Raw genomic sequence first — 230,686 nt, forward strand, 5'->3', positions numbered from 1 at the left:
GGGGACGCGGTGAACACGTCCTCCGCGGGTTCCGAGGTGCCGTCACCGAGCAGCACACGGCCGCGGACGGCCGCGGTGCCGGGCAGCAGACCGAGGACCGACCGGGCGGTGACGGTCTTGCCGCTGCCGCTCTCGCCGACCAGGGCCAGCACCTCGCCGGGGGCGACGGACAGGCTGACCCCCCGGACGGCGGGCGCCGGGCCGGCATCGGTGGCGAAGTCGACGTACAGGTCCTCGATGCGCAGCAGGTCACTCATCGTCCCCGCCTCCGTCCGTGGGAGCGGCGGACGTACCGGCGCGGCGCCGCAGCCGTGGGTCGGCCAGGTCGGTGAGGCTCTCGCCGAGCAGGGTCGTGCCCAGGACCGTGAGGACGATGCCCAGTCCAGGCGGGATCGCCGTCCACCAGATACCCGAAGTGACGTCGGCGACCGCGCGGTTGAGGTCGTAGCCCCACTCCGCGGCGGAGTTGGGTTCGATGCCGAAGCCCAGGAAACCGAGGCCGGCGAGGGTGAGGATGGCCTCCGACGCGTTGATCGTGAAGATCAGCGGCAGGGTGCGCACCGAGTTGCGCAGCACGTGCCGGGTCATGATCCGCCACGGTCCCGTGCCGATCACCCGGGCCGCGTCGACGAACGGCTCCGCTTTCACCCGGATCACCTCGGCCCGTACGACGCGGAAGTACTGCGGTACGAAGGACACGGCGACCGAGCAGGAGGCGGCGCCGAGACCGCCGACGAGGCTCGACTGGCCGCCGCTGATCACGATCGACATGACGATGGCGAGCAGCAGCGGAGGGAACGCGTACAGCGCGTCCGCCAGCCCCACCAGGAGCCGGTCCAGCCTGCCGCCGAGGTAGCCGGAGAGCAGCCCGAGCACAGTGCCCGGCACCGCCGAGAGCAGCAGGGCGGCGACGATGATCAGCAGCGCGGTGCGCGCACCCCAGACCGTCCGGGACAGGACGTCGTACCCGGCGATGGTCGTGCCCAGGGGATGGGCGCCGCTCGGAGCCTGCTGGGAGCCGAACAGACCAGCGCCGTCGCGGAGTTGGGCGTAGCCGTGCGGGGCGAGCAACGGTCCCGGCAGGGCGGTGAGGAGGAACAGCCCCGTCAGGACCAGGCCGGTGACCAGCATGGCCCGCTGCACCCCCGCGCCCGTCCGCAGCCGCAGCGGCAGCCGTCGTGCCAGAACCAGCGCCATGACTCAGTACCTCACTCGCGGATCGATCAGCGCGGCGACGACGTCGACGAGGAAGTTCGTCACCGCCACGACGACGGCGAACAGGGCCACGATGCCCTGCACGGCTGGGAAGTCACGGACCGTCAGATAGTGGGCGAGCTCGTAGCCGAGGCCCTTCCACTCGAAGGTGGTCTCGGTGAGCACGGCACCGCCGAGGAGCCCGGCGACCTGGAGTCCCAGAACGGTGACGACGGGGATCAGCGCGGGCCGGGTGGCGTGCCGGGTGACCAGGCGCAGCGGGGCCACGCCCCGGGAGCGCGCGGCCTCGACGTACTCGGCGGAGAGCGTGCCGATCAGGTTCGTGCGCACCAGCCGGAGCAGCACGCCGGCCACGAACAGGCCGAGGGCCAGTCCGGGCAGTACGGCGTGCCGGAGCACGTCCGCGATCGCCGTGGCGTCGCCGCTGCGCAGCGCGTCGATCAGGTACACGCCGGTCGTGCTCGTCTGGTCCTGCAGGAAGAGCTGGACTCCGGTGCTCGCGCGGCCCGAGGAGGGCAGCCAGCCGAGCCAGATCGCGAAGACCAGCTTCAGCAGCAGGCCCCCGAAGAACACGGGTGTCGCATAGGTCAGGATCGCGAACAGGCGCAGGACCGCGTCGGGTGCCCGGTCGCGGTAGGAGGCCGCCACCATGCCCAGCGGGACGCCGGTCACCAGGGCCACCAGGAGTGCGTAGCAGGCGAGTTCGACCGTCGCGGCGCCGTAGGTGCCGAGGACGTGCGTGACCGGCTGGTTGTCGGTGACCGTACGGCCGAAGTCGCCGGTGGCCAGCGAGCGCAGGTAGTCCAGGTACTGGGTGGGCAACGGCCGGTCGTAGCCCGCCTGGTGAAGCTTGGCCTGGAGCTGGTCCGGAGTGAGGCGGTCGCCGAAGGCGGCGCTGATCGGGTCGCCGGTCAGCCGCATCAGGAAGAAGACCAGGCTGACCAGGATCAGCACGGTGGGGATGATGAGGAGGAAGCGGACCACCAGGTAGCGGGCGAACCCGTACCCGGCGGCGCCGTCGGCCGGGGTGGCGGCGGCGCCGGGGGTCTCCTGCGTCAGAGCGCTCACTTCTTCGAGAGCCCCGCCCAGCGGAACTGGTACGTCGCGTCCAGCTCGGCCGGCACACCGCTGACGTCGGTGCGGGTGACGATGGCGGTGGAGCCCTGGAGCAGCGGCAGCAGCGGCACCTGCGCGGCTGCCTTGTCCTGCGCCTGCTTCAGCAGTCCGGTCCGCTGCGCGGCGTCCGTCTCGGTCTCCTCCTTCTTGATCAGCGCACGCACGGCGGAGTCGTCGTAGCCGTTGGCGACCCAGCTGTTGGCCGAGTAGAAGGGCGAGAGGTAGTCGTCCGCGTCGAGGTAGTCGGCGTACCAGCCGAGCTGGTAGAGCGGGTAGAGATGCTTGACACGGTCCTTGCCGTACTGGGTCCACTCGGTGGACTGCAGGTTCACCTTGAACAGCCCGGTGGCTTCCAGCTGGGACTTGACCAGCGCGTACTCGTCGGCCGACGACGAGCCGTAGTGGTCGCTGTTGTACTGGATGTTGAGCGTGACCGGAGTGCTCACCTTCGCCGCCTTCAGCCGGGCCGCCGCGGCCGCCGTGTCGGGACCGCCCTTCTTGTCGCCGTAGAGCGACTTGAAGGAGGGGGTGGCGCCGGTCAGGCCGTCCGGCACGGAGCTGTAGAGCGGCTGGTAGGTGTTCTTGTAGACCTGCTGGGCGAGTTGGGACCGGTCGACGGAGTCCGCGACCGCCTGCCGGACCGCGAGGGCCTTCTTGGCGTCGGCGTTCTTCGTCTTGGTGCCGAAGGGCTGGCTCGCCAGGTCGAAGACGATGTAGCGGATGCCGTTGCCGGAGCCGGTGTGGACCTTGACGTCCTTCTGCTTGGCGAGGTCGTCCAGGTCGGTGGTGGTGAGCGTGCGGTAGACGGCGTCGATGGTGCCCTGCTGGACGTCGAGCTTCAGATTGCCGGCGTCCGTGTAGTACTTGAGCCGGACGTTCCTGGTCTTCGGCGTGCCCAGCTGTCCCTTGTAGCCGGCGTTGGCCGCGAAGGACACCAGTGAGTTCTTGTCGTAGCTCTTGATGCCGTACGGCCCGTTCCACGGCCTGGCCGCGACGATCGACTTGTCGTCGAGGATCTTGTCCGCGGGGAACACCTGCTCGTCCACGATGTAGCCGGCGGCCGTGGACAGCACCTGCGGGAAGAGCGTGTCGTCGGCCGACTTGAGGGTGAAGACGACCGTGGCCGGGTCCGGGTCGGCGACCGAGGCGAGGTTGTAGAGCAGCGAGGACGGGCCGTTCTCGTCGGCGATCTTCAGGTCCCGGTCGAAGCTGAACTTGACGTCGGAGGAGGTGAGGTCGTGACCGTTGGCGAACTTCAGGCCCTTCTGGAGGGTGACCGTGTACTCCTTGGGCCCGGTCAGCTTGATCCCGGTGGCCAGGTCCGGGGAGACCTCCGCTGAGCCGTTCTTCTGGCTGAGCAGGGTCGCGTAGACCTCGCTCTCGACGGTGCCGGAGCCGGCGTCCCACGCACCGGCCGGGTCGAGGCTGGTGACCTGGTCGGTCGTACCGACCGTGATCGCCGACCCGGAACTCGCGGTGCTGCCGTCCTTGCTGCTCGTGCAGCCGGTCAGCGCCACCAGGAACGCCGTTCCGAGGGAGATCGCGCCGAGGCCGGAGCGACGGGGTCTGTTCGGCGTCGGGCCGCTGTGGGGTGCCATCAGTTGTCTCTGCTTCCGCGTCGGGGTGCGTGAACCAGCCCTGGCGGAGGGCTGTGCCAAGGCGTGCAAGATCACGTGGGAAAAAGGGGAGTTACACCGACGGGCGGTTGCGCTGCCGGCCGGCGGAGGGCGGGATCAGCCCTGACACAGACAGCTGGACACCAGCAGCAGGTCGACATGGAGACGGGAGCACAGCATCAGGGCTCTCGCCATGCCGTCCTCCCGGGTTCTGGCCCGCCTCGGGGCCGATGTGAGCGCACTTGCAGAAAGAAGAGATCCGCCGAGCCTTCACCTGGGGCACCCCACTGCGTCGAGGGTTGCCGTCCGGCCAGCCAGGGCTTGATCACCGGAACTCGTAGCTCGCGCTCACCGTAGATCGGCTGTTCCACCGGCGTCAACACCGCCCCGGAACGCCCGGACCCGGCGGAACGCATGGTGGACGCATCCATCCCGGGTGTGCTTTCATCCGGCCATGGAGACCACTGGCCCGGCACACACGGTGCTGCTCGACCCGTTCTGGGTGAGCCGCCGCGCCGACCAGTTCGACCAGGTCTGTTGCTGACCGCCGTCCCACGGCCCGCGACCGCGTTCCTCTCTTCCTGTCTGCTCTTTCCCGCAGCCCTCGACCACCCCGCATCCAGGGGCGGCCCGTGAGGCATTGTCGGCCGTCGTTGCCGCGAAGGAACTTCCATGGCACAACTCACAGCCCTGCCCCTCATCGACATCTCCCGCTTCCGCGCCCCCGGCACGGACCGGGCCGCCTTTCTCGCCGAACTCCGGTCCGCGGCCCATGAGGTGGGCTTCTTCTACGTCACCGGACACGGTGTCCCCGCAGCACTCCGCGACGAGGCGCTGACCGCGGCACGCGCCTTCTTCGCCCTGCCCGAGCAGCAGCGACTGGAGATCGAGAACCTCAACTCGCCCCAGTTCCGCGGCTATACACGCACCGGCACCGAGTACACAGCGGGCAGCGCCGACTGGCGGGAGCAGATCGACATCGGCCCGGAGCGCGCGGCGCTCGACACCGGCCCGGACGACCCCGACTACCTGCGCCTGATCGGTCCGAACCAGTGGCCGTCCGCGCTGCCGGAGCTGAAGGACATCGTGCTGCGCTGGCAGGCGGAGGCGCTGCGGGTCAGCCGTGAGGTGCTGCGCGCCCTCGCGGCCGCGCTCGGACAGGACGAGGGCTACTTCGACCAGTGGTTCGACGACGAGGCGGCCGTCCACGTGAAGATCGTGCACTATCCGCCGCGCGTGGCTCAGGACGCCGACCAGGGGGTGGGCGCGCACAAGGACTACGGCTACCTGGCCCTGCTCCAGCAGGACGACGTCGGCGGACTCCAGGTGCAGCGGGAGGACGGCGGCTGGATCGACGCCGTGCCGGTGCCCGACGCCTTCGTGTTCAACATCGGCGAGATGCTGGAGATCGCCACCCAGGGCTACCTGAAAGCCACTCAGCACCGGGTCGTCAGCCCGCAGCAGGGCGTCGACCGCTACTCGATCCCCTTCTTCCTCGGCCCGCGCCTGGACGCGGTGGTCAAACCGCTGGAACTCCCCGCCGAACTGGCCGCGCTGAGCCGGGGCGTCACCGACGACCCGGACAACCCGCTGCTCGCCGCCTTCGGCGAGAACGCGGTCGTCGGCTGGCTCCGCTCACATCCACGGGTCGCCGAACGCTGGTGGTCGGATGTCCTCGCCAGGCGGGAGAGCGGCCGATGAGCGCCGCCGACTGGGGCTTCGAGACCCGGCAGGTGCACGCCGGCGCGGTCCCCGACCCGGCCACCGGCGCGCGGGCCGTACCGATCCACGCGACCGCCGGCTATGTCTTCCGGGACACCGGGCACGCCGCCGCGGCCTTCGAACTCGCCGACCTCGCCACCCACGCCTACACCCGGCTGTCGAACCCGACCACCGCGGTGGCGGAGGAGCGGATCGCCGCCCTGGAGGGCGGTTCGGCGGCGGTCGCCGTGGCCAGCGGGCAGGCCGCGACCAGCCTCGCCCTGCTCAACCTGGCCCGCGCGGGTGACCACGTCGTCGCCTCGTCGTCCCTGTACGGCGGCACCCGCACCCTCCTTGAGCACACGTTCGCCGACTTCGGCATCGACGTCACCTTCGTCGACGACCCGGACGACCTGGGCGCCTGGTACACGGCCGTACGGCCCACCACCAAGGCGTTCTTCGGCGAGACCCTCGGCAATCCGCGCGGCAACGTCCTCGACACCGAGGCGGTCGCCCGCATCGCCCACGAGGCCGGTGTCCCGCTCGTCGTCGACAACACCGTGCTCACCCCCTACCTGCTGCGGCCCCTCGAACACGGCGCCGACATCGTCGTGCACTCCACCACCAAGTTCCTGTCCGGCCACGGCACCGGCATCGGCGGCGTCGTCGTGGACAGCGGGCGCTTCGACTTCGGCGCGGATCCCGGCCGCTGGCCCGGACTGACCGGCCCGGACCCGACCTACAACGGGCTGTCCTTCTGGGACTCCTTCGCGGACCTGGGGCTGGCCTACGCGCTGCGCCTGCGCACCCGGCTGGTGCGGGACCTGGGGCCTGCCGTCTCCCCCTTCAACAGCTTCCTGCTCCTGCAGGGCCTGGAGACGCTCAGCCTGCGCATCGAACGGCATGTCGCCAACGCCCACGCGCTCGCGACCCGGCTGGAGGAGCAGCCCCAGGTGACGCGGGTGCACTACGCGGCACTGCCCTCCAGCCCCTGGCAGACCCAGGCCAAGCGCTATCTGCCGCGCGGCGCCGGAGCGGTCCTCGCCTTCGAGCTCGATGGCGGTCTGGAGGCGGGCCGGCGCTTCGTCGAGGGGGTCCGGCTGTTCAGCCATCTCGCGAACATCGGCGACGTCCGCAGCCTCGTCATCCACCCCGCCTCCACCACCCACGCCCAGCTGGACCCCGCCCAGCAGGCCGCGGCCGGGGTCACCCCCGGCCTGGTGCGGCTGTCGGTCGGCATCGAAGGCGTCGACGACCTGATCGCCGACCTCGAAGCAGGCCTGAGAGCGGCCGCCGTATGAACCCCACCGCACGCGCCCGAGGAGCCCGACCCGCCATGCGCCGCAGCACCGCCCTCCGCCTCGCCGCCACCGCGGTCCTCGCCGGACTGGCCGCGACCGCCTGCGGCACCGGCACGGCCGACGACCCCGCGAACGCCGGACAGACCAGCCAGGCGGCCCAGCCCACCGCCATCGACACCGGCGCCACCGTCGACGTACGCCTCGTCCTGGAGCCCACCAGCCTCGACATCGCCGACACGGCGGGCGCGGCCCTCGACCAGATCCTGCTCGACAACGTCTACCAGGGCCTGCTCACCCGCGACGAGAACAACAAGATCCAGCAGAGCCTGGCGACGTCCTACGAGCAGTCGTCGGACGGACTCACCTACACCTTCCACCTCGCGAAGAACGCCACCTTCCACGACGGGAGCAAGGTCACCGCGGCCGACGCAGTCTGGTCGTTGCAGCAGGTCACCGCGGCCGGTTCGAAGAACCCCGACGCGGCGGCGCTCGCCTCCGTCAAGAGTGTCTCGGCCACCGACGACCACACCGTCGTCGTCACGCTCAAGCACCGTGACACCGGCTTCACCTGGGGGCTGACCGAACGGGCCGGCATCGTCTTCAAGAAGGGCACGGCCTTCTCCTCCCTAGCCGGGAAGGAGAACGGCACCGGGCCGTTCAAGCTGGGCGACTGGAAGCGCGGCTCGTCCATCACCTTCGTCCGGAACGACGCCTACTGGGGGAAGAAGGCCAAGGTCGCCAAGGTCGTCTTCCACTACATCAAGGACGGCAACGCCGCCAACAACGCCCAGCAGACCGGCCAGACCGACATCGAGACCGCCGCCGACGCCACCCTGCTCCAGCCGTTCGCCGACACCGGCAAATACACGGTGCTGCGCGGCGACACCACCGACAAGTTCACCCTCGCGTTCAACAACGCCTCGGGACCGACCAAGGACGTGCGGGTACGGCGCGCCATCCGCCGGGCCATCGACAACGCCGGCCTCGTCAAGACCCTGGGCGGCGCGGCGAAGCTGGTCGGCGGCCCGGTCCCGGCCACCGACCCCGGCTACGAGGACCTCACCGCCGTCGACGCCTACGACCCCGCGAGCGCCAAGGCGCTGCTGAAGCAGGCCGGTCACGGCAGCGGCCTCAAGCTCACCGTGCAGATCCCCAACATCTACCCGACGGAGATCGGCGACTACCTGGCCTCCGAGCTGAAGCAGGTCGGCATCCAACTCACGGTGCGGCAGGTCGAGTTCCAGACCTGGCTCGACTCCGTCTACACCAAGCACGACTACCAGCTCAGCCTCGTCGACCACGCCGAGGCCCGCGACCTGAGCAACTTCGCCAACCCCGCCTACTACTTCGGCTACGACAACGCGAACGTCCAGAAGTGGTACGCCGCCGCCCAGACCGCCACCGGCGACGCCGACCGCGACGCCCTGCTGAAGAAGGCGGCCCGGCAGGTATCCGAAGACGCCGCCGCCGACTGGCTGTACGTCAACCAGACCCTCACCGTGGTCCGCACCGGAGTCACCGGCGTGCCGCGGAACTTCACCAGCAACCGCTACGACCTCGCGGACCTCGCCGTGGCGAAGAAGTGAGGCCCGCGTGACCCTGTACGTGGTGCGCCGGGCCGCGCTCCTCGTGGTGTCCCTGTTCGCCGCCAGCGTGCTGATCTTCCTGGTGCTGCGGCTGTTGCCCGGCGACGTCGCCCAGACCATCGGCGGCATCAAGGCCACCCCGGCCCAGGTCGCGGCCGTCCGCCACGACCTGGGCCTGGACCGGCCCCTGGTCGCCCAGTACGGCAGCTGGATCGGGGGTGTGGTCACCGGCGACTTCGGGCGGTCCGCCCTGGACGGCACGTCCGTCTCCGGGCAGCTCGCCGAGAAGTTCGCCGTGACCGGGCCGCTCGCCGCGGGCGCCGTCGTCCTCGCGCTCGCCTTCGCCGTCCCCCTGGGCATCCTCGCCGCCGTCCGCCGCGAGTCACGGCTCGGCAGCGCGGTCAACGCCCTCGGGCAGCTCGGCATCGCGCTGCCCACCCTGTGGGTCGGGCTGCTGCTGGTCGTGGTCCTCGCGGTCCAGGTCCGCTGGCTGCCCGCCCAAGGCTTCCCCGTGGACGGCTGGCACGAGCCGGGGCAGGCGCTGCGCAGCCTGGTCCTGCCGTGGCTGACGCTGGCCCTGTCCGAGGGCGCCGTCCTGCTGCGGTTCGTCCGCTCCGCCGTCCTCGACGTCCTGCACCAGGACTGGCTGCGCACCGCCCGAGCCAAGGGCCACACCCGCACCGGCGCACTGGTACGGCACGGGCTGCGCAACGCGGCCGTCCCGGTGGTGTCGGTGCTCGGTCTGCAGATCGCCGCGCTGATCGCGGGCGCGGTCGTCGTGGAGCAGGTCTTCGTGCTGCCCGGTATTGGCCAGATGCTGATCACGGACGTCGGCAACCGCGACCTGGACAAGGTGCAGGGCGAGGTCCTGCTGCTCACCGGCGCCGTCCTCGTCATCGGCTTCCTGGTCGACCTCGCCCACCGGCTGATCGACCCGAGACTGCGGAGCGCGGTATGAGAATCCCCGTCGTCGCCCGCGCGCTGCTGCACAGCCGAAGCGGTCTCGCCGGGACCGTCCTCGTCGGCGTCCTCGTCCTGTCCGCGCTGGTCTCCCTGGTGTGGACGCCGTACGACCCCACCCTCGCGCGTCCGCAGGACGGCTGGCTGCTGCCGTTCTCCGGCGGCCATGTCCTCGGCACCGACCGGCTGGGCCGCGACGAGCTGAGCCAGCTGCTGGCCGGCGCCCGCGCCACCCTGCTCACCGCCGTCCTCGCGGCCGCCGTCGCCGCCGTCGTGGGGCTCGCCCTGGCGCTGACGGCGGTGCTGGTGCCGCGCTGGATCGGCGCCGCCGTCGTCCAGCTCACCGACGTGCTGATCGCCTTCCCCGTGCTGCTGATCGCGATGATCCTCACCGCGGTGTACGGCGGTTCCACCTGGACCGTGGTGGGTGCCGTCGGCATCGGGACGGGCGTCAACCTCGCCCGGGTCGCCCGCGCCGAGGCCGGGCGGGTGCTGAACACCGACTACGTGCTCGCCGCCCACGCCGCCGGGTCCGGCACCTGGCGCTCCGTCCGCAAGCACCTGCTGCCGAACATCGCGCCCACCCTCGTGGTGCAGCTCTCGCTCGTGCTCTCCGTGGCGGTGCTCGCCGAGGCGGCCCTGTCGTTCCTCGGGTTCGGGGCGCCGGCGCCCGCGGTCTCCTGGGGGCGCATGCTGCACGAGCAGCAGCAGTACATCGCCGCCCGCCCGCTGCTCGTCATCTGGCCAGGACTCGCCGTCGCCGCCTCCGTCCTCGGGTTCAACCTGCTCGGGGACGGGCTGCGCGAGGCCGCCGACGCGCGCCTGCGGGTCCGGGAGGCGGCGGACAGCCGCCCGCAGGTCCGGGAGGCGGCGGCATGAGCCTGCTGACGGTCGGCGACCTGAGCGTGCGGATCGGCGGTGCCACCGTCGTCGACGAGGTCGGCTTCGAGCTCGCCCCCGGGGAACGGCTCGCGCTGATCGGCGAGTCCGGCTCCGGCAAGTCGCTGACCGCCCTCGCGGTGCTGGGCCTGCTGCCCGAGGGCGCCCGGGCCACCGGCAGCGTCCGCTTCGGCGACCAGGAACTGCTCGGGCTCGGCGACCGCGCCCTGTCCCGGCTGCGCGGCGAGCGCATGGCCATGGTCTTCCAGGAGCCCATGAGCGCGCTCAACCCCCTGATGCGCATCGGCAGACAGCTCTCCGAGCCGCTGCGGCTGCACCGCGGTCTGAACCGGCGCCGGGCCGCGACCGCAGCCGTCGAACTCGCCGCGCAGGTGGGTCTGCCGGACCCGGAACTCGCCGTCCGCTCCTGGCCCCACCAGCTCTCCGGCGGCCAGCGCCAGCGCGTCGGACTCGCCATGGCCCTCGCCACCCGCCCGGCGCTGCTGATCGCCGACGAACCCACCACCGCCCTCGACGTCACCGTCCAGGCCGACATGCTCGCCCTCATCGACGAACTCGTCCGTGAGCACGGCACCGCACTGCTGTTCATCAGCCACGACCTCGCCGTCGTCGCCCGGTTGTGCCCACGGGCCGCCGTGCTCAAGGACGGGCGGATCGTCGAGGAGGGCGCCACCGACTCCCTCGTACGGCACCCGCAACACCCGTACACCCAGCAGCTGGTGGCGGCCGCCCGCGCCACCGGATCGGAGGAGGTCACCCGATGACCGAGCTGCTGAAGGGCACCGGCCTCAGCCGCAGCTTCCGGCTGCCGCGCACCTCGCTGTTCGCCCCGGCCGTCCACCGCCACGCCGTCCAGGACGTGTCACTCGAGCTGCGCGAAGGCCGCAGCCTCGGCATCGTGGGGGAGTCCGGCGCCGGCAAGTCGACCCTGGCCCGGCTGCTGCTCGCCCTGGACCGGCCCGACTCCGGGACCGTGCACTTCCGGGGGCGCGAGGTGAAGCCGGGCCGGCTGCCCTGGTTCCGGCGCGAGGTCCAGGTGGTGCTCCAGGACCCGATGGGCTCCCTAGACCCGCGCGCCACCGTCCGCGACATCGTCGCCGAGCCGCTGGAGTGCCTGCGGCTGCCCGGCGACCACGACGACCGGGTGGACGAACTGCTGCGCGCCGTCGGCCTGGACCCGTCCGTGCGCGGCCGGTATCCGCACGAGTTCTCCGGCGGCCAACGTCAACGCATCGCCCTGGCGCGGGCGTTGGCCCCCGGCCCGACGGTCCTCGTCGGCGACGAACCGCTCAGCGCCCTCGACGTGTCGGTGCGCGCACAGATCCTCGCCCTCCTCGACGACCTCGCCGAGGCCTACGGGCTGACGTTGCTGCTCGTCTCCCACGACATCGGCGTCGTACGGCGGCTCTGTACCGACGTGCTGGTGATGAAGGACGGCCGAGCCGTCGAACAGGGGCCGGCCGCCACCGTGCTGGCCGAGCCCCGCCACCCGTACACACGCCGCCTGCTGGCCGCCGTACCCCGGCTGCCCGTTTGACCGGGAGGACCGCATGACCTCGCACCCCGCACGCCGCCTCAGCCTGGGCGCCCTCGTCCACGGCTCGGGCGGTCACATCGCCGGCTGGCGGCACCCCGACGCCCGCCCCGACGGACAGCTCGACTTCGCCTTCCACGCCGACCTGGCCCGCACCCTCGAACGCGGCAGGTTCGACGCCCTGTTCGTCGCCGACGTCGTCGCCCTCTGGGGACACCAACTGGACTCCCTGTCCCGCACCGGCCGCGCCGAGCACTTCGAACCGCTGACCCTGCTGGCCGCGCTGTCCCTGGTGACCGAGCACATCGGCCTGGCGGCGACGGCGACCACGACCTACAACCACCCCTTCCACATCGCCCGCAAGTTCGCCTCCCTGGACCACATCTCGGGCGGCCGCGCGGCCTGGAACGTGGTCACCTCCGTCGTCCCCCTGGAGGCCGCGAACTTCGGCTACGACAGCCACCTCGAACACGAGCTGCGCTACCGGCGAGCCGACGAGTTCGTACAGGTCGTCAAGGCGCTCTGGGACAGCTACGACGACGAGGCGGTCGTACGGGACAAGGAGGGCGGCCGCTACTACGACCCGGCAGGACTGCACACCCCCCACCACCGCGGTGAACACTTCGCCGTCCGGGGCCCGTTGAACATCTCCCGGCCGCCGCAGGGCCACCCGGTGGTGTTCCAGGCCGGATCCTCGGAGACCGGACGGGAGTTCGCGGCCCGGCACGGCGAGGTCCTCTTCACGACGCAGCACGAACTGGGCGCCGCCCAGGCCTTCTACGCGGACATCAAGGCACGGGCCGCCGCCCACGGCCGGGCCCCCGCCCACGTCCTGGTCTGGCCCGGCCTCACCCCGCTCGTCGCGCCCACCGAGACCGAGGCCCGGCGACGGCTCGCCGAACTCCAGGACCTCATCCACGACGACGTCGCCCGCCGCCTCGTCCAGGACAACATCGGTGACCTGGATCTGACCGACCACCCGGTGGACGGTCCGCTGCCCGACATCCCCGAGACCAACCGCAGCAAGTCGCGCCGCGATCTGCTCCTGAAACTGGCCCATGACGAGAAGTTGACGATACGTCAGCTCGCCCATCGGTTCGCCGCGGGGGCGGCGGTGGCCGGCACGCCCGAGCAGATCGCCGACCACATCGAGACCTGGTTCCGTGCCTACGCCGCCGACGGCTTCAACATCTCCTTCCCCTATCTGCCCGGACCCGCCGAGGACTTCGTCGACCAGGTGGTGCCCCTCCTCCAGCGGCGCGGACTGCTGCCCACCGAGTACGAGGGCACCACCCTGCGCGAGAACCTCGGACTGCCGCGGCCCGCCGCCCGTGACCGACGCCTCCAGGAGACCGGACGATGAGCCGCCGCACCGAGCGAAGCGACACCGGCCGAAGCCGGGCCGGCCGAAGCCGGGCCGGCCGAAGCCGGGCCGACCGAAGCCGTGGCGACCAGCTCCACCTCAACGCCTTCCTCAAGCCGCCGGGGGAGTACCTGGCCGCCTGGCGGCACCCGGACACCGCCGCCGATGCGGGGGTGAACATCAGGGAGGTCCTCTCCTTCGCCCGGACCGCCGAACGGGCCGCGTTCGACGCGGTGTTCCTCGCCGACCTCGTCGGCGTGCCGTTCGCGAGCGAGGACGTGCTGAGCCGGGTCAGCGTGGTCAACGACTCCTTCGAACCGACCACCCTGCTCGCCGCGCTCGCCGCCGGCACCTCCCGGATCGGCCTCATCGCCACCGCCTCGACCAGCTACAACGAGCCCTACCACGTGGCCCGCACCTTCGCGTCCCTCGACCACATCTCCGGTGGCCGGGCCGGCTGGAACGTGGTGACCTCCCTCAACGACGGAGAGGCCCAGAACTTCGGCCTCGACAGCCACCTCGACCACGCCACCCGCTACGAGCGCGCCGAGGAGTTCCACGACGTCGTCACCGGGCTCTGGGACTCCTTCGAGGACGACGCCTTCCGCCACGACCAGGCCGACGGCATCTACTTCGACCCGGCCAAGCTGCACGCCCTGAACCACGAGGGCAAGCACCTCAAGGTCGCCGGGCCCCTCAACATCGCCCGGCCCCCGCAGGGGCACCCGGTCATCGTGCAGGCGGGCGCCTCCGAGGCGGGCAAGAACCTCGCCGCGCGCATCGCCGACGTGATCTTCTCCGGCATCAAGGACCTCGGCCGGGCCCAGGAGTTCTATGCGGAGATCAAGGAGCGCGCCGCCGCCCACGGCCGCGACCCCGACCACCTCAAGGTCCTCCCGGCGCTGTCCGTCATCACCGCGCCGACCGAGTCCGAGGCCCGCGAGAAACACGCCCGCCTCATCGAACTCCTGCCCCCGCAGGTGGCGTTGGCCGACCTCTCGTACTGGCTCGGCGGCTTCGACCTCAGCCCCTACCCCCTGGACGGACCGCTCCCCGAACTCCCGGTCTCCAACCAGTCGCAGACCGCGCAACAGCAGATCTACGAGGACGCCCGCCGCGACCACCTCACCATCCGCGACCTGGTCCGGCGCTTCGCGGACGACGAGCGGACGATCACCGGCACTCCGGAGCAGATCGCCGACCACATCGAGGAATGGTTCCACGGCCGCGCCGCCGACGGCTTCAACGTCGTCTTCCCCTATCTGCCGGGCACGCTGGACGACTTCGCCGGTCTGGTCGTCCCCGAACTGCGCCGCCGCGGCCTGTTCCGCACCGCTTACACGGGCACCACGCTCCGCGACCACCTCGGGCTGCCCCGGCCGCCCAGGACCTCCTGATCACGCACCCGCACCCGCCGGAGACGAAGGAGAACGTCATGACCACCGTCGCCCATATCGACATCCGCAAGGCAGGCCCACGCTTCGGCGCCGAGATCGCCGGCGTCGACCTCACCGCGCCCGTCGACGAGGCCACCGCCGAGGAACTGCGCCGGGCGTTCCGCGAGCACAAGGTCCTCGTGTTCCGCGGCCAGCACCTCACCCCCGACCAGCAGGTGGCCGCCGTCGCCCTCTTCGCGCGGCCCTTCGACCACCCGACCGCCGTGAAGCACCCGGCCAACCCGCTGGTCTACCCGTACAACGTCAAGCAGACCGGCAAGGCCAGCACTTGGCACATCGGTGGCCTGTGGCGCGACCCCGTGTTCGCGATCGAGTCGCTGACCTACGAGGTGGTGCCCGAGCTGGGCGGTCACACTCTGTGGGCGGACCTCCAGGCCGCGTACGACGACCTGTCCGAACCCTTCAAGGTGCTGCTGGAATCGGTCGGCGCCCTCTACGACGGCAATGCGGAGAACTACGCGCAGGGCAGCAGGAAGAACGCTCCCGGCGAACCCGTCGAGCACCCGGTCGTCCTCACCCACCCGACCACCGGACGCAAGGGCCTCTTCATCAGCAGCTCGGCCAGGCAGCTCACCGGAGTGACCCCGGCCGAGAGCAAGGTGCTGCTCGACCATCTGCTCCGGCACGCCTCCTCGCCCGACTACACGATCCGGTTCGGCTGGAAGCCCGGCGACTTCGTCCTCTGGGACAACCGGGCCACCTGGCACTACGCGGTCGACGACTACGGCGACGGGGAGCGCGTCTACCGCAAGGTCCTCGGTGTGGAGCCGGACGCGGGCGTCACCCAGCGGTCCGCCTGAATGCTCCCGGGAGAAGACCGCGCCGCCCGGCGGGTCCTGCTGGTGTGCCTGGCCGCAGGGGCAACCACCTTGCTGGACCAAGCGGTTCTGAACATCGCCGTCCCGAGCATGCGGCACTCGCTCGGGGCCGGTGCGGCGGACGTCCAGTGGATCGTGGCCGGCTACTCACTCGCCTTCGGGCTGGCCCTGGTCCCCGGGGGCAGCCTGGGCGACCTCCATGGACGCAAGCGGTTCTTCCTCGCCGGCGTGGCCGTCTTCCTCCTTGCGGGGGTGACGGCCGCGACCGGCGGTGGGCCGGGGACCGTGATCGCCGCGCGGCTGGTGCAGGGCGCCGCCGCGGGGCTCGTCAACTCCCAGGTGATCGGCACCATCCAGGACGTGTTCCACGGGGTCGACCGCGGCCGGGCGCTCGGGCTGTACGCGGTGACGGGCGGCGTCGCCGCGGCCCTCGGCCCACCGCTCGGCGGCGTGCTGGTCGCCGGACTCGGAGCCGAGACAGGCTGGCGGTACTGCCTCCTGCTGAGCGCGCCGTGCGCGGTGCTCACCCTGTTCCTCGCGGCCCGCTGGCTGCCACCGCCCCGCCGCACGGCCCGCGACTCCCGGCTGGACGTCCTCGGCCTCGCCCTGGCCTGCGGATGCACACTGACTCTGATGGTGCCGTTCATCCGCACACCGGACAGCGGGGGAGCGGCACTCCTGTGGGCGGCCGGAGTGGCCGCCCTGGCCTGCGCGTTCACCGTGCACCAGCGGCTGCGGGTGCGCGGGGGCCGGGTGCCGCTGGTCCATCCGGCGCTCGCGTCGTCGAGGCCGTACATGCTGGGCACGGCCGTCGCCATGGCCCAGTTCGGCTCCTCGATCGCCGCGTCCCTCGTGCTCACCGTCTTCCTCCAGGACGGGCTCGGTCTGTCCGCCCTCCTCACGGCGGCGATCTCGCTCCCCTCGGCGATCGCGATGGGCGTCTGCTCGGCACTGGCCTGGCGGCTGGTGCGGCGGATCGGACCGCGCACGGTCAACGTCGGCCTGGCGCTGGGCGTCTGCGCCGCGCTGGGCGGGGCGGTGGCCGCGCTCCTCGTGCCGTCCGGCGCCCTGCCGATCCTCCTCGCCGTGACCCAACTGCTGTCGGGCGCGGCCGGCGGTCTCTCCGTCTCGCCCAACCAGACCCAGGTCCTTCAGCACGCGCCGGCCGAGGCCGCCGGCGTGGGTGGCGGCATCCTCCAGATGGCCCAGCGCATCGCGGCGGCCGTCTGCGTCAGCGCCGTGTCGGCGGTCTATCTGCACTCCGCCTCCGGCCCGCCCGGGGGCAGCGGCCCACGCGCCGCGTACGCGCTCTCCTCCTGCGTCTGCGCCGGGCTGCTCGCCGCCGCGCTGCTGCTGTCGCGACTGCGCGGGGCCGCCCCCGCACCCCGCTCACCCGGACCCGAGTTCCCGACCTCGAGGGGCCCCCGAGACGACCGGCACCACGACGACCGCAGCCCGCAGCAACGGTAGGAGCCCGGAAGAAGCCGACCAGCTGCTCGACACGGCACCCGATCCCCGGCCCGGACTGCGCGCCCGCCCGGAGGTCAGGCGGGCCGCCCTGCTCGCCAGGCGGCAGGCCCGACGGACCGCTTCGGTGGCCTGGAGGTCGTCCACGCCTTGCTCCAGAGCTTCCCGCCTGACCGCCTGGGAGGGGCGCGGGTGCTCCGGGCCTTGCCGGATGGCCTTGTCGGACCGCAGGCCGGCCACGGACGGCGGCCGGGGCGGACCCGTTGATCGGGGCCTCGTGATCCGTCGATCAGACCTCCTCCCCGCCGCCCTACGCCTCGTCGCCCTGATCGAGGCCGGGGACTGGCACCTGTCCACCGGCTTCCTCGGCACGCCCCGGCTGCTGCCCGTGCTGACCCACACCAGGCACACCGACGTCGCCTACCGGCTGCCGCAGCAACGCACCTTCCCGAGCTGGGGCTACCAGATCGACCGGGGCTCCACCACGATGTGGGAGCGCTGGGAGTCCATCCGGCCCTACCGCAGCTTCCAGCACTCGGCCATGAACTCGTTCAACCACTACGAACACGACCGCCGAGCTCTGGATCCCGACGGACACGCCGAAGCAGGTGACCCGCACGCACGGCACCTTCCTGCGCCGGGAGGACGGCTGCGCGGTCTACCAAGTCGGCTCCGGCACGCACCACTTCACCGCTTGACGCCCACTGGGCAGGCCGGGCGGGGCTGACCCGCCGTTCACGCGCCCGCCTCGCCGCAGGACACCTCGACTGTGCTCTCCCGCCCCATTGTGTTGAGCCTTGCGCCCCCTTACTGTTCGACTTTGCCCGAGTCTGTTTGGTGTTGATTGCTCAGTCGGTCTGGAGGCCGCGGTGCGGAGTGATCGGATCGGTTCAGAAACGGCGAGACCCGGTGGGCGCCGATGGTGGCGGCCCGTCCTCGCGGCTGCCGCGACCATCGCCCTGGCGGCGGGCGTGATCGCCCCCGCCGCGGCGGCACAGGACGCCGGCGGGCAGGCGACCGCCGCGACTGCGGCAACCGCCGCCACCGCCGCGGCCCCGCAGGCGCACACGGTGAGCCTGGACGGCTACTCGTTCCTCGTCGACGGCAAGCGCACCTACCTGTGGTCCGGCGAGTTCCACTACTTCCGGCTGCCGAGCCCGGACCTGTGGCGGGACATCTTCCAGAAGATGAAGGCCGCCGGGTTCAACTCCACCTCGCTGTACTTCGACTGGGGCTACCACTCGCCGAAGCCGGGCGTGTACGACTTCACCGGGGTCCGGGACGTCGACAAGCTCCTCGACATGGCCCAGGAGGCGGGGCTCTACGTCATCGCCCGCCCGGCGCCGTACATCAACGCGGAGGTCGACAGCGGCGGCCTGCCCGGCTGGCTGACCACCAAGGCCGGGAACAACCGCAGCGACGACCCGCGGTTCCTGAAGTACGCCGATGAATGGCTGACGCAGATCGACCGCATCATCGCCCGCCACCAACTGACCAACGGAACCGGGTCTGTCATCGCCTACCAGGTCGAGAACGAGTACTACAACGGCTCCGCCGCCGGCCGCTCCTACATGCAGCACCTGGAGGACAAGGCCCGTGCCGACGGCATCACGGTCCCGCTGACCGGCAACAACAACGGCACCTTCAACTCCGGCACCGGCGCCCTCGACGTCGACGGCCCCGACTCCTACCCGCAGGGCTTCGACTGCTCCAACCCCGCGAAGTGGAACGGCGTCCCCGACATCAGCTACGACCACCCCGCCGGAAAGCCGCTCTACTCCCCGGAGTTCCAGGGGGGCGCCTTCGACCCCTGGGGCGGACCGGGCTACGACAAGTGTGCCCAGCTGATCAACGACCAGTTCGCCGACGTCTTCTACAAGCAGAACATCGCCGTCGGCGCCACCGCGCAGAGCTTCTACATGACCTACGGCGGCACCAACTGGGGCTGGCTGGGCATGCCGGAGAACTACACGTCGTACGACTACGGGGCCGCGATCCGCGAGACCCGGCAGCTCGACCCGAAGTACTACGAGGACAAGCTGATCGGGTACTTCACCCAGTCCGTCGCCCCGCTGACCAGGACCGAGGCGATCAGGGCCACCCCGCCGGACGACTCCGCGATCGTCGACACCGCCCGGATGAACCCCGGCACGAAGACCCAGTTCCACGTCCTGCGGCACGGCAACTCCACGTCCACCGCGGTCGACAGGACGCACATCTCACTCGACTTCAACGCCCAGCCGGCCGCGGACACCACCTACACCTGGGACGACCCCGACTCCGCGCTCCAGTACGCCGGTTCGTGGTCGCACGTCGCCAACACCAGCTACACCGGCGGCGACTACAAGCACACCGAGTCGTTCTCCAACAGGGCCGGCGACTCGCTCACCGTCCCCTTCGAGGGCACCGCGATCCGTTGGATCGGCTCGAAGACGAACAACCACGGCTACGCCGACGTGTACCTCGACGGCACGAAGGCGGCGACGGTGGACGACTCCGGTGGCGAGAACCAGGCCGTGCTCTTCCAGAAGACCGGCCTCACGCCGGGGGCGCACACCCTGAAGATCGTCGTCGACGGCACCCACAGCTCGGCCTCGACGGACAACTACGTGGCCGTCGACGCCATCGACGTACCGACGGGCGACTCCGCCGCCGAGCCGACCTACCCGGTCGTGCCCCAGCAGCCCGGCACCGCGATCACCCTGGACGGCCGCGACTCGCACGTGATCGTCGCGAACTACCGGCTCGGTGACTCCCAGTTGCAGTACTCGACGTCGGAGATCATGACCAGCGCGACGATCGGCGACCGGGACGTCGCCGTGCTCTACGGCGACGCGGGCAGCGACGGCGAGACCGTGCTGCGCTACGCCACCGAGCCCACCGTGACCGCCACCGGCGGCACGGTCACCACCACCTGGGACGCGGCCACCGGCGACCTGCGCCTCGACTACACGCACAAGGGCCTGATCCGGATCAGCGTCAGCGGCGACGGGAAGCGCCCGCTCCTGCTGCTCGCCGGCGACAAGGCCACGGCGGAGACCTTCTGGCGCCAGGACACGGCGACCGGTCCGGTGCTGGTGCGCGGCACCCACCTGCTGCGCACGGCGAGCAGCCTGGACGGCGGCCGCACCGTGGCGCTCACCGGCGACAACGCAGACGACAAGGACATCGAGGTGTTCACCGCCGCGGACCGGGTCACCTGGAACGGCAGGACGGTGCGCGGTGCGGCCACCGGCACGGCGAGCCGCACCGGGACGATCCCGACGGCCGCCCCGGTCCACCTGCCGGAACTGACGAACTGGAAGCACGCCGAGGAGTCGCCCGAAGCGGCCCCCGGCTTCGACGACACCGGCTGGCAGGTGGCCGACAGGACGACCACCAACAGCGTCTCCGGCAGTGACGCCGGGCCGGTGCTCTACGCGGACGACTACGGCTTCCACACCGGCAACACCTGGTACCGCGGGCGCTTCCGCGCCACCGGCAAGGAGACCGGCGTCCACCTGGTCTCGGACTCCGGCGGCGGCGCGCAGGCGTTCTCCGCCTGGCTCAACGGCACCTTCCTGGGCAGCTCCACCACCGGCAGCGCCGACTTCACCTTCCCCGCAGGTTCGGTGAACGCCGAGGGCGACAACGTCATCTCCGTGCTCACCGTGAACATGGGACACGAGGAGGACTACAACTCGACCAACGGCAACAAGACCGCCCGCGGCCTGACCAGCGCCTCCCTCACCGGGGCCCCGCTGACCTCCGTCACCTGGCGGGTGCAGGGCGTACGGGGCGGTGAGGACCTCCAGGACACCGTGCGCGGTGCGCTCGCCACGGGCGGCCTGTACGGCGAACGCGCGGGCTGGTCCCTGCCCGGCTACCCGGACCGCACCTGGGACCAGGTGTCACTGCCGGCGACCGACACCCGCCCCGGCGTCTCCTGGTACCGCACCGACGCCGACCTGGACCTGCCGCACGGTCAGGACACCTCCATCGGTCTGACGTTCACCGACGACCCGTCCCGCAAGTACCGTGCCACGATCTTCGTGAACGGCTGGCAGGTCGGCAACTACGTCAACTACCTGGGCCCCCAGCACACCTTCCCCGTGCCCAACGGCATCCTCAACCCCAACGGCCACAACGGCATCGCCATCGCCGTCTGGAACCTGGACGGCACCACCGGCGGCCTCGGGAAGGTCTCCCTCACCGACTACGGCAGCTACGCCTCGTCCCTGCGGGTCGCGCAGAACGACAGCCCCCGCTACGACGCCGGGAAGTACGCGATGCCGCAGCGCCCGGGGGCGGACGTCACCCTGGCCGTGCCGGACACCGCGCAGTCCGCCCAGGCCTTCACGGCCGAGACGTCGGTACGGGTGCCGGGGGACCGGCCGTCCGCCTCCCGCCTGACGGCTGCGCTCTCCGCCCCCGACGGCTGGACCGTGACCGCCACGAGCCCGGACTCGGTCGAGCGGGTACGACCGGGCGGATCGGCCACCTTCACCTGGACGGTCAAGCCGCCGGACGGGACCCTCCCTTCCGCCTCGGCGCTCACCACCACCGTGCACTACGTACAGAGCGGACGGCAGACCACCGGCAGTGACGAGCGCATCGTCCGCGGGATCCCGCCGGCCCCGCCGGCCGGGCAGAGCGCGGTGAGCGACCTGCCGTTCCTGTCGTCCACCAACGGGTGGGGCCCGGTGGAACGCGACACCAGCGTCGGCGAGCAGGCGGCCGGGGACGGCCGTCCGATCACCGTCGCCGGCGTCGGCTACGCCAAGGGGCTGGGCACCAACTCGGTCAGCGACGTCCAGCTCTATCTCGCCGGGCGGTGTTCCCGGCTGACGGCGCAGGTCGGCGTCGACGACGAGACCGGCGGCGCGGGAACGGTGACGTTCTCCGTGATCGCCGACGGCAGGACCCTGGTGACCACGCCGACGATCCGCGGCAAACAGGCCGCGGTGCCGATGGACGTCGACGTCAGCGGCGCCCAGGTGCTCGACCTGAAGGTCGGCGACGCCGGCGACGGCAACGGCAACGACCACGGCGACTGGGGGACTCCGACGCTGACGTGCGGCTAGCCGGACGGCACACCGGCCACGGCTGCGAGGACAACACCGGTGGTCTCGGGGGCACTTCGCACTGTCCGTTCTCCTGGCCGGGCAGACCGTTTCGGAACGGAATGGTCGGCCAGGAGTACGGCATGCCGTGCAGGGGTGACCTCGATCGGGTGAATGAGGAGAGGGCAAGTGGCCTCTCCCGTGCGGAAGTTCCCCCTCGCCGGTGCCGTGCCCGGGCGCACCTGCGGTGTCCGGCCGTGGTGCAGAAGGCGCTTGCGGGCAGGTTGACACGCCCGGGGGTACAGAGGCGGGCCGTTCGTGGCGGGGTAATGTGTTCAGGAATCGAACAGTTCCCCGTGGGAGCCGTGATGACGGCTGCGACGGGAGAGCCGGCCGTCCGGGCCACCCGCATGTGACCTCTGAAGATGGAGCCGATGAACGTGTCGACCCGTGGCGGACGGCTGCGGAGCCGGGCCGCCACCGCAGCCATCGTCTGCGCGATCGCCGTGTTACCCGGCCCGAGTTACGCAACCCCCGGCGAACCGGATCCGCGCAACGACAAGTCGATCGAGGACATCCAGAACGAGCTGAACGGCCTCTACCGGCAGGCGGAGGTGGCGACCGAGGCCTACGACGCGGCGGGCGTGAAGGCGGCCGAGCAGGAGAAGCGGCTCGCGTCGCTCCACACGGACCTGGCCCGCACCGAGAGCAAGCTCGCCGACCTGCACGAACTCGCGGGTGCGGCCGCCCGCACGCAGTACCGCGGCGGCAATCTCGACTCCACAAGCCTCCAACTCCTGCTCGGCGACCACCCCGAGCACGCCCTGGACGACGCGGCCCAGGCCCGGCAGGCCCTGCGCGACGTGGTGACCGTGTCCGAGAACCAGGCGAACGCCCGCGCGCAGCTGAGCCGGCAGACGGAGGCCGCCGCGGAGAAGCTGCGGGAACTGAAGAACACCCGCGCGGACAAGGCCGAGGCGAAGCAGAAGATCGAGAAGAAGATCGCCGAGGCCGAACAGATCGAGGCGGGCCTGAAGAAGGAACAGACCCGCAAACTCGCCCAGTTGGAGAAGGAGGAGGCGAAGGAGGCCGAGGCCAGGTGGACGGGACCCGGTTCCGGCGGCAGCACCTCGACCGGTACCGGTTCGGTCCGTGGCCGGACGAAGGCGAGCGGAGCGGCCGCGAAAGCCGTCGACTTCGCCCTGGCACAGATCGGCAAACCGTACGTGTGGGGCGCCGTGGGCCCCTCGTCGTACGACTGCTCGGGGCTGACCTCCACCGCGTGGGCGGCGGCCGGGCACCCCATACCCCGCACCTCGCAGGCGCAGTGGCAGGGGCTGACCCGGGTCAGCCTGTCCTCCGTGCAGCCCGGCGACCTGATCATCTACTACGACGCCACCCACGTGGGCATGTACATAGGCGACGGACAGATCGTCCACGCCCCGCGGCCCGGACGGACGGTCACGACCGCACCGGCCGCCTCCATGCCCATCCTCGGTGTCGTCCGACCCGGAGTCTGAGCGGATGACCTCCTCACTGACCCCCCGCAACGAGGGAAACCTGCCCGCGCTGAGCGCACCCCCGCTGATCCGCCTCGACGCCTACGTGGCCGAGGACGGCTCGACGGTCGTCAACGGCCATCTGCTGGAGATGGGCGGCACCCGGCCCCCCAACGAGGCGATCCTCGACGCGGTCGCCATGTTCGCCCGCACCCTGGGCGCCCCGGTGGCGGCGACCGTCATCGACCGCAGTGTGCTGCAGGTGGCGCGGCTGCGGGTCTACCCCGACGGCTCCAGCCGGACCATCGCCGACGAGGAGGACCTGCCGCCCGGGCGCGAGCGCACCGCCGCGGAGGAGGAGGCGTTCCCGCCGCTCGCCCGCGTCGAACGCATCATCCAGCACGCGCAGCGCGGGGAGCTGCACGCCGCGTCCGTCCTCGCCAGCGCCCTGCGGGAACACCTCACCCTGCGCAGGGGCGCCGAGGACGAACTCTCGCTCGAGGCACGGGCGATCGAGGCGTACCTCGCCTACCAGCGCGGCGACTACATGCTCTCCACCGTGCTCGCGCTGACCGTCGCCCGCATCCGCTGCCGCACCGACCTGAACCGCGCGGCCCCCGAGGTGGCCCGCGCCACCGCGGCGTGGCAGCGCCTGACGGACGACGGCCAGGTCGCCACCCGAGGGCAGGAACTGCTGCACATGTGGGAACACCTGGCCACGGAGGGCATCCCGCTGGAACCCTCCCACCAGGCCATGGCCCGAGCCGTCCGGAGCCGGCTCGAACGGGGCCCCCGCTCACTGCCGGCCCCGGCCACGGCACCGGCCGTCGCGGCGGGCCAGGGCCCGATCGCCCCCGAGGACACGCCCCTCAGCCCCACACGCCGGGGTATCCGCAGATTCACCCGACGCCCCGGCCGCTCCGCCGGGCCACAGTCCTGAGCGCCGACGATCGCCCGCAACTCCGGTGCCGCGTAGGAGCCTTGGCGCCGGGGCCTGTGGTCACCGGTGACGGCGTGGGCGGAGACCAGGGGAGGGTCCTCGGCTCTGGGCACGGTCGCGAGGTGACCGCCCGGCGCTGCCTCGGCAGGGCTCAGTAGGCGTGGTGGACCTGCCAGAACGCCCAGGCCTGGCAGGGGCTGCCGTACGTGGTGTTCATGTAGTTGAGACCCCACTTGATCTGCGTGGCCGGATTGGTCTGCCAGTCGGCGGCCACGGAGGCCATCTTGTTGCCCGGCAGGGCCTGGACGAGGCCGTAGGCGCCGGAAGAAGGGTTCACCGCGAGGTAGTTCCAGGTGGACTCGTGATCCACGATGTTGCTGAAGCACTGGAACTGGCCGCTGCCCACGATCTCCATGGCCATCGCCTTGATCTGCGCCACGGTGTAGGAACTCCGCACGGGGAAACTGGCGGCGGGGTCACCGGCCGCGGCCTTGGCCGCTGCCCGTTCCTCGGCCGCGGCCTTCTTGGCCTCGGCGGCCTTGGCCGCCGCGGTCCGGGCGGCCTGTTCGGCGTCCTTCCGGGCGCTCGCGTCCGCCTGCACCGCCATGGCCTCGGCCTGCTGGGTCAGCGACGTGGTCTGCACCCGGGCCTGCTGCCCCGCGGGCAGGTCCGTGAGGAGGGTGGCGTCGGCCGCCGTCGCCTCCGCGTCGTTGTTCTGCGCGCTGCTGCCCGAGGCGACACCGACGACACTTCCGACAGCGGTGACCGCGGTGGCCGACGCCACCGCGATCCCCCGGACCGTTATGCGGCTCACGCGCTTCTCTTCCTCTTCGCCCGGGCCACCGTGTGCGGCGGTCGACGGAAGTGTCTGGCTTGACGGGTGGGACAGTTGGAACACTCTTGCGTGCCGGCCCGGCCGGCGCAATGCCGGCGGGAGTGCGGATGCTCACACCCCCGCCGCAGCGGGCTCAGGAGGCCACCATGAGCCCCGATGAGTGCCGCGAACCGGAGCGGCGGGTGGGTCGTCGGGATCGACGCCGGCGGCACCCGGACCCGTGCCGTCCGCGCGGACGCGCGTGACGGGCGGGTCCGCGGGGAGGGCGAGGCCGGCCCGGGCAACGCGCTGACCGTGCCCGAGGCGATGCGGGGGCGAGTCCTCGCGGTGGCAAGCGGTTTCGCAGGAGGTCACCGGCTCAGTGCGATCGCCGGGCCTTCACCGCGTGCTGCCCGGCGATGTGGTCGGTCAACGCCAGTGCGGCGCTGGCCCGTTGGTACGTGAGCTGGGCGACCCGGACGTAGAGGCAGTCGACGAGCAGCAGCACCGAGTGGCGGGCGCCGATGATGCCGGTGGGGAAGCTGGTCTCCGGGGTGGACGAGATGAGCCGGATGCCGGCGGCGCGGGCCAGCGGGGAACGCGGGTCGGCGGTGATGGCGATCGTGGTCGCGCCACGCTCCCTGGCCGTCTCGAACGGCTCGGTCGTCTCGCGGGTCGACCCGGAGTGCGAGATGCCGAGCGCGACGTCGGCGGGGGTGAGCAGCGCGGCGGAGGTGACCGCGGCGTGCACCTCGGTCCAGCCGCGTACCGAACAGCCGATCCGGAACAGCCGGGTCTCGGTCTCCTGCGCCACCGCGCCGCTGCCGCCCACGCCGTAGACGTCGATCCTGCGGGCCCGGGCAATCGCCTGCGCGGCCCGCTCGACCGCGTCCAGGTCGATCCGGTCCAGGGTCTGCTGGACGGCCCGCAGGTCCGCGGTGCCGACCACCTTCACCACCCGCTCCAGGCTGTCGTCGGGGGAGATGTCCGGACCGATCTCGGCCGTGCCCCAGTCGGAGACCTCGCCGCGGCCCCGCTCCTGCGCGAGCGCGATCAGCAGGTGCTGGTAGGAGTCGAGACCGACGGCCCGGCAGAATCGCGTGACGGTCGCCTGCGAGGTGCCGGTGCGGCGGCCCAGCTCCGCGGCCGAACAGTGCGCGACGGCGGCCGGATCCTCCAGGATCAGCTCGCCCACCTTCCGCAGGGAGCCGGCCAGGCGCGGCAGCTCGGTTCGGATCAGTGTGGTGACGTCGGTCGAGGGCATGGAGAGACGGTACCCGGCACCTTATGACCCGTCAGTTGAATACCTGGCCCGCGACGGCACGCCGTTGCACCGGCCGACGAGTGCGTGACTCGTCGATTCGTCGGTCGGGGTGCAGCGCGAGCTGACGGCGCGTCGGCCTCCGGGTGGGCGCCGCCGGCGCCGCGGGAGCGCGAGTTCCAGGGTGCGGGACACCGGGACGGGGAGCCTGCCTGTCCGGATCACCGCTCCGAGCCGTGCGGCGACGACGCGGTGCCCGGCCCCGGTGCCGCGGTCGGACCGGGCTGTGACTTCCGCACCCGGCGGTGCTGTGACCTCGCCTGGGCCCTGGCGGCCTCGGACAGGGCCGGCTGGAGGCGGCGGGCTGCGTCGACGTGGTCGTCGGTCCAGATGATCCGGACCGCGACGGGGGTGGCCCGGCCCTGACCGTCGCTGAGTTCGGCGCGGACGGACTCCACGAGCCGCGCCGCCCCCTCGGGCCGCAGCGGGACGGCGTCGGGCACGGCCGTACCGTCCCCGAGGCTCGCGGCGAAGTCGTGGTACCAGCCGGTGACCAGGGCCGCCGAGCCGAGGACGGCGCGGTGGGCGTCGGCCCGGACGGCCTGGACACGCGCCAGGTCCTCGCCCTGCCAGAGCGAGACGACGGCGTCGGCGGCCAGCCGGAGCCCGACGACCCCGGTGACCAGAGTGGTCGCGCAGGACAGCGACAGCGGCTTGGCACCGCGCTCGGCGAGGTAGTTGCGGAACGCGTCGTCGAGGCGGCGGGCCGCGGCCGCCGCCACCCGGCCCTGCGGATCGGGGTCGGTGGGAGTGCGGTGACCGAGCGCGTAGTCCACGGCGTGCCCGAGGTAACGGGCGCTGGCGTCGTACGCCTCGGCGAGTGCCTTGTGGACGGCGCCCCGGGCGCCGCGCGGCCAGAAGAACACCGCCACCAGCACGCTGACCAGGCACCCGAGCACGATGTCCTGGACGCGCAGCAGGGCGATGTGCCAGTTCGGGTCCTGCCCGACGTTGAACAGCACCACCAGCGTCACGGTGAACGCGGCCTGCCCGGCCGCGAAGGAGATGGCGGCGGGCGCGATCCCGGCGCACAGGATGGCCACGGGGAGCACGAACCACAGCGCCGTGCCGTGGTGGCCGAGCAGATGCAGCAGCACGGCGCCCACCACCGACCCGCCGACCGTGCCGAGGACGGCGCGGACGGCGTTCTGGCCGGTGCTGAGCGCGTTGGAGCGGAGCACGGACAGGGTGCCCAGCAGCACCCAGAAGGAGTGCCCCACTCCGGTCACCCCGGCCAGGAACACGGCGATGCCCAGGCCGACGGCGCCGCGCAGGCTGTTGTGCAGCCACACCGAGTCGGGCTGGAGATGGGCGACGGCGCGTTCCCGCGCGGCCGCGAGGGGCGCGGTCAGCGCGCCCGGCTCGAGGCCGAGGAGCCGTTCCGGCCAGCTGCGCTGCCAGGCGGTGGCCGCCGTGTCGACGTTCTCGGCGATCTGCAGCACGGCGAAACCGAGCTCCTGGGCGCGGAAGGACACGTCGAGCGTGGCGATGAACCCGTAGACCTCCGCGGTGCTGGTGCCGCCCGGCTGCTCCGCGGGCACCTGGACGGTGGAACTGTGTTCCATCCCGGCCAGGGCCGCCCGCAGGGTGTTCTCCCGGGTCCGCAGCGGACCGGTGTCCCCGCCCAGGTCCGTGAGCAGATCGCAGGCCGCCTCCAGGACGTGCGCGGCGGCGCGGCGCACGGTGTGCGCGGCCGGATCGCAGGCGGGGGGCTCGTCGGTGTAGTCGGACCGGTCGACAAGGACGGCACACAGCCAGGTGAGCTGGTCCACCAGCCGGACCAGGGCACGCGAGGTCGCGGACAGACCGGTCGGGCGGCACGTCGTTGCGTCGAAGGCCCCGCGCAGGTCCGCGCCGGTCCGGGCGGTGTGCTCGGCCCCCGCCCGGCACCGCTCGGCGTCGGACCCCGCGCCGTCCGTCCCCGGCAGGTCCGCTCGGATCCGCAGATACCCGGCTGCGGCCCGGCAGACGGCCGCAGCCGGAGCGCTGAGCAGGTCGGCGACGGGACGCGGCCACAGCAGGGCGACGGCCGGCAGTGACACCGCCCCCGCCAGGCCCGCGCCGGCCAGGCGGGCGGGCAGCTGCGACAAGGGCACCGGGGCGGTCACCGGCAGCACGAAGGCCAGCAGCAGCGCCGTCGAGCTGCCGGCCAGGACCGAGCTGACCACACCGGCGAACAGGACCGCGAAGCCGACCACGACCGTGGCCGCCACGGAGAGCCAGAGCCACGGCGCGACCAGCGTGCCGAGGCAGATCAGCACCAGCCACGCCACCGCGAGCGCCGCCTGCGCCCGCAGCCGCTCCACCATCGGCCCGGAGTAGTCCACCAGCAGCAGCATCGAGAACGAGCCGAACGCGGCGTAGCTCGCCATCGTCGGGGAGTGCAGCACCTCGTGGCACAGGGCGAACAGAGCGGGCATCACCAGCGCCGTACGCCCGGCCCGCCGGGTCGCCGCGAGATCCGGGTCCTTGCCGCGCAACCACGTCACCCACCGTGGCGCCCGCCCCGACATGTCCACCTCCCGCCGGCCCCGGGCGGCCGGCCCCGACGCCGCACCGCCCACACCACCCATATGCGGTCACCGCCGGGCCCCCCGCAACATTTACCCGGGCCTCCGGGAGCGGCCCGGCTCAGCGCACCGGGAAGCCGAACGAGTACCCCTGTTCCTTCAGCCACGGAAGCACCTCGCGCAGGGCGTCGACCGTCTCGGAGCGGTCGCCGCCGGCGTCGTGGAAGAGGACGGTCGGCCCGTTCGGCAGCTCCTCCTTGACGGTGGCGACGATGGCGGCCGTGCCGGGCCGCTCGAAGTCCTTCGAGTCGACGTTCCAGCCCAGCGGGCGCATGCCGTGGGAGGCTGCGACCTTGCGGCTGTACGGGGTGAAGGCGCCGCCGGGGGCGCGGTAGTAGAGCGGCCGCACACCTCCGGACGCCTCGGTGATCATGCTCTCGGCGTCGAGGATCTGCCGGGACTGGTAGGCCTCGGACTTGGTGTCCATGGTGACGTCGTGGGAGACCGTGTGGTCGCAGAGCCGGTGCCCGGCCGCCACGACCGCCCTGACCAGGTCCGGGTGTGCCTTCGCCTGCGGTCCGATCATGCAGAACGTGGCCTTCACGCCGTACTCCTTGAGCACCTGGAGCACCTTGGGGGTCCAGACCGGGTCCGGTCCGTCGTCGATGGTGATGTTCACGCCCCCTGCGCCCCGGTCCGAGGCGTGCGCGATCTCCACGGACACCGCGGCCGGAGCCGCCTTCGGCGCGGGATGGTGCACCGAGGTCCCGGCCTTTGCCGGGCCGCTGACGGGACCCGCCTGCGCGGTCCACAGCGAGGCGGCCACGGTCACGGCCGTGACCCCGAGCGCCGCCGCGACCACCTGGCCGTACCATCCCCGTCCGCCGTGCCGCGCCATGTCCGCCCCGATCCGTGCCGTTGAGTCGATCTCGTGCACCCGTCAGGACGGAGGACGGCGGCCACCGGATCCCTCCGTTACCGATCACGGACAATTCCGCGAGAGTTTCGCGACAGGCGCTCTGCGAGACCTCTAACGCAGGCCGGCGGAATCGGTGTTGGCGACCCGCGCGGAACGGCGCACGGGGCCGGGGCACGCGGGCGCTCTCGCGCCCCGGCCGCGAACACGCGCGCCCGCCGCGCCGGAACCCGGTGGCGCGGCGGGCCGTCCCCGCACACGGCCATCCGGGACGGGGCGAGGCCGTACGCGCCGCCGTGCTTCACGATCCACCGGGCGAGGCGCTCGTCCAGGCCCAGATCAGCGGCTCCCTGGCCCGAGGGGGCAACGCGCCGCGACGTCGCCGAGACGGTCCGCGCCCTGCCGCTGCCCGCCGGGACGCCGGTCACCACGGGCGACGTGGTGCCGGACGCCGGCACCGCGCTGCACCTCGAAGGGCTCGCCGGAGCGGGCCCGCGGCTCCGGCAGGCGGTGGGGCGGTACGGCGGGTGGAGCCGACCGCCCCCGAGCTGTTCCAGCTGCTGGCCGCGGCCTGTTCGCACGCCACCCTCCTCGGCGACGACATCACCCTGCACGAACTGGCCTGGCGGCCCACGCCGAGGCCGGCCGGCAGGGCGCCGCCATCCCGATGGCCCTCGCCCTCGGCCACACCGCCCTCTCGGAGCTGATCGCCGGCCGCCTGCGCAAGGTGTTCCGGAAGCTCGGCGTCCACTCCCGCCGGGAGCTGACCACCCACCGCGACCGGCTCACCTCGGGATAGTCCGGAACGCGGTCCGCCGCTCGCGATGATCACGTGGAGAATGTCGAGTTCCTCCGGCGGCCCTGGCGCGGTGCCGCTCCCGCCCCGAGACTGACTGCCGGAGCCCGAGGGGCGGAGGGGTGGTCATGACATCGCGCCTGCAGTGGGTCCAGGGCCGCGGAGAGCACGCCGTCGTCGCACGCGGACGGAGCTACGCGGCCGAGGTCCTCGTCAAGTTCCTCGTTTTGGCAGGCCTGCTGTACATGCCGGTCCTGCTCTTCCACTGGGGCCAGTGGATCCCGTTCGCCGCGGCCGGTGTCTACCTGTTCTGGGAACTGCGCCGCGTCAGCAGCGCCCTCGGCGAGCTCGCCGACCTCTGGAACGAGCAGCACCGGCAGCGGCAGGAGCCGGGGCGGAGTGACACCCTCGGCTGACCCGGGCCGGGCTCAGGCCCTCGCGCCGACCTCGCGGACCAGCTCGATCGCCCGTCCCAGCGTGGTGAGCCGGTCCTCCAGGGTCTCGCCGGCCGGGTAGAGGCGGACGGTGTCGACGCCGGCGTCGCGCCAGACCGCGAGGCGCTCGCGCACCATGGCCTCCGTACCGACCAGCGTCGTACCGAGCACCATCTCGTCGGTCACCAGACCGGCCGCGCCGTCCCGGTCGCCGGCCTGCCAGCGCTCGCGCACCTCGGCAGCGACCTCGGCCCAGCCCTGGCGGCTGTAGGCGTTGTTGTAGAAGTTGGTGGACGCCGACCCCATCCCGCCGAGACTGAAGGCGAGTTCCTTCTTGCGTCCGGCGACCATCGCGCCGAGCGCTTCCTCGTCGGCCGCGAAGGCGACCTCCGCCCCCTGGCAGACGTCCAGGTCCGCGCGGGTACGACCGCTGCGGGCCAGGCCCTCGTCGAGGTGGGCGAAGTAGGCGTCGGCGGCGCCCTCGGGGACGAAGCTGGTGCCGAGCCAGCCGTCGGCGGCCTCGCCGGTCAGCCGCAGCATGGCGGGGGAGAGGGCGGCGAGGTAGACCGGGATGTCGTGCTCGGCACGCATCGACAGCCGCATCGGGACGGCCTCGCCGCCGGGCAGCGGCAGTGTGAACTCGGCGCCGGAGTAGGAGAGCCGGCCGCCGGCGACGACTTGCCGGACGATCTCCACGGTCTCGCGCATGCGGCGCAGCGGCCGGGCGAAGGGGATGCCGTGCAGCCCCTCGATCACCTGCGGGCCGGAGGCGCCGAGCCCGAGCAGGAAGCGGCCGCCGGACAGGTTGGAGAGGGTGATGGCCGTCTGGGCCACGGCCGTCGGCGTCCGCGTGCCGAGCTGCATGATGCCGGAGCCGAGCAGCATCCGGTCGGTGAGCGCCGCGTAGTAGCCGAGCGCGGAGGGCGCGTCGGACCCCCAGGCCTCGGCGACCCAGCAGACGTCCAGGCCCAGCTTCTCGGCCTCGACGACGAAGTCGCTCGTCCGGGACCAGTGTTCGCCGCCCGAGGCCTCGATCGTGGTGGCCGTCCGCATCACGCCTCCGCCCGCTTCTTGATCTCGGCGAGGGTGGCGGTGATGCCACGCTCGAACTCCCGCAGCCGTACGAACACGATCTTCTGCTCCTTGTCGGGCATCCGGTCGATGGCGAGGGACAGCCCGGAACGCCCCGGACCCAGCTGCATCCACTCCGACAGCTCCGTCCCGCCGTCCTTCGGGCGGAGCCGGAACCGCCAGACCGCGGAGGGATCGGACGGATCCTGCACCGCCCAGGCGAACACCGACTCCGGCTCGCACTCGACCACATGGGAGGTGGTCTCCCACTTCCCGAGCGCCTCGTGTTCACTGCGGCCCACGAACCTGGCCCCGACCGCCGGACCGGCGGCCCCGTCCAGCCAGGTGCAGGACCGGAGTTCCTCGCTCATGTCCGGCATCAGACCGATGTCGCTGACCAGGGCCCACACCCTGGCCGGTGGGGCGTCGATCCAGGTTCGCACCTCGACCGTGGGTTTGTCCGCGTAGCGTGCGCCCGTCCACTCCAAGACCGTCGGCCTCCTTGTCGTACAGGTGTCTGAACTTCAGGGTTGCGAGATGAGACTTACCTTGTCAAGAGGGCAACCGCGGGTGCCGTGCTCAGCCGGTGCCGAACCGCCGGCGGATGTCCGGGCGCTCCCTGAGCCGCTCGGGATAGCCGGGCCCCATCCGCATCGAGGTCTCCTCGGACCTGAGCGGTGTACGGCACTGGGCGCAGACGACCTCGGGCGTGGTGTCGTGGTCGCAGGCCTCGTGGTGGAAGACCACGGGCACGCCCCGCTCCCCGGCCAGCCACCGGTCACCCCACGCGGACATCGCCGCCAGCACCGCGAACAGGTCGCGGCCCTTCTCGGTGAGGACGTAGTCGTAGCGCGGGGGCTCGGCTTCGTACAGCCGCTTCTCCAGGATCCGCTCGTCCACCAGGTGGCGCAGCCGGTCGGTCAACGTGTTGCGGGCGATGCCCAGTTCCTGCTGGAACTCGTCGAAGCGGCGGATCCCGTAGAAGGCCTCCCGCACCACCAGCGGTGTCCAGTGGTCACCCAGCAGGTCGACGGTCCGTGCGATGGAGCACGGCCACTTGGCGAACGACGTCCGTTTCATGTCTCCACGATAGCGAGTCTTGTGAAGAAACTCTGCTGACAGGTACGGTTTCGGAGGTGAGCGGCCCGTCCAGGCCGCAGCATGAAGCGGGGGGCCGGGCCGTCGGCCGGGCGGCCGTGATCCGTGGATCGAGGTGTCCGAGCATGAAGATCGAGGGATCGGTCGCGCTGGTGACCGGAGCCAACCGGGGGATCGGGCTGGCGTTCTGCCGGGCCCTGCTCGCCCGGGGCGCGGCCAAGGTGTACGCGGGCGTACGACGGCCGGAGAACTTCACCGAGCCGGGGCCGGTGCCGCTCCGCCTCGACGTCACCGACCCCGAGCAGATCGCGGCCGCCGCCCGGACCGCGTCCGACGCGACCATCGTGATCAACAACGCGGGCATCCAGGGCGGGCCGCCCCTGCTGGAGGGCTCCCTGGACGGCGCGCGCCAGGAGCTTGAGGTGAACTACCTGGGCACCTGGGCCGTCTCGCGGGCCTTTGCGCCGGTGCTCGCGGCCAACGGCGGCGGCGCCCTCGTGAACATGCTGTCCGTGGCGTCGTGGCGTTCGACCTGGCGCTTCCCCAGCTATGCCGCGTCGAAGGCGGCGCAGTGGTCGGTGACCAACGCGCTGCGGGTCGCCCTGCGGGAGCAGGGGACGCTGGTCGTGGGCGTGCACGTCGGCTGGGTGGACACCGACGCCACCGCGGCGGTGGACGAGCCGAAGACGGACGCTGCCGAGGTGGCCGCGCGGACCATGGACGCGATCGTCCGCGACGAACCCGAGGTCCTCGTCGACGAGACCGCCCGCCGGGTCCGCGCCGCGCTGTCCGGTCCGCTCGATCTTCTCTACCCGACCGGCTGATCGCGCGACCTGATCGTGCGACCGTGGAGTCAGCAGACCGACTCGACACAACGGTGAGGTGGAGCCATGCAGACCGACTTCGACGTCGTCGTCCTGGGAGCCGGGCCGGGCGGCTACGTGGCCGCGATCCGCGCCGCCCAGCTGGGCCTGCGCACGGCCGTCGTGGAGGGCCGCTTCTGGGGTGGCGTCTGTCTGAACATCGGCTGCATCCCGGCGAAGGCGCTGCTGCGCAACGCCGAGGTCGCCCAGCTGATCCTGCACGACGCGGAGAAGTTCGGCGTGAAGATCAGCGGGGAGGTGGCCCTGGACTACCGCGCCGCCTACGAGCGCAGCCGGGTGGTCGCCGACGGGCGCGTCAAGGGCGTCGGCTACCTCATGCGCAAGAACAAGATCGAGCAGTTCGACGGGCAGGGCACCTTCCTCGACCCGCACACCCTCCAGGTACGCATGCAGGACGGCGAGACCACGCTCTCCTTCCGCTCCTGCATCATCGCGACCGGCGCGACCGTGAAGCTGCTCCCCGGTACGACGCTGGGCCGCCGCGTCGTCACCTACGAGGAGCAGATCCTCTCCGAGACCCTCCCGTCGAGCATCGTCATCGCGGGTGCCGGGGCCATCGGCGTCGAGTTCGCCTACCTGCTGCGGTCCTACGGTGTCGAGGTCACGCTGGTGGAGTTCCTGGACCGGATCGCCCCGCTGGAGGACGAGGAGGTCTCGGCCGAGCTGACCCGGCGCTTCAAGCGGCAGGGCATCCGGGTCCTGACCTCCACCGCCGTGCAGTCCATCGAGGAGACCGAGGACAACGTCCGCGTGACCGTCCGCTCCGGCGACTCGGAGCAGGTCCTGGAGGCGGAGAAGGTCCTCCAGGCCACCGGCTTCCATCCGCGGACGGCCGGCTACGGCCTGCACAGCACCGGGGTCCGGCTCACCGAGCGCGGTGCCATCGACATCGACGGGTACTGCCGTACCAGCCAGCCGCACATCTACGCCATCGGCGACGTCACGGCGAAGCTGATGCTCGCGCACACCGCGGAGGCGATGGGCATCGTCGCCGCGGAGAGCATCGCCGGTGCGGAGACCATGGAGCTGGACTACCGGATGATCCCCCGCGCCACGTTCTGCCAGCCGCAGATCGCCAGCTTCGGCTGGACCGAGGCCGAGGCCCGCGCCCAGGGCTTCGACGTACGGGTGGCGAAGTTCCCCTTCACGGCCAACGCCAAGGCGCACGGCCTCGGCGACACGGTCGGGTTCGTGAAACTCGTCAGCGACGCCCGCTACGGCGAACTGATCGGCGGCCACCTGATCGGACCGGACGTCACGGAACTCCTGCCCGAGCTGACCCTCGCCCAGAAGTGGGACCTCACCGTGCATGAACTCGCCCGGAACGTGCACGCCCACCCGACGCTGAGCGAGGCGGTCCAGGACGCCCTGCACGGTCTCGCCGGTCACATGATCAACCTCTGACCCGGCCACGCGGGGCCGTACCGGCACCCCGCTCCTACGCGTCCCACGCGCACGGACTACGCACGGCACGGGATCTCCCGCGGTCCCGTGCCGGACACCGCCAAGGGGACCATCAAGGACCGCAAGGCTCTTGCCCAGGACCTCGCGCAGGCGATCATGCGCTGGGAGAAGGTCCCGGTCATCCCGTTCTTCTCGGACAACACCGCCGCGTTCGTGCACGAGCTGGACGCCGACGCCTTCTCCACCGCGGGCGGCGGCAACGACCACGTGCGCGTCACCGTCACCACCAACGCCGGTGCCCTCGACCGGGAGCAGCAGTTCGGCCTGGTCAGGGAGGTCTCGGAACTGGTGGCCGCCGCCGCGGGCGACCCCTCCCTCGCCGAGCGCACCTGGGTCGCCCTGACCGAGGCGGTGCCCGGCGGCTGGGGCATCGGGGGGCACGCCTACACCAACGAGGAGATCGTCCAGCACGTAGGCGAGTTGCCGGGCAAGGCCTGAAGCCCTGCCGGACGATCTCGGGCCGGAGGTGGTCGTGAAGGCGGTCGTACTATGACTTGACCGCCCCGCAGCCGCCCCGAGGAGTCACCGTGGCCCGCCCCCGCACCACCGCCCGCACCGTGGAGCACCCCGAGCTGTCCGAGGTCTCGCTCCAGCAGGTGCTGGAGGCGCTGGTGGACCCGGTGCGGCGCATGGTGGTGTCCCAGCTGGTCCGCGCGGGGGAGGACCTGAGCTGCGGGACGTTCGTCGCGCCCGTCTCGCTGTCGACGCTGACGCACCACTTCTCCGTGCTGCGTGAGGCCGGTGTGATCCGGCAGTACTACGTCGGGACGACGAAGATGAACACGCTGCGCACCGACGAGATGGAACTGCGGTTCCCCGGTCTGCTCTCCGCGGTCCTGGCCGCCGCGGCGGTGGAGGCGGAAGCGGGTGCCGCCCGCAACAGCCGGTGACCTTATTTCGATCGTGCTCAAAATTTGACGGCCATCGAACCTTGGGGCAGGGTGGGTGGAGACGTCGGGCCGACCCGGCGCGTCTCCTCCCGATCCCTGCCCTTAGGACGGATGCACCATGGCAAGACTCGTTCAGTTCGACCGGATTGGCGGACCCGAGGTCCTCACCCTCCGCGAGGTCGAGGTCGGCGCGCCCGGCGCGGGCGAGGTCCGGATCCGCGTCGACGCGATCGGCCTGAACCGCGCCGAGATCATGTACCGCGAGGGCGCCTACTTCTACGCCCCGGCCTTCCCCTCGCTGCTCGGCTACGAGGCCGCCGGTGTGGTCGAGGCGGTCGGCGAGGGCGTGACCGGCCTCGCCGAGGGCGACCCGGTGGGGGTCGTACCGCAGTTCCTGCAGACCGACTACGGCACGTACGGCGACCACGTCATCGTCCCGGCCTCGGCGGTCGTGCCCCGCCCGGCCGGCGTCGACCCGGTCCGGGCGGCGGCCGTGTGGATGGCGTACATCACCGCCTACGGCCCCCTCGCCGAGAGCGGCCGGGTGCGCCCCGGCGACCACGTCCTGATCACGGCGGCCTCCAGCAGCGTCGGACTCGCCGCCATCCAGATCGCCCGCCATGTCGGCGCGATCCCGATCGCCACCACCCGCGGCCCCGGCAAGAAGCAGCGCCTGCTGGACGCCGGCGCGGCCCACGTGATCGTCACCGACGAGGAGGACCTGCCCGCCCGGATCAAGGAGATCACCGGCGGCGAGGGGGTCCGCCTGGCCTTCGACCCCGTCGCGGGACCCGGCGTGGAGACCCTCGCGCAGGGAATCGCCCCGGGCGGCTTCCTGGTGGTCTACGGCGCCCTCGACCCGCGCCCCACCCCGCTGCCCAACGCCCAGTCCTTCCCGGCGCTGAACAGCAGCACGTACACCCTCTTCGAGATCACCACGGATCCCGAGCGGCTGCGCCGCGCGGTCGCGTTCGTCAACGCCGGCCTCGCCTCCGGCTCCTTCGACCCCGTCGTCGACCGCACCTTCGACCTCGCGGACATCGCCGAGGCGCACCGCTACATGGCGGCCAACGAGCAGGTCGGCAAGATCGTCGTCACCGTCGGCCACGAGGGCGCGGCATCCTGAGCCACCCGCTGCCTCCGGCCGGCCGCCGCCGGGCGGACACGGGTCCGGGGCGCGGGCGGGACGGCCGTCAGCGTCCCGCCCGCGCCGCCATCCGGGCGGCCGCGTCATGGATGAGCCGGGCATGCAGCTCGAACAGGGCCACCAGGTCGACGGATTCGCCCTGGACCTCCCGGTGCACGAACAGACCGTCGGCGCCGGCCACGGCGTAGGTGGTGAGGATCTGCACCTCGTCCTCGGCCAGGGACGGGAAGAGGTCCGTGACGATCCCGGCGATGCGCCGGTGCGAGACGTCGCGGACCTGGAGGAAGACCGCACGGCCGCGGGGTTCGGTGGGGCGGCGCTCCAGAGCGAGCATCAGTCCGAGGCGCAGGAAGTCCGGGGCGGCGAGGAGCGACCTGGCCACGTTCCCGGCCATCAGCACAACCCGTTCCAGGGGGGTGCCGGCGTCGTCGCCCGGCAGTTCGACGGCCTGGAGCCAGGTCTCGAAGCTGCGCTCGATGACGGCCGCGATCAGGTCGTCCTTGTCCTTGAAGTGCCAGTAGATCGAGCTGGCCGGCAGTCCGCACTTGGCGCTCACGGCCGCGATCGAGGTGCCGTCGTAGCCGCGCTCGCCGGCGATCTCGACGGTGGCGTCCAGGATGCGCTGGCGCGACTCCACCCCGTTCGCGCGCTTCCTGCGCGTCGTCTGCGGCCCGGTCATCTCTGCGCCTCTCGGGGATCACGGCGGCCGGGTTGGCGGGCCGCCTCTGCGCCCACCACTCTAATTGGAACGTCCCCTACAGCAGGAACCGCCTACCGGGGCGGAGGCAGGGGCCGGGGAGACGGTCCATGCCGTCGGCCGGACGCCCCCGGGTGTCAGCCGCGGTCCGTGCGGGCCTCCATCGCCGCCACCAGCCGCCGCAGCGCCTCGGTCACCCACTCGCGGTCCTCGCCCAGGCCGTGCAGCAGCCCGATCTCGACGGAGAGCTGCCGGGGGAAGAGCTCGTCGACGGCCTTCGCGCCGGCCTCCGTGATGGTGACCAGGGCGGCACGCCGGTCGGCGGGGTTGGGGGTGCGGGCGATGAAACCCCGCTGCTCCAGCCGGCCGAGCGTCTTGCTGACCCCCGCCCTGGACAGCCCCAGCCGCTCGGCCAGACTCCGCGCGATGAAGGGCTCGGTCGCGTGCCGCAGCGGGATCAGCATGTCGAGCTCGGGCGCGGTGAGCGGGGCGCCCGCGTAGAAGGGCTCCACGGAGCGGTTGAGCAGGCCGGTCGCGTGCTTCAGCAGCCCGATCAGCTCCATGGGGGAGGTGTCCAGGCCGGGATGGTGGGCGGCCCACTGGGTGCCGACGTCCGCGGCGGACGGATTGGCGGGGGCGGGGGAGCGGTGGGCGTCGGGGGCGCCGGAAGGGTTCGGGGCAGGTGAGGGCATGCGGCTCGTCTTCTCGTTCTCTGCAGTTCGCAGCGGCTCCAGCTTCGTCTTCGAGAAGCTGCACGGCGTCTCCTCGACCGCGTACTCCCTCGTCTTCGCCACCAACGCCGTCGCGATGCTGGCCGCCGGAGCCTGTTTCGCCCGCCTGGCCGGACGCGGCACCCGCCTGAACACGCTGCTGTCGGCCGGGGTCGGCACAGCCCTGCTGGGCGCGCTGGCACAGGTGCTGCTGGTGACGAGCGTGGGCGAGACCCTCGCGGGCACCTGGACCACCCTGTTCGTGACCGCCGGCGGCATCGGGCTGGTCTTCCCGAGCGCCATGAGCATCGGCCAGGCGGTGGGCCGCACGGCTCCGGGTGCGGCCTCCGCGCTGTTGGGCGGCTTCCAGTTCCTCTTCGGTGCCCTGGCCGCCCCGCTGGTGGGGGTCTTCGGGGAGGACAGCTCCCGGCCGATGGCGCTCATCACGCTGGGCGCGCTGGCGGCGGCCGGGCTGGCACTGGCGGTGCTGGCACGGCCCTGGGAGGGGCACGGCGAGCCGGTGCCCGCGGTGTAGCGGGCACGATTCCTCCGGACCCTGGTGTGCGGGCCGTCGGGCCGGCCCGACGGCCAGGATGCGTCCAGGTCTCCCGTGACACGGTCGGCTTCCTCTCCGTCGGCTCCGGCCTCGGTTTCGCCGGCGGCGCGCTGCCGGTGGGCCGGACGCTCGCCGTCCTGACCGCGCTGACGAGGGCCGCCCACGACCCGTCCGGCGGATCACGTGATCGCCCTACGTGGCCCAGTCGCGATTCTTTCCGGCCTCCAGGCGCGCCGGTCCGCCGCCGTAGAGTTCTGGCTGTGACAGGTCACCGGATGCCCGCTGCGGAGGTTCCCGTCTCTGTCGACCTGGTGCGCCGTCTACTCGACGAGCAGCACCCCGACCTGGCTCACCTGCCCATAGGGGTGCTGGCCAACGGCTGGGACAACCTGGTGTGTCGGCTGGGTCAGGAGTTCCTCGTACGGTTGCCGCGGCGCGCCCTGGCCGCTGAGCTCGTCGCGCACGAGCAACGGTGGTTGCCGGAGCTGGCCGGCCGGCTGCCGTTGCCTGTGCCGGCGCCGGTGCGCGTCGGGCAGCCGACGGCCGAGTACCCGTGGGCCTGGAGCGTCGTGCCGTTCCTCCCGGGCCTGATCGCGGCGCGATCGGAGCCCGACGACCCCTGGTCGGCCGCGACGACCCTCGGCGGTTTTCTTGATGCGCTGCACGTCCCGGCTCCATCGCAGGCGCCCGTCAACTCCTTTCGCGGGATTCCGCTGGCAGGCCGCGCCGAGGGCGTCCTGACCGGGCTGGCGCACGTCGACCAGGCCGACCGCGCCACCGCACTGCAGATCTGGGAAACCGCTGCCGCCGCGCCCGCTTGGGACGGGCCGCCGGTCTGGCTGCACGGGGATCTGCACCCGGCCAACATCCTGGTCGACCGCGGCCGGATCAGCGCCGTGATCGACTTCGGTGACATCACCTCCGGCGATCCCGCCGCCGACCTGTCCATGGCCTGGATGCTGTTCACGCCGGAGCAGCGTGCCGCCCTGCGCCAGGCGTACGGCCGCGCGGACGACGCCACCTGGGAGCGGGCCCGCGGGTGGGCCCTCGCCCTGTCCCTGGTCTTCCTGTCGCACTCGGCGGACAACCCGCTGATGCGCGGCATCGGCGAACGCGCCTTGCGATCGGTACTGGAGTAGCGGGCGGCTTTCAGGTTCCGCAGAGCCCGGCGCCGTACGCCCCGCTCGACGGAAGCCTCCCGGCCGGATGGCTCGTGCGGAGCGCACCCGGACGGCACGCGCCGCACCGCTCACACGCCGTGGCGCGACCGCCGATGCCGTCGCCGGTCAGCCGCAGGGCGGTGGCGCCGTCGGCGGCGGGCACGGGCTCGAAACCCTCGTCGGCCAGCCCGCGGCGCAGCACGTCCCGCAGGGCGTGGTCGTCCTCCACGACACGACCAGGATCCTGTGACGCATGGTTCTCCGTCTGAGCTACGGCCGTCCCGCCGCCCGGGCCGCGGCGGTCACCCGCGTCCCTCCTCGGCCCTGGCGGCCCGCCGTCCCCGGTACACCTCGGAGACCACGGGGATCAGGGACACGACCACGATCAGCGCCACCAGCGGCAGCAGGTAGCGGTCGACGTTCGGGATCGAGGAGCCCAGCGCGTATCCCGCGAGGGTGAGGCCGAGGCTCCACACCAGTCCGCCGACGACCTGCCACTGGGTGAACGTCCGTACCGGGACTTCCAGCGCACCTGCCATCGGGTTGAGCACCGTGCGCACCACCGGTACGAAGCGCGCCAGGACGATGGCCTTGGCGTGGCCGTACCGGCCGAGGAAGTCCTCGGCGCGCTGCACGCCCTCGTGCAGGCGCCTGGAGCGGCTGCGTGCCAGCAGGGCGCCGCCCGCCTTCCGGCCGAGCAGGTACCCGAACTGCGCGCCGGCCAGCGCACCCACGGCCGCCGCCACGAGCAGCGGTCCCAGGGACAGGTGCAGGCTGCCCTGCGCCGATCCGGTGCAGAGCAGGCCGGCGGTGAACAGCAGGGAGTCGCCCGGCAGGAAGAACCCGACCAGCAGTCCTGTCTCGGCGAACATCACCACCCCGACGCCCAGCACCCCGAAGGCCGACAGCAGTGAATGGGCGTCGAGAACGTTCACGGCCAGCTGTGACGCAGCGAAGATCGGTGGGGTCATGAACGGGCCCTTTCCGGCGGACGGACTCACCTGAACACCTGAGCGACTACAAGTTTGTAGACGTCGTATGGAACTCTAGACGATCGCAGGCGGGCAACCGGCCGCGCGGTCGCGCCGCCGACATCCGAACACATCTGCGCAGCACCCACTCAACCGCCGTGACCAGGGAGTTCGCTGTGGCATTCAGGTTGTGTCCAGGTCCGGCCCGGACCTGAAACCCATGCACCAGAGGCGTCCGCACCATGGCAAGGACATCCGGGGCACCGCGTGCGCGGCGTGTCCGCACCATGGCGAACAGGGTGCCGCAAGTCCCCGTCCACTTCTGGATCATCAAGGTGCTCACGTCGGCCTCGGCGTGCCCTGCGCGCCTCGTCGTGCGGGCCGGGGGGTTCGCCCTCTGGTACGCCGTCGAGCGGACGCTGTCCATCCACGGCACGGCATCCGCACCCGCCGCCGTGAGACCTTCTACTGGGCGGCCGTCCACGCCGCCTTCGCCCTCGGCACCGCCACCGCCGACCTGACCGCCGTGGCCGCCTTCTGGACGCCAACGTCATCACCCGCCCCCTCGGCGCCTCGCACGCCGGCCCGGATGGCGGTCGGGCACGGCCGCGGCGGGCTCGGCCCGGGGCCGGCACCGGTGACCCTCGCCTGGACGGCCGCGTCGCCTGCTTCGTCGGCTGTCTCGCCGTCTCCCATCGGGACACGGCGCGTTGGGACCCGGCCTGAGACACGAAGGTTGCGCCGAGGGCACGCGTGGGTGGACCGCGAACTCGCCGGTCTCAGCTGCAGGTGAGGCGGCCGGCGTTCGCCTTGGCGGTGAGGATGCGGTGCACGGAGGCGGCGACCTTGGTGCGGAACGACGCGTCCCTCGCCATCTGCGCCTGCACTCCCTGGACCATCGCCGGTACGGTCGACGCCTTGACCGTGAGGACCATGTCGCCGCCGGCGCCGATGAACTGCACCGCCCGCTGTGCCGGGGTGTAGGCACGCACCGCGACCGCCTGGCCGAGGTCGTCGGAGATGACGACTCCCTTGAAGCCGAACTTGGTGCGCAGCAGCGAGTTGATGACGGTCGGGGAGAACGCGGCGATGTGCTTCGAGTCGATCTTCGTGTACTTCGCCGACGAGATCATCACGAACGGCGCCCCCGCCTTGATCCCGCTCTGGAAGGGCTGCAGGCTCGAACTGGACGCGGTGGTCACCGAGTCGACGACGTTCGCGGTGGTGTCGGTGTTGCCGGTCACCTGGCCAAGGCCGGGGAAGTGCTTGAACGTGGTCATCACCTTGGCCGTGCGGAAGCCCGCGGCGAAGGCGCCGGTGTGCGAGGTCACGACGGCGGGGGTGTGGCCGTACTCCCGGTAGAAGTGGCCGATGGGGGCGTTGCGGGTGCCGAGACTCGCGGGCACCACATCGGCGACCGGGGCGAGATTGAGGTCGAGGCCCGCCGCCTTGAGCTGGCCCGCCCAGGTCGCGGCGCGGCTGCGCAGGGTCGCGGTGCTCCACGTGCCCTGGGTCAGGGCGTTGGGCATGACCGAGAATCCTGGTCCGCTGAGCACCTGGACCTGGCCGCCCTCCTGGTCGGTGGAGACGAGCAGCCCGACTTGATGCCCGCCGACCGTGTCGGCCTGCGTGCGGAACGCGTCGACCACCCTCCGTGTCGCGGCTGTCCCGGCGGTGCTGCGGCCGGTGAGCATGACGGACCCGACATGGTAAGTACGCAGCGTCTGCAGGTCCGTCGTACTCGGGCGGGTGGCGTTGACCCCGCCCATGAACAGCTGGCCGACGCGCTGCGCCTGGGTCATCTTCGCGTAGACCGTGTCGGCGCAGCTCGCGGCGGAGACGGCGGACGCGGGACGGGCGGCCGCGTCCGCGGCCGGCACGGTGCACACACCGGCGGCGAGCACGGTGGTGACGAGTCCAACAGAGGTGCGCCGGGCGGCGGAGCCGCCGCGGGCGCGTCGACGAACAGGTGTCCCCACGATGCGCTCCTGACTGATGCGGGTGCACGTCACGGAGACCAACGGGCCGACGGACGACATCGGACCGCATGGCCCGCGACCGGTTCATTCGCACAACACGTTACGCCGGACGGGTGCCGTCAGCACCTGGGCGGAGCCGTTGTCGCGGGACGCGGGGGCCTCCCGCGACAACGGCTCCGCACATCCGGCCGAGGTTACCGGCCGGGGGCCGGGCTCAGGGGATGAGCCGCCACTGCTCGATGTAGCCGACGTCGATCGCGGCGTGGTCCTGGACCCGGAGCTTCCAGGTGCCGTTCAGGGGCTGTGCGGAGGCGTCGACGGTGAACGTCTGGTCGACGTTGTCGGCGGAGCCGCCGCTGCGGTTCAGCAGCGAGTAGACCGTTCCGTCGGGACCGACCAGGTCGACCGTCAGGTCACCCCGGTAGGTGTGGATGATCTTCACGTAGACCTGGGTGGTCGCCGAGGCGTTCCCGGTGCGGCCGGTGACGGTGACCGGAGACTCCACCGCTGTGCTGTTGTCGGGGATGTCGACACGGGTGGCGTTGGCGTAGACGTAGGCCACCTCCCAGGCGAAGCTCACGGTGCTGCTCGCCCCGGTGTCGTCGGTGACCGTGACGGTGACGTCGCTGGTGCCGAGGGTGGTCGGGGTGCCCGAGATCAGGCCGGTGTCACTGATCGTCAGGCCGTCCGGCAGCCCGGTCGCCGAGTACGTCAGGCCTGCCCCGGAGTTGGTGGTGTACGCGTCCGTCTGCAGGGAGACGGCCTGCCCGATGCCGCTGATCTGGTCCGCGACCGGCGCGATGTTGACGCCCAGTGCGATGCGATGGCCCACGTTGATCGCCGCCCACGCGTCGGCCACGGCGAGGTAGGAGGGGCTGTAGGCGCCGAACAGGTCGGCCGCGGCCTGGAGGGTGGCCGTGCGGGCGCCCGCGTAGTTCGTGCTGGACGTCATGTAGGTGGTGAGCGCCCGGTACCAGACGCGCTGGGCGTTGTCGATGCCGATGCCGGTCACCGGCCGGCCGTCGTAGGTGGGACTGTCGTAGGCGACCCCGTTCAAGGTCTTCGCCCCGCTGCCCTCGGAGAGCAGGTAGAAGAAGTGGTTGGCCGGGCCCGAGGAGTAGTGGACGTCGAGGCCGCCCAGGGAGGAGCTCCAGTAGTCGCTGGACGCACCGTCCTTGGAGGGCTTGTCCATGTAACGCAGCGGCGTGCCGTCGCCGTTGATGTCGATCTTCTCGCCGACCAGGTAGTCCGGGACGTCGGCCGGCAGGTTCTCGTAGAACTCGACGGCGGCGGCGAAGATGTCGGAGGTCGCCTCGTTGAGACCGCCCGACTCGCCGGAGTAGGTGAGGCCCGCGGTGGCCGCGGTCACACCGTGGCTCATCTCGTGGGCGGCCACGTCGAGCGCGGTGAGCGGGTGGGTGTTGCCCGAACCGTCGCCGTACGTCATGCAGAAGCAGCTGTCCTGCCAGAAGGCGTTGACGTAGTTGTTGCCGTAGTGGGCGCGGCTGTAGGCGGCGACGCCGTCATTGCGTATGCCGTTGCGGCCGAAGACGTTCTTGTAGTAGTCCCAGGTGGCCGCCGCGCCGAAGGCGACGTCCACGCCCGCGGTCTGCCGGTCGGCCGGGGTGCCGTCGCCCCAGACATCGTTGTCGTCGGTGAAGAGCGTTCCGGTGCCGGAGGTGCCCTGGTTCAGGTCGTAGGTGCGGTGTCCGGCGCGGTCGCCGTCGACGAGCTGGTACGTCGAACCGGAGAGCGTCGTGCTGAGCGGCACGGTTCCGCTGAACTGACCGGTGCCGGTGCCGGTTTCGACGCCCTGGTACCGGAAGAGCTGCTTTCCGGTGTCCGCGTCGGTGATCACGTGGAGTTCGCTGGGCGTGCCGTCGTCCTGGAAGCCGCCGACCACGGACTCCCAGGCCAGGGCGGGGTGGCCGGAAGCGGCCCAGACGACCAGGCGCGGGGCGCCGTCGAGTGCGGGGTGCTCGCCGCCGGCTTTCGCCGCCGCGGTGAGCGCCTGGGCCTTCGCCGTGGCCGGGGGGACCTTCGCCTTGGTCGACGGCAGCGCCAGGGCCGCCTTCGTGGCACGCGACACGGTGAGGCGGCCGCGGCTGTCGTGCACGATCAGGTCGCCGCCGAGGACCGGCAGGCCCGCGTACGTGCGTTCGTAGCGGGTGTGCGTGGTCCCGTCGGCGTCCTGGGCCACGTCCTTGACGAGCAGTTTCTCGCCGGTGCCGAGGCCGAGGGTCCGTGCGGTGTCCGGGGCCGTGGTGGCGGCGGACTTGAGCAGTGCCGTACGCCTGGCCGGCGAGAGCGGGGCGGGGGCCGCGCCGGCGTCGGGGGTGGCCTGGATCTTCGCGGTGGCGTGGCCGCCGGATGCGGCCGCGGCGGTGCCGTTCTGGATCCCGGCCACGAGCATGGCGCTCGCTGCCGTCAGTGCCAGGGCCACGCCGTGTCTGGTGCGACGGTGATGACGGTCCTGCCGGAGCATGCGTTCTCCTTCTGTGGGGTGATCGGGCCCTGGTGGGGCCCGGGAGAGCGGGTCGGCCTGGTGAGGCCGTCCGGCGGCGCGCGGGTGGGTGGCACGGCTCGGAGGCGGGTCGGTTCCTCGCTGCCGTGCGGGATGAAGTCAGCGGTCGGACAAGGGAGTTGTGTGAGACACCTGTGAGCAGGCGGTGAACTTTCGGAGAGCAGATTGACACCCGGGGCACGCGAATGTCATGACCGCATCAGAACAACGGCTTGAACTGGCGGTTGCGAGCGGCGCGTTCGAGCGCCTGAACAGCGCTTTTCGGCCGCGGAGACGGACAGTCCCTGGTGCCGCGTCAGCGAACCTTCGCCCCGCCGGAGTGATGGCGATTCTTGGAAACGGCTCTGTGCGCAGTTCCGTGAACGGACATGTGGCAGGGAGCGAACGTGCCGCTTGTGGCACTCTGGCCGGATGGTGGAGAGCGACCGGGAACGCGGGGCAGAAGGCTGGATCTGGAACGAGAACGTCCAGCCGTTCTTGGCTCTCTTGGCGCGTTACGCCAACTATGACTTCGATGGCACCGACTGGCAGGCGGTCGAACTCGGTCTTGAGGCCACCGATGATGAGCACCCGGATCGTTGGTACGGCTATCCACTCGTCGGATCGGACCATCACCTCGAAGTGCACCTTGCCAATGCCGTGGGTGGCGATGAGGTTTCTGTCCGCGTGGCGGGAACTTCCAGCCCTGAGCTGCTGCTGAGGGCGGACACCCTGATAGCGGCCTTTGCCACCAGGCTCATCGCCTGAGGCGAGCGTGGGTCGCAGCGGTGATGTCCGGACATGCGAGCCGGCTTGAAGGAGTCGCTCGTCCTGGCTGCTGGTGAGCGTCTCCCGGGGCCGCATGATCCACGAGGTGATCTTGCGGAGGCCGGGTATGTCGGCCCGGAGGGGTTCGGAGGTGCCCGCGCGAAGGGCGGCGAGGTGTTTGCGGACGGCCTGGCGGCTGCCGCGGTAGCCGCGAGCCTGGATCTCCAGGAACGGTCGGGTGCCGCTGACCCCGCGGCCGGACGTTCGCCGAGCTCGATCGCGATCGAGCGCAGCAAGCCTGTCAGCCCGGTGCTGGAGCGGCGGTGCCGCTCGGACAGGCCCGGCACCTGCTCGACGAACGTCTTGCGGGAACAGCTCTTCCGGTCACAGAAGTATCGGTGGACACGCAGCCGGACTATGACCCGGTAAGAGCCCAACGGCCTTTCGTTCAAGCGCGTTGATACGAGCTGTGCGTGCGCCTCGCCTGTTCCCGGCAGTCCGGGCACCGGCCCGGGCGAGCGGTGGACACCGCCTCCACCACCAGGAAGTCCGAGGAGTCGCTGACGCGCTCCACTCGCACATCGACCCCGGGAAACAGCACAGCCTCGACCGTCTTGCTCGCCATGCTGGGACATACTCTGCCGAAACGATCCCTCGCTCACTTCGCTGACCTGGGGGTTCACGGAACTGCGGCCAGAGCCGAATCCAAGGAGCCCCATCAAGAGCGAGCGCTCGGTTCGGATACTGGTCCGGTGTGCAACAGAGGTCCGTTGACATCGAACCCAGTCGTTTTGTCATCGAACCGAGTCGTCGCAGATCAGCCGACCGTGTCAGTGCCCGATCGCATACTGACGCCCATGCAGATATCGGCGTACACACTCAAGCGGGCCTGGCACCAGGTGGCCGTGGGCTCTGACGTGCTCGATGACGCGATGCTCCCGCCCACCGGCACCTCGCCCAACCAGTACGAGCAGCACGTGGGCGAGCCGCACGGTCGTCTCTTCCTGGTCCTGGAGGACGACGGCACGGTGCGCGGCCACATCGGTCCCTACCGGGAGGTCTTCGTCACTCAGGACCTGGATCAGGTGCTGTACTTCGCCGCCGAGGACGCGGTCCGCAAGCTGGCCGAGCACATCGCGGCTCGGTCCCCGGGCAGCGGCCCGGTGGCCAATCTGGTCTCCGGACAGGCCGAGCTACTGGACCGGATCAACCCCGCCTGGGGCAGCAGATTCCGCAACGGCGGCATGGACGGTGCCCAGCCCCCCACGGCGTGCGGACGCGACCCGCTGGAGCGCCTCGCCTGGATCGCCGACAGCTGGCGCGAACAGGACCCCTACACCCACCTCGCCTTCTTCCGTGGCGAGAACATCTGCGCCGAAAAGATCGCCCTCCTTCACGGAGCCGACCCCGCACAGATCGCCGCCGGGACCCGTCTTGCGGATCTGCGCAGCATGGACGGCGGAACCTTCGACTACTGGGACACCGTCTGGGAAACCTGCTGCTTCGGGCAGGCCGGCGACTGGGCGTTCCTGATGTACCACGAGACCCCCGGCTCCGGGCCCGATCTTGAGGCTCTCGCCCGGCTGGGCGTCACCGAGACGGTGCATCTGAGCGCCACCGCCGCGAAGGCCATCTACACCTTCGACTACATGCGGAACGGCCGCCGCATCGACGACGACTGGGGCGTCCTAGAGCTGATCTGGTACGACCGGGGCCGCGCCCCCTACGTCCGAGGCGGTCAGCTCGACTTCCTCAACCAGGCCATACGCCGCGCCGAACTGGACCACCCCGAACTCACCAGCGAGTTCGAGCTGTACTTCCACGCTCTGGAGGACGCTTTCGACCTCCGACTGCCCCGGCAGGACATCCAGCAGGGAACGGTCCGGGCCGCGCAGTGGGCACACCGCAACAGTTGACAGTTTTGTCCCGAGAGCCTGCCGAGCACCGTGGCATCTCATGGCCGGCCCGTCTACCCACATGCATGACCCCGCCTCGACAGCCGCGCAGACGTGAAGGGGCGCAAGGCAGCGATCCATGTCCCTCAAGTTGCCTACATCTCAATTGAGTTGACATAGGGACGTGCGCATCTGCGTCACCGCACAGCAGCCATCCCCCCAGGTAACCGGGCCTGAGCCGCGGCCTTCGGCACGGCCGCCCTGACAGCCAACCCAGTCCGCGCAGGTTGGAGGCTTCGACCGGACCGGGTTGGCTGTCAACGGACAACAGAGCGGTCACTGGCCGGGTGTCCTTCCGGTTCCAAAGCCGGGTGTCCTTCCGGTTCCAAAACCGTGTGCGAGCCGTTCGGAGGGGCCTTTACCCTCCGGGCATGGATCTTCGCGAAGAACTTCCGAGCGACAGACAGGCCGTGCGGGATGTTCACCTGCAGGCGTTCGGTGACCATGGCCTTGTCGTGGCCGACCTGGTCGATACCCTGCGGGACACCATCACACCCCAGGACGGTCTCTCGCTGGTCGCCGAGCAGGACAGGCAGGTCGTCGGGCATGTCATGTTCACCCGCAGTCTGCTCGATGCGCCTCGCCGGCTGGTTGACGTGCAAGTCCTCAGTCCTTTGGCCGTGATGCCTGAGTTCCATAAGCGGGGTATCGGCTCGGCCCTGGTTCGGCACGGACTGGAGGTCCTCGCCGAGCGGGCTGTTCCGCTCGTCTTCCTGGAGGGTGATCCGGGCTACTACTCGCGCTTCGGCTTCGTGCCCGGTGGGGGCCTGGGCTTCCGAAAGCCGTCCCTGCGCACCCCGGACGGTGCCTTTCAGGTCATCAGGTTCCCGGAGCACGAGCCATGGATGACGGGGACGCTGGTCTATGCGGAACCGTTCTGGCGGCATGACGCAGTTGGCCTGCGTGACCCCAACGCCCAGTGATGCGAGCGCCGAGCCCCCTGCTTGGTGACATGACGCGCCGTTCGGATGCTGGTCCGGGCGGGGTGGTGTCGCCAGGCTGAGCGGGTGGCAGAACGAGTACGCGTCTGCTAGATCGAGGACACCGAGGGCAGGCGCCTGCTGCGGATCATCCGCAGAGGTACTGGGCAGGCGGTGACCTGGCGGCGGGCGCAGATGGTGCTGTTGTCCGCGCAGGGCATGCCGGCAGCGAAGATCGCCGAGGTGACGTCCACCAGCGCGGACCGCGTGCGGGATGTGATCCACAACTTCAACGCCGATGGCTTCAGGACGTGGCTCGGCAAACACCCCCGTTTCCACGTCCACTTCACCCCCACCGGATCCTCCTGGATGAACCAGGTGGAACGGTGGTTCGGCCACGACATCACCGCATGGATCAACACCTGGAACCAGAACCCGCGACCCTTCACCTGGACCAAGACAGCCGACGAGATCCCCAACCCCCTCGCCGACCACCTCACCAAGGTCGGAACCACCGACCAGAAGACAGAGCCGAACTAACCCTCAGGATTTCTGGCGCATCACGCTAGCTCTCGGCCCCCGCGTCATAGCGCTCGCGGGCCTCGTGGACCTCTTCGATGTGGGTCTCCGCCCAGTCCTTCACGCCCGCCAGCAGCAGGGAGAGGCTGAGGCCGAGCGGGGTCAGTTCGTAGTCCACGCGGACGGGGACGGCCGGGGTCACCGTACGGGCGAGAATGCCGTCGCGTTCGAGGGAGCGCAGGGTCTGGGTGAGCATCTTGGGGCTGACGCCGGCGATCTTGCGGGCGAGTTCGCTGTACCGCATGGGGCCGGGGGCCAGCGCGCAGACGACCAGGCTGACCCACTTGTCACTGATCCGGTCGAGCAGCTGGTTGGTGGGGCAGGCCCGGAGGAACGCGTCGTACGCCACGCGCGCCTGCTCGCGCCGCTGGGCCGCCGTCGTCGTCGGCATCGCTCTCCTCTGGGGGACCTAGGCACCTTCAGGTAACTACTTACCAATAGATAGTAGCTCTTCCTAGGGTTGCAGACAGCTGAGGAGAGACCACAGCACGAAAGACGTAGAAGGAGCCAGGCGTCATGCGCGCAGCAGTGGTGAGCACGTTCGGCGGACCCGAGGCCGTGGAGGTCGTGGAGACGGAGCGGCCCGAGCCGGGCCCGAGCCAGGTGCGGATCAAGGTCGCGGCGGCCGCGCTGAACCCCGTGGACGCGGGTGTGCGGGCCGGTTTCTTCGGTGGCGCGGGCAAGCGGATCGGGCTCGGCTGGGACGTCGCCGGAACCGTGGACGCGGCCGGCCTCGCGACCGCCTGGAGCGTCGGCGACCAGGTGGTGGCGCTGGACCCCGGCATCGTGCGGCCGCTCGGCTCGCACGCCGAGTACGTCGTCGTCGAGGCGGCCGCGGCGGCCACGGCACCGGCCACGGTGGACGCCGTGCACGCGGCGACGCTGCCGCTGAACGGCCTGACCGCCGCACAGGCCCTGGACCTGCTGGAGCTGACCGGAGGGCAGTCCCTCCTGGTGACCGGTGCGGCGGGCGCGGTCGGCGGCTTCGCCGTCCAGCTCGCCGCCCACCGGGGGATCTCGGTGACGGCACTGGCCCGCGAGGCCGACGAGGAGCTCGTACGGTCGCTGGGGGCCGCGCACTTCACGGCGGGCGCCGTCGCGGCCGCGAGCTTCGACGCCGTACTGGACGCGGCGGTCCTGGGTGAGCCGGCTCTGGAGTGGGTGCGTGACGGGGGCGGCTACGTCGGTGTCCAGCCCGGCGGCGAGCCCGCCCCGGTGCGCGGGGTGCGGACGGCCGCCGTCGCCGTGACCGCGGACGGGGCACGCCTCGCGGAGCTGGCGGGGCTCGTGGACGAGGGCGTGCTGACACTCCGGGTGGCCGAGACGTTCTCCCTGGACGACGCCGCCAAGGCCCACGCCCGGCTGGCGGCGGGCGGGGTGCGTGGGCGGCTGGTGCTCGTCCCGTAGCCGGTACGGTCGGGGCAGCAGGGTGCCGGTGCGGGTGGGTCAACGCGCCGTCGAAGCCCGGGAGTCCGCCAGTGCGGTCCATCCACTAGCGTGTGTCGGCATGACGCGTGCCTGGACCCTGCCGGTGCTGTTCGTGCTCTGCGGCTCGGCCGTCGCGACCGGGCTGCTCGTCAAGGGGAGCCCCGGCACGGCGGCCGTGCTCCTCCTGGCGTTCCTGGTGCTCGCGGGCGTCAACTCGCCGCTGGTCTTCCCCAGGTCGATCGGTGCGGAGGAGGCGCAACGCCGCAGTGCGGCCGACGGCAGGCCGGTCGTCTTCTGGCGGCCGGGCTGCACGTACTGCATGCGGCTGCGCGTCCGGCTGGGGCGCAGCGCCCGGCAGTTGCACTGGGTCGACATCTGGCGCGATGCGGCGGGAGCGGCGGCGGTCAGGGCGGCCAACGACGGCAACGAGACCGTGCCGACCGTCGTCGTGGCGGGGCAGCCGCACACCAACCCGGATCCCGCGTGGGTGCGCGCACAGCTCTCTCCGCCCGTGTGATCCAGAATGACCGGATGGTCATACTCGAGACTCCCCGTCTGGTCCTGCGTCGCTGGCGCGAGGAAGACATCGCGCCCATGGCTGCCGTCAACGCGGACCCCGAGGTCATGCGGTGGATCCGCGACGGCAGTGTCCGTGACGAGCAGCAGACCCGTGACGGGGTCCGGGCATGGGAGAGCGAGTGGGAGTCGCGGGGGTTCGGCCTGTTCGCCGTGGAGATCCGGTCCACGGGCGAACTGGCCGGGTTCACCGGCCTGTCGGTACCCGGGTTCCTGCCGGAGGTACTGCCGGCGGTCGAGGTCGGCTGGCGGCTGGGACGGGCCCACTGGGGACAGGGCCTGGCCACCGAGGCCGCCGTGGCCGCCGTCCGGTTCGGGTTCGAGGAGCGCGGGCTGGAGCGGATCGTCAGCATCGTCCAAGTGGGCAACGACGCCTCCGAACGGATCATGACCAAGCTGGGGATGCGTCCGGTCCGGGAGACCGTGAATCCCACCTCGGGTCGGCCGGTACGGGTGTTCGCGCTGTCGTCGGAGCAGTACGCCGCGACCAGGCGGCTCCAGGCGTGAGTCAGGGGCGCGGGACGTCGAGCGGCAGATCCCGGTGGAAGACGGCCATGGTGCGGCCGGGGCCGTTGTAGTCGTCGACGATCTCCGCGTCGAAGCCGAGGCTGCGGTGGAAGGCGATCGAGCCGGTGTTCTGGACCGAAGTGATCGCCTTCAGCCTCCGTGCCCCGTGACGTTCCGCCGCTGCGGCGAACTCCGCGTACAGGCGACGCCCGAGACCGGTGCCACGGGCGTCGTCCCGCGTGGCGATCAGGTGCACGTACCCGGTGCCGTCCGGGGTGACGAATCCGAAGACGTACCCGCGGATTCCGTCCTCGGCCCGGGCGACCAGGCAGGTGGAACCGAACTCCTGCACCAGGGCCTGCAGATGCAGTGAACGGAGGTCGCGTTCGCCCCAGTAACGCGGATGATCGGTCAGAACCCGGTGGAAGTCGGCCGTCGTGGCCGGCGTGATGTGCATGCCCATGTCGACGATCATGGCAGGCGTTCCGCCTGCTCCGGCTGTTCCGCCTGGTCCGGGGGGCCGGTGGTGGCGAAGCGTCTGCGGTAGTGGGTCGGGGTGGTGCCCAGGTGGCGGGCGAAGGCGCGGCGGAGGGTCTCGTCGGTGCCGAGGCCGCTGTGCCGGGCGGCCGCGGTGACGCTGTGGCCGGCCAGGAGCAGCTGCTGGGCACGGTCCAGCCGGACCCGCTCGACCCAGCGCGCGGGCGTGGTGCCCAGTTCGGCGGTGAACAGCCGGGTCAGGTGCCGCGGGCTGATGGCGGCGGACGCGGCCATGGCGGGCAGGGTGTGGTCGGCGGTCGGATCGGCGAGGACGGCCGCGACCAGGGTGCGGAGCAGGTCGCTGCGGGCCGGCGGGGTGGCGATGGCCGTGGAGAACTGCGACTGGCCGCCGGGGCGTTGCAGGAACACCACCAGTTCGCGGGCGACGTCCCGGGCCACGTCCGCGCCGTGGTCGTCCTCCACCAGCGCGAGGGTGAGATCGATGCCCGCGCTGATGCCGGCCGACGTGACGTACCGCCCGTCGCGGACGTGGATGGCGTCCGGCTCGACCCGCACCCGCGGGTACCGGCGCGCGAAGGCGGCCGCGTGCCGCCAGTGCGTCGTCGCGCGCCGGCCGTCGAGCAGGCCCAGCTCGCCCAGCACGAAGGCGCCCGTGCACACCGAGGCGACCCTGCGCGCCCGCTCGCTCAGGGCGCGGGCCGTGGCCAGCAGCGCCTCCTCGACCGGCTGTTCGGCGAGCCGGTCACCCCCGGCCACCAGGACCGTGTCGACCGGGCCGGCGTCGGCCGCCCGGACCGTGCCGGTCAGTGCCAGTCCGGCGGACGTGGTCACCGTGCCGCCCTCCGGGGAGACCAGCACCAGCTCGTAGGGATCGGCGATCCTGCCCGCCTGGTGCAGCACCTCCGACGGACCGCTGACGTCGAGCATGGTCACCCCCTCGAAGACCACAAAGCCCACCCGGTGCGTCATGTCCGAATCCGTGGTTTTCCTGGCAGCAGAGACATGGCCCAGCCTACGTCCCCGGAGGAACCTGGAGGTACATCACCTATCCGGTACGGAGGCCGAGAACGATGAACGAAGAGATCGCAGGTGTGCGGATTCCGGACACCGCCCTGGTCCGGGAGGCCACCGAGATGGTCCGTGACGTCGCCACCCCGGTGGTGTTCGACCACTCCCGGCGGGTCTTCCTCTGGGGCTCGCTGCGCGGCCGCGCCCTGGGGCTGGGCTTCGACCCCGAGCTGCTGTACGTCGGCGCGATGTTCCACGACCTGGGGCTCACCAAGAGCCTGCGCCGCACCGACCAGCGCTTCGAGATCGACGGCGCGGACGAGGCCCGCGCCTTCCTCCGGGCCCATGGCATCACCGGCGAGCCCGCCGACCGGGTCTGGACGGCCATCGCCCTGCACACCACCCCGGAGATCCCGCTGCACATGGCACCCGAGATCGCCCTGGTCACCCGCGGGGTCGAGCTGGACGTGCTGGGCATCGGCTACCACGACGTCTCCGACGAGCAGCGTGCGGCGGTCGTGGCGGCGCACCCTCGCCCCGACTTCAAGAATCAGATCCTCGCCGCCTTCACCGAGGGCATCCAGGACCGTCCCGACACCACCTTCGGCAACGTCAAGGCGGACGTGCTCGCCCACTTCGTGCCCGGCTTCCGGCGCGGTGACTTCGTCGAGGTCATCAAGAACTCCGCCTGGCCCGAGTGACCCTGCGAGCGGCACGTTCAGTCCGGCGGTGGTCCGAGCAGGCCCTCCACGACGTCGCGGAGGGGGCCCACGAGGTCCTCGGGCGTCGCGTCGGCCAGGGGGCGCAGGCCGACGGCGGAGCGTACGACGGCGACCCCGACGCCGAGTGCGACCAGGAGCTCCGCCCGCAACCGGGCGTCGGGTGCCGACGAGCCGCCCGACGCTTCGAGCACCTGCCGCCCGAACTCCGCCAGGGCCTGCCGGCGCAGCTGGGCCACCTGCTCGTCCCCGGAGTCCCGCAGCAGCATCAGCACCGGGTGCTCACCGAACTCCGCCCACGCCCCGGCCGCCAGCTGCCGGCTCAGCGCCTCGGCGAGCGCCGCCCGGTCGCGCGGGAACTCCCCGTCACCGCCCAGGAAGCGGGGCGTCGACGCCAGCGCCGCCTTGAACAGGCCCTCCTTGGACCCGAAGTACCGCTTGATGAGCGCCAGGTTGACCCCGGCGTCCGCGGCGACGTCCCGCAGCGTCGTACGGTCGTAGCCCAGCTGCGTGAACCGGGTGCGGGCGGCCAGCAGCAGGGCCCGCCGGGTCGCCGCGGCGTCCCGGCGACGGGTCCCGTCGCCGGGACGGCCGGTCACGTCGTCCGACGGCACAGCGGCTCCTCTCCTCGACGCCACCCCGGGCCCTTCGGCGGACCGTGAACACCGGGCCGCCACGAAGTAATCATGCGTTGACATGATCCCGCAGCGAGGTCTACGTTGCCAAGTAAACGCTTGATGACCAACGGGGCCGCGTGGAAGGAACAGAGACGGTGCCTCAGCAAGCCCTGCTCGTCATGGACGTCCAGGAGGTCGTCGTCGACCGCTTTCCCGACGCCGACTACCTGCCCCGCCTGGAAAAAGCGATCGCCGCCGCCCGAGGCGCCGGCATCCCGGTGATCTACGTGGTCGTCGGTTTCCGCCCGGGCTACCCGGAGGTCAGCGCCCGCAACAAGACCTTCCGCGGCCTCGTGGGCGCAGCACCGCGGCTGGCCGGGGACAGCCCGGCCACGCAGGTCCACCCGGACGTGGCTCCCGCACCCGGCGAGACGGTGGTCACCAAGCGGCGGGTCAGCGCCTTCGCCGGCAGCGACCTCGACATGGTGCTGCGGGCCGGCGAGATCGGTCACCTCGTCCTCACCGGCATCGCCACCAGCGGCGTCGTGCTGTCCACCCTGCGCCAGGCCGCGGACCTCGACTTCGAGCTCACCGTCCTGTCCGACGGCTGCCTCGACTCCGACCCGGAGGTGCACCGGGTGCTCACGGAGAAGGTGTTCCCGAAGCAGGCCGAGGTCACGACGGTGGACGACTGGGCCGCGGCGCTCTGAGCGAGCAGCTCCGTCCTGCCCTCAGGCGAGGGTCACCTCCACCGGCAGCCGCTTGATGCCGTTGACGAAGTTCGAGCGCACCCGCGGCACTTCGCCGACCAGCCGGATGCCGGCCAGCCGCGGGACCAGCTCCTCGAACATGATCCGGATCTCGGTGCGCGCGAGCAGGTTGCCCAGGCACAGGTGCGGGCTGCCCTTGCCGAAGGTGACGTGGTCGTTGTCCTGCCGGGCCACGTCGAAGTCGTAGGGGTTGCCGAAGACCTCCTCGTCGCGGTTGCCCGAGGCGTACCACATGACGACCTTGTCGCCCTCCCTGACCAGCCTGCCGCCGAGCTCGACGTCGCGGGTCGCGGTACGGCGGAAGTGGTAGACGGGGGACGCCCAGCGCAGGAACTCCTCCACCGCCGTCGGGATCAGCGACGGATCGTCCTGGAGGCGGGCCAGCTGTTCGGGGTGCTGGAGCAGGGCCAGCATGGAGTGGGTGATGGTGTGCCGGGTGGTCTCGTTGCCGGCCACCACCAGCAGCAGGAAGTAGTTGTCGAAGTCCTGCGCGGAGAGCGGGACCCCGTCGCGCGGGGTGGTGTTGACGAGCTTGGACACCAGGTCGCTCCCCTCGCCGCCGCGCCGCTGCCGGGCCAGCTCCCGCCCGTACTCGAAGACCTCGAGCGAGGCGGGGGAGCGGAACGGCAGGTCGCGGTACTTCTCGCTCTCCGCGCTGTGCAGCAGGACGTCCGCGTAGTCGGGGTCGGTGTTGCCGATGATGCGGTTGCCCCAGTCGATGAGCTGCTGGTTGTCCTCCGGCGGCACGTCGAGCAGCCGGGCCAGCACGTTGATGGGGAAGTCCGCGGAGACCTCCTTGACGAAGTCGAAGGTCCCCTTGGCCAGCGCCGCGTCCAGCGTCTTCGCCGTCAGCCCGCGCAGGAAGTCGGTGTAGCTGTTGATGACCCCCGCCCCGAACTGCCGCTGGATCACGCTGCGCAGGGCGCGGTGGCGCACTCCGTCCAGCTCCAGGATCGAGGCGCGCTTGCGGATCTGGTCCTCGTCGAGCTCCTCCAGGTTCACGAACCGGGTGGAGGTGAAGGTCTCGGCGTCGCGGTCCACCCGCGCGATGTCGGCGTGCCGGGTGACCGCCCAGAAACCGGAGTTGGGCGCCTCCTCCGGCTGCCAGTGCACCGGGTCCTCGTGCCGCAGGGTGTGGAACATCCGCCAGGGCGTGACCCCGTCGGTGAAGTTGTCGAGGTTCGCGAGGTCGACATCGGCGAGACGCATGGGCTCGACGCCGGTGGCAGTGGTCATCGTTGATCCTTCACAAATGGCTGCGAGTGGTCACAGGTGGTAGGCGTACTCGGTGAACTCCCAGTCGGTGACGTGCCGTTGGAAGCGTTCGACCTCGTTGCGCTTGTAGGAGAGGTAGGAGTCGGTGAAGTCCTTGCCGAGCAACTCGGTCAGCGCGGTGTCGGACTCCAGTGCGTCCAGCGCGGCGGACAGGTCCGTCGGCAGCAGGGCCGCCTTCGTGGGGTCGTAGCCGTAGCCCTCCAGCGGGGCGGGCGGCTCCTCGGCGGCCAGGATGCCGAGCAGGGCGGCGGCCGTGGTCGCGGCGATCGCCAGGTACGGGCCGGCGCTCGCGTCGCCGAGGCGCAGTTCGAGCCGGGCACCCGAGCCGCGCTCGGGCGGCACCCGGACCATCGCGCTGCGGTTGTCCAGGCCCCAGTCGATCAGCCAGGGGGCCAGGGTGTCCGGGCCGAAGCGCTTGTACGAGTTGACGGTCGGGTTGAGCAGGGCGGCGAGGGCCGGTGCGTGCGCGAGGACGCCGGCGATCGCGTGCCGGGCGGTGGCGGACAGGCCGTACGCGCCGGACGGGTCGTCGAAGGCGTTGCGGCCCTCGGCGTCGGTGCAGGAGAGGTGCAGGTGGAAGCCGGAGCCGCCCGCGTCGTTGAAGGGCTTCGCCATGAAGGTGGCCAGCCGCCCCTCGCGCCGGGCCAGTTCCTTCACCGCGGCCTTGAAGCGGAAGGCCCGGTCGGCGGCGGACAGCGCCTCCGAGTGCAGCAGGTTGATCTCGAACTGCCCGCCGTCGAACTCGTGGTTCCCGCTCAGCACCCCGAGGCCCAGATCGCGCACCTGCCGCAGGGTGCGCAGGAGATGGTTGCCGGGGTCGGCGCGCAGTCCGGCGGTGTAGACGGCACCGGGGGTGCTGCCGTAGCGCCGCCAGCCTCCGCCCGGTTCCTGCTCGCACAGGAAGTACTCCAGCTCGGGCCCGACGACCGGGCTCAGCCCGTGCTCGCGGCATCGTTCGAGGACCGACCGCAGCAGGTCGCGCGGTGACTCGGCGGCGGGCGCGCCGGTGGCCGGATCGGTGACGTCGGCGAGGCAGGCCGCCACGCCCGGCTCCCAGGGCAGTGCGACCAGGGTGGTGAGGTCCGGCCGTACGCAGACGTCCGGCAGTCCGGCGTCCAGACCGCCGCTGACCGGGACCACGTCCCCCTGCGGACTGGTGTGGTACACCGCCCGGCAGAAGGCCAGCCCGTGCTCCAGGGCCCGGGGCAGCTCCTCCACGAGCACGTCACGTGCCCGGTCCGTGCCGATGAGGTCGGGATACGTCACCCGGACGACGTCGATGCCGTCGGCCGCGAGCCGGTCCAGGTGCCGGCGGACTTCTGCGGGGTCTTGATCGCTCACCGTTGTCTCCTTGGGCGGACGGACGTCGGGACACCACGCAGAACCAAGTGGTGTGTGAGGTGGGAGCGGGTGGCCGGGGTGCGACGGCAGAGGGCCTCGACGTCACTCCGGCCTGCTGTTTGAAGCCAAACGGTAGGCAGGGGGACACCTCGCCGCAAGAGGGCGGCGCAAAGAATTTATCCATACGGATAGGTATTGACCAGGGGGTGCCCGCTGCCTACCTTGTTTGAAGCCAAACGAGTCCGGGACGCGGTCCGCCGCAACCCGTTGGCAGGGCCCGGTCGGCACCACCGGCCGGGCCCACCCCCACTCCCTTCCCCTTCGCTTCCGCTCCCTCAGGAGGACCGGCCATGAAGGTCGTCGTCGACATGAACAAGTGCCAGGACCACGGCCAGTGCGTCTTCGCGGCCCCCGACGTCTTCTCCCTGGACGACGCCGGCCACCTCGTCCACGTCTCCGGCCCGGACGACGCGCTGCGCGACGAGGTCGAGGAAGCCGCCGACGTCTGCCCGCTCCAGGCCATCCGGATCGAGGCCTGAGCGTGAACCCGCGCATCGTGGTGGCCGGCGCCTCCATGGCCGGCCTGCGCGCCGCCGAGCAACTGCGCGCGGCGGGCTGGACCGGCGGGATCACCCTCGTCGGCGACGAACCCCACATGCCCTACAACCGGCCGCCCCTGTCCAAGGAGGTTCTGGCCGGCAAGGCCTCCTTCGAGTCGCTCGCCTTCCGGCCGCGCGCCGGCGTGGCCGACGTCGAGTGGCGGCTGGGCCGGACAGCGGTCGCCGCGAGCCTGGACGAGCGGACGGTACGGCTCGACGACGGCACCGAGCTGCTCTACGACGGCCTAATCGTCGCCACCGGGATGCGCCCCCGGCGCCTGGACTGCCCGGGGCCGTCGGCCGGCCGCCACACGGTCCGTACCCTCGACGACGCACGGGGGCTGCGCGCGGCGCTGACCCGGCCCGGTGCGCGGGTCGTGGTGGTCGGTGCCGGTTTCATCGGCTGCGAGGTCGCCGCGACCGCGGCGGGTCTCGGCGTCGCCGAGGTGACGGTCGTCGATCCGCTGCCGCTGCCCATGGCCGGGCCGCTCGGCGAGCTCCTGGGCCGGGCGCTGCTGAAGCGGCACCGGGAGCGCGGGGTGCGCTTCGCGCTGGACACCGGAGTGGCCGGGTTCGTGGGCGGGGACCGGGTGACCGGGGTGGAGCTGAGCGACGGTTCCGTACTGGCCGCCGACGTGGTGGTCGAGTCGGTCGGCTCGGTCGCCAACACCGAGTGGCTCGACGGCAACGGGCTCGACCTGACCGACGGCGTGCTCACCGACGCCTGGCTGCGGGCCGGTGGACGACCTGACGTGGTCGCGGTCGGAGACGTGGCCCGGTTCCCCAACGCCCGCTACGACGGTGTGCCGCGCCGGGTCGAGCACTGGTGCATCCCGACCGACACCGCCAAGCACGCGGCGAAGACGCTGGTCGGCGATCCCGCGCCGGTCCCCTTCGCGCCGTTGCCCACCTTCTGGAGCGACCAGCACGACTTCCGGCTCCAGTCCTTCGGAGCGCCGGTGCTCGGCAAGGAGGACGTCCGCGTCCTCGACGGCGACCCGGAGGGAGACGTGCTCGTCGGCTACCACCACGACGGCCGGCTCGTCGGTGTCGTCGCGCTGGGCGGCCCGGCCATGGCCGCGTCCGCCGCCCGTTACCGCGCCGAGCTGCTGAAGCAGCCCGCCCTCAGTGTTTAAGGAGCCCCGAGTGGCCAGTCCCCGTGGTTACTTCCATCCGAAGACGGCGAGCGGTGCCTCGTCGCTGATCCCGGCGCCGCCGTGGCGGTACTCCGGTGACCTGCTCACCGTCGAGTACCGCACGGATCCCGCGCGGGTGCGCGAACTTCTGCCCGAACCACTGGAGTTGGCCGACGAGGATCCCGGCGCGATCGCCCTGATCTGGGCCGACTGGCAGTCCTGCTCGGTGTCCGGGGAAGAGCTTCTCGATCCCGTGCGCGCGCAGTACAAGGAGGCCTTCGCGGTCGTGCGCTGCAGGTACCGGGGGCAGACCTACTCGCGGTGCGTGTACATCTGGGTCGACAAGGACTTCGCGATCGCCCGCGGGCTGCACCAGGGATACCCGAAGAAGCTCGGGTCGATTCACCAGACGCGGCCGCATCCGCATGGGCCCGCGCCCCGGATCGAGGCGGGGGCGCGGTTCGGGGCGACGCTCGCGGCGGCCGACCGGCGGCTGGCCCAGGTGGTGGTCACGCTCCGGGAGCCGTCCGGGACGAACGGATTCGTCAACGGGCATCCGATGGCGCACCACCGGTGGCTGCCGTCGATCGAGAAGGGCAAGGGGCTGGCCCTGGACGAGCTGGTCGAGTCGGGAGCGGCGGAGTTCGAGGGGGGTCAACCGTGGGTGGGGGAGGCCGAGTTGGAACTCTTCGAGGCGCCCACGGAGGAGCTGGCCCGGCTGGAGGTTCGGGAGCCGATCGCCGCGTACTACCGGCAGGTCGGGGTGGTCTGGGACGGCGGGCGGCTTCTTGAGTCCGGGACGTCTGGAGTGGTTGCGGAATGAGGTGCGTGGTCGGGTGCGGGTGGTTCGTGGCTGGTCGCGCCCACGCGGCGGCAGCCGCACATTCAGCACAGTCCCGCGCCCCTGAGTAGGTCGAGTTTCCCCGATTATCAGGAGCCCTTGTTATGGCTGACAAAATCAACGTCGCCGGTGTCACCGTCGACACCCGGCACTGGATCGGCGGTCGACGCGTCGCCTCGGCCGAGACGTTCACCGACGGTTCTCCCATCGACGGGCAGCCGATCGGTGAGATCGCCCGCGGCGGACCCGCCGAGGCCGAGGCAGCCGTTGCCGCTGCCCGCGCCGCCTTCCCCGCCTGGGCCGCCACCCCCCGTGCCGAACGCGCCCGGATCCTGCATGCCGTCGCCGACGGGGTCGAGAAGCGGATCGAAGAACTCGCGATCGTCGAGACCACGGACAACGGCGCCCTCCTGCGCTCCCACCGCCGTGGCGTCATGCCCCGCGTCGCGCACAACTTCCGTTTCTTCGCGGACTGGTTGCTCGAGCTCGGCCACGAGGACTTCGAGACCCGAGGCCACCGCAACCACGTCAGCTGGGACCCCGCCGGCCCCTGCGTGCTGATCACCCCGTGGAACGCCCCGCTCATGCTGGCCACCTGGAAGGTCGCCCCGGCCCTCGCCGCCGGGAACACCGTCGTCCTCAAGCCCGCCGAGTGGTCCCCGCTCACCGCCTCCCTGCTCGCCGACATCGCCGCCGAGGCCGGGCTGCCGGCCGGGGTGCTCAACGTCGTGCAGGGGTACGGCGCCGAGATCGGCGACGCGCTCACGTCCCACCCGGACGTACGCCGGATCAGCTTCACCGGGTCCGTGCCGACGGCGCGGCGCATCGCCGCCTCGGCCGCCGTGAACCTCACTCCCCTGAGCCTCGAACTCGGCGGCAAATCACCACTGTTGGTGTTTGCCGATGCCGATCTCGACCTCGCCGTGGACCTCGCGGTCGAGCAGTACGACAACGCCGGGCAGGTCTGCCTGGCGGGTACCCGGCTGCTGGTCGAGGAGCCGGTCGCCGGGGAGTTCACCCGGCGGTTCGTGGCGAAGGCCACCGCGCTGCGGCAGGGCGACCCGCGCGACGAGGCCACCGACATCGGGCCCACCATCCATCCCCGCCAGCTGGAGAAGATCGACGGGTTCGTGCGGCGGGCGATCGACGCAGGGGCGCGGGCCGTGATCGGCGGGCGGCGCGGGGACGGGCAGTTCTATGCGCCGACGCTCCTCACCGACGTCGCGCAGGACAGCGAGGTCGTGCAGGAGGAGGTCTTCGGGCCGGTGCTCACCCTGCAGACCTTCGCCGACGAGGAGGAGGCGGTCCGGCTCGCGAACGGCACGCGGTTCGGGCTCGCGGCCACCCTCGCCACCGGCGACCTCGAGCGGGCCGAACGGGTCGCCGCGCGGCTGGTCGCCGGCACCGTCTGGGTCAACTGCTTCTTCGTCCGCGACCTCCAGGCGCCGTTCGGCGGCTCCCGGCTCTCCGGGGTCGGTCGCGAGGGCGGCACCTGGAGCTTCGACTTCTACTGCGACCTGAAGAACACCGTCACCGCACCGAAGGGCTTCAAGGACCATGGGTGAGATCGTCGGGGCGGGGCTCCTCGCCCACGTCCCCACCATCGTGCTGCCGGAGGCCGACCGGCTGGAACTCAACGAGGGCAAGGAGATCACCCTCGTCACCGGGCTGCGCGAGCTGCGCAGGGACGTCTTCGAACGGGACGACTACGACACCGTCGTCGTGCTCGACTCGCACTGGGCGACGACCGTCGAGTTCGTGGTCACGGCCCAGCAGCGCCGGGCAGGCCTGTTCACCTCCGAGGAACTGCCCCGCGGGATGTGCCGGATGCCGTACGACTTTCCCGGTGACCCCGAACTCGCCCGCAGCGTCGAGAAGTTCGCCGACAAGCACGGCACCTGGATCACCGCGATCGACGACGAGTACCTGCCGGTCTACTACGCCACGATCAACCTCTGGAAGTTCCTGGGCGAGGGCCTGCCCGACAAGCGGTGGGTGACCATCGGGGTGTGCCAGACCGGGGACATGGAGGACCATCTGCGGCTCGGGCGGGCGCTCGCCGACGGCATCGCCGCCACCCCCGGGCGGCGGGTGCTGCTCATCGCCTCCGGCGCCCTCTCGCACACCTTCTGGCCGCTGCGCGAGTTGCGCGACCACGAGGCCAGCGACCCGGTGCACATCCGCACGCCCGAGGCCCGGGAGGCCGACCACGAGCGCATCGCCTGGTTCAAGGAGGGCCGTCATGACAAGGTCCTGGACACCATGGACGCGTTCTGGAAGTTCAGGCCCGAGGCGAGGTTCTTCCACTACCTGATGCTGGCCGGCGCCCTCGGCGAGCGAGCCTGCGCCGCACCGGCCCGGCAGTACGGCGAGTACGAGAACTCCATCGGCACCGGTCAGGCGCACCTCTGGTTCGACCGGCCCGCCGACGGCTGGACCGGTACCGGCACATCCGCCCCGCGCACCCCGCACAGTCGCCACTAGGAGCACCCATGCCCGAGTACCGCCGCATCCTCCTCGACGGCGCCGCCGTCCAGGTCACCGTCGACGGGGGCGAACTCGTCGCCGGGGACGGGCGCCGCGTCAGGATCGAGGAGGCGCAGCACCTGCCCCCGGTCGTCCCCTCCAAGGTGATCGCCGTCCATCTCAACCACCGCAGCCGGGTCGAGGAGTTCGGGATCAGGCTGCCCGGCACCCCGACCTACTTCCACAAGCCGACCTCCGCCCTCAACTCCCACCGGGGCGCGGTCGTCCGGCCCGAGGGCTGCAAGTGGCTCAACTACGAGGGCGAGGTCGCCATCGTCATCGGGAGAACCGCGCGGAACGTCTCCCCGGCCGAGGCGGGGGAGTGCATCGCGGGGTACACGGTCGCCAACGACTACGGTCTGCACGACTTCCGGGACACCGACGCCGGCTCCATGCTGCGGGTGAAGGGGTCGGACACGCTGTGCCCGCTCGGGCCCGGCCTGGTCACCGACTGGGACTTCCACGGCAAGCGGCTGCGCACATACGTCAACGGCGAGGTCGTCCAGGACGGGTCCACCGACGAGATGGAGTGGGACATGCACTATCTCGTCGCCGACATCGCCCGCACCATCACCCTGTACCCCGGCGACGTGCTGCTCTCCGGCACCCCGGCCAACTCACGGCCCGTGCGGCCCGGCGACGTCGTCGAGGTCGAGGTGGAGGGCCTCGGGCGGCTCACGAACCACATCGTCACCGGGCCCACCCCGATCCGCACCGACGTCGGCGCTCAGCCCACCGAGTCCGAGGAAGTGCTGTCCACCGCGCTCGGCGGGGACTGGGAGTTCCGTGGCATCCGCGCGCCCCGCAGGTAGGCGCCACGGCGGGCGCCGGGAACCGGCGGGTAGGGTCGCAACCATGACCGAATCCGCCGAGACCCCGCACCAGACCGACGACCGGCCGGAGGACGGGGCGCGCAGGCGGCTCGGCTACGGTGAGGGGCGCGAGGCGCTGCTCAAGGCCGCCGTCCGGGTCGTCGGCGCACGAGGGCTGCGGCACCTCACCTACCGTGCCGTGGCCGAGGAGGCCGGGGTCACCCACGGCCTGGTCGTCCACCACTTCGGCTCCCGGGACGCGCTGATCGAGGAGTCCCTCGCCTACGCCGTCCGCCTCAGCCTCAGCAGCAGTCTGCTGGAGCCCGGCACCGGCAGGCCCGAGGACTTCGTGGCCGGCCTGCCGGACATGGTGGAGGACGACGCGGACGGCCAGGCGTACCAGTACGAGCTGCTCCTGGAGGCCCGCCGCCGCCCCGAGCTGCTGCCGCAGGTCCGCGCGCTCTACGACGAGTACTTCGGCGCCTCCCAGCGTGAGCTGGACCGCATACTGCCCAGCGGCGCGAGCCCCGCCTTCAACCGACTGGTCTTCGCCGCGCTGGACGGCCTGGTGCTGCACCAGCTCACCGGCATCGGCGACCGCGCGGACTCCGAGGCGGCCCTCGCCGAGCTGCACGCCCTCCTGCGCACCCTGGGTGAGCGGCCGCCGGAGAACCGCGACTGAGCGTGCCCGGCCCGGAACCCCCCGTCGCGGTCGCGCCGGGGGGTTCGCCATGCCCTGGGCACAGCGGTTTCCCTGGCGTAAATTCCCCTTCCCGCCCCCTTGCCAGATGGATAGTTCCGGCCCACCATGAGGCAACTCGTTTGGCTCAAAACGAAAACTCTCCCTTCCCCTCAGCAGGTGATCCGAGTGGACAGTCAGACGGTCGACGCCTCTCCACAGGCCGGAACGGGCGCCCAGCCCGCCACCACCCTCAAACGCAACGCCCTGGGTGTCCTGGGCATCCTCTTCTTCGTCCTGTCCGCCCAGGCGCCGCTCACCGGCATCGCGGGCGCCGTGCCGATCGCGGTCGCCGTGGGCAACGGCGCCGGCGCCCCGGCCGCCTACGCCCTCGCCGGGGCGGTGATCCTGCTGTTCTCGGTGGGCTTCGTGGCCATGGGCCGGCACGTCGTCAACGCCGGCGCCTTCTACACGTACATCGGCAAGGGGCTGGGCCGCACGACCGGCAGCGGCAGCGCCGCCGTGGCGCTGTTCGCCTACTGCGCGGTCCAGGCCGCGATGTACGGGCTCTACGGGTACACCGTCAGCGGCCTGGTCGCGCACTACTGCGGCGCACACGTCGCCTGGTGGGTGTGGGCCCTGGCGACCATGGCCGTGGTCCAGGTGCTCGGCGCGGCCGGGATCGAGCTGGGCGCCAAGGTGCTCGCCGTGTTCGTCCTGACCGAGTTCAGCATCCTGCTGGCCTTCGCCGTGGTCACCTTCGTGAAGGGCGGCGGACCCGAAGGGCTCGACTTCGGCGGCACGTTCTCACCGGGCGCGGTGCTCCAGGGCGCGCCCGGCGTGGCCCTGATGTTCGCCGTCGCCTCCATGTTCGGCTTCGAGGCCACCGCCATCTACGGCGAGGAGGCCCGCGAACCGCGCAGGACCGTCCCCCGCGCCACCTACCTCTCGGTCGCCGTCGTCACCGGCTTCTTCGCCTTCGTCTCGTGGATGCTGGTCTCCTCGTACGGCCCCTCGAAGGTCACCGCCGCCGCGGGCAAGGCGCTGGCGGGCGGCGACTCCACCGTCTTCGTCTTCGCGCCGATCGCCGACCAGTTCGGTGGCTGGGTCGACGACGTCCTGCCGATCCTGCTCGCCACCTCCCTCTTCGCCGGCATCCTCGCCTTCCACAACTCCGCCAACCGCTACCTGTTCTCCCTCAGCCGCGAGGGCCTGCTGCCGGACCGGCTGCGCACCCTCAACCACCGGCACTCGCCCAGGATCGCGGGCCTGGTCCAGACGGCGATCGCGGTGCTCCTGGTGATGCCCTTCGCCCTCGCCGGGAAGGACCCCGTCCTCACCCTGTTCTCCTGGTTCAGCGGCGTCGGGGTCCTCGCCTGCATGCTGCTGTACTTCCTGACCTCGGTCTCGGTGATCGTCTTCTTCCGCCGCGAACGCCTCGACGCCCGGCCCTGGAACACGCTGATCGCCCCGGCCCTCGGTGCCCTCGGCATCGCCGCCATGATCTGGGTGATCCTGGCCAACTTCACGACCCTCATCGGCGGCGCCACCAGCACGGCCGTCTGGCTCGTCCTCGCCGTCCCCGCCGTCCTGGGTCTCGGGGCGGGCACCGCACGCCTCGTCCACCGCCGCTGACGCACCCCGCCGGGCCCGGCCCCGCACGGCCGGGCCCCCACCCCTCGATTGGGAACACCATGCTGGACCTCACCCCCGACGAACTGACCGGCCGCGCCAAGGCCCTCGACCTGCCCGCACACCACCACATCGACGGCACCGACGAGCCCGGCGGGGGAGCGGTCTTCGCCGTCGTCTCACCCCGGGACGGACAGCTCCTCACCGAGGTCGCCGACGCCGGCCGGGCCGAGGTCGACCACGCCGTGGCCGCCGCCCGCCGCGCCTTCGACGCCGGGCCCTGGCCGCGCATGGCACCCGCCGAACGCGGCCGGATCCTGCTGCGCCTGGCCGAACTCCTCGAAGAGCGGCGGGCGGAGCTCGCCCTCACCGTCACCCTGGAGATGGGCAAGCCGATCACCGAGGCGTACGCCGTCGAACTGCGCGCCGCGATCGCCACCTTCCGCTGGTACGGACAGCTGGCCGACAAGCTCACCGACGAGTCCCCGCACACCGCCGCCGACGCCCTCGCCCTGGTCACCCGCGAGCCGGCCGGTGTCGTCGGCGCCGTGGTCCCCTGGAACTTCCCCCTCACGCTCGCGAGCTGGAAGGTGGCCCCGGCACTCGCGGCCGGCTGCACGGTCGTCCTGAAGCCGTCCGAGTCCTCCCCGCTCTCCGCCCTGCTCCTCGGCCGCCTCGGCACCGAGGCCGGACTCCCGCCCGGCGTCCTCAACGTCGTCACCGGCGACGGCCCGACGACCGGGCGGGCGATCGGCCTCCACCCCGACGTCGACGTCCTCGCCTTCACCGGCTCCACGGCCGTCGGCCGCCACTTCCTGCGCTACTCCGCCGACTCCAACCTCAAGCGGGTCTGGCTGGAGCTGGGCGGCAAGTCGCCCAACATCGTCCTCCCCGACGCCCCCGACCTGGAGCGGGCCGCCGCCACCGCCGCCTGGGGCATCTTCTTCAACCAGGGCGAGATGTGCACCGCGCCCTCCCGGCTCCTGGTCCACTCCTCGATCGCCGAGCGGGTGACGGAGGCCGTTGTGCGGCGGGCCGGGGAACTCCGCGTCGGCGACCCGCTCGACCCGGCGACCGAGATGGGCGCGCTGGTCGGGGAGGCGCATCTGGAGCGCGTGCAGGGGCATGTCGCGGCCGGGCGCGCGCAGGGGGCCCGGCTGCGCACGGGCGGCGAACTCGCCCTCGTGGAGAGCGGCGGCAGCTATCTGCAACCGACGGTCTTCGACCGCGTGGACCCGGGTATGCGGCTGGCCCGCGAGGAGATCTTCGGCCCCGTCCTGTCCGTCCTCGCCTTCGACGACCTCGACGAGGCGGTCCGGCTCGCCAACGCCACCGAGTACGGGCTCGCGGCCGGCCTGTGGACCTCCGACCTGTCCACCGCGCACCAGGTCTCCCGTGCCCTCAAGGCGGGCACGGTCTGGGTGAACTGCTACGAGGAGGGCGACCTGACCGTGCCCTTCGGCGGGATGAAGCAGTCCGGCAACGGGCGGGACAAGTCCGCGCACGCGATCGACAAGTACACCGAACTCAAGACGACCTGGATCCAGCTGTGACCCGTCCGCACCGTCCGCCTCGTGGGCTCCGTCCGCTCATCGCCGTACCCGCCCGGTTCTCCGCCACCACCTCGGCGCTGCGCTTCGCCGCCGAGGTCAACGCCCGGGCCCTGATCGAGGCCGTCTGGCGGGCCGGCGGCGAACCCGCGAGCATCCACCCCGCCGACACCGACGTGCCGGGCCGGCTCGCCCGCTTCGACGGCGTGCTGCTGCCCGGCGGCGGCGACCTCGCCCCGTATCGCTACGGAGCGACGGAGACCCACGACACCGTCTACGACGTCGACGACCTCCAGGACGCCTTCGACCTTCAAGTCGCCCGGCACGCGCTGGAGTCGGGCCTGCCGCTGCTGGCGATCTGCCGGGGCCTGCAGGCCGTGAACGTGGCGTTGGGCGGCACCCTGGAACAGGACATGGGCGGCCCGGACCGCACCCACCGGCACCTTCGCCACCCGGTGACCGTCTGCCCCGGCTCCCGCGTGGAACAGGTCCTGGGGGAGGAGAAGGTGAACGCCTCCTGCTACCACCACCAGCGCGTCGACTGCCTCGGCGCCGGTCTCAGTGTCAGTGCGACCGCGGCGGACGGCACGGTCGAAGGTCTCGAACTGACTGATGCCCAGGGCTGGTTCATCGCCGTGCAGTGGCATCCCGAGGACACCGCACACGAAGACCCGGTGCAGCAGCGCCTGTTCGACGCGCTGGTACGGGCGGCCGCCTGATCAGGCCTTCGGCCGCCGTCCGCTGCGGCGCGGCGCGGGCTCGGCGCCGCCGAGCAGTTCCCGGCGCCGCTCCTCGCCGTGCTCCTCGACCTGGATCACGACCCGCCGCAGCAGCTCCGCGAGGGTCCGGCACTCGGCGTCGCTGAGCCCGGAGGTCACGAAGGCCTCCTCCGCGTTGAACGCCGGGAACACCCGCTGCATCAGCTCCTCGCCCCGCTCGGTGAGGCTGAGCAGCACCAGGCGGCCGTCGTCCGGATGCCCGGTGCGGCCGAGCAGGCCACGCGACTCCAGGGTGCGGGCCACGCCGGTGAGGGTGCCCTTGGAGATCCCGGCCTCCTCCGCCACGTGCCGGGTCTCCGACTCGCCCCACACCCAGACCACCCACAGCACCACGAACGCGGTCCAGGTGAGGTCCGAGCCGCGCAGCACGGAGTTCTCCAGGTGCTGGCGCACCGCGGAGGCGGCCCGGTGGATGTTCGCCACGGCCGCCATCTGGTCCCGGCGCACCGGGATCCCGCCGAGCTTCGCCGAGGCGAGCTTCTCCGCTTCGGTGATGGACCGGTGACCGGGCACGGTGGCTCCTTCTCGACTTTCGTTCGGCCTCAAATTGTACGGTTGTACGGCACGAGCGTGCCGTCAGCGGGTGGCCGGGTGGGGCAGGTCGTGGGCCTCCAGGCTGATCAGCTGTTCCGCCGTCGGGGCGGCGAGCTCGGCCACGCGCTGGGCCTGGCGCTCGGTCATCTCCTGGAAGATCTGGCGGGCCGAACGGCCGTTGCCGAATCCCTCGCCCCGGGGCATGGCCTCGAAGAGCGAGAACAGTTCGGTGCGGGCCGTGGGGGTCAGTTCGTAGCGGTGCTGCCCCGCCTGGAACTCGACGATCGACACCAGCTCGCCCGGCTCGTAGTCCTCGAAGACGAGGGTGCGGCCGAAACGGGAGGCGAGGCCGGGGTTGGAGCCGATGAAGCGGTGCATGTCGCCGGGGTAGCCGGCGGCGATGACCACCACGTCGTCGCGGTGGTCCTCCATCAGCTTCACCAGGGTCGCCACGGCCTCGGTGCCGAAGTCGTTGCCCGCGAAGGCCGGGGCCAGCGAGTAGGCCTCGTCGATGAAGAGCACACCGCCGAGCGCCCGGTTGAAGGCGGCGGTGGTCTTCGGGCCGGTGTGGCCGACGTACTCGCCGACGAGCGCGGTCCGGTCGACCTCGATCAGATGGCCCCGGCGGAGCAGGCCGAGGGCCTTGAGGAGGCGGCCGTAGAGGCGGGCGACCGTGGTCTTGCCGGTGCCGGGGTTGCCGGCGAACACCAGGTGACGGCTGAGCGGCGGGGCCGGAAGACCGGCCTCCTCGCGGCGGCGGACCGTCTGCATGAGCTTGACCAGGGAGCCGACGTCCTCCTTCACGCGGTCCAGGCCCACCAGTTCGTGGAGTTCGCCGAGCAGGTCCTCCAGGTTCTCCTCCTCCGGTTCTCCGGAGTCGCCGGCCGCCTTTGCGGCAGAAGCAGAAGGGGAGGAGGGGGCCGCACCGGGCTTGCCGTTCGCGGGCGCGGCGGCCGGGGTGCCGAAGGTCAGCGGGGTGCCGTCCGCCGTGCAGTCCTCCAGGACCGGCTCGGCGCCCTCGTCGGTGCCCAGCGCCTCCGCGCAGTCCCGGATCCGGCAGTGCCGGAAGACCGGGTCGGCGTCCTTGGCGACGTGCAGCGCCGGGAAGCCCGCCCGGGTGACGTCGAGCGAGGTGAACGTGCCGCCCGCCCCCTCGGCCAGGAACACCCCGTTCTTGCCCGGCCGGTCGATGTGCAGCCCGGTCACCTCCGGTCTGGCGCCGGTCCACACGACGGCGCCGGAGCCCGCGCAGTCCTCGACCCGGCCGCCGGTCACCGTCGCCTCGGCGCCCTCGTCGACCACCAGGCCGGCGGCTCCCGCGCCGCTGATCCGGATCCCGGCGAGGGAGACGGCGGCGCCCTTGGCGACCTGCACGCCGATCTCCTTCGTCCCGGTCACCGTGGTGTCCGCGACCGTGCTGCCGGCGGGCGAGCCGATGCCGATCCCGGCGGCGGTCCCGGCGACCCGGCAGCCGGTGAGCGTGGCCACCGCCCGCTCCAGGACGCTCACGCCGGTCATGGCGACGTCGGTGATCCCGCAGTCGGTCAGCTCGATCCGGGCCTCGCCGGTGGCGTGCACCCCGTGCTCGGAGCCGCCCCGCACCCGGCAGTCGGCGAGCCGCCCGACGGCCGTACCGGCCAGATGGATTGCGCTGAAGGTGCTCCGGTCGATCCGGCAGTCGGCCAGCTCCGCCTCGGCCGACCCCGTCACCAGGAGCCCGTTGGCCCCCGCGTCGGCCACGGAACAGCCCGACGCGCTGAGCCGCGCGGTCTCCTGCACGACCAGCCCGCTGGCGGCCGCCCCCCGGATCCGGCAGTCGGTCAGCTCGGCCCGCGCCGAACCGGTCAGATGCACCCCCGCCGCGCCGGGCGTCTCGATCCGCGACTCCCCGGCCATGGCCTCGGTGGAATCCTCCAGAAGCAGCCCGGCCCGGCCACTGCCCGCCAGCACCGAGTCGGTCAGCCGCAGCCGGGACCGGCCGCGCAGCCGCATCCCCGACCCGGTCGTACGCTCGAGCCGCAGCCGTACCGCGTCCAGGCTCGCCGTGCCGGACAGCACCACGCCCGTGCCGTCGACGCCGGTCACCGCCGTGTCCTCAAGGCGGGCGCGGACCCCGCCGGCCAGGTGCAGACCGGCCAGCCTGGCCCCTTCCAGACGGCAGCGGCGCAGTACGACGGCCGTCGTACCGCCCTCCTCGTCCTCCGGGCCCTTCACCTGGACCCGGCCGCCCTCCACCGAGCACTCCTCCAGGACCAGCCCGGCGCCCGGCGACACGCTCACCGCGGGCAGGCCCGCGTCGGAGCCCCACACCGTGATGTTGTGCAGGGCGCAGTCCGGCCCGTCCACGGTCACCGCGGGCGCCTCACCGGGCGGCGCCGCGATCACCACACTGCCCCGGCCGTGTTCCGCCGTGAGCACGACCGCGCGGTCCAGGACCAGGTTCTCGGTCCAGGTGCCGGGGGCGATCACCACCAGATCGCCGGGCGAGGCCGCGCGTATCGCCTCGCCGATGGTCCGGTACGCGCCCCGGCCGCCCTGCCCCTTGGGCGCCACGGTGTGACGGGTGGTCATCTACGTTCCTCAGTCCTCGGTGCTCGCCGCTGCCCGGTCACGGTGCCTGGTAGTACGTCGGGTTGATGCTCGCACGGTACGTACTGGTCAGGTACAGCGACTGGATCGTCTTCTCGAAGATCTTGAAGGGTAGCTGGATCCAGAAGTCGGCGAAGCCCTGGCGGTGGAAGAGCCGGCCACCCGCGCTCATCACGAACACGTTCTTGACCAGACCGGTGGTGGCCGCCGTGGTGACCGACGCGGCGGCGTTGATCCCGCCCTCCCAGACCGCGTCCCCGCCGTGCAGCTTCACGGTCTGCCCGTCCGCGTCGGTCACGCCCCACACGGCCGCGTTCATGCTGCCGTTGACCCAGCCGGACAGCGCACTGCTCAGGACGCCGAACGAGAAGTCGTACATACCGCCCCGCCAGCGGGTCGGCGTCTCGTTGCCCGCCCACTCGTTGACCCAGGTCTTGTCGTGGTTGAGCGGACGCCGGGTCCACGGCTTGCCGCCGTCGATGTTGGCGATCCCCGTCTTGAACCGGCCGAGCTTCTCGAACCCGAGGGCCCGGCTCTCGTGCACCGCCGTGCTCAGTCCGGTCTTGATGGTCGCGCCGACCGCCGCGTTGGCGAACGACTTGAGCGCGTCCTTGCCGGTGAACGGCTTGTTCTGGACGGCGGCCACGATCCCGTTGACGGCGAGGTTCGCGCCGAACTCCAGGATGAACTCCTGGCCGAACTCCAGTGCCGCCTTCTTGGCCACGGACTGCCAGTACGGCTCGTAACGCGCCTCGCGCAGCGCTGCGTTGCCGTCCGGCAGGAGGGTGCCGGACCACGGCATGCGCTGGGCCTCCCGGATGGTACGGCCCCAGCCGCGGATCTCGGTGAGCGGGCCGCGGAAGTCGTACTCGTTGCCGGTGAGCCGCATCCGGCCGAAGCTGTCCCGCTCGAACACCAGGCCGCTGTCGGTGCGCTGCGCGATCAGGTCGCCGTTCCTGTTGTATCGGTTCCACTGGCCGCGCCAGGCGTCGGTCTCCAGGAACCCGCCGCCGTCGGCCTTGCGCTCCCGGACCACGCTGCCGTGGTCGAACTCCTTCCAGACCGAGCCGGCCGGGGTGTGCTGCGTGACGGCCGTGCTGTACGCACGCACCCGCAGCGGTCCGCCGTTGTGCAGCGGGGTCTCGCGCAGGACGGTGGGCGCGGCCTGGTTGGGCACGCGCAGCTCGTCACGGAAGTGGCGGGCGCCGGCCGGCCATTGGTCCTGCCAGGTACGGCCGTTCCACCAGCGCCGGACCTGCTCGCCGTTGCCCACGTCGACGGGCGTGCCGTTGCGTTCGTGGGTGCTGACGCGCCAGTCGCCCTGGTCGTCCCGCCAGGCGTCGACGTACCGGCCGGAGTCCAGCATCCGGCGCTCGCGGACCAGGTTCCCGTTGCCGTCGTAGTCCCGGTAGGAGTCGTCCCAGGGCAGCCGCGAGTCGTTCGAGCCACGGAAGAACTCCCGTCGGCCGCTGCCGAGTTCGGTGCCCTGCGCGTCCAGCTCGCGCCAGGTCCAGCGGCCCGAGCCGGCGCGGCCGGAGCCCTGGATCACCCGTCCGGCGGTGCCGTCCGGGTTGGCGTGACTCTGTCCGACGAGGTTGCCGTGCGGGTCCCGGTCCACCCAGGTGCGGTCACCGGTGAACTCCCGCACGACCCCGTTCGGGCGGCCCTCGCGGGCGGTCCGGGTGACGCCGCCGGCGTCCTGGTGGACGTCCCGCCAGAGCCTGCCCTGCGGGTCGTTCGTCAGCCGCTCGCGGTAGCCCCTGAGGTCGCCGGCCTGCCACGGGTGGTCGCCCGGGTTGGCCGGCGGGTGGCCGGGGCGCGCCGCGTGGTCGCCGACCTTGAGGGACGTGCCGTCGTGCAGCTTGCCGCTGAACCGCGCGAAGCTGCCGTCGGCCGCCAGGTCCAGCGCGCTGCCGTCCATCCCGACGTACCGCACCCCGGAGGTGGTGGCGCCGTCACGGGCCTCCTTGGTCCAGGTGAACAACTGGTAGGTGTCGTCGCCCCGGACATGCGCGTACGGCGGCTGGACGTGCTCGGCGCCGGCCAGCCAACGGGTGCGGACCCAGGTGGGCGGGCGCTGCTCGCGCCAGCGGTCGGTGGTCAGGAAGCCGCCGTCGAAGGCCTCGTGCCTGCCGACCTCCTTGCCGTGCGGGGAGTGCCGCTCCCAGGTGCCGCGGAGGGAGCCGTCGGCCGGGTTCACGGCGTGTTCCTGGTACTGGCCGGCCCGCTCGGGCCATTCGGCCATGCCCCACTGCTGCTGGGCGATCCGGCCGTCCGCGGTGCGGTCGGTCCAGCCGCTGCCGAGGCGCTCCCGGGTCCGCGGGCCGGAGGCGATCACCTTGCCTTCGCCGTCGTAACGATGCCAGGTCCAGGCCCCGTTGCCGTCGTCGACGCCCAGGGTGTGGCCGGTCCGGCCGTTGAACTTCTGCAGCCCGTCGCGGTATTCGCGCACGGTGCGGCCCCAGCCGTCGGTGTCGCGCCAGCCGGTGCCCGCCGTGTCGTAGTGCCGGCTGCCCGTGCCGGCCGGAGTGCCGGTGTCGTCCCAGCGCACCCAGTGGGTACGGGGGTTGGTGCGGGCGAAGCCGATCGTGTCGGTGCGCCGGAAGGAGTCGACCACGTCGCCGGAGGCACCGGGCAGCACGCGGCGCTCGAAGACCGGCACGTGCTTGTCGGTGGAGCTGAGCAGCCTGACGTGGCCGCCTGCGGCGCCGGACAGGTCGGCGGTGCCGTGGTGGAAGGCCCCGGCCGCCACGGGCTCGCCGGACCTGGTGGTCCGCTCCCAGGTGCCCGCGACGTGGTCGACGACGTACCGGTGGTTTGTGCGCCGCCCGTTGTCCAGCACGTTGAAGCCCTGCCGGGCCACGCTGCCGTCGGCGGCCAGGTGCACGAACTCGCCGTGCCGCGGGCTGGTCCGGTCGTTGAACACGATCCGGGTGGTGCCGTCGGGCCGCTGGACGGCCTCCCAGTGCGCGAGCCGGCGGCCCGCCGCGTCCTCCAGCCAGGCGGCGGGGTGCGCCGCGGTCGGCGGGTCCGTGACGAGGAGGCGTCCTCCGTGGCCCGCGGGCAGCGGGGTGCCGGTGGCCGTGACGGCGCCGTGGCCGTCGTACCGGGTGAACGTCCCGTCGGCCAGGGTGGTTTGGTGACCACCGCCGGGAAGCGGGACCGTCTCCTGGACGAACCGGCCGGTGTGCTGGTCGAAGACCTCCCGGCCGCCGCCGGGGCGGGCGATCTCGATGCGGCCGGCCGGGTCGAAGGTGACCGCACGCGCCGGGTCGGTAGCGAAGGTGTCGTCCAGCCAGTGCGGGGCCCCGCCGAGCGGCCGGTCGAGATGCCCGGCCGGTGCGCCGTCCCGCCCGGTCAGCCGCAGTCCGTCGCCCGCGAAGTCGCCGTTGGGCGCGAAGGTGTGGTGGCCGGTGCCGTGCACGGTCCGGAAGCCGCCGTTGTTCGGGAGCGCGGTGACCGTGCCGGGCAGCCGGTTGCCGCCGGCGTCGGTGAGGCGGTGGCCGCCTGCCCCGCCCGGCTCGGCGAACCGGGCACCGCGCGGGCCGCCGGCCGGGTCGGCCAGCGCGGTCGAGGTGCTCACCGGGCGGCCCTGGGCGTCGTACAGCACGGACTCGCCGGTGGCGTCGTCGATCGTGCGCGGCCGGTCGCCCTCGACCGCGACCACCCGTTGGTCCAGCGGCTGGCCCGCCGCGTCGGTGAGGAGGTGACCGCCCGCGCCGTCCGGTACGACGATCCGGCCGCCGCGCGCGTTCGCCGCCGGGTCGAACAGCGCGAGGCCGACGTCCTGGTAGCGGCCGTCGCCCGTGAACCTGCTGGTCGCGCCGCTCGTCTCGTCGGTCACCCGGAAGCCGGAGCCGCCGGGCAGCTCGGTGACCTGCTGGGGGTGCCGGGCACCGGACGCGTCGGTCAGGGTGAAGCGGCCCGCGCCGCCGTCGGCCAGGAACCGCTCCCCGCGGGCGCCCCGCGGATCGGTCAGCGAGACTCCGGTCTCCCGGAGGCGGCCCTGGCCGTCGTGGCGAACGGACGTCCCGGTCGTCTCGTGGGTGACCCTGATGCCGTTCCCGTCACCCAGGTCCTGCACGCGCAGGTCGAGCCGGTTGCCCGCCAGATCGGTGACATGGACGTCGGCACCGCCGGTGACCCACACCCGGTCGGCCTCGGCGGGGACGCCGTCCCGGCCGGTGAGCTGGACGCCCTCGTCGAGCCGGACACCCAGGGCGTCCACGCGCTGGGTGACGCCGGTGTCGAGATGGGTGATCCGTGCGGCGTCGCCGGGCAGCGGGAAGGCGGTCAGCCGGTCCGCTCCGGGGCCGCGCACCGCCAGGGCCTGGCGGGCGCCGTGGCCGTTGATGCCGGTGTGCAGACGCAGCCCCGTCGGCCCGCCGTCGGCCCCGCGCAGCGGCATGTCGTAGGCGATCCGGTCGCCGTTCGCGGTGTAGGTGTCGACGGTGTCCGACGGAGTGTGCCGGACGTCGAAACCGCCGTCCGGCCGGGCGACGACCGTGCGCGTCGGGTCCGGGTGCGACTGCTGGTCGACCACCCGCAGTGTCACCGTGTTGTCCTGGCCCACGCTCCGCTCGATGGTCAGGCCGTTCGGCCCGCTCACGCCCGAGTTGTTCAGATCGATCCGGTTGACCGCGGGCGGGGCGGTGTCGGGCAGCGTGTCGTGCTTGCCCGCGCCGAGCGTCGCGCCGCGCCGGGTGGCCTCGACCTGGATCTCCTGGATCCGGGCCTCGATCTCGGTCGGATGGACACCGAGGTCCTCCAGGTTCGTGTACGCGGTGCGGAACCGGTCCTGAGCGGCGATCAGCTCGTGGTTGAGCTGCACGTCGTATTCGCTGACACCCCGTGAGCTGCTGGCTCCGCCCGGCGCGGCGCGCAGATCCTCGGCCCGGTTCAGTTCGACCCGGGCGGACGACAGCTCGACCCAGGCCTCGCGGAACGGCCGGCCGTCGTCGCCCAGCAACGCGTCGAACCGCGCCGAATCCTCCGCCCACGGCGTCTCCCCGGGCTGCCGGGAGGGTACGGCCGGACCCTTGCCGCGGTCCGGGCGGGCGGGGGTGGTGGCGCTGTCGGGTCGGGCGGGTGCCGCGGGGCTGGTGTCGCCGTCGAGGCGGGCGGGTGCCGCCGGGGTCGTGTCGCCGTCCAGCCGGGCCGGTGCGGTGAGGGTGGTGTCACCGGTGTTCCGGAGCGGCGGGGTGGCGTCCAGCAGGCTCAGGGCGTCGTTCTGCCGCTGGGCCTGTGCCGAGCGGTCCATGCCGTCGAGCGTCGTCTGCAGCGTGGTCCGCGTGTGGGGTGTCGTACCGCCGTTGGCGAGGGCGGTACGGATGCGGCCGGCCAGCCCGTCCCCGTCGCCGCCGAGCCGCCGGAAGTCGTCGAGCAGCCGGTAGGCGTTCGCCTCGGCCCGCACCTGGTGCAGCAGCTGTTCCACGCCGGCCCGGCGGACCGAGTCCGGGCGGTCTTGCAGGAAGCGCTGGGCGGCGTCCGCCAGGTCGTCGAGGGCCTGGGCCCGCTGCGCCAACTGGTCGGCGGGGAGGCGGTGGAAGGCGTCGAGAGCGCGGTCGACGTACCGGATCTGCGAGCGGGCGCGGATGCCGTGCTCCCGGTACGTGCTACGGCGGAAGGCGTCGCGGTCGAGGAGGTCGGGCGCGGCCGGGTGAGCGGTGCCGGGTGCCGTCGTCGCGGTGGTGTCGCCGGTCCGCCGGGGCGGCCTGAGCATGTCGTCGAGGACGGCGTCACCGAGCGGCCGCGTGGTCCGGCCACCGCCCAGCCGTGTGTCGTCCCTCGGGGGCATCGAGGCGAAGTCGCCGTCGCCGCCACGGTGCGGCGCGGCCGGGTGGATGTCGTCGACATGCGTCGCGGCCGGGTCGGATTCGGTGGGGTGGGGCGGGGTGGTGTCGGTCTCGGTGGGGTGCGGCGGGGTGGTGTCGTTGTCCGCGAGGTGGGGTGTTCGTGTCTCGGTGTCGGCGAGGTGCGGTGCGGTCGTGTCGGTCTCCGTCAGCCGGGTCGGAGGCGTGCCCGCGTCGAGCGGGTGCGGCTGGAAGGTCTCCGTCTCGGTCCCGGCCGGACGGTGCGGTGGGGTGGTGTCGGAGAGGTGCTGCGGCGTGGTCTGCGCGTCGTGGGGGTGCATGGCGGCGCCGTGATTCGTGGAGGACGAGACGGTGGTGTCGCCCTCCTTGATCACCGGCGGGGAGGTCTCGGAGTCGACACGGTGCGGTACCGGCGCATGCGTGTCGGTGTCGTGCGGCGCAGGGGAATTGGTGTCGAGGTCGTGGGGTGCCGGAGAGACGGTGTCCGTGCCGGCGTGGTGTGGTGCCGGTGAACTGCTGCTGAGGTCGTGCGGCGCCGGGGAGCTGGTGTCCAGGCTGCGCGACGGGAGGCCGTCGCCGGTGAGCGCGGGGGCCTTGGTGTCGGGGCTCAACTGGGTGGGCGGGAGCTCGGGTTGGGCGTCGGCCGGGGGCGTGTGAACGTCGGTCGCACCAGACCCGGACGGCGCCGCCGTCTTGGTGTCGGCGCTCGACGGCAGGAACAGCCGGCGGCCGTCGTCCGTGAAGTGGAGGCCCGCGCCGTCGCCGTAGACCAGTTTCGCCTTGGACAGGTGCCTGAACGCCTTGTCGAAGGCGGTCCTGCCCAGGTCGACGGCCGCGGTGGTCTGCGCGCCGACCTTGGAGTCCGGCAGGGACCGGAAACCGTCCGAGTTGGCGAGTGCCCGGACCATCTTCTTCATCTGTTCGGAGATGCCCGGCACGGCCTTGAGCGCGTCCTCGGCCGCTTGCGGGAGCGTGTTGAGGTTGGGTCCGTTCGACGTGGCGGCCGACGAGGAGGTCCCGGCGCCCTGGTTCTTGCCCGGCCTGGGCTGCGCCTGCACCGCGTTCGGGTCGGGCTTCTGCTTCAGGGCGTCGATACGTCCGTTGATGTTGTCGAGCAGCTTCGTCCGCTCGTCGAGCAGCCCCTTCGCCATGTCCTTGCGGGCGCCCTGGGCGATGTCGTGGAACTGCTGCGTCAGCTTGACCGCCTGTTCGGCCAGGGGCTGCGCCTTCCTGAGGTTGTAGCGCTGCGCACTCTGGTTGCCGCTGACGACGGCGTTGTCGGCCTGGCGCACCTTGTCGGACGCCTCGTCGAACGCCTTGCCCGCGGCCCGCGCGGCCGGGTCCACCGTGCCGTCGGCGAGATAGCGCCCGTCGCCCTCCATGTCGTGGACCTTGAGCGGCTTCGGCCACCGGGATTCGACCTGGCTGGAGAACGGGTTGATCGGCAGCCCGGAACCGAACTTGGCCTCGGGCCGGTACAGCTTGGAGACGACCGCGCCCATCTGCTCCACGCCGGCCTCGCCCTGGGCGGCGAGCCTGAGGACGTCGTCCTTGAACCCGCCGCCGATCAGGTGCACCTCGCGCACCACGGACAGGGCGAGGGCCTCCTGGACGTGCGCGCCGTGGAAGACCTCCTGGTCGAAGGAGACCGTGCGGGAGCCACTGCCGCCCGGATACTCGTACGTCCAGCGGGCCCGCTTGCCCATGTCCTCGAAGCCCTTGTCGTACGTGGCGCTGCGGACGGTGTCGTCGCCGAACTTCAGGTCACGCATGGTCTCGCGGTCCAGCGGGTGCAGCTGGTCGTGCAGCGACACCCAACCGCCCCGCTCCTCGAGGACCTTGGCGTCGAAGACGAGTGTGGTGGGCCCGTACCGGGTCGCCATCGGCTTGTCGCCGGCCTCCATGCGGAAGAAGACGAAGTCGTCGTTGCCGAGGTTGGAGGTGTTCTTCCCCGAACTCTTGCCGGACGCGAGGAACCTGATGCCCCGTCGGGTCAGGTCGCCCTGCGAGGACATCACACCGCTGTTGGCGATGGCGTGGTAGGCGGGAGTCGCGTGCTTGATGCGGTAGGGCAGGTTCTGCAGGCTGGTCCGCAGCTTCTCGAACTGTGCGCGCTCCACCGGCGGCAGGCTGTTCAGCAGCTCGCCGACGTCCTGGCGCAACTGCGTGATGTTGCGTTCGGACAGCTCCTGCACGAAACGTGTCTTCTGCGCGTCGGAGAGCTTCTCGAAGTCCTCGAACTCGGGGAAGATCTTCTTCCACTGCTCCTGCGAGCCGGGCAGCTCGGCCTTCCACTGTTTTCCGGTGTGCACCTCGGCGTACGCCTTGTTGCTGCGGAGGTGGCGGGCGATCTCCGGCATGTCGCGCTGGAGGCGGGAGATCGAGAACTCCGTGCCGTGGAAGCCCTTCAGGGCGATGGAGTCGCCGGGCCTAGCGGCCTTGACGGCGTCGTCGACCTTCCTGGCGAGCTCGTGGGCCACGGTGGAGACGGGGGCGTGTTCGTTGCGGAGGGTGTAGACCCCGCCCAGCTCGGCGGCGTCCTTGACGAAACCCTTGAGGGAGGCGTCGAGGTTGCCGGCCGCCTTGTCCAGGGTCCGGGCGAGGGCCTGGAGTTCCTGCGGGGACTTCTTGCCCGCCTTGACCAGGTCCTCCAGCCGCTGGGTGAGCCCGCGCAGTTCGAGCGACTGCTCCTCGATCTCCTTGCCGGTCTTGATGAAATGGTCCGCGTCGGCGGCCTCGGGCGCGTGCCGGGCCTGGGCGTCCAGAGTCAGGGCGTGTTCCTGGAACCGCAGGGCCCGCTGGATCTCGCCGGCGCCGGCGAACTGGTCGACCAGCAGGTTGAGGTCGCGCTGGGAGAGCCGGCCGTCGGTCAGCGCCTGCGTCATGTCCTCGTCCAGGCGGACCGCGATCGGGGACGCCTCGTCGTTCGCCTCGTCCAGGGCCGCCTGCATGGCCGAGCGCTGGTTCTTGTCGCTGGCGTTGGCGAGATTGCTCTCGGCCTGCTGCACGCGGCGCTGGGCCTCGGTGTGCTCGCCGAGGGACTTGGCCAGCTGCTGCGGAGGCGTCAGCGGGGCGGCCGCCTCCGACTCACTGTGGAGAGTCGGAGCGGAGTGGGCGGGCGGCGGAGTCGCGTCGTCGGCGGGCAGGGCCGTGCCGCCGAGCGCGCGGGGCCGCTCCTTCAGACTGAGCCGCCGCAGGGCGGAGAGGTCGGCCTCCATCCGCACCGGGTTGACGCCGAGGTCGGTCAGACGGGTGTGGGTGGCGTCGTACTGCCGCCGGGCGGTGTCGACCCTCTCGCGGGCGCGGATCTCGGCGACGGTGGGGCCGCTGGAGCTGCCCGCCCGGCCGTTGTGCGGCAGCAGGTCTCCCTCGGCCCGGCCCAGGTCGTAGCGCGCCTGGACATGGTCCCGCCAGGCATCCCGGCGGGCCTGCCGCAACGGGTCGTCCGCGTGGCCGAACAACGCGTCGACACGCTGCCCGTCCCGGAACCAGGCCTCCTCGATCTGGGCCGGCGTGAGCCGCGTTCCCCGCCCCGGCAGCTCCTGGCCACCACCGGCGCGCGGAGTGTCCGGCCGCGGTGCGGGCGCCGTGTCGGGGCTCCCGTGCGTGGTGCCTGGTACGGCCGTCTCCGTGTCGGGACCGGCGTGGGTGGCCCCCGGCAGGGCCGTCTCCGTGTCGGGCGTGCCCCGGGTCGGGCTGGGGACGGGCGTGTCCGTGTGTGCCGTGGTGGGGTGGGCCGGACTCGGCAGATCCTTGCCCCAGGACGTCGGCGTGGGCAGGGAGCTGAGCAGTTCGTTGTTGTGCAGGACGTGGCCGCGCAGGTCTGCGGCGAGGTCGTTGAAGCCGGTGCCGCTCCACTCCTTGGTGAAGGTGCGCTCGCCGCCGGTGATCGTGACGGACACCGCGTTGTCGTCCACCTTGTGAGTGACCGTGATGGTCATCTCGTCCGCGTGGCCGGGCCAGCCGACGGTGAACGTCTTCACGTTCGGGCCGTCACCGCCCTCCCGTACGATCGCGTCGCCGAGGCCCTCCCAGCGGCGCATCGCGTCCTGCCCGAAGGCGCGGCCGAAGTCCTCGAACGCCTCGCCCGAGGGCAGCCCGGACCACTTCTCGTTGATGAGCTTGTCGAGCTGGGCCTCGGGGATCTGCTCGGCCCGTACCGGGATGACGGTGATGTCGTCCTCGACCCGGACCGGGCCGGTGCGGTGCAGCCGGGTCGGCGAGAGGGTGATCTCCCACTGGTCCTGGTTGAGCGCGAGGGCGTCGTCGGCCGCCTTCTCGTACCCGGGCGGGTAGGCCATGGCGAGCTTGCCGTGGTCGGCGGGCACGTCGATCTCGAACACGACGCGGTTGCTGTTGACGCCGTTCTTCGCCCACTCGGCCTGGAAGCCGAGGTGGTTGGAGGTCGAGGCGGGCAGCCGCTCCACGAACACGTCGGCCTGGGCGGCCCGCGGGTCCATGGACACGCCCCGCCACACCGTCATGCGCTGGTTGGGACCCTCGAACATCAGGTCGCCGGCGACCTTGTTGAACTGCTTGACCTTGCCCACCAGCCCCGGGTTGGCCTCCAGGGCGCTGGGGTTGACGAAACCGCCGTACCCCTTCTTCGAGGTGAACGCGCCGCCGATGACACCCTGCATGAACAGCTTGGTCTCGTTGTCGGTGGCGGCCTTCCCCATGTGCCCGCGGGCCGCGTGGGCGGCCGCGTCCCAGCTGTCCGCGGCCGGGCCGGTGAGTCCGGCCGGGCGCGGGGGCAGGGCGACGTCCGGTGTGGACGTGCGCAGCAGGTCGCCGGTGGACCGGCTGTAGACGCGGTTGCCGGAGGTGGAGGCGACGACGATCTCGTCCTCGCCGCTCAGCTTCGCCGGCCAGGTGCCCGCGCCGTCGTTCACGGAGTCCACGGACTTGCTCGCGACGACCTTGACGCTCACCCCGCTCAACGGGCCGTCGCCGAGCCGCACGGTCTCCTCGGCGAGGCGGAAGCCGCCCAGCCGCTTGAACGTCCAGCTGTGCGCCACGGTGCCGCCGACGGCGTCCAGCTGCCGTACGACGAAGCCCGTACCCTGCTTCTCCACCGTGTACAGGCCCGACTCGACCGCCCCGCCGTGGAGTTCGGGCGAGCCGCGGCGCGGTGCCTTGACCGCGAGCTGGTGATCGCCGGGCACCCTGACGACGTCGGGGTCCTTGAGGAGCTCGTCGAAGCCGTCGGAGTGGGCGGCGGCGGGCGCGGCGTCGAAGACGTCGCCGCCGTGGCCGGCGGAGCCGGACGGCATGTCGATCGTGAGGCCCTGCTTCTCGGCCGTGTTCACGAAGTCGACGCTCGCCCCGCCCAGGTAGGGGGTGCTCATCCTGTCGGTGACGACCTTGACTCCGTCGAAGTCCTTCACGGTATGACCGAGGGCGGACTCGTCGAAGGGCAGCTTGTACTTGTCGGCGGAGGCCGAGGCCGAGGATGCGGCGCCCTGTTCCGGCAGGTGCTCCGGGGCATGCCCTGACGTGCCGCCGGCCGATCCGGCCAGGCCCTTGTCGGCGTCCGTGTGGGCCGGGGTGCCGGCGAAGGCCGGGCTGTCGGTGGTGCGGGCGCTGCGGCCGGTGTCGACGAGGTCGAGGGCCGAACGGCTGTGGTCGCCGCCGGGACCTGGGTGCCCGGAGCCGCCGACGGGCGCCGGAGCCGCCTCGGGGGTCCCGGCGTTGACCGTGAACCGGTCGCCAGTGATGGGGTTCGCCGGGTTCGTCGTCAGCCGGTCCGGGGTGGCCGGGGTGATCGTGAGCCGGTCCGGAGTCCCGGGCGCCGGGGACGGCGAGCCGTGCGGGAGCCGCTCCGCCGGGGTGCCGGGCGGCGGTGAGTCCGGCCGGTGGACGAGTTCGTCGAGGTGCAGGCGGGTCTGGTTGGCGTTGAGGGCGCTGGTCGTGCGGTCGGCGAGGGCGTCGCCGGTGCCGGGTGTCACGGGGGAGTGCGGGGTGTTGTGCCGGGTGCCGGCGAGCAGGTCGAAGGCCGAGGCTCCCGCGTCGACGCTGCCCGGCCCGCCGTGCCCGAGGCCGGTCGGCGAGGGGTGCGCCACGGTCGTGGGGCCGGTGAGCAGGCTGTGCGGCGCCGTCACGTCGTGCGGGGAACCGGGCGCCGGGGCCGAGTCGAGCGCGGTGTGGGCGACGTTCGTGCCCGGCGTACCGGTCAGCGTGGTGTGGGCGGCGCCGATGCCGGGGGTGCCCGGCGCGTGCACGGTGCCCACGCCCGGGGTGCCGGTGAACGCGGAGTGCAGGGTGCCCGCGGTCGGGTTGGCGGTCGGCAGGTCGCCGAGTGAGGACGCGACCGGCGGCGGCGTGCCGTGGGTGCCGGTGAGGACCGTGCTGCCGGGTGTGTGGGTGGCGTTGTGCGCGCCGCCCGGCAGCAGCACCTCGGCGTGCGGGGTGAGGTTCGCCGGTGTCGGGGGCAGCCCGGTGAGCGTGGTGTGCGCGCCCCCGGAGACGGCCGTCACCGGTGTGTCGGTGATGCCGTGGGTGGCGCCGGGGACACCGGCCGAGGCGGGCACGTGCAGTCCGGACGCGGTGGTGATGGTCGGCGTGGCGCCGGCGCTCACCCCGAGCTCCGCATGCCCGCCCAGCGCGCCGAAGTTCTCCACGCGCACGTTGCCGAGCTGTACGTGGGGCATGTCGACCAGCGCGTCCACCGTGCGCGCCGCGTGGACACCGAAGTTGCCGCGGTGGGCGATCGCGCCGACGTCACCCAGGTTCAGGGACGGCGGCCGCAGCGTCGAGGTGACGTCCAGATGCGTGCTCGGGATGTTGAGGTCGAGGTTGCGGATGCTGCTCTGCCCGGATCCCGCACCGAACCGCACTTCGTTGAGCTGGATGCGGGGCATGTCGACCAGGGCGTCGACGGTGCGCGGGTCCACCGGGACCGAGCTGATCGTACGGCCGATGCTGCTGGTGATCGGGGCGCCGAAGACGTGCTGCCCCAGCACACCGCGGTCGAAGAGGCCGATGCGCAGGGCGCGAGCGAAGCCGTACTCGCCGATCTCGGCGGCGTCCACCGGCAGGAAGATCCGCAGCCACTTGGTGCCGCCGAACTCCTTGCCCAGCCAGGTCTTGGTCGTCTGCCAGCCCTTGGAGAGCGTCTCGGGCAGCCCGCGGACGAACGCGGGGATCCCCTTGAAGCCCTCCACGATCGTCAGACCGACCGAGTTGACCCCACGGCCGATGATGCCGGGCAGGTTGTGTATGCCGTCCAGCACCCACAGGCCGCCCTTGTAGACCCAGGCGCTGCCGAGCCGCACCAGGTCCTTGAGCCCGAGCAGCAGGGTGGTGGGACGGAAGCCGTTGGTGAACAGGTTGCGCAGGGCCTGGAAGGTGCCCCGGGCGACGTCGGCGAATCCCTTGGCGAACGCGCTCGTCGCGACTTTCCCGATGATCTGGAAGATCGGCAGCGCCTTGGTGGTGGGCGCCAGGATGCCCAGTCCGGCCAGGAAGAGGTCGAGGAAGCTGGCGTTGCCGTTCGCGAAGTCGACGATCGTCTTGATGAAGAGGGTCAGGTTGACGCCGAGGGCGAGCAGCGCGATCGGGCCTCCGAAGATCAGCGCCGGTACGATCAGGATGATCGCCAGCCACTGGAACGCCTCCCAGAAGATCTGGCACTCGGAGATCGGCAGCTGGATGTCGGAGACACCCGAGATGCTGCTCGCCGCGGCGGAGGCACCCTCGCCGTGCTCGGTGCCGGCCTGCCGGGCCGTGGAGGCGTAGGTCTCCCGGTCCGGGTCGTCGTCGGACAGCCCGCGGCCCGAGTTGAGCGCCCCGTCGGCCCGGGACTGCAGGTCGACCAGCTTGTCCGCCCAGGTGGTCAGCGCCGTCGCCGCGCTCTCGAAGGACTGCGCCACGTCCTCGATGTGCCCGCGCAGCCGGTCGTTGACCTTGCCGCGCAGCGCGTCGGCCGCCTCGCCGACGAAGACGCTGTCTCCGGCGGTGTTCATCACCGCGTCGATCGCCGTGCTGATGCGGCGGGCCTCGGAACCCAGGTGGTTGAGCTCGGTGGACAGCGTCCGGATCTGGTCCGGGTCGCCCGGCGTGGGGTCGCTGTCCAGCCCGATCGCGTTCCAGTCGGTCGGGCGTGGCATACGGGTTCCTCCCGGAAGCTGCGGGGCTCGGGGCGGTTCCTCCCCAACTGACCACGCCACAGCGGCCGCTGTGGTTCACGTGATCTGGGTTACAGCCGCCGTTCCAGGTGAACCGGCGAGGCGTGTGCGGCGTGGTCCAACTGACCGGAGTCGTGACTGGGAGGCCCCCCATGGCCGATGGCCTGAAAATCGAATACAACGTCCTCAACGATGCCAAACGGGACCTGGAGAACCTGGCCGGCGACATCGGTCCGCTCCTCGACAACAGCACGTTCTCCCGGCTGGGCCAGACGGACTACGACGGATACACCTCCACCGAGGCCCTGACGGTCCTCGGTGACCAGACCCTGGCCGACGCGCTCTCGGGTTTCTACTCCAACGCGAGCAGCACCATGTCCCACGCGGACAAGGGCCTCAAGGAACTGGCGAACGCCTTCGGCTCGGTGGGCGAGGCGTTCCTGTCGTTCGACTCCGAACTCGCCCAGGGCATGGGCATCACCGGCAGCAACCTGGGCCTGCAGAACTACTTCCGGGACAAGGACCTGTGGGACTACAAGCAGGCCCACCTCGACCAGTGCGTGCCCGGACCGGACGGCACGATGCCGGACTTCTGCTCCGCCACCGACCCCGGCGACCCGCCGCTGGACCAGACGATCACCACCGACCGCGGCAGCGTGCACACGCACCTCACGCTCGACGACCAGCACCACGTGATCAAGGAGGAGTCCACCGTCACCTACGACGGCAAGACGTACACCTCGGTCACCAACTACTCCAGCGACGGCAACCACTACACCACGGACACCTCGTACCCGGACGGCAGCACCGTGCACTCGGAGACCAACCTCAACTCCGACGGCAGCGGCACGATGGTGACCACCGGCAGTGACGGCGACACCACGCAGTACACCCGCGGCCCCAAGGACGCCAACGGCAACCAGCCGGACTGGCAGAAGGTGGGCGGCACCACCGGTGACGACAGCGGCGGGGGCGACGACTACAACTCCACGCCCGCCGCCTGGTGACCACCCGACAACCGCATCGCGACCGACAGGAACGGACAGGAACCCCATGGCCAGCTACAACGGCATCAACCTCGACTACCACAAGATCGAGGAGGTCGTGAGCCTGCTGCACGACGCCCACGAGAACCTGCTGCCGGTGCTCAGCAACCTGCGCAACCGGGTCAACACCCTCGTCGACGACGGCATGGTCTTCCAGCAGTCCAGCGAGGTCATCCGCACGACCTACAACAACTTCGACACCAGCCTGCTGGCCGCCGTGAAGGGCATCAACGACTTCTCGGAGATGTTCAACGGCATCAAGGAGAACGCGATCCAGTTCGACCAGGGCATCAGCAGCAGCCTGCAGAACAACTCGTAACGCCCGCAAGCCGGAAGGGGCCCTCCCGCACTGCCCGGGAGGGCCCCTTCGCGTGCCCTGCGGCACGGGTCAGGCGCGCAGCGGGGTGAGCGGCACCTGGAGGGCGAGCAGGGCCCCGCTCGGGCCGGCCGTCCACGCCCGGCCCGGGTGCGTCGACGCCCGGACCACGCTCGGCATCAGGCGCACGCCGACCAGATCGCCCTCGGTGAGGTTCTTCGGCGCGAGCAGCAGGCCGCGCCGCGCCCGGCGGGCCGCCAGCGTCCAGCCGCTCATCCCGCTCTGGAAGCCCTCCGCCGAAGCCGCGTAGACCAGCCCCAGGCCCCGGTCGCGGCCCGAGACGGCGATCTCCTTGAGGAGCTTGTCCGCCGCCGACCCGGTGAGCAGGTCGGCGTCGTCGATCACCACCACCCGCGGCCCCGGCAGCGCGTCGAGCGCCGCCTGCACGGTGTCCGCCGACGGGTCGTTCTCGGTGAGCACGGTGGCCGTGGCATGCCGCTCCAGGGCGCGCAGCGGCGACTCGCGCGGGGTGAGCACGACCAGTGAGGTGCCGCCGGCCAGCAGGGACACCGCGATCGAGGCGAGGGTGTTGCTGCGGCCCGACCCGGCCGGGCCGAACACCCCGAACGCCGAGGCGGAGCCGGCCAGGTCCGTGCCGACCGGGCCGCCCTCGTCGCCGCCGACCCCGAGCAGCCCCCACATCGGCCGCCGGTCGCTCTGCGCGACCTTCTCGTAGGCCTCGGCGAACTCCACCGAGCGCGGCAGCACCGCGACCTGGAACGGCCGCCGGGACTCCGGTACCTGCGCGTCCCGCTTGCGGACGGCCTCGCCGATGGTGCGCAGCGCCTCGGCCTGTTCGGTGCCGCCGCCGGGCGCCAGCTGCGCCACCTGCGTCTCGGTGCCGCTGAGGACGTGCCAGCCGCGGCCCGGCGGGATGTCGGCCGGGATCTTGTTCGGCATCATGCCGACCGCCTGGTAGTCGCTGCGGTCGCCCTGCCGCAGCAGCAGCTTGTGGTCGTTGTGCGCGGCCATCCGCCCGCCCAGCAGGGACCGTTCGGAGGTCGCGACGACATGGATGCCGGCGGCGGCACCCTCACGGATGAGCCGGGTCACCTCCTGTACCAGCTGGCCGTGGTCGTGCTCGTCGATGATGACCGAGAGCGAGTCCCAGCCGTCGATGAACAGCAGGATGTGCGCGGGCCGCTGGGCCTTCGGCAGCAGCTTGCGCAGTTCGGCGATGCCGGTCGCGCTGTGCGTCTGCGCCAGGTCCTGCCGCTCGGTCAGTTCCCGGTTCAGGCGGTGCAGCAGCCGGCCCAGCCGCTCCAGGTCGTGCCGGGAGACCACGCCACCGCAGTGCGGCAGCGCGCCGAGCGCGGTGAGTCCGCCGCCACCCGCGTCGATGCCGTAGATGTGCACGTCGGCGGTGCTCGCCGCACGGGCCGCCGACCCGGCGATGGTCCGCAGCACCTGGGTACGGCCCGAGCGCGGCGCGCCGATGACGTACAGGTGCCCGAAGGTCGCCAGGTCGGCCACGGCCACCCGGCGCTGTTGGAGCTGCGGCACGTCCTCCAGGGCGTACGGGATCACCAGCCGGCCCTCGCGGGTGGCGCCGAGCTCGTCCAGGTCGTCGAGGGTCAGTTCGCGCTGGAGCGGGGGCAGCCAGGGGCTCGGCTGCGGGGTGAAGTCGTCCAGCAGGTCGGCCGCGGTGCGGATCTCCTCGACGAGCGCCTGGAGGTCGGTCGGGGCAGGACCCTGCGCGGAGGCGGCCGTCACCGTCCGCGCCTCGGCAGGGAGTTCGGCGGGCCGCCCCAGGGCGTCCCAGCCCACGTCCACCGTACGCACCGGCTTGCGGGCACCGGCCTCCGGCTCGGCCGCGGCGGCCGGGGTCTCCCGGGGCCGCTCCGCGCCCACCCACGCCGTCTGGAACGGGTCCGCCTGCTTCGGCCCGCGGCGCACCAGGGCCCGCCCGGGGGTGCCTGAGGAGATGTCGACGGCGTCCTTGACGTCGATGATGTCCTGGCTCTCGGTCATGTCGGTGACCCGCAGCGCGATCCGCAGGTTGGTGTTGGCACGGATGTCACCGGTGACCACACCGGCCGGGCGCTGGGTGGCCAGGATCAGGTGGATGCCGAGCGAACGGCCGCGCTGCGCGATGCTGATCAACCCGGGCACGAAGTCGGGAACTTCGCGGACCAGGGTGGCGAACTCGTCGATGACCAGCAGCAGCCGGGGCAGCGGGGCCAGCGAGGGGTCGGCGGCCCGCTTGGCCCGGTACTCGGGGTGGTCCTTGGCGTCGGCGGCGGCCAGCACCTGTTCCCGGCGCCGCAGTTCGGCGCCGAGCGACTCAAGGGCCCGCTCCACGAGGTGGGCGTCGAGGTCGGTGACCATGCCGAGGGTGTGCGGCAGGCCGACGCACTCCTTGAACGCGCTGCCGCCCTTGTAGTCGACCAGCACGAAGGTGAGTTCGTCGGGCCGGTTGACGGCGGCCAGCGAGGCCACGAACGTCTGCAGCAGCTCCGACTTGCCGGAGCCCGTCGTACCGGCGACCAGGCCGTGCGGTCCGTCCTGCACCAGGTCCAGGGAGAGCGGTCCGTCGAAGCCGGTGCCGATGAGGAAGGACGTGGCGGCGGGATCGGTCTGCCACCGGTCCAGCAGCGCCTGCGCGTCGGGCGGCTCCTGGCCGAGGAGGTCCAGGAGCCGCACCCGCTGGGGCAGCCCGGCGTCGTGCTCGGGGCTGACGTCCCGGATCGGGGCCAGCGCACGGGCCACCTGCTCGCACCATTCGGGGGAGACCCGGTCGGCGCGCACCGCGGGCAGGTCGGGCGCGCCCGGCCGCCGCACGGTCAGCCGTCCGTCGGCGGCGAGCACGACACCCGTGCTCTCCTCGGGCAGCAGCCGCTCCTGCTCGTCCAGGCAGATGCTGAAGATCCGCACCCGCGGTCCGTCGGTCAGCACCTGCACCATGCCGGGCACGTCCCGCAGCCGCCGCGCCCCGTCCGCGATCACCAGCACGTCGGGCTCGGCGAAGACCACGTCCCGCTCGTTGCCGGCCTGCCGGCGCCGGGACTGCACCTGGGAGACGAGTTCGCTGATCCGGGCGGAGGTGGACTCCGGGTCGTTGCCGACCAGGACCACGGGACCGCCGGCCGTACCGGGCTTCAGATGCGGCAGCCAGCGCGTCCACGCCCAGTCCGCGACCCGGTCCGGCTCGGTCAGGACGACGATCCTCAGGTCGCGCGGGCTGTGCAGGACACCGGCCTGCGCCACCAGCCAGCGGGCCAGCGGCTGCACCTCGGCGGCCGGGCCCGCGACGCCCACCACACCGTGCGCGGTGATGTCGACACCGATCGGCGTGTCGGGGATGTTCCAGCGGATCGAGCGGTGGTTCTCGTCCCGCGCCGGATCCTCCAGTTCCCGCACCGACGGCTGGTCCACCGTGCCCAGGCGCAGCACCAGGTGGTCCGGGTCGCGGCGGCGCCGCTCCCAGAGCCGGCCGCCGGGACCCGTCGCGATCAGGGCCACCGACGCCGGGTCCGGGCCGGTCTTGTCCCGCACCCGCCGCTCGCCCACCACCGCGTCCCGGACCTGCTCCTCCAGGACGTCACGGCGCCGCTCGTAGGCCGCCTCCGACTCCAGGAACTGCTTGCGGGCCGCACGGCGGCCGGTCGCCCAGTTCGACAGCATCATCATCGGGCTGAGGAACAGGAACACCAGGAAGTAGTACGACTTGAAGATGCTGACCATGAACAGGCCGAGGACGATCGGGGAGATCATCATCACGGTCGGGAACGGCCGCTTCTGCGGCGGCGACGGCGGCTGCGGCAGCCGGACCCGCTCGGCGTCCAGGTGCGGGGCGATCCGCGGCGGCCGGTTGTAGTCCACGCCGTAGCCGTCGGCGGACGGCGTGACGGCCGCGTCCGCCTCGACCGGGGAGCTCATCCGCAGCAGCACCGGACCCACCGTCAGGTCCTCACCGGCCGGCCACGGCACCGGGCCGGGCCCCGCCGGGCGTTCGCGGGGCGGCTGCGGGCGGGGGCGGCGCAGCTGGGTGATGGCGTCGTCGGGCGGCGGCGAGGCCAGCCGGGCCCGCACGGCCGACTCCGGGTCGGCGTCGATGCGCTGCCAGGAAGCGGTGCCGTCCGCGCCGACGGTCACCCACAGCCCGTTCTCCGGCACCCCGTCGGCGGCGTCGAGCCGCAGGGCGCACAGCGGGTCGCTGCCGATCTCGTGGCTGCCGGGACCGAGGCGCCAGGTACGCCCGGCGCCGGGCCCGGAGACGAGGTGCACCTCGGCGAGCACTCCGTCCGGGGCCCCGTCGTCCTGGACCCGGACCAGGTCGGCCGGGCGGGCCGGGCCGCCGAGCCCGACCAGTCCGCCGTCCCGGATCCCGCTGCCGGACACCGGCGTGTCGGGGTCGAGCCGGTGGCCGCCGGTGTAGAGGTTCCGGGCCCGCGGCGCGCCGGCCGCCGCCCAGTCGGCGCCGCCGGTGGCGGCGGCCTCGTCCTTAGTCAGGGCGGCGGCGAGATCGCCGACGGTGGCGTTCGAGGGCAGCCGGACCTGGTGGTCGCGGCGCTGTCCGTCCGTGGCGTCCACGGTGGTGATGGTGAGGTTCACGGCTCCCAGCCGGGCGTTCGTTCGTACGGGATCGGGGGACGGGTACGGCGGTTACGGCGTCACGGCGCCTGCGGCGAGGTCGCGGAGACCCCGGCCGCCTCCGAGGTGCTCGGTTCCGCGAAGTCGTCGTCGCTGTCGAGGGCCGCGGCCGGAGCGGGCACCGGCACGGCGGCCGGCTCGGGCGCGAGGGCCGGCCGGGACGCGGAGACCCCGGTCGGCCCGGCGACGGGGGCCGCGCCGGTGTCGAGGTCCGGCTCGTCCGGCAGCAGGTCGGGGTCGGCCGCGGACACGGCGTCCACCGGATCCGCGGGTTCGTCGTGCGAGAGTTCCGGGCACGGCGGCAGCGCGGTCAGCGTGCGGGCCACGGCCCGCGACAGCGGCAGCACGTCGACCCGGGCGGCGGCGGGCGCGCCGTGCACCGTGAGCACCGCGTCCGGGGCGATCTCCAGCAGCCGGGTCCGGCCCCGGGCCACGCCCAGGCTCAGCAGCCGCACCCCGGAGGGCAGCGGCCGTTCCAACGGGTCGGCGCAGACCGCGACCTCGATGCCGGGCTGCCCGACGGCCGCCGCGGCCGGCATCCCCGGATGCCGCGGGTGCACCCCGGCGGCGATGGCGACCCGGCCCTCGGGCAGCCGGGCGTCCAGCTGCGCGGCCAGTGCCTGGAGCACGGCGCGGGCCGAACGGGCGGCGCGCGAGGGGCCGTACACGGACAGCGCGGGCGGACCGGAACGCACGTCGAGCAGCACGGCGTGGCCCATGTCGTGCCCCACGCAGACCAGCAGCGGTACGGCGGACTCCACGCCGTCGTCCGTCAGATCGGCACGGTCGATCCACCACAGCCGCGGATCGCTCTCGTCCGCCGCCCAGGGCTCCGGCGGCTCACGCAGCGCGTCGCCGTCCGCCGCGACCAGCACCGCCATCCACTCCGGGCCGGCCAGCACGCCGTACGGCCGCACCCCGGGCCGGACGGCCGCTGCCAGCGCCGTGGCCCGCTCGGCGTCGGCCCACACGGCCGGGTCGCGCAGCAGCCGCACCAGCAGGCGCAGACCGCGCCGGTAGCGCAGCTCCGTGCGGACCGGACCCGTGAACGCCTTCGCGGTCAGGCCGATCTCACGCCCGAGCCGGCGCCACAGGGCCTTCCAGCCGCCGCCGCGCCGGACCAGCCAGTGCGTGACGGCGAGGACCAGCACCAGGACGCCGACGAGGCCGAGCAGGGTGGTGACGGTGTCGGAGGTCATCGCGTCTCTCCCCGGAGATGCTCGGTCCCGGCCGGGCGGCAGCCGTGGGATTCGAGGGTGGCGCGCAGTGCGCGGATGCCGTGATGCGTACGGGACTTGACCGTGCCCGGAGGCAGCCCGAGCCGGCGGGCCACCTCATCGCCCGGCTGGCCCAGCAGGTGGACGCGGGCGACGGCCTCCCGGTGCGCGGGAGCGAGGGTGCGCAGGGCGGAGACCAGCATCCGGCGGTCACCGACCTGTTCGGCGTGGTCCGGCACCGGCGCGGGGGCGGCGCCGCCGAAGTCGGCCGCAGTGATCCCCACCGGGATGCTCCGGTCCCGGCGCCTGCCGTCGACCACGAGGTTGCGGGCCACCCGGAACAGCCACATCCGGATGGGCCGGTCCCGCCAGTCCAGCCGTCCGGCCGACTGCCAGGCCCGCAACAGGGTTTCCTGGACGACGTCCTCCGCGCCGTGGGGGTCGCGCCCCATCATGCCGGTCACGAAGCGGCGCAGGCTGTCGCGCTCCGCGAGAAGGAGGCCGAGCGTCCGGTCCGCGCCGTCGGCGCGGTCATGGTCGATGAGGCTCACGGCCTCCGCCTTCCGGTGTCGGTGGTGCTGTTGTGCCGTCGTGCTGTTCTGCGGTCTTGCCGGGTTGCTCTGTGGCACTGTGAATCGTGTCAGGCACGAACGCTAGCGCGAATAACGCCAGTTCCCGAAGCCGCACCCGCCCCGGACTTCAACAGGTTCGTCACAGGCAACTCCGCATAGGTGGACGGAAGGTGACGTTCGGCGGGATCTTCGTGGGCGGGCGGGCGGATCGGCGCCGTGCCTTGGCTACTGTTCCTGTGTCCCGCATGTTCCGGGCGTTCCGAGACCTTCACGAGACCTTCAGGAGACGACGTGCCGCCCCTTCGCAGACCCCGGCCCTCGGCGGAACGGCCCGGTACCCCGGCGGGACGTTTCAGCGACACCTTCGCCCGCCGGCCCGCCGTGCCCCGCCGCGGGCTGGTGCCGGGCGTGCGGGTGTGGGCGACCGTCGGCGCGGCGGCCGGGCTCACCGTCGTCGTCGCCCTGGCCGTGCCGCTGCTGAGCCGGGTGGACCTCTTCCCGGACCCGGACACCACACCGGCCGCGGTGGTGGCGGCGGGCGAGCCGACGACGCTGTCCGGTACGACCGGCTCCGTGTCCCCGTCGCCGTCCTCGTCCCCGACGCCCTCGCACACCACCTCCCACAACCCCGGGAAGACCGCCGTGGGCGGTTCCGGGTCGGCCGGCGGCACGGGCACCGGCTCGACCGGGCAGCAGTCGGGAGGCGGCACCGTCAGCTCCGGATCGGGCGCGAACCAGGATGCGAACTCGGGATCCACGTCGTCCGGTTCGAAGTCCGGCGGCTCCAAGTCCTCCTCTTCGGGCACGTCCTCGTCCGGCGGTTCCACGTCGGGAGGCGGCGGTACGAAGACCACCACCGTGCCCGGTGTGAAGCTCGTCGGCACCGGATCCGGCCGGTGCATCGACGTCACCGGCGCGGGCGGCGACGGCACCCGGCTGGAGATCCTGGACTGCTCGGGCGCCGCCAAGCAGAAGTGGGTCTTCCAGTCGGACGGCACCATCCGCTCGCTCGGCCTGTGCATGGACCTGGCGTGGGGCAACACCGCGAACGGCACCGCGATCCAGGTCGCCAAGTGCAGTGGCAACCGGGCCCAGCTCTTCTACCTCAGCGCACAGGGCGACCTGGTCAGCGCCCTGGCCGACAAGTGCGTCGACGTCACCGACAACGGCACGGCCAACGGCACCAAGCTCCAGCTGTGGACTTGCTCGGGCACCCCCAACCAGAAGTGGCACAAGAGCTGACGACCGAGGCAGCTCGCCTGGTCCGGTGACCGGGGCCGCGGAAACGGGCCTGCGCACCGCCGCACCCGATGTGGTGAACGGCGTTGCGCGCCGGTCGTTCGGATCGAGTTCCCCAGGCTTCCGCCAGGTGTGGGTGCGCGACGTCCGCATGCAGTCGCCGGTCGAGGCGGCGACCGTGAGGACCAGACATCGGACAGGAGTCAGGCAACTCCGATACATCGGAGGAGTCAAGGACTTGGGTCGCGGCTACTGATGTGAACACCGTGTTCAGGCCCATTGTGCGGCCTAAGTTTGCGTGTCCTCGGTCATGTTGAGGCTGTTGACAGGTGCAAGTCCGATCCCTAGGTTCCCGATACACCCGATGTATCGATGATCCGTCAGGTCTGGAGGACGATGATGACCTCGCACCCTGAGCACCGTTCGCCGATGCCCCGCAGGGCCGTACTCGGCACCGCCCTCGGCGGAGCGGCGGCCGTGACCCTGTCCGGGACCGCCCACGCGGCGCCGCCGGAACCCGCCGCCACAGGGGCCCCGGCACCGGCCACGCCGACCGCCCGCCACCCCTGGAAACTCCGCAACACCATGACCACCGACGGCGCCTGGGACCGGTTCCTGCGCGGCCAGGACCTGCTGTGGACCAGGCTGCCGGCCCTCTGGTACGAGGGGCCGTTCCTCGGCGACGGGCTGCTCGGCAGCATGATCTACCAGGAGCCCGGCGCCAACCAGATGCGATTCACCGCCCAGCACGGCCGGGTCCAGGACCACCGGCCGGAGTTCGGCAGCGGCTGGGGCACCGCCCGCCTGCCCGTCGGGCACCTCACCCTCGAACCGGCCGGCACCATCACCGCCGTCGACTGGCGCCTCAGCCTCTGGAACGCCGAACTCACCGGCACCGTCACCACCACCGCCGGCACCCTCACCCTCGCCGCCATCGTCCACGACGAGGTCCTCGCCGTCCGCGCCACCGCCGACGGCGGCGAGCGCGTCACCTGGACCTTCCACCCCGAGGAGGCCATCAGCCCCCGCAAGATCCAGGAAGCTCCGCCGGCCGGATACACCGCCAACCCGCCCTGGACCACCCGCACCACGGCCGACGGCACCGAACAGGTCCTGCAACCTCTCACCGGCGGCGGCCAGACGGCCACCTCCTACCGCCGTACCGGCGACGACCTGCTGCTGAGCGTCGGGCACAGCTTCCCGTCGGACAGCGCCGCCGAGGCGGACTCCCTGCGTCATCTGCGGAGTGCTATGTCATACAGCACACTCAGACGACGCCACACCCGCTGGTGGCACGCGTTCTACCGCAAGAGCTTCGTCTCGTTCCCCGACCAGCGGCTGCAGAGCTTCCACTGGATCCAGCTCTACAAGGTCGCCTCCGCCAGCCGCGCCGACGGCCCGGTCATGGCCACCTCCGGCCCCTGGCTGGAACCCACCCCCTGGCCGGCGGTCTGGTGGAACCTCAACGTCCAGTTGGAGTACTGGCTGATCCACGCCTTCAACCATCCGGAACTGGACTCGCTCGCCACCACCCTGCGCCAGAGCCAGGAGCAGCTGACCGCCAACGTGCCCGCCGCCTACCGCTCGGACAGCTCCGGCATCGGCCGCAGCTCGGACATGTTCGCCAACCGCGAGGTGGGCAGGCCGGGAACCGGCGCCGAGACCGGCGACCTCACCTGGGCCCTGCACAACGTCTGGCTGTCCTACCGCCACTCCATGGACAAGTCCCTGCTCCGCGACACGATCTACCCGCTGCTGCGCCGTACGGTCAATTACTACTGGCACTTCCTCACCCCGGGCAGCGACGGCAGACTGCACCTGCCGAGCACGCTCTCGCCCGAGTACCCGGTCGTTCCGCCGCAGGACACCAACTACGACCTCGCCCTGATCCGCTGGAGCTGTCAGACCCTCCTCGACTCGGCCGAACTGCTCGGCATCGACGACGAGTTGAAGCCCCGCTGGCAGGAGGTACTCACTCGGCTCACCCCGTACCCGGTCGACGACAACGGCTTCATGATCGGCGCCGACACGCCGTACGGCCAGTCCCACCGCCACTACTCGCACCTGCTGATGGTGTACCCGCTGTACCTCGTCAACTGGGACCAGCCGGAGAACCGCGACCTGATCACGAAGTCCGTCGTGCGCTGGCACGCGCTGACCGGCGCCCACCGCGGCTACAGCTACACCGGGGCGGCCTCGATGTACGCGATGACCGGCGACGGCGACACCGCCATCGGCTACCTGCGGAAGTTCTTCGACCCCACGACCCGCTACCCCTGCCGGGCCAACACCCACTACACCGAGGCCGGACCGGTCATCGAGACCCCGCTGTCCGCCTCGCAGTCCCTGCACGACATGTTCTGCCAGAGCTGGGGCGGGATCATCCGGGTCTTCCCGGCCGTCCCGACCGCCTGGGCGGACCTCACCCTGCACGACTTCCGCACCCAGGGTGCCTTCCTGGTCAGCGCGGTACGCAAGGCGGGCAGCACCCGGTTCATCCGGATCCGCAGCCTCGCCGGCGAGCCGCTCAGGCTCCGCCACGGCCTGACCGGCCCCCTCACCGTCCTGCTCGACGACGGCACCCCGGCCCGCACCCACGACCTCGGCGACGGCACCCTCGCCATCGACCTGCCCCGCGGCCGGGAGGTCCTCGTGCACTCCGGCTCCCGCCCCGACCTCGTCATCGCCCCCGTCGCCGTCAGCGAACCGGGCGCGGCGTGGGGACTGCCGTAAACCAGCGACCGGAAGGCAGGGTTCACATGGCCGTTCCAGCCCCGAGAGCCGTGCGGACCGTGGCCGCCGCGCTCAGCGCCGCACTGGCCGCCACGCTCCTCGTCGCCGCCCCCGCACGGGCCGAGCAGCAGCACCGGCCGCCGCACACCTGGGCCGTGACCGAGGCGGCCCACGCCCCCAGCGCCCGGATAGCCCTCGACGACACCACCGGCACCCTCAGCCTCGCGGTCTCCCGCGACGGCCGTACGGTGATCGAACCGTCCCCCCTCGGCATCCACACCCAACAAGCCGACCTCTCCCAGGGGTTGCGCTTCCTGCACCGCAAGGACCGGACGATCGTGGAGCGTTACCGGGCGAAGTCCGGCAAGCGCCTGGACCGCCGGGTGCGCATGAACGAGACCCGGCTGTCCTTCGCCACCGCCGCCGGCGCCCGCCTCGATCTCGTCGTCCGCGCCGCGGCCGACGGCATCGCCTACCGCTACGTGCTGCCCGCCGGGTACGGGGACGTCCTCGGCGAGACCTCCGCGTTCAACCTGCCGGCCGACGCGGGCGCCTGGCTCAGCACCTACCGGGTCGACAACGAGGGTCGGTTCAACCAGTACACCGCCGCGACCGCCCCCACCGGCGCCTACTCCGACCAGGCCCTCTTCGCCACCCCGGGCGGCTACACCCTGCTCGCCGAGTCCGACCTCACCGGCACCTACTCCGGCGCCCGGCTCGCCCACACCCAGGGCACCGGCACCTACCGCGTCGAGCTCGCCGACAGCCGGGTGCACACCGACGGGCCCCTGACCACCCCCTGGCGGGCCGTGATCACCGGAGACCTCGGCACCGTCACCGCATCCACCTTTACCGACGACCTCGCCCCCGCCTCCAAGGTCGCCGACACCTCCTGGATCCGTCCCGGCACCGTGCTGTGGACCTGGCTGGCCGGCGGCCGCACCGCGGGGCAGAGCCTCGACGCGCAGGAGGCGTACGTCGACTACGCGGCCGCCCACCACTGGCCCTACGAGGCCGTCGACTCCGGCTGGTACTTCAAGAAGGACGAGTGGGACGTCACCGACCCGGACTGGCAGACCGACAGCTGGATGCCCCAACTCGTCGACTACGCACGGGCCAAGGGGGTCGGGATCATCGTCTGGATCCACCAGCGCGACCTCGACACCCCCGAGGAACGCGCACAGTGGCTACCGACGTTGGAACGCTGGGGCGTCAAGGGAGTAAAGATCGACTTCATGAACTCCGAGGCGCAGATCATGTTCCAGTGGTACGACACCGTCCTCGCTCAGACCGCCGCCCACCACCTCATGGTCGACTTCCACGGCGCCACCCTGCCCAAGGGCATCCAGCGCACCTGGCCGCAGGTGATGACCATGGAGGCCGTCGGCGGCGAGGAGAAGCGCACCAACACCGCCACCCACCTCACCACCCTGCCCTTCACCCGCAACGTCATCGGCTCCATGGACTTCACCCCCGGCGGCTTCCAGCGCGTCGGCCTGCGCCCGAACTCCGACGCGGCCGAGGCCGGACTCACCGTCGCCTACGAGTCGGGGCTCCAGATGTTCGCGGGCACCCCCGATTCGTACGACCAGCGGCCCCTGGCCCGGGATTTCCTCGACCAGGAGCCCGCGGCCTGGGACGACACCCGGCTGCTGGCCGGCAGTCCCGGGCAGGAGGCCGTGCTCGCCCGCCGCAACGGGGACCGCTGGTTCCTGGGCGGGGTCTACGCCGGTGCTGCCCACACGGCCACCGTGCCCCTGGCCGTCGGCCGGGGCCGCTGGCTGGTGCAGACGATCCGGGACGGCGCGGACGGCCTCGTCCAGGACAGTCAAGTCCTGCACGGAGGGGATGACTTGAGGATCGACGTCGTCGCCGACGGCGGCTTCGCCGGGATCGCCTGCCCCTGGCACCCGGGCGTCACCACCTGCTACCGCTGAGCGCGCACCGCCGCCCGGCGGGCACCGAGCAACAGCTTGAGGGTGCCCGCCGTGGACGGCGACGCCGAACCCCGCAGCACCCCCGTCCCACGCGCCAGTACCGCCTCGGCGGTCATGAGCTCGATCTCGATGAGGGCGCTCACCATCGGCCGGTGGGCGGGCGGCATCAGGCCCAGCACCTCCCGGCCCGACCGCAGATCGGCCCGGGCCGCCTCGACCTCGTGCGCCACGAGGGAGCGCAGCCCGTCGGAGGCACGGCCCGCCTCGAGGTCCGCCACCGTGACCGAGAAACGCTTCAGGGTCTCGGCCGGGATGCCCGGATGGCCCTCCCGCAGGTCCTCGGCGAGGTCGTTGACGAAGTCCAGCCGCTGGCTGCCGTCGATGAGTGTGCGGCAACCCGCCCGGAACCGCCCGTCGGTGTCGCTCTCGGGCCCCAGCAGCCCGGCGATCGGCAGGAAGGCGGGCAGCGAGTAGGCGTCCACATAGGCCTGGTAGTCGGCCTCCGTGGCGAAGCCGTCGAACGCCAACTCGGCGGCGGCGGTGGCCAGATACGCCTCCACGGCCTCCCGGTGCCGGGGGTACGTGCCGACGGTGTGCAGGAGGGTGCGGATCAGCGGATCGTCACTGGCCCCGGTCTCCAGCGCGGTACGCACCCGCTCCTCCCAGGCGTCCCAGGCCGCCGCCCGCTCCGGCTTCGGGCCGGAGTCCAGGAGCGTGTCGCCGTGGTGCATCACGGCCGTCGCGGCCACCACATGGGGCAGCACGGCGGGCGGCAGCAGCACCCGGCAGGCCAGGTAGGCGCTGCGCCGGTACCGCCGCACCAGCCGGCGCTGGACGCTGTAGTCCCGGCGCAGTTGCGGGTCCGTGATGCCTGCCGCGGTCAGGGTCTTGTTCCACGCGCTCACGGGATGATCGTAGAGGTAGGCCCGGACAGCGGAGTCCGGCCCCCGAAGAGGCTCAGGAAAGGGACTTCAGGAACTCCAGCAGCGCCGCGTTCACCTCGTCCGGGCGCTCCTGCTGGGTCCAGTGCCCGCAGCCCGCCAGCTTCAGCGGCTCGCGCACCAGGTTGGGCATCAACTCGGGCAGGCGGGCGATGAGTTCGGGCGTGCCGGGGAACGCCGGGACCAGGTCGCGGTCGCCGTAGACGTAGAGCGCGGGCGGGGTGACGACGGCGCCCTGCCAGGGGGCGGTCAGTTCCCAGTTGCGATCCAGGTTGCGGTACCAGTTGAGGGCGCCGGTGAAGCCGTGGGAGAAGCTCTCGGTGAGCGCGTCGAGGTCCGCCTCGGTGAACCACGCCGGCAGGGTCTCCGGATCCGGCATGTCCGCCAGCCAGCCGCGCTCGGGATCGACCAGCGGCTGCCGGACCTCGCCGGCCCCGGCGCCCTCCCCGGACGCCATGGTGAAGAACTTCCGCAGCGTGGTGCGCGGGTCGCGGCCGAACTCGGCGTCGGCGACACCGGGGCGGTTGAAGTAGTTCCAGTAGAAGCGCCCGCCGAACCGCTGCTCCATGGTCCGCAGCGGCGGCTGTGCCCCGCGGAACGGCGGCGGCACGCTCAGTCCCGCCACCCCGCGCACCAGGTCGGGACGGAACAGCGCGGTGTGCCAGGCCACCGGCGCGCCCCAGTCGTGCCCGACGACGAACGCCCGCTCCTCGCCCAGCTCCCGGATCAGCCCGACGACATCACCGACCAGGTGGAAGATGCTGTACGCCTCGACGTCCACCGGGCGATCACTGCTGCCGTACCCGCGCTGGTCGGGGGCGACCACGTGGAAGCCGGCCGCGGCCAGCGGCCCGAACTGGTGCTGCCAGGAGTGCCAGGACTCGGGGAAGCCGTGCAGCAGCACGACCAGCGGACCTGAACCCTCCTCGGCGATGTGCAGCCGGATCCCGTTCACGTCGACCATTCGATGCTGAACCATGTGCACGAGCGTACGCGCAACGATCTTCGGCTACCCGTCCTGGCCGGCTCCGGACGCGGGGGAGACGTCCGGAGCCGGCGGCGGCGCGGGGACCCGGTGGCCCTTCCCCGCGGCGACGGCGGCGTCGAAGGCGTGCGTGGCCTCGGGCGTGGTGCCGGGCAGCAGGTAGGACCTGGCCTGCTCCTCGAAGCGCCGGTCGGTCACGGTCTAGCGGGTGTGGTGCTGGGCGAGGTGCTCCGCCCACGACCCGACGAGGTAGTTCTCGATGAACCGGCCGGGTTCGGTGCCGTCCTCGTACAGACCCCAGGTGAGCGCCCCGGTGCGGCGCCGGGAACGGGCGACGTTCTCCATGGCCCGGGCGAAGGCCACCCCGTCGTCGGGGGAGACGTGGTAGACGATCGAGACGAGGACCGGCCCGTCGGCCGAGTCACCGGGGGCCGCCCGGACCGGCGCAGCCCCACCGCGAGGGATCTGTCGGGCACATCGATTGACGGCCATGCATCGGCAGGAGAGATTGGTCCCATGGAGCTGCGGCATCTGACGTACTTCCTGGCGGTCGCGGACAGCCGCAACTTCACCCAGGCAGCCGCCCGCTGCTACGTCGCGCAGTCCGCGCTGAGCCAGCAGATCGCCCGGCTGGAGAAGGACGTCGGCGCCCCGCTGTTCCACCGCACCAGCCGGTCGGTACGCCTGACCGCCGCCGGTGAACTGCTGGAACCGCTGGCCCGGCGCATCCTGGCGGACGTCGACAACGCCCAGGCCGCCCTCGACGCGCTGGCCGGGGTGCGCCGCGGCCGGCTGCGGCTCGGCCTGGTGCAGACGATGGCCGTGTCCCTCGACATGGTCGAGGTCGCGGCCGAGTACCGCGCCCGCCACCCCGGCGTGGAGCTGCGGGTGTCCAACGCGCCCAGCTCCCTGATGGCCGCCGCGGTCCTCGCCGGCACCCTCGACGTCGCGGTGGTCAGCATGGCCGCCCGGGAGGTGCCGGAGGGTCTGGACCACCGGGTGCTCGGCAGCACCCCGCTGGTCGCCCTCGTACCCCGGGAGCACGCCCTGGCCGACCGGGAGGCAATCGACCTCGCCGACCTGGCGGACAGCCACCCGCTGATCCAGTTCTCGCGCGGCAGCGGCCTGCGCCGGCAGGTCGAGGCGGCCTTCGCCCGGGCCGGCGTCGGGGCGGGCCAGGACTTCGAGGTCGGCCAGATCCACGACATGATCCGGCTCGCCGTACGCGGGGTGGGGGTCACCGTCGTCCCCCGCTCCTCCGTCGTCGGGCCCGGCTCCCTGCTGGGCCTCGGCACTACCGCCGAACTGCCCCACGGCGCCCGGATGCTGCGCCTCGTGGACGACCAGGCCGTGCACCACATGTGCGTGGTCTACGACGGCACCCGCCTGGCGCCGGCCGGCGCGGCCTTCCTCGACGTCCTCGACCGGCACGTGACCGGTCGATCGGCATGAGCGATCGCTGCGTCCGGATCCATATGTTGGACAGCACGACCGGGCCGGCCGGAGGCTGGAGGTGACGCACGCCACCGGGCGTGTCCCCGTTCCCGACCCGAATGGACCACCATGCCGATCATGGACGCGGTCCGGCCCGTGGTCCGGGACGCACGGGCCACCGTGCTGCCCGACCCGGCCGACCGGCACGGCCCCCTGCCCCCGGTGATGCTCGCCCTCACCGTGGTCACCGGCCTCGTGGACGCCTTCAGCTACCTGACCCTCGGCCATGTCTTCGTCGCCAACATGACCGGCAACGTCGTCTTCTCCGGCTTCGCGATCGCGGGCGCCGCCGGCTTCTCCTTGGCCGCCTCGCTCGCCGCGCTGGCCGCCTTCGGGGCGGGCGCCCTGCTGGGCGGCCGGATCGCCCACCGGTGCCGGGCCCACCGCGGCCGCGTCCTGCACGTGGCGCTCGTCCTGGAGACGGTCCTGGTCCTGGCCGCCTACGTCGTCGCCCGGTACGACGCCCCGCTGGGTGCGGCCGGGGCCCGGTACCCGCTGATCGCACTGCTCGGCCTCGCCCTGGGCATCCAGAACGCGACGGCCCGCGCCCTCGCCGTACCGGACCTGACCACGACCGTCCTGACCATGACCATCACCGGCATCGCATCCGACAGCAGGGCCGCCGGCGGTCCCGGAGGCAGGACGGGCCGCCGCGCCCTGTCGGTCCTGGCGATGTTCGCGGGAGCCCTCGTCGGCGCCTGCGCCGTCCGCTTCGGCGACCCGTCCCTGCCGCTGCTGCTCGGCACGCTGCTCCTCGCCGGCTGCACGCTGACCGCGTTCACCCTGACCCGCTCGGACGGGAGCTGGACCGACCCGCTGTGACCCCGGTCCGCCGCCGGGGCCCGTCGGTGAAGAACGCGACCCGCGGCGGACGCGGCGCTCAGAAGGGGTAGTGCGCCTGCTGGGTCGCGAGCGTCACCCAGCGGGTGTTGGAGAACGCCTCGATGCCCCAACGGCCGCCGAACCGGCCGTACCCGGAGGCCTTGACCCCGCCGAAGGGGGCGTGCGGCTCGTCGGCCACCGACTGGTCGTTGATGTGCACGATCCCGGTACGGATCCGGCGCGCGACCGCCAGCCCGTGCGTTGCGTTCTCGGTGATGATGCCGCAGGTCAGGCCGTTGTCCGTGTCGTTGGCGAGGGCGATCGCGGCGGCGTCGTCGGCGAACGTCTCGACGACGCCGAGCGGTCCGAAGGCCTCCGCGTAGTACAGCTCGGCGTCCTTGGGGACGTCGGCGAGGACGGTCGCCGGGTGCACCGCGCCCTCCGGCCGGCCGCCGCCGGTGAGCACGGTGGCCCCCTTGCCGACGGCGTCCGCCACCAGCCCCGCGACGCGATCCGCCGCGGCGGCCGTGACCAGCGGGCCCACCACGGTGTGCGGGTCGCCCGGATCGCCGGCCGGGAGGGCGGCGACCTTGGCGCTGAGCTTGCCGGTGAACTCCTCGGCGAGGGACTCGTGGACGAGGATCCGGTCGCCCGACATGCAGATCTGCCCGGAGTTCATGAACATGCTGAAGGTGACGGCGTCCACCGCGTAGTCCACGTCGGCGTCCGCGAGGACGAGCACCGCGTTCTTGCCGCCCAGCTCCAGCACCGCCGGCTTGAGGTGCCGTGCCGCGTGGATGCCGATGATCCTGCCGACGCCGGTGGAGCCGGTGAAGTTCACCGCCCGCACCCGCGGGTCGGCGATCAGCGCCTCGGCGATCTCGGCCGCGTCCTCACGGGCGTTGGTGACCACGTTCAGCACGCCGTCGGGCAGCCCGGCCTCGCGGAGCACGTCCGCGACGAGCAGCCCGCAGGCGATCGGCGCGTCCTCGCTGGGCTTGACGACGACCGTGTTGCCGGCGGCGAGCGGCGCCGCGACCGCCCGGACACCGAGGATGACCGGGGCGTTCCACGGCGCGAACGCCGCCACCACCCCGAGCGGCTCCCGGACCGCGAGCCCCAGGGTGCCCGCCTCCTGGGCGCTCAGCACCTCACCCCGCGGCGCGGTGATCGCGGCCCCCGCCTCGCGCAGGATGTTGGCGGCGAGACCCACGTTGAAGCCGGCCCACGGCCGGGTGCCGCCGACCTCCTGGGCCATGAGGTCGGCTACCTGCTCCGCGCGTGACTCCAGCAGGTCGGCGGCCCTCAGGAAGATCGCGCGACGGGCGAAGGGGGCGAGCGCGGCCCAGTCCTCGAAGGCCGCGTCGGCGGCGTCCACGGCGCGGGTCACGTCCTCGGGCCCGGCCGCGGCGACCGTGGCGTAGACCTCGCCGGTGTAGGGGGCGATGTCGTCGGTGGTACGGCCGGACAGGGCGGGGACGTCCTTGCCGCCGATCAGCAGTTCGCGAATGAGGGGCATGGGCGCAACCGTAGGCACCGCATGTTTACGGTTCAAGCATTCGGGACCTACTTTTCGACGGCCGCCGCCCGGGTCGGCCGGCCCAGCGCCCAGAACAGGACACCCAGGAGCATGAAGCCGACGAGCGGGATCAGCTCCGTCAGCAGGTACTTCCCGCGCTCGGCATGGCTCCAGCCGTCCGGCGCGTAGTCGGCGCCGAACCAGTGGTCGCCGGCGCCGGGCGCCACCAGCTGCACACTGGCGAAGAGGATCAGCAGGGTCAGGACCCCGCTGATGACCCAGGGGAGGGGGGCCCGGTAGGGGCGGGGCGTGTCCGGGTACTTGCGGCGCAGGAACGGCAGCGCCGGGAAGATGCCCAGGTAGCTGACGAGGGTGGTCGACACGGCGAGGCCGAGGACCGCGCCGAAGAGCTTGGCCGCGCTGCCGTTGGTCAGCTGGTGGGCCAGGATCAGGACCGCGGTGGAGACCAGGCCGCTGAGGATGTTCACCCGGACCGGGGTGCCGAACCGGCTGGAGATCACGCCGAGGAAGCGGGGCGCGGCACCGTCGTAGCCGGAGACGGCCAGGGCGCGGTCCGAGCCCATGATCCAGGTGACGCCGGAGGACAGCACCGTGAGGATGAACATGATCCCGGCCAGGTCGCCGAGCACGGTGCCGAACCCGCTGAGCGTGGCGGTGCCGTCGGCGCCGACGTGGCCGCCGTACACGGTGAAGACCTGCCGGATCGCGTCGACGAAACCGCCGAGGCCGGTGATCGCCTTGACCGGGAGGACGAGCAGGATGCCGAGGATCGGCAGCGCGTAGAGGAGGACGGAGAGGACGGCGCTGCGGAAGATGCCGTACGGGATGTCCTTCTGCGGGTTCGTCATCTCGTCGCCGGCGGTGTTCGGCAGCTCGAAACCGACGTAGTTGAACATCAGGACCGGCACCAGGCCGACGAATCCCGCGTAGGTCGGCGAGAAATCGCCGATGCCGAAGCCGTGCAGCCCGTGCTGGATCCCGTAGACCACGACCGTGACGGTGAACAGGCCGAGCAGCACGAACCGGCTCCAGGCGCCGATGGTCGGGATCCACTTGCCGATGTCGAAGGAGAGGATCGCGGCGAGCACGCCCACCCACACGAAGACGACGGTGAAGACGTAGAAGGCGGGGGTGCTCAGCTCCTTCCCGCCGTTGAAGAAGGTGGTGTACGCCGTGACGGCGGAGACGGCGAGGGTGCCGCCCAGCCACACCGGGTTGGTGATCCAGTACAGGAAGTTGTTGACGGCACCGGCGAGGCGGCCGAAGGCCCGGCTGGTCCAGATGTAGGGGCCGCCCTCGTCGGGGAAGGCCGCGCCGAGCTCGGCGATCAGCAGCGCGGACGGCACGAAGAACACCACGGCCAGCACGATCAGCCAGGTGAACGCCTCGGCGCCGGACGAGGCGACGGCACCGATGGTGTCCACGCCGACGATGGTGCACAGCAGGAAGAACAGGATGTCGAAGCGGCCGAAGTGCTTGCGCAGCTTCTGCCGTTCCGCCTGGGCGGCGGCCGGCGCGTCGACCGGCTCGGGTGCGAGGGGGGCAGCGGTCACCGGGAGCTCCAGCGTGCTCGGGAGGGGCGCGATTCGGCCATGGTCCACTGCGCCGCACAAGCACACAAGCGTTCGGACCCAAGTCGTGACCATCGCTTCCGGCACCCACAGTCACCGGAAATCTCCCGGAAATCTCCCCGAGACCGGGAACCGGGGAAACCGGGGAAACCGGGGAAACCGGGGAAACCGGGGAAAGCTCGGAGACCGAGACCCGCTACGTGCCCCTGGTGCCCAGCAGCCGTCGTACCCCGCCGACCGCCGCGACGGTCAGGGCGGTCGTGGTCGCGGCCGTCACCGCCGGGTGCCGGGCCAGCGCGGCCTGCACGGAGTGCCCGTGCGACCGGTCGTCGAACTCGCCGTGCGCGCCGTGGTCGGTGCCGGGCACGGAGTCGGCCGGCGCGTACAGGTTGCCCCGGCCGGGGGGTGCGGGCGCGTCCGTCTGCTGGGAGCCGAAGCCGGTGCGGGCCAGGTAGCGGTCGAGGAGGGCGGGGGCCAGCCGGTTGGCCCAGATCGTCGCCGCCGTGGTGGCGCCGATGTAGCGCTGTTTGCGGCCGGGACGGTCGGCGGCGAACACGACACCGCGCGCGGCCACCTCGGGCTGGTAGATCGGCGGCACCGGCTGCGGATGCCGGGGGAGCTTGGAGCGCACCCAGGAGAACTGCGGGGTGTTCACCGCCGGCATCTGGGCGATCGTGACGTGCACGTTGCTGCCCTGGTGCAGCAGTTCGAGCCGGACGGAGGAGGTGAAGCCGTTGATGGCGTGCTTGGCGGCACAGTAGGCCGACTGGAGCAGGATCGCCCGCTCGCCGAGTGCCGACCCGACCTGCACGATGGTGCCCCGGTCGCGCGGCAGCATCCGGGCGAGGGCGGCCCGGGTGCCGTTGACGAACCCGAGATACGTCACCTCGGTGACCCGCCGGTACTCCTCCGGGGTGATCTCGGTGAAGGGCGCGAACACGCTGGTGAAGGCGCAGTTGATCCACACGTCGATGGGCCCGAGGAGCCGTTCGACGGCGTCGGCGGCGGCCTCCACCTGGCCGGCGTCCGCGGTGTCGGCCTGCTGGATCAGCGGATGGCCACCGAGTTCGGCGACCTCCTTCGCCGCGGCTTCCAGCCCGGCCTCGCCCCGCGCGATCAGGGCGACGCGCGCCCCGCGTTCGGCGTAGAGACGGGCGACGGCGCGGCCGATGCCGGCGCTTGCTCCGGTGATGACGACGACTTGCGACATGGTCCTTTCCTTCGGTTCGTCAGCTGATGCGGAAGGGGCGGGCCCGTTCGGCGTCGAGTCTCAGTCCCAGCCCGGGGGAACCGTCCCGGCCCGGGACCAGGGCGCCGCCCCGCGGGCTCGGGGCGCCGTCGAAGAGCAGCCGTTCGATGCGGACGTGGTCGTGGAACCACTCCAGATGCCGCAGGTTCGGCACCGAGGCCGCCGCGTGCGCGTGGGCGGCGGGTGCGCAGTGCCCCGAGATCTCCAGACCGTGGCTCAGCGCCAGCGCCGCGACCCGCAGCCAGACGGTGATCCCGCCGCAGCGGGTGACGTCCGCCTGGAGGCAGTCGACGGCGCCGGCGGCGAGCATGTGCCGGAAGTACGGGAGCGTGTAGCCGTACTCGCCGGCCGTCACGTCGGCCATGACCCGGCCACGGACGGCGGCCAGTGCGTCGAGGTGGTCGGAGGAGACCGGCTCCTCGAACCAGGTCACGCCCTCCCCGTCCAGCCCCGCGGCCACCCGCACGGCCTGCTTGGCGCCGTAGCCGCCGTTCGCGTCCACGTACAGTTCGGCCGCGTCGCCGATGCTCGCGCGGGCCCGGGCCGCCCGCGCCAGGTCGTGTGCCTCGCGGCTGCCCCAGGACTCCCCGATCTTGATCTTGACCCGTGGGATGCCCTCCTCGGCCACCCAGCCCCGCAGCTGCCGGTCCTGCCGCTCCGCGTCGTACGTGGTGAAGCCGCCGCTGCCGTACACCGGCACCTCGTCACGGGCGGCGCCGAGCAGGTCCACCAGCGGGAGTCCGAGCAACCGCGCCTTGGCGTCCCACAGGGCGATGTCGACGGCGGAGACCGCCTCGGCGGCGATTCCCGGCAGTCCGGCGTTGCGCACGGCACGCTGCATGGCCTCGTTGGCACGCGGCACGTCGAGGGCGGACAGGCCGGTGACCGCCGGGGCGAGCAGGTCGTCGACGGTCCTCGCGGCCGCGGCCGGGGCGTAGGTGTACCCGAGCCCGGTGACCTCCCCGCAGCGGACGGTGACCAGGACGAGCGTGGTGCTGTCCCAGGCCGCGGTCCCGTCCGCCTCGGGCGCGTCCGTCGGAACGGTGTAGACGGCGCTGTCCACCCGCTCGACGGCCGGCAGGTCGCTCACGGTCGCTCACCGCCGTCCCGCTTCGTGCCGGTGCGGCAGGAACTCCTGCACCTTGGCCTTGAAGCCCTGCCGGACCATCGCCACCCGGTCGCTGTCGCCCTTCAGGACGGCGGCGGCCGCCGCCTCGATCTGGTCGAGGGTGGCGTGCGGCGGGATCGGCGGTACCGCAGGGTCGGTCACGAAGTCGAGGACGCACGGACGGTCGGCGGCGAGCGCGGCTTCCCACGCGCCCTGCACCCCGCCCGGCTCGTCGATCCGCATTCCCGTCAGGCCCAGCGAGCGGGCGAAGTCGGCGTACCCGACGTCCGGGAGGGACTGCGAGGGCAGGAACTGCGGGGCGCCCTCCATGGCGCGCATCTCCCAGGTCACCTGGTTCAGGTCCCGGTTGTTGAAGACGGCGACGATCAGCCGCGGGTCCGCCCAGTCCTGCCAGTACTTGGCGATGGTGATCAGCTCGGCCAGACCGTTCATCTGCATCGCCCCGTCACCGACCAGGGCGATCGCCGGCCGGTCGCCGTGCGCGAACTTGGCACCGATGGCGTACGGCACGCCCGGGCCCATGGTCGCCAGCGTCCCCGACAGCGAGCCCCGCATCGCCCCGCCCAGCTTCAGGTGCCGGGCGTACCAGTTGGCGGCCGAACCGGAGTCGGCGGAGAGGATCACGTCGTCCGGGAGGAGCCCGCCGAGGGCGTGGGCGACGTACTCGGGGTTGATCGGGTCGGCCTTGACGGCGGCCCGCCGCTCCATCACCTCCCACCAGTCCCTGACGTTGCTCTCGATCGTCTCCCGCCAGGACGGGTCCTCCATCTGGTCCAGCAGCGGCAGCAGCCGGCGCAGCGTGCGGGCCGCGTCGCCGACGAGGTTGACCTCGAAGGGGTAGCGCAGCCCGACCATGTGCGGATCGATGTCGATCTGCACTGCCCGCGCCTTCCCGAACGCCGGCAGGAACTGCGTGTAGGGGAAGGACGATCCGATGACGAGCAGCGTGTCGCAGTCGCGCATCATCTCGTACGACGGCCGGGTCCCGAGCAGCCCGATGGCACCGGTGACGTAGGGCAGGTCGTCGTCCAGGGCGTCCTTGCCCAGCAGCGCCTTGGCGACCCCCGCCCCGAGCCGGTCGGCGACCTCCTTCACCTCCGTGCGGGCGCCGCGCGCGCCCTGGCCGATCAGGATCGCCGTCCTGCCGCCCGAGTTGAGCACGTCGGCGGCCCGCTGGAGGTCGCCGTCGTCGGGCACCGGCGCGTAGTGCGACATGCCGAGGCTGGACGGCACCATCTTGAAGGCGTGCTCGGGCGGCGAGTAGTCCAGCTCCTGCACGTCGGCCGGGATGATCACGGCGGTCACCGAGCGGCGGGCCATGGCGGTACGCATGGCCCGGTCCAGGACGTTCGGGAGTTGCTCGGGGACGGTGACCATCTCGCAGAAGTCCGAGGCCACGTCCTTGTACAGGGACAGCAGGTCGACCTCCTGCTGGTACGAGCCGCCCATCGCACTGCGGTTGGTCTGCCCGACGATCGCCACCACCGGGACATGGTCCAGCTTGGCGTCGTACAGGCCGTTGAGGAGGTGGATGGCGCCGGGGCCTGAGGTGGCGGCGCAGACGCCGACCTTGCCGGAGAACTTCGCGTACCCGCAGGCCTCGAAGGCGGACATCTCCTCGTGCCGGGACTGGATGAACCGGGGGTTGTTCTCCGCGCGTCCCCAGGCCGCGAGCAGGCCGTTGATGCCGTCGCCGGGGTAGGCGAAGACGTGTTCCACGTCCCACTCGCGCAGGCGCTGGAGGATGTAGTCGGAGACCTTCGTCGACATGTTCGACAACCTTTCCTGAAGTGGACGTGCGTGCGTCTGCGGGTGTCTAGGGGCGGCGCAGCTGCCGTACGGCGCCCAGCGCGGCCGCGGCCGCGAGGGTCCCGGCGTCCGCGGTGGTCGCCCACCGCGCCGTGCCGGAGGGTTCGGCGGGCCGCCGGGCGAGCCGTTCGGGGCGGTCGCTGGGCACCGGGCCGTCGAGGGCCATGGCCAGCGCCTCCGCCAGGTGCAGGGCCCGGCGCCCGGTGCCGCCCTGCTCGATCTGGGTACGGCAGCTGAACCCGTCGGCCAGCACCAGGCTGTCGGGGGCGGCCCCGCGCACCGCGGGCAGGACGCCGAGCTCGCCGACGGCCATGGAGACGTCGTGGTGCCCGCGTTCGAAGCCGAAGTTGCCGGCCAGCCCGCAGCAGCCCTCGTCGAGGACGTCCGCGTCCAGGTGGGCGCGGCGCATGAGTTCACGGTCGGCGTCGAACTTCATGATCGCGTGCTGGTGGCAGTGGGTCTGCACGGTCGCCTGCCGGGCCAGGAACGGCGGCTGCCAGCCGGCGGGCGCGTGGTGGACCAGCTGCTCGGCGAAGGTTCGGGTCTGCCCCGCCAGGCGCTGCACGTCCTGGTCGTCGGGCAGCAGTTCCGGTGCGTCGGAGCGGAACACGGCCGTGCAGGACGGCTCCAGGCCGATGACGGGGGTGCCCGCTTCCAGATAGGGCGCCAGCGTCCGCAGGGTGCGGCGCAACACCTTCTTGGCCACGGCCAGTTGACCGGTGGAGATCCAGGTCAGGCCGCAGCACACGGGTGTCTCGGGCACGGCCACCCGGAAGCCGGCGTCCTCCAGGACCCGGACCGCCGACATCGCGATCGATGGGTGGAAGTGGTTGCTGAAGGTGTCGGGCCACAGGACCACGGTCGCCGGATCCGCCGGGTCCGGCTGCTCGGTGCCGAGGGCGCGCCACCACCGGACGAAGGACCGCTCGGCGAAGACCGGAGGCTGCCGTTCGCCTGCCACCCCGGCGAGGGCCTTTCCGGCCCGTCCGAGCAGCGGCGCGTGCAGCGCGTTGTTGGCCAACGTGGGCGCGTGTTCTGCCAGTCGGGCCCAGAGCGGCAGCCAGCCCATCGAGTAGTGGGCGGCCGGCCGGGGCCGCCCCGCGTAGTGGTGGGCGAGGAACTCGGCCTTGTACGTGGCCATGTCGACGCCCGTCGGGCAGTCCGACTTGCAGCCCTTGCAGGCCAGACAGAGGTCCAGGGCGTCCCGGACCTCCGTGGACCGCCAGCCGTCCTTGACCGCCGAGTCGGCATGCCCGTCGAGCATCTCGAACAGCAGCCGCGACCGCCCGCGCGTGGAGTGCTCCTCCTCGCGGGTGGCCCGGTACGAGGGGCACATCACGTCGCCCTCGAGGCTCCGGCAGTTGCCGATGCCGACACAGCGCAGCACCGCCTGGGTGAACGAGTGGTCGTCCTGCGGATACCCGAAGTGGGTGTCGTGGGTGTCCGGCCGCCAGGCGGCTCCGAGCCGCAACTGCCCGTCCACCGGCTGCGGATCGACGACCTTGCCCGGGTTCATCCGGTTGCCCGGATCGAACAGCGCCTTGAGTTCGCCGAAGGCACCGACCAGCCGCTCCCCGAACATCCGCGTCAGCAGCTCGCCGCGGGCCTGCCCGTCCCCGTGCTCGCCCGACAGCGAGCCGCCGTAGGACGCCACCAGGTCGGCAGCCCGCTCCAGGAACCTGCGGAAGTCCGCGACGCCGTCCGCGGTCTTCAGCCCGAACGGAATCCGGGTGTGCACACACCCCTGCCCGAAGTGCCCGTACAGCGAAGGGTGGTCGTAGCCGAACTCCTCGAACAGCCCCTTGAGGTCCCGCAGATAGTCGCCGAGTCGCTCCGGCAGCACCGCCGAGTCCTCCCAGCCCTCCCAGGTCTCCCGGTCGTCCGGCGGCCGCGCGGTCACCCCGAGCCCGGCCTCACGTGCCTTCAGCATCCTCTGCTCACGCTGCGGATCGTCGGAGAAGGCGACCGAGGAGTCCTTCTCGGACCGGCCGATCGACTTCAGCAGCGCGTGTGCCTGCGCGTCGACCTCCTCCTGGCTGTCCCCGGTGAACTGCACCAGCAGCCAGCTGTCCGCCTCCGGCAGCACCCGCAGCGACTCCAGGTAGGCGTGCTCCTCGCGCATCAGCTGCGCCATCCGCCCGTCCAGCGCCTCCAGCTGGCCGGGGGAGCAGTGCCCCAGGATCTGCGGCACGTGGTCGGCGGCCTGGCAGATGTCGTCGTACCCGAGCACCAGCAGCGACTCGTACGACGGCACCGGCACCAGCTCCAGCTCGGCGCGCAGCACGGTCACCAGCGTGCCCTCGCTGCCGACCAGGGCCTTGGCCACGTCGAAGCCGTTCTCCGGGAGCAGCGAGTCGAGGTTGTAGCCGGAGACACGACGCGGGATCTTCGGGAAGCCGTGCCGGATGTCCCCCAGGTACTCGGCGACCAGCCGGTCCATACCGTCGTACAGCTCGGCGCGCCGGCCGCCCTCGTCGGCGATCCGGGCCCGCTCGGCCTTCGAGGTGGGGCCCACCCACATCCGCAGCCCGTCGTACGTCATCACTTCGAGCCGGCGCACGTTGTCGACCGTCTTGCCGTACGCCTGTGCGGACGCCCCGCAGGAGTTGTTGCCGATCATGCCGCCGAGCGCGCAGTGGCTGTGTGTCGACGGCTTCGGGCCGAACTTGAGCTTGTGGGCGGCCAGCCGCCGGTTGAGTTCGTCCAGGACGATGCCCGGTTCCACCACACAGGTGCGGGCCTCGGGGTCGACGGAGACCAGGGCGTTGCAGTGCTTGCTCCAGTCGATCACCACCGCCTCGTTCGTGGTCTGCCCGGCGAGACTGGTGCCGCCGCCCCGCGACAGCACCGGCACGTCGAAGCGGGCGCACAGCTCCACCGCGTGGGCGCCGGCCTCCACGGTGCGGGGCACGACCACGCCGAGCGGGACCTGCCGGTAGTTGGAGCCGTCCGTGGAGTAGGCGCCCCGGCTCCCGGTATCGAAACGGACCTCCGCGTCGGTTCCGGCCCGCAGGGCCGTGACCAGGCGGTCCAGTGACTCTCCGGGAACGCGTGAGCTCATGGCCTACCTCCGGGCTGACATGGAGTTCCCTCCGGCACGGGCCGCCGGGTACCCCGGAAATCCACTTCCTTCTCCAGGACAATTCGGGCACCCATGTTGCGCTCCATCATTTCCAGCGCCGCGTCCGCCAGGTGCGGGTGGATGGAGGCGACGGCGTCCTTCGGCACCGTGACCTCCAGATGGCGGATGTGCGCGTCGAGAGCGGAGTACAGGACGCACTGCTCGGTGACCTGACCGGTCAGCACCACCGTCCCGACGCCCAGTTGCCACAGCAGGTATGACATGGGCGTGTCGTAGAAGATCGAGTGCCGGGCCTTCACGACGAACAGCGATTCGTCGTCGGGCCGGATCGGCTCGACCAGGGCGGCGTGCGGGCGGGACAGCGCGGATTCGACCAGTTCGCCGTGGTGGGAGCGCCAGAGCCCGAAGTTGTCGTTGGCGTAGATCACCGGCACGTCCGCGTCCCGGGCCCGGCCGATCAGGTCCGCCAGGACGGGCACCACCTGCTCGGCGGCGGGCAGCAGCAGCTCCGCGTCCTCGTGGTCGTACGTGTTGATCATGTCGATGACCACGAGCGCGGTGCCGTCGGTCGATCCGGACCCGGTCACGGCGTTCACCACCTTCCGCTGCCGTCGCGGTCAGCTCCGCAGCCGCGGCAGGACCTTGGTGCGGTAGAAGTCGAAGAAGCCCTGCTGGTCGGGGCCGATCTGGTTGACGTAGACCGTGTCGAACCCGGCGTCGACGAACGCGGACACGGCCTTGACGTGCTCCTCTGGGTCGTCGCCGCACGGCACGGAGCCGGCCACCTGCTCCTCGGTGACCAGTTCCATGGCCTGCTCGAAGTGGCGCGGGGTCGGCAGGATCTGCGGGAGTTCGCCGGGCAGCTGCTCGTTCGCCCACAGCCGGTGCGCGGTGCGGACGGCCTCCTGCCGGTTGGTGCCCCAGCACACCTTCATCCCGCCGTACACGGGGTTCGCGCCGCCGCCCCCGCGCCGGAACCGCTCCACCACGGACTCCTCGGGCATCATCGTGATCAGCCCGTCCCCGATCCGCGCCGCGACCTCGGCGGCCTGCGGACCGAACGCCGACACGTCGATCGGCACCGGCTCGTCCGGCACCGTGTACAGGCGGGCGTTCTCCACGGTGTAGTGTCGGCCGTGGTGGCTGACCTGCTCCCCGGTGAACAGCCGGCGGATGATCTGGAGGGCCTCCTCCAGCATTTCCAGCCGCACCGGCGCCTCGGGCCAGACCGTGCCGAGGATGTGCTCGTTCAGCGCCTCACCCGTGCCCACCCCCAGCCGGAACCGGCCGTCCAGCTGCACCGCGGCGGTCGCGGCCGCCTGGGCGACCACGGCGGGGTGGGTGCGCACCAGCGGGCAGGTCACGGCCGTCTCCACGGGCAGCGAGACCGCCTGGGAGAGGGCGCCGATCACCGACCACACGAACGGGCTCTGGCCCTGTCCGTCGTGCCAGGGATGGTAGTGGTCCGAGATCCACAGCGCCTCGAAGCCGGCCTGCTCGGCCATCCGCGCCTGCTCGACCAGGTCCGCGGGGCTGTGCTCCTCGCACGAGAGGAAGTATCCGAAGGCCGCCATCGTCTCTCCTGATCCTCGTGTGTGACGGGGGACCGCTGCCGAGTACCCGGTGACCACCGGGTTGTGCACGGAGTGTCGCCCGGATGAGGAGGGGTACCGGGGAGACGGGTCATCGACAGACCGACCACGGAGGTGTCCATGGCACTGCGCGTGCTGCCCCGAAAGGCCTGGCGGAACTGGCGGCGCTCCGCCGACCTGCGCATTCCGCTCCGCTCGACCGAGGTGGAGGACGCGAGCAGGCGGTTCCTCCTGTACGGCGCCGTCCCGCTGTGGGTGGTGCCCGGCCTGGCGGACTGGTGGATGCACAAACGGACCCGGATCGAGCACACCAGCGGCACCAGGGAGTCCGTGGTCCACGCGGTGATGATGACCGAGGCCGGGGTGCCGGTGCTGCTGGGCCTGCTGGCCCGGATCAACCCCCTGGTGCTCTCGGTGATGGGCGGCGCCGCCCTCGCCCACGGCGCGACGGCCGTGTACGACGTGTCGCTGGCCGTCGGCGAACGCGAGGTCCGGCCGATCGAGCAGCACATCCACAGCTTCCTGGAGGTGCTGCCGCTCACCGCCCTGGCGTTCACCGCCTGCCTGCACGACGACCAGGTCCGGGCCGCCCTGCGCGGCGGCCGGGGTGCGCGGGACTGGCAGCTGCTGCCCAAGGAGCACCCGCTGCCGGCCAGGTACCTGGCGGCACTCGCCGGGGCCGTCGTCTGCGGCGTCGTCGTGCCGTACGCCGAGGAGCTGTGGCGCTGCCTGCGCGCGGCGCGGACCGTGCAGGCGGCGTAGAGCATGCCGCCCGTGCCGCCCGTCCCGCCGGTCCCGTCCGGGCCATCCGTCTCGTCCGTGCCGTCCGAAGGGAGCAGTCGATGAGAAACGGACAGGACGCCGAACGCGCCCCCGGCCTCCGGCTGACCGAGCCGGAGCCGAAGCCCGCCATGCCGGAACAGCTCCCGCCCGACCGCACCCAGGCCATTTTGGAGGCGGCCAAACAGATCGGCGCCATCCTCAAACGGGCAGGACACAAGTTCGCGCTGGCCGGAAGCGTCGCCGTCTACGCGCACGGCGGCAGCGGCAGGCTCCGGCACGACGCCGACTTCTGCGTGCTGCCCGAGGACGCCGAAGCGGTGGCCGGGTCCCTGCGCTCGGCAGGCCTCACGGTGCGCGTCCCGCCGGAGGACTGGCTGGTCAAGACCACCTGCTTCGACCAGGACGTCGACATCATCTTCGAACTCGCCCACCAGCCGGTCACCGTGGACCTGCTGGCCCGCGCCGAGGAGCTCTCGGTCGACTCCGTGCACATGCCGGTCCTGTCGGCGACCGACCTGATGGTGAGCCTGAACACCGCCTTCTCCGAGCACCACTGCGACTTCGGGGCCGTGCTCCCGGTGGCCCGCACGCTGCGCGAGAAGGTCGACTGGGGGGAGGTGCGGCGCCGCTGCGGGGACGAGCCGATGCCCGCCGCGTTCCTCTTCCTCCTGGAACGGCTGCACGTCGTAGAACCCCCGCAGGAGCAGTGATGAACCTCGAATACCGGGTGGCCCGGGTCGCCGAGCACCTCGCCGCCGGACCGTGCGGCGAACTGGGGGTGCGGGCCGAGATCCGGGGCGGGACGGTCCTGCTGACCGGGACGGTCCCGTCCGCGGCCTGCCGCGAGGCCGTCCGCCGCGTCGTCCAGGACGAACTGGCGGACGTACCCGTCCACTGCGACCTCGTCGTCGCCGAGACGGCCCCGCCCGATCACCCGGAGGCACTGACATGACCCGGGTCGCGGCCGTCGGCGACATCCACATGGGCCCCGACAGCCAGGGCACCCTCCGCCCGGCCTTCGAGACCCTGCCGGGCTGCGCCGACGTCCTCCTGCTCGCCGGCGACCTCACCCGGCACGGCACCCCCGAGGAGGCACAGGTCGTCGCCCGGGAGATCAAGGACCTGGGCGTCCCGGTCGTCGCCGTCCTCGGCAACCACGACCATCACGACGACCACCCCGACGAGGTCACGGCCATCCTGCGGGACGCCGGAGCGCACGTCCTGGAGGGCGAGGCGACCGTCGTGACCCACGGCGGCCTGCGGATCGGCGTGGCCGGAACCAAAGGCTTCGGCGGCGGGTTCGTAGGCCGGTGCGCCGGGGAGTTCGGCGAGCCCGTGATGAAGGAGTTCGTGCGGTACTCCCGCCGCCGCGCCGACGGCCTGCGCGCCGCCCTCGAAGAGCTGCGCGGGCGCGAGTGCGACGCGCGCATCGCCCTGACCCACTTCGCCCCCGTCCCGGACACCCTGGCCGGCGAACCCCCGGAGATCTACCCCTTCCTCGGCAGCTACCTCCTCGCCGAGGCCATCGACACGGTGGGTGCCGACCTCGCCGTCCACGGCCACGCGCACGCCGGCACCGAACACGGCATGACCGCCGCGGGAGTGCGGGTGCGCAACGTGGCCCAGCCCGTCATCGGACGGGCCTTCCACGTCTACTCGCTGGCCGCCCACTGAACCCGCCTCGGCCCGGGAGAGACCCGGCAGGAGGGGTACCCGGGCGCCGACAGGCACCCGGACGGTGCGGACGACGAGGAAGGGGGCCGGTCATGGCCCAGCACGTGCGCGACATCATGACCAGCGACGTGGTGAGCGTCGAACCGCAGGCATCGGTGGCCTCCGTGGCCCGCCTGATGCGGGACGAGGACGTCGGCTCGGTCCTGGTGACCGAGGACGGACACCTGCGCTGCCTGGTGAGCGACCGCGACCTGGTGGTGCGGGCCTTCGCCGAGGGCGTCGACCCGGACCGGACCACCGTGATGCAGGCGGCCAGCGCGGACCTGGTCACCGTCACCCCGGACGACAGCCTGGACCGGGCGGTCCGGCTGATGCGCGAGCACGCCGTGCGGCGGCTCCCGGTCGTCGACGGCGACCAGCCCGTGGGCATCATCGCCATCGGCGACCTCGCGATCGAACGCGACGAGAAGTCCGCCCTCGGCGACATCAGCGCGGCCCGGCCCAACACCTGACGGCAGGGCCGGGAAGACACCCGAGGCGCTCACGCTCTCAGCCGATCGGGTGCCGCGGCCCGGCCGCGCGAGTGTTTCGCGGCGGCCGGGTACTCACCCCGCGCCTCCCGGGCAAGGGATGGCGCGAGGTGAGGAGGGCGTCCGGTGAATCACGAGCACGGTGCGGCGGGGGAGCGACTGGCGAACGCGGTCGACGCCCGGCTGCCCGTCCACGACGGGGCCGGCCGGCTGCTGCGCAAGTCCTTCCCCGACCACTGGTCGTTCCTGCTGGGCGAGATCGCCCTCTACAGCCTGATCGTCCTGGTGCTTACGGGCGTGTGGCTGACGTTCTTCTTCAAACCCGAGATGCAGGACATCGTCTACCAGGGTTCGTACGTCCCCCTGCTCGGACAGCCCGTGTCCGGAGCCTTCGACTCCACCCTGCGCATCAGCTTCGACGTCCGCGGCGGGCTGCTGATGCGGCAGGCCCACCACTGGGCGGCGCTGGTCTTCGTCGCCGCGATCGGCGTGCACCTGCTCCGGATCTTCTTCACCGGCGCCTTCCGGCGGCCCCGGGAGATGAACTGGGCCATCGGCGTCACCCTCTTCGCACTCGCCCTGGCCGAGGGCTTCGCCGGCTACTCCCTGCCCGACGACCTCCTGTCCGGCACCGGACTGCGGATCGCCCAGGGCATCATGCTGTCGATCCCGGTGGCCGGGACGTACCTCGCGATGTTCGTGTTCGGCTCCGAGTTTCCCGGCCACGACATCGTCCCCCGGCTGTACAGCCTGCACATCCTGCTGCTGCCGGGCGCGCTGATCGCCCTGGTCACCGTCCACCTGATCCTCGTGTTCCACCTCAAGCACACCCACTGGCGCGGACCGGGCCACCGGAACACCAACGCCGTCGGCAAGCCGCTCTACCCCCAGTTCACGGCTTCCTCCCTGGGCCTGTCCCTCATGGTCTCCGGGCTCCTGTTCGTGCTCGCCGGGGCCGCTCAGATCAACCCGGTGTGGAAGTACGGCCCTTACCGCCCCGACCAGGTGTCGACCGGCTCCCAGCCGGACTGGTACGTCGGCTTCCTCGAAGGCTCGTTGCGCCTCGTGCCGCCCTGGGAGACGAACCTCGCCGGTCACACCCTGATGTGGAACGTGCTGCTGCCGGCCGTCGTCCTGCCCGCGCTGCTCTTCCTCGTGCTGTACGCCTACCCCTTCGCCGAGCAGCGGCTGACCGGGGAGTGGCGACAGGAGCAGCACCTCTGCGACCGCCCCCGCGAACGGCCCGTCCGCACCGGGCTCGGCGTCGCCGGGATCACCTTCTACGGCGTGCTGCTGCTGGCCGGCGGCAACGACGTCGCGGCGCAGACCTTCCGCATCTCGGTGAACGCCCTGACCTGGATCTTCCGCGTCCTGCTGATCGTCGCCCCGGTCCTCGCCTTCTTCCTCACCCGCACGGTGTGCCGGGCCCTGCTGCACGCCGAACAGGAACGGCTGACCGAGGGCGAGGAGACCGGCGAGGTGCGGCAGACCCTCGCAGGCGGCTACGAGAGCGGCCACCGCCCGGTCACGTCGTTCCGGCCGGGCGCCCCGCGCCGGCCGCTCAGTCCGCCTGACCGACCCCCCGGTTCACGTACTGGAACACCATCCCGGCAACACCCCGAGCCAGAACGCCGAAGCCGATGAGGAACAGCCACAGCCCGAACACCACACCGGTCGCCGCGAGCGCGAACCCGAGGGCGGTGACGATCGGCCAGGAGCTGTGCGGCGGGAAGAACTCCACCGGCCCGGCCGCCTCCGCCACCTCCGCCTCCTTGCGGTCCTGGGGGCGCGGGCCGTGCCGGACGTAGCTCACCGCGCAGAAGAACGACACCAGCGCGGCCATCCCGAACGCCACGATCAGCGCCGCCGTCCCGGCCGGGTCCGCCCGTGACCACACGCCGTAGAGCGCGGCGGCGGCGCCGAAGAAGGCGGCCACCCCACCGAAGAGCAGTGCCTCGACCTTCACCGCAGCTCCTTCTCCTCCGCCAGCCGCAGGATCTCCGGATGGTGCAGGTCGAACGCCGGCGACTCCGACCGCACCCGGGGCAGCGCCACGAAGTTGTGGCGCGGCGGCGGGCAGCTCGTCGCCCACTCGAGGGCGCGCCCGTACCCCCACGGGTCGTCCTCCTCGACCTGCCGTCCCGAACGGGCCGTACGCCAGACGTTGTAGAGGAACGGCAGGGTGGAGACGCCCAGCAGGAACGCGCCCGCCGACGAGAGGGTGTTGAGAAGGGTGAAGCCGTCCGCCGGCAGGTAGTCGGCGTAGCGGCGGGGCATGCCCTCGGCCCCGAGCCAGTGCTGCACCAGGAAGGTCAGCTGGAACCCCGGGAAGAGCAGCCAGAAGTGCACCTTGCCCAGTCGCTCGTCGAGCATCTTGCCGGTCAACTTGGGCCACCAGAAGTAGAACCCGGCGAACATCGCGAAGACCACCGTGCCGAAGAGCACGTAGTGCAGATGGGCCACGATGAAGTAGGAGTCGGTGACGTGGAAGTCGAGCGGCGGCGAGGCGACGAGCACCCCGCTCAGCCCGCCGAGCAGGAACGTCACCAGGAACCCCATCGACCACAGCATCGGCGTCTCGAAGGAGAGCGAGCCGCCGCGCATCGTGCCGATCCATGCGAAGAACTTGATCCCGGTCGGGACGGCGATCAGGAACGACATGACCGAGAAGAACGGCAGCAGCACCGCCCCGGTCGCGAACATGTGGTGTGCCCATACCACCGCCGACAGCATGGTGATCGAGGTGGTCGCGCCGATCATCGGCAGATAGCCGAACAGCGGCTTGCGCGAGAACACCGGGATGATCTCCGAGATGATCCCGAAGAACGGCAGGGCCACGATGTACACCTCGGGATGCCCGAAGAACCAGAACAGGTGCTGCCACAGCAGCGCACCGCCGTTGTGCGCGTCGAAGACGTGCGAGCCGAACTTGCGATCGGACTCCAGGGCGAGCAGCGCGGCCGTGAGCACCGGGAACGCGGGCAGCACCAGGACGGACGTGAACAGCACGTTCCAGGTGAACATCGGCATCCGGAACATGGTCATGCCCGGCGCGCGCAGGCACAGGACGGTGGCGAGGAAGTTCACCGCGGTCAGCGTCGTCGACACTCCCGACACCACCAGCCCCATCACCCACAGGTCGCCGCCCGCGCCGGGGGAGAAGTAGGCGCTGTTCAGCGGCGCGTACGCGAACCAGCCGAACGCCGCAGGCCCCCCGGGCACCAGAAACCCGGAGACCACGATCAGCCCGCCGAACAGGTACATCCAGTACGACAGTGCGTTCAGCCGCGGGAAGGCCAGGTCCGGGGCGCCGATCTGGAGCGGCATGATCGCGTTCGCGAAACCGGCGAACATCGGGGTCGCGAACAGCAGCATCATGATCGTGCCGTGGATGGTGACGAACTGGTTGTAGCTCTGGTCGTTGAGGAACTGCAGCCCGGGACGGGCCAGTTCGGCCCGCATGCCGAGCGCCAGCAGCCCGGCGAACAGGAAGAAGCAGAACGCCGTCACCAGGTACAGGCGGCCGATCACCTTGTGGTCGGTCGTGGAGGTCCAGCCGAGCAGCCGGCGCCCCAGCGGCGCGGGCAGCCGGGGAGGCGCGGGCTCTTCGCCGACGCGTTGCGAGAGTTCGCTCATGGTCCTCCTCAGCCGTGCCGAGCGCGGGAAGCGCCTCGCGGGTGCCCTGCCCGCCGTTCGCGGAATCCGCCGGCTCGCGCATGGCCGCTGCGGCCGTCTGCGACGACGAACCGGCACAGCGGGCGAACGGGACGTGTCAGCTGCGGGCGACGCTACCGGGGACCGGCCGAAGACCGGCTCCGCCACGCCTCACCGCCGGGCATTCGATGCCGGGTGGCGGGTACCCGGCGCTGATGGACACAGCACTGGAGCAACTGGCCGCCGCCGGCTCGGTGGCGGGGATGGTCGTCATCGTCGTCTGCGGGCTGCTCGTCACGGCCGCGCTGATGGGCGCCGTACGTCTTGGTATCGGGGTGCGGCGGCGGGAGTCGGCGCCGCCCCGGCGCTCGGAGCAGCCGAGGCTGCCCCACTCCGGGCCGGTGCGCGAGGAGCAGACCATGCGCGAGCCGAACGAGGTGCCCCGGGCGGCCGACGGCGGGGAGCGTCTCACCCCGCACCAGCTCGGCAACGCGTCCACCCGGCCGAGCGGGGACCAGACGCGCCGGCGCTGGCACCCCGGGTCCAGCGGATCCTTCGGAAGCGGGGGCAGCGGCGCGAAGTGACCGACGGGAAACCCCGGGCCCGCTGCACGGGCCCGGGGTTTCGGGGTGTGACGCTGTCCTGCGCCGCCCTCGGTGCGTCCTCAGTGGAGGCCGCCCGGATCGCCGGGCCGGATGCGGCCGCGCCACGCGCCGCTCTCGGCGCCGCGCTGCTCGATGAAGTCCTTGAAGCGGTGCAGGTCCCCCTTGACCCGCCGGTCGATCATGCCGAGCGCGTCCGCGCCCTTCTCGGCCATCCCGGAGGGCTCGATGTCCATCGTGAGCTCGATCCGGGTGTGCGTCGGGTCCAGGGGCTCGAAGCGGACGGACCCGCGCTGGGTCGTGTCGCCGTCGATGGTCCGCCAGGTGATCCGGTCGTCCGGCAGCTGGTCGACGATTTCGGTGTCGAACTCGCGACGCACCCCGCCGATGCTGGTGGTCCAGTGGTTGTGCCGGTCGTCGAGCTGCCTGACCTCGTCGACGCCCTCCATGAAGTTCGGGAAGTCCCCGAACTGGGTCCACTGGTTGTAGGCCGTGTGGATCGGGACGCCGACGTCCACGGTTTCCTTGACCGTGCTCATCTGTTCCTCCCTTGTGCGCGAGGGTATGAACCTTTTAGGCGTGCCTGATGCGATTGGTTCGCATTCGCACGGCGGTCGGGTACCCGTTTCCGCCCGGGGATCACCCGGAAGACGGGCGCGTAGGTGAGGAGGAGCCGTGAACGCGGTCGTGGAGAGCGTGCGGATACCCGCCGAAGGAGTGTGGCTCGACGCCGACGTGGGCGTCCCTGAGGCGGCCACAGGGGTCGTGCTGTTCGCGCACGGAAGCGGCAGCAGCCGGCACAGCCCCCGCAACCGCTACGTCGCCGGCGAGCTGTACGCGGCCGGGATCGGCACCGTGCTCGCCGACCTGCTCACCCGCGAGGAGGAGCGCACCGACGCGGTTTCGGGGGCGCTCCGTTTCGACATCGGGCTGCTCGCCGCCCGCCTGACCGACCTGGTCGACCGGCTCGGAGAGTACGAGCCCGCCGCCGGCCTGGGGCGCGGGCTCTTCGGCGCCAGCACGGGCGCCGCGGCCGCCCTCGTCGCGGCCGCCGCGCGTCCGGACACGGTCCGCGCGGTCGTCAGCCGGGGCGGCCGGCCGGATCTGGCCCCGGAGGCGCTGGCGTCGGTCCGCCGGCCGACCCTCCTGATCGTCGGCGAACGCGACCAGGAGGTCCTGCGGCTGAACCGGGCGGCGGCCCGGCAGATCCCGGGCGAGACGCGGCTCGAGGTCGTCCCCGGCGCCACCCACCTGTTCGAGGAGCCCGGCACGCTGGAGTGCGTCGCACACCTGGCCCGCGACTGGTTCACCCGCCACCTGCCGGTCTGACGCCGCTCAGGGCGTCGACGGGCGGGTCTCCGTCCAGTCGACCATCAGCCGGCGCTCGGCGAACAGCCACTCCCCGCCCTGCTTGACGAACTCGTCGAGATAGCGGATCGACGCGATCATCAGCGTGCGCCGCCCGTCGTCCCCCACCGAGACGTGGTGGGCCAGGCAGTAGCTCTCACCGGTCGCGCGGTCCCCGTGCAGGGAGACGGTGCTCTGGCCGTTGAAGTGGGTCGTCGTCCGGTACGTGTTCAGGTTGTCGAACACCGGGGCCAGCGAGTCGCGGCCGTGCAGCTCCTGCGTCGGCTCCGCCGCCGTGGCGTCCATGAACACCAGGAAGCGGGTGTCCTCGGTGAACAGGCTCATCTGGCCCTTGGCGTCCCGCCGGTCCGCGCAGCGGGCGTAGGCGTCGACCAGCTCGCGGATGGCCAGCCGGTCGGCGGCCTCCTGCGGCGAGACGGAGGTGTGGGCGGCCATGAGGGGTTCCTCCAGCTTGGTTGCGCCAATCTATTTGACAGATGTATAAAAGCAGTACCGGCGTGGCCGCGCAACGGTTGCCCGGCACGAGGGCGGTATCAGGAGGGCAGTGCTCTGAACGACCGGACCGACCCGCGCGTCACCCGAACGGTCCGCGCCTTCGAGCAGGCCGTCGTCGAACTGGCCTCGGCGCGCCCCGTCTCCCGGATCACCGTCGCCGAGCTCGCGGACCGGGCCGGCGTCACCCGGGCGACCTTCTACAACCGCTACAGCACCCCGCTGGACCCGCTCATCCAGGTGCTCCACGAGGACCTGGAACGCGGCCACCGACGGGAGGCCGAGCTTCGCGCCCAGGGCGGCCACACCGACCGGGAACTGCTCCGCCTCGCCACGGCAGAGGTCGCCGACCACGTCGAACGGTTCCTCGACGTCTACCGCAACTCCCTCACCGACCCCGCCGACAGCGGTGTCTACGAGGCACTCGTACGGCACTTCGGCGAGTACACCCTGGCGTTCCTGGCCCGCGCCGAGCGGCCCGGCCTCCCCGGTGCAGGCCGCCGGGTCGTCGCCCAGTTCATGGCCCACGGGTTCGCCGGGGCCATCAAGGCCTGGCTCGACGACCCGTCCGTCACCAAGGATGACATGGTCGACGCGGCCGTGGCCTGCGCCCCCGCCTGGTGGACGTCCGGCCCCGCGCCGGACACCGCCTCCCAGCAACGGAGATCCTCGTGAACGTCGTCGTGTTCGGCGCGTCCGGCATGGTCGGACAGGGCGTCCTGCGCGCCTGCCTCCTGGACCCCACCGTGGGCAGCGTCCTGGTGGTGGGCCGCCGCCCGCTCGGCATCACCCACCCCAAGCTGACCGAGGTCGCCCACGACGACTTCACCGACCTGTCCGCCCTCGCCGGCCGGCTGACCGGCCTGGACGCCTGCTTCTACTGCCTTGGCGTGTCCTCCGCCGGCCTGAGCGAAGCCGAATACACGCGGGTGACCCACGACTTCACACTCGCCGCCGCCCACGCCGTACTCGCCGCCAGTCCGGGGCCGACCTTCACCTACGTCTCCGGCGAGGGTACCGACAGCACCGAACAGGGCCGGACCATGTGGGCACGGGTCAAGGGCCGCACCGAGAACGAGCTGCTCGCCCTGCCGATGAACGCGTACATGTTCCGCCCCGGCTACATCCAGCCCCGGCACGGAGCGGTCTCCCGGACCCGCTCCTACCGCGTCATGTACACCCTCACCTCCTGGCTCTACCCCCTGCTGCACCGCCTCCTGCCCGCCCACACCACGACCACCGAACACCTGGGCCGCGCCATGCTGGCCGTGACCCGCCCGGGCGTGACCGAGAACCGGGTGCTGTACAGCAGGGACATCAACCGCCTGGGCGCCTGACGGGCCCTCGACCGCCCTGCTCGCGGGGAGCAGCGGCCCGGCGCGCGGTGGCGGGGCGGGGCGGGCGGGAAAATCCGTTGGACGCGTGCCTGCTCCACGCGTAACGTCCGTGGCGCCGTGACGTCGTCCGAGGAGGTGAGACCCATGAACGCTGTATCCGCATGGGTGCTCCCTCGCTCCGTCACGGTCGGGCGATCGACGTAGGTGTCGCCGGGAGCGCCTGAACGACAAGGCCGTCCCGAAAGGCAGCACCTCATGCATTCTGTGCACTTCACCGCCGAGACGACGTCCGGCGGGGTACTCGAACGCGACTTCACCGTCGGCGGGATCCCCGGCGTGCTCTGGTCGCCCGCGTCCGCCTCCGAGCGCGCGCCCCTGGTCCTGATGGGCCACGGCGGCGGCACCCACAAGAAGTGGCCGGCGATGCCCGGCCGCGCCCACCGGATCGTGCACGGCTGCGGGTTCCACGTCGCGTGCATCGACGCGCCCGGACACGGCGACCGGCCGCGCACGCCGTACGACGAGCAGGAGATCGCCGCGCTCTACCGGGCACGCGAGGCGGGCGAGCCGGAAGGCCCGATCGTCGTCCGCTACAACGCCGACCTCGCCGAGCGCGCGGTGCCCGAGTGGCAGGCGACCCTGGACGCCCTCCAAGCGCTTCCCGAGATCGGCGCCGACGGGCCGGTGGGCTACTACGGCCTCAACATGGCCACCGCGATCGGGGTGCCGCTGACGGCGGCCGAGCCGAGGATCACCGCCGCGGTCTTCGGCCTCCACTGGCCCGACGCCCTGGCCGCACCGGCCGGTCGGATCACCGTGCCGGTCCAGTTCCATCTCCAGTGGGACGACGAACACATCCCGCGCGAGGCCGGTCTCGCCCTGTTCGACGCCTTCGCCTCCGCGGAGAAGACCCTGCACGCCAACGCGGGCCGGCACAAGGAACACCCCAGGTTCGAGGCCGACAGCGCGGCCCGGTTCTTCGCCCGGCACCTCACCCGGTCCGTACCTGCCCCGGCCGTGAACTGACGGGCCGTCGGCGCCCGGCAGCCTGCCGGGCGCCGGCACCGCTCCTCGCGAAACCCTTTCTTCACACCTTGACTTAACATCACGGATATTGCTTGGATCGCAAGTCGCCGTCCACTCGAGGAGTTGCTGTGAGACGTACGATCACCGCGATCGCGGCCGTTACTGTCATGACCCTGCCACTCATCGGTGCCGGGCCGTCCGGGCGGACCGGGACCGGCGGCACCGGGCACGGTCAGGTCGTGACCGGCACCTACTCCACCGGCGCCGCGCAGGCGTGGCAGCCCCTGCCGGTCGTCAGGACCGGCGCGGACCCGGACGGTGCCGTCGACGCCACCGTGGTCGCCGACCCGGGCGCGCTGCGGCAGAAGTACACCGGCATCGGCTTCTCCCTCGACGAGACCAGCGTCTCCAACCTGTGGAAGCTCACCCCCTCCCAGCGCGCGGAAGCCATCCGGCTCCTTGTCGACCCCAAGCACGGCGCCGGCCTCGACCGGTTCCGGCTGACGATCGGCAGCCCGGACCTCATCGAGCACCTGCCGTTCTGGTCCGAGGACGACCTGCCCGCCGGCGTCACCGAGGACTTCGGCCTGAAGCACTTCTCCGTGCAGCGGGACATCGACCTGCACATCATCGACACCATCAAGCTCATCCAGCACTACAACCCGCACGCCACGTTCTTCGCGTCGGCGTGGAGCGCCCCGGCCTGGATGAAGACGAACAACCGCTTCCTCGGCGAGGTCGCCCTCAAGCCCGGCAGCAGCACGGACTACTACCAGGTCGGCAAGTTGCGGGACGACTGCATCGAGGTCTTCGCCCGGTACTACGTCAAGTTCGTCCAGGCGTACGCCAGGCACGGCATCCGCGTCGACGCGCTCACCCTGCTCAACGAGCCCGGCATGGACGTCGTCTACCCGGCCATGGACATCAGCGTCGCCCAGCAGCAGAAGCTGGCCCTCGCCATCAAGCGCGAAATGGGCGCCGCCCGCCTGGACACCCAGCTCTACGTGCACGACTTCAACTTCTGGGACTGGCGCGACCCCAACAGCACCGCGACCAAGAACTACTACCGCATCTTCCAGGACGCCCCCGACGGCTCCGTGACCGGCGCACAGGTCCGCAAGGCGGCCGACGCCATCGCCTTCCACCCCTACTGGGGCGACCCGACCGTCATGCGCGACGCGTTCGAGGAGTTCGGCAAGCCCGTCCAGCTCACCGAGACCAGCGACCTGTCGCCCTCGACCGTCCTCGACGACTTCCGCCTGGACGCCGGCTCCTACATCCTGTGGGCCCAGACCACCGACCAGGACGGCGGCACCCTGCACTGGACACCGGCCCGGGACAACAACATCGACTGGGACCAGGTCGCGGCCACCACCAAGTGGAAGGACCGGCTGGTGACCGTCGACACGAACACGCGGAAGTTCACGGTCCGCGACGAGCTGTACGGGCTCGGGCAGTTCTCGAAGTACCTCTCGCCCGGTGACGTCCGCCTGGAGTCCAGCGCCACCGAACACGGCATCAGCAACGTGGTCTACCGCACCCGCGACGGCGGCTACGTCACCGTCCTCGGCAACGGCAACAGCACCGACAGCAAGGTCCGGGTCACCGTCGGCGGCCAGAGCTTCGTGACGACCGTACCGGCGGCCTCCTACGCCACCTACCGGTGGCAGGGCCGGGCGTAGGGCTAACCCCCCGGAGTGACGACGGGCCTGCCGGATGGTGGCGGCCCGGCCCGTCCACAAGGCTGGGAGGAGCCGCGAACACCCGCGGTCCGCGCGGCCCGTGCCGTCCGGGCGGACCGCGCAGCCAAGGAGGCCCGCCTTGCTCACCCGCCGCACCGCCCTGCTGTCGGCCGTCGCCGCCACCGCCCTGTCCGCCGTCTCCGCGCGCACCGCGTCGGCCACGCCGCCCGCGGGGTCCGCGGCTGGGCCGGTGCGGCTGACCCTGCCCGCGCCCGGCGGCCCGCATCCGGTGGGGACGGTCTCCCTGCGCCTCGTCGACACGGCCCGCGCCGATCCCTGGAACACCACACAGCCGTACCGGGAGCTGATGATCAGCATCCGGTACCCGGCGCGGGACGCCGACGGCCGCCCCCGGGCACCGCAGATGCTGCCGGGGGAGGCCGCCGGCTTCACGGCCGTCAACAACCTCGCCGACGTGCCCGCCGACAAGGTCGACTGGGCCGCCACCCGGACCCACGCGCACGAAGACGCCCCGGCCGACCGGGACCACGGCCCGTACCCGGTGGTCTGCTACTCACCCGGCGCCGGCGACCCGCGCTCCCTCGGCACCACCCTCTGCGACGACCTCGCCTCCCGCGGCTACGTCGTGGTGATGCTCGACCACACCTACGACGCCACCGCCGTCCAGTTCCCCGGCGGCCGCGTCGAACACACCGTGCTGCCCGCCGAGTACGACAAGGCCTACCCGGACAAGAAGCGGATCAGGGCGCTCCTGAAGAAGACGATCGACGTACGGGTGGCCGACACCCGCTTCCTGCTCGACGCACTGCCGCGCGCGCTGCCCCGCGCACTGCGCGGCACCCTGGACCTGGACCGCATCGGCATGTTCGGGCACTCGGCAGGAGGCTTCACCGCCCTCCAGACGATGCACGACGACCGGCGCATCGCGGCCGGAGCCAACATGGACGGCGTCGTCGCCTACGTCCCGGACGACGGCGACTCCGGCCACCTCTCCACCGTCGCCGCCGAGGGTCTGGACCGGCCCTTCCTGCTGCTCGGCAAGGACGGCAACGACCTGAGCACGGTCCCGTCCTGGAACGCCCTGTGGCGGCACAGCCGCGGCCCGCGCGAGGGCCTGACCCTGTGCGGCGCCGAACACGCCACGTTCACCGACGAGGAGGCCATGATCCCGCAGATCGCCCGCCGGCTCGGGCTGCCCCGGGCGACGGTCGTGAAGAACATCGGCACCATCACCCCGGCCCGCGCGATCCCCGTCGAACGGGCCTGCCTGGCCTCCTTCTTCGACCGGCGGCTGCACGGCCGTGAGCTGGCAGGCCCCTCGGCCACCGCCCCGGAGTTGCGTCCCTTCGGCCGGTGAGCGGGCGTCGCGTCACGCCGGGAGCCAGCACAGGCCGTCCCCGGTGACCCCGAGCCGGCCGGGGAGTGCCGGGGCCGGGCCCGCCGGCGGGGCGCCGTACAGGGCCTGTTCCTGGAGGTCGTTGCCGGTGCGGAAGGTCTCGGTGACGACCCGGGTGGTCAGGAGGGGGTTCGTGCGGTCGCCGGCGGCGGTCAGCCGGCCCACCGCGTCCTCCAGTTCGGCCGCCGCGGCGTTCCACCGGACGCCCAGCCCGCCTGCCGCGGGAATACCGGTGTCGCCCGACGCCACGCCCCCGGCCAGCTCGGCGAAGGCGGCGGCCTCGCCGACGTCCACCCTGGTGATCTTCTTCGCCGACCAGAAGTACGAGTCCTCGTCCCGCTCCATGTCGTAGAACGCGACGAGGAACTCGTAGAACACCCCGTACTCCCGGCGGTAGCGCGCCTCGAACTCGGCGAAACCGCGCGCCTCGGGCACGCTGCCCTCCAGCGCGGCGTTCACCGCACGGGCCGCCAGCAGGGCGCCGTACGTGGCCAGATGGACGCCCGAGGAGAGCACCGGGTCCACGAAGCAGGCGGCGTCGCCGACCAGCGCCATGCCCGGGACCCACAGGGACGTCTTCCAGTAGGAGTAGTCCTTGCGCACCCGGACCCGGTCGTACGGCGGCTCGGTCGCGACCGGTACGTCCGCGAGCAGCCGGCCGACCGGGGGGCAGGCTCTGATCATGTCCCGCCACGCTGCCTCCGGGTCGTTCTGGACGGCCGCGTGGTGCTCCGGCGCGATCACGGCACCGACGCTGGTCAGGTCCTTGCGCAGCGGGATGTACCAGAGCCAGCCGGCGTCGAACGCGGCGCAGAGGATGTTGCCGTCGTTCGGTGCCGGCAGGCGCCGGCCGCCCGCGTAGTAGCCGAACACGGCCAGGTTGCGGAAGAAGTCCGAGTACACCCGTGCCCCGCCCACCCGGCCGTGGATCCGGCTGGTGTTGCCCGACGCGTCGATGACGTACCGGGCGTGCGCGGTGCGCGGGACGCCGTCCGGGTCGGTGTACTCGACACCGCGCACCCGCTCGCCCACGGTGAGGACCCGGCGTACCGCACTGCCCTCCCGTACCTCGGCACCGGCGCGTTCGGCGTTGCGCAGCAGGATCTCGTCGAAACGGGAACGCTCCACCTGGAAGGCGGTCGCGGTGGGTTCCGGCAGCCGCGGTGTCGTCGCGAAGGAGAACTGCCAGGGCTGCGGGTCGCGGCCCCAGCGCAGGGTCCCGCCCCGCTTGAGGGTGAACCCGGCCGCCGCGACCTCGTCGGCGACGCCGAGGAGGCGGCACAGGCCGTGGACGGTGGCGGGCAGCAGCGACTCGCCGATCTGGTAGCGGGGGAAGGTCTCCCGCTCCAGCACGAGCACCCGGTGCCCGCGCCGGGCCACGGCCGTCGCGGCGGTCGATCCGGCCGGACCGCCGCCGACGACGATCAGGTCGTACTCCCCGTACGGCCTGAACGCCTTGTGCCGCACGTCTCGCGCAGTCATCAGGGAACTCCTCTTCCGTTCGGACCGGGACGGTCACTCGGCCGGGCGGCCCCGGACGGCCGCGGACGCCTCGGTCTCCGTTCCCGGCAGGGCGCCCGCGGCGCGCAGGGCCCCGTGGACGTGTGCCGTCAGCTCGGGCAGCGTCGGGTGCTCCAGAACGACGGTCGGTGACAGGCGGACCCGGATGAAGGCGCTGAGGCGGTTGCGGACCTGCACGGCGGACAGGGAGTCGAAGCCGAGCTCGGTGAAGGCGCGTTCGGCGGGGAGCTCGGACGGGTCCGTGAAGCCCAGCACCGCTGCGATCTCGGCGCGGATCAACTCGGTGAGCACAGCTGCGCGTTCGGGCGGGGCGACGGCGGCGAGCCGCTCCCGCCAGGCACCGGGCGTCCGGGCAGCGGCGTCCAGGGGTGCCGCGGCGGCCGCGGCCGGAGTGCGCGGCAACAGGTCGGCGAGGACGGGCGGCGCGTCCGGTCCCGCGGCGGCCCGCACGTCCAGCGGCAGCGGCACCAGGACCGGCTCCGGGCGGCGCAGCGCGGCATCGAGGAGGGCGATGCCCTCCCGCTCGCCGACGGGCAGTACACCGCCCTCCCGCAGCCGGTCCGGCGCCACCCGGCCCGCCATGCCGTGTGCGCCCGCGGTGGTCCACGGCCCCCACGCCAGCGACTGCGCGGGCAGGCCGCGGGCCACCCGGTACCGGGCGAGCGCGTCGAGGAACCCGTTGGCGGCAGCGTAGTTCGACTGCCCGGGCCTGCCGAGCACGCCCGCGGCCGAGGAGTAGAGCACGAAGGCGGCCAGGCCCAGGTCCTTCGTCGCCTCGTGCAGATGCCAGGCCCCGTCCGCCTTCGGCGCGAGCACGGCCGCGAGGCGCTCCGGCGTCATGGCGTCCGTCACGCCGTCGTCCACCACCCCGGCCAGATGGAAGACCGCGGTGAGCGGCGGCCGGCAGGACGCGACCAGCGCGTCCACGGACGCCCGGTCGCTCACGTCGCACGCCACCACGCGCACGTCGGCGGCCAGTTCGCCCGCCCAGTCCGGGATCTTCCCGTCACGGCCCGCCAGCAGCAGGTGCCGCACGCCGCGTTCGGCGACCAGGTAGCGGGCCAGACCCGCCCCGAGCGCACCCGTGCCGCCGGTGACGAGCACGGTCCCCTCGGGATCCAGACGGGCGGCCTCGGCGGTCGGCGCGGCCGCGGGAGCCAGCCGGGGCGCCACGACGACGCCGTCGCGCAGGGCGAGTTCCGGCTCGCCGGTGCGCAGCGCCGCGGCCAGGTCCGCCGTCGTCACCGCGGCCCCCCGCCGGTCGACCAGTACGATCCGGCCGGGATGCTCCGACCCGGCGCTGCGGACCAGCCCGGCGACCGCGGCCTCGGCCGGGTCGGGCGCGTCTGTGGTGGCGTTCTCGGTGAGCACCAGCAGCCGGCCCGGCCGCGCGCCCGCGGTCCACTCCCGCACCCGCTCCAGCACGGCGCCGAGCAGCCCGCGCAGCCGCTCGGGGGGCGGCGCGTCCGGGGGCAGGGCGGCGGCCAGCCGGGCCACGTCGACCAACTCGTGCTCCGGGCCCGCGGTGCCGGCCGGTACCGGCCGCCAGGCGAGACGGTAGGTCTCGGCCGGCGGTCGCGCCGCCGCCGGGACCGCCCGGGTGACCACGGACTCCACGGCGGCCAGCGGCAGCCCGGCCCCGTCGGTGAGGGTGACGCGGAACTCGTCCGGGCCCAGCCGCCGTACGATCGCGCGAGCCGCGGCGGCACCGGGCGCGTACACCGTCACCCCGGAACAGGTGACCGGCGCGCTCGGCTCGCCGGGCTCCTCGGCCAGCAGCGCGGCATGCAGCGCCGCGTCGAACAGGGCCGGGTGCAGGATGTACGACCGCGCGGTCGCGGCCTCCCCGGGCGGCAGCGCCAGTTCGGCCAAGATCTCGCCGTCCCGGTGCCACAGAGCGGTCACCGCGCGGAAGGCGGGCCCGTACCGATGGCCGTGGCCGGCGAGGCGCTCGTAGTCGACGCCGATCCGCTCCGCGCCCGCCGGCGGCCAGGCTGCGGGGGCGTCAACGGGCGGTGGCTGCGCCGGGGCGGTCGTCGCGGTGGCGTGCCGGGTCCACGGGCCCGCCGTGTCGGCAGGCCGGCCCCAGACGGTGACCGGCCGCCGGCCCGTCCCGTCCGGTGCCCCGGCCACCACCTGCACCTGCGCCCCCTGCCCCGGAGCGAGGACGAGCGGGGCGCGCAGGGCCAGTTCGGCCAGCCGGACCGGCGCGGCGGAGCCGTCGGCCCGGGCGGCCAGTTCGGCGAAGACGGTCGCGGGCACCACGACCCGGCCGTCGATCACGTGGTCGGCGAGCCAGGGATGGCGGTCGAGGGACAGCACGGCGGTGTGCCGGATCGCGGGCCCGTCGGCATCGGGTACCGGCTCGCCCAGCAGCGGATGGCCGGACCCGGCCGGCCGCCGCACGGCGTCCAGCCAGTAGCGCTGCCGCCGGAAGGGGTGGGTGGGCAGCGGGCGCCGCCGGGCACCGGAGCCGGTGTACACCGACCGCCAGTCCACCCCGGCCCCGTGGACATGGAGCGCGGCCAGCGCCTCGGCCGTGGTCCGGGAGTCGGCGCACGACGCGAACACCGCGTCCGTGTCCGGCCCGACGCAGTCCTCGGCCGCCGCGCCGAGCGCGGCGGACGGCCCGGCTTCGACGAAGGCCGTGACGCCGTCCCCGGCGAGCACGCCCACCGCGTCGGCGAACCGGACCGTCTCGCGCGCCTGACGCACCCAGTGCCCGGCGGTGGCGAGCGCGTCCGTCTCTGCGCGTCCGGTGAGCGTGGACACGACCGGTACGGAAGGCGGCCGGTAGGTCACCGACTCGGCGACCGCGCGGTACTCGGGCAGTACCGGGTCAAGGAGCGGCGAGTGGAAGGCGTGGCTGACCCGCAGCCGGTGCTGCGGCCGTCCGACGGCGGCGGCCAGTGCCGTCACCGCGTCCTCGGGCCCGGAGAGCACGACCGACTCCGGCCCGTTGACCGCCGCCACCGCGACCGCCCGTCCGGGTACCCCGTCGAGCAGCGGCGTCACCGCGGTGAGCGGCGCCCGGACCGCGATCATCGCGCCGCCGGCGGGCAGGGCCGCCATCAGCCTGCCGCGCGCGGCGACCAGCCGTACCGCATCGGTGCGGGAGAACACCCCGGCCACATGGGCGGCGGCCAGTTCGCCGACGGAGTGCCCGACCAGCCGGTCCGGGTGTACGCCGAAGCCGGCGAGCAGGGCGTGCAGGGCCACTGCGTAGGCGAACAGCGCGGGTTGGGCGTAGTCGGTCCGGTCAAGCAGGCCCGGATCGTCGATCGCCTCCAGCAGGGGGCGGTCCAGCCACGGGGTGAACTCCTCGCACAGCCCGGTGAACGCCGCGTCGAAGGCCGGGAAGGCCGCCCGCAGTTCGCGGCCCATGCCGGGACGCTGGGCTCCCTGGCCCGGGAAGAGGAGAGCCACCTTCGGGCGTGGGCGCGCGACGCCCCGCAGCAGTGCCGGACCGTCGGTGCCGACGGCCAGGTCATGAAGCCCCTTGAGCAGGCCTTCGGCGTCCGGGGCCAGCACGGCGGCCCGGTGCGTCAGCGGTGCCCGGGTCGTGGCCAGCGAGAACGCGACGTCCAAGGCGTCCGCCTCCTCCCGTACGCCGGCCAGTTCCGCCGCCAGGCTCGCGGCGTGCGCGCGCAGCCCGGCCTCGTCGTTCCCGCCGACCAGCCAGGGCATGAGCGGCAGCCGGTGGGCCGGTTCCGTGCCGGCCGACGCCGTCGCTCCCGCCGCGTCGGCCTGGGCCGGCTCCTCGATGATCACGTGGGCGTTGGTGCCGCCGATGCCGAACGACGAGACCGCCGCCCGGCGCGGACGGTCGCGGCGCGGCCACGGGCGGGCCCGGTCGAGCAGCCGTACCGCACCGGAGGACCAGTCGACGTGCGGCGAAGGCCGCTCCGCGTGCAGCGAGGCGGGCAGCCGGGCGTGGCGCATCGCCTCGATCATCTTGATCAGGCCGGCCATCCCCGACGCCGCCTGGGTGTGCCCCAGGTTCGACTTCACCGAGCCCAGCCACACCGGGTCGGCCGGGTCACGGCGCTGTCCGTAGGTGGCGAGCAGGGCGTTCGCCTCGACCGGGTCGCCGAGCGCGGTGCCCGTGCCGTGTCCCTCGACCGCGTCGACGTCGGCCCCGTCCAGCCCCGCGTCGGCCAGTGCCCGCCGGATCAGGTCCCGCTGCGCCGCGCCGTTGGGCGCGGTCAGGCCGTTCGACGCGCCGTCCGAGTTGACGGCCGAGCCGCGCAGCACCGCCAGCACCGGATGGCCGTTGCGACGGGCGTCCGACAGCCGCTCCAGCAGCACCAGACCGACGCCCTCGGCCCAGGCGGTGCCGTCCGCACCCGCGGCGAAGGACCGGCAGCGCCCGTCCGGCGACAGCCCGCGCAGCCGGCTGAACACGACGAACGGCCGCGGATCCGCCAGCACCGTCGCTCCGCCCGCCAGCGCCAGCGCACACTCCCCGGCCCGCAGCGACCGGGCCGCCAGGTCCAGTGCCACCAGCGAGGACGAACACGCCGTGTCCAGCGTCAGCGCGGGACCGCGCAGCCCAAGTGTGTAGGCGATCCGGCCGGACGCCACGCTCGGCGACGAGCCGATGCCCAGCTGGGCCTCCAGCTCGCCGGACACCCCGCCATGGCCGTACCCGCCGGCGTGCATCAGGCCGACGAACACTCCGGTGTCGGTGCCGCGCAGCTCCGGCGCCGGGACGCCGGCCCGCTCGAAGGTCTCCCAGGCGACCTCGAGGAGCAGCCGCTGCTGGGGATCGGTGGCCAGCGCCTCGCGCGGCGACATGCCGAAGAACAGCGGGTCGAAGTCCGCGACCCCGTCCAGGAACCCGCCGCGGCGGGCGTACGTCGTCCCGGGCCGGTCGGGGTCGGGATGGTGCAGCGACGCGAGGTCCCAGCCCCGGTCGGCCGGGAAGTCACCGGTGGCGTCGCGCTCTTCGGCCACCAGACGCCAGAGGTCCTCGGGGGAGGCCACCCCGCCCGGGAAGCGGCAGCCGGCCGCCACGACCGCCACCGGCTCGGCCTCCGGGCCGCGCCGCGGCGCCGCCGGGGGCCCCGCCGTCCCGTGCAGCCGCGCGTCCAGGTGGGCGGCGACCGCGGCGGGACTGGGGTGGTCCCACACCAGCGTCGCCGGCAGCCGCAGCCCGGTGCGGGTGCCGAGCCGGTGCCACAGGGTCATCGCGTCCATCGAGGTCAGACCGAGATCGGCGAACGCCGTGCCCGGATCCGCGGTGCCACCCCGGATCGCCGCCGTCTCCGCGCACACCAGGTCGGTCAGCGCGGCCCGCCGCTCACCCGGCGTCCGCCCGGCGAGCCCCGCGAGTCCCGGATCGGCCGGGCGGTCGGTGAGCGCCCGGCGCAGCAGGGCCCGGCGCGGCTTGCCGCCGGAGGTGCGCGGTACCGCCGGGATCGGCAGCACCTCCTCGGGCACCTTGTGCGCGGAGAGCACCGCCGCGCAGGCGCGCAGCAGCGGCGCCGGATCGAGGTCAGGCCGGTCCGGCACCACGAACGCCACCGGCACCTCACCGAGCAGCGGATGGGCCCGCCCGACCACGGCGGCGTCCCGCACCCCGGGCAGAGCGCACAGCACCCGCTCCACCTCGGCCGGGTCGACGTTCTCGCCGCCGCGCACGATGCGGTCGCCCGCCCGGCCGGTGACGGTCAGAAACCCGTGCTCGTCGAGCCTGCCCAGGTCACCGGTGCGGTACCAGCCGTCGCGCAGGGCGGCGGCGGTCTCCTCGGGACGGTCGTGGTAGCCGAGCATGACGCCGGGGCCGCGGACCCAGATCTCGCCGTCCCCGCCGGTCCCCTCCGCCGGGGCGATCCGTACCTCCATGCCGGGCAGCGGCAGCCCGCTGCTGCCGCGCACCCGTCGGCCGGCGGGCGACTCCACAGCGATCTTGCCGCAGGTCTCGGTACTGCCGTAACCGTCGAGCAGCGGGGCACCGAACCGCTCCTCGGCCTCCTCCCGCAGCTCCGGGTCGCTGGGCGCGCCGGCCGTGACGCACAGCCGCAGCGAGGGCACGGCCCCGAGCCCGGCGTCCAGCAACTGCCGGTAGGTGAGGGGGACCCCGGTCAGGACGGTCGGCTCGCACGCGGCGACCAGCCGGACCAGGGCGGCCGGTTCCCGGGCCGTGGTGATCCGGGCGCTCGCCCCGGCCATGGTGGTGCCGAGGACGCACAGCGAGTGGGCGTAGGCGTGCGAGAGGGGCAGCGGCCACAGGAGGCGGTCGGCCGCCGACAGCCCGAGCCGGGGCAGATAGCAGGCGGCCGCGGACCACAGCGCAGACCGCTGGCTGGAGATCACCGCCCGGGCGGTGCCGGAGGTCCCGGACGTGTAGAGCAGCCAGGCCGGCTCGTCCAGGCCGAGGTCGTCGGGGGGAGCGGACGACGGCTCGGTGGCCAGCGCCTCCCAGGCGGTCACCCCCTCGGGCACCGGCCCCTCGCCGGTGACCAGCAGCCGGACGGTCCGGCCGGCCGCCAGCCGCATGATCCGTGGGAGATTGTGCCGGTCGGTGACGAGCACGGCCGGACCGCAGTCGGCCAGCAGCCCGGCGAGTTCGGCGTCGGTGGCACGGGAACCCAGCGGCACCCCCACCGCACCGGCCCGCACCGTGGCGAGCAGCCCCTCGACCAGTTCCACGCCGTCGTCCAGGCAGAAGGCCACCCGGGCCGCACGGCCGGCGCCCAGCCCGGCCGCCAGTCTGCCGGTCCTGCGCTCCAGCTCCGCCCAGCCCACCGCCCGCCGGTCGTCGGCGAAGGCGACCTTCCCGCCGTGGCGCACGGAGTTCTCGGCGAGCAGCTCCGAAACCGGCCGCACGGTCACCGCACGCTCCACTCCCACCAGGCCCCCCTCGTGGCAACAGCCCTGCCGGCCACCCCTGTCGGCGAGGGTACGGACGACCGCGCCGCAGCCGTCCGCGGCTCGCTGGGCCGGGCACTTTCCCAGTAGGAGGGCCCTGCCGGGGCCGGGGTTGCAGCGGCTGCCAGACCGGCGTTTTCTGGAAGTACCCGATGGTGTAACTAGAGCGCCCAGAGTTGCGGCACGGACCGGGGCTCTGTCCCGGCCGTCTCTCCTGGCCAGGCCTCGGCCCGCGCGGTCCGTCGTCGTACGGCGTTCGACGCGGAGGTGAACCAGGTGAAAGCCGTCGTCTACGAGAAGCCCTTCAGCGTCACGGTCAGGGACGTCGACGATCCACGCATCCAGCACCCGAACGACGTGCTGGTACGGGTCACGTCGAGCGCCATCTGCGGATCCGACCTGCACATGTACGAGGGGCGTACGGCCGCGGAGGCGGGCATCGTCTTCGGACACGAGAACCTCGGCATCGTCGAGGAGACCGGCTCCGGCGTGACCTCGCTGTCCGAGGGCGACCGGGTGGTCATGCCCTTCAACGTCGCCTGCGGCTTCTGCAAGAACTGCCTGGCCGGAAAGACCGGCTTCTGTCTCACGGTCAACCCGGGCTTCGCCGGCGGAGCCTACGGCTATGTGGCCATGGGCCCCTACAAGGGCGGCCAGGCGGAGCTGCTGCGCGTGCCGTTCGCCGACTTCAACTGCCTGAAGCTGCCGCCGGGCAACGAGTTCGAGACCGACTTCGTGCTGCTCGCGGACATCTTCCCGACCGGCTACCACGGCTGTGAGCTGGCCCGGCTGTCCCCGGGCGAGAGCGTCGCCGTCTTCGGCGCCGGCCCGGTCGGTCTGATGGCCGCGTACTCGGCGCTGCTGCGGGGCGCGTCCAAGGTGTTCTCGGTCGACCGGGTGCCCGAGCGGCTCGCCAAGGCCGAGCAGATCGGGGCGATACCGATCGACTTCACCAAGGGCGACCCGGCCGAGCAGATCAAGGAACAGACCGGGGGCGAGGGCACGGACAAGGGCGTCGACGCCGTCGGCTACCAGGCCCAGGCGCACGACGCGAGCCACGAGGAACCCGCCGTCGTCCTGAACGCCCTCGTCGACACGGTACGGCCGACCGGGATGCTCGGCGTACCGGGCCTGTACGTCCCGTCCGACCCGGGCGGACCCGACGAGCACGCCAAGCACGGCCTGCTCCTGGTGTCCATCGGCCGGATGTTCGAGAAGGGACAGCAGATGGGCACCGGTCAGTGCAACGTCAAGCAGTACAACCGGCAGTTGCGCGACCTGATCATCGCCGGGCGGGCCAAGCCCAGCTTCGTGGTCTCCCACGAACTGCCGCTCGAGGACGCACCGAGCGCCTACGAGAAGTTCGACCAGCGGATCGAGGGCTACACGAAGGTCGTCCTGCACCCGGGGCACGCCCTCGCGGCGTAGCACCGGCGCCGGCACAGCGCGGCGGGCCGGTCACGTCAGCCTTGGGCCGGGGTGAGGGCGGTGACCCACTCGGCGGGCCAGGGGACACCCCTCCGGTCAGCGCTCTGCGGCACGTGGACGACGGTATAGCGGCCGGCCGCGGCGAGTTGCCGCGGCCGGCCGTCGATCTCCTCGCCCCACACCTCGAACCCGAACGTCATCGAGGAGGTGCCGACGCGTTCGACGGTCAGGACCGTCGTCACCTCCTGCTGGAACCAGAGCGGCGCGGTGAAGTCGACCTCGTAGCGCACCCGTGGCGCGACACCGAAGTAGCCGACGACACCGCGCTCGCGCACCAGCGCGGCCTCGGCCGCCTCCACGAACCGCGCCACCGCGGTGTTGTGGTAGTGCCCGGAGGCATCGGTGTCCGACCACTCGACCCGGCACCGGTGGACGGCGCGGACACCGTCAGGGCCGGCACCCGCCGGAGCCACTGCCTGGTATTGCGCATTTTTCACGGTCGTCAAGTGTAGTCAACAACCTAGGGTCCGTTGCAAGACCCGGTACCGGTCGATCGCCCGCCGCAGCTCGGCCGCGTCGAAGTCCGGGACGGCCTCGCCCTGCGCGTACCTCAGGATCCGCCCCGCGAGGGTGCGCAGCTTGGTGTTGGTGCGCTGGGACATGTCACGCAGGACCCGCCAGGCCTCGTCCGGAGGGATCCGGCCGTACGCGACGACGGCGCCGATGGCCTGGTCGATGACGGCGTGCGAGGTGACGGCCTGTTGCAGCTGGGCGTTCTCGGCCCGAAGCCTTTCCTGCTCGACGGCCAGTTCGGTGGCCGACAGCAACCGCAGCGGCTCCGTGCGGGAGATCGCGAAGAACGCCATGAATCGCCTCGTAGGGGATGGGGTCCGGGGTCGGCTTGACACCTTCCCCCGGATCCCGTCCGTACGCGGCAGCGCCCCGCCGAGCAGCGCTCCGCAGGGGCGCTGGGGGTCCCCCGGCCGAAGGCTGGGGGAGGAACTGCGCGATCAGCCACGACGGCGCCGCAGCCGACGTCCAGCCGAAGCGGATCTCGTCGGCCCCGATCAGCTGCGGCGCCCCGCCGGGGCGTTCCGGTCCTCCCCGGCCGACGGCGTGGCGTCGCCGCCTGCCTGGCCCGGGATCGCCGCAGGTTCCGCGCGGTCGGCGTGGCCCGGCCACCAGGCCGCGTGGCCGATCAGCGCCGTGAGGCTCGGGGTGAAGAACATCGCCATCACGAAGGCGGCCACCGCGATGCCGAAGGAGACCGCGAAACCCATCTCCGTGAGCAGCGAGTTGCCCGCCAGCATCATCGTGGCGAAGGTCGCCGCCAGGATGAAGCCCGCCGCGGCCACCGTCGGCCCGGCGTGCCGCAGTGCCATGCCGGCCGCCTCGCGCGGCTCCCGGCCCTCGCGGGCCTCCTCCCGGAGCCGGGCGATCATGAGGATGTTGTAGTCCGTGCCGATGGCGACCACGAAGAGATACATGATCACCGGCAGCATGAACATCAGACCCGGCTTGTTCTGTGCCTCCTGGAAGATCCAGACCGTGGCGCCGAGCGTCGCGCCGAAGCCGAGCCCGACCGAGGCGATCAGGTACCAGGGAGCGACCACACTGCGCAGCAGCAGCCCCAGGATCACCATGATGAGCAGAGCGGCGACCGGGAACACCGTGCGGTAGTCGTGGTTGACCGCCGAGTCGATGTCCTTGTAGATCGAGGACATGCCGCCGACGAGCGCCTCGGTCCCCTCGGGAGCGCCGGCGTGCGCGACGTCCCGCACCCGGCCGACGGCGTTTATGGCCTTGTCCGTCGACGCCTCGTACTTGAGGGTGACGGTGAAGTCCGCCGTGGTCCCCGTCTTGTTCAACTGGGCCATCCGGGCGCTCGCGACACCGTCCACGGCCCCGAGTTTGCGCGCGTACGCGTCGAAGGCGGACGTGTCCAGCGGCTTGCCGTCGGTGCTGGAGAGGTAGACGTCGGTGGGCGCGGCGGCACCGGCCGAGTACGCCTTCTGCATCTGGTCCTGGACGACCATGGACTCCTTGGTCTTGGGCATCGAGCCCGACGCCAGGTCGAACGTGGCGTGGAAGCCCAGCGTGCCCAGCGACAGCACGACCAGGACCAGCCCGGAGACCGCCGCGGTCAGCCCAGGACGGCGCTGCACACCACGGCCCAGGGCCGCGAAACGGGCGTTCGACGGCTCCTGCTGCCAGGACTTGGACGGCCAGAACACCTTCGGGCCGATCAGCGAGACCACGGCCGGGATCAGTGTCAGCCCCGCGATCAGGGTGACGGAGACCGCGATGGCCAGCGCCGGGCCCATCTGCTTCAGGAAGCCCAGCGTGGAGAGCACCAGCGCGAGGAAGGCGATGATGACCGCGCCGGCCGCCGAGGCGATCGCCTCACCCACCCGGCCGACCGCGTTGACCATGGCCTCCTTGGGTTCGTCACCCGCGCGCAGGCGTTCGCGGTAACGGAACATCAGGAACAGGAAGTAGTCCGTGCCCACGCCGAACAGCACGACGATCAGGATCGACGACACGGAACTGTTGGCCTGCAGACCGAACAGCTTGGTGGCGTAGGCGATCAGCCCGTTGGCGATGGCCGACACCACGCCGATCACCACCAGCGGCAGGAACGCCAGGATCGGCGCCCGGAAGATGATCAGCAGAGTGACCAGGATGATCACGAAGGTGCCGATGCCGATCAGTGCCTCACCGCGCTTGGACGAGTCCTGCTGGTCGAGGGCCTGCGCGGCCGAACCGCCCAGTTTGACCTCCAGGTCGGTGCCCTTGGCCAGTTGCTTGACGTCGTCGCGCAACACCTTGGCCGCGTCCGCCTGCACGGGCTGACCGGCGTTCTTGCTGTCCATCTGCACCAGGATCAGGTCGTACCTGCCGTCCTTCGACGGCTGGCCGGGGACGACCTTCTGGACCTGGTCGATGTGCTTGCCGCCCAGTTCGGTGGCGAACCGGGCGACGTCCTTCGTGTCATCGGCGGTGAGCTTGCCGCCGTCGGTGCGCTGGTACAGCGCGATCGCGGACGGGGTGAAGGCGCTGGGGAACGCCTTCGCCTGGAGATCGGCCGCTTTGATGGACTCGTAACTCTTGGGCAGGAAGCTGCTCTCGTCGCTGTTCGAGGGCAGGCTCGGGGCGGTGGCGACGATCGCCACCGCCGCGATCAGCCATGCCACGATCGTCCAGACAGGATGTCGGACGACGGCACTGCCAATTCGTCGGAACATGCGGAAGGTCCTCCTGGGTAGGAAGATCACCGCAGCCCGGGGAGCGGACCCTGGCATCGGCGACCCCGACCGGCACGCATCCGACGAGCCGGTCGCTTGGTTGTCTTGACGCCATATGTTAGGGATCAGCCGTGAAGATCGGTCCACTGGGTTTTTCGCGCCGCCCGTAGCTGCGCCATTTTCCAGCCGCCCGCGGGCGGCCCCGTCATCTGTACGGCGGCGGTCCGGTCGGCGACCATCGAAGGCGTGATCGCGGCACCGTCGCCGACCGGAGGGCCGAACCATGTCAACGATCGGTCAATGGCAGTTGCGGGCCGCCTTCGCGGTGCGGCTGTCGGAGATGTACGGGCGGGAGGTCCCCGCTTACACCACGCTGGTGGACGTCTCCCGCGAGGTGAACGAGGACGTCCTGCGCGCCCGTGGAGCCGACGCCGAACGCCTCGGCTCCATCGGCAGGGTCACCGCCGAGCGGCATGGCGCCATCCGGGTCGGCACCGCGCGCGAACTGCGCCAGGTCGCCCGCGTCTTCGGCGCCCTCGGCATGCACCCCGTCGGCTTCTACGACCTGCGGGAGGCCGCGGCCAGCGCCGTCCCCGTCGTCTCCACCGCCTTCCGGCCGGTCGACGGCGAGGAACTCGCCCGCAACCCCTTCCGCGTGTTCACCTCCCTGCTCACCCCCGCCGACGCCCGCTTCTTCGACGCGGACCTGCGCGCCCGCCTGGAGACCTTCCTCGCCGCCCGCGAACTCTTCCCGCCCGAGCTGCTCGCGCTGGCGGACCGCGCCGCGGCCGACCGCGAACTGCCGCCGGAAGCCGCCGAGCGCTTCCTGCAACTGGCCGTCCAGGCCTTCGAGCTGTCGGCCGAACCGGTGGACCGCGCCTGGTACCGGACCCTGGAGAGGGTCTCCGCCGTCGCCGCCGACATCGGCGGAGTCCGCAGCACCCACGTCAACCACCTCACCCCGCGCGTCCTTGACATCGACGAGCTGTACCGCCGGATGACCGGCCGCGGCATCGAGATGATCGACACCATTCAGGGCCCGCCGGCCTGGAAGGGCCCCGACGTGCTGCTCCGGCAGACCTCCTTCCGCGCCCTGGCCGAGCCCCGCGCGATGCGCACCGAGGACGGCAGCGTCGTCAGCGGCGCCCTGCGGGTGCGCTTCGGCGAGGTCGAGGCCCGCGGCATCGCCCTCACCCGGGCGGGCCGCGCGCTGTACGACGAACTCCTCGGCCGCGTCGACGAACAGGCCGCCCGGCACCCCGAGACGGCGCGCGCCGACCTCGCACGCGCCGTCTGGGAGCGCCACCTGCCCGGCAGCGAGGAGGAACTGGCGGTCCAGGGGCTGGCGTACTTCACCTACCGGGTCGCCGACGACCGGCCGCGCGACGGGCGCACCCCGCCCGCCTCCATCGCCGAGCTGGTACGGCAGGGCTGGGTACGCGCCGAACCGGTCGTCTACGAGGACTTCCTGCCCCGCTCCGCCGCCGGCATCTTCCAGTCCAACCTCAGCGGCGAGGGCACCCGCGACAACGACGCGCAGGGCACCGCCTACGACGCCGGCTGGCTCTCCGGCGCCATCGGCCGCGAAGTCCTCGACCCTTACGCCCTCTACGAGCAGCAGCAGAACCGCTCCCTCGCCCGGACCGCCCGCGCCCTCGGCCTCACCGAGCCCGTCAGCTGACCCCTTCACACCCCCGGAGGACCAGGATGACCAGCACCGCGCTGCCCACCACGGACGAGCTGCGCGCCCGCGCCCGGGCCTGCCTGCGGAACATCGGTGCACAGGTCACCGAGGGCGACGACTTCCCGGCCCGCACCCCCGTCACCGGCGAACACCTCTTCGGCCTGCGGGCGGCCACCCCCACCGACGTCGAAGACGCCCTCGCCGCCGCCCGTGCCGCCTTCCTGACCTGGCGCACCACCCCCGCCCCGCGCCGCGGCGAGCTGGTCCGCCGCCTCGGCGAGCTGCTGCGCGAGCACAAGAGCGACCTCGCCGACCTCGTCACCGTCGAGGCGGGCAAGATCCGCTCCGAGGCGCTCGGCGAGGTCCAGGAGATGATCGACATCTGCGACTTCGCGGTCGGCCTCTCCCGTCAGCTGTACGGCCGTACGATCGCCTCCGAACGCCCCGGCCACCGCCTCGCCGAGACCTGGCACCCGCTCGGCGTGGTCGGCGTCGTCTCCGCTTTCAACTTCCCCGTGGCCGTCTGGTCCTGGAACACCGCCGTCGCCCTGGTCTGCGGCGACACCGTGGTCTGGAAGCCCTCGGAACTCACCCCGCTGACCGCCCTGGCCTGCCACCGCCTGCTCACCCGCGCCGCCGAGGAGAGCGGCGCCCCGCGCGACGTGCACCGCCTGCTGCTCGGGGACCGCACGGTCGGCGAGCGGCTCGTCGACGACCCGCGAGTGGCCCTCGTCAGCGCCACGGGCTCCACCCGCATGGGCCGCGAGGTCGGCCCGCGCGTCGCCGCCCGCTTCGGCCGCAGCCTGCTGGAACTCGGCGGCAACAACGCCGCGATCGTCGCCCCCTCCGCCGACCTCGACCTGGCCGTCCAGAGCATCGTCTTCGCCGCGGCCGGCACGGCGGGCCAGCGCTGCACCACCCTGCGCCGGCTCATCGTCCACCGCGACATCGCCGACACCCTCGCCGACCGCCTGACCACCGTCTACGGCAGGCTCCCCGTCGGCAACCCGTTCGATGCCGCCACCCTGGTCGGCCCGCTCATCACCACCGGCGCCCTCGACCGCATGCGGCACGCCCTCAGCCGTGTCCAGGCCGACGGCGGCAAGCTCCTGGCCGGCGGCAACCGGCGGCTCGCCGAGGCGGCACCCGCGGCGGCCTACACCGAACCGGTCCTGGTCCGCGTCGCCGAACAGACCGACGTCGTACGGGAGGAGACCTTCGCACCGATCCTGTACGTCCTCGGCTACGACACCCTCGACGAGGCGATCGCGCTCCACAACGACGTCCCGCAGGGCCTGTCCTCCAGCATCTTCACCCGCGACCAGCGCGAGGCCGAGCTCTTCCTCTCCGCCGCCGGTTCCGACTGCGGCATCGCCAACGTCAACATCGGCACCTCCGGAGCCGAGATCGGCGGCGCCTTCGGCGGTGAGAAGGACACCGGCGGCGGCCGGGAGTCCGGCTCCGACGCCTGGAAGGCGTACATGCGCTCCGCCACCAACACGGTCAACTACTCGGGTGAACTCACCCTGGCCCAGGGTGTCAGCTTCCTCTGAGCCCGGTGGTACCGAACGGCCTCGGCGGAGACGAACAGCTACGCCGCGGTCCGCCGGGCGGCTGTGGGCATGCAGGTCGCTGCCGTGGTGCCGCGGCGGCCGGGCGGGGTGACCGGGCGGGCTGGCTGCGGCCTCCCCGGCGAAGGACTCGGCTGCGTCAGGGCAGCGGCTCGCCGGACTCCCCGGTGACCGTGTCGTCCTGGCCGGAGCGAGCGGTCCCGGCCGCTTCCTCGGGCAGCAGGAAGGCGGTGAGCGCGGCCGTGTCGTCCTGCAACTGGTCGTGGCTGTAGACCAGCAGGTCCTGATGGAGTCGTTCCAGCAGCTCCGGGGGCGGCATCGGACCCCACGAACGCAGCCGCTGCAGCAGCGGGTAGAAGGCGCCCTCGGGATCCCGGGTCTCGGTGACACCGTCCGTGTACAGGAGCAGTTGGTCGCCGGGGCCGAAGGAGTAGGTCTCGACGCGATAGGGATCCCCGACGAGCATGCCGAGGTTCAGCGGCGGACCCGGCTGCCCCCGGTCCAGTTCGTTCACCTCGCCGGGGCGGATGAGCAGCGGCGGCGGGTGGCCGCAGTTGAGGACGCGCACGATCCGCTCCTTCCCCGGGATCTCCGCGAAGACGGCGGTCACGAACCGCTCGCCCAGTTCGGTCCCGCCGAGCCGGTCCGCCCGGCGGGTCATGCTGGTGTCCACCCGCTCCACCAGCGCACGCAGGTCGGGTTCGTCGTGCGCCGCCTCGCGGAACGCGCCCAGCATCGCCGCGGCGGTCTCCACCGCGAGCAGACCCTTGCCGCGCACGTCCCCGATGAGCAGCCGTACCCCGTACGCGGTCGGAACCGCCTCGAAGAGGTCGCCGCCGATGCGTGCCTCCGCGGCGGCGGACAGGTAGAAGCTCTCGAGGAGCAGGTTCCCGATCCGGTGCGGGACCGGCCTGAGCAGGACACGTTGGGCGATCTCGGCCACGAACCGGACGTCCGCAAGGGTGCGTTCCCGGCGGATCCGGTGTGCCGCCAGGATCGCGCCCAGCGCACCCACCAGAGCCGTGCACGCGTAGGCGGCCACATAGTGGCGTTCCCAGACGTAGGCGACGGCGCGTCCCGCACAGCACGGGGTTCCGGCCAGTAAAAGTTCGAGGCCGATGCCGAAGACCGTGGCGACGGCGACGACGACGGGCGGGTGGGCGAAGGCGGTCACCAGAGGCAGTGCGATCAGGGCGAAACTCACCGGCCACTGCACCGGAGTGACCGGTTCGAGCAGCAGTACGGCGGCGACGTACAGGACCGGTAGCCAGCGCATCCACGCGGGTGGCGCGGGCAGTGGTGGGTTGGGACCGTCGTGCCTCACCCGGGACTCCTGGCATACGAATCTAGACAAGACACCCAGCCTCCCCGCCCGGCGCCGGGAACTCCGGTGATTGCTCCACTCAGCGGCATGTTCCCAAGTCCGCAGCAGCATTCGAGCCATGTGTCGCAACATTCGTAGATTTGAGATCTGCACATTGATCTCATCTTCATCAGACCTCGAAGATGATGATCTTCAAATGGTTCGTCAGGGGGTTCAACTGCGGAGATGCGTCGCCCGGTGAGTCGAAGGTTTCGAAATAATTACCGAAACCGTTGACAGGTGACATGGCCAGACCAACACTCCCCACCAGGCCTTACCCGCACAGGCCCCACGAGGAGGCATCCCATGAACCCGCTCGACCATGCCCTGAGCCGCAGGAGCGCCGGCGCCCTGCTGCTGGGCGCCGCCGCCGGGCTGGCCCTGCCCGGCACCGCCCGCGCCGCCACCGTCGTCACCACCAACCAGACGGGCACGAACAACGGCTACTACTACTCGTTCTGGACCGACGCACAGGGCACGGTCTCCATGACCCTCGGCTCCGGCGGCAACTACGGCGCCAGCTGGCGCAACACCGGCAACTTCGTCTGCGGCAAGGGCTGGAGCACCGGCGCCCGCCGGAACGTGACCTACTCGGGCAGCTTCAGCCCGTCCGGCAACGGCTACCTGTCCCTCTACGGGTGGACCTCGAACCCGCTCGTCGAGTACTACATCGTCGACAACTGGGGCACCTACCGGCCCACCGGAACGTACAAGGGCAGCGTCACCAGCGACGGCGGCACCTACGACATCTACCTCACGACGCGGTACAACGCGCCGTCCGTCGAGGGCACCAAGACGTTCAACCAGTACTGGAGCGTCCGCCAGTCGAAGCGGACCGGCGGCACCATCACCACCGGCAACCACTTCGACGCCTGGGCCAGGGCCGGCATGCCCCTAGGCAGCTTCAGCTACTACCAGATCCTCGCGACCGAGGGCTACCAGAGCAGCGGCAGCTCGAACATCACGGTGGCGTGATGAGGGCCGTAGCGGAACGCTCGTTACGACCCCTGGCCGCGACCGCTGCCGCCGTCGCACTGGCCGCCGCGGGCACCCTCGCCGTCGGCGCCGCCCCCGCCCACTCCGCCGGCTGCGCCGGCTACGTCGGCCTCACCTTCGACGACGGGCCGTCCACCGCCCACACCCCGGGCCTGCTCGGCGCCCTGAAGGCGAACGGGCTGCGGGCCACCATGTTCAACGAGGGCCAGTACGCGGCCGCCTACCCGGCCCAGGTCAAGGCCCAGGTCAGCGCGGGCATGTGGGTCGGCAACCACAGCTACACCCACCCGCACCTCACCCAGGAGACCCAGGCGCAGATCGACTCGGAGATCTCCCGCACCCAGTCGGCCGTCGCCGCGGCCGGCGGCGGGACACCGGTCCTGTTCCGGCCGCCGTACGGCGAGACCAACGCCACCGTGCGGGCGGTCGAGGCCAAGTACGGGCTCACCGAGATCATCTGGGACGTCGACTCCCAGGACTGGAACGGCGCGAGCACCGACGCCGTCGTGCAGGCCGTCTCCCGGCTCACCGCCGGCCAGATCATCCTCATGCACGAGTGGCCGGCCAACACCCTGGCCGCGATCCCGCGCATCGCACAGACTCTCGCGGCCAAGGGACTGTGCTCCGGGCGGATCTCCCCGCAGACCGGCCGCGCGGTCGCACCCTGAGACAACACCGGCATGAGTGGCGCGACGGCCCGTCAACCGCCGCGCCACCCTCATGACTTCGGATGAACGGGGACCACCGGCACGCCCCGCGTCGCTAGGTTCGCCACCGTGGACTACTACGACCTGGGCAGTCACGGCCGGCGCGTGACGACTTCGTCCGCCTCCGCACAGACCTGGTTCGACCGGGGGCTGAACTGGACCTACGCCTTCAACCACGAGGAGGCCGTCCGCTGTTTCGAGGCGGCCGGCGCGGCGGATCCGGACTGCGCCATGGCCGACTGGGGCATCGCCTACGCCCTCGGCCCCAACTACAACAAACCCTGGGAGTTCTTCGACCCGGACGACCTGGCGGACACGGTGGAGCGGACCCACGCCGCCGTGGAACGCGCCCACGCCAAGGCGGCGCCCGCGACCCCCGTCGAACGCGCCCTGATCGAGGCGCTGCGCGCCCGCTACCCGCAGTCCGAGGCCCCGGACGCGGCGGCCTGCTCGGTGTGGAACACCGCCTACGCCGACAGCCTGCGCGCCGCCTACGAACTGGCGCCCGGCGACCTCGACGTCGCGACCCTGTACGCGGACGCCCTGATGAACCTCACCCCCTGGCAGCTCTGGGACATCCGCAGCGGACGCCCGGCCGACGGGGCCCGCACGGAGGAAGCCAAGGCCGTGCTGGAGCGGGCCCTCGGGACCGAGGCCGGCGCCGGGCACCCGGGGCTGCTGCACCTCTACATCCACCTCATGGAGATGTCGCCCACGCCCGAAGCCGCCCTGCCGGTCGCCGACCGGCTCCGCGACCTCGTGCCCGACGCCGGGCACCTCCAGCACATGCCCTCCCACCTGGAGGTCCTCTGCGGCGACTACCGGCGTGTCGTCTCCGACAACGCCGCGGCCGTCGCCGCCGACGAGAAGTACCTCGCCCGCGCCGGCGCCATGAACTTCTACACCCTCTACCGCTGCCACAACCTGCACTTCGGTATCTACGGCGCCATGTTCCTCGGGCGCCTCCAGGACGCCCTCGCCGCGGCGGAACGGCTGGAAGCCGCCGTACCGGAGGAGCTGCTGCGGGTGCAGAGCCCCCCGATGGCCGACTGGCTGGAGGGCTTCCTGGCCATGCGGGTGCACGTCCTGGTCCGCTTCGGCCGCTGGGACGACATCCTGCGCCTGCCGCTGCCCGCGGACCCTCGGCTCTACTGCGTCACCACCGCGATGCTGCACTACGCGCGCGGCGTCGCGCACGCGGCCACCGGCCGGATCGCGGAGGCCCTAACCGACCGGGCCCGCTTCCGGGACGCGGTCGCCGCCGTCCCGGAGACCCGCATGCTGTTCAACAACACCTGCGTCGACATCCTGGCGATCGCCTCCGCCATGCTCGACGGCGAACTCGCCTACCGCAAGGGCGACTTCGACACGGCCTTCGCCGAGCTGCGCCGGTCCGTCGACCTGGACGACAACCTCCCGTACGACGAACCCTGGGGCTGGATGCAGCCCACCCGGCACGCCTACGGCGCCCTGCTCCTCGAACGCGGCCGGATCGCCGAGGCCGAGGCGGTCTACCGGGCCGACCTCGGGCTGGACGACACCCTGCCCCGGGCGTTGCAGCACCCGGGCAACGTGTGGGCGCTGCACGGCTTCCACGAGTGCCTCCGGCGGCTCGGCCGGGAGGGCGAGGCGCGGATCGTGGGTCAGCAGCTGCGGCTGGCGGCGGCTGTGGCGGACGTGCCGATCGAGGCGTCGTGCTTCTGCCGGACAGAGTGAGCCTCCGCCGACCTGCGCCCGGCGCTGGCTGGTCAGAATGCGGCGGACGCGCGGAGGCCGGCCCCGGGCGCGGTGACGCTCCAGGCCGCCCGCACTGGTCAACCGGGTCGGCCCGTCCGAGGGCGCGGGCAGGCCGGACGAGGTCAGTTGCGCGTGCCGGCCGGTGCGCCGACGACGGTGGTGAGCTGGAGTTTGGTCTCGTCCTCACTGCCCGGCGCGGCGGTCATGATGACGATCTTGAGCTCCGTGTCGCCGTCGGTCAGGACATCGCAGTCCACCGTGACCGGGCCCACCGACGGGTGATCGATCCTCTTGCGGACCTCGCGGTTCGCGGTCACCTCTCCCGTCGCCCACAGCTCGGCGAACCTCTCGTTGCCTGCGTTCAGGTCGCGGACCAGCGCGGCAAGGCGGCTGTCCCGGGGGAAGCGGCCGGTGGCACGGCGCAGATCGGAGACGACGGCGGCGTCGGCGGTGTCGGGATCCGCCTCGGTGACCGGCCACAGCGCGAGGCGGGTGTGATCGGCGTCCACCGGGAACCTGTCGCGGGCGAAGTTGCGCATCCGTGGCGGCGAGGCCAGGGGGTCTCCCAGCAGGGCGGCCCACCCGTGGTTCCACCGCACGAGTTGCCAGTCCGCCGCGAACACGGCCACCGGTACGTCTCCGAGGCGGACGAGTACCCGTTGCATACCGGGCGGGAGATGGTCGCGGATCGTGCCGTCGGCCGGCGGCACGATCCGGGCCAGCCGGTAGAGGTGGTCCCGCTCGGCGGTGGACAGTTGGAGAGCGCGCGCCAGGGACGCCACCACCGACGCCGAGGGTGTCGTGGCCCGCCCCTGCTCGAGGCGCACGACGTAGTCGACCGACACTCCGGCCAGGTCGGCCAGTTCCTCGCGCCGCAGCCCGACAGCCCGGCGCTTGCGGACGACCGGCAGCCCAGCGGCTGACGGAGGCAGCCGGTTCCGCCACGTGCGGATCATCGCGCCCAGTCCAGCTCCGGGGGGTGTCGTCGTCATGCGCTCCATCCTCCCGCGTCCCCGATCACCTGCGGGGGCGCGAGGGTGGTACTGGTCTTCCCACCGTCGAAGCGTCCCTGGTCCGGCTCCCTCGTCAAGGCAACCATCGAATGCATGACGATCACTTTCATCACCGGAGCCAACAAGGGCATCGGCCGCGAGACCGCCCGCCGCCTCATCGCGTGCGGTCACACCGTTCTCCTGGGAGCCCGCGACCGTGAGCGGGGTGCGGAGGCGGCCGCGGCGCTGGGCGCACGCTTCGTCCCCATCGACGTGACCGACGACGCGTCCGTGGCCGCCGCCGCCGCGGACGTCGCCGGGCACGAGGGCAGGATCGACGTCCTGATCAACAACGCGGGGGTCCAGGGTCCCTTCGGCGATCCCGGCGACCTCACCGCCGCCGACGCCCGCGCCGTCCTCGACGTCAACGTCATCGGCGTGGTCCGCACCACCACCGCGTTCCTGCCGCTGCTGCGCCGTTCGGACGACCCCGTGATCATCAACGTCAGCAGCGGCATGGGTTCCCTCGCCTTCACCCACGACCCCGGCCGGTCCGAGTCGCACGTCGTCGTGCCGCTGTACGCCTCCTCGAAGGCGGCGCTGACGATGTTGACCACGCAGTACGCCAAGGGGCTCAAGGGCATTCGCGTCAACGCCGCCGACCCCGGCTACACCGCGACCGACATGAACGGTCACAGCGGCCCCCAGACCCTCACCGAGGGCACGGACGCGATCGTCGCCCTCGCCACCGAGGGGCCCGGTGCCGGCACCGGGCGCTTCATCGACCGCCAGGGCGAGATCGCCTGGTCCTGAGACCGGCGGTGCCGGGCCACCGGCCCTGAAGGACAGGACACCGCGCGGTCCGGACGGCGTTCCACATCTGTGCCGTCGTGTGTCCGCGGCGCCGCGGGGCTGGTCGCGCAGTCCCCGCGCGCCTTCGGGGCGCTTTCAGAGGGCCCGGGCCACCAGCAGGGCCACGTCGTCGTGGTCGTCGGGGTGGCGGAGGCCGTGCAGGAGGAGGTCGCAGGTCTCCTCCAGGGGGCGGTGGGGTTCGTCGAGGAAGCCGAGGAGGACGTCGAGGCGGTCGTCGATGGGATGGCGGCGGGTCTCGACCAGGCCGTCGGTGTACAGGACCAGCAGGTCGCCCGGGTCGAGGGTGATGGTCGTGGTCCCGAAGGATATGCCGCCGACGCCGAGCGGGGCGGCCGGCGGCAGCTCCAGGAGGGCCGGCGGGCGGTCGGTGTGCACCAGCGCGGGCGGCATGTGGCCCGCGTTGGCGATCTCGCAGCTCCTGGTGTGCGGGTCGTACACCGCGTACAGGCAGGTGACGATGTAGTGCTCCAGGTCGCAGGTGATCCGGTCGAGGTGCCGGAGCACCGCGTCCGGGGGCAGCTCCAGGTCCGCGTAGGCGCAGGTGGCGGTCCGCAGCCGGCCCATCGTGGCGGCCGCGTCGATACCGTTGCCCATCACGTCGCCGACGACCAGCGCGGTCCTGTCCTGCGACAGCGGGATCACGTCGTACCAGTCGCCGCCCACCTCGCTCGTCGCCTGCGCCGGCTCGTAGCGGGAGGCAAGTTCCAGGCCGGTGTGCTCGGGCGGGTGGTCGGGCAGCAGACTTCGCTGGAGGGTGAGGGCGGTGTTGCGCACGCTCTGGAACCAGCGGGCGTTGTCGATGGCCACGGCCGCCCGCCCGGCCAGTTCGGTGGCGAGGACGACGTCGTCCTCGTCGAAGGGGAGCGGATTGCGGGTCCGCTTGAGGTCGAGGGCGCCCAGCACCTCGCCGTGCGCGATCAGCGGCACCGCCAGATACGAGTGCACGCCCGCCTCCTCCAGCAGCGCCCCGGCCTCCGGACTGCGGGCGATGCGCGGCAGGTCCTGCTTGCCGACCCGCGGGACCAGCACCGGGCGGGCGGTGTGCACGCACAGCGTGACCAGCCGGTCGCCCTCGTAGGAGGCGAGGTCACCGGGCGCGTCGGCGGCCCGCAGGGCGACCGTGGGTTGGGCGGCCTCGAGGGCGAGGGCCCGGAACAGCTCCGAGCCGTTGTCGGGGCGGCGCGAGCGGCGCAGGGCCAGCGCCGCGTCGAGCACGTCCACCGCGACCACGTCCGCGAGCACCGGGGTGGCGATCTCGGCCAGCTCGTGCGCCGTGCGCTCCACCTCCAGCGAGGTGCCCACCCGGGCCGAGGCGTCGGCGATCAGGGCGAGGCGGCGCCGGGCCCGGTCGGCCTCGGCGGCCGCGCGGTGCCGTTCCGTCACGTCGACCACCGAGGTCGCGGCGCCCAGGACCCGGCCACCGGGGTCCTCGAGCCGGTAGAACGACAGCGACCAGGCGTGCTCGTGCTCCGGGTCGGCCGGCGTACGTCCCACGTGGTACTGGTCGAGCAGCGGCGTGCCCGTGGTGAGCACCTGGTGCAGCGCCGACTCGACGGTGTCGATGTCGGGAAGCGGCAGCGTCTCCCGCAGATGGCGGCCGATGTGCTCCTCGGCGGGGACGCCGTCGATCCGCTCCAGCGCCGGGTTCACCAGGAGATAGCGCAGATCGGGGTCGAGCAGGGCCAGGCCGATCGGGGACTGGCTGATCAGCCGCTCGCACAGCGCCAGGTCGGTCTCCAGCCGCTGGAGCAGGGTGTGGTCGGCGACGATGCCCAGGGCGTAGGTGTCGCCCAGGTCGTCGAGGAGCCGCATGGTGCGGAACTCCATCAGCCGGCTGCTGCCGTCCTTGTGCCGGACCGGGAAGGTCCCGGCCCAGCTGTGCCCGGTCTCCAGCACGTCCGTGAAGACCTTCACCGCGGACTTCAGATGCTCCGGCTGGACGAGCAGGCGCGCCGCGTTCCGGCGAAGGGCCTCCTCGGACGTGTAGCCGAACAATTCCTCGGCCTGCGGCGTCCAGAACACGATCCGGCCCTGGACGTCCAGCGCCACCGCGGCCACACTCAGCACGTCAAGCAGTCCGGTCGGACGCGGTATGCCGGAGCCGTACTCCGCGCCGCCGGAGCCGCCGGAATCTTCGGCGTCACCGGACCGCAGCGAATCCACCGCCATCCCTCAACCACCTCCACCGGCCGCCGGGCCGATGCCGATGCCGCAGCCACGGCCCTTCCATGCTGCCCCCGGTGTGCGGCTCGCCCCAACTCCAGGCCGGGTACCCCGCTCCGCACCCAATCTCACGCACCGTGTCGAGGCGTCCGTCCCGGTCCACGTCAGGGCCGCTGCGCCACGGGTGGACAAGCAGGAACATGGGGGTACGTACAGGATGTAGCCAATGGATTCTCCGCGAGAAGATGTCGACGTGCCGACCACCATGGGGCCGCACCACCTCCTGGACGCCTCCAGCGACGCCGCGGCGGTGCTGTCGGTCGAGGGCGACGTGATCGGCTGGACCCGTGGCGCCGAGGCCCTGCTCGGCCACCCGGCCGCCGCGGTACTGGGCAGCCGCGCCGCGCGGCTGCTCGCCATGCGCGTCGACCCGGCCCGGGCCGCGGGCGTCGCCGAGCGCTGCCGCTCCGGCATGGGATGGAGCGGCCTCGTCCGCCTACGGCACCTCGACGGCCGCAGCGTCGTCGTCGACCTGCGGGTCTCCGCGGCCTTCCGGATCCGCGGCACCGAGTGCTTCCTGGTCTCGGCGCGCGAGCAGCGCCCGCAGTGGACGGTGGGCCAGTCCGTCCTCGACGGGTTCCTCACCCGGTCACCGATCGGGATGGCCGTGATGGACCTGGACCTGCGGTACGTCTGGCTGAACGACACCCTGGAGCAGTTCGGCGGGGTCCCCCGCGAACAGCGCCTGGGCCGCCGGCTGAGCGAACTGCTGCCCGGTCTCCAGGGCACCACCATCGAAGGCCTGATGCGCAAGGTGCTGACGACCCGGGAGCCGGTCACCGACTACGAGTACCTCGGCTGGAGCTGGTCGGATCCGCACCGGCAGCGCGCCTACTCGACGTCGTTCTTTCCGCTCGTCGATCCCGACGACACGGTGACCGGCGTCTGCTACATGGTCTCGGACGTCACCGAACGCTGGAACGCCCGGCAGCTGCTGTCGATGGTCAACGAGGCCGGCACCCGCATCGGAACCACCCTCGACGTACTGCGCACCGCCCAGGAACTCGCCGACTTCGCCGTCCCGCGTTTCGCCGACTTCGTCATCGTCGACCTCCTGGAACCCGTCCTCAGCAACGAGGGACACGGCACCTGGCTGCCCGACGCCGGCCCGGCCCCCGCCCGGGCGGTCATGCGGCGCGCCGCGCTGCGCACGGTCCGCGAGGGCAGCCCCGAGGCCGTGGCGCGGATCGGCGACCAGGTCGACTTCCTGCCCCCGCCGCACGGCGTCGACCTGCTCATCGGCGGCGAGCCGGTCCTCATCCCCGAACTCGACCCGGACGACCCCCACTGGGCCGCCGAACAGCCCGCGCGGACCGCCCGCATCCGGGAGTTCGGACTGCACACCCTGATCTCGGTCCCGATGCGGGCGCGCAACACCGTCCTGGGCCTCACCACGTTCGCCCGCTCGCTCAACCCGCTCTCCTTCGAGCCCGACGACGTCCTGCTCGCGCAGGAACTGGTCGCGCGCGCCGCACTCTGCGTCGACAACGCCCGCCGCTACACCAGGGAGCACACGGCGGCCGTCACCCTCCAGCGCAGCCTGCTGCCCCAGGCCCTGACCGGCGGCACGGCCCTGGAGGTGGCCTCCTCCTACCTGCCGGCCGACGCGTCGGACGGCGTCGGCGGCGACTGGTTCGACGTGATCCCGCTGTCCGGCGCCCGGGTCGGGCTGGTCGTCGGCGACGTGGTCGGGCACGGCCTCGCCGCGGCGGCGAGCATGGGCCGGCTGCGTACCGCCGTACAGACCCTCGCCGACATGGACATGCCCCCCGATGAGCTTCTCGCCCACCTCGACGACCTCGTCCTGCGGCTGGGGGACGAGGAGAGCACGGGCGCGGTGGCGGAGGGCAGCTCCGACACGTTCGTCGGGGCGACCTGCCTGTACGCGGTCTACGACCCGGTGACCCGGCGGTGCTCGATGGCCCGCGCCGGACACCCGCCACCGGTCGTCGTCTCACCCGACGGCCACGCCCACTTCCCCGAGATCCCCGTCGGACCGCCGCTCGGGCTCGGCGGCATGGCCTTCGAGGCCACCGAGATCGAACTCGCCGAGGGCAGCCTGTTCGGCCTCTACACCGACGGTCTCATCGAAGGCGCCGACCAGGACGTCGACCTGGGCATGGCCCGCCTCCGCGGCGCGCTGGCCTGCCCCGGCGCCGACCTGGAGACGCTGTGCACGTCGGCCGTGCAGCAACTGGTCCCCGTTCCCCAGCCCGACGACATCGCCCTGCTGCTGGCCCGCACCCATGCCCTGGGCACCGGCCATGTCGTCTCCTGGGACGTGCCCGTCGACCCGGCGGCCGTCGCCGACGTCCGCGCCGAGGCGGTGCGCCAGGTGGTCGCCTGGGGCTATGACGAACTGGCGACGACCACCGAACTCATCGTCAGTGAACTGGTCACCAACGCCATCCGCTACGCCGAACCGCCCATCCGGCTAAGACTGTTGCGCGATGCCCGGCTGACCTGCGAGGTCGCCGACGCCAGCAGCACCGCACCCCGGCTGCGGCACGCCCGCAGCACCGACGAGGGCGGGCGCGGCCTCTTCCTGGTCGCCCAGCTCGCCCACCGCTGGGGCGCCCGCTACACCGGAGAAGGCAAGATCATCTGGGCTGAGCAGGAGATCCCCGGAGTGTGACCGGTCCTGTACCGGCCGTCCTTGTTCCCCTGTCACATTCGCACGTATGGCCGTACGCTATCAATTCCGAAGGATTCGGCAGCAATTGGGGGAGCCGCCATGTCCGGGGACGCGTACGGTCCGCACCAGGAACCTCGGCACCAGCGGCCGCCCGATCACGGCTTGCCGCACCAGGCGTTCCCCGGACACGCCGCCCCGGGGCCGGGTTTCCCGACTGCGGGCCCCTTCGTCCCGCCCATGCCGTCGGCCCCGCCGCCCGCCCCGCCGGACGCCCTGCGCGCCACCGCCGTCGCCCTGCTCAACCTCAGCGGCCTCGGCCTCGGTTACCTGCTGCTGCGAAGACGGATCCCGCTGGCCGTGTGTCTGGCCGCCACCGCCGTCCTGCTGCTCGTGGCCCTGCCCGCGGACGCCGACGGCGTACCCGGAACCGCGCTGGTCCTGTACGCCCTTCTCCTCCTGCTGGCCGCCGTCCACGGCTGGTTCGCCGGCCTGCGCACCCGCCTGGCGTGGCCGGGACGGCGGCCCGTCGCACTCGTCCTGGGCATCGCCCTGCTCGCCGTCCCGGTGGGCGGCGCGCTCTGGTACGGCAGCGCACAGGACGAGGCCGTCGAACGCGCCCTCCTCGACCGTCTCGACCGCGCCGACCGGCAGGTGAGCGTGGCGTCCGGGCAGGACTTCGGCACGGCCAGGTCCGGTTACCGGAACGCCCTGGCCGTCTACCGCGACCTCGCCGTCCACCACTCCGGCTCGCGTGCCGCCGCCCAGGTTCCCGACCGTCTGAAGACCTACTACACGACGGTCGCGGCCGCCTACAGCCACCGCGACTACTGCGCGGCCGTCGCTCCGCTGCAGTTCCTGCGGACGGTGCCCGACTCCATGCCCAAGGACCAGCTCGGCACGCTCGCCCACTGGCCCGACGAGCGGCTGGCCACCTCGCTGTACGAGTGCGGGGCGAAGGGCCTCGCCGACGGCGGGACCGGCTGGGTCACCCGGTTCGGCGACCTGCTGGCCACCTTCCCCGGCTCCGGCCAGGCCGCCAAGGTCGTACCCGCCGTGGACGCCGCCGAGAAGAAGGCGGCGAAGGCGGTCTCCGGGAAGGATCCGTGCGGCGCCGTCGAGCAGCTGGACACGCTGAACACACAGCTCCTCCAGCTGTCGAACGGGGCGGGCGCCCAGGACGACGGTCTGACGAAGGTCGCCGGCCGGGCCGACCGCAGCGGCGCGGCGGGGCAGTACCAGTGCGGCGTCAAGGAGTACCAGGACGGTGACTACGCGCAGGCCCAGCAGACCATGGAGAAGTTCGTCACCGACAACCCGCACGACAAGAACCGCGACCGCGCCCGCAAGATCGCCATCGGCGCCGAGGTCGCCCAGACCCTCCCGGCCGCCGGCAAGAAGCTGCCCACCACCTCCTCCGGCGGCGGCATCTCCGTGACCGTCAAGAACGACAGCCCCGACGACATCACCGTCCTGTACACGGGCCCGGTGACCGGCAGCTTCACCCTGAAGGCGTGCGGGAGCTGCAAGGCGTACTCGTTCGCCAGCTCGCTCATCAGCGGCTGGCAGCCGTGCGGCGACAGCGGCAGGAACTACCCGCAGCGTACGATCAGCCTCCCGCCCGGCACCACGTACTTCGTGCACAAGCCGAAGAACGACAGCACGGCCACCCCGGGCTCCGACACCGCCAAGCTGCGCTACGGCTACCTCTACACGGAGTGCGCGTACACGACGCAGACGCTGGGGTCCACCTACTGAGCGGGGTGAGAGGCTGTCGTACCTGCCAACTAAGCTCCCGCGCATGGACGACGAGGGCAGGGACGACCCCGCGAGACGGGTCGTCGACGGGCGGTTCGAGCTGGTGGCACGGCTCGGTGGCGGCGGTATGGGCACGGTGTGGCGGGCCACCGACCTGGTGCTGCGGCGCAGCGTGGCCGTGAAGGAGGTAAGGCCGGCCGACCCCGGGCTCGCCGAGTGGGACCCGGAGGCCGCGCGGCTGCTGCGCGAACGGGTGCTGCGGGAGGCCCGCGCGCTGGCCCGGGTGGACCACCCGAACGTGGTGACGATCCATCACATCGTCGACGGCGGCCCGGGGACCTACCCGTGGATCGTCATGGAACTCGTGACCGGCGGCTCGCTCGCCGACCGCCTCGCCGCGGGCCCCATGAACCCGGTCGAGGCCGCGCGCATCGGCCGCGAAGTGCTGGCCGCGCTCCGCGCCGCCCACGAGGCGGGCATCGAACACCGCGACGTGAAGCCGGCCAACGTCCTGCTGCGCCCCGACGGGCGCCCCGTGCTCACCGACTTCGGCATCGCCGCCGTCCGCGAGTCGACGGCCCTCACCGCCACCGGGTCGGTCATCGGCACCCCCGACTACATGGCGCCGGAACGGGTCTCCGGCAAGGACGGCGGGCCGGCCGCGGACCTGTGGTCGCTCGCGATGATGCTGTACGTCGCCGTCGAGGGCCGCCATCCGCTGCGCCGCGGCACGACCCTCGCCACGCTCGCCGCGGTCCTCGCCGAGGACGTCCCGCCACCGGTCCAGGCCGGGCCCCTCACGGACGTCCTCACCCGCGTCCTCGTCCGCGACCCCGCGGTCCGCCCCGACGCCGCCGCACTGGAGCGGATGCTCGCCCGCGCCGCCCGGCAGACCGAAACCCCCACGTCCTTCCCGCTCCAGCCCCCGGCCGCGCCACCCCAGGACGCCGGGCCGCAGGACGCGCGGCCGCGCACCACGGCGCCCGTGTCCCCCGGGCCCGCCCCGCGCCGCCGCCGCACCCTGCTCCTCCTGCCCGTGGCGGCCGTGGCCGCGGCCGGCACGCTCGCGTGGACGCTGCTGCCGGACTCGGGCGGCCACGCCTCCGGGGCCACGGACTCCGGCACCGCGCACGCCACGACCTCGCCCCCGGCCGGGGGCACCGCCTCACCCACGGCCGCGCGGCGGACCGCCGGCACCGACCTGCTGACCCCGCAGGGCATCCGCACCGCCCTCGCGGCCTTCGAGAAGCAGACCGGCCGGGACCGCTTCGGCAACCTCACGGTGTACCCGGACTACGTCATCGCCTACCTGATGGTGAAGGGCAGCGACACCGCGTACGACTCGTACACCTACCGTCCCGGCCAGGGCGTGCAGAAGGACATCATCTCGGGCAGCCTGACCGACGACGGGACGCCCGTCCGCCTCGACGGCTTCGCCTGGGACAAGGTCCCCTCGCTGCTGATCCAGGCCCGCAAGCAGCTCAAGGTGCCCGATCCGACCAGCCGCTACCTGGTCCTCGTGCTGCCGGGCAACGCCTTCGGCGACCCCGCCGGGATGTCCGTCTACCTCAGCAACAACCACAGCCAGACCGGGTACTTCCAGACGGACAGCCGGGGCAAGGTCGTCAAGGTGATGCCGTACGACGGCTGAGCTGACCCCGGTGAGCGAACGCGGTGCGCTCAGCCCGTGAGCGTCCGCACCGGCGTCCCGGCCCGCCACGCCGCGATGTCCTCGACCGCGTCCCGGTAGAACACCTCGTACAGATCCCGGCTGACGTAGCCGATATGGGGGGTCACCACGGCGTTCGGCAGGGTGCGCAGCGGGTGGCCGGCCGGCAGCGGCTCGCGGTCGAAGACGTCCAGCGCCGCGGAGGCGATGGTTCCCCCGGTCAGTGCGCCGATCAGCGCCGCCTCGTCCACCACCGGCCCGCGGGAGGTGTTCACCAGGATCGCCGTCGGCTTCATGAGGCCCAGCTCGCGGGCCCCGACCAGACCCCGGGTGCGCTCGCTGAGCACGACGTGGACGCTCAGCACGTCGGAACGCTCGAACAACTCGTCCCGGGCCACGTAGGTCACCCCTTTCGCCTGCGCGTCCGCCGGCGTCAGGTGCCGGCTCCAGGCGATGCACCGCATGCCGAAGGCGCGCCCCACCTCCGTCACCGCCGTCCCCAGCCGGCCGAGGCCCAGCACTCCCAGCGTGGCGCCCCGCAGGCTCGTGCCCAGCCCCTGCTGCCAGCCGCCCCGCCGCACCGAATCCACCTGCTGCGGGATCAGCCGGGCCGCGGACAGGATGAGGCCCCAGGTGAGTTCGGCCGTCGGGTGGGAGAAGTACCCGGTGCCGCAGACCGTGATCCCCAGCCGGCGTGCCGCGTCCACGTCGATCGCCGCGTTGACGGGGCCGGTGGTGACCAGCAGTTTCAGGTGCGGCAGCCGCTCCAGGGCCGACGCGGGGAACGGGGTCCGCTCGCGCATGGCCACGACCACCTCGTAGCCGGCGAGCGCCGCCACGGCTTCGTCCTCGCCGCCGAAGGCGTCGGAGAAGACGTGCACGTCGGCGTGGAGCGAATCCCAGTCCGCCAGGCTCAGCGCCACGCCCTGATAGTCGTCCAGGATCGCGATCCTCATCCGCATTCCTCTCGCTCTCGGCCCCGGTCTTCAGGGTGTCACCTCCCGACCCGAGCGCCGGGTTGGTCTGCACCATTGACATGTACGCGCGCCGGGGCCTTCAATGCGGCTCACCCGCATATGTATCCGACGGTCACGTATGAGGAAGGCCCCGCATGCTCACCCCCCACCCGCACCTCGCCTGGCCCCGCACCCTGTTAAGACTGTTCGCCCTGGTCGCCGTCGTGCTCGGCATCCAGGCCGGTCCCGCCCACGACGCCCACGCCGCCAGCACCGTCAACGTGATCGCCTTCTACGACGGCACGTACGACGCGGCACACATCAGCTTCGACCACGAGGCCAACAGCTGGTTCCCGCAGGCAGGCGCACAGAACGGCTTCACCTACACCGCGACCACGGACTGGAGCCGGCTCAACGCCTCGACCCTGGCCGGCTACCAGGTCGTCATGTTCCTCGACGACTATCCCCACACCGCGTCCCAGCAGACCGCCTTCCAGAACTACGTGGCGGGCGGCGGCGGCTTCATCGGCTTCCACGTCTCGGCGTACAACGACGACACCAGCGACTGGCCCTGGTACCACAACACCTTCCTCGGCACCGGCACCTTCAAGAGCAACTCCTGGGGACCCACCCAGGAGACCCTGCAGATCGACGACCCCTCGCACCCGGCGACCGCGAACCTCCCGTCCACCATCACGTCCTCGGTGAGCGAGTGGTACAGCTGGCAGAACGACCTCCGGCAGAACCCGGCCATCGACATCCTCGCCTCGATGGCCCCGTCCACGTTCCCGGTCGGCACCGACCCCAACCAGACCTGGTACAGCGGCTACTACCCGATCGTCTGGTCCAACCGCAACTACAAGATGGTCTACAACAACTTCGGCCACAACGCGATGGACTACTCGACCAACACCACGCTGTCGTCGACGTTCGCGAGCGCCCAGCAGAACCAGCTCCTGCTCCAGGAGATCAAGTGGGCGGCCGGCCAGTCCGGTCCGGTCACCCCGCCCACGAGCACCACCGGCCCGATCCACGGGTACGGCGGCAAGTGCGTGGACGTCGCGGGCGCGGCCACCGCCAACGGCACCGCCGTACAGCTCTACGACTGCAACGGCACCAGCGCCCAGAACTGGACGGTCGGCAGCTCCGGAACCCTCAGTGCCCTCGGCAAGTGCATGGACGTGACCGGCGCCGGAACCGCCGACGGCACCAAGGTGCAGCTCTACGACTGCAACGGCACGGCCTCACAGGTCTGGCGGGCGGGCTCGAACGGCTCCCTCGTCAACCCGCAGTCGGGCAAGTGCCTCGACGCCACCGGCCCGAGCTCGGCCAACGGCACCAGGCTCCAGATCTGGTCCTGCTCGGGAGCCGCGAACCAGAACTGGACCCTCCCGTCCTGACACACCCGGCACCCGGGTGGGACGCGGGCGCGCCGGCACACGGCGTGCCCGCGTCGCACGTATGCGTCGGGAACGGCGCCACGGCGCCGTCCGGAGGGCGGGGGCAGGCGTCAGCGCCGTTCACCTTAGGTTGCAGGTCCAAGGGCATCTCCGCAGGCGGCACGTCGGTATACGGTCCGAAGCGCTTGCCCCGACAGAAGTGGCTCACGTCAACGGAGATTCCGGCCGAACCCGCCGCGCAGGCGCCGCGCGGACGGCAGCCGGGACCGCCCTGACGCGGCTCCCGCTGTCGGCCCGGCGGCAGAGCCGCGGTGCATCCGTCGATCGGGAGTCGACAGGTCACCCAGCGCCGCCCCCGTACGTCGCCCTGTCACTCCACTGCCCCGAGGTGCCCCGTGGCCATGCCTTCTCCTGCCTCGTCCCCGTCGTCCGCACCGCCCGACACCGGCACCCGGCACATCACGGCCACCCTCGTGCTGGCCTGCCTCGGCGTGTTCGTGTCCTACCTGCCGGTCGTCGGTGTCTCCGTCGCGCTGCCCGTCATGCAACAGGCCCTCGACGCCTCCACCGAGGGCCTGCAGTGGATCACCGACGCCTTCATCCTGCCGACCGCGGCCCTGCTCCTGACCTGCGGCATGGTCGGCGACCTGTACGGCCGCAAGAAGACCTACCTCGCCGGGCTCGCGCTGTTCTGCCTCGGCTGCCTGGTCTGCCTGACCGCGGGCGGCGTCGTCCAGGTCTGTGTGGGCCAGGCCCTCACCGGCGTCGGCACCGCCGCGCTGCTGCCCTCCACGCTCGCCCTGATCGGCCACGTCGTCCCGGACCCCCGCAAACGCGCCCGCGCGATAGCCCTGTGGACGGCCGCCCTCGGCCTCGGACTGACCCTCGGCCCGGTGGTCAACGGCGTGATCGTGGCGCACGCGAGCTGGCGGTGGATCTTCCTGCCCTCGCTCGTCCTCGCCGTGGTCACGGCCGTGATCGGTGCCGTCGTCCTCACCGACTCCCGCTCGGACCGCGAACGCCACCTGGACGTCCCGGGCCAGCTGCTGGCCGTCGTCGCCATCACCGGCCTGGTCTACGGCGTCATCGAGGGCGGCAGCGCCGGCTGGTCCTCGGCCCAGGTCGTGATCGCCTTCGTGGCCGCCGCCCTCGGCGCGGCCGGCTTCGTCCTCGTGGAACTCCGCTCCGCCTGCCCGATGCTCGACATGCGCCTGTTCAGGTCGCGGGCGTTCTCCGGCGCGGCCCTCGTCATGGCCGTCACCCTGTTCGCCCAGGTCGGCCTGGTCTTCGCGCTCAGCGAGTACTTCGGGCTCGTCCACCACGCCTCGACGCTGGACATCGGCATCCGGCTCATCGCCATCAACGGCTTCACGGTGGTCCTCGGCCCGCTGATCGGGCGGCTGATGAACCGGGCCACGCCCGGACTGCTCCTGGTCACCGGACTGGTCGTCGGCGGCATCGGCGCGCTGCTCATGAACGCCTTCCAGGCCGGCACCGGCACCGGCGAGGCCGCCCTGGTCATCGGCGTCCTCGGCGTCGGCATCGCGTTCGCCATGGCGCCGCTCACCACCATCGCCATGGACGCACTGCCGCACCGGCTCGGGGGTACCGCCGCCGCGGCCAACAGCGCGCTGCGCCAGATCGGCAGCGCCCTCGGGCCCGCCGTCTTCGGCGTCGTCCTCACCCACCGCACCCTGGCCACCCTGCCCGGCCACCTCGCCTCCTCCGGGCTCAGCCCCGCCGACCAGGGCCAGGTGAGCGGCCTGGTCTCCGGCGTCGGCATCCAGGCGGGCGCCTTCCTGCACCTGAAGACCCCGGCGAGCACCGGCCAGGCGCAGGCCGCCTACGGCGCGAGCTTCACCGACGCCCTGCACACCTGCGCCCTCGTCGGCGGCATCGGGATGCTGGTGGCCGCGGTCGTCGCCGTGGCCCTCATCGGGATCCGTCCGGCGCGCGCCCCGCAGGCGGCACCGGAGGCGGCGGCGCACCCTGCGGGGGCCGCGAGCTGACGTACCGCACGGAGGGGTCGGCCACCGTCCGGTGGCCGACCCCTCCGCCCCCCGTCGGAACCCGTCAGCGCGCCAGCAGTTCCAGCGTGTCGATCACCCGGTTCGAGAAGCCCCACTCGTTGTCGTACCAGGCGACCACCTTGACGTGGCGGCCGTCGACGCGGGTCAGGGCCGAGTCGAAGATCGACGAAGCCGGGTTGCCGGTGATGTCCGACGACACCAGTGCGTCCTCCGAGTACTCCAGGACGCCCGTCAGCGGCCCCTCGGCCGCCGCACGGTACGCGGCCAGCACGTCGTCGCGCGTCACCTCGCGCGACACGGTCGTGTTCAGCTCGACGATCGAACCCACCGGCACCGGCACCCGGATCGAGTCGCCCGACAGCTTGCCCTCGAGGTTCGGCAGTACCAGACCGATCGCCTTGGCGGCGCCCGTCGTGGTCGGCACGATGTTGACACCGGCGGCACGTGCCCGCCGGGGGTCGCGGTGCGGGCCGTCCTGCAGGTTCTGCTCCTGCGTGTAGGCGTGCACCGTGGTCATGAACCCGTGCTCGATCCCGGCGAGTTCGTCGAGGACGGCGGCCAGCGGCGCGAGCGCGTTGGTCGTGCACGAGGCGTTGGAGACGATCGTGTGCAGCTCCGCGTCGTACGCGTCGGTGTTCACGCCGTACGCCAGCGTCACGTCGGCACCGTCCGACGGCGCGCTGACCAGCACCTTCCGGGCGCCCGCGTCGAGGTGGGCGCGGGCCGCCTTCGCCGAGGTGAAGCGGCCGGTCGACTCCAGCACGATGTCCACGCCGAGCTCGGCCCACGGCAGCTGCGCCGGCTCGCGCTCCGCGAGGACCTTGATGCGGCGGCCGTCGACGACGAGGACGTCCCCGTCGACGCTCACCGGGCGGCCGAGGCGGCCGGCCGTGGAGTCGAAGGCGAGCAGCCGCGCGAGGGCGGCCGGCTCCGTGAGGTCGTTGACGGCGACGACTTCCAGGCTGCTGTCCCGCTCCAGCAGGGCGCGCAGCACGTTGCGTCCGATGCGGCCGAATCCGTTGACGGCGATACGAGTCATAAGTGGTGTCCCTTCGCTACGCCACCAGGTTCGCGGCCCGGCGGCGGCCGGGACAGCGGCGAGAACGCCACGGTTCGAAAGGATCCCGCCAGGCGTCACCCGTGCGGCCCTACTCGCCCTTGGTGAAGGTGCGCCGGTAGTCGCTCGGCGTCGTGCCGAGGATCCGCTGGAAGTGCAGCCGCAGGTTCGCCCCGGTGCCCAGGCCGACGTCGGCCGCGATCTGCTCGACGCTGCGCTCCGACCGTTCGAGGAGTTCGCGGGCCAAGTCGATCCGGGCGCGCATCACCCACTGCATCGGCGTGTACCCGGTGTCCTCCACGAACCGCCGCGAGAACGTCCGCGCCGACACCCCCGCGTGCCGGGCCAGCGCGTCGAGGCCGAGCGGTTCGCCGAGCCGGTGCAGCGCCCACTCCCGGGTCGCGGCGAACCGCTCACCGAGCGGCTCGGGCACGCTGCGCGGCACGTACTGCGCCTGGCCGCCGCTGCGGTAGGGCGCCGCCACCAGCCGCCGGGCCGCGTGGTTGGAGGCGGCCACCCCGAGGTCGCCGCGCAGGATGTGCAGGCACAGGTCGATCCCCGAGGCCGCGCCGGCCGACGTCAGCACGCTGCCCTCGTCGACGAACAGCACGTTCTCGTCCACCTTGACCAGCGGGTGCTTCTCGGCGAGGGCGCGCGTGTAGTGCCAGTGCGTGGTGGCGCGCCTGCCGTCGAGCAGCCCGGTCGCGGCGAGCGCGAAGGCCCCCGTCGAGATGGCGGCCAGCCGCGTGCCCCGCCGGTGCGCGCCGAGCAGTGCGTCGACGACGGCCGGCGGCGGGTCCTCCCGGTCCGGGAACCGGTACCCGGGCACGAACACGATCTCCGCCCACTCCAGCGCGTCGAGACCGTCGGCGACGTGGTACGACAGCCCGTCGCCGCCGGTCACCAGACCGGGCGCCGCACCGCACACCCGGACCTCGTACGGCATGCTCGCCCGGGTCGTGAACACCTGCGCCGGGATACCGACGTCCAGGGGTTTCGCCCCTTCCAGCACAAGGACGGCGACGCGATGCAGACGGACGGCAGGCACATCGAACAGGGTACGAGGACCCGGCCCGCGCCCGGTGCGGCCTGCCCGCCGGCCGCGGGCGGGTCAGAGCTCCTCCTCCATCCGGATCGCCCTGCGCAGCTCCTCGGCGGCCTCCTCCGGGCGGTCGCCCTCCCGCTGGTCGAGCAGCGCGGCGGCGATGCTGTCGAGCTTGCGCTGGATGGCGTGCTCCGCGCGGCGCTCGGAGTTCTTCAGCAGGGCGAGCAGCAGCAGGTTCACGGAGGTCATGATGTCGCTGACGAGCAGCTGCCAGCTGATGGCGAGACCCGAGAGGTGCACGGCGACGAAGGCGGCGACCAGGGCCAGGCAGAAGCACATGAACGCCAGCGAGCTGGTGAGGTTCGAGGCCGCCTCGGCGAGCCGTTCGAACCAGCCCCGCCCGTTGCGGGAGCGCTCGGCAGGATGCGTCATGGACACGGGAGAACTCCGACGCCCGCGCGGTGCCCTTCACCACGCTTCCGGCCCGGGTACCCGTCACCGCCCTCTTCATCCGCAGCCGAGCCGGCGAGCCCGCGTCCCCTTCCGGGCGGGCGGGAACCCGTTCGGGTGGATGCCCGCGGCCGGGGACGGCGGGCGGTCGCCGGGGGCCGATGATGGAGCCATGCCTGGAGCGGACGCAGAGGTGCCGGTGCTGATCGTCGGCGGGGGACCGGTCGGGCTCACCGCGCGGGCGCTGCTGGGGCGCTGGGGGGTGCCGTCCCTGCTGGTCGAGAAGCACCGGGAACTGTCCCCGTTTCCGCGGTCCCGCCTGGTCAACGTGCGGTCCATGGAGATCTTCCGCCGGCTCGGGGTCGCCGACAGGATCACGGCGGACGCGTTCGCGCCCGAGTACGGCCGGGTGCGCTTCCGGGACACCCTGTGCGCCCCCGACTTCGCCGGCGCCGCGATGGTCGGGGTACGCGCGGCGGTCGCCGAGAGCCCGGTCGTCGGGGTGGTCACCTCGCAGGACCGGCTGGAGCCCACCCTGCTCGCCGCCGCCGGGGGAGAGGTGCGGTTCGGCACCGGGCTGGTCGCCCTGGAGGAGGACGCGGAGGGTGTCGTCGCCGTGCTCGCCGACGGCACACGCGGCGCGCGGACCCGCGTCCGGGCCCGGTACGTGGTCGCCGCCGACGGCGCGAACTCCACCGTCCGCGAGCGGCTGGGCATCGCCACCACCGGCCCCGGAGCACTCGGCGACTACACCACCGTCGTGTTCGACGCCGACCTGGCCCCCTGGTGCGCCCACCAGCCCGCCGGGGTCTACTTCACGGCGTTCGGCACCTTCACCCCGCTCTACCCGGAGGGCGGCTGGGCCTGGTTCGGCCCCACGCCCGACGGCGACGGGCGGCCCGACTGGTCCGGCCGCGTGTCGCACGCCCTGGGCGCCGGTGCCGACGTCCGTGCCGACGTGGTGCGGGTCCAGCACTGGTCGATGACCGCCCACGTCGCCGAAGGCCTCCGGCGGGGCCGGGTCCTGCTGGCCGGCGACGCCGCGCACGCGGTCCCGCCGATCGGCGGCCTCGGCATGAACGCCGGCGTCGCGGACGCGCACAACCTGGCCTGGAAACTGGCCGGCGTGCTGCAGGGCTGGGCCGAACCCGCCCTGCTGGACACCTACGAGACCGAGCGCCTGCCGGTGGCCCAGGAGACCCTCCGCCAGGCGGTCGCCAACACCCACCTCCTGCTCCAGGTGCAGAACCTGCGCAGGGAGCAGTTGCGCAGCGGCTCCTCGGCACCGGTCGAACTTCCCTGGTCGGAAAGGTACTTCGCACAGCTCGGCCTGGTGCTCGGCACCGTGTACGACTCCGCCGCCGTCCTCGGCGAAGGCGAAGGCGAAGACGGAGGCGACGGCGATGGCCGCATCGGAGTCCCCGGCACCGAGTACGTGCCCGCCGCGCGGCCGGGCCACCGGCTGCCCCACCACTGGCTCACCCCGGACCGCTCCACGCTCGACGCGCTCGGCGAGTGGTTCACCGTACTGACCCCGGACCCCGCCCGCTGGCGCCGGCACACCACCGGCCCCTGGCCGTTGCGCGTCGAACCGCTGCCCGGCGACCACGCCGACCGGTACGGCCTGCGCCCGCACGGCGGCGCGCTGCTCGTCCGCCCCGACGGTCACATCGCCGCCCGCTGGGACGCACCCCCGCCGGCCGGCCCGGCCCTGCGCGAGGCCCTGACCGCCGTCACGTCGTGCGCGGCGCGGCGGTGCTCTCCCTGACGACCAGGCGGGCCGGGACCAGGTCGGTGCCGGGGCGGGAGTCGTCGCCGGTGCGGATCTGGCGCAGGACGCCCTCCACGCAGCGGCGGCCGACCTCGGCGAAGTCCTGGCGGACGGTGGTGAGGGGCGGGATGAAGAAGGCCGCGTCCGGGGTGTCGTCGAAACCGACCACACTGATCTCCGCGGGCACGGACCGGCCCCGTTCGTGGAAGGCACGCAGCAGGCCCAGGGCCATCTGGTCGTTGGCCGCGAACACGGCGGTGCAGTCGGCTTCCTCGGCGAGCGCGAGCCCCGCCGCGTAACCGGACTCGGCCGACCAGTCGCCGCGCAGGAGCCCCGGAACCGGGCACCCGGCCTCCGTCAGCACCGCCCGCCAGGCCTGGGCACGGCGCTGGGCCGCGTACGAGGACTCGGGACCCGCCACATGCCACACCGTCGGGTGGCCCAGGTCCAGCAGATGCCGTACGGCCCCGCGCGCGCCGTCGGCCTGGTCCGTGTCGACCACGCCGTAGCGGTCCCCGGCATCCGAGTCCACGACCACCACATGGACGCCGGGCGGCAGTTGCACGGTGGCGCTGTCCAGCAGATGGATCTCCATGATGACGATCACGGCGTCCACCGCCAGCTCGCCCATCCGCGTGAAGGCGCCCAGCACGTTGTCCTGCGTGGCCACGTCGATGGGGATGAGGGTGATCGCGTAGCCCTCGGCCGCCGCATGCGTGGCGATCGCCTCGACGGTGCGGCTGCTGCCCGTGGAGGAGAGGCTGAACAGGATGACGCCGATGGTGTTGAAGCGGCCGTAACGCAGGGCGCGGGCCGCACTGTTGGGCCGGTAGCCGAGCTCCCGCATCGCGGCCAGCACCTGCTCGCGGGTGGAACCGACCACCCCGGGATGCCCGTTGGAGACCCGCGAGACCGTCTGCGAGGAGACGCCGGCGAGTTCGGCGACGTCCGCCATGGAGACACCCTGCTTGCGGCGTCCGCCGGGCACCCCGGAACCACTCCGCCGCGCACCGCCCCCGGCCGGTGCGGCCGGCCGCTCCGGCTCGTTCAGCACCATCGCCCCACCCCTCAAATCTCCTTCATGCACGGGAAGTCGGGACCGGGAATCTTGACGGCCCGAGGAGCGGGTGCCACGATTCCGACGCTTTCGAGTTTACGTAAACATCGCCCCGTGACCAGCCCCTGCGGAGATCCCGCGGGCAGGTCGGCGGAGGCGATGTTCACGTGAACATGCCGCGTCGATGTTTACGTGAACACGCGCTCGGGCCCGCGGGCCCCCGCGTCGAGCCGCCGTCTTCCGAAAGGGCACGTTGATGCGCAAGACTCCCGCCAGAACCCGGATCGCCCCCCGCACCCGTGCCGCCCTCGCGGCCGTCGCGATCGCCGCGGTCGGCGCCACGACCCTCACCGGCAGCCCGGCCGCCGCCTCCGCTGCCGCACCGGGGCACGGCACCAGCCAGTTCAGGGGCGTCAACTGGGCCGACCCACGCGACAACTACGCCGACGACCCCGTGGTCCTCTCCGGCCTGTCGCTCTCCGACAGCTACGCCCAGACCTACGCCAAGGCGACGCGGGTGATCGCGGCCTTCCGCGCCAACCTCGGGGCCAACACCGTACGGCTGCCCATCAACCCGTACACGGTGAACGGCTCCTACTGGACGTCGTACCGCGGGGTCATCGACGCGGCCTCCGCGCAGGGCTTCAAGGTGATCGTCTCCTACTGGGAGGGCACCGGCGCCGACAAGGACGGGTTCATCGACGACGAGGCCACCTACTGGCCCATGTGGAACACCGTCGTGAAGGCCTACCGGCACGACCCGCACGTCTACTTCGAGCCGATGAACGAGCCGCACGGCTACACCGACGCCCAGTGGGCCGACCTGGCGGCGAAGTGGCTGGCGACCTACCCGTCCGTCCCGCACGACCGCGTCTTCGTCAGCGGCGCCGGCTACAACGACCACGTCACCACCGTCTGCGCCGACCCGCGCCTGAAGGGCACCTACCTCTCCCTCCACCACTACGGCTTCTGGAAGAGCTACGCCACCTACGACCAGTGGGTGGCCGATCTGAAGGACCGGCTCGGCGACTGCGCGAACCGCACGGTCGCCGACGAGTTCGGTGCCCCCATGACCACAGGCCTCGACTACGACAAGCCCGCTCCAGACGACAACTCCGTCAACTTCGTCCAGGCTGACACCGACACCTTCCGCAAGCTCGGCATGGGCTCGGTGTACTGGCCCGGCCTGCGCACCGACGACACGTACTCGATCCAGAAGCTGATCGGCGACGCCTCCCGCCCCTGGCTGGCCACCACCAACCAGTCCGGCGCCGACCGCCTCGCCTGGGCGTGGGGGCGCGGCAGGCCGGTGACCGGCTGACCCTGGCTCTGGGGCGGCTGCCGTGCAGCAGGTGGCTCGGCAGCGCCCCGAAAGGGCGCCGGGGGTACCCCCGGCCGAGGGCCGGGGGAGGAACTGCGCGACCAGTTACGACGGCGCTGCGGACGAACGACGGCGGAGCGCTGCGGGCTAAAGGCGGAGCACATACGTAAGTCCCGGTCCACGGGACAGCCGCGTCTCCCCGGTCACCGTGAACCCCGTCCGGGCGAGGACAGCCCGCGACGCCGCGTTGCGGAGGTCGGCTGCGGCCCGCAAGGTGGTCAGCCCGTAGACGTCGACGGCACGTCGGCACACCTCCCGTACCCCCCACGTGGCGAGCCCCCGCCCGGCGGCCCGCTCCGCGATCCGGTACCCGAGGTCGGCCGCGCCGTCCGCGACGTCCACCAGGTTGACCCGCCCCAGCACCTCGTCGGCCGGGTCGACCAGCACATGGAAGTAGCAGGTCCCGGCCTCCTGCTCGGCCAGCAGCGCCCGGTGCCGTTCGTCGAACCGGGCGAAGTAGTCGTCGCCGCGGTCGGGGATGGCCGCCGCGAAATAGGCACGGTTCTCCAACTCGAAGGCGAGCAGCGCCGAGGCGTGCTCCGGGCGGAGCAACTGGAGTTCGGGCATGGGGAGGACGGTAGGCACCCCCGCCGTCGGCCCGCCAACGAATTACGGCTTGCGCAGGTCCTTCACCCGGCGGAGCTTGCCGAGCGAACGCTCCAGCGTCTCCGGTTCGACGACCGCGACCTCCACGGTGACCCCGACGCCGTCCTTGATGCCCTGGGCGATGGTCCGCGTCGCCGCCTCACGGTCGGCGGGGCCGGCGTCGGGACGGGCCTCCACCCGGACCGTCATGTGGTCCATCCGGCCGCGCCGGCTGATCTGGATCTGGAAGTGCGGGGCCACCCCCGGCGTCCGCAGCACGATCTCCTCCACCTGGCTGGGGAAGACGTTGACGCCCCGGAGGATGATCATGTCGTCGGACCGGCCGGTGATCTTCTCGATCCGGCGGAACCCGGGACGCGCCGTGCCCGGCAGCAGCCGGGTCAGGTCGCGGGTGCGGTACCGGATGATCGGCAGCGCCTCCTTCGTCAGCGAGGTGAAGACCAGTTCGCCGCTCTCGCCCTCCGCCAGCACCTCGTCGGTCAGCGGGTCCACGACCTCCGGGTAGAAGTGGTCCTCCCAGACGTGCAGCCCGTCCTTGGTCTCCACGCACTCCTGCGCCACCCCGGGTCCGATGACCTCGGACAGCCCGTAGATGTCGACCGCGTGGATGTCCAGGCGCTCCTCGATCTCCCGGCGCATCTCCTCCGTCCACGGCTCCGCGCCGAAGATGCCGACCTGCAGGGAGGTGGAGCGCGGGTCGACGCCCTGGCGCTCGAACTCGTCGAGCAGGGTCAGCATGTAGGAGGGCGTGACCATGATGATCTCGGGCCGGAAGTCCTGGATGATCTGCACCTGGCGCGCGGTCATGCCGCCGGAGGCGGGGATCACCGTGCAGCCGGCGCGCTCGGCGCCGTAGTGGGCGCCCAGGCCGCCGGTGAACAGGCCGTAGCCGTAGGAGACATGGACCTTGTGCCCGGGGCGGCCGCCGGCGGCCCGGATGGAGCGGGCGACGACGTCCGCCCACATGGACAGGTCGTTGTCGGTGTAGCCGACCACGGTGGGGCGGCCGGTGGTGCCGCTGGAGGCGTGCACGCGCCGCACCTCGGACATCGGCACCGCGAACATGCCGAAGGGGTAGGTGTCCCGCAGGTCCGCCTTGGTCGTGAAGGGGAAACGGGCGAGGTCAGCGAGGGTGTGGCAGTCGTCCGGACCCACACCGGCCGCGTCGAACTTCTTGCGGTACAGCTCCACGTTGTCGTACGCGTGCCGCAGCGTCGTGCGCAGCCTGGTGAGCTGGAGCGCCTCGACCTCCTCGCGGGACATCCGCTCGGCCTCGTCCAGCAGGGCCTCGGGAAGCGGCTCTCCCCGGCGGGTGCCCCTCGGTTCGGGCGCGATCACTTCGCTGCTCATTGCGGCTCCTCATTCTGCGTGCGCAGCGTGCGACTGCGGCCGCGGAACTCCGCGATCACCTCGTCGCCGCGCACGACACTCACGTCGTAGACACCGCTGCGGCCGAACCGGACCCGCTCCCGCGCGGTGGCGACGAGGACGTCGCCCTCGTAGGCGGGCGCGACGAAGTCGATGTCGGCGCCGGCGGCGACCGTCACCGGCCCGTGGCTGTTGCAGGCGCAGGCGAACGCCGTGTCGGCGAGCAGGAACACGTGCCCGCCGTGGGCGATCCGGTGTCCGTTGACCTGCGAGGCGGTCACGGTCATCCGCAGCACGGCCGTCCCCTCGCCGTGCTCCAGCAACTCGATCCCCAGCCGCCGGGAAGCCTCGTCCGCGGCGAACATCGTCTCGACGGGGCCAGGTGTCGTCCCGGGTACCTGGATCGTCATTTCCACCACCTTGTGAACCGACCGAACATTCGGTTAGCGTGCGGTTCGGCCAAGGTAATCCAGCACCACACCTGCATGTCAAGAGGCGGAGCGAAGGCCGCGGAGGCGCCCGCGCCACCCCGTCCGACGCCGCCTTCGCCACCAGCCGCCTGGCCGCCCCGCAACCGCGGCGACCCGTCCACCCCGAAGCCGAGGAGACCGCCCGATGCCCGACGTCTACCTGATCGACGGGGCCCGCACCCCGCAGGGCCGCCACGGCGGCGCACTCGCCGCCGTACGGCCGGACGATCTCGCCGCCCTCGTCGTCGGCGAGGCCGTCCGGCGCTCCGGTGTCCCCCGCGAAGCCGTGGACGAGGTCGTGCTGGGAGCCGCGAACCAGGCGGGCGAGGACAACCGGGACGTGGCCCGGATGGCGGTCCTGCTCGCCGGGCTGCCGCACACCGTGCCCGGCTACACCGTCAACCGTCTGTGCGCCTCGGGCCTCACGGCAGTCGCCTCGGCGGCCCAGGCGATCCGCGCCGGGGAGGCGGATCTCGTGGTCGCCGGGGGAGTGGAGTCCATGACCCGGGCGCCCTGGGTGATGGAGAAGCCCGGCACCCCCTGGGCCAAGCCCGGGCAGGTGCACGACACCGCCCTGGGCTGGCGCTTCACCAACCCGCGCTTCACCGCCGCCGACCGGGACGTGCCCGCCGACGCCGGACCCGAGGCGGTCAAGGTCACGCTGTCCATGGGGGAGACCGCGGAAGAGGTCGCCGCCCTGGACGGCATCACCCGCGCCGACTCCGACGCCTTCGCCCTGCGCAGCCACCAGCGGGCCGTGGCCGCCCAGGAGGCGGGCCGCTTCGACCGTGAGATCGTGCCGGTCCCGGTCCGTGACGGCGAGGTCGCCCGGGACGAGGGCCCCCGCCCCTCCACCACCCTGGCGAAGCTGGGCTCCCTGCGCACCGTCTTCCGCGCGGACGGCATCGTCACGGCGGGCTCCTCCTCACCGCTGTCCGACGGCGCGGCCGCCCTGGTGGTCGCGAGCGCCGAGGCGGTCGAGCGGTACGGCCTCACCCCGCGGGCCCGGATCGTCGCCTCGGCCTCCGCCGGTGTCCAGCCCCACCTCATGGGGCTCGGCCCGGTCCCCGCCACCGAGAAGGCTTTGGCCCGCGCCGGCTGGCAGACCGGCGACCTGGACGCCGTGGAGCTCAACGAGGCCTTCGCCGCCCAGGCGCTGGCCGTGATCCGCCGCCTCAAGCTCGACGAGGACAAGGTCAACGCCGACGGCGGCGCCATCGCCCTCGGTCATCCGCTCGGCTGCTCCGGCGCCCGCATCCTGCTCACCCTGCTCGGCCGCCTCGAACGCGAGAACGGCCGCCGCGGCCTGGCCACGCTCTGCGTGGGGGTCGGCCAGGGCGTGGCACTCCTTGTGGAGCGGGTGTGACCACTTCCCCGTCCTACGACACCCTCCTGGTCGAGGAGCGCGCCGACCGGGTCGTCGTCACCCTCCACCGGCCCGAGGCCCGCAACGCCATCAGCGGCCGGATGATCAGCGAACTGCACCAGGTCTGCGAGCGGCTGGAGCAGGACCCCAGACTGCTGCTCCTGACCGGCCACGGCGGGGTCTTCGCGGGCGGGGCCGACATCGCCGAGCTGCTGGAGCGCGGCCGGGACCAGGCGCTGCAGGGCATCAACAGCCGCCTCTTCGAGCGGGTCCGGCGGCTGCCCATGCCCACGCTGGCGGCCGTCGAGGGCTGGGCCCTGGGCGGCGGGGCCGAGCTGGCCTACGCCTGCGACCTGCGGATCGCCGGCCCCGGTGCCGTCTTCGGCAATCCCGAGCCCGGCCTCGGCATCCTCGCGGCGGCCGGCGCCTGCTGGCGGCTGCCCGAACTGGTCGGGGAGTCGGTCGCCAAACAGATCCTGCTCGCCGGCCGCACCCTCGACGCACCGGCCGCGCTCGCCGCGGGCCTGGTCATCGACGTCGTCCCGGCGGAAGAGCTGCTCACGGCGGCCCATGCGCTGCTCGACCGGATGGCGCGCTCCTCGGCCACCGCCCTGCGGCTGACGAAGCTCGTCGTCGACTCGCCGGGCGCCCACCCGGTCGCCGACGACCTGGCGCAGGCCGTGCTCTTCGAGGGGCAGGACAAGAAGGACCGTATGACGCGCTTCCTGGCGAAGAGCGCCTCCAGGAACGCGTCCACGAACACGTCGGACAACCCGGAGCAGGAGAGGAGCCGCGCATGACATCGGCACCCAGGACCGTCGCGGTCATCGGCGGCGGCCGGATGGGCGCGGGGATCGCCCAGTCCTTCGCCACCGCCGGCTCGGCCGTCACCGTGGTGGAGAGCGGCACGGAGGCCGCGGCCGCCGTACTGGAGCGGATCGGCGGCAGCCTGCGGCGGGCCGCGGAGCGGGGCCACCTGACGGAGGACGCGGAGCAGGTCGCCGGCCGGGTGGCCGCCGTACCCACGGTGGCGGCGCTGCCCGCGGACGCCGAGCTGGTGGTGGAGGCCGTGCCCGAGGACGCGGCGCTCAAGGCCCGCCTCCTGAAAACCGCCGAGGACGCCGTGGGCGACACCGCCGTCCTGGCCACCAACACCAGTTCCCTGTCCGTGACCGACCTCGCCGCGGTTCTCCGGCGCCCGGAGCGCTTCCTCGGCATGCACTTCTTCAACCCGGTGCCCGCCTCCGCCCTCGTCGAGATCGTCGTCGCCCCGGGCACCGCCCCGGGCACGGTGGAGTCCGTCCTGGAATGGACCGCGGCGCTGGGCAAGCAGGACGTCGTCGTCAGGGACTCGCCCGGCTTCGCCAGCAGCCGGCTCGGGCTCGCCCTCGGGCTGGAGGCGATCCGGATGGTCGAGGAGGGCGTCGCCGCGCCCGAGGCCATCGACGACGCCATGCGGCTCGGCTACAAGCACCCCATGGGCCCGCTGCGCCTGACCGACCTGGTCGGGCTCGACGTACGGCTCGCCATCGCCGAGTACCTGCACGCGACGCTCGGTGACCGCTTCGCCCCGCCGCGGCTGCTGCGCGACAAGGTGGCCCGCGGCGAACTCGGACACAAGACGGGACAGGGCTTCTACACGTGGTGACCGCGGCTGCCCGCGGCTCCTCTCCCGAGCCCACGGCAGCCGCAGTGCTCACCGCACTGATCGGCGTAGCCCCTTGCCAGACCGGGGAGGGCGCACCTTATGATGAACCGAACGAATGGTCGGTTGGGAGTTGGTGGAGATGACTGAAGCGGCCGGAAGGGACACCGGGCCCGATCTGGAGTCCCACTTCGAGACGACGATCTCGCGGGACCAGCGGATCGAGCCGCGCGACTGGATGCCGGACGGCTACCGGAAGACGCTGATCCGGCAGATCGCCCAGCACGCGCACTCGGAGATCATCGGCATGCAGCCGGAGGGCGAGTGGATCACCAGGGCGCCCTCGCTGCGCCGCAAGGCGATCCTGTTCGCCAAGGTCCAGGACGAGGCAGGCCACGGCCTGTACCTGTACTCGGCCGCCGAGACCCTGGGCATCGACCGCGCGGAGCTCACCGAGCGCCTCCTCGAAGGCCGCCAGAAGTACTCGTCGATCTTCAACTACCCGACGCTCAGCTACGCGGACGTCGGCGTCATCGGCTGGTTCGTGGACGGCGCGGCCATCTGCAACCAGGTCCCGCTGTGCCGCAGCTCGTACGGCCCCTACGCGCGCGCGATGGTGCGGATCTGCAAGGAGGAGTCCTTCCACCAGCGGCAGGGCTACGAACTGCTGATGACCATGATGCGCGGCACCGACGCCCAGCGCGAGATGGTGCAGGACGCCGTGGACCGCTGGTGGTGGCCGTCCCTGATGATGTTCGGCCCGCCCGACACCGACTCGCCCAACTCCGCGCAGTCGATGGCCTGGAAGATCAAGCGGCACAGCAACGACGAACTGCGCCAGCGGTTCGTCGACATGACCGTGCCGCAGGCGGACAGACTCGGCGTGAGCCTGCCCGACCCCGAACTGCGCTGGAACGAGGAGCGCGGCCGGCACGACTTCGGCACCCCCGACTGGTCCGAGCTGAAGGAAGTCATCAGCGGCAACGGCCCGTGCAACGCGGAGCGCATGGAGCGCCGGCGGTCCGCCCACGAGGAAGGTGCCTGGGTGCGTGCGGCCGCCGGCGCCCACGCCGCCAAGCAGGCCGCCCGAGCCCGCGAGGAGGCAGTGGTATGAGCGACACCGGGAACTGGCCCCTGTACGAGATCTTCATCCGCGGCAAGCGCGGCCTCAACCACGTCCACGTCGGCTCGCTGCACGCGGCCGACGACCAGATGGCCCTCACCCACGCCCGCGACCTCTACACCCGCCGCAACGAAGGCGTCAGCATCTGGGCCGTGCGCTCCGAGCACATCGCCGCCTCCACCCGGGACGAGAAGGACCCCTTCTTCGACCCCAGCGCCGACAAGGTCTACCGCCACCCGACCTTCTACGACATCCCCGACGATGTCCCGCACATCTAGGAGCCGGTGATGAGCGACGACCACGTCTACCTGAGCCTGGCCGAAGGGCACGACGACAGCGACGCGCGCTGGGCGTTCGGCACCGGCTTCGAGGACCCGCTGCACGGCGTCGACACCGCCGTGCCCGCGGGCGTCGACGCCGCCGCACTGGCCGCGAGCTGCCTCGCGCTCGGCGACGACGCCCTGGTCCTGGCCCAGCGCCTCGCCGAATGGGTCACCCGCGCCCCCGAGCTGGAGGAGGAGGTGGCGCTGGCCAACATCGGCCTCGACCTGCTGGGCCAGGCCCGGCTGCTCTACTCCCGCGCCGGCCAGACCGACGGCACCGGCCGCACGGAGGACGCCTACGCCTACTTCCGGGACGCCGCCGAGTTCCGCAACGTACGCCTCGCCGAACTCCCCAACGGCGACTTCGCCTTCTCCGTCCTGCGGCTCCTGGTGTTCGCGAGCTGGCGGCTCGCCCACTTCACCGGACTGGCCGCCGCGCCCGACCCGGTGCTCGCGGCGATCGCGGCCAAGGGCGTCAAGGAGCTCACCTACCACCGGCAGTACGCCGCCGAGTGGGTCGTACGCCTCGGCGACGGCACCGAGGAGTCGCACGCCCGGATGCTGACCGCCCTGGAGGCGCAGGCCCCGTACTGGGAGGAGCTGTTCGCCGCCCACGACGTGCGCGACGCGGTGCTGGCCGATCTCCACCAGGTCCTCGACGCGGCCGGACTCCCCGTGCCGGCTGCCCCTTCGCTGCCCGGCCAGGGCCGCAAAGGCGAGCACACCGGCCATCTCGCCCCGCTCCTCGCCGAGTTGCAGAGCGTGGCCCGCGCCCACCCGGAGGCGACGTGGTGACCGTCCTGACCGACGCCCGGCGGGCCCGGCACATCGCCGAACAGGTGCCCGACCCGGAACTCCCCATGCTCACCCTCGCCGACCTCGGCGTGCTGCGGGAGGTCACCGTCGAGCCGGACGGCACGGTGGTCGCCGACCTCACCCCGACCTACTCGGGCTGCCCCGCCATGGCCGAGATGCGCGCCGGGGTCGCCGCCCGCCTGCGCGACGCCGGCTTCGGCCGCGTGGAGATCCGCACGGTCCTCGACCCGCCGTGGACCAGTGACTGGATCACCCCCGAAGGGCGCCGCAAACTCGCCGACCACGGCATCGCCCCGCCCAACGCCGCGCCCCGGCGCCCCGCGGGTCCCGTCCCGCTGGACCTGTCGCCGACCCGGCGCACGGTTCCGTGTCCCCGCTGCGGATCGGCCGCCACCGAGGAGACCTCCCGGTTCGCGGCCACCTCCTGCAAGGCGTTGTGGCGCTGCCTCAGCTGCCGGGAGCCGTTCGAGTACGTCAAGGAGATCTGATGGCAGAGCTGACGGCACCGACCGCCGGTGCCCCCGCGACGACAGCACGCCGGCGCCGCCCTGCCTTCCATCCCCTGCGCGTCGCCGCCGTCCAGCCCCTGTGCGAGGACGCGGTGGCGGTCACCTTCGACATCCCCGACGCCCTCGCGGCGGAGTTCGCCTTCGGCCCCGGCCAGTCCCTCACCCTCCGCCGCGAGGTCGACGGACGCGACGAGCGGCGCTCCTACTCGATCTGCTCGCCGGCCGGCACCGCGCCCCGCATCGGCGTCCGCGAGGTGCCCGGCGGACTCTTCTCCTCCTGGCTGGTCCACGAGGTGCGCCCGGGCGACACCGTCGAGGTGATGGCCCCCACCGGAGCCTTCACCCCCGACCTCACGGTCCCCGGCCACCACGTGCTCATCGCGGCCGGCTCCGGCATCACCCCCATGATGTCCATCGCCGAGTCGGTCCTCGCCGCCGACGACCGCTCGACGGTGACGCTGTTCTACGGCAACCGCCGCACCGACACCGTGATGTTCGCCGACGAACTCGCCGACCTGAAGGACGAGTACCGCACCCGCTTCCACCTCGCCCACGTCCTCTCCCGCGAACCCCGCGAGGCCGAACTCCTCTCCGGCCGCCTCGACGGCGACCGCCTCGGGGCGCTCATCGACGGCCTGGTCGACGTCGAGGGCGCCGGCCACTGGTGGCTGTGCGGCCCGCACGGCATGGTCGTCGACGCGCAGAAGGTGCTCGCCGGACTGGGCGTCCCCGCCGGCCGGATCCACCAGGAGCTCTTCTACGCCGACGAGCCGATCGAGCCCGTCCGCCACCAGGACGCGGTGGCGACCGGCCCGGCCAGCGAGGTCACCGTCACCCTGGACGGCCGCTCCACCACCGCGCGCCTCCCGCGCGAGCGCACCATCCTCGACTCGGCCGCCCGCCTCCGCCCGGACCTCCCCTTCGCCTGCAAGGGAGGCGTCTGCGGAACCTGCCGCGCCCGCATCACGGACGGCGAGGCCGACATGCGCCGCAACTACGCCCTGGAACCCGCCGAGGTGGACGCCGGCTACGTCCTGACCTGTCAGTCCTACCCGGTCTCCGAGTCGCTGACCGTCGACTACGACAGCTGACCGGCCCCGGCGCGGAAATCCGTGGCGCCCCGCTCGGGCCGGCCGATAGCCTCCGCCCGAGCGCAGCCGAACGGCTGACCGTGAAGGGAGCCAGGCATGGGGACCGGCCGACTGGGCGTGCTGCTGGACCAGTTCGACGTCACCAGGGAACGGGCCCAGGTGCGGCTGACCGGGCTCGGCGACGAGGAGTACCTGTGGGAGCCGGTGCCCGGCTCCTGGTCGATCCGGCGCCGGAAGGAGGCGGCGACGCCCAGGGCGTACGGCCCCGGTGACTGGGTCCTCGACAAGGGCGCGCCCGACATCCCGGCCAGCGAGTACGCCGAGGTGGCCCGGCAGGTCGCCGCGGGCATGACGGTCGCGAAGATCGCCGACGACTGGAGCGTCAGTGTGCAGCGGGTCGAGGAGATCCTCGCCGACACCGCCCCGCCGGAGCCCGACCGGACCGCGGTCACCACCATCGCCTGGCGGCTCGGGCACCTGCACTCGGGCTTCGCCGCCCGCTGGGAGTGGACCTTCGGCACCCGGCGGCAGGACCCCGCAGAGCTCGTCGACTTCACACCCGTCGCGGCCCTGGCCCTCGACCGCTTCTGGGCGGACGTGGACCGCTGGCGGGCCGACGTCGCCACCGTGACCGACGAGCAGCTCGACACCGTCGGCTTCTCCCAGTACCCGTCCGGCTCCGATCCCGACGACCCCTTTGTCGACGTGGTGAGCAACACCAATCTCGAACTCATCCACCACATGGCCGAGGTCGCCCTGCTCCGCGACCTGTGGCAGGCCCGCCGCCCGTCCTGAGCGCGCCCCGAAGGGGCGCGAGGAACTGCGCGACCAGCCACGACGGCGCCGCAGTCGACCGACGGGCCGTCGCGGCACGTCCAGCGGAGCGGCTAGTCCCGCGCCGGATCCGCCCGCACCAGGCCCATCACCTGTTCCACCACCTCGTTGTCCAGGCTGGGCGTGGTCAGCGGAAGGTCGTCCGGGCGCTGCCGCAAGCCGTTCAGGAGGATCTCGATGTAGCGGCGCCAGATGTCGGGCCGCCGTCCCTGGGTGAACTGGGCGGCGGCGATGAGCATCTGCTGCATGACGGGGATGTCGGAGGCGGTCACCTCCGTGCGCAGCTGCCCGCTCTCCTGGGCCCGCCGGATCAGCGCCTCCAGGTAGGGGAGCATGCCCCCGCGGGCCGTCTCGAAGGGCTCGGAACTGTGGCTCCCCAGCATGATCACCTCGTGCAGGCCGCGGTTCTCGGCGAGGTCGGCCGTCATCGTCATGAGGAAGTCGACGAGCCCCTGCCAGGGATCGGGGTGGGTGAGGGCCTGTTCCGCGGACTCCTGCCGCATCGCGAGGTCCTGCTCGAACACGGCCCGTACCAGAGCCTCCTTGGTGGGGAAGCGCCGGTACATCGTGCCGACGCCGACCCCGGCGTGCTTGGCCACGTCGTCGAGGGTCACCGCGAGGCCGCGCCAGCCGAAAACCTCCCGCGCCGCGTGCACGATCCGTTCCCGGTTGCGGGCGGCGTCGCGCCGCAGGGGGCGCTCGCCGTCCTTCGGCGTACTCGCGGGGGGACGCTCGGGCATGCGCACATGGTAGCCCTGTGGATCATGTGCGCCGAGCCCTGCGGCCCTGGTCAGGATCCGCCGCGCTCGCGCGGGATCTTCTGCCCGGCCTCGACCGCCACCGGCAGCCGGTTCTCGGCGGGCGGCAGCGGGCAGGTGGCCAGGTCCGTGTAGGCGCACGGCAGGTTCGCGGCGCGGTTGAAGTCCAGGACCACCGTGCCGTCGGCGGCGGGCGGTCCGACGGACAGGGACCGGTTGGCGGCGTAGGTGGTGACCCCGGAGGTCGCGTCGGTGAACAGCACCATCAGCCCGCCCGGACCGTGCCCGGGGAACGCGGTCAGGGACAGCTGCCGCCCCGCCAGCTCGAACTCGATCCGGCCCGGGGCGTCGTAGACGTGCTCGAGGCCCTCCACCGCGGCGCCCACCGTGGTCGGCCGCGGCTCGTCGAAGGGGACGTACCGGCCCGTCACGGCCCAGCGCGGGTCGGGGGCGTAGGCGGGGGTTCCGGTGAAGGCGGTGCGCAGCGGGGCGTCCGGGTGCCGGGGGCGCACGATGTCGTTCCCGCCGCGCTTGGCGACCTCGATCACGGCGTCGCCCCAGACCGCGTCGACACCGCCGCGCTCGGGAAGCACGCTGAAGTGGTGCTCGCCCCGGACCGGCGTCCCGTCGACGACCAGCTCCTCGCCGTCGTCCAGGGTGACGACGACCCCGTCGGGGCCGGTGCGCCAGGCGCCCGGGGCGTCGGGGAAGCGCTGCGGGCGGTCGTCGAGCCAGTGCAGCCCGGTGATGGCCAGGAACCCGTGCGGAGCGGAGATCCGGGCCTCCTGGGCGCGGTGCCAGTCCTGCCAGCTCTCGGTGAAGACCTGGAGATCCGTGGTGGTGGCCTCAGTCGTCATGCGTCCGTCCTCTTTCGTCGGGCGAGGCTCTGCAACAGCCGTACCAGTCAGAACGAGGGTCGACGAGGCCGCATTCCGGTCCGCGTGTGACAGCTTCTTGTCAGCCATGTGTCGTGGGGACCCGGGTCCCGCAGCCGGGCCCCGGACTCAGGCCCGAGGTTCAGGACGCGGGCTTTCGGGAGCGGCAGCAGCGGTGTGCCGTGCCGGCGGACGTCCGGGAGACAGGGTTCGGCCGTGAGGCGGATCGACTGACGGCCGAACCCCGTCGACCCGCAGCCCGGATGCGCGGGCAACGGCCGGATGTCCCGGTCCGGGTGCCGACCGGCCCGGACCGGATTCGGGAGACGGGTGCCGTGCGTGCTCCGGCGGCGTCGTCGCCTCCGTGTCCTCTCACCCAAGCGTCCCGCAGTGGGCCGATGACGGACAGGTTCGGCCGAACGGCGGACAGTAACCGACATGCCGCCCTGGTCGTCGACTCGATGCGCTGTGATGACCTGATTCATCGCAACCGGCGGGAGGGGGCGGACATGGGCGCGTTTGCCGAGTCGGGTCTGGCTTGTGCGGCGGCCGGAGCGGACCGGGAGGCCTGCCGGTGCGGCGCCGGCGTCGGCGCGGACGGGCCGAAAGCCGCCGAGGAAAGGTTCCGCGGCCTGCTGGAGGCGGCACCCGACGCCATGGTGATCGTGGACGACACCGGCACCATCAGGCTCGTCAACGCCCAGACCGAGGCCCTCTTCGGCTACGGGCGCGAGGAACTCCTGGACCGTCCGGTCGAGTTGCTGATGCCGCACCGCTTCCGTGGCCAGCACACGATGCACCGGGGCGGGTACGCGGCCAACCGCCAGGTCCGGCCGATGGGCGCCGGGCTCGATCTGCACGGCCTGCGCAAGGACGGCACCGAGTTCCCCGTCGAGATCAGCCTCAGCCCGCTGGAGACGGCGGACGGGCTGCTGGTCTCCGCCGCCGTCCGGGACGTCAGCGACCGCAAGGCGGCCGAGGCCCGCATCAACGAACTCGCCGCGCTCGTCGAGTCGTCCCAGGACGCGATCCTCGCGAAGACCCTCGACGGCTACATCACCTACTGGAACGCGGCCGCCCAGCGGCTGTACGGCTACACGGCCGAGGAGGTCATAGGCCGGCACGTGTCGCTGCTCTCCCCGTCCGAAATGCGCGGCGAGATCAGCGCGCTCCTGGAGCGGCTGCTGCACGGCGAGAAGGTCGAGCACTTCGAGACGCTCCGGGTGACCAAGGACGGCAGCCTGCTGGACGTGGACGTCACACTCTGGCCGACCAGGGACACGGACGGCACGGTCGTCGGGGCGTGCGCCATCGTGCGGGACATCAGCGACCGCAAGCGCGCCGAGGCCGAACTGACCGCGCTGTACGAGCAGCAGCGGCACATCGCGCTCACCCTGCAGCGCAGCCTCATGGGCACGCCACCCGCGATCCCCGGCCTGGCCACCGCGAGCCGCTACCGGCCGGCCACGCAGGGCGCGGGCGTGGGCGGCGACTGGTTCGACCTCATACCGCTGGGCGCCGGCCGCGTCGGCGTCCTCATCGGGGACGTGATGGGCCGCGGCCTCGAAGCCGCCGCGGTGATGGGCCAGTTGCGCTCGGCCGCGCACGCGCTGGCCAAGACCGGCATGCAACCCCGGCAGCTGATGCAGGCCCTCGACACCTGCGTCCAGGACCTCGACGTGCCGGACCAGCTGGTGACCTGCTGCTACCTCACCATCGCCCCGGACACCGGCACGGTGACCGTCTGCTCCGCCGGTCACCTCCCCACCTTGGTGGCCACCCCCGGCGGCACCGTCGGCAGACTCCCGGCACAGGTCAACGCCCCGCTCGGGGTCGGTGACATCCTCTACGAGCAGTCCTCGACGTCCGTACCGCCGGGCGCCACCCTCATCCTCTACACCGACGGCCTGGTCGAGACGCCCGGCAGCGACATCGAGGGCCGGATCGCCGAACTCACCTCGGTACTCGGCGGGTTCTTCACCGCCCCACCGAGTCTGGAAGCCGCCGCCGACCACGTCCTGTCCCGGCTGCTGCCGGAGGCCGACAGCCACGACGACGACGTGACGCTCCTGTTCGCCCAGCTGCCGGCCGCACCCCCGGCGGCCGTCACCACCGACCTTCCGGCCATCGCCTCCTCCGTGCCCGAAGGCCGCGCGTTCCTGAGCAAGGCGCTGCTCTCCTGGGACTGCACCGGCCCGGTCGACGAGGCTCTCCTGCTGCTGTCCGAGACCCTCACGAACGCCGTGCAGCACGCCGAGGGCCCCATCGGGCTGCACCTGTGCCGCACCGCCACCGACCTCACCGTCGAGGTCAGCGACCGCAGCCCGCACCTGCCGCAGCCCCGTATCGCGGCCGGGGACGAGGAGTCGGGCCGCGGTCTGTTCCTGGTCCGCACCCTCGCCGACACCTGGGGCGTGCGCCCCACCGACGAGGGCAAGACGACCTGGTTCACGCTGAAGCTGTGACGCGGCGCCGTCGGCATACCCGGGGATGGCCGAACTCGGCCGTCCGCCGGCGGACGCGACGGGGATGCCGCCCGTCCGACGGTCGCGGCCGCCGGCCGCCCGGCGTCAGCCGTCCGGTCGCTGCTCCCGCGGTGCCCCGGGACGGTCGGGTCGACCCAGTTCGCGCCCGGTGATCATCTCGGACCCGATCCGGACGAACACCCCGTCCCGTTTCGGCATCCACGAGCGGGGACCGGCCTGCGACAGCCGTGCGTGCTCCCCGGGATCACTCACCACGGCAGCGCGTCCGGTGACGACCACGCTCCAGCCGGACCGGTTCTCCGCGTCGAACTCGTCCGCCTCGAAGGCGACCACCACACCTCCGATCGCGCGGACCAGGTCCGAACCCGCGGCAGTGCACAGCAACACCGAGGCATCCGCGTCCAAGGAGAAGTTGACGGGGAGGACCGCCGGCAGCGCCTGCTCGGTGTAGACCACGCGACCGACCGGCACCTTGGCAAGCAGGCGCAGGCACTCCTGGCGGTCGAGTGTGCGAAAGCCGTCGTTCCCGAGCATTGGCCCATACTCCCGCCGGCGAGTGCGTGGCTGTAGGGCCGACAGGCCCTTTCTCGGGCCGGCCCGTGAGGACTCATGGACCTGTGCGGACGCCGGGTGGTCTCGGCGGGCGGCACCGCTGACGTCGCCGCCGGCCTCGTGCCGTCACAGGTCTGCCACGACCGGTTCGATCTCGGCCCAGATGGTCTTGCCGCCGGTGTGGTGACGTGTTCCCCAGCGTTTTGCGAGCTGGACGACGAGCAGCAGGCCGCGGCCGCCCTCGTCACAGGTACGGCCGGGCGCGGGGCGGTGCCGCTGCCGCCGGAGACCTCGTACCACCGGCTCGGCCTTGACCGCCGCGTCCGGCAGGTGCCAGGCCTCCAGCCGGGCCGGCACCTGGGCGCGGGCGTCCGCCACCCGGGCGGCAGGCTGCGCTGCAGGGCGGCTGCTTCCCGCCGGCGGCAGCGCGGTCGTCCCCGATCGACCCCGTTCAGGCGTCATGCGGACCGCCGCCGGCCGGGGGCGGTCCGGGCGGCTCCTGGAGCACGCTCCATGCGACGGGGCCGAGCAGGTCGGCCAGCTGCCGGAAGACGTCAAGGAAGAGGTCGTCGATCGTCAGCATCCCGACGGGCCGGCCCCGGTCGAGGACCGGCAACCGGCGCACGCCGGCGCGGCCGAAGGCGCGGTAGGCGGCCCGCAGATCGTCGTCGGCGTCCACGGTGACGACCGCGGCCGACATCACCGCGTCCACGGTCGAGTCCGGCGCCAGGCCGCCGCCCAGGCCGCGCAGCGCGAGGTCGCGGTCGGTCACGATGCCGCGCAGCTCCCCGTCCTTCACGACGAGGACGGAACCCACGCCGCGCTCGGTCATCCACCCGGTCACCTCCCGCAGGCAGACACCGGGGTCCACGTGCACGGGAGGCGCGGTCATCACCTCGGACACCTTCATGCGGATACTCCTCGTCGGTCGTCCGTTCGTGGTGCGGAGCGTTCGAGCGGGGGCGGGGCGCAGGGTTCACACGATGTCGAGCACGTCGTCCAGTGGCCGCCGAGGGCTCGGCTGCCCTTCGGGGCCGTGGCCGAGCCTGAGCACCATCTGCACGTGGCCCATGGCGGAGAGCGGGTCGCGGGCAGCCCACCGCAGGTCCGGCCATTCGAGCGGCTGGGAGGTCACGGACGCGACCAGCCCGTCCGCGGTGGCCCGCAACAGGACCCGTTCCAGCGCCTGCCCGGCGCGCAGCCAGTCCACGGGACCGTCGTCGGCCGTGCCGAGCAGGGCGATGTTCGGCGTCCTCTCGAACGAGGCCCGGGGACGGTCCGGCATCGGGCGTCCGGCGGCGAAGTCGCGCACGGGAGCGTCGCCACGACGGCATGCCGGGCCGAACGCCCCGGCAGGGATGCCGTCGGACGGCGCTTGTGCCCCCGGCGGTTCCGCATGCGCCCACCGTGCGGTCTCGTCGCGTACTCCCGCGTCCTGCACCTCCCACTCCTCGGCCTCCCGCACCAGTTCCAGGACCGACCGCACGTGCCAGCCGCCCGGGAACAGCAGCTGCGCGCCTTCGGCGGTGGCCGCCTCGCACAAGCCCTCGCGTATCGCCGCCGGAATCTCCTCGTCCTGGAACGGGTGGCGGCTGGAGTGACGGCGGCCGACCGCGGGGCGCAGCAGAGCCAGCGCGGTGTCCGGCGGACTGCTGCCGCACAGGTGCACCTCGGCGAGCAGGTCCGGGTAGCCCGGCTCCGGGAGCAGCCGCACGACCGGCGCCAGCGCCGCCGCGGCGGCGGCCACCCGTAGGTTGAGCAGCGCGGCTCCGCAGCTCATGTGCAGACCACGTTGCTGCGGGTCGGTGTGCGGCAGGGTGCGCATCAGGTCGGCGTACAGGCGCAGGACACCGATGTCGCGCAGGTAACGGAACCTCCACGGCTGTGCGTTGTGCTGCGAGGGCGCGGCGACGGCGTCCGCCACCAGTGTCTCGACGGTGCGCGCGTCGACGGGTTCTGCGGTCATGGTGGCTTCCCTTCGCCTCGTCCGCGGGGATCACATGGGCCCGGACGGCACGGCGATGACCGGACACCGCGCGTGGTGCAGCGCCCCCTGGCTGACCGAGCCGAGCAGCATGCCGGTGAATCCGCCCCGGCCACGGGTGCCCACCACCAGACCCAGCGCGTGGGCGGAGGCGTCGGTGAGCACCTGTACGGGGTGTCCGGTGACCAGTTCGTACCGCAGGTCCACCTGCGGGTAGCGGGCGCCGCGACCGGCCACGATCTCGGAGAGCAGCCGCCGGGCCTCCTGCTGCGGTTCGTACTCGTCGAAGATCCTCAGCGGCCCCGGCTCCCAGACGAAGAGGGCACGCACACCGGCACCGCGCAGCGCGGCCTCCTCGAACGCGAGATCCACCGCGGCCGCCGACTGCGGGCTGCCGTCGACGCCGACGACGTAGTACGCAGGGTCCTGGGTGACGTGTTCCGGTTCGGGCACGACGACCACCGGGCAGCGGGCGTGCGCCATGAGGGGTACGGCGACCGAGGCGGAGCCGAACACCTCCTGGGCGCGGCTCAGATGCCGGGAGCCCAGCACGACGGCAGTGGCGTCACGGCTCTGCTCCCGCAGCACCCAGGCCGCGTCGCCCTCCGCGAGCAGCGGGTCCACCGGGAGCCCCGGACGGTGCTCCGCGACGAACCCCGCGGCCTCGTCCAGCACCTGCCGACCCGCCTTGTGCAGCGCCTCGTTCCACTCCTCCCAGGAGGGCGGTGTCCGGCCTCTCCCGTAGCCGCGGGTCGGCACGCCCTCGGCGGGGACCGGGCGCAGCGGCAACCGGCGCCGGGCGGCCTCGTCCGCCGCCCAGGCCAGTGCCATCCGGTGAGCCGGGTCCGGATCGACGCCCACCACGATCGGCCGGGAATCACCGGGCCGGGTCATGACGGCCTTCGCTCTCCGGGCCGCCGGCCGCGGGGGCCGGGGATGTCAGACGCAGCACGTGCACGGAGACGTCCGAGTCCGCGACGGGAAGAGAAGCGGGGCGATGTCACGCCGTATCTCCCCGGCGATGTCGTCGTCCCCGCGCACGAAGACCTTGAGCCGGTCGCCGAGGCCGACCACCTCACTTGAACGGCGACCGAGGAGGTCATGATGTCGCCGATGGGACGAGGGGCCCCGTACATGATGACTCCGCAGGGTCCGGGACAGAACGGACTGACTGCTTCCAGCATGCGCCGACGGTCGGCGTCGCGGCAGGGGGCGCGCGGGTGGGCCGGTCGGTCCTGCCGGGGGACGGGCGGCCCTTACCCTCCCGGGAACGTGCCGTCACGCTGGAAGGGAACGCTCCCGGAGGTGGGGATCATGTCCCGAACCGTCACCGTAGGTCTCGACAGGTCGCCCGAGAGCCGGGCCGCCGCCGAGTGGGCGGCGCGCGAAGCCCTGCTGCGCGGCCTGCCGCTGAAGATCGTGCACGTCGCGGAGCCCGCTCCCGTACTCGTGTCGCAGGCCCCGCTGGTGGGTCCCGAGACCCGTCAGCACTGGACGCGGCAGATCCCGGGCGAGGCCGCGGAGGGGCTTCGTCTGCGGCACCCCGGTCTTGAGGTGCTCACCGAACAGCTGACGGGTCCCGTGCCCGACGCCCTCTGCGAGGCGGCGGACTCCGCCGAACTGCTCGCACTGGGCTCGCGGGGTTTCGGCGGCGTCGGCGGGTTCGTGGTCGGCTCGGTGAGCCTGGCCGTCGTGGCCCGGGTCGCACGACCCGTGGTGCTGGTGCGTGAGGGCGAGCAGGCCGCGGACGAGCACAGGATGGATCCGGCGGGCGTGCCGTCCGCCGCCACCCCGTTCCGGCCGGTGGTGCTCGCCCTCGATGCCGATCACCCGGACGACACGCTGCTGGAGTTCGCCTTCGATGCAGCGGCCCGCCGGGAGACACCCCTCCGGGTGGTTTCCGCCTGGCCGGAGACGGTCACGTCCTACTACCGCTTCCCCGGCGACGCGGAACTCCAGGGCGACCTCGAACGCAGCCACCGGACCGCATTGGCCGAGGCGCTGCGCCCCTGGCGGCAGAAGTTCCCGGGCGTCGACGTCATCGAGGCGAGCCGCTGCGGCAGCGCCGCGCAGGTCGTCGTCGGCGCGGCCCGCGACGCGTCCCTGGCCGTCGTCGGCCGGCGCATCCGTACCGGTTCCCTCGGCGCGCACATCGGTCACGTCACCCATGCCGTCCTGCATCACACGGGCGCACCCGTCGCCGTCGTGGCGCACCACTGATCCGGCGGCCCGGGACCGGGCTGTCGGGAGGCATCGTTTCCGGAGCACGTGACCGGGGCGTCACGCGTTCTCCTCACCATCCGGCGGGCCGTAGGAGCAGGTACGACCTGCGGGACGGTGTCCACGAGCGTTCGGCGGAGCCGGCGCTCAGGTCGAGCACCAGACCGGGCTCCGCACCGGACGTCAGGTCGTCCAGGGCCGCGGAGGGAAGGCCGGCCGTCCGGCGGGTGATGAGGGCCGGACGGCCCAAGCGGACCCGTCCGGGACAGGACAGCCTGGATGTGCGGGGCAATTCCGGTGATGTAGCGACGTCCGGCCGACACCCGCCGCCGGCGTCCGCCGGCCCCGTGCCCCGCAGCGGACCGAGGACGGTGAGCGAACCCATGAAGGCCTTCGTCTTCCACGGCCCCGGGCAGTCCGCCTGGGAAGAGGCTCCCGACCCCGCCATCAAGGAACCCTCCGACGCCGTCGTGCGCGTGGACGCCGTCACGATCTGCGGGACGGACCTGCACATCCTGAAGGGCGACGTCCCCGAGGTACAGCCCGGCACGGTCCTCGGCCACGAGGCCGTCGGCGAGATCGTCGAGGTCGGCAGTGACGTCGGGACCGTACGGCCGGGAGACCGCGCGCTGGTCTCCTGCATCAGCTCCTGCGGGCGCTGCTCCTACTGCCGGGAGGGGATGTACGGTCAGTGCCGCGGCGGCGGAGGCTGGATCCTTGGCCACCTGATCGACGGCACCCAGGCCGAATACGTCCGGGTCCCCTTCGCGGACCTGTCCGTCCACGCGCTGCCCAGCACGGTCGACAGCAAGGACGCCGTGCTCTTCGCGGACATCTTCCCGACCTCCTACGAGGTCGGCGTGCTGAACGGCCGGGTGCACCCCGGCGACACCGTCGCCGTGGTCGGCGCGGGCCCCATCGGCCTCGCGGCGATCACCACGGCACGGTTGTTCTCCCCCGAGCGGATCGTCGCCGTGGACCTGGCCGCTGCCCGGCTGGAAGCGGCCAGGCGCCTGGGCGCCGACGCCGTGGCGGACGCCAGGGAGGCCCCGGAGCAACTGATCGCCGACCTCACCGACGGACTCGGCGCCGACGTCGTCATGGAAGCCGTGGGCGTACCGGAGACCTTCGAGCTGTGCACCCGCATGGTCCGGCCCGGCGGTCGCGTCGCCAACATCGGCGTGCACGGCAAGCAGGCCACGCTGCACCTCGAAGACCTGTGGCGCAAGAACGTGACCATCACGACGGGCCTGGTGGACACCCACTCCACCCCCACCCTGCTGCGGATGGCCGCCGCAGGCCGGCTGCCCACCGCACAACTGGTCACCCACACCTTCCCGCTGGACCACATGGCCGAGGCGTACGACGTCTTCGCCGGCGCCGCCGACACCGGCGCGCTCAAGGTCGTGCTCGGCGGGGAGCAGCACGAGCTCGCCGTCCGCGGGACCTGACCGACGAGAGGACGTGACCCGTCATGGCCGAACAGCTACGGCCGTTCACGGCAGAAGGACCAGCGCTGGGAGACCTGGGGCGCCGCGTGGCGGCCCGCCGCAAGGAACTCGGCCTCACCCGCGAGCAGACGGCCGAACGATCCGGCATCGCGGCCGGCTATCTGCGGTACCTGGAGGAACATCCCGAGGCCGCACCTGGCACGGGCGCCCTGCTCAGGCTCGCCGACGTCCTGCACACCACCGTGTCGCACCTCACCGGAGGCGACCTGGACACCGCGCCCGGACCCGGCCGGGCGGGATACCGCCCCGCGTTCACCGAACTGAGCCCGGCCGAGTGCAGGGCGCTGCTCGGCTCGCACGGCGTCGGACGCCTCGGCGTCGACACCGCCTCGGGCCCGGTCATCCTCCCGGTCAACTACAGCGTCGTCGACGGCACGATCGTCTTCAGGACCGCGGACGAAACCACACCCTCCCTGGCCCCGGGCCGTCAGGTGGCCTTCGAGGTCGACCGCATCGACGACGCCTTCGGTGAGGGCTGGAGCGTCCTGGTACGCGGACCCGCGAGCCGCGTGAGCAAGGCGGAGGAGGTGCGCCGGCTCACTTTCTCCGCCTACAGCACCCCGTGGGCGGGCGGCGATCGTGACCTGTGGGTGCGGATCGAGCCCCGCTCCGTGACCGGGCGCCGTATCACGGCCGCATCCGGGCCGGGCCGGGCACCGGAATAGCCACGCACCCACGCAGGGCGAAACGGTGGACGGACGAGACTGCCGGTGCACAAGGGACCCGCTGCCCCGGTGCTGCCTGCCGACTGCGCCCGGGCCGGCGGAGCAGCCATGTACGGCGTGGAGCCACTCTCCTGAGCCTTCGTCACCGACGGCGCCAGGGCCCTGTAGGCCAACAACGAGGGACCTGGGCCCGGACGGCTCCCCGGAAAGCCTCGCCGCAGCCGACTGGGCCGCGCGTGAATCCCCGACGTCGGACGCTCCCCTGCGACTGCTGCACGTCGGCGAACAACAGCCGCACGACTACGTGCCGTTCGCGGGCGATCCGCTGCCCTCCCGCGGGAGCCGGCCACTCCACGGCACTGCTACGGGAGACCGCGGCCCGGCTGCACCAGCGCCGTCGTGGCCTGTGGGCTGACACGGACCAGCTCGCGGCCGGTCATCCTCGTCCGCGCGGGACCCGGTGCCGATGACGAGCACCTGCCCGATGCCGCCGCGGCAGCCCGACGGGCGACAGAGCTGCGCGTGGTGCACGGCCGAAGCGGTCCGGGGACCGAGGACGAACAGGTCACCCTCCGCAGAAGGAGGGGCTGGTCGCAGGGGAGGCGTAGCAGCCGGCGGAACCTGTCTCCGCAGACCCCGGATCGGGAGGGCCGGGACCTGGAAGGGGACCGTTCGGCTCATGCCTTCCGATGGCGGAAGGCCGATCCTGGGAGTGTCGGACCACGGCTGCCGAGACCTGGAGGTCGCCATGACCGGCACTCCACACGTCGTGAGCGATGTGATGACCCGCACCGTCCTCGCGCTGCGCGACGGCGCCGCCTTCAAGGAGATCGTGAAGGCCCTGCAGCAGTGGCAGGTGAGCGCGGCCCCCGTTCTGGACGCCGGCGGACGTGTCGTCGGCGTGGTCTCGGAGGCAGACCTGCTGCGCAAGGAGGAGGCCCGCACCGGAAGCGAGGTCGGTTACGCCCAGGTCCGGCCCGGGTCCGCCGTCGCCGAGGCGGCGTTGGTCACGGCTGCGGCACTGATGACCACTCCTGCCGTCACCGTCCGCCCCGAGGCCCCGTTGCCCGAGGCCGCGCGCACGATGGCCCGGCACGGCGTCAAGCGGCTTCCGGTGGTCGACGCGGACGGACTGCTGCAGGGGGTCGTCAGCCGTGCCGACCTGCTGAAGGTGTTCCTGCGGGACGACGAGGACATCGCCGAGGAGATCCGGCGCGAGATCCTCCCGCACCTCTTCCCCGACTCGGCCGAGCCGGTGTGCGTGCGGGTACGCGACGGTGTCGTCACCCTCACCGGCCGGGTCCCGGACACCGCGCTGGTCCCGGTGGCCGCCGGGTGGGTACGGGGCGTCGACGGAGTGGTCGCCGTGGACTGCGCGCTCGCCGGTCCGCCCAGCCGCCCGGTCCTCGACCCCGACCTTCCCGACGCCGGTCACGTCCCGCCCGGCCGGAGTCGCACGTCCCGGGCCCCGGAAGGAGGCGGCGGACCATGACCGGCACGAGTCCCGGACGCCTGGCCGGCGGACCGTTCTGGCGCTTGCGGCGCAACCCGCTGCGGCGCCACAGCGACATGGTGGAGGCCTGGGTCGTACTCGCCGTCTGGACTGTGACCCTCGTCGGCGGGCTGCTCGCCGGATGGTGGGCCGGCGCGACCGTGGACCACGCGTTCGCCGAGCGGCGTGCCGCCCTCCACGTGGTGTCCGCCGAGCTGACCGAGAACGGGGCTGGGGGTACCCCCGCTGGGGGAGGCTCGCCCGTCGTGGCTGGTTACGACGCGGGGAAGGTGTGGGTCACGGTGCGCTGGACGGCCGCGGACGGCTCCGTGCACACCGGCCTGGCCAAGGCGGTCCCGACAGCCACCGCCGGCAGCCGGCTGGCGGTCTGGGTGGATCGCGGTGAACGGGTGGCCGCTCCACCGACGGGCCGGAGCGAGACCACCCTCGACTCCGTCGCGGCCGCCGTCCTCGTGGCACCGCTCGCCGCCACCGCGGTGTGGGGCGCCGGCTGGGCCGTCCGCAGCCGCCTGATGCGCCGCCGCCTCGCGGAATGGGACGCGGAATGGCAACGGATCGGCCCTCAGTGGCGAAACTTCAGCGGCGGCAAGGGATGACCTCAGGAGAGGGCCGACCGGAGCCAGGACAGGGCCGGTCGGCCCACGGGTGTTCCAACGCCCGTGCGCCAGGCTGGAGATGACAATCCGAAAGGAACAAGCACGGCTTCCCCGTTCGAGACCGACGAGAAGCACCGTACCGAGTTCCGCTACGGCGCCTTCACCCGCTCCGTCCGGGTGCCCGCCGGAAGGGAACGGCGACGAGGCGGCCGCGGAGTACACGGACGGCGTGCTGAACGTCCAGGTCCCGGTCCCGGAGGAGAAGACGGGAACCGGGACCATTCCGGTGCGGACCGGCCGCCCCTCAGGGGGGAGGGAGCCGATCCCACATCAGTGTGCGCGGCCGGTGCCCACCGGCCGCGCACACTGCTGCGTCCTTCCGCCCACGGGCCTGACGCGGCGACGGTCCCGTGTGCCCGGGACCCCTCGTCCGGGGTCGTTCCGCGCGGACGCCGGGACCAGACAGCAGTGGACGTCGACCACGCCCTCGACAGCGCGTGCCGGCCGCTCGGCCACAGGCGGTCGACGACCTCGTGCCGTACCTCCTCGTCGCCGCGCAGGAAGACCTTCAGCAGGTCGGAGCGGCTGACGTCGCCTTCGAGCAGGCTCTCGTCGTTGACGACGGGCAGCCGCTCGACCTTGCGGCGGGTCGTACCGGGAGCCCTCCCCTCCGGTGGGCCCGGCCCCGACGTCCGGCGGGCCGCGCCACCCCGGCGGGGCTGACCGGGCACACGAACGGGCCGAGTGGCCCCTCCGCCCCGTCGCCGGAAGGTGGCAGGGTGACATCGGAGCCCCCTGCCGCACGACGTGGCAGTCCGACGAAAGGCGGTGGGGACGATGACACGTCCCCTTGTCGTAGGCGTCGACGGATCGGACGGAAGCTCGCTCGCGGTCGACTGGGCGGTGGACGAGGCCGTCCACCACGACATACCGCTGCGGCTGGTGTACGCCTCCCGATGGGAGCGCTACGAGGCCGGAGTGCCGTCGGAGGGCACGGAACGCCCCTCGGAACGCGTGCTGGCCGAACACATCGTCGCCTCCGCCGCCGAGCGCGCCGCACAGCGCTGCCCGGACGTGAAGGTCACCGTGGACATCCTCCCCGACGACGCGGTGTACGCCCTCCTGCGCGAGGGCGACAGTGCACATGCCCTGGTCACCGGGTCCCGCGGCCGCGGTGAGCTGACCGGGCTCCTGCTCGGGTCGGTCGGCCTGGCCGTTGCGGCCAAGGCACACTGCCCGGTGATCGTGGTGCGGGGCGACAGGACCGGCCTGGCCGGCGGCCACGAGCGGATCCTGCTGGGCGCGGGGGAGCCCGTCACCGCGAACGAGGCCGTCCGCTTCGCCTTCCGTGAGGCCGAGGCCCGCGCCTGCGTCCTGTACGCCGTCCGCGCCTGGCGTTGCCCCGCCCACGAGGTCGGCAACCAGGTGGCGCTCGGGGAGGTCGCCCGACAGCACGAGGGAGAGGCGTCGGCGCTGCTGGACGCACTGCTCGGCGAAGCCATGGCCGCGCATCCGAAGGTCGAGGTCCGCCGCGTGACGGCCGAGGGACCGGCCCACCGGATCCTCGTGGACCGCTCGGCCGCCGCCGACCTCGTCGTCGTGGGCGCGAGGCGCCGGCACGGACACGTCGGTCTGCAACTCGGCCGGGTGGCCCACGCACTGCTCCACCAGGCGAAGTGCCCGGTGGCGGTGGTACCGCAGACGGAGTGATCGTTGCACCTGTCCACACACGCCGAGGCGGGCGCCCCGCACGGAGGGAGCCGAAGTGAGCGGCTGGACGTGGGAGTACGACGGTTACCTGCCCGCCGACGAGCGACTGCGGGAGTCGCTGTGCACGCTGGGCAACGGCTGTTTCGCCACCCGCGGCGCCCTGCCCGAGTGCACCGCCGACGACGTGCACTACCCGGGGACCTACGCGGCGGGCTGCTACAACCGGCTCGCCTCGGACGTGGCAGGGCACCGGGTCGAGAACGAGGACATGGTCAACCTCCCGAACTGGCTGCCGCTCCGGTTCCGTCTCCCCGGCGGCGACTGGCTCACCCCGGACACCGCCACGGTCCTCGACCACCGGCAGGTCCTGCACCTCGCCACCGGTCTCCTGGAGCGCCGGACGCGCTTCGGCCTCGGCGACGGCGGAGTCCTCTACGTCCGTCAGCAGCGCGTCGTCCACATGGCCGACCCGCATCTGGCCGCCCTGCGCACCGAGTTCACCGCCGAGGGATACGCCGGGGAACTGGAGGTCGAGGCCGCCCTCGACGGGCGTGTCACCAACGCCGGGGTGCCACGCTACCGCGACCTCGACGGCTGCCATCTGACCCACGTGCAAGGCGGGGTCGCCGCCCCGGACACGGTGTGGCTGCGCTGCCGTACCAGCACCTCCGGCATCCGGATCGGCACGGCGGCCCGGCTGGTGGCCGACGTGCGGATCGCCGAGGCGACGCCCGAGCCGCTGCGAGCCGTACAGCGCCTCCTGCTCCGGCTCGCCCCCGGGCGCACCCTCGTCGTCGACAAGACAGCGGCCGTCCACACCTCGCGCGACCCCGCGATCGGCGACCCGCTGCGGGCCGCAGTCGACCGTGTCGCAGCCGCGCCCGGCTTCGACGCTCTCCTCGGCTCGCACCGGACGGCGTGGGAACACCTGTGGCGGCGGGCCGAGCTGGACGTTCCGGGCCGGGCCGGACGGATTCTGCGGCTGCACCTCTACCACGTGCTGCAGACCCTCTCCCCGCACACCGCGGACCTGGACGTGGGGGTGCCGGCCCGCGGGCTGCACGGGGAGGCGTACCGGGGGCACGTCTTCTGGGACGAGCTCTTCGTGCTGCCCTTCCTCAACCTGCACGTGCCGGAGGTCTCCCGCGCCCTGCTCCGCTACCGGTACCGGCGGCTGGACCAGGCCTGCGCGGCCGCGCGTGCGCTGGGCCGGCACGGTGCGCTGTATCCCTGGCAGAGCGGCAGCGACGGCCGCGAGGAGTCCCAGGAGCTGCACCTCAACCCCCGCTCGGGGCACTGGCTCCCGGACCACTCGCGGCTCCAGTGGCACGTCGGCTCGGCGGTGGCGTACAACGTGTGGCAGTACTGCGAGGCCAGCGGCGACACCGCCTTCCGGGACACGGAGGGCGCCGAGACGCTCCTGCAGATCGCCCGCTTCTGGGCCGACTCGGCCACCTGGGACGACCGGCTCGGCCGGCACCGCATCCTGGGCGTGATGGGCCCCGACGAGTACCACGACGCCTACCCGGACGCCTCGCAACCCGGCCTCGACGACAACGCCTACACCAACGTCACCGCCGCCTGGGTCCTCACCCGCGCCCTGGAGATGCTGCGCAGGCTGCCCGAGCCGCGTCGCCGTGAACTCGCCGGCCGCATCGGCTTCGACGGCCGCGAGCTCGCACACTGGGAGGACGTGTCCCACACCCTCCACGTGCCCTTCCACGACGGCGTCATCAGCCAGTTCGAGGGCTACGGCGACCTCGCCGAACTCGACTGGGACGGCTACCGCGAACGGTACGGCGACATCCGCCGCCTCGACCGGATCCTGGAGGCGGAGGGCGACACCGTCAACCGGTACAAGGCGTCCAAGCAGGCCGACGTCCTGATGCTCGGCTACCTCTTCTCACCGGCCGAACTCAGGTCACTCTTCGAGCGGTTGGGCTACCAAGTGGACGACGGGATCTGGGCGCGCACCGTCGACCACTACCTCCGCCGCACCAGCCACGGTTCCACCCTCAGCGGCCTGGTCCACGGCTGGGTGCTGGCGCGCGTACGCCGCGCAGGCGCGTGGAGGTTCGTCCAGGAGGCACTGCGGGGCGACATCGCCGACGTTCAGGGCGGCACCACCGGAGAGGGGATCCACCTCGGCGCGATGGCGGGCACCCTCGACCTCGTCCAGCGCGGGCTCACCGGCCTGGAGACCCGGGACGGAGCGCTCTGGCTCGACCCGGTGCCGCTGCCGGAGCTGTCGTCGTACACGGTGTCCCTCCGCTACCGGGGACACTGGGGCGTACGACTGCGCCTGGAGCGAGGACACCTGGAGATGGTGGTGCCCGTCTCGGACCGTTCGCCGATCGAGATCCGGCTACCGGACCGCGCGGTCCGCGTGGCGCCGGGGGACACCTGCCGGCTGGTGCTCCCGGACGGCGTCTCGAAACCGTCATGACCACATTGGCCCTCCGGCTCGCGCTGGTTCGGGTATGAAGGCGCTCTGTCCGCTTGACGTGCCGCGGTCGGTCCAGTCGCCTGCCAGGTGCCCTGGGTGCGTGCGGGGTGGCAGCATCACCTCGTGATGGCCGGCGCTGGTGGAGGGTGAAGTCGTGCTTCGCCGCTGCGGAGCCGGACCGTGCCGCCTGGATCCGGGACGTTCCGAGTGCGCTGGGCCTTGGATCTGACCGGGCAGGCTGCCGGTCAGCGGCAAGGCGTCGGACACGGATGAGGGCGGCTGTCACGCTTGCGAAGCCGAGGACCCACCGCCTTTGGTCCCGACCCGAGTGGAGAGGGTCGGTCAGGCCTCGTCGGCGTCGCCCAGGGCGCCGCGCAGCGCGGCGCGGGAGGCCACGCCCAGCTTGGGGAAGGGCTGGTGGAGGTGGGCGGAGACGGTACGCGGAGACAGGAAGAGCCGTTCGCCCAGCGCCTCCAGCGTGGCGGTGTCGGCCGCGTCGTACGGCCGGTGCTGCATCCCGTCGGCGCCCACGAGCAGCCGGTGGGCGGTGCCGAGGTCGCCTTCGCCGCTGAGCAGGGTGTGAGGGGCCGCCGCGACGGCGGCGACCAGCGGCCCGGCCCGCCCGCCGCCGGCCCTGCGGGCCTCTTCGAGCAGCCTCGGCACGTCCCGCAGGTCACCGGTCGGATCCGCACCGAGATACACGCCGCCTCGGCGATCCGCCGGCTGCGTTCGTAGCCGCGCGGGCTCAGCTCCGCGGCACGCAGCAGCGCGGCGACGGCACCGCCCGCGTCACCGCGCCGCACCCTGTCGCGCGCCACCTGTTCGAGCAGGCCGGCGACGTCCTCGCCGGCGCGTGGCCGGCACCGTCGATGCACGTCTCCTTGCCTACGCCCGTACCCTGCGCCGGGACACCGCCGCCGGGCATACGGCTTCCGGCGGGCATGGGGCGGCGGGCCGGGGACGGGGGAGTTCACCGGCTCACCCGTGCCGGGCGCGGACGCGGCGACGTGGACGGACGCCGCGACCGTGCGGTGCCGACACCCTTGCGGGCGCGTGCGGAAGTTGTCACGCTGGATGTTCGCACCGCTTGCTCCCGCTCTACGGCGTTCGCGAGACCGCCGGCCCCGACCAGTCCCGGCTCGTTACGTTCGTGCGCGCAGCTCTCCCTCCCGGCGCCGATGCGCGTACACCGCGACCGGCCGGACAGCCGCCGCCTCACCTGTGGAGCACACCATGGACACGAGCGAGGAGGCCGCCCGCGGCCTGACCGACATCCAGGACTTCCTGTACCAGCAGGCCCACCTGCGGGCGGCACGCCGGCGCGTCTCGGCGTTCGTCGCCCGGGAGCCGGGGCTGACCCGGGAGCAGAAGGCGGACATCGAGCGCTGGTACCTCCAGGAACAGGCCTACGTGGCCCACATGGTGACGGAGCACATCGCCGCCAGCGTCAGCGCGGTGGAACAGCGGCACCAAGCCCGCTTCGGACGATGGCTGCGCGGCACGCTGACCGCGATGCTCCTGGTCACCGCGGCGATGGCGGTGTGCGTCACCGTGGTGCTGGTCGGCGCGTCGTAGACCGGGGAAACGCCGGGCAGGGGCCCGGCGGCCGCGCCGGACCCCTGTGGAGCCGGCCCTACTCCTGTCCGGCCAGCCAGTCGGCGAACGTGACCTCGCCGAGGTCCGCGGCCGGGCCCGGCAGGAGCGTGTCCTCCTGCAGCTCGGCACCCCAGTACGTGGCCTGCGGGTCCGTGACGATCTTGCGGGGGTCGTCCTGGGCGGCGAGCCCCATCCGGATGAACTCCTCCAGTTCGAAGCTCTCCGGGCCGCCGGTCTCCACCACGCCGTTCACCGGGGCGCCGGTCGCGGCGCGGGCCACGGCCGCGGCCACGTCGTCGGAGACCATGGGCTGGATGCGGCCGGCGGGCAGCCGCACGGTGTCGCCCTCGGTGACCCCGTCGGCGAGCCCCTTCGCGAACTCGAAGAACTGGGTCGCGTGGACGACGGTGTAGGGGATGCCGGACGCCTGGATCAGCTCCTCCTGGGCCTGCTTGGCACGGAAGTACCCGCTGCCCTGCAGCCGGTCGGTGCCCACCACGGACAGCGCCACATGATGCCGCACCCCGGCCTCGGCCTCCGCCTCGAGGAGGTTGGCCGTGGAGGCACGGAAGAAGTCCATGACGGCCCGGTCCTCGAACGAGGGGGAGTTGGACACGTCGACCACGACCGAGGCGCCCTTGAGGGCCTCGGCCAGGCCCTCGCCTGTGAGGGTGTCGACGCCGGTGCTCGGTGCGGCGGCGACCGCCTCGTGCCCCTGCTCGCCGAGCCTGCGGACCAGCTTCGAGCCGATGAGCCCGGTGCCACCGATGACCACGACCTTCATGACGGGAATCCTTTCGCGATCCTTCTGCTGCTTCCGACAGAAGAGACCGGGCAGCCCCCTCAGGTGTGACACGCGCTCCGGAAACCCGGGGAGCGGGTATGTCATCCCTGCAGCGACGCCACGTAGGGAGCCAGCTTCGCGGGGTTCATCACCCACAGGAGACGTTCGATGCCGCGCGCCGACACGTCGGCGGACAGCAGCGCCACCGCGGTTCCCGAGGCCGAGACCAGGACGGCCGGCCTGCCGTTGGCCTCGACCCACCGCACCTGGGCCTGCGGCCAGAACCGCGGGGCGAAGGCGACCAGGTACCGGGAGACGTGCGGCAGCCCGGACACCGGGATCTTCGATGCCCCGCGGATGCCGCCCCCGTCGGCGTAGCTGACCACGTCCTCGGTGAGGACCTCCTCCAGGACCGACAGGTCGCCGTTCTGCGCGGCGGCGAGGAACACCTCGAGGAAGCGCCGGTGCTCGGCGGAGCCGACCGGTTCCCTGCGCTCCGCCGCCAGCCGCTTGCGGGCCCGGCTGACCAGCTGGCGGGCGTTGGCCTCGCTGGTCTCCACGATGTCCGCGATCCGCCGGTAGGTGTAGTCGAACGCCTCCCGCAGCACGTACGCGGCCCGCTCGACCGGGTTCAGTTTCTCCAGCAGGAAGAGCACCGCCATGTCGAGTGCCTCCGCGCGCTCGGCGCCCAGCTGCGGATCCTGCCGCGTGTCGACGGGCTCGGGCAGCCAGGGCCCGATGTACGACTCCCGGCGCACCCGGGCCGACTGCGTGAAGTTGATCGCCAGCCGGGTGGTCACCGTGGCCAGGAAGGCGGCCGGCTCGTGCACATCGGTACGGTCGGTGTTCTGCCACCGCACCCATGCCTCCTGGACGATGTCCTCGGCCTCCACCGCGCTGCCGATCACGCGGTAGGCGATGCCGAAGAGCTGCGGACGCGCCGCGACGAACTCCTTCGTCGCCCGGTCCAGGGAGTCGGCGTGGTCACCGGCGCGCATCCATGTCCTCCAGGGTCGGACCAGCATGCTACAAGCCGGTCCGGCCCCGGCCGGCGCACGGCAGGGGCCGGGGTGTCGGAACCCCCGGAGGTCAAGGGCAGGGCGGCGGCCGGTAAAGGCACGGCCAGGAGCCGGTCCTGCCGGCCAGATGCCTGACATGTGATGGCCAGGTGGTCATGTGGTGTTCATGTGACAGCAGTTGGGCTGGGCAAGGGTGCGGTCGTTGTCTGCTCAGCTGCTCGTCGGGAGGGCGTCATGACCACACACACAGAGTCCGCACAGGACAGACCGGCGGAGGGCCCGGAGGGGCTCAGCCGCCGGCATGCGCTGGGCCTGCTGGGGACCGCGGGGGCGGGTGCGGCCGCCACCGGCCTCCTCGGGGCGGGCACGGCCCAGGCCGCGCCGCTCGCCGCTCCGGCCTTCCATCTCACCGCGGACTCCTCCGGCGCGCCCCCCGTCCAGGGCCTGCACCTGACCTTCGGGGCGGACCCGCGCACCCAGATGACGGTGTCGTGGATCACGGACCGTCCGGTGACCAAGCCCGTCGTGCGCTACGGCACCCTGGAGCACGGCTTCGGCTCCAGCAAGAAGGCCCGGACCGTCACCTACGTCGACGGCACCTCGAACCGCACCGTCTACGTCCACCACGCCCTGCTGAAGGGGCTGACCCCGGACACGGACTACCTCTACCTCGCCACGCACGAGGGGGCGACCCCGGACAGCGGCACGTTCCGTACGGCTCCGCAGGGCCGCCGGCCGGTCACCTTCACCAGCTTCGGCGACCAGTCCGCCCCGCAGGTCACCTGGGCCGCCGACGGATCCGTCGGCCTGGACGCCAACTCCACGCCCGCGACGAAGGACATCGTCACCGGCATCGAACAGGTCGCCCCGCTGTTCCACCTCCTCAACGGCGACCTCTGCTACGCCAACCTGGACGTCGACCGGGTGCGCACCTGGAACAACTTCTTCACCAACAACACCCGTTCGGCGCGCTTCCGTCCCTGGATGCCGGCGGCCGGCAACCACGAGATCGAGAAGGCCAACGGCCCGCTCGGCCTCGGCGCCTACCAGACGTACTTCTCGCTGCCCTCCACCGAGACCGACGCCGAACTCGCCGGTCTGTGGTACGCGTTCACGGCCGGTTCGGTGCGGGTCATCGTGCTGCAGAACGACGACAACTGCCTCCAGGACGGCGGCGACATCTACATCAGCGGCTACTCCGGCGGCCGCCAGCTCGCCTTCCTGGAGAAGGAGCTGAAGGCGGCGCGCTCCTCGAAGGACGTCGACTGGGTGGTCGTGGCCATGCACCAGGTCATGGTCAGCTCCTCCGACGCCAACGGCGCCGACCTCGGCCTGCGCGAGAAGTACGGCCCGCTGTTCGACCGGTACGGCGTCGACCTGGTGCTCTGCGGTCACGAGCACAACTACGAGCGTTCGCTGGCCGTGCGCGGCGTGGTGAACGGCAGCGAGACGCTGACGCCCAACCCGGTCTCCCGGGCCACCGACGACATCGATGCCGACCTCGGCACCGTGCACATGATCCTCGGCGGCGGCGGTGTCTCGGGCACCACGAACCAGAAGTTCTTCAACGACGGCACCGGCAAGGTGATCACCGCCGTCTCGGCGACCGCCGGTTCCAACGGCAAGCGCACCTCCACCTACGTCCAGGAGAAGGCCGTGTGGGTGGGCGTCCGGGACGTCGAACACCCCTACGGCTTCGCCGCCTTCACCGTCGACCCCGGCCGGCACCCCGGTGACACCACCCGGATGCACGTCACCTACTACAACGTGAACAAGCCGAACGGCGACCTGTCGGTCTTCGAGACCTTCAGCCTGCACCGCAAGCGCTCCGACGGCCACGCCGGCTGATCCCGCTGCCGGCCGGAGAGCGGGCCGGGCGGCAACAGCCCGGCCCGCACCCGGATATCCGGCGTCAGCCGATGCTCGCGAAGCCGGTGGTCAGCGAGGTGGTCGTCGCGGCCTCGGCCGGCTGGGACAGCTCGTACCGGACCGTGGCCTCGCCGGTGCCGGCCGGGGGGAGGTCGACGGTCTCGCCGACCTCGGTGTGCAGCTCGACCGTGGCGCCCGAGAGGGTGCCCCTGGCGGGACGGCACCGGACTGTGCGGCGCCCTCGCCGGTCTGGCCGGGCGCCTGCCGGGACCACTGGCCGAAAACGGCGAACTCCCGCCGCGCCGAGGCGACATCGCAGCGTGGCGCCCACTGGAACTGCTTGGCGGCGCAAGGATAAGCTCCCGGATGGGGGCGAATTGGTGAGGAAAGCCGGACGCCGTCAGGAGAACCGTGGCGCCGTCGCACTCGATCGATCTCACGGTTCGACAACATGTCAACGTGTCGCTGTTCCGCCGGTTGACTGCCGCCCGGCGTGGACGTGCGTGGCAGTCTGGCGGTGCCGCAGTGATGTCGAGGTCAATCACTCCTGGAAGGAAGTGCCGTGGCACCGGTGCTGGTCGGACTCGAAGGTCTGCTGGCGGGGGAGCGCATCCCGGTCCTGGACACCCGCGTCACCTTTGGGCGCAATTCGGAGAACACCGTCGTCATCTCCAGCCTCAGCGTCTCCCGCTTCCACGCGGAGATCGTCTTCGACGAGGACAAGGGTTACGTGCTGCGTGACCTGGAGAGCAGCAACGGCACACTGGTCAACGGGGAGGAAGTGGAGTCCCGGCTGCTGCAGCCCGGCGACGAGATCACCCTGGGCGACCAGGAGTTCCGCTTCGAGGTGGCGGACGCCATGGAGACGCTGATGGCGCTCTCCCTGCCCCGGTCCGTCACACATGCCGGGCAGAAGAGCGAACAGGGACCCGTACTCCAGGTCACCGTCGCCGGCGGCGGCCCCGTCGGGCTGTCCCTCGCCCTGCTCCTGGAACACTTCCTCGGGCCCCAGGTGAAGATCACCGTCTACGACGGCAGGTGGCGCAAGCAGGGCCGCGGCGTCGTCTGGAAGAGCCAGGACGAGGGCAACGTACGGCGCCAGCAGGTGGTGACCGTGCAGAGCCGCCAGTACCTCGCGTGGCCCGAGGAGGTACAGGCCCGCCTCTTCGACCCGGAGCACTACACGGAGATGTGGCCCTCCGGCCCGGACTCGGTCGGCGACCACAGCCCGCGCAACATGCGCATCGCCTACATCGAGGACCGCCTGCTGGAGCTGGCCAACGAGAAGCGGGACCGGATACGCCTCGTACCCGCCCGGTTCGACCCGGCGGAGCAGCAGGAGGCGCTCGCCTCCCAGCACGTGCTCGCGATCTGCGACGGCGGCCGGTCGCGCACCCGGGAGCACTTCGCCGCCCGGTTCGGCAAGGCCGACGAGTCGATCTACTCCCTCGACGGCCGTCACCTCCAGGACGTCGTCCTCGGCCTGCGCGTGAAGTCCGGCCTCACCGACCCCATGGCGGTGCTGCTCACCGTCGCCCAGAACCGCTTCCTGCTCAACTCGCTGCGCGGCGAGGGCTTCCTCAACATGCGGCTGACCGACGCCGAGGCCGCCGAGGTGATCGGCCTGGACCCGGTCCGCCGGGTCTTCGAGGAGTGCATCGCCTCCCGGCCGTGCCTGATGGACCGCGACGAGTACGGCGACTTCCAGTGCTCGACGCACGGCACGCTGTTCCTGCCCGCCCTGGTCAAGGGCTCGGCCCTGTGGCGGCGGGTGCAGGAGGGGCTGCTGCTGTTCGGCGTCGAGGCCGACGACCTCTCGGCGGTCACCAGCTTCCGCCTGGACATGGTGCAACGCCCCCGGTTCTCCGCCGAGCTGCTGCCGCCCACCAGCACCTCGCCGGGCACGTACGGCTTCCTGCTCGGCGACGCGGCCAACGCGATCCACTTCTGGCCGGGCCGCGGCCTCAACAGCGGACTCGCCTCCGCGATCTCGCTGGCCCGGTCCCTCAACGGGGCATGGAACGGCAGGCCGTTCCGGGACGCGGACTTCCTCCGGCACGAGGCGGCGATGTCGATGCTGCAGTACCGGCACAAGAGCCGGGCCTGGAAGGCGATGGTCACCACCGACGACCGCGGCGTCACCTGGGCGATCAAGGACATCATCGGCCACGGTATCGACGGGATCCCCGAGGAGCCCGACCGCGAGGCCGACACCAAGACGCTGCTGGAGCGCATGCAGGCCATCCGAGACCGGCTGGCCCTCCGCCTGCCCGGCATGCCGGACGACGAGGCGATCCTGGAACGCCTGCGCACCCTGCAGCCCGCCACGCTGCGCATGCTCGTCCTCAGCGGCGCCTGGGACACGCTGACGATGGGCGGTGAGGAGGTCGACATCGACATCTTCTACGGCCAGGACTCGTCCGCGGCCGCCGCGGCCGTGGAGGCACTGGAACCGGCCGCCCAGGCGTAGCGCCCCCGACCCCGGCACCCTGCCCGCCGGACCGTTCGTACCGGCGGGCGGGGCGGTCGGCCCTCGGCCCTGTCGTCGTGCGGCGGGCCGTCGGGTGGCGGGCCGTCGTGCAAAGGACCGTCGTCCGCAGGCGGTCAGGTGTGCGGGCCGTGAGGTGTGCGGGCGGTCAGGTGTGCGGGCGGTGGCCCTTCTCCTGGCGGGGGAAGGACTGGTCGGCGCCCGGCAGGGTCGGCTTGGGCAGCGTGGCCACTTCCTCCTGCGCCTTCGCCAGCTGCTCGGCGGTGTCGCCGGAGAGCCGGGGTGCGCGCGGACGGGCGTCGCGGAAGCGGAACGCGGTGGTCAGGTCGCCGAAGGTCGACCGACGCCAGTCGCTGACGTTCGGCTCCTCGACGCCGGTGAACCGCTCCAGGAACTGCAGCGCCGACGTGTGGTCGAAGGCCTCCGAGGCCACCCAGCCGCCCACCGTCCAGGGCGAGACGATGACGGCCGGGACCCGGAACCCGCCGCCGATCGGCAGCCCCTGGATGAACTCGTCCTTCGTGCCCGCCGGCGGGGTCGGCGGCGCCACGTGGTCGAACAGGCCGTCGTTCTCGTCGTAGTTGAGGATGAAGGCGGTCTTCCGCCACACCTTCGGGTTCGACGCGATGGCCTCGATCTTCGAGGCCACGTAGTCGGCACCCGCGGCCGGCAGGTAGTCCGGGTGCTCCGACTGGTAACTCGTCGGGCAGATCCACGACACCGTCGGGAGCCGGTCGCCCCGCGCGTCGTCCTCGAACGTGCCGTGCGCCTGCGGCCGCACCCCCCGCTCGTAGAGGTCGGAGCCGGGCCGCGCGTTCCTGAAGGACGCGAACTGCTCCAGCACGTTGGTGCCGTAGTCGTCCTCCTCCTGGTACACCTTCCAGCTGACCCCGGCGGCCTGGAGGCGCTCGGCGTACGTGGTCCAGCGGTACGCCGTGGGCGCCGCGTTGCTGATGACCGGGCCGCCGCGCGTGCCGCCCGGGTCGATCGAGCCGGTCATCCACATCAGGCGGTTGGGCCAGGTCGGGCCGAGCACCGAGCAGAAGTAGTGGTCGCAGATGGTGAAGGTCTCCGCGAGGGCGAACTGGAAGGGGATGTCCTTGCGGGTGTAGTAGCCCATCACGTAGGGGCCGTTGACGCCGTCGGCCTTGCGGTGGGAGGGCAGCCACTGGTCCATCCTGCCGTTGTTCCAGGCTTGGTGCTGCACGGACCAGGCGTGGCTCGTGGAGGGGATGGCCTGGGCGCTCGACCTGTGCGTGTCGAGGTGGAAGGGCAGCAGGTAGCCCTTGGGGTTGACGGCGTCGGGCTGGTAGAAGACGGACCGCCCGTCGTCCAGCTTCAGCGCGTGCGGGTCGGCGAAGCCGCGGACGCCGGAGAGGGTGCCGAAGTAGTGGTCGAAGGACCGGTTCTCCTGTATCAGCATGACGACGTGCTCGATGTCGCGCAGGGAGCCGTTCTTCGGCGGTTCGGCGGCGACGGCCTTCCGGACGCTGGGCGGCAGGAGGGACAGGGCCGCGGCGCCGCCGATCGCGCCGGCGGCGGAGCCCAGAAGTCTGCGACGGGTCAGTTCGGCCATGACTGCTCCTTTCTCGGGCCCTCCGGAAGGAAGGCCTTTGCGGGAGTGACGGCAGGCCCGGCCACGAGGACGGGCCGTCGTTCACTGCGGGCCCCGGCCGGTGCGGTGCGTCAGGTGCGGCTGGTGAGCTCCGGGCCGACGCGCGGAGGGAATGTGCCGGCTCGTTACGTCCGACACCCGATGGACGTGCGGGTGTTGCCGGACGTTATAGAACGATGGGCGCTACATGAATCGTGCGCGTCCGGGCCGCGCGTACCGCGGCGGGGGCGCGGCCCATGACGACGGATCCCGTGACGGGTGCCGGCACTCCTGATTTGCTGCCGTGCATCTCCCCGTACCGTGCCGGCCGGGCCGCGCCGGTCGCCGGCCGCCAATTCTTGATCCATGTTTTACGTCCCCTGGGGAACTGGAACCCGTACTGCAGCAGTCTGACGGACAGTGGGCCTGAAGAGGCCGCAGAGCGAGACGAGTGAGTGGGGCAGGGCGTGGGACGGCGCAAGGGCGGTATAGGCATCGCAGTCGGTACGGTCGCAATGCTGGTGGGGGTGACCGCCTGCGGCGGCGGGGGCGGCAGCGACAAGGCGAGCGGGGGCGACGCGAAGGCGTCCGGGACGCCGAGCGCGAGCGCCTCGCCCAGTCCCACGAAGCCCGCGGGCCCGCCGATGCTGCTGGACACGATCACCCCGCAGACGGGCACCACGGTCGGCGTGGCCATGCCGATCTCGGTGATCTTCACGAACCCGGTGGCGGCCAAGGCGCGGGCGAACGTCGAGAAGCACCTGAAGGTCAGCACCTCGCAGCCGGTGGTGGGGGCCTGGCACTGGATGGGCGACCGGCGCGCCGACTGGCGGCCGAAGACCTACTGGCCCTCCGGCACGAAGGTGAAGATCGACGCCGACATGACGGGCGTCAGCAACGGCAACGGGCGCTACGGCGTGCACGGTTACACGCACACCTTCACGATCGGCGACGACGTGCGGGCGGACGTCTCGGTGACCGGCCACACCATGAAGGTCACCCGCAACGGCCAGACCGTGCGCACCCTGTCGATCAACGCGGGCAGCGCCCAGTACCCGACGTGGGACGGCACGATGGCCGTGATCGACAAGCAGGAGAAGGTCCACATGACGTCCTGCAGTGTCGGCATCAGCTGCGACAAGGGCAGCCCCAACTTCTACGACCTGACGCTGCCCTGGGACGTCCACCTCACCCAGTCGGGCACCTACGTGCACTACTCGACGGGCGACCCCAACCCGGGCAGCGGCAGCGCCCGCGGTTCGCACGGCTGCGTCCACCTCTCGCTGTCCGACGCCAAGTGGTTCTACGGCCAGGTCAAGCAGGGCGACCCGGTCACCATCACCGGCTCGCCCCGGGGCAAGGCCCCGGCCGACAACGGCTACGCCGACTTCAACCTGAGCTGGGACCAGTGGCTCACGGGCAGCGCGTCAGGACAGGAGACGACCACGGCGCTCTGACCCGCGGCGGGAGGGTCGCCGGTTCTCCTCCGGGAGCGGCGGCGGCCCCTCCCGCCTGCGCCGGCCCAGGACGACTCCGGCCAGGGCCAGCACGAGTCCGCACAGTTGCCGGCCGGTCAGCACCTCTCCGCCGACCGCCGTGCCGAGCAGGACGCCCGTGACGGGGTTGAGCAGACCTATCAGCCCCACCGTTCCCGCCGACAGATGCCGCAGTCCGGTGAACCAGGCGACGAAGGCCAGCGCGGTGGCCACCAGGGAGACGTAGCCGAACGCGAGCAGCGCCGGTGCGGAGAGCGCGGGCGGCGGACCCTCCACCGCCGCGGCGACCGGGAGCAGGAAGAGGCCGCCGGCCGTGAGCTGCCAGGCGGTCGAGGCGAGCACGTCGGTACCGGCGCTCCACCGCTTGGTCAGGACGTGCCCGAAGGCCGAGACCAGCATGGCTGCGGCCGAGGCCAGGACTCCCGGCACGCTCGTGCCCTCCACCCCCGTGAGCAGCATGAGGCAGACCCCGCCGAGTCCGAGCACCGCGCAGGCCAGTTGGGCGGGCCGGGGCCGCTCGGAGACCAGGGGCCAGGCCATGAGCATCATCGTCAGCGGGGACACCGCCATGACGGTCGAGGCGACGCTCGTCGGAAGCAGCTGGGAGGCCGTGTAGACGAGGACGAAGAACACGCTCATGTTGAGCAGCCCGAGCACGGCCGACCGCCACCACCACGCACCAGGCGGCCGCTGCCTGCGCAGCGCCAGCAGGACGAGCCCTGCGGGCAGCGCCCGCAGGGCGGCCCCGTAGAGCGGGCGGTCGGCGGGCAGGAACTCGTGCGTCACGTAGTAGTTGGCACCCCAGGCCACCGGCGCCACCGCGGTGACCGCCACCCAGCGCGAATTAGCTTCCATGGAAATTAATATAGCTTCCCGGGAAGGTATTGTGGAGACATGAAGCACGATGAACCCATCGACCGCGTGGCCCGCATCCAGGCCGACTGGCGCCGCGAGCGGCCCGACGTCGACATCGGCCCGCAGGGGGTGATCGGCAGGCTGCACCGTCTGGCCGGCCGGCTCACCGAGGAACTCTGCCTGGTCTACGGCCGCTACGGCCTCACCGAGGGGGAGTTCGACGTCCTGTGCGCCCTGCGCCGTGAGGGGGAGCCCTACGAGAGGGCGCCGGGCGAACTCGCCGCGCACACCATGGTCACCACCGGCGCGATGACGAAACGGATCGACCGCCTCGAACGGGCCGGACTCGTCACCCGCCGCCGCTCCGACGACGACCAGCGCGGCCGCATCGTCGCCCTCACCACCCCGGGGCGTGAACTCGTCGACCGTGCCTTCACCGACCACATGCGCAACGAACGCCGCCTGGTCGACCTGCTGACCCCCGCCGAGGCCGAGTCGCTCGAAACCCTGCTCACCACCTGGCTGGCCCGCATGGAGGACCCGGACACCCCCGGCGGCGGATGACCGGCCTCCGGTACGCGGCCACGCTCACCGGTTCACTCGGAGGGATGAACCTCACGCGCTCGTGGCAGGGCTCGTTCCAGAGAAGGTGCCGGGGGAGCGGGGAACGCGGCGAAGCCGCGATCGGCTCGTCGCGCGTCGGCCCGCCAGGAGGATGGGCGCATGGTGTGGATGATGTGAGACACGGAAACCTCCTTCGTCGGCCGGGCGGCGGAACTCGGCCGGATCGCCGCGGAGATGGGCGGCAGCAGGCTGGTCACCCTCAGCGGCGCGGGCGGGGCCGGCAAGACCCGGCTCGCCCAGCGGGCCGTGGCCCTGGGCAGGGCGGCCGGCACGGGCACGGACGTCGCCTGGGCCGACCTGTCCCCGCTGCGCAACGCACACCTGCTGGCGGCCACCGTCGCCGACGCGCTGGGCCTGTCCGACCACACCCCGCGGCTGCCCGCGGACGCGGGGTGCGCCTGGATCGGCGACCGGAGCACGCTCCTGGTGCTCGACTCCTGCGAGCACCTGCCGGCCGAGTGCCGCGACCTGGCCGGCGACCTCCTGACGGCCTGCCCGAACCTGCGCATCCTGGCCACCAGCAGGGAGCCGTTGCGGGTACGGGGCGAGGCGGTCGTCGAGATCGAGCCGTTCGCCTCGGCCGCGGAGGCGGTGGCCCTCATCGCCTTCCTCGCCGGCCGGCCGCACGACTCCGTACGGCACGCGCGGGCCGCCCTCGACGCCAAGCGGCACATCGGGGACGCCTTCGGGATCGGGCATGGTGATGGACCTCCTCGCCATCGCCCTGGCCGACGCGGGGGAGGAACCCGCGGCCGCGTACGCCTTCGGCGCGGCGGCCCGTTTCTGGGAGACGGTCGGACATCCGCAGCGCGGCACACCGGAGATGGCGGCACTGCGCGGCGACTGCGAGGACAGGGTCGTACGCCGCATGGGACTGAAGCGGTACGGCCAGACCCTCCGCCGGGCGGCCGCCGCTGACGCACGCTCACTCGTGTCCTGGGGCGCGTACGGCGGCCCGGTGCCCGAGCAGTGACTCCGCGCCGGTACGCCGGGCGTTCCCGACGGCTCGGGCACGTCCGGGCGCGCCCCGCCGTCGGCAGGGCGCGCCCGGAGCGGCGCTCAGGTCAGGCCGAAGGCCTGTGCGCCGGACCCGTTGCAGTCCCAGATCTGCAGGCGGGTGCCGTTGGCGGTGGCGCCGCTGGGGGAGTCGAGGCAGCGTCCGGACTGGGGGTTGAGGAGGGAGCCGTCGGCCTGCTGGACCCATTTCTGGCCGCCGACCCCGTTGCAGTCCCACAGCTCGACCTTGGTGCCGTTCGCGGTGCCGTTGCCCACGATGTCCAGGCAACGCCCGAGCGTGGCGAGGGAGTTGTCCGCGCCGTGGTACCAGTGCTGGTCGATCGCGTACGACTGGCAGCCCCACAGCTGGACGGCGGCCCCGTTCGTGCCGGTGTCGTCGGCGGCGACGTCCACGCACGTGCCGCCCGGGCCCTTGACCGGCCCGCCGCCGTTCACCGAGAACTTCTGCGCGGCGGCGCCGTTGCAGTCCCAGATCTGCAGGCGGGTGCCGTTGGCGGTGGCGCCGCTGGGGGAGTCGAGGCAGCGTCCGGACTGGGGGTTGAGGAGGGAGCCGTCGGCCTGCTGGACCCATTTCTGGCCGCCGACCCCGTTGCAGTCCCACAGCTCCAGCTTCGCCCCGGCGTCCGTGCCGTTGCCCACGATGTCGAGGCACCGCCCGAGGGTGGACAGCGAACCGTCGGGGTTGTGCGTCCAGTGCTGGTCCTCGGCGTACGTCTGGCAGTCCCACAGCTGGACGGCGGCCCCGTTCGCGCCGGTGTCGTCGGCGGCGACGTCCACGCACGTGCCGCCCGGTCCGGTGACCGTCCCCTGCGGGCCGTTCGGCACGTCCGTCGCGCCGTTGTAGCCGACGGAGACGATGTTCGCCTGCACGGCGTTCTCGGCGGCGTCGGTGGGATAGCCGGAGACCATGACGCCCTCGAAGAAGGTTCCGCGGTTCCAGTTGCTGTTGTCGCCCCCGATGCCCAGGATGATGCCGCCCTCCTGCTGCATGGGCTGATAGCCGCCCCGGGTCGGCAGCGCCCCGTCCCACCACGTGGAGAGCCCGCCGGACCGGGAGTCACCGCCCTTGAGCGCGTACCGGGTCCGCCCGTTGTTCTTCAGGACGGCGGTGACGAAAGTGGAGCCGTTGCCCCGGTTCGCCGTGTTGGAGCCGTTGTCGCCCTGGAACATGCCGTTCTCCAGGTCGGCCTCCACCCACGGGCCGTTCCCGGTGCACGGCGCGAAGTAGCAGGTGGTGGCGATGGACACGGCGTCCATGTGGCCGTTGCCGGTGTCGGCGGGGGTGCGTTCGGCGTTGCCGTAGTCGAAGCAGCAGGCGGATCCGACATGGGTACCGCTGGCCACCATGTAGGCGCCCTCGGGCTGTCCGCCTACGGCGACACCCGACGCAACCCCGGTGTAGCGGTAGCCGACCCCGGGCGAGATCCAGAGGCCGTAGACCTTGTGGCCCCCCGCGGTGACGGCGATCTCGGACGCGTCGGCACCCCGGTCGGCACCCATGCCGGCGGTGCCGGCGGGCCCGGGCGTGAGGTCGTTGTGCCGGCCGCTCTGGTCGTAGATCTTCGTGATCCGGCAGCCGCCGTCCGCGGCGCAGAAGGCGTCCTGGGTGGCCGCGTCGGCGTACCCGCCCTGGGTGAGCAGCCCGATGTCGGCGGTGGCCCCGTCCGAGACGCGGGTCACCTGGTACAGCGGGCCGGCGTAGGAGGAGAACAGCGCGCGGGTGACGCTGTGCGCGGCCACGCACGGGGTACCCGCCGCGGCGTAGATGTCGCAGGGCAGCGAGCCCGCGGCCTGCGAGGCGGCCGGGAACCCGAGCAGCAGCCCGAGCGCGAGACCGAGGGAGGCCAGTACGGCCACAGCCCGCGGCCTCCGTAAGCAGAATCGTGACGAGTTCATGACATTGTGGACGGACGAAGATCCAGGCATGCGCGTCCCTTCGAAGCTGGAACGGGGGGAGGCCGCACCGAGGTGCGGCGGCACAGCTCTCAGATCGGCTCGGCCCGGAACTTACGCACGCTGTTCGAGTCCGTCAATATTTGTTTCCTTATTTTGGTTCAGACCAGGCCCGGCGGGTGGCGGCGGTTGCAGGAGCACAGACCACGCGTGGGGAATCGCCGTTCCGGGGCAGCAGGTTGTGGTGCGGGATGTTCGCATCCGCCGCGGAGTTCGCTCCGGCGAACCTCCGCCGGTGGAACCCTCTGGCGGTGGAACGGGGACGTTCGCCACCTCCGCGGCAGCCTTCGTCGTACGGCCCCTCGGCGGACTCTTCTTCGGTCCGCTCGGCGACCGGGTCGGTCGGCGTCCCGTCCACGGGGTCTCCGCGGCCGCCATGATCCTGCTCGCGGTGCCGTCCTTCCAGCTATCAGGATGCACGGCACCTGGCCACCCGTCCTCGGCCTACTGCTCCTCGCCACCAGGCCGGCGCGGTCGGTCTGCTGACGGTCCGCGCAGCCGCACGGTCTTGAGCGCGTCGGGACCGGGCGGCCCACCACCCGCGCACCGAGCCCCTCGGCATCCGCGCGAAGGGTGCCGGTCGAGCCCACGGCTCGCACGGCACCCTTCCCGTTCGGCGTCCGCTGTGCGCGGACGGGGTCAGGCCTTGGCCTGCATGGAGCTTCGTGCGGGATTGCCCTGCTCGGCCGCCTTGGGATCCTTCTCGTCGCCCTTGGCGCGGACGCCGTCGGCGATGCGCTTGCCGATCGTCTCGTCGATGTTCGACCAGTACGTGAACGCGCGCTGGAGGACCGGCTCGCTCACGCCGTTGAGCAGATGCCCCACGACGTTGTCCACCAGACGGTCGCGGGCGGCGTCGTCCAGCACCTCCCGGACCATGGTGCCGGGCTGGCCCCAGTCGTCGTCCTCGGGGTGCGAGACGTACGCGGCGCGGACGATCTCGCCGTCCGCCTCCCAGGTGGGCGGCGGCCCGAAGCGGGCGGGGTCGGCGACGGGGCCACCCTTGGAGTTCGGGGCGTACACCGGGTCGGACGTCTTCCGGTAGGCCATCGCCCCGTCCTTGGAGTACGTGTGGACGTCGACGACGGGAGCGTTCACCGGGAGCTGCTGGTAGTTGGCGCCGATCCGGTGCCGGTGGGCGTCCGCGTAGGAGAACAGCCGGGCCAGCAGCATGCGGTCCGGGCTGGGCCCGATCCCGGGAACGAAGTTGTTCGGCTGGAACGCGGCCTGCTCGATCTCGGCGTGGTTGTCGGTCGGATTGCGGTCCAGGGTCATCCGTCCGACCGGGACGAGCGGATAGTCACCGTGCGGCCACACCTTGGTGAGGTCGAACGGGTTGAAGCGGTATCCCGCGGCGTCCGCGTACGGCATGAGCTGCACGTACAGGGTCCAGCTGGGGAACTGGCCGTCGCGGATGTGCTCGAACAGGTCGCGCATGTGGTAGTCCGTGTCGACGGCGGCCATCTGGTCCGCCTCGTGCTGGGTGAAGAACTCGATGCCCTGGTCGGTCTTGAAGTGGTACTTCACCCAGAACCGCTCGCCCTTGGCGTTGATCCACATGTACGTGTGCGAGGTGTAGCCGTTCATGTGGCGCCAGGTCCGGGGGATGCCGCGGTCGCCCATCAGCCAGGTCACCTGGTGGGCGGACTCCGGGGAGAGCGTCCAGAAGTCCCACTGCATGTCGTGGTCGCGCAGGTTGTTGTCCGCCCGGCGCTTCTGGGACCGGATGAAGTGCTGGAACTTCATCGGGTCCTTCACGAAGAACACCGGCGTGTTGTTGCCGACCATGTCGTAGTTGCCCTGGCTGGTGTAGAACTTGATCGCGAAGCCGCGGGGGTCGCGCCAGGTGTCCGGGCTGCCCCGCTCACCGGCGACCGTCGAGAAGCGGATGACCAGGTCGGTGCGGGTGCCGGGCTGGAAGAGGCCGGCCATGGTGTAGGCGCTGACGTCCTCGGTCACCTCGAAGTGACCGAACGCGCCGCTCCCCTTGGCGTGCGGCTGGCGCTCGGGGATCCGCTCCCGGTTGAACTGCGCCATCTGCTCGATCAGATAGGCGTCCTGCAGCAGGACCGGTCCCCCGGGCCCCACGGTCAGCGAGTGCTCGTCGCTCTCGACGGGGGCACCGGAGTCGGTCGTGGTGAGGGGTGGCTTCTGCGTCATGACTCTGCCTTTCTCCGCGCGGAGCAGTGGGTGCCGGTCCCTGCGGATACTGGGGTCCTTGCGGTGTCCGGGGGGCCGACGGCCGGTCGGCACACCCGCGGCCGCGCCCCGCAGTGGCGGGTGACCCGGCACGAGCGAGGCAAACACCGAGCGCCCGCACCGTTGCCCGGGCCGTGTGGCGACGGCGGCCCGGCCCGGTTCTCCGGCATCCAGCCTGGTCCCACCGGGCCTGTGCCGCCACTCGGGGGCCTGGGACATTTCTCGGCTGGAGCGGCCGCCGGTCGTGTCCCCGGGGCGGGGACGGTCGTTCCTCAGGGCATGAAGAGGATCATCACTGCCGCCGCGCTCGCCCTGACGGGCGTGGCTCTTGCCGCCCCGGCCCACGCGGACGGAACCGCCCCCGGCCCCTCCCGCGACCTCGCCACCAAGGTCGCGGGGGCGCTGCCCAAGGCCGCGGTGGCGGGTCTCAACGCGGCTGCCTCGTCCATGGCGACCGGCATGCAGGACCGGCCCCCGGCAAAGTAGAGCGGGGCCGGCCGTCGGGTCCGTCCGTCGCACGGGTCCGTCCGACCCCGGCCCGGTCCGTTCCCCGCGGCCCGGGTCGGGCGGTTACCCGTCGGTCGGGGACGACCCGTCGTCGGGGGCTACCTGTCCCGCCCGTACCGCCGTGCCGGACCGCTCCTACCGGGGCGAGGGGTCCGGGGGCGCGCCGGTCAGCAGGTGGCGCTCGTGGGACTCGTAGCGGCTGCGTTCACGGTCGGCGGACCTCCGGCCCGCCAGGACGGTGGTGAGCCAGCCGGTGAGGAAGCCCGCGGGCACCGAGAGGAGCGCGGGCGTGTTGTAGGGGAACCAGGCGAAGTCGGCGTCCGGGAACGCGGACAGTGGCGTTCCGGACACCAGGGTGGTGCCGGGGGCCAGGGCGAGCACGGTCAGTGAGCCCACGATGAGGGTGGCGAGGAGCGCGGTGCGCGTGTAGCGGCGCCAGAAGAGGGTGTAGAGGAGTGCGGGGGCGATGGCGGAGGCGCCGAGGGTGAAGGAGACGGTCGCCAGCGGCTGAAGGCTGCGGTGCTGGGCGAGGACGGCCAGCACGATGGTGGGGACGCCCACGGCGAGGGCGCAGCACCGGGCGAGGGCGAGCTCCCGGGCCGGTGCCGGGGAAGTGGCGCGGGACGCCGTCAGGTCGTGGGCGAGGGTGTTGGCGCAGGCCAGTGTCATGCTCGCGACGGAGGCGAGCAGGGTGAGGAAGACGGCGGTGGTGACGGTGGCGAAGAGCAGGCTCTCCGGCCGGGACAGGCCGGTTCCGAACGCGGCGCGGGCACCCAGCAGGTAGGCGGTCGTGCCGTGCGCGTCGGCGGCGGCGATGCGGTCGTGACCGAGGAGCGCGGTCGCGCCGGTGCAGATCAGGGTGAGCATCAGGATGAAGAGGGTCACCGAGGAGACCGCCCAGGACATCGCCCGGCGGACCTGGCGTGGCGTGCCCGCCGTGTACATGCGCATGGTGACGTGCGGCAGGGAGGCGCCGCCCAGCACGATGGCGCCTTGGGTACTGGCCATGTCCAGCGCGGGATGCGGGCTGCTGGAGTACTGCAGACCCCAGGTCAGATAGGCGTCCCCCGCTCCGCTGCGCGCGGCCGCCGCGTGGAACAGCGCCTGGGGCTGCCAGTCGAACGCGCGCAGGATCAGCACGCTCACGACCAGCCCCGAGCCGAGCAGCGCCACCGTCTTGATGATCTGGACCAGCGCGGTGCCGGGCATCCCGCCGAGCGCCGCGTAACTGATCATGAGGACCCCGGCCCCGGCCACGCACCCGTTCTGCATGCCTGAGTCGGTGAACCCGAGGACGTACGCGAGGAGTTCACCGACCCCGGCGAGCTGGACGACCATCATCGGCACCAGGGCGGCGAGGGTGACCAGGCAGGCCGTGACACGCACCGACCGGGCAGGGTGGCGACGGGCCAGCGCGTCGCCCATGGTGTAGCGCCCGGTGTTGTGCAGGGGTTCGGCCAGCAGGAACATCAGCAACAGCAGCGACAGCAGGGCACTGAGGGCGAGGACGATGCCGTCGTAGCCGCACAGGGCGATGATCCCCCCGATGGTGAGGACGGTGGCGGCGGAGATGTAGTCACCGGCGACGGCCAGCCCGTTGCGCAACGGCGACAGGGACCGGTAGCCGGTGTAGAACTCGGCGAGGTCGTCCGCCTCCGGGCCGGTGAGCACGCACAGCAACAGGGTGAGGGCGACGACGGCGCAGAACGCGACGAGGGACCAGGACTGTGCGGAGCCGCCCAACCCGGTCACGGCGCCTGCTCCCGGTCCGTGACGGCCACGCCCGTCTGGCGGCGGGCGCGCCGCGCCAGGGGATCCACGAAACGGTGCGCGGCGGCCTCGTGGAGAAGGACCGCCAGCCAGGTCACCGGAATCTGGACGAGGGCCAGGACCAGTCCGGTGGGCAGGCCGCCGGGACCCGGACGGGTCATCAGGGCAGGCGCCTTGACGGTCAGGGTGAGGAAGGCGACGAAGTAGCCGAGCGCGGTGATGGTCGCCACCCGCCGCTGCCAGCGGTACGCCCGCCGCAGCAGGCGCAGGGTGCGGTGGGCACCGGAGCGGGGGTTCGCCGCAGGGGTGCCGTACGCCTCCTCGCCGGTCGACCAGGCCGGGGACGGGCGGTCGTACGGGGACGGGTGGCCGTAAGGGGAGCGACCCGAGGGTAAATCAGGCACATCATAGGACATTTCGGCAACTCCTCGGTGGGGAACCGGGGCCGGTCGTGACGGGTCGCGAGCAGGGAGGGCGGTTCGGCCGGCCGCACGCCGTACGGCCGGGAGCTGGTGGGAAGCCGTGTGTGCCGGTCGTCCGGGACGTCGTCTCCTGGGGGAGCGGTCGGGTGGGCGAAGCGCCATGGTCTCCGGCGTGGGCGCCGTCCGCCAGGGGTGCGGCCGGAGTCGATGGGGGCGGCCCGTGGCGCGTGGGGCTGACGTCGGGATCTCTGCCAGCAGGTGATGAAGCATGGGCGGAGCGCGCGGTGGCGCGATTGTTTCCCGAAGTGCGCCGTCGCACACCTCATGAGCCCCCGGGCCGCGCGGCGGTTGGCCGACCCGTGCGGGGCGCGGCTGTGACGCACCTCATGGGTGGCGTGGGTCTCGTCCGGCGGCCCGATCCGTACGTGCTTCAACTTCCGCAAGGCGTACGGAATTTGCTCCGCAACGATCTCTTCGGTGTGGCCCCGGGTGCCTGCCGGGCAGCCGTCGGAAGGAACTTTCGTGGCATTGACGGGAGATGGGGCCGCGGGAGGTTGCCGAATGCGAAGTACATTGCAATGGCAGTGTCTTGAGCCTCAAGCCCTGCAATCAGGGGCGATTCGGACACTTCACTCATTTATCGACTTTCTGTGAAAGATGCGTGCTATGGGTGCCTATCTGACTCCTCCAGCCGTAGTACAAGGCGAACATGACGTGAAGACCGGCGAGATCCTCGCGGAGGTGCGCGGTCGGCATCCGCAGGCGCCGTGGCTCTCCCGGATCGACGGCATCGCCGCGAGCACGGGGATCGACTCCCGCGGATGGATGCTGCCGCTGGAGACGGCCACGGCCCCCGGCAGCGGGCCGGGCCTGCGAACTCCCGGTGCAGAACAGGCCCGTACGGCACTGGCCGGCAGCGGGTTCACCGAGCACGAGGTGAACCGCGCGATCGCCGCGCTGGAGGCGATACCGGCCCCGCAGACCGTCCAGGAGCGCACCGCGCCGGCCTGGGCGGCCGTGCAGACGTACGGAGAACGCGCGGCCCGTGACGCGCTCCGGGCCGCCGGACTGGACACCGCCGACGTCGACTGCCTGATCACCAGCCACTCCACCACCCCGGCCCTGCCGGGACTTGACCTCGCCCTCCTCAACCGCCTCGAACTGCGCGACGACGTACTGCTGCTGCCGGCCACCCAGTGGGCCTGCATCGCCGGCACCCGGTCGCTGGCACTGGCGGCCGACCTGGTCGCCGCGGACCCCGACCGGGTGGTGCTGGTCGTGATATCGGAGGCGCTGAGCACCACCTACCAGCCCGCCGACGACACGCTGGAGTCGCTGATCGTGCGGCTCCTGTTCGCGGACACCGCCGTCGCCGTGGCGGTCACCGGCCGCCCCCGGCCGGAGTCGGTGCTGCGCCTGGACGCGACCTGGCACCACACCCTGCCCGGCACCACCGACCTGCACCGGCTGGAGACCCGGGAGGACGGCACCCACTTCGTGATGGACCGCCGCGGGCCGCGCGCGGTCCAGCAGACGGTGGCCGCGATGTGGGAGTGGCTGCGCGCACGCCACCAGGACGACGGGCACTCCTGGCATCCCGATCTGCTGCTCGCACATCCCGGCGGGACGCGGGTGCTGGAGTACATGGAACAGACGATGCCCGACAGCTGGCCGGAGGGGCTGCTGGCCTACAGCCGGGACAGCTACACCTCGGGCAACCGCGGCGGCGCCGCCGTACTCGACATCCTGCGCCGCGCGCACGACGCGGGACAGAAGCCGGGCAGCCGTACGGTGCTGTACGCGGCCGCGCCCGGGCTGACGGCCACGGCACTGGAAGGCGAGTGGCTGTAGCGGGAAGCCCGGCGCCCTCGTCGCGGCACGGCGCTACCCCTCGAGTTCCGCCCACACGGCCTTGCCGGTGTCGGTCCACCGCACGCCCCAGCGCGTGGTCAGCTTGTGGACGACGTGCAGACCCCGCCCGCCGTCGTCGAGCAGGTCACCGCGGCGCAGCCGCGGCCGGCCGTTGCCGCTGTCGCCGACCTCGCAGGTCAGCCGGGATCCGGCCCGCACCAGCCGGACCGAGACGGGCCCGGCGCCGAACCGCACGGCGTTGGTGACCAGTTCGCTCAGCACCAGCAGGGCGCCGTCCCGGGCCTGTTCACCCAGGTGCCAACGCCGCAGCAGGGGAGCGGCCAGGGTGCGGGCGCGGGCGGCGGTGTCGTCACGGGCGGGCAGCCGCCAGGTGGCGCTGTCCCGGCCGCGCCGCCCGGCCATCCGGGCCAGCAGCAGTGTGACGTCGTCGCGCAGCGGCTCCGGCGGGCCCAGCCGGGCGACCACGCGGCGCGCCGCCTGCTGCAGGTCGTCCCAGGGATGCACCTCGCGCACCACGTCCGTCAGCCTGCCGATGCCGTCGTCGATCGAGGCCGCCGGATCCTCCACCAGGCCGTCGGTGTAGAGGACCAGAAGCGCGCCGGGCGGCGCGGCGAACTCGTGCACCTCGAACGGCTCCCGTACGACGAACTCCGCGCCGAGGGCCGGGTGCGGCTGTGCCGCGAGGGTCCTGGCGGAGCCGTCGGGAAGCACGAGGACCGGGGGCAGGTGGCCGGCGTTGGAGACCAGCACCCGGTGGTCGACCGGATCGTAGACCGCGATGCAGCACGTCGAGCCCAGCGCGCTGTATCCGGCCGCGAGGCCCGCGTCGGTGTCGTCCAGCATGGTGACGGTCTCGTCCAGGCGCTCGAGCACCTCCCCGGGGCCCAGCCCCGCCGACAGCAGCGCCCTCGCCTCCATGCTCAGCTGGCCCATGGCCGCCGCGGCCCCCAGGCCGTGCCCCACGACGTCTCCGACCACCAGTGCGGTCCGGTCACCCGGCAGCGGAAAGCTGTTCACCCAGTCACCGCCGACGCCCGCGCTGTCCGGGGTGGTGGGCTCGTAGACGCTGGCGACCTGGATGGTGTCGCTGCCCGCCCGCGGCAGCAGCCGGCGCTGCAACGCCAGTACCTGGGCGTGCTCACGCTGGTGCTGGCGGGCCAGGTCCACGTGCCGGGCGGTCTTCGCCACGAGTTCCTGCAGGTCGAGCAGTTCGGCGCCGTTGAAGGGGCACTCCGGCCGCCGCCAGACCTCCGTCACGCCCAGCACGACGGGCCCCGGTGTGCCCTCCGGTCCGTCCACGACCAGCGGGATGCAGGCGACGCTCACCGGCCGGTTCCCGGGCACCAGGGCGCGCACCAGCTTCGGATCGTCCAGCGCCCGCTCGATCGCCGCACGGTCCGGGATGACGACGGCCTGCGGAACGTCGTCGCGCATGACCGCACCGGCCAGCAGTCGGCTCGCCTCACGGGGGAGGTTGTCCCCGGGTGTCAGGTATCCCTCGGGCCAGGCCCGGTCCGGCACCAGGGCCGCCCGCCGCAGCCGGATGCGCTCCTGCGCCTGCTCGGTCACCGCCTCGCCGGTCCACACGGCGTAGTCGAGGTTGACGGCGGCCACGTCCCCCCAGGCCAGCAGGGACTGGGCCAGGGACTGCGCGGTCTCGCCGATGTCCAGGGACGTGCCGATCGCGGTCGCAGAGGCGTACAGGTGCAGCCGCTTGGCCATGGCGATCAGCGAGACCGTCAGGCCGTCCTGCGGCGGTGCGGCCGGCAGGATGCTCATCGAGACCACCAGCTCCGACCCGTCGGCCCGCCGCAGGCGCTGCACCCGGGCGACATGCGGCTCTCGCGTCTCGAGGACGCGCAGCAGCCGTTTCGTGACCGTCGGTACGTCCTCGGGCGGCAGCAGATCGGTGAAGGCGGCCCCCGGCGCGGTGCTCACCCCCGCGAACGGGGCGGCGTCCAGGTTGGAACCGCTGATCCGCAGATCCCGCCCGAGAGCGACCACCCCGAGGATCCGTTCCCCGCCGTCGGTCTCGCCGTCGGTCTGGCCGTCGGCCCCCAGGGCGCGCTCCTCGTCCACCGCCTTCGCTCCGCCCTTCGAGATGTAATCCCCCAGGGCGCCGCTGACCGTGTCGAACGGCGAAGCAGAGGAGGGCGTGGGGTCCATGCAGCTCACACAGCTCGCTGACTCCGGCGTACCGGCAGATCTTCCCGAGTCCATGCGGGCAGGCCGCGAGAACCTCTCCCGCACATCTCATGGGTAACACAAATACCCTGCTCACCGAAGGCATAAAAGTGATCAAAACAACACAAGCCGCGGGTAACGCCGGCGATCGTCCCTTGAGGGCCTGTGGGGCACAACCCTCGGCGCCCTGCTCGGCCTGGCGTGGGCGCTGCCCTCCGGGCTGCTCCGGCGCGCACGTCCCGCCTCTGAGGCGGAAAGCGTGCAAGTCCCGGCCCTGAAGCAGAAAAACCGAGGCCCGGCGCTGCGCGCGGCACCCGGGGATGATTGGCTGGCCCCGGCCGATTCCCACCCGACCCGGCTCCGCCGGCAGGAGGACCCCGCAGTCATGAGCAGTGCCTACGCCTACGAATACAAGGTCGTCACCTTCCGGGAGTCGCTGATCGGCGACGCGCTGGACAGCGACAAGCTGGAGAAGGTGCTCAACAAGCACGCCGAGGACGGCTGGGCCCTCAAGGCCATCACCTCCGCCGACGTCAAGGGCCGCATAGGTCCCGGAGCCGTCGAGGGCCTGCTCCTGACCTTCGAACGCCCGCGTGGCTGACCGGAGCGCAGCCGGCAGCAAGTCGAACGCCCCCCGACCCGCCGCTTGAGGTCCGGGGGGCGTTCGCCGTCCGCAAGCGGGCGAAAGACGACGTGATGATCGTCCGGGCTCCGCGGGCCGCCGCCGAGCACGGCGTCCGCATCGTCAGGAACACGAGCGTGTCGGCACTTTGCGTGTCGGACGACGTGGCGCCCGCGGCGCCTCACCCTTCATCCTGAGCCGTCCTTGGGTGTCAAAGCACGGCGCCACAGCGACGCAAAAACTTGCGTTAATTACGCTCGCTTGCACTGCGGGATGCAAGTGCAGTGTGCGACTCGTGCGTGGAGCCGGGTCGAAGAGCCTCAAGCCAAGTTGCCTTTCCAGCCCCCTCTTTGGGCATCTCGAAGGCTCTGGCGCGGCGTGCGCGCCCTCGCTGTCACCGATGCGTGGGTGCTTCTGGTGAAATTTGTGCAGTCCTGGCCGTAGACGAGCTCACTTCGCTCTGTAATATTTCGATGAAACAATGCAAAAGTCTGCGTATTGCTTCTCGCGCCACTCCACTGCACCGCACCGCACCTTTCTGCACCACTCCGTCAGGAACGAGCCGCCCTCGCCGCCCCTCCGGCGTGCGAGCCTCCGCAGGAAGTGACCCCCCGCATGACTCGACACGAGCCGAGATCCTGGAGACGGCGCACAGCGACCGCTGTGCTCGCCTCCGCCGTCATGGTTCTGGGCCTGCCCGCCGTCGGCGCGCACGCGGCCGGCGGCCCGAACGCCGCCGCGGACGCCAGGACCACGGCAGGCAGCGCCCGCGCCGCACACGCGGCCGTCAACGTCACCGACGGCGACACCGACACCTACTGGCAGGCCGGGAAGAAGTCGGCCCAGTGGGTCCAGACCGACCTCGGGCGGACCAAGCGCGTCCGCGAGGTCGTGCTGCGGCTGCCCGAGCAGTGGCAGACCCGCAAGCAGACGCTGGCGCTCCAGGGCAGCGCCGACGGCAAGAGCTTCGCCACGCTCAAGTCGACGGCGCAGTACGTCTTCAGCCCGGGCAACGACAACACGGTGAAGGTCTCCTTCCCCGCGACCCTCGCCCGGTACGTGCGGGCCGACTTCAGCGCCAACTCGGTCGCGGGCACCGCCCAGCTCGCCGAGATGCAGGTCCTCACGACCGCCGCCTCGACGCCCAACCTCGCCTTGGGCAAGACCTTCAGCGAGAGCGGGCACGCCGACGTCTACGGCGCGGCCAACGCCGGTGACGGCAACCGCAACACCTACTGGGAGAGCACCAACAACGCCTTCCCGCAGTGGCTCAAGGTCGACCTCGGCTCCTCGGTCCAGGTGAACCAGGTGACGCTGCGGCTGCCCAGCGGGTGGCCGAGCCGCAACCAGACCCTCAAGATCCAGGGCTCCACGGACAACCAGAACTTCACCGACCTGTCGGCGTCGAAGGCGTACGCCTTCAACAGCTCCGACGACCAGTCGGCGACCATCAGCTTCGACACGACCACGACGCGGTACGTGCGGGCGTACTTCACCGCCAACGACGGCTGGCCCGCCGGGCAGGCGTCCGAGCTGGAGGTCTACGGACCGGCCACCGGCGACACCCAGGCGCCCACCGCGCCGGCCAACCTGGCCTACACCGAGCCGGCCTCCGGGCAGATCAAGCTGACCTGGAGCGCGGCCACCGACGACACGGGCGTGACCGGGTACGACGTCTACGCCAACGGCCAGTTGCGGGCGAGCGTGGCCGGGAACGTCCTGACCTACACCGACACCCAGCCGGCCGGCACCGACATCACGTACTTCGTGCGGGCCAAGGACGCCGCGGGCAACGTCTCCGCCAACAGCAACAGCGTCACCCGCAAGGGAGCGAGCGGCGACACCCAGGCCCCCACGGCGCCCGGCAACCTCGCCTACACGCAGTCCGGCAGCGACGTGAAGCTCACCTGGCAGGCGTCGAGCGACAACGTGGCCGTCACCGGGTACGACGTCTACGCCAACGACCAGCTCGTCAAGACCGTGGCCGGCGACGTGACGACGTACACCGACACCCCGTCGGCGACGGCCACCGTCACCTACTACGTGAAGGCGAAGGACGCCGCAGGGAACGTGTCGGTGGCGAGCAACAGCGTCACCCGGCCCGGGAACGGCGCAGGCTCCGACCTCGCCCAGGGCAAGCCCATCGAGGCCTCCTCGTACACCTTCACCTACGTCGCCGCGAACGCCAACGACGGCCAGATCGGCACCTACTGGGAGAGCGCGGGCGGCGCCTACCCGGCCACCCTCACCACCAAGCTGGGCGCCAACGCCGACCTCAGCCAGGTCGTCGTCAAGCTCAACCCGGACCCGGCCTGGTCGACCCGCACCCAGAACATCCAGGTGCTCGGCCGAGACCAGGACGCGACCACCTTCACCAGCCTCGTCGCGGCGAAGGACTACACGTTCAACCCGGCCACCGGCAACACCGTGACCATCCCGGTCTCCGGTGCCGCCGCCGACATCCAGCTCAAGTTCGCCTCCAACACCGGCGCCCCCGGCGGCCAGGTCGGCGAGCTCCAGGTGATCGGCACCCCGGCCGCCAACCCGGACCTGAAGGTCACCGGCATCACCAACTCGCCCGCGGCCCCGGTCGAGTCGGACGCCATCAGTCTGTCCGCCACCGTCACCAACAGCGGCAGCAAGGCGTCCAAGGCCACCGACCTGAACTTCACGCTCGGCGGCACCAAGGCGGCCACCGCCGACGTCCCGGTCCTCGCGGCGGGCGCCTCGGCGACGGTCACCGCGAGCATCGGCACCCGGGACGCGGGCAGCTACCCGGTCGGCGCCGAGGTCGACCCGTCCAACAAGGTCATCGAGCAGAACGAGGGCAACAACACCTTCACCCGCTCCGACGCCCTCGTCGTCAAGCCCGTCTCCAGCTCCGACCTGGTCGCCGCACCGGTCGCCTGGACGCCCTCCAGCGCCTCGGCCGGCGACAACGTCGCCTTCACCGTGGCCCTCAAGAACCAGGGGACCATCGATTCCGCCTCCGGCGCGCACGGCGTCACCCTCACCGTCCAGGATGCGAACGGCGCCACCGTCAAGACGCTCAGCGGCTCCTACAACGGCACCATCGCCTCCGGACAGACGACCGCGCCGATCAGCCTCGGCTCCTGGACGGCCGTCAACGGCAAGTACACGGTGACGACGGTCATCGCCGACGACACCAACGAACTGCCGGTCAAGCGCACCAACAACACCACCACACAGAACCTGTTCGTCGGCCGCGGCGCCGACATGCCGTACGACATGTACGAGGCCGAGGACGGCACGGTGGGCGGCGGCGCCAAGGTCGTCGGCCCCAACCGCACCATCGGCGACTTCGCGGGCGAGGCGAGCGGCCGCAAGGCGGTCACCCTCGACGCCACCGGCGAGTACGTCGAGTGGACGACCCGCGCCGCGACCAACACCCTGGTCACCCGCTTCGCGATCCCGGACGGCACCAACGCCACCCTCGACGTCTACGTGGACGGCCAGTTCCTCAAGGCGATCGACCTCACCTCGAAGTACGCCTGGCTCTACGGCAGCGAGACCGCGCCCGGCAACTCACCCGGCTCCGGCGCCCCGCGCCACATCTACGACGAGGCGAACCTGCTCCTCGGCAAGACCGTGCCCGCCGGTTCCAGGATCCGCCTCCAGAAGGACGCGGCGAACACCGCCAGTTACTACGCCGTCGACTTCATCAACACCGAACAGGCCACCGCGATCGCCAACCCCGACCCGGCCGCCTACACGGTCCCGGCCGGCTTCACCCAGCAGGACGTGCAGAACGCCCTCGACAAGGTCCGCATGGACACCACGGGCAAGCTCGTCGGCGTCTACCTGCCCGCCGGCGACTACGACACCTCCAGCAAGTTCCAGGTCTACGGCAAGGCGGTCAAGGTCGTCGGAGCGGGCCCCTGGTTCACCCGCTTCCACGCGCCCGCCTCGCAGGAGAACACCGACGTCGGCTTCCGCGCCGAGTCCACGGCCAACGGCTCGACGTTCTCCGGCTTCGCCTACTTCGGCAACTACACGTCCCGGATCGACGGGCCGGGCAAGGTGTTCGACTTCTCCAACGTCTCGAACATCACCATCGACAACATCTGGGCCGAGCACATGGTGTGCCTCTACTGGGGCGCCAACACCGACAACATGACCATCTCGAACTCCCGCATCCGTGACACGTTCGCCGACGGCATCAACATGACGAACGGCTCCACGGACAACCACGTCGTCAACAACGACGCCCGCGCCACGGGCGACGACAGCTTCGCCCTCTTCTCGGCCATCGACGCCGGCGGCGCCGACGAGAAGAACAACCTCTACGAGAACCTGACCTCCACCCTCACCTGGCGCGCGGCCGGCATCGCCGTCTACGGCGGCTACGACAACACCTTCCGCAACATCCGCGTCGCCGACACCCTCGTCTACTCCGGCATCAC

Annotated in this window: 179 protein-coding genes, 6 pseudogenes and 1 riboswitch (2 of these 186 running past the window's edge); of the genes and pseudogenes, 105 read left to right on the forward strand and 80 right to left on the reverse strand. The window is 72.2% G+C overall.

Features of this window, described 5'->3' with window-relative positions:
- The 4 genes in view from ACFY0K_RS04045 to ACFY0K_RS04060 are tightly spaced (at most 3 nt apart) and all read right to left on the reverse strand, a layout consistent with a single transcriptional unit that may run on beyond the window.
- Positions 1-257, reverse strand: partial view of a dipeptide ABC transporter ATP-binding protein gene (locus ACFY0K_RS04045; RefSeq protein ID WP_390638467.1) — the 5' end (the start) only. It extends 1,453 nt beyond the left edge of the window; only the first 257 of its 1,710 coding nucleotides appear in the window; its start codon is at positions 255-257; the stop codon falls past the left edge of the window.
- Positions 250-1,197 (reverse strand): ABC transporter permease, encoded by a 948-nt coding sequence (locus tag ACFY0K_RS04050; protein ID WP_390638468.1) that lies wholly within the window; start codon positions 1,195-1,197, stop codon positions 250-252. The genes ACFY0K_RS04045 and ACFY0K_RS04050 overlap by 8 nt, the downstream gene beginning before the upstream one ends.
- Before the next feature lie 3 nt (positions 1,198-1,200).
- Entirely contained in the window at positions 1,201-2,283 is a 1,083-nt protein-coding gene (locus tag ACFY0K_RS04055) for an ABC transporter permease (protein ID WP_390638469.1), read from the reverse strand.
- A complete protein-coding gene (locus ACFY0K_RS04060) occupies positions 2,280-3,929 on the reverse strand; it encodes an ABC transporter substrate-binding protein (protein WP_390638470.1) in 1,650 nt (549 codons plus the stop codon). Before ACFY0K_RS04060 ends, ACFY0K_RS04055 begins: the two co-directional genes overlap by 4 nt.
- Before the next feature lie 251 nt (positions 3,930-4,180).
- A riboswitch (SAM riboswitch) is annotated at positions 4,181-4,290 on the reverse strand.
- 329 nt (positions 4,291-4,619) lie between these two features.
- On the opposite strand from ACFY0K_RS04060, the gene ACFY0K_RS04065 reads away from it, so the two are divergent.
- The 15 genes and pseudogenes from ACFY0K_RS04065 (at position 4,620) to ACFY0K_RS04135 (ending at position 24,515) form a co-directional block, all read left to right on the forward strand.
- The gene (locus ACFY0K_RS04065; protein WP_390638471.1) at positions 4,620-5,648 is read left to right on the forward strand and encodes an isopenicillin N synthase family dioxygenase; all 1,029 of its coding nucleotides are present in this window, start codon (positions 4,620-4,622) and stop codon (positions 5,646-5,648) included.
- Positions 5,645-6,949: an O-acetylhomoserine aminocarboxypropyltransferase/cysteine synthase family protein gene (locus ACFY0K_RS04070; protein ID WP_390638472.1), complete on the forward strand. Its 1,305-nt coding sequence runs from the start codon at positions 5,645-5,647 to the stop codon at positions 6,947-6,949. The genes ACFY0K_RS04065 and ACFY0K_RS04070 overlap by 4 nt, the downstream gene beginning before the upstream one ends.
- A 35-nt stretch (positions 6,950-6,984) precedes the next feature.
- Positions 6,985-8,535 carry an ABC transporter substrate-binding protein gene (locus ACFY0K_RS04075; protein WP_390638473.1) on the forward strand — a complete coding sequence of 517 codons (1,551 nt, stop codon included), beginning with the start codon at positions 6,985-6,987 and terminating at the stop codon, positions 8,533-8,535.
- 7 nt (positions 8,536-8,542) lie between these two features.
- Entirely contained in the window at positions 8,543-9,493 is a 951-nt protein-coding gene (locus ACFY0K_RS04080) for an ABC transporter permease (protein WP_390638474.1), read from the forward strand.
- The gene (locus ACFY0K_RS04085) at positions 9,490-10,374 is read left to right on the forward strand and encodes an ABC transporter permease (protein ID WP_390638475.1); all 885 of its coding nucleotides are present in this window, start codon (positions 9,490-9,492) and stop codon (positions 10,372-10,374) included. The genes ACFY0K_RS04080 and ACFY0K_RS04085 overlap by 4 nt, the downstream gene beginning before the upstream one ends.
- Positions 10,371-11,159, forward strand: a complete 789-nt coding sequence (locus ACFY0K_RS04090; RefSeq protein WP_390638476.1) for an ATP-binding cassette domain-containing protein — start codon at positions 10,371-10,373, stop codon at positions 11,157-11,159. Before ACFY0K_RS04085 ends, ACFY0K_RS04090 begins: the two co-directional genes overlap by 4 nt.
- Entirely contained in the window at positions 11,156-11,932 is a 777-nt protein-coding gene (locus tag ACFY0K_RS04095; protein ID WP_390638477.1) for an ATP-binding cassette domain-containing protein, read from the forward strand. The genes ACFY0K_RS04090 and ACFY0K_RS04095 overlap by 4 nt, the downstream gene beginning before the upstream one ends.
- A 13-nt stretch (positions 11,933-11,945) precedes the next feature.
- Positions 11,946-13,292, forward strand: coding sequence for an LLM class flavin-dependent oxidoreductase (locus ACFY0K_RS04100; protein WP_390638478.1), 1,347 nt, complete (start codon positions 11,946-11,948; stop codon positions 13,290-13,292).
- Positions 13,289-14,689 carry an LLM class flavin-dependent oxidoreductase gene (locus ACFY0K_RS04105; RefSeq protein WP_390638479.1) on the forward strand — a complete coding sequence of 467 codons (1,401 nt, stop codon included), beginning with the start codon at positions 13,289-13,291 and terminating at the stop codon, positions 14,687-14,689. Before ACFY0K_RS04100 ends, ACFY0K_RS04105 begins: the two co-directional genes overlap by 4 nt.
- 38 nt (positions 14,690-14,727) lie before the next feature.
- Positions 14,728-15,549, forward strand: coding sequence for a TauD/TfdA dioxygenase family protein (locus ACFY0K_RS04110; protein ID WP_390638480.1), 822 nt, complete (start codon positions 14,728-14,730; stop codon positions 15,547-15,549).
- Positions 15,550-17,037, forward strand: a complete 1,488-nt coding sequence (locus ACFY0K_RS04115) for an MFS transporter (RefSeq protein ID WP_390638481.1) — start codon at positions 15,550-15,552, stop codon at positions 17,035-17,037.
- A gap of 298 nt (positions 17,038-17,335) precedes the next feature.
- Positions 17,336-17,732, forward strand: a pseudogene (locus ACFY0K_RS04120) (hypothetical protein); the annotation flags it as partial.
- A gap of 171 nt (positions 17,733-17,903) precedes the next feature.
- Complete coding sequence (locus ACFY0K_RS04125; RefSeq protein WP_390638482.1) at positions 17,904-22,097, forward strand: beta-galactosidase; 4,194 nt, start codon at positions 17,904-17,906, stop codon at positions 22,095-22,097.
- A gap of 413 nt (positions 22,098-22,510) precedes the next feature.
- Complete coding sequence (locus ACFY0K_RS04130) at positions 22,511-23,596, forward strand: NlpC/P60 family protein (protein WP_390638483.1); 1,086 nt, start codon at positions 22,511-22,513, stop codon at positions 23,594-23,596.
- Positions 23,597-23,600: 4 nt separating this feature from the next.
- The gene (locus ACFY0K_RS04135) at positions 23,601-24,515 is read left to right on the forward strand and encodes a hypothetical protein (protein WP_390638484.1); all 915 of its coding nucleotides are present in this window, start codon (positions 23,601-23,603) and stop codon (positions 24,513-24,515) included.
- A gap of 151 nt (positions 24,516-24,666) precedes the next feature.
- Here the strand turns inward: ACFY0K_RS04135 and ACFY0K_RS04140 are convergent, their stop codons facing one another.
- From ACFY0K_RS04140 to ACFY0K_RS04155, 4 genes are all read right to left on the reverse strand, one after another.
- Positions 24,667-25,329: a transglycosylase SLT domain-containing protein gene (locus ACFY0K_RS04140; RefSeq protein ID WP_390638485.1), complete on the reverse strand. Its 663-nt coding sequence runs from the start codon at positions 25,327-25,329 to the stop codon at positions 24,667-24,669.
- 379 nt (positions 25,330-25,708) lie between these two features.
- On the reverse strand, positions 25,709-26,593 hold the full coding sequence (locus ACFY0K_RS04145; RefSeq protein WP_390638486.1) for a MurR/RpiR family transcriptional regulator: 885 nt from the start codon (positions 26,591-26,593) through the stop codon (positions 25,709-25,711).
- 218 nt (positions 26,594-26,811) lie between these two features.
- Positions 26,812-29,139, reverse strand: coding sequence for an FUSC family protein (locus ACFY0K_RS04150; protein ID WP_390638487.1), 2,328 nt, complete (start codon positions 29,137-29,139; stop codon positions 26,812-26,814).
- Between the two features lie 142 nt (positions 29,140-29,281).
- Entirely contained in the window at positions 29,282-30,058 is a 777-nt protein-coding gene (locus ACFY0K_RS04155) for a polysaccharide deacetylase family protein (protein WP_390638488.1), read from the reverse strand.
- Between the two features lie 685 nt (positions 30,059-30,743).
- Between ACFY0K_RS04155 and ACFY0K_RS04160 the strand changes: the two genes are divergently transcribed.
- Together ACFY0K_RS04160 and ACFY0K_RS04165 are read left to right on the forward strand one after the other, a co-directional pair.
- Positions 30,744-30,875 (forward strand): hypothetical protein, encoded by a 132-nt coding sequence (locus tag ACFY0K_RS04160; protein WP_390638489.1) that lies wholly within the window; start codon positions 30,744-30,746, stop codon positions 30,873-30,875.
- A gap of 125 nt (positions 30,876-31,000) precedes the next feature.
- The gene (locus ACFY0K_RS04165) at positions 31,001-31,288 is read left to right on the forward strand and encodes a hypothetical protein (protein ID WP_390638490.1); all 288 of its coding nucleotides are present in this window, start codon (positions 31,001-31,003) and stop codon (positions 31,286-31,288) included.
- 12 nt (positions 31,289-31,300) lie between these two features.
- Here the strand turns inward: ACFY0K_RS04165 and ACFY0K_RS04170 are convergent, their stop codons facing one another.
- From ACFY0K_RS04170 to ACFY0K_RS04180, 3 genes are all read right to left on the reverse strand, one after another.
- Complete coding sequence (locus ACFY0K_RS04170; protein WP_390638491.1) at positions 31,301-32,359, reverse strand: LLM class flavin-dependent oxidoreductase; 1,059 nt, start codon at positions 32,357-32,359, stop codon at positions 31,301-31,303.
- A complete protein-coding gene (locus tag ACFY0K_RS04175; protein ID WP_351962200.1) occupies positions 32,359-32,865 on the reverse strand; it encodes an SRPBCC family protein in 507 nt (168 codons plus the stop codon). Before ACFY0K_RS04175 ends, ACFY0K_RS04170 begins: the two co-directional genes overlap by 1 nt.
- A 91-nt stretch (positions 32,866-32,956) precedes the next feature.
- Positions 32,957-33,457 carry a helix-turn-helix domain-containing protein gene (locus ACFY0K_RS04180; protein WP_351962199.1) on the reverse strand — a complete coding sequence of 167 codons (501 nt, stop codon included), beginning with the start codon at positions 33,455-33,457 and terminating at the stop codon, positions 32,957-32,959.
- A 143-nt stretch (positions 33,458-33,600) separates the two neighbouring features.
- Here ACFY0K_RS04180 and ACFY0K_RS04185 point away from each other — a divergent pair, with 143 nt between their 5' ends.
- The 5 genes from ACFY0K_RS04185 (at position 33,601) to ACFY0K_RS04205 (ending at position 37,839) form a co-directional block, all read left to right on the forward strand.
- The gene (locus ACFY0K_RS04185) at positions 33,601-34,299 is read left to right on the forward strand and encodes an SDR family oxidoreductase (protein WP_390638492.1); all 699 of its coding nucleotides are present in this window, start codon (positions 33,601-33,603) and stop codon (positions 34,297-34,299) included.
- A 66-nt stretch (positions 34,300-34,365) separates the two neighbouring features.
- Positions 34,366-35,763, forward strand: a complete 1,398-nt coding sequence (gene lpdA, locus ACFY0K_RS04190) for a dihydrolipoyl dehydrogenase (protein WP_390638493.1) — start codon at positions 34,366-34,368, stop codon at positions 35,761-35,763.
- Between the two features lie 87 nt (positions 35,764-35,850).
- Positions 35,851-36,261, forward strand: a complete 411-nt coding sequence (locus tag ACFY0K_RS04195) for a 4-oxalocrotonate tautomerase family protein (RefSeq protein ID WP_390638494.1) — start codon at positions 35,851-35,853, stop codon at positions 36,259-36,261.
- Between the two features lie 89 nt (positions 36,262-36,350).
- The gene (locus ACFY0K_RS04200) at positions 36,351-36,713 is read left to right on the forward strand and encodes an ArsR/SmtB family transcription factor (protein WP_390638495.1); all 363 of its coding nucleotides are present in this window, start codon (positions 36,351-36,353) and stop codon (positions 36,711-36,713) included.
- Between the two features lie 118 nt (positions 36,714-36,831).
- Positions 36,832-37,839 (forward strand): zinc-dependent alcohol dehydrogenase family protein, encoded by a 1,008-nt coding sequence (locus ACFY0K_RS04205; RefSeq protein ID WP_390638496.1) that lies wholly within the window; start codon positions 36,832-36,834, stop codon positions 37,837-37,839.
- Positions 37,840-37,906: 67 nt separating this feature from the next.
- Here the strand turns inward: ACFY0K_RS04205 and ACFY0K_RS04210 are convergent, their stop codons facing one another.
- Positions 37,907-38,539, reverse strand: coding sequence for a TetR/AcrR family transcriptional regulator (locus ACFY0K_RS04210; RefSeq protein ID WP_390638497.1), 633 nt, complete (start codon positions 38,537-38,539; stop codon positions 37,907-37,909).
- 155 nt (positions 38,540-38,694) lie between these two features.
- Positions 38,695-39,249: a MarR family winged helix-turn-helix transcriptional regulator gene (locus tag ACFY0K_RS04215; protein WP_390638498.1), complete on the reverse strand. Its 555-nt coding sequence runs from the start codon at positions 39,247-39,249 to the stop codon at positions 38,695-38,697.
- Here ACFY0K_RS04215 and ACFY0K_RS04220 point away from each other — a divergent pair.
- The gene (locus ACFY0K_RS04220; RefSeq protein WP_390638499.1) at positions 39,248-39,802 is read left to right on the forward strand and encodes a hypothetical protein; all 555 of its coding nucleotides are present in this window, start codon (positions 39,248-39,250) and stop codon (positions 39,800-39,802) included. The two genes, ACFY0K_RS04215 and ACFY0K_RS04220, sit on opposite strands and share 2 nt — an antisense overlap.
- A 281-nt stretch (positions 39,803-40,083) precedes the next feature.
- Positions 40,084-40,962, forward strand: a complete 879-nt coding sequence (locus tag ACFY0K_RS04225) for an aminoglycoside phosphotransferase family protein (RefSeq protein WP_390638500.1) — start codon at positions 40,084-40,086, stop codon at positions 40,960-40,962.
- 148 nt (positions 40,963-41,110) lie between these two features.
- On the opposite strand, the pseudogene ACFY0K_RS04230 reads toward ACFY0K_RS04225, so the two are convergent.
- The 4 genes and pseudogenes from ACFY0K_RS04230 to ACFY0K_RS04245 form a co-directional block, all read right to left on the reverse strand.
- A pseudogene (locus ACFY0K_RS04230) lies at positions 41,111-41,212 on the reverse strand (DNA-binding response regulator); the annotation flags it as partial.
- A 73-nt stretch (positions 41,213-41,285) separates the two neighbouring features.
- On the reverse strand, positions 41,286-41,954 hold the full coding sequence (locus ACFY0K_RS04235) for a DedA family protein (protein WP_390638501.1): 669 nt from the start codon (positions 41,952-41,954) through the stop codon (positions 41,286-41,288).
- Positions 41,955-42,733: 779 nt separating this feature from the next.
- Positions 42,734-43,933, reverse strand: a complete 1,200-nt coding sequence (locus tag ACFY0K_RS04240; protein WP_390638502.1) for a glycoside hydrolase family 3 N-terminal domain-containing protein — start codon at positions 43,931-43,933, stop codon at positions 42,734-42,736.
- Positions 43,934-44,147: 214 nt separating this feature from the next.
- Positions 44,148-46,418, reverse strand: a complete 2,271-nt coding sequence (locus ACFY0K_RS04245) for a M4 family metallopeptidase (RefSeq protein WP_390638503.1) — start codon at positions 46,416-46,418, stop codon at positions 44,148-44,150.
- Positions 46,419-46,868: 450 nt separating this feature from the next.
- On the opposite strand from ACFY0K_RS04245, the gene ACFY0K_RS04250 reads away from it, so the two are divergent.
- The 5 genes and pseudogenes from ACFY0K_RS04250 to ACFY0K_RS04270 all read left to right on the forward strand — a co-directional run.
- Entirely contained in the window at positions 46,869-47,204 is a 336-nt protein-coding gene (locus ACFY0K_RS04250) for a hypothetical protein (RefSeq protein ID WP_390638504.1), read from the forward strand.
- A gap of 857 nt (positions 47,205-48,061) precedes the next feature.
- Positions 48,062-49,120, forward strand: coding sequence for a hypothetical protein (locus tag ACFY0K_RS04255; RefSeq protein ID WP_390638505.1), 1,059 nt, complete (start codon positions 48,062-48,064; stop codon positions 49,118-49,120).
- A 410-nt stretch (positions 49,121-49,530) separates the two neighbouring features.
- Positions 49,531-50,082 (forward strand): GNAT family N-acetyltransferase, encoded by a 552-nt coding sequence (locus tag ACFY0K_RS04260; RefSeq protein ID WP_390638506.1) that lies wholly within the window; start codon positions 49,531-49,533, stop codon positions 50,080-50,082.
- A 111-nt stretch (positions 50,083-50,193) separates the two neighbouring features.
- Positions 50,194-50,406: pseudogene (locus tag ACFY0K_RS04265) on the forward strand (helix-turn-helix domain-containing protein); the annotation flags it as partial.
- Positions 50,386-50,619: pseudogene (locus tag ACFY0K_RS04270) on the forward strand (IS630 family transposase); the annotation flags it as partial. The pseudogenes ACFY0K_RS04265 and ACFY0K_RS04270, both read left to right, overlap by 21 nt.
- Before the next feature lie 25 nt (positions 50,620-50,644).
- Here the strand turns inward: ACFY0K_RS04270 and ACFY0K_RS04275 are convergent.
- Positions 50,645-51,049, reverse strand: a complete 405-nt coding sequence (locus tag ACFY0K_RS04275) for a helix-turn-helix domain-containing protein (protein WP_351959876.1) — start codon at positions 51,047-51,049, stop codon at positions 50,645-50,647.
- Between the two features lie 125 nt (positions 51,050-51,174).
- Between ACFY0K_RS04275 and ACFY0K_RS04280 the strand changes: the two genes are divergently transcribed.
- The 3 genes from ACFY0K_RS04280 (at position 51,175) to ACFY0K_RS04290 (ending at position 53,169) form a co-directional block, all read left to right on the forward strand.
- A complete protein-coding gene (locus ACFY0K_RS04280; RefSeq protein ID WP_390638507.1) occupies positions 51,175-52,065 on the forward strand; it encodes an NADP-dependent oxidoreductase in 891 nt (296 codons plus the stop codon).
- 100 nt (positions 52,066-52,165) lie between these two features.
- Positions 52,166-52,603 (forward strand): glutaredoxin domain-containing protein, encoded by a 438-nt coding sequence (locus ACFY0K_RS04285; RefSeq protein WP_390638508.1) that lies wholly within the window; start codon positions 52,166-52,168, stop codon positions 52,601-52,603.
- 14 nt (positions 52,604-52,617) lie between these two features.
- Entirely contained in the window at positions 52,618-53,169 is a 552-nt protein-coding gene (locus tag ACFY0K_RS04290; RefSeq protein WP_390638509.1) for a GNAT family N-acetyltransferase, read from the forward strand.
- A gap of 1 nt (position 53,170) precedes the next feature.
- Here the strand turns inward: ACFY0K_RS04290 and ACFY0K_RS04295 are convergent, their stop codons facing one another.
- On the reverse strand, positions 53,171-53,644 hold the full coding sequence (locus tag ACFY0K_RS04295) for a GNAT family N-acetyltransferase (protein ID WP_390638510.1): 474 nt from the start codon (positions 53,642-53,644) through the stop codon (positions 53,171-53,173).
- On the reverse strand, positions 53,641-54,636 hold the full coding sequence (locus ACFY0K_RS04300) for a GlxA family transcriptional regulator (RefSeq protein ID WP_390638511.1): 996 nt from the start codon (positions 54,634-54,636) through the stop codon (positions 53,641-53,643). The genes ACFY0K_RS04295 and ACFY0K_RS04300 overlap by 4 nt, the downstream gene beginning before the upstream one ends.
- Before the next feature lie 101 nt (positions 54,637-54,737).
- On the opposite strand from ACFY0K_RS04300, the gene ACFY0K_RS04305 reads away from it, so the two are divergent.
- Complete coding sequence (locus ACFY0K_RS04305) at positions 54,738-55,376, forward strand: HD domain-containing protein (protein ID WP_390638512.1); 639 nt, start codon at positions 54,738-54,740, stop codon at positions 55,374-55,376.
- Between the two features lie 17 nt (positions 55,377-55,393).
- Here ACFY0K_RS04305 and ACFY0K_RS04310 read toward each other — a convergent pair whose 3' ends face one another.
- On the reverse strand, positions 55,394-56,008 hold the full coding sequence (locus ACFY0K_RS04310) for a helix-turn-helix domain-containing protein (protein ID WP_352362462.1): 615 nt from the start codon (positions 56,006-56,008) through the stop codon (positions 55,394-55,396).
- A gap of 158 nt (positions 56,009-56,166) precedes the next feature.
- Here ACFY0K_RS04310 and ACFY0K_RS04315 point away from each other — a divergent pair, with 158 nt between their 5' ends.
- A complete protein-coding gene (locus ACFY0K_RS04315) occupies positions 56,167-56,721 on the forward strand; it encodes a cysteine hydrolase family protein (RefSeq protein ID WP_390638513.1) in 555 nt (184 codons plus the stop codon).
- Positions 56,722-56,742: 21 nt separating this feature from the next.
- Here the strand turns inward: ACFY0K_RS04315 and ACFY0K_RS04320 are convergent, their stop codons facing one another.
- Both ACFY0K_RS04320 and ACFY0K_RS04325 read right to left on the reverse strand, forming a co-directional pair.
- The gene (locus tag ACFY0K_RS04320; RefSeq protein ID WP_351959867.1) at positions 56,743-58,017 is read right to left on the reverse strand and encodes a cytochrome P450; all 1,275 of its coding nucleotides are present in this window, start codon (positions 58,015-58,017) and stop codon (positions 56,743-56,745) included.
- A 30-nt stretch (positions 58,018-58,047) separates the two neighbouring features.
- On the reverse strand, positions 58,048-59,397 hold the full coding sequence (locus tag ACFY0K_RS04325) for a glutamine synthetase family protein (protein ID WP_390638514.1): 1,350 nt from the start codon (positions 59,395-59,397) through the stop codon (positions 58,048-58,050).
- Between the two features lie 350 nt (positions 59,398-59,747).
- Here ACFY0K_RS04325 and ACFY0K_RS04330 point away from each other — a divergent pair, with 350 nt between their 5' ends.
- From ACFY0K_RS04330 to ACFY0K_RS04375, 10 genes are all read left to right on the forward strand, one after another.
- Positions 59,748-59,936: a ferredoxin gene (locus ACFY0K_RS04330; protein ID WP_390638515.1), complete on the forward strand. Its 189-nt coding sequence runs from the start codon at positions 59,748-59,750 to the stop codon at positions 59,934-59,936.
- Positions 59,937-59,938: 2 nt separating this feature from the next.
- Complete coding sequence (locus ACFY0K_RS04335) at positions 59,939-61,132, forward strand: NAD(P)/FAD-dependent oxidoreductase (protein WP_390638516.1); 1,194 nt, start codon at positions 59,939-59,941, stop codon at positions 61,130-61,132.
- Between the two features lie 10 nt (positions 61,133-61,142).
- Positions 61,143-61,955, forward strand: coding sequence for an acetoacetate decarboxylase family protein (locus tag ACFY0K_RS04340; RefSeq protein WP_390638517.1), 813 nt, complete (start codon positions 61,143-61,145; stop codon positions 61,953-61,955).
- A 122-nt stretch (positions 61,956-62,077) separates the two neighbouring features.
- Positions 62,078-63,538 carry an aldehyde dehydrogenase gene (locus ACFY0K_RS04345; RefSeq protein WP_390638518.1) on the forward strand — a complete coding sequence of 487 codons (1,461 nt, stop codon included), beginning with the start codon at positions 62,078-62,080 and terminating at the stop codon, positions 63,536-63,538.
- A complete protein-coding gene (locus tag ACFY0K_RS04350) occupies positions 63,531-64,457 on the forward strand; it encodes a 3,4-dihydroxyphenylacetate 2,3-dioxygenase (protein ID WP_390638519.1) in 927 nt (308 codons plus the stop codon). Before ACFY0K_RS04345 ends, ACFY0K_RS04350 begins: the two co-directional genes overlap by 8 nt.
- Before the next feature lie 8 nt (positions 64,458-64,465).
- Positions 64,466-65,311, forward strand: a complete 846-nt coding sequence (locus ACFY0K_RS04355; RefSeq protein ID WP_390638520.1) for a fumarylacetoacetate hydrolase family protein — start codon at positions 64,466-64,468, stop codon at positions 65,309-65,311.
- A 43-nt stretch (positions 65,312-65,354) separates the two neighbouring features.
- A complete protein-coding gene (locus tag ACFY0K_RS04360) occupies positions 65,355-65,993 on the forward strand; it encodes a TetR/AcrR family transcriptional regulator (protein ID WP_390638521.1) in 639 nt (212 codons plus the stop codon).
- A 186-nt stretch (positions 65,994-66,179) separates the two neighbouring features.
- Positions 66,180-67,625 carry an APC family permease gene (locus ACFY0K_RS04365; protein ID WP_390638522.1) on the forward strand — a complete coding sequence of 482 codons (1,446 nt, stop codon included), beginning with the start codon at positions 66,180-66,182 and terminating at the stop codon, positions 67,623-67,625.
- Between the two features lie 59 nt (positions 67,626-67,684).
- Positions 67,685-69,175: an aldehyde dehydrogenase gene (locus ACFY0K_RS04370; RefSeq protein WP_390638523.1), complete on the forward strand. Its 1,491-nt coding sequence runs from the start codon at positions 67,685-67,687 to the stop codon at positions 69,173-69,175.
- Positions 69,172-69,891, forward strand: coding sequence for a gamma-glutamyl-gamma-aminobutyrate hydrolase family protein (locus ACFY0K_RS04375; protein ID WP_390638524.1), 720 nt, complete (start codon positions 69,172-69,174; stop codon positions 69,889-69,891). Before ACFY0K_RS04370 ends, ACFY0K_RS04375 begins: the two co-directional genes overlap by 4 nt.
- On the opposite strand, the gene ACFY0K_RS04380 is transcribed toward ACFY0K_RS04375, so the two are convergent.
- The 3 genes from ACFY0K_RS04380 to ACFY0K_RS04390 all read right to left on the reverse strand — a co-directional run bounded on the left by ACFY0K_RS04380 (position 69,892) and on the right by ACFY0K_RS04390 (position 86,995).
- Positions 69,892-70,464, reverse strand: coding sequence for a MarR family winged helix-turn-helix transcriptional regulator (locus ACFY0K_RS04380; protein ID WP_390638525.1), 573 nt, complete (start codon positions 70,462-70,464; stop codon positions 69,892-69,894).
- Positions 70,465-70,527: 63 nt separating this feature from the next.
- Positions 70,528-73,056 carry a right-handed parallel beta-helix repeat-containing protein gene (locus ACFY0K_RS04385; protein WP_390638526.1) on the reverse strand — a complete coding sequence of 843 codons (2,529 nt, stop codon included), beginning with the start codon at positions 73,054-73,056 and terminating at the stop codon, positions 70,528-70,530.
- A gap of 37 nt (positions 73,057-73,093) precedes the next feature.
- A complete protein-coding gene (locus ACFY0K_RS04390) occupies positions 73,094-86,995 on the reverse strand; it encodes a hypothetical protein (RefSeq protein ID WP_390638527.1) in 13,902 nt (4,633 codons plus the stop codon).
- 170 nt (positions 86,996-87,165) lie between these two features.
- Between ACFY0K_RS04390 and ACFY0K_RS04395 the strand changes: the two genes are divergently transcribed.
- Together ACFY0K_RS04395 and ACFY0K_RS04400 are read left to right on the forward strand one after the other, a co-directional pair.
- Complete coding sequence (locus ACFY0K_RS04395) at positions 87,166-88,020, forward strand: hypothetical protein (RefSeq protein ID WP_390638528.1); 855 nt, start codon at positions 87,166-87,168, stop codon at positions 88,018-88,020.
- Positions 88,021-88,066: 46 nt separating this feature from the next.
- On the forward strand, positions 88,067-88,378 hold the full coding sequence (locus tag ACFY0K_RS04400; RefSeq protein ID WP_046730425.1) for a hypothetical protein: 312 nt from the start codon (positions 88,067-88,069) through the stop codon (positions 88,376-88,378).
- A gap of 69 nt (positions 88,379-88,447) precedes the next feature.
- Here ACFY0K_RS04400 and ACFY0K_RS04405 read toward each other — a convergent pair whose 3' ends face one another.
- The 3 genes from ACFY0K_RS04405 to ACFY0K_RS04415 are packed head-to-tail and all read right to left on the reverse strand — an operon-like array spanning position 88,448 to position 94,796.
- Positions 88,448-92,989, reverse strand: coding sequence for an FtsK/SpoIIIE domain-containing protein (locus ACFY0K_RS04405; protein WP_390638529.1), 4,542 nt, complete (start codon positions 92,987-92,989; stop codon positions 88,448-88,450).
- A 59-nt stretch (positions 92,990-93,048) separates the two neighbouring features.
- Complete coding sequence (locus ACFY0K_RS04410) at positions 93,049-94,227, reverse strand: hypothetical protein (RefSeq protein WP_390638530.1); 1,179 nt, start codon at positions 94,225-94,227, stop codon at positions 93,049-93,051.
- Positions 94,224-94,796: a sigma-70 family RNA polymerase sigma factor gene (locus tag ACFY0K_RS04415; protein ID WP_390638531.1), complete on the reverse strand. Its 573-nt coding sequence runs from the start codon at positions 94,794-94,796 to the stop codon at positions 94,224-94,226. Before ACFY0K_RS04415 ends, ACFY0K_RS04410 begins: the two co-directional genes overlap by 4 nt.
- Positions 94,797-95,108: 312 nt before the next feature.
- Between ACFY0K_RS04415 and ACFY0K_RS04420 the strand changes: the two genes are divergently transcribed.
- The 3 genes from ACFY0K_RS04420 (at position 95,109) to ACFY0K_RS04430 (ending at position 100,726) form a co-directional block, all read left to right on the forward strand.
- The gene (locus ACFY0K_RS04420; protein WP_390638532.1) at positions 95,109-96,059 is read left to right on the forward strand and encodes a ricin-type beta-trefoil lectin domain protein; all 951 of its coding nucleotides are present in this window, start codon (positions 95,109-95,111) and stop codon (positions 96,057-96,059) included.
- Between the two features lie 396 nt (positions 96,060-96,455).
- A complete protein-coding gene (locus tag ACFY0K_RS04425) occupies positions 96,456-98,789 on the forward strand; it encodes a Tat pathway signal sequence domain protein (protein ID WP_390638533.1) in 2,334 nt (777 codons plus the stop codon).
- 26 nt (positions 98,790-98,815) lie between these two features.
- Positions 98,816-100,726 carry a glycoside hydrolase family 97 catalytic domain-containing protein gene (locus ACFY0K_RS04430; RefSeq protein ID WP_390638534.1) on the forward strand — a complete coding sequence of 637 codons (1,911 nt, stop codon included), beginning with the start codon at positions 98,816-98,818 and terminating at the stop codon, positions 100,724-100,726.
- On the opposite strand, the gene ACFY0K_RS04435 is transcribed toward ACFY0K_RS04430, so the two are convergent.
- Genes ACFY0K_RS04435 through ACFY0K_RS04450 form a run of 4 tightly spaced genes read right to left on the reverse strand, consistent with a single transcriptional unit; the run spans position 100,717 to position 103,144 of the window.
- Positions 100,717-101,631: a squalene/phytoene synthase family protein gene (locus ACFY0K_RS04435; RefSeq protein WP_390638535.1), complete on the reverse strand. Its 915-nt coding sequence runs from the start codon at positions 101,629-101,631 to the stop codon at positions 100,717-100,719. The genes ACFY0K_RS04430 and ACFY0K_RS04435 overlap by 10 nt on opposite strands.
- Before the next feature lie 52 nt (positions 101,632-101,683).
- Positions 101,684-102,646 carry an alpha/beta fold hydrolase gene (locus tag ACFY0K_RS04440; RefSeq protein WP_390638536.1) on the reverse strand — a complete coding sequence of 321 codons (963 nt, stop codon included), beginning with the start codon at positions 102,644-102,646 and terminating at the stop codon, positions 101,684-101,686.
- A 30-nt stretch (positions 102,647-102,676) separates the two neighbouring features.
- Entirely contained in the window at positions 102,677-102,850 is a 174-nt protein-coding gene (locus ACFY0K_RS04445) for a hypothetical protein (RefSeq protein ID WP_390638537.1), read from the reverse strand.
- 3 nt (positions 102,851-102,853) lie between these two features.
- Positions 102,854-103,144, reverse strand: coding sequence for an MFS transporter (locus ACFY0K_RS04450; protein WP_390638538.1), 291 nt, complete (start codon positions 103,142-103,144; stop codon positions 102,854-102,856).
- Positions 103,145-103,168: 24 nt separating this feature from the next.
- On the opposite strand from ACFY0K_RS04450, the gene ACFY0K_RS04455 reads away from it, so the two are divergent.
- Positions 103,169-104,104, forward strand: coding sequence for a LysR family transcriptional regulator (locus tag ACFY0K_RS04455; RefSeq protein WP_390638539.1), 936 nt, complete (start codon positions 103,169-103,171; stop codon positions 104,102-104,104).
- Between the two features lie 120 nt (positions 104,105-104,224).
- Positions 104,225-104,968: a YoaK family protein gene (locus tag ACFY0K_RS04460; protein ID WP_390638540.1), complete on the forward strand. Its 744-nt coding sequence runs from the start codon at positions 104,225-104,227 to the stop codon at positions 104,966-104,968.
- A gap of 58 nt (positions 104,969-105,026) precedes the next feature.
- On the opposite strand, the gene ACFY0K_RS04465 is transcribed toward ACFY0K_RS04460, so the two are convergent.
- The 8 genes from ACFY0K_RS04465 to ACFY0K_RS04500 all read right to left on the reverse strand — a co-directional run bounded on the left by ACFY0K_RS04465 (position 105,027) and on the right by ACFY0K_RS04500 (position 116,922).
- Positions 105,027-106,487, reverse strand: coding sequence for an aldehyde dehydrogenase family protein (locus tag ACFY0K_RS04465; protein ID WP_390638541.1), 1,461 nt, complete (start codon positions 106,485-106,487; stop codon positions 105,027-105,029).
- 47 nt (positions 106,488-106,534) lie between these two features.
- A complete protein-coding gene (locus ACFY0K_RS04470; protein ID WP_390638542.1) occupies positions 106,535-108,061 on the reverse strand; it encodes an APC family permease in 1,527 nt (508 codons plus the stop codon).
- A 214-nt stretch (positions 108,062-108,275) separates the two neighbouring features.
- Positions 108,276-109,289, reverse strand: a complete 1,014-nt coding sequence (locus ACFY0K_RS04475) for an SDR family oxidoreductase (protein ID WP_390638543.1) — start codon at positions 109,287-109,289, stop codon at positions 108,276-108,278.
- 19 nt (positions 109,290-109,308) lie between these two features.
- Positions 109,309-110,418, reverse strand: a complete 1,110-nt coding sequence (locus ACFY0K_RS04480) for an enolase C-terminal domain-like protein (protein ID WP_390638544.1) — start codon at positions 110,416-110,418, stop codon at positions 109,309-109,311.
- A gap of 6 nt (positions 110,419-110,424) precedes the next feature.
- Complete coding sequence (locus ACFY0K_RS04485; RefSeq protein ID WP_390638545.1) at positions 110,425-112,227, reverse strand: thiamine pyrophosphate-requiring protein; 1,803 nt, start codon at positions 112,225-112,227, stop codon at positions 110,425-110,427.
- A gap of 46 nt (positions 112,228-112,273) precedes the next feature.
- Complete coding sequence (locus ACFY0K_RS04490; protein WP_390638546.1) at positions 112,274-115,327, reverse strand: FAD-binding and (Fe-S)-binding domain-containing protein; 3,054 nt, start codon at positions 115,325-115,327, stop codon at positions 112,274-112,276.
- Positions 115,324-115,935, reverse strand: coding sequence for an isochorismatase family cysteine hydrolase (locus ACFY0K_RS04495; protein WP_352362529.1), 612 nt, complete (start codon positions 115,933-115,935; stop codon positions 115,324-115,326). Before ACFY0K_RS04495 ends, ACFY0K_RS04490 begins: the two co-directional genes overlap by 4 nt.
- 30 nt (positions 115,936-115,965) lie before the next feature.
- Positions 115,966-116,922, reverse strand: a complete 957-nt coding sequence (locus ACFY0K_RS04500) for a TIGR03557 family F420-dependent LLM class oxidoreductase (protein WP_390638547.1) — start codon at positions 116,920-116,922, stop codon at positions 115,966-115,968.
- 138 nt (positions 116,923-117,060) lie between these two features.
- Between ACFY0K_RS04500 and ACFY0K_RS04505 the strand changes: the two genes are divergently transcribed.
- From ACFY0K_RS04505 to ACFY0K_RS04530, 6 genes are all read left to right on the forward strand, one after another.
- The gene (locus ACFY0K_RS04505) at positions 117,061-117,702 is read left to right on the forward strand and encodes a diguanylate cyclase (protein WP_390638548.1); all 642 of its coding nucleotides are present in this window, start codon (positions 117,061-117,063) and stop codon (positions 117,700-117,702) included.
- 80 nt (positions 117,703-117,782) lie between these two features.
- A complete protein-coding gene (locus ACFY0K_RS04510) occupies positions 117,783-118,433 on the forward strand; it encodes a hypothetical protein (RefSeq protein ID WP_390638549.1) in 651 nt (216 codons plus the stop codon).
- Positions 118,433-118,675 carry a BON domain-containing protein gene (locus ACFY0K_RS04515; protein ID WP_390638550.1) on the forward strand — a complete coding sequence of 81 codons (243 nt, stop codon included), beginning with the start codon at positions 118,433-118,435 and terminating at the stop codon, positions 118,673-118,675. Before ACFY0K_RS04510 ends, ACFY0K_RS04515 begins: the two co-directional genes overlap by 1 nt.
- Positions 118,672-119,397: a metallophosphoesterase gene (locus ACFY0K_RS04520; protein ID WP_351959829.1), complete on the forward strand. Its 726-nt coding sequence runs from the start codon at positions 118,672-118,674 to the stop codon at positions 119,395-119,397. The genes ACFY0K_RS04515 and ACFY0K_RS04520 overlap by 4 nt, the downstream gene beginning before the upstream one ends.
- 92 nt (positions 119,398-119,489) lie before the next feature.
- On the forward strand, positions 119,490-119,909 hold the full coding sequence (locus ACFY0K_RS04525; RefSeq protein WP_351959828.1) for a CBS domain-containing protein: 420 nt from the start codon (positions 119,490-119,492) through the stop codon (positions 119,907-119,909).
- A 144-nt stretch (positions 119,910-120,053) separates the two neighbouring features.
- Positions 120,054-121,571 carry a cytochrome bc complex cytochrome b subunit gene (locus ACFY0K_RS04530; RefSeq protein ID WP_390638551.1) on the forward strand — a complete coding sequence of 506 codons (1,518 nt, stop codon included), beginning with the start codon at positions 120,054-120,056 and terminating at the stop codon, positions 121,569-121,571.
- Here the strand turns inward: ACFY0K_RS04530 and ACFY0K_RS04535 are convergent.
- Together ACFY0K_RS04535 and ctaD are read right to left on the reverse strand one after the other, a co-directional pair.
- Positions 121,489-121,893: a cytochrome c oxidase subunit 4 gene (locus ACFY0K_RS04535; protein WP_390638552.1), complete on the reverse strand. Its 405-nt coding sequence runs from the start codon at positions 121,891-121,893 to the stop codon at positions 121,489-121,491. The two genes, ACFY0K_RS04530 and ACFY0K_RS04535, sit on opposite strands and share 83 nt — an antisense overlap.
- Positions 121,890-123,563, reverse strand: coding sequence for a cytochrome c oxidase subunit I (gene ctaD, locus ACFY0K_RS04540; protein ID WP_390638553.1), 1,674 nt, complete (start codon positions 123,561-123,563; stop codon positions 121,890-121,892). Before ctaD ends, ACFY0K_RS04535 begins: the two co-directional genes overlap by 4 nt.
- Positions 123,564-123,796: 233 nt before the next feature.
- Here ctaD and ACFY0K_RS04545 point away from each other — a divergent pair, with 233 nt between their 5' ends.
- On the forward strand, positions 123,797-124,165 hold the full coding sequence (locus tag ACFY0K_RS04545; protein ID WP_390638554.1) for a DUF6479 family protein: 369 nt from the start codon (positions 123,797-123,799) through the stop codon (positions 124,163-124,165).
- An 80-nt stretch (positions 124,166-124,245) separates the two neighbouring features.
- Here the strand turns inward: ACFY0K_RS04545 and ACFY0K_RS04550 are convergent, their stop codons facing one another.
- A complete protein-coding gene (locus ACFY0K_RS04550; protein ID WP_351959823.1) occupies positions 124,246-124,722 on the reverse strand; it encodes an SRPBCC family protein in 477 nt (158 codons plus the stop codon).
- 136 nt (positions 124,723-124,858) lie between these two features.
- On the opposite strand from ACFY0K_RS04550, the gene ACFY0K_RS04555 reads away from it, so the two are divergent.
- Positions 124,859-125,512 carry a dienelactone hydrolase family protein gene (locus ACFY0K_RS04555; protein ID WP_390638555.1) on the forward strand — a complete coding sequence of 218 codons (654 nt, stop codon included), beginning with the start codon at positions 124,859-124,861 and terminating at the stop codon, positions 125,510-125,512.
- A 6-nt stretch (positions 125,513-125,518) separates the two neighbouring features.
- Here the strand turns inward: ACFY0K_RS04555 and ACFY0K_RS04560 are convergent, their stop codons facing one another.
- The gene (locus tag ACFY0K_RS04560; RefSeq protein ID WP_390638556.1) at positions 125,519-125,986 is read right to left on the reverse strand and encodes a nuclear transport factor 2 family protein; all 468 of its coding nucleotides are present in this window, start codon (positions 125,984-125,986) and stop codon (positions 125,519-125,521) included.
- Here ACFY0K_RS04560 and ACFY0K_RS04565 point away from each other — a divergent pair.
- The 5 genes from ACFY0K_RS04565 (at position 125,975) to ACFY0K_RS04585 (ending at position 131,466) form a co-directional block, all read left to right on the forward strand.
- Entirely contained in the window at positions 125,975-126,718 is a 744-nt protein-coding gene (locus ACFY0K_RS04565; RefSeq protein WP_390638557.1) for a TetR/AcrR family transcriptional regulator, read from the forward strand. The genes ACFY0K_RS04560 and ACFY0K_RS04565 overlap by 12 nt on opposite strands.
- Positions 126,715-127,380, forward strand: a complete 666-nt coding sequence (locus tag ACFY0K_RS04570) for an epimerase (protein ID WP_390638558.1) — start codon at positions 126,715-126,717, stop codon at positions 127,378-127,380. The genes ACFY0K_RS04565 and ACFY0K_RS04570 overlap by 4 nt, the downstream gene beginning before the upstream one ends.
- Positions 127,381-127,635: 255 nt before the next feature.
- The gene (locus ACFY0K_RS04575) at positions 127,636-128,406 is read left to right on the forward strand and encodes a dienelactone hydrolase family protein (RefSeq protein ID WP_390638559.1); all 771 of its coding nucleotides are present in this window, start codon (positions 127,636-127,638) and stop codon (positions 128,404-128,406) included.
- Positions 128,407-128,534: 128 nt separating this feature from the next.
- Positions 128,535-130,088, forward strand: a complete 1,554-nt coding sequence (locus ACFY0K_RS04580; protein ID WP_390638560.1) for a glycoside hydrolase family 30 beta sandwich domain-containing protein — start codon at positions 128,535-128,537, stop codon at positions 130,086-130,088.
- 139 nt (positions 130,089-130,227) lie between these two features.
- Positions 130,228-131,466 (forward strand): alpha/beta hydrolase family protein, encoded by a 1,239-nt coding sequence (locus tag ACFY0K_RS04585; RefSeq protein WP_390638561.1) that lies wholly within the window; start codon positions 130,228-130,230, stop codon positions 131,464-131,466.
- A gap of 12 nt (positions 131,467-131,478) precedes the next feature.
- On the opposite strand, the gene ACFY0K_RS04590 is transcribed toward ACFY0K_RS04585, so the two are convergent.
- Together ACFY0K_RS04590 and ACFY0K_RS04595 are read right to left on the reverse strand one after the other, a co-directional pair.
- Positions 131,479-132,987 (reverse strand): tryptophan 7-halogenase, encoded by a 1,509-nt coding sequence (locus tag ACFY0K_RS04590; protein WP_390638562.1) that lies wholly within the window; start codon positions 132,985-132,987, stop codon positions 131,479-131,481.
- Between the two features lie 33 nt (positions 132,988-133,020).
- Positions 133,021-139,863 (reverse strand): SDR family NAD(P)-dependent oxidoreductase, encoded by a 6,843-nt coding sequence (locus tag ACFY0K_RS04595; RefSeq protein ID WP_390638563.1) that lies wholly within the window; start codon positions 139,861-139,863, stop codon positions 133,021-133,023.
- A 312-nt stretch (positions 139,864-140,175) separates the two neighbouring features.
- On the opposite strand from ACFY0K_RS04595, the gene ACFY0K_RS04600 reads away from it, so the two are divergent.
- On the forward strand, positions 140,176-141,327 hold the full coding sequence (locus tag ACFY0K_RS04600) for a glutathione-independent formaldehyde dehydrogenase (RefSeq protein WP_390638564.1): 1,152 nt from the start codon (positions 140,176-140,178) through the stop codon (positions 141,325-141,327).
- A 35-nt stretch (positions 141,328-141,362) separates the two neighbouring features.
- Here the strand turns inward: ACFY0K_RS04600 and ACFY0K_RS04605 are convergent, their stop codons facing one another.
- The 3 genes from ACFY0K_RS04605 to ACFY0K_RS04615 all read right to left on the reverse strand — a co-directional run bounded on the left by ACFY0K_RS04605 (position 141,363) and on the right by ACFY0K_RS04615 (position 144,572).
- On the reverse strand, positions 141,363-141,824 hold the full coding sequence (locus ACFY0K_RS04605) for an acyl-CoA thioesterase (RefSeq protein WP_390638565.1): 462 nt from the start codon (positions 141,822-141,824) through the stop codon (positions 141,363-141,365).
- A gap of 15 nt (positions 141,825-141,839) precedes the next feature.
- Positions 141,840-142,193 carry an ANTAR domain-containing protein gene (locus ACFY0K_RS04610; protein ID WP_390638566.1) on the reverse strand — a complete coding sequence of 118 codons (354 nt, stop codon included), beginning with the start codon at positions 142,191-142,193 and terminating at the stop codon, positions 141,840-141,842.
- Between the two features lie 201 nt (positions 142,194-142,394).
- On the reverse strand, positions 142,395-144,572 hold the full coding sequence (locus ACFY0K_RS04615) for an MMPL family transporter (RefSeq protein WP_390638567.1): 2,178 nt from the start codon (positions 144,570-144,572) through the stop codon (positions 142,395-142,397).
- 283 nt (positions 144,573-144,855) lie between these two features.
- On the opposite strand from ACFY0K_RS04615, the gene ACFY0K_RS04620 reads away from it, so the two are divergent.
- A complete protein-coding gene (locus tag ACFY0K_RS04620) occupies positions 144,856-146,253 on the forward strand; it encodes a 2-oxoadipate dioxygenase/decarboxylase family protein (protein WP_390638568.1) in 1,398 nt (465 codons plus the stop codon).
- 26 nt (positions 146,254-146,279) lie between these two features.
- Complete coding sequence (locus ACFY0K_RS04625) at positions 146,280-147,809, forward strand: aldehyde dehydrogenase family protein (protein ID WP_390638569.1); 1,530 nt, start codon at positions 146,280-146,282, stop codon at positions 147,807-147,809.
- A 157-nt stretch (positions 147,810-147,966) separates the two neighbouring features.
- Here ACFY0K_RS04625 and ACFY0K_RS04630 read toward each other — a convergent pair whose 3' ends face one another.
- Positions 147,967-149,103, reverse strand: coding sequence for a PP2C family protein-serine/threonine phosphatase (locus ACFY0K_RS04630; RefSeq protein WP_390638847.1), 1,137 nt, complete (start codon positions 149,101-149,103; stop codon positions 147,967-147,969).
- A gap of 393 nt (positions 149,104-149,496) precedes the next feature.
- Here ACFY0K_RS04630 and ACFY0K_RS04635 point away from each other — a divergent pair, with 393 nt between their 5' ends.
- The 3 genes and pseudogenes from ACFY0K_RS04635 to ACFY0K_RS04645 all read left to right on the forward strand — a co-directional run bounded on the left by ACFY0K_RS04635 (position 149,497) and on the right by ACFY0K_RS04645 (position 152,609).
- A complete protein-coding gene (locus ACFY0K_RS04635) occupies positions 149,497-150,165 on the forward strand; it encodes a glycoside hydrolase family 11 protein (protein WP_390638570.1) in 669 nt (222 codons plus the stop codon).
- A pseudogene (locus ACFY0K_RS04640) lies at positions 150,165-150,851 on the forward strand (polysaccharide deacetylase family protein); the annotation flags it as partial. The gene ACFY0K_RS04635 and the pseudogene ACFY0K_RS04640, both read left to right, overlap by 1 nt.
- A gap of 111 nt (positions 150,852-150,962) precedes the next feature.
- Positions 150,963-152,609 (forward strand): hypothetical protein, encoded by a 1,647-nt coding sequence (locus ACFY0K_RS04645; RefSeq protein ID WP_390638571.1) that lies wholly within the window; start codon positions 150,963-150,965, stop codon positions 152,607-152,609.
- 143 nt (positions 152,610-152,752) lie between these two features.
- On the opposite strand, the gene ACFY0K_RS04650 is transcribed toward ACFY0K_RS04645, so the two are convergent.
- Positions 152,753-153,631, reverse strand: a complete 879-nt coding sequence (locus tag ACFY0K_RS04650; RefSeq protein ID WP_390638572.1) for a helix-turn-helix transcriptional regulator — start codon at positions 153,629-153,631, stop codon at positions 152,753-152,755.
- Between the two features lie 105 nt (positions 153,632-153,736).
- On the opposite strand from ACFY0K_RS04650, the gene ACFY0K_RS04655 reads away from it, so the two are divergent.
- Positions 153,737-154,435 carry an SDR family NAD(P)-dependent oxidoreductase gene (locus ACFY0K_RS04655; RefSeq protein ID WP_390638573.1) on the forward strand — a complete coding sequence of 233 codons (699 nt, stop codon included), beginning with the start codon at positions 153,737-153,739 and terminating at the stop codon, positions 154,433-154,435.
- 135 nt (positions 154,436-154,570) lie between these two features.
- On the opposite strand, the gene ACFY0K_RS04660 is transcribed toward ACFY0K_RS04655, so the two are convergent.
- Complete coding sequence (locus tag ACFY0K_RS04660; RefSeq protein ID WP_390638574.1) at positions 154,571-156,664, reverse strand: SpoIIE family protein phosphatase; 2,094 nt, start codon at positions 156,662-156,664, stop codon at positions 154,571-154,573.
- A gap of 259 nt (positions 156,665-156,923) precedes the next feature.
- Here ACFY0K_RS04660 and ACFY0K_RS04665 point away from each other — a divergent pair, with 259 nt between their 5' ends.
- The 3 genes from ACFY0K_RS04665 (at position 156,924) to ACFY0K_RS04675 (ending at position 162,759) form a co-directional block, all read left to right on the forward strand.
- Positions 156,924-159,353, forward strand: a complete 2,430-nt coding sequence (locus ACFY0K_RS04665) for a SpoIIE family protein phosphatase (RefSeq protein WP_390638848.1) — start codon at positions 156,924-156,926, stop codon at positions 159,351-159,353.
- A gap of 237 nt (positions 159,354-159,590) precedes the next feature.
- Positions 159,591-161,108, forward strand: a complete 1,518-nt coding sequence (locus ACFY0K_RS04670; RefSeq protein WP_390638575.1) for a hypothetical protein — start codon at positions 159,591-159,593, stop codon at positions 161,106-161,108.
- 43 nt (positions 161,109-161,151) lie between these two features.
- Positions 161,152-162,759 carry a serine/threonine-protein kinase gene (locus ACFY0K_RS04675; RefSeq protein ID WP_390638576.1) on the forward strand — a complete coding sequence of 536 codons (1,608 nt, stop codon included), beginning with the start codon at positions 161,152-161,154 and terminating at the stop codon, positions 162,757-162,759.
- Between the two features lie 29 nt (positions 162,760-162,788).
- On the opposite strand, the gene ACFY0K_RS04680 is transcribed toward ACFY0K_RS04675, so the two are convergent.
- Positions 162,789-163,733: a D-2-hydroxyacid dehydrogenase family protein gene (locus ACFY0K_RS04680; protein WP_390638577.1), complete on the reverse strand. Its 945-nt coding sequence runs from the start codon at positions 163,731-163,733 to the stop codon at positions 162,789-162,791.
- A 155-nt stretch (positions 163,734-163,888) separates the two neighbouring features.
- Between ACFY0K_RS04680 and ACFY0K_RS04685 the strand changes: the two genes are divergently transcribed.
- Both ACFY0K_RS04685 and ACFY0K_RS04690 read left to right on the forward strand, forming a co-directional pair.
- Entirely contained in the window at positions 163,889-165,133 is a 1,245-nt protein-coding gene (locus tag ACFY0K_RS04685; protein WP_390638578.1) for a ThuA domain-containing protein, read from the forward strand.
- A gap of 401 nt (positions 165,134-165,534) precedes the next feature.
- On the forward strand, positions 165,535-167,142 hold the full coding sequence (locus ACFY0K_RS04690) for an MFS transporter (RefSeq protein WP_390638579.1): 1,608 nt from the start codon (positions 165,535-165,537) through the stop codon (positions 167,140-167,142).
- A 64-nt stretch (positions 167,143-167,206) separates the two neighbouring features.
- Here the strand turns inward: ACFY0K_RS04690 and gap are convergent, their stop codons facing one another.
- The 3 genes from gap to ACFY0K_RS04705 all read right to left on the reverse strand — a co-directional run bounded on the left by gap (position 167,207) and on the right by ACFY0K_RS04705 (position 169,697).
- Complete coding sequence (gap, locus tag ACFY0K_RS04695) at positions 167,207-168,202, reverse strand: type I glyceraldehyde-3-phosphate dehydrogenase (protein WP_390638580.1); 996 nt, start codon at positions 168,200-168,202, stop codon at positions 167,207-167,209.
- A 109-nt stretch (positions 168,203-168,311) separates the two neighbouring features.
- Positions 168,312-169,268 carry a helix-turn-helix domain-containing protein gene (locus ACFY0K_RS04700; protein WP_351959796.1) on the reverse strand — a complete coding sequence of 319 codons (957 nt, stop codon included), beginning with the start codon at positions 169,266-169,268 and terminating at the stop codon, positions 168,312-168,314.
- 63 nt (positions 169,269-169,331) lie between these two features.
- A complete protein-coding gene (locus ACFY0K_RS04705) occupies positions 169,332-169,697 on the reverse strand; it encodes a low affinity iron permease family protein (RefSeq protein ID WP_390638581.1) in 366 nt (121 codons plus the stop codon).
- Between the two features lie 190 nt (positions 169,698-169,887).
- Here ACFY0K_RS04705 and ACFY0K_RS04710 point away from each other — a divergent pair, with 190 nt between their 5' ends.
- Entirely contained in the window at positions 169,888-171,483 is a 1,596-nt protein-coding gene (locus tag ACFY0K_RS04710; protein WP_390638582.1) for an FAD-dependent monooxygenase, read from the forward strand.
- On the opposite strand, the gene ACFY0K_RS04715 is transcribed toward ACFY0K_RS04710, so the two are convergent.
- The gene (locus ACFY0K_RS04715; protein WP_390638583.1) at positions 171,449-172,543 is read right to left on the reverse strand and encodes a LacI family DNA-binding transcriptional regulator; all 1,095 of its coding nucleotides are present in this window, start codon (positions 172,541-172,543) and stop codon (positions 171,449-171,451) included. The genes ACFY0K_RS04710 and ACFY0K_RS04715 overlap by 35 nt on opposite strands.
- 256 nt (positions 172,544-172,799) lie before the next feature.
- Between ACFY0K_RS04715 and ACFY0K_RS04720 the strand changes: the two genes are divergently transcribed.
- Positions 172,800-173,864 carry a glycoside hydrolase family 5 protein gene (locus ACFY0K_RS04720; RefSeq protein ID WP_390638584.1) on the forward strand — a complete coding sequence of 355 codons (1,065 nt, stop codon included), beginning with the start codon at positions 172,800-172,802 and terminating at the stop codon, positions 173,862-173,864.
- A gap of 147 nt (positions 173,865-174,011) precedes the next feature.
- Here the strand turns inward: ACFY0K_RS04720 and ACFY0K_RS04725 are convergent, their stop codons facing one another.
- From ACFY0K_RS04725 to paaI, 3 genes are read right to left on the reverse strand one after another with little or no spacing between them, the layout of a single operon-like run.
- Entirely contained in the window at positions 174,012-174,491 is a 480-nt protein-coding gene (locus ACFY0K_RS04725) for a GNAT family N-acetyltransferase (protein ID WP_390638585.1), read from the reverse strand.
- Positions 174,492-174,533: 42 nt separating this feature from the next.
- The gene (paaK, locus tag ACFY0K_RS04730) at positions 174,534-175,880 is read right to left on the reverse strand and encodes a phenylacetate--CoA ligase PaaK (RefSeq protein ID WP_390638586.1); all 1,347 of its coding nucleotides are present in this window, start codon (positions 175,878-175,880) and stop codon (positions 174,534-174,536) included.
- Entirely contained in the window at positions 175,877-176,308 is a 432-nt protein-coding gene (gene paaI, locus ACFY0K_RS04735) for a hydroxyphenylacetyl-CoA thioesterase PaaI (RefSeq protein ID WP_390638587.1), read from the reverse strand. The genes paaK and paaI overlap by 4 nt, the downstream gene beginning before the upstream one ends.
- Positions 176,309-176,513: 205 nt before the next feature.
- Here paaI and ACFY0K_RS04740 point away from each other — a divergent pair, with 205 nt between their 5' ends.
- From ACFY0K_RS04740 to ACFY0K_RS04780, 9 genes are all read left to right on the forward strand, one after another.
- Positions 176,514-177,734: a thiolase family protein gene (locus ACFY0K_RS04740; protein ID WP_390638588.1), complete on the forward strand. Its 1,221-nt coding sequence runs from the start codon at positions 176,514-176,516 to the stop codon at positions 177,732-177,734.
- The gene (locus tag ACFY0K_RS04745) at positions 177,731-178,534 is read left to right on the forward strand and encodes an enoyl-CoA hydratase/isomerase family protein (protein WP_390638589.1); all 804 of its coding nucleotides are present in this window, start codon (positions 177,731-177,733) and stop codon (positions 178,532-178,534) included. Before ACFY0K_RS04740 ends, ACFY0K_RS04745 begins: the two co-directional genes overlap by 4 nt.
- Positions 178,531-179,382, forward strand: a complete 852-nt coding sequence (locus tag ACFY0K_RS04750; protein WP_390638590.1) for a 3-hydroxyacyl-CoA dehydrogenase family protein — start codon at positions 178,531-178,533, stop codon at positions 179,380-179,382. Before ACFY0K_RS04745 ends, ACFY0K_RS04750 begins: the two co-directional genes overlap by 4 nt.
- A 139-nt stretch (positions 179,383-179,521) precedes the next feature.
- Positions 179,522-180,493, forward strand: a complete 972-nt coding sequence (gene paaA, locus ACFY0K_RS04755; RefSeq protein ID WP_390638591.1) for a 1,2-phenylacetyl-CoA epoxidase subunit PaaA — start codon at positions 179,522-179,524, stop codon at positions 180,491-180,493.
- Complete coding sequence (gene paaB / locus ACFY0K_RS04760) at positions 180,490-180,780, forward strand: 1,2-phenylacetyl-CoA epoxidase subunit PaaB (protein ID WP_093507257.1); 291 nt, start codon at positions 180,490-180,492, stop codon at positions 180,778-180,780. Before paaA ends, paaB begins: the two co-directional genes overlap by 4 nt.
- A 9-nt stretch (positions 180,781-180,789) precedes the next feature.
- Entirely contained in the window at positions 180,790-181,620 is an 831-nt protein-coding gene (gene paaC / locus ACFY0K_RS04765) for a 1,2-phenylacetyl-CoA epoxidase subunit PaaC (protein ID WP_390638592.1), read from the forward strand.
- On the forward strand, positions 181,614-182,129 hold the full coding sequence (gene paaD / locus ACFY0K_RS04770) for a 1,2-phenylacetyl-CoA epoxidase subunit PaaD (RefSeq protein ID WP_390638593.1): 516 nt from the start codon (positions 181,614-181,616) through the stop codon (positions 182,127-182,129). The genes paaC and paaD overlap by 7 nt, the downstream gene beginning before the upstream one ends.
- A complete protein-coding gene (paaE, locus tag ACFY0K_RS04775; protein ID WP_390638594.1) occupies positions 182,129-183,241 on the forward strand; it encodes a 1,2-phenylacetyl-CoA epoxidase subunit PaaE in 1,113 nt (370 codons plus the stop codon). The genes paaD and paaE overlap by 1 nt, the downstream gene beginning before the upstream one ends.
- Before the next feature lie 96 nt (positions 183,242-183,337).
- A complete protein-coding gene (locus tag ACFY0K_RS04780) occupies positions 183,338-184,036 on the forward strand; it encodes a DinB family protein (RefSeq protein WP_390638595.1) in 699 nt (232 codons plus the stop codon).
- A gap of 92 nt (positions 184,037-184,128) precedes the next feature.
- On the opposite strand, the gene ACFY0K_RS04785 is transcribed toward ACFY0K_RS04780, so the two are convergent.
- Both ACFY0K_RS04785 and ACFY0K_RS04790 read right to left on the reverse strand, forming a co-directional pair.
- Entirely contained in the window at positions 184,129-184,815 is a 687-nt protein-coding gene (locus ACFY0K_RS04785) for a TetR/AcrR family transcriptional regulator (protein ID WP_390638596.1), read from the reverse strand.
- 50 nt (positions 184,816-184,865) lie between these two features.
- Positions 184,866-185,690: a DUF1684 domain-containing protein gene (locus ACFY0K_RS04790; protein WP_390638597.1), complete on the reverse strand. Its 825-nt coding sequence runs from the start codon at positions 185,688-185,690 to the stop codon at positions 184,866-184,868.
- A gap of 527 nt (positions 185,691-186,217) precedes the next feature.
- Between ACFY0K_RS04790 and ACFY0K_RS04795 the strand changes: the two genes are divergently transcribed.
- Positions 186,218-188,173 carry a PAS domain S-box protein gene (locus ACFY0K_RS04795; protein ID WP_390638598.1) on the forward strand — a complete coding sequence of 652 codons (1,956 nt, stop codon included), beginning with the start codon at positions 186,218-186,220 and terminating at the stop codon, positions 188,171-188,173.
- 105 nt (positions 188,174-188,278) lie between these two features.
- On the opposite strand, the gene ACFY0K_RS04800 is transcribed toward ACFY0K_RS04795, so the two are convergent.
- From ACFY0K_RS04800 to ACFY0K_RS04820, 5 genes are all read right to left on the reverse strand, one after another.
- Entirely contained in the window at positions 188,279-188,728 is a 450-nt protein-coding gene (locus ACFY0K_RS04800; protein WP_351959777.1) for a pyridoxamine 5'-phosphate oxidase family protein, read from the reverse strand.
- Between the two features lie 144 nt (positions 188,729-188,872).
- Positions 188,873-189,124 (reverse strand): ATP-binding protein, encoded by a 252-nt coding sequence (locus ACFY0K_RS04805; RefSeq protein ID WP_390638599.1) that lies wholly within the window; start codon positions 189,122-189,124, stop codon positions 188,873-188,875.
- Between the two features lie 73 nt (positions 189,125-189,197).
- Positions 189,198-189,656, reverse strand: a complete 459-nt coding sequence (locus ACFY0K_RS04810; protein ID WP_390638600.1) for a cyclic nucleotide-binding/CBS domain-containing protein — start codon at positions 189,654-189,656, stop codon at positions 189,198-189,200.
- Positions 189,657-189,722: 66 nt separating this feature from the next.
- On the reverse strand, positions 189,723-190,712 hold the full coding sequence (locus ACFY0K_RS04815) for an Acg family FMN-binding oxidoreductase (RefSeq protein ID WP_390638601.1): 990 nt from the start codon (positions 190,710-190,712) through the stop codon (positions 189,723-189,725).
- Positions 190,713-190,742: 30 nt separating this feature from the next.
- Positions 190,743-191,624: a universal stress protein gene (locus ACFY0K_RS04820; protein ID WP_390638603.1), complete on the reverse strand. Its 882-nt coding sequence runs from the start codon at positions 191,622-191,624 to the stop codon at positions 190,743-190,745.
- 420 nt (positions 191,625-192,044) lie between these two features.
- Here ACFY0K_RS04820 and ACFY0K_RS04825 point away from each other — a divergent pair, with 420 nt between their 5' ends.
- Positions 192,045-192,950, forward strand: coding sequence for a universal stress protein (locus ACFY0K_RS04825; protein ID WP_390638604.1), 906 nt, complete (start codon positions 192,045-192,047; stop codon positions 192,948-192,950).
- A gap of 73 nt (positions 192,951-193,023) precedes the next feature.
- Here the strand turns inward: ACFY0K_RS04825 and ACFY0K_RS04830 are convergent, their stop codons facing one another.
- A complete protein-coding gene (locus ACFY0K_RS04830; protein ID WP_390638605.1) occupies positions 193,024-193,200 on the reverse strand; it encodes a hypothetical protein in 177 nt (58 codons plus the stop codon).
- Positions 193,201-193,333: 133 nt separating this feature from the next.
- Between ACFY0K_RS04830 and ACFY0K_RS04835 the strand changes: the two genes are divergently transcribed.
- The 6 genes from ACFY0K_RS04835 (at position 193,334) to ACFY0K_RS04860 (ending at position 201,391) form a co-directional block, all read left to right on the forward strand.
- Positions 193,334-194,401: a zinc-dependent alcohol dehydrogenase family protein gene (locus tag ACFY0K_RS04835; RefSeq protein ID WP_390638849.1), complete on the forward strand. Its 1,068-nt coding sequence runs from the start codon at positions 193,334-193,336 to the stop codon at positions 194,399-194,401.
- A gap of 23 nt (positions 194,402-194,424) precedes the next feature.
- The gene (locus ACFY0K_RS04840; RefSeq protein ID WP_390638606.1) at positions 194,425-195,126 is read left to right on the forward strand and encodes a helix-turn-helix domain-containing protein; all 702 of its coding nucleotides are present in this window, start codon (positions 194,425-194,427) and stop codon (positions 195,124-195,126) included.
- 748 nt (positions 195,127-195,874) lie between these two features.
- Complete coding sequence (locus ACFY0K_RS04845) at positions 195,875-196,618, forward strand: CBS domain-containing protein (RefSeq protein WP_390638607.1); 744 nt, start codon at positions 195,875-195,877, stop codon at positions 196,616-196,618.
- A complete protein-coding gene (locus ACFY0K_RS04850; RefSeq protein WP_390638608.1) occupies positions 196,615-197,235 on the forward strand; it encodes a hypothetical protein in 621 nt (206 codons plus the stop codon). The genes ACFY0K_RS04845 and ACFY0K_RS04850 overlap by 4 nt, the downstream gene beginning before the upstream one ends.
- A gap of 837 nt (positions 197,236-198,072) precedes the next feature.
- Complete coding sequence (locus ACFY0K_RS04855) at positions 198,073-198,945, forward strand: universal stress protein (RefSeq protein WP_390638609.1); 873 nt, start codon at positions 198,073-198,075, stop codon at positions 198,943-198,945.
- 55 nt (positions 198,946-199,000) lie between these two features.
- Positions 199,001-201,391, forward strand: coding sequence for a glycoside hydrolase family 65 protein (locus ACFY0K_RS04860; RefSeq protein WP_390638610.1), 2,391 nt, complete (start codon positions 199,001-199,003; stop codon positions 201,389-201,391).
- A gap of 342 nt (positions 201,392-201,733) precedes the next feature.
- On the opposite strand, the pseudogene ACFY0K_RS04865 reads toward ACFY0K_RS04860, so the two are convergent.
- Positions 201,734-201,886 (reverse strand): annotated as a pseudogene (locus tag ACFY0K_RS04865) (LuxR C-terminal-related transcriptional regulator); the annotation flags it as partial.
- Between the two features lie 738 nt (positions 201,887-202,624).
- Here ACFY0K_RS04865 and ACFY0K_RS04870 point away from each other — a divergent pair.
- Entirely contained in the window at positions 202,625-202,966 is a 342-nt protein-coding gene (locus ACFY0K_RS04870) for a hypothetical protein (protein WP_390638611.1), read from the forward strand.
- A 58-nt stretch (positions 202,967-203,024) separates the two neighbouring features.
- Here ACFY0K_RS04870 and ACFY0K_RS04875 read toward each other — a convergent pair whose 3' ends face one another.
- Together ACFY0K_RS04875 and ACFY0K_RS04880 are read right to left on the reverse strand one after the other, a co-directional pair.
- Positions 203,025-203,771 (reverse strand): SDR family oxidoreductase, encoded by a 747-nt coding sequence (locus tag ACFY0K_RS04875; RefSeq protein ID WP_382731981.1) that lies wholly within the window; start codon positions 203,769-203,771, stop codon positions 203,025-203,027.
- Between the two features lie 101 nt (positions 203,772-203,872).
- Positions 203,873-204,769 carry an RNA polymerase sigma-70 factor gene (locus ACFY0K_RS04880; RefSeq protein ID WP_390638612.1) on the reverse strand — a complete coding sequence of 299 codons (897 nt, stop codon included), beginning with the start codon at positions 204,767-204,769 and terminating at the stop codon, positions 203,873-203,875.
- Positions 204,770-205,024: 255 nt separating this feature from the next.
- On the opposite strand from ACFY0K_RS04880, the gene ACFY0K_RS04885 reads away from it, so the two are divergent.
- On the forward strand, positions 205,025-206,638 hold the full coding sequence (locus ACFY0K_RS04885) for a purple acid phosphatase family protein (protein WP_390638613.1): 1,614 nt from the start codon (positions 205,025-205,027) through the stop codon (positions 206,636-206,638).
- Between the two features lie 64 nt (positions 206,639-206,702).
- Here the strand turns inward: ACFY0K_RS04885 and ACFY0K_RS04890 are convergent, their stop codons facing one another.
- Positions 206,703-206,933: a hypothetical protein gene (locus tag ACFY0K_RS04890; RefSeq protein WP_390638614.1), complete on the reverse strand. Its 231-nt coding sequence runs from the start codon at positions 206,931-206,933 to the stop codon at positions 206,703-206,705.
- 288 nt (positions 206,934-207,221) lie between these two features.
- On the opposite strand from ACFY0K_RS04890, the gene ACFY0K_RS04895 reads away from it, so the two are divergent.
- A complete protein-coding gene (locus ACFY0K_RS04895) occupies positions 207,222-209,129 on the forward strand; it encodes an FHA domain-containing protein (RefSeq protein ID WP_390638615.1) in 1,908 nt (635 codons plus the stop codon).
- A gap of 166 nt (positions 209,130-209,295) precedes the next feature.
- Here ACFY0K_RS04895 and ACFY0K_RS04900 read toward each other — a convergent pair whose 3' ends face one another.
- Positions 209,296-210,723: an alkaline phosphatase family protein gene (locus ACFY0K_RS04900; protein ID WP_390638616.1), complete on the reverse strand. Its 1,428-nt coding sequence runs from the start codon at positions 210,721-210,723 to the stop codon at positions 209,296-209,298.
- Positions 210,724-211,256: 533 nt separating this feature from the next.
- On the opposite strand from ACFY0K_RS04900, the gene ACFY0K_RS04905 reads away from it, so the two are divergent.
- Entirely contained in the window at positions 211,257-212,198 is a 942-nt protein-coding gene (locus ACFY0K_RS04905) for an Ig-like domain-containing protein (protein ID WP_390638850.1), read from the forward strand.
- Here ACFY0K_RS04905 and ACFY0K_RS04910 read toward each other — a convergent pair.
- Entirely contained in the window at positions 212,169-213,092 is a 924-nt protein-coding gene (locus ACFY0K_RS04910; protein WP_390638617.1) for an EamA family transporter, read from the reverse strand. The two genes, ACFY0K_RS04905 and ACFY0K_RS04910, sit on opposite strands and share 30 nt — an antisense overlap.
- Before the next feature lie 39 nt (positions 213,093-213,131).
- On the opposite strand from ACFY0K_RS04910, the gene ACFY0K_RS04915 reads away from it, so the two are divergent.
- On the forward strand, positions 213,132-213,656 hold the full coding sequence (locus tag ACFY0K_RS04915; protein ID WP_390638618.1) for a MarR family winged helix-turn-helix transcriptional regulator: 525 nt from the start codon (positions 213,132-213,134) through the stop codon (positions 213,654-213,656).
- A gap of 234 nt (positions 213,657-213,890) precedes the next feature.
- Positions 213,891-214,634: a hypothetical protein gene (locus ACFY0K_RS04920; RefSeq protein WP_390638619.1), complete on the forward strand. Its 744-nt coding sequence runs from the start codon at positions 213,891-213,893 to the stop codon at positions 214,632-214,634.
- A gap of 141 nt (positions 214,635-214,775) precedes the next feature.
- Here ACFY0K_RS04920 and ACFY0K_RS04925 read toward each other — a convergent pair whose 3' ends face one another.
- Positions 214,776-216,590: an arabinofuranosidase catalytic domain-containing protein gene (locus ACFY0K_RS04925; RefSeq protein ID WP_390638620.1), complete on the reverse strand. Its 1,815-nt coding sequence runs from the start codon at positions 216,588-216,590 to the stop codon at positions 214,776-214,778.
- 735 nt (positions 216,591-217,325) lie between these two features.
- Entirely contained in the window at positions 217,326-218,846 is a 1,521-nt protein-coding gene (locus ACFY0K_RS04930) for a catalase (RefSeq protein WP_390638621.1), read from the reverse strand.
- 318 nt (positions 218,847-219,164) lie between these two features.
- Here ACFY0K_RS04930 and ACFY0K_RS04935 point away from each other — a divergent pair, with 318 nt between their 5' ends.
- Positions 219,165-219,371 carry a hypothetical protein gene (locus tag ACFY0K_RS04935; protein WP_351959748.1) on the forward strand — a complete coding sequence of 69 codons (207 nt, stop codon included), beginning with the start codon at positions 219,165-219,167 and terminating at the stop codon, positions 219,369-219,371.
- A gap of 156 nt (positions 219,372-219,527) precedes the next feature.
- Here ACFY0K_RS04935 and ACFY0K_RS04940 read toward each other — a convergent pair whose 3' ends face one another.
- Together ACFY0K_RS04940 and ACFY0K_RS04945 are read right to left on the reverse strand one after the other, a co-directional pair.
- Complete coding sequence (locus ACFY0K_RS04940; protein ID WP_390638622.1) at positions 219,528-221,144, reverse strand: cation acetate symporter; 1,617 nt, start codon at positions 221,142-221,144, stop codon at positions 219,528-219,530.
- Positions 221,141-221,578, reverse strand: a complete 438-nt coding sequence (locus ACFY0K_RS04945; protein WP_390638623.1) for a DUF485 domain-containing protein — start codon at positions 221,576-221,578, stop codon at positions 221,141-221,143. Before ACFY0K_RS04945 ends, ACFY0K_RS04940 begins: the two co-directional genes overlap by 4 nt.
- Before the next feature lie 672 nt (positions 221,579-222,250).
- On the opposite strand from ACFY0K_RS04945, the gene ACFY0K_RS04950 reads away from it, so the two are divergent.
- The gene (locus ACFY0K_RS04950; protein ID WP_390638624.1) at positions 222,251-223,435 is read left to right on the forward strand and encodes a type III polyketide synthase; all 1,185 of its coding nucleotides are present in this window, start codon (positions 222,251-222,253) and stop codon (positions 223,433-223,435) included.
- 33 nt (positions 223,436-223,468) lie between these two features.
- Here the strand turns inward: ACFY0K_RS04950 and ACFY0K_RS04955 are convergent, their stop codons facing one another.
- Positions 223,469-225,622: a SpoIIE family protein phosphatase gene (locus ACFY0K_RS04955; protein WP_390638625.1), complete on the reverse strand. Its 2,154-nt coding sequence runs from the start codon at positions 225,620-225,622 to the stop codon at positions 223,469-223,471.
- Between the two features lie 403 nt (positions 225,623-226,025).
- Here ACFY0K_RS04955 and ACFY0K_RS04960 point away from each other — a divergent pair, with 403 nt between their 5' ends.
- Positions 226,026-226,241 carry a DUF4177 domain-containing protein gene (locus ACFY0K_RS04960; protein WP_089106991.1) on the forward strand — a complete coding sequence of 72 codons (216 nt, stop codon included), beginning with the start codon at positions 226,026-226,028 and terminating at the stop codon, positions 226,239-226,241.
- A gap of 636 nt (positions 226,242-226,877) precedes the next feature.
- A protein-coding gene (locus ACFY0K_RS04965) for a discoidin domain-containing protein (RefSeq protein ID WP_390638626.1) crosses the window boundary here: on the forward strand, positions 226,878-230,686 show its 5' portion. Its footprint extends 466 nt past the window's final position; only the first 3,809 of its 4,275 coding nucleotides appear in the window; the start codon lies at positions 226,878-226,880; its stop codon lies beyond the right edge, outside the window.

It is taken from the genome of Streptomyces sp. NPDC001507 (assembly GCF_042894765.1).
Classification (GTDB): Bacteria; Actinomycetota; Actinomycetes; order Streptomycetales; family Streptomycetaceae; genus Streptomyces.

Coding starts and splice junctions, on each gene's coding strand:
- ACFY0K_RS04050 (WP_390638468.1), bottom strand. CDS start 1,197: ATGGCGCTGGTTCTGGCACGACGGCTGCCGCTGCGGCTGCGGACGGGC.
- ACFY0K_RS04060 (WP_390638470.1), bottom strand. CDS start 3,929: ATGGCACCCCACAGCGGCCCGACGCCGAACAGACCCCGTCGCTCCGGC.
- ACFY0K_RS04065 (WP_390638471.1), top strand. CDS start 4,620: ATGGCACAACTCACAGCCCTGCCCCTCATCGACATCTCCCGCTTCCGC.
- ACFY0K_RS04070 (WP_390638472.1), top strand. CDS start 5,645: ATGAGCGCCGCCGACTGGGGCTTCGAGACCCGGCAGGTGCACGCCGGC.
- ACFY0K_RS04075 (WP_390638473.1), top strand. CDS start 6,985: ATGCGCCGCAGCACCGCCCTCCGCCTCGCCGCCACCGCGGTCCTCGCC.
- ACFY0K_RS04085 (WP_390638475.1), top strand. CDS start 9,490: ATGAGAATCCCCGTCGTCGCCCGCGCGCTGCTGCACAGCCGAAGCGGT.
- ACFY0K_RS04090 (WP_390638476.1), top strand. CDS start 10,371: ATGAGCCTGCTGACGGTCGGCGACCTGAGCGTGCGGATCGGCGGTGCC.
- ACFY0K_RS04095 (WP_390638477.1), top strand. CDS start 11,156: ATGACCGAGCTGCTGAAGGGCACCGGCCTCAGCCGCAGCTTCCGGCTG.
- ACFY0K_RS04100 (WP_390638478.1), top strand. CDS start 11,946: ATGACCTCGCACCCCGCACGCCGCCTCAGCCTGGGCGCCCTCGTCCAC.
- ACFY0K_RS04105 (WP_390638479.1), top strand. CDS start 13,289: ATGAGCCGCCGCACCGAGCGAAGCGACACCGGCCGAAGCCGGGCCGGC.
- ACFY0K_RS04110 (WP_390638480.1), top strand. CDS start 14,728: ATGACCACCGTCGCCCATATCGACATCCGCAAGGCAGGCCCACGCTTC.
- ACFY0K_RS04115 (WP_390638481.1), top strand. CDS start 15,550: ATGCTCCCGGGAGAAGACCGCGCCGCCCGGCGGGTCCTGCTGGTGTGC.
- ACFY0K_RS04130 (WP_390638483.1), top strand. CDS start 22,511: ATGAACGTGTCGACCCGTGGCGGACGGCTGCGGAGCCGGGCCGCCACC.
- ACFY0K_RS04135 (WP_390638484.1), top strand. CDS start 23,601: ATGACCTCCTCACTGACCCCCCGCAACGAGGGAAACCTGCCCGCGCTG.
- ACFY0K_RS04145 (WP_390638486.1), bottom strand. CDS start 26,593: ATGCCCTCGACCGACGTCACCACACTGATCCGAACCGAGCTGCCGCGC.
- ACFY0K_RS04155 (WP_390638488.1), bottom strand. CDS start 30,058: ATGGCGCGGCACGGCGGACGGGGATGGTACGGCCAGGTGGTCGCGGCG.
- ACFY0K_RS04160 (WP_390638489.1), top strand. CDS start 30,744: ATGGCCCTCGCCCTCGGCCACACCGCCCTCTCGGAGCTGATCGCCGGC.
- ACFY0K_RS04165 (WP_390638490.1), top strand. CDS start 31,001: ATGACATCGCGCCTGCAGTGGGTCCAGGGCCGCGGAGAGCACGCCGTC.
- ACFY0K_RS04170 (WP_390638491.1), bottom strand. CDS start 32,359: ATGCGGACGGCCACCACGATCGAGGCCTCGGGCGGCGAACACTGGTCC.
- ACFY0K_RS04180 (WP_351962199.1), bottom strand. CDS start 33,457: ATGAAACGGACGTCGTTCGCCAAGTGGCCGTGCTCCATCGCACGGACC.
- ACFY0K_RS04185 (WP_390638492.1), top strand. CDS start 33,601: ATGAAGATCGAGGGATCGGTCGCGCTGGTGACCGGAGCCAACCGGGGG.
- lpdA (WP_390638493.1), top strand. CDS start 34,366: ATGCAGACCGACTTCGACGTCGTCGTCCTGGGAGCCGGGCCGGGCGGC.
- ACFY0K_RS04205 (WP_390638496.1), top strand. CDS start 36,832: ATGGCAAGACTCGTTCAGTTCGACCGGATTGGCGGACCCGAGGTCCTC.
- ACFY0K_RS04210 (WP_390638497.1), bottom strand. CDS start 38,539: ATGACCGGGCCGCAGACGACGCGCAGGAAGCGCGCGAACGGGGTGGAG.
- ACFY0K_RS04220 (WP_390638499.1), top strand. CDS start 39,248: ATGCGGCTCGTCTTCTCGTTCTCTGCAGTTCGCAGCGGCTCCAGCTTC.
- ACFY0K_RS04215 (WP_390638498.1), bottom strand. CDS start 39,249: ATGCCCTCACCTGCCCCGAACCCTTCCGGCGCCCCCGACGCCCACCGC.
- ACFY0K_RS04235 (WP_390638501.1), bottom strand. CDS start 41,954: ATGACCCCACCGATCTTCGCTGCGTCACAGCTGGCCGTGAACGTTCTC.
- ACFY0K_RS04245 (WP_390638503.1), bottom strand. CDS start 46,418: ATGCTCCGGCAGGACCGTCATCACCGTCGCACCAGACACGGCGTGGCC.
- ACFY0K_RS04250 (WP_390638504.1), top strand. CDS start 46,869: ATGGTGGAGAGCGACCGGGAACGCGGGGCAGAAGGCTGGATCTGGAAC.
- ACFY0K_RS04255 (WP_390638505.1), top strand. CDS start 48,062: ATGCAGATATCGGCGTACACACTCAAGCGGGCCTGGCACCAGGTGGCC.
- ACFY0K_RS04260 (WP_390638506.1), top strand. CDS start 49,531: ATGGATCTTCGCGAAGAACTTCCGAGCGACAGACAGGCCGTGCGGGAT.
- ACFY0K_RS04275 (WP_351959876.1), bottom strand. CDS start 51,049: ATGCCGACGACGACGGCGGCCCAGCGGCGCGAGCAGGCGCGCGTGGCG.
- ACFY0K_RS04280 (WP_390638507.1), top strand. CDS start 51,175: ATGCGCGCAGCAGTGGTGAGCACGTTCGGCGGACCCGAGGCCGTGGAG.
- ACFY0K_RS04285 (WP_390638508.1), top strand. CDS start 52,166: ATGACGCGTGCCTGGACCCTGCCGGTGCTGTTCGTGCTCTGCGGCTCG.
- ACFY0K_RS04290 (WP_390638509.1), top strand. CDS start 52,618: ATGGTCATACTCGAGACTCCCCGTCTGGTCCTGCGTCGCTGGCGCGAG.
- ACFY0K_RS04295 (WP_390638510.1), bottom strand. CDS start 53,644: ATGATCGTCGACATGGGCATGCACATCACGCCGGCCACGACGGCCGAC.
- ACFY0K_RS04300 (WP_390638511.1), bottom strand. CDS start 54,636: ATGACGCACCGGGTGGGCTTTGTGGTCTTCGAGGGGGTGACCATGCTC.
- ACFY0K_RS04305 (WP_390638512.1), top strand. CDS start 54,738: ATGAACGAAGAGATCGCAGGTGTGCGGATTCCGGACACCGCCCTGGTC.
- ACFY0K_RS04320 (WP_351959867.1), bottom strand. CDS start 58,017: ATGACCACTGCCACCGGCGTCGAGCCCATGCGTCTCGCCGATGTCGAC.
- ACFY0K_RS04330 (WP_390638515.1), top strand. CDS start 59,748: ATGAAGGTCGTCGTCGACATGAACAAGTGCCAGGACCACGGCCAGTGC.
- ACFY0K_RS04345 (WP_390638518.1), top strand. CDS start 62,078: ATGGCTGACAAAATCAACGTCGCCGGTGTCACCGTCGACACCCGGCAC.
- ACFY0K_RS04350 (WP_390638519.1), top strand. CDS start 63,531: ATGGGTGAGATCGTCGGGGCGGGGCTCCTCGCCCACGTCCCCACCATC.
- ACFY0K_RS04355 (WP_390638520.1), top strand. CDS start 64,466: ATGCCCGAGTACCGCCGCATCCTCCTCGACGGCGCCGCCGTCCAGGTC.
- ACFY0K_RS04360 (WP_390638521.1), top strand. CDS start 65,355: ATGACCGAATCCGCCGAGACCCCGCACCAGACCGACGACCGGCCGGAG.
- ACFY0K_RS04370 (WP_390638523.1), top strand. CDS start 67,685: ATGCTGGACCTCACCCCCGACGAACTGACCGGCCGCGCCAAGGCCCTC.
- ACFY0K_RS04385 (WP_390638526.1), bottom strand. CDS start 73,056: ATGACCACCCGTCACACCGTGGCGCCCAAGGGGCAGGGCGGCCGGGGC.
- ACFY0K_RS04390 (WP_390638527.1), bottom strand. CDS start 86,995: ATGCCACGCCCGACCGACTGGAACGCGATCGGGCTGGACAGCGACCCC.
- ACFY0K_RS04395 (WP_390638528.1), top strand. CDS start 87,166: ATGGCCGATGGCCTGAAAATCGAATACAACGTCCTCAACGATGCCAAA.
- ACFY0K_RS04400 (WP_046730425.1), top strand. CDS start 88,067: ATGGCCAGCTACAACGGCATCAACCTCGACTACCACAAGATCGAGGAG.
- ACFY0K_RS04410 (WP_390638530.1), bottom strand. CDS start 94,227: ATGACCTCCGACACCGTCACCACCCTGCTCGGCCTCGTCGGCGTCCTG.
- ACFY0K_RS04425 (WP_390638533.1), top strand. CDS start 96,456: ATGACCTCGCACCCTGAGCACCGTTCGCCGATGCCCCGCAGGGCCGTA.
- ACFY0K_RS04430 (WP_390638534.1), top strand. CDS start 98,816: ATGGCCGTTCCAGCCCCGAGAGCCGTGCGGACCGTGGCCGCCGCGCTC.
- ACFY0K_RS04440 (WP_390638536.1), bottom strand. CDS start 102,646: ATGGTTCAGCATCGAATGGTCGACGTGAACGGGATCCGGCTGCACATC.
- ACFY0K_RS04450 (WP_390638538.1), bottom strand. CDS start 103,144: ATGGCCGTCAATCGATGTGCCCGACAGATCCCTCGCGGTGGGGCTGCG.
- ACFY0K_RS04455 (WP_390638539.1), top strand. CDS start 103,169: ATGGAGCTGCGGCATCTGACGTACTTCCTGGCGGTCGCGGACAGCCGC.
- ACFY0K_RS04460 (WP_390638540.1), top strand. CDS start 104,225: ATGGACGCGGTCCGGCCCGTGGTCCGGGACGCACGGGCCACCGTGCTG.
- ACFY0K_RS04465 (WP_390638541.1), bottom strand. CDS start 106,487: ATGCCCCTCATTCGCGAACTGCTGATCGGCGGCAAGGACGTCCCCGCC.
- ACFY0K_RS04475 (WP_390638543.1), bottom strand. CDS start 109,289: ATGTCGCAAGTCGTCGTCATCACCGGAGCAAGCGCCGGCATCGGCCGC.
- ACFY0K_RS04485 (WP_390638545.1), bottom strand. CDS start 112,227: ATGTCGACGAAGGTCTCCGACTACATCCTCCAGCGCCTGCGCGAGTGG.
- ACFY0K_RS04490 (WP_390638546.1), bottom strand. CDS start 115,327: ATGAGCTCACGCGTTCCCGGAGAGTCACTGGACCGCCTGGTCACGGCC.
- ACFY0K_RS04500 (WP_390638547.1), bottom strand. CDS start 116,922: ATGGCGGCCTTCGGATACTTCCTCTCGTGCGAGGAGCACAGCCCCGCG.
- ACFY0K_RS04505 (WP_390638548.1), top strand. CDS start 117,061: ATGGCACTGCGCGTGCTGCCCCGAAAGGCCTGGCGGAACTGGCGGCGC.
- ACFY0K_RS04510 (WP_390638549.1), top strand. CDS start 117,783: ATGAGAAACGGACAGGACGCCGAACGCGCCCCCGGCCTCCGGCTGACC.
- ACFY0K_RS04515 (WP_390638550.1), top strand. CDS start 118,433: ATGAACCTCGAATACCGGGTGGCCCGGGTCGCCGAGCACCTCGCCGCC.
- ACFY0K_RS04520 (WP_351959829.1), top strand. CDS start 118,672: ATGACCCGGGTCGCGGCCGTCGGCGACATCCACATGGGCCCCGACAGC.
- ACFY0K_RS04525 (WP_351959828.1), top strand. CDS start 119,490: ATGGCCCAGCACGTGCGCGACATCATGACCAGCGACGTGGTGAGCGTC.
- ctaD (WP_390638553.1), bottom strand. CDS start 123,563: ATGAGCGAACTCTCGCAACGCGTCGGCGAAGAGCCCGCGCCTCCCCGG.
- ACFY0K_RS04545 (WP_390638554.1), top strand. CDS start 123,797: ATGGACACAGCACTGGAGCAACTGGCCGCCGCCGGCTCGGTGGCGGGG.
- ACFY0K_RS04550 (WP_351959823.1), bottom strand. CDS start 124,722: ATGAGCACGGTCAAGGAAACCGTGGACGTCGGCGTCCCGATCCACACG.
- ACFY0K_RS04560 (WP_390638556.1), bottom strand. CDS start 125,986: ATGGCCGCCCACACCTCCGTCTCGCCGCAGGAGGCCGCCGACCGGCTG.
- ACFY0K_RS04575 (WP_390638559.1), top strand. CDS start 127,636: ATGCATTCTGTGCACTTCACCGCCGAGACGACGTCCGGCGGGGTACTC.
- ACFY0K_RS04590 (WP_390638562.1), bottom strand. CDS start 132,987: ATGACTGCGCGAGACGTGCGGCACAAGGCGTTCAGGCCGTACGGGGAG.
- ACFY0K_RS04610 (WP_390638566.1), bottom strand. CDS start 142,193: ATGGCGTTCTTCGCGATCTCCCGCACGGAGCCGCTGCGGTTGCTGTCG.
- ACFY0K_RS04615 (WP_390638567.1), bottom strand. CDS start 144,572: ATGTTCCGACGAATTGGCAGTGCCGTCGTCCGACATCCTGTCTGGACG.
- ACFY0K_RS04620 (WP_390638568.1), top strand. CDS start 144,856: ATGTCAACGATCGGTCAATGGCAGTTGCGGGCCGCCTTCGCGGTGCGG.
- ACFY0K_RS04625 (WP_390638569.1), top strand. CDS start 146,280: ATGACCAGCACCGCGCTGCCCACCACGGACGAGCTGCGCGCCCGCGCC.
- ACFY0K_RS04630 (WP_390638847.1), bottom strand. CDS start 149,103: ATGCGCTGGCTACCGGTCCTGTACGTCGCCGCCGTACTGCTGCTCGAA.
- ACFY0K_RS04635 (WP_390638570.1), top strand. CDS start 149,497: ATGAACCCGCTCGACCATGCCCTGAGCCGCAGGAGCGCCGGCGCCCTG.
- ACFY0K_RS04650 (WP_390638572.1), bottom strand. CDS start 153,631: ATGGAGCGCATGACGACGACACCCCCCGGAGCTGGACTGGGCGCGATG.
- ACFY0K_RS04655 (WP_390638573.1), top strand. CDS start 153,737: ATGACGATCACTTTCATCACCGGAGCCAACAAGGGCATCGGCCGCGAG.
- ACFY0K_RS04660 (WP_390638574.1), bottom strand. CDS start 156,664: ATGGCGGTGGATTCGCTGCGGTCCGGTGACGCCGAAGATTCCGGCGGC.
- ACFY0K_RS04665 (WP_390638848.1), top strand. CDS start 156,924: ATGGGGCCGCACCACCTCCTGGACGCCTCCAGCGACGCCGCGGCGGTG.
- ACFY0K_RS04670 (WP_390638575.1), top strand. CDS start 159,591: ATGCCGTCGGCCCCGCCGCCCGCCCCGCCGGACGCCCTGCGCGCCACC.
- ACFY0K_RS04675 (WP_390638576.1), top strand. CDS start 161,152: ATGGACGACGAGGGCAGGGACGACCCCGCGAGACGGGTCGTCGACGGG.
- ACFY0K_RS04680 (WP_390638577.1), bottom strand. CDS start 163,733: ATGAGGATCGCGATCCTGGACGACTATCAGGGCGTGGCGCTGAGCCTG.
- ACFY0K_RS04685 (WP_390638578.1), top strand. CDS start 163,889: ATGCTCACCCCCCACCCGCACCTCGCCTGGCCCCGCACCCTGTTAAGA.
- ACFY0K_RS04690 (WP_390638579.1), top strand. CDS start 165,535: ATGCCTTCTCCTGCCTCGTCCCCGTCGTCCGCACCGCCCGACACCGGC.
- gap (WP_390638580.1), bottom strand. CDS start 168,202: ATGACTCGTATCGCCGTCAACGGATTCGGCCGCATCGGACGCAACGTG.
- ACFY0K_RS04705 (WP_390638581.1), bottom strand. CDS start 169,697: ATGACGCATCCTGCCGAGCGCTCCCGCAACGGGCGGGGCTGGTTCGAA.
- ACFY0K_RS04710 (WP_390638582.1), top strand. CDS start 169,888: ATGCCTGGAGCGGACGCAGAGGTGCCGGTGCTGATCGTCGGCGGGGGA.
- ACFY0K_RS04715 (WP_390638583.1), bottom strand. CDS start 172,543: ATGGTGCTGAACGAGCCGGAGCGGCCGGCCGCACCGGCCGGGGGCGGT.
- ACFY0K_RS04720 (WP_390638584.1), top strand. CDS start 172,800: ATGCGCAAGACTCCCGCCAGAACCCGGATCGCCCCCCGCACCCGTGCC.
- ACFY0K_RS04725 (WP_390638585.1), bottom strand. CDS start 174,491: ATGCCCGAACTCCAGTTGCTCCGCCCGGAGCACGCCTCGGCGCTGCTC.
- paaK (WP_390638586.1), bottom strand. CDS start 175,880: ATGAGCAGCGAAGTGATCGCGCCCGAACCGAGGGGCACCCGCCGGGGA.
- paaI (WP_390638587.1), bottom strand. CDS start 176,308: ATGACGATCCAGGTACCCGGGACGACACCTGGCCCCGTCGAGACGATG.
- ACFY0K_RS04740 (WP_390638588.1), top strand. CDS start 176,514: ATGCCCGACGTCTACCTGATCGACGGGGCCCGCACCCCGCAGGGCCGC.
- ACFY0K_RS04750 (WP_390638590.1), top strand. CDS start 178,531: ATGACATCGGCACCCAGGACCGTCGCGGTCATCGGCGGCGGCCGGATG.
- paaA (WP_390638591.1), top strand. CDS start 179,522: ATGACTGAAGCGGCCGGAAGGGACACCGGGCCCGATCTGGAGTCCCAC.
- paaB (WP_093507257.1), top strand. CDS start 180,490: ATGAGCGACACCGGGAACTGGCCCCTGTACGAGATCTTCATCCGCGGC.
- paaC (WP_390638592.1), top strand. CDS start 180,790: ATGAGCGACGACCACGTCTACCTGAGCCTGGCCGAAGGGCACGACGAC.
- paaE (WP_390638594.1), top strand. CDS start 182,129: ATGGCAGAGCTGACGGCACCGACCGCCGGTGCCCCCGCGACGACAGCA.
- ACFY0K_RS04780 (WP_390638595.1), top strand. CDS start 183,338: ATGGGGACCGGCCGACTGGGCGTGCTGCTGGACCAGTTCGACGTCACC.
- ACFY0K_RS04785 (WP_390638596.1), bottom strand. CDS start 184,815: ATGCCCGAGCGTCCCCCCGCGAGTACGCCGAAGGACGGCGAGCGCCCC.
- ACFY0K_RS04790 (WP_390638597.1), bottom strand. CDS start 185,690: ATGACGACTGAGGCCACCACCACGGATCTCCAGGTCTTCACCGAGAGC.
- ACFY0K_RS04795 (WP_390638598.1), top strand. CDS start 186,218: ATGGGCGCGTTTGCCGAGTCGGGTCTGGCTTGTGCGGCGGCCGGAGCG.
- ACFY0K_RS04800 (WP_351959777.1), bottom strand. CDS start 188,728: ATGCTCGGGAACGACGGCTTTCGCACACTCGACCGCCAGGAGTGCCTG.
- ACFY0K_RS04810 (WP_390638600.1), bottom strand. CDS start 189,656: ATGAAGGTGTCCGAGGTGATGACCGCGCCTCCCGTGCACGTGGACCCC.
- ACFY0K_RS04815 (WP_390638601.1), bottom strand. CDS start 190,712: ATGACCGCAGAACCCGTCGACGCGCGCACCGTCGAGACACTGGTGGCG.
- ACFY0K_RS04820 (WP_390638603.1), bottom strand. CDS start 191,624: ATGACCCGGCCCGGTGATTCCCGGCCGATCGTGGTGGGCGTCGATCCG.
- ACFY0K_RS04825 (WP_390638604.1), top strand. CDS start 192,045: ATGTCCCGAACCGTCACCGTAGGTCTCGACAGGTCGCCCGAGAGCCGG.
- ACFY0K_RS04835 (WP_390638849.1), top strand. CDS start 193,334: ATGAAGGCCTTCGTCTTCCACGGCCCCGGGCAGTCCGCCTGGGAAGAG.
- ACFY0K_RS04840 (WP_390638606.1), top strand. CDS start 194,425: ATGGCCGAACAGCTACGGCCGTTCACGGCAGAAGGACCAGCGCTGGGA.
- ACFY0K_RS04845 (WP_390638607.1), top strand. CDS start 195,875: ATGACCGGCACTCCACACGTCGTGAGCGATGTGATGACCCGCACCGTC.
- ACFY0K_RS04850 (WP_390638608.1), top strand. CDS start 196,615: ATGACCGGCACGAGTCCCGGACGCCTGGCCGGCGGACCGTTCTGGCGC.
- ACFY0K_RS04855 (WP_390638609.1), top strand. CDS start 198,073: ATGACACGTCCCCTTGTCGTAGGCGTCGACGGATCGGACGGAAGCTCG.
- ACFY0K_RS04870 (WP_390638611.1), top strand. CDS start 202,625: ATGGACACGAGCGAGGAGGCCGCCCGCGGCCTGACCGACATCCAGGAC.
- ACFY0K_RS04875 (WP_382731981.1), bottom strand. CDS start 203,771: ATGAAGGTCGTGGTCATCGGTGGCACCGGGCTCATCGGCTCGAAGCTG.
- ACFY0K_RS04880 (WP_390638612.1), bottom strand. CDS start 204,769: ATGCGCGCCGGTGACCACGCCGACTCCCTGGACCGGGCGACGAAGGAG.
- ACFY0K_RS04885 (WP_390638613.1), top strand. CDS start 205,025: ATGACCACACACACAGAGTCCGCACAGGACAGACCGGCGGAGGGCCCG.
- ACFY0K_RS04900 (WP_390638616.1), bottom strand. CDS start 210,723: ATGGCCGAACTGACCCGTCGCAGACTTCTGGGCTCCGCCGCCGGCGCG.
- ACFY0K_RS04905 (WP_390638850.1), top strand. CDS start 211,257: ATGCTGGTGGGGGTGACCGCCTGCGGCGGCGGGGGCGGCAGCGACAAG.
- ACFY0K_RS04910 (WP_390638617.1), bottom strand. CDS start 213,092: ATGGAAGCTAATTCGCGCTGGGTGGCGGTCACCGCGGTGGCGCCGGTG.
- ACFY0K_RS04915 (WP_390638618.1), top strand. CDS start 213,132: ATGAAGCACGATGAACCCATCGACCGCGTGGCCCGCATCCAGGCCGAC.
- ACFY0K_RS04920 (WP_390638619.1), top strand. CDS start 213,891: ATGGGCGGCAGCAGGCTGGTCACCCTCAGCGGCGCGGGCGGGGCCGGC.
- ACFY0K_RS04930 (WP_390638621.1), bottom strand. CDS start 218,846: ATGACGCAGAAGCCACCCCTCACCACGACCGACTCCGGTGCCCCCGTC.
- ACFY0K_RS04935 (WP_351959748.1), top strand. CDS start 219,165: ATGAAGAGGATCATCACTGCCGCCGCGCTCGCCCTGACGGGCGTGGCT.
- ACFY0K_RS04945 (WP_390638623.1), bottom strand. CDS start 221,578: ATGTCCTATGATGTGCCTGATTTACCCTCGGGTCGCTCCCCTTACGGC.
- ACFY0K_RS04950 (WP_390638624.1), top strand. CDS start 222,251: ATGGGTGCCTATCTGACTCCTCCAGCCGTAGTACAAGGCGAACATGAC.
- ACFY0K_RS04955 (WP_390638625.1), bottom strand. CDS start 225,622: ATGGACCCCACGCCCTCCTCTGCTTCGCCGTTCGACACGGTCAGCGGC.
- ACFY0K_RS04960 (WP_089106991.1), top strand. CDS start 226,026: ATGAGCAGTGCCTACGCCTACGAATACAAGGTCGTCACCTTCCGGGAG.